Source organism: Mesorhizobium sp. M0408 (genome assembly GCF_040321495.1).
Taxonomy (GTDB): domain Bacteria; phylum Pseudomonadota; class Alphaproteobacteria; order Rhizobiales; family Rhizobiaceae; genus Mesorhizobium.
Genome location: NZ_JAMYRO010000006.1, coordinates 109,031 through 278,793, shown reverse-complemented (window position 1 = coordinate 278,793; position 169,763 = coordinate 109,031). Strand labels below are relative to the sequence as shown.

General features: G+C 62.0%; 148 protein-coding genes, 2 tRNA genes and 7 pseudogenes (1 of these 157 cut by a window edge). 85 read left to right on the top strand and 72 right to left on the bottom strand.

All coding sequences use genetic code 11. The annotated features are described in order from the left end of the window. Both NKI67_RS10030 and NKI67_RS10025 read right to left on the bottom strand, forming a co-directional pair. Positions 1-505 (bottom strand): peroxiredoxin-like family protein (locus NKI67_RS10030; protein ID WP_352645243.1); only part of this gene is annotated, 505 nt, incomplete at its 3' end. Between the two features lie 117 nt (positions 506-622). After that, positions 623-1,570, bottom strand: coding sequence for a LysR family transcriptional regulator (locus tag NKI67_RS10025; RefSeq protein WP_352645241.1), 948 nt, complete (start codon positions 1,568-1,570; stop codon positions 623-625). Positions 1,571-1,682: 112 nt separating this feature from the next. Between NKI67_RS10025 and NKI67_RS10020 the strand changes: the two genes are divergently transcribed. Beyond that, positions 1,683-2,228, top strand: coding sequence for a carboxymuconolactone decarboxylase family protein (locus NKI67_RS10020; RefSeq protein ID WP_352645239.1), 546 nt, complete (start codon positions 1,683-1,685; stop codon positions 2,226-2,228). Between the two features lie 95 nt (positions 2,229-2,323). Here NKI67_RS10020 and NKI67_RS10015 read toward each other — a convergent pair. From NKI67_RS10015 to NKI67_RS33860, 4 genes and pseudogenes are all read right to left on the bottom strand, one after another. Further along, a pseudogene (locus NKI67_RS10015) lies at positions 2,324-2,473 on the bottom strand (IS481 family transposase); the annotation flags it as partial. A gap of 220 nt (positions 2,474-2,693) precedes the next feature. Next, positions 2,694-3,104: a DUF1003 domain-containing protein gene (locus NKI67_RS10010; protein WP_352645237.1), complete on the bottom strand. Its 411-nt coding sequence runs from the start codon at positions 3,102-3,104 to the stop codon at positions 2,694-2,696. Between the two features lie 283 nt (positions 3,105-3,387). Further along, positions 3,388-4,272 carry a LysR family transcriptional regulator gene (locus tag NKI67_RS10005; RefSeq protein WP_352645235.1) on the bottom strand — a complete coding sequence of 295 codons (885 nt, stop codon included), beginning with the start codon at positions 4,270-4,272 and terminating at the stop codon, positions 3,388-3,390. Between the two features lie 514 nt (positions 4,273-4,786). Then, positions 4,787-4,977 (bottom strand): annotated as a pseudogene (locus NKI67_RS33860) (IS30 family transposase); the annotation flags it as partial. A 43-nt stretch (positions 4,978-5,020) separates the two neighbouring features. On the opposite strand from NKI67_RS33860, the pseudogene NKI67_RS10000 reads away from it, so the two are divergent. From NKI67_RS10000 to NKI67_RS09855, 30 genes and pseudogenes are all read left to right on the top strand, one after another. Further along, positions 5,021-5,299 (top strand): annotated as a pseudogene (locus NKI67_RS10000) (integrase core domain-containing protein); the annotation flags it as partial. Positions 5,300-5,526: 227 nt separating this feature from the next. Beyond that, positions 5,527-5,904, top strand: a complete 378-nt coding sequence (locus NKI67_RS09995) for a hypothetical protein (RefSeq protein WP_352645233.1) — start codon at positions 5,527-5,529, stop codon at positions 5,902-5,904. Positions 5,905-5,943: 39 nt separating this feature from the next. Then, positions 5,944-6,513, top strand: coding sequence for a MotA/TolQ/ExbB proton channel family protein (locus NKI67_RS09990; RefSeq protein WP_352645232.1), 570 nt, complete (start codon positions 5,944-5,946; stop codon positions 6,511-6,513). Beyond that, on the top strand, positions 6,506-7,096 hold the full coding sequence (locus tag NKI67_RS09985) for a DUF2135 domain-containing protein (RefSeq protein WP_352645230.1): 591 nt from the start codon (positions 6,506-6,508) through the stop codon (positions 7,094-7,096). Before NKI67_RS09990 ends, NKI67_RS09985 begins: the two co-directional genes overlap by 8 nt. Next, positions 7,093-7,590, top strand: a complete 498-nt coding sequence (locus tag NKI67_RS09980; RefSeq protein WP_352645228.1) for a hypothetical protein — start codon at positions 7,093-7,095, stop codon at positions 7,588-7,590. The genes NKI67_RS09985 and NKI67_RS09980 overlap by 4 nt, the downstream gene beginning before the upstream one ends. Positions 7,591-8,844: 1,254 nt before the next feature. Beyond that, positions 8,845-10,839 (top strand): annotated as a pseudogene (ligD, locus tag NKI67_RS09975) (DNA ligase D). Positions 10,840-11,038: 199 nt separating this feature from the next. After that, complete coding sequence (locus tag NKI67_RS09970) at positions 11,039-12,016, top strand: ArdC family protein (protein ID WP_352645226.1); 978 nt, start codon at positions 11,039-11,041, stop codon at positions 12,014-12,016. After that, positions 12,013-12,363: a DUF2958 domain-containing protein gene (locus NKI67_RS09965; RefSeq protein ID WP_352645224.1), complete on the top strand. Its 351-nt coding sequence runs from the start codon at positions 12,013-12,015 to the stop codon at positions 12,361-12,363. Before NKI67_RS09970 ends, NKI67_RS09965 begins: the two co-directional genes overlap by 4 nt. A gap of 195 nt (positions 12,364-12,558) precedes the next feature. Next, a complete protein-coding gene (locus tag NKI67_RS09960) occupies positions 12,559-14,682 on the top strand; it encodes a ParB/RepB/Spo0J family partition protein (RefSeq protein ID WP_352645222.1) in 2,124 nt (707 codons plus the stop codon). 92 nt (positions 14,683-14,774) lie between these two features. Next, a pseudogene (locus NKI67_RS09955) lies at positions 14,775-15,252 on the top strand (UCP036055 family protein). Positions 15,253-15,390: 138 nt separating this feature from the next. Further along, positions 15,391-15,519, top strand: a complete 129-nt coding sequence (locus NKI67_RS09950) for a hypothetical protein (protein WP_352645254.1) — start codon at positions 15,391-15,393, stop codon at positions 15,517-15,519. 113 nt (positions 15,520-15,632) lie between these two features. After that, complete coding sequence (locus tag NKI67_RS09945) at positions 15,633-19,964, top strand: strawberry notch-like NTP hydrolase domain-containing protein (RefSeq protein WP_352645220.1); 4,332 nt, start codon at positions 15,633-15,635, stop codon at positions 19,962-19,964. Beyond that, positions 19,961-20,998 (top strand): DUF7146 domain-containing protein, encoded by a 1,038-nt coding sequence (locus NKI67_RS09940; protein WP_352645218.1) that lies wholly within the window; start codon positions 19,961-19,963, stop codon positions 20,996-20,998. Before NKI67_RS09945 ends, NKI67_RS09940 begins: the two co-directional genes overlap by 4 nt. Positions 20,999-21,338: 340 nt before the next feature. Continuing rightward, positions 21,339-22,265 carry a DUF2493 domain-containing protein gene (locus tag NKI67_RS09935; protein ID WP_352645216.1) on the top strand — a complete coding sequence of 309 codons (927 nt, stop codon included), beginning with the start codon at positions 21,339-21,341 and terminating at the stop codon, positions 22,263-22,265. Positions 22,266-22,329: 64 nt separating this feature from the next. Beyond that, positions 22,330-22,725: a hypothetical protein gene (locus NKI67_RS09930; protein ID WP_352645214.1), complete on the top strand. Its 396-nt coding sequence runs from the start codon at positions 22,330-22,332 to the stop codon at positions 22,723-22,725. 204 nt (positions 22,726-22,929) lie between these two features. After that, positions 22,930-23,097, top strand: a complete 168-nt coding sequence (locus NKI67_RS09925; RefSeq protein WP_008877981.1) for a hypothetical protein — start codon at positions 22,930-22,932, stop codon at positions 23,095-23,097. Positions 23,098-23,232: 135 nt separating this feature from the next. Continuing rightward, a complete protein-coding gene (locus NKI67_RS09920) occupies positions 23,233-23,682 on the top strand; it encodes a hypothetical protein (protein ID WP_352645212.1) in 450 nt (149 codons plus the stop codon). A 606-nt stretch (positions 23,683-24,288) separates the two neighbouring features. Further along, complete coding sequence (locus NKI67_RS09915) at positions 24,289-24,615, top strand: DUF736 domain-containing protein (protein ID WP_352547069.1); 327 nt, start codon at positions 24,289-24,291, stop codon at positions 24,613-24,615. 175 nt (positions 24,616-24,790) lie between these two features. Continuing rightward, positions 24,791-25,051, top strand: a complete 261-nt coding sequence (locus tag NKI67_RS09910; RefSeq protein ID WP_502909334.1) for a DNA -binding domain-containing protein — start codon at positions 24,791-24,793, stop codon at positions 25,049-25,051. A 134-nt stretch (positions 25,052-25,185) separates the two neighbouring features. Beyond that, positions 25,186-25,389, top strand: coding sequence for a transcriptional regulator domain-containing protein (locus NKI67_RS09905; RefSeq protein ID WP_352645208.1), 204 nt, complete (start codon positions 25,186-25,188; stop codon positions 25,387-25,389). A gap of 16 nt (positions 25,390-25,405) precedes the next feature. Beyond that, entirely contained in the window at positions 25,406-25,951 is a 546-nt protein-coding gene (locus NKI67_RS09900) for a DUF2285 domain-containing protein (RefSeq protein ID WP_352645206.1), read from the top strand. A gap of 140 nt (positions 25,952-26,091) precedes the next feature. Then, the gene (locus tag NKI67_RS09895; RefSeq protein ID WP_109672573.1) at positions 26,092-26,373 is read left to right on the top strand and encodes a helix-turn-helix transcriptional regulator; all 282 of its coding nucleotides are present in this window, start codon (positions 26,092-26,094) and stop codon (positions 26,371-26,373) included. 18 nt (positions 26,374-26,391) lie between these two features. Then, positions 26,392-27,552, top strand: a complete 1,161-nt coding sequence (locus tag NKI67_RS09890; RefSeq protein WP_352645204.1) for a replication initiator protein A — start codon at positions 26,392-26,394, stop codon at positions 27,550-27,552. A 209-nt stretch (positions 27,553-27,761) separates the two neighbouring features. Continuing rightward, positions 27,762-28,283, top strand: a complete 522-nt coding sequence (locus tag NKI67_RS09885; protein WP_352645202.1) for a DUF2840 domain-containing protein — start codon at positions 27,762-27,764, stop codon at positions 28,281-28,283. Beyond that, entirely contained in the window at positions 28,280-28,825 is a 546-nt protein-coding gene (locus tag NKI67_RS09880) for a S26 family signal peptidase (protein ID WP_352645200.1), read from the top strand. Before NKI67_RS09885 ends, NKI67_RS09880 begins: the two co-directional genes overlap by 4 nt. Positions 28,826-28,895: 70 nt before the next feature. Then, entirely contained in the window at positions 28,896-29,231 is a 336-nt protein-coding gene (locus NKI67_RS09875) for a DUF736 domain-containing protein (protein ID WP_352645198.1), read from the top strand. 3 nt (positions 29,232-29,234) lie between these two features. Further along, positions 29,235-30,008, top strand: coding sequence for a lytic transglycosylase domain-containing protein (locus NKI67_RS09870; protein WP_352645196.1), 774 nt, complete (start codon positions 29,235-29,237; stop codon positions 30,006-30,008). A gap of 252 nt (positions 30,009-30,260) precedes the next feature. Continuing rightward, positions 30,261-32,000 carry a relaxase/mobilization nuclease domain-containing protein gene (locus tag NKI67_RS09865; RefSeq protein ID WP_352645194.1) on the top strand — a complete coding sequence of 580 codons (1,740 nt, stop codon included), beginning with the start codon at positions 30,261-30,263 and terminating at the stop codon, positions 31,998-32,000. 26 nt (positions 32,001-32,026) lie between these two features. Then, positions 32,027-34,012 carry a conjugal transfer protein TraG gene (locus NKI67_RS09860; RefSeq protein ID WP_352645192.1) on the top strand — a complete coding sequence of 662 codons (1,986 nt, stop codon included), beginning with the start codon at positions 32,027-32,029 and terminating at the stop codon, positions 34,010-34,012. 7 nt (positions 34,013-34,019) lie between these two features. Further along, the gene (locus tag NKI67_RS09855; RefSeq protein ID WP_352645190.1) at positions 34,020-34,475 is read left to right on the top strand and encodes a ribbon-helix-helix protein, CopG family; all 456 of its coding nucleotides are present in this window, start codon (positions 34,020-34,022) and stop codon (positions 34,473-34,475) included. A 51-nt stretch (positions 34,476-34,526) separates the two neighbouring features. Here the strand turns inward: NKI67_RS09855 and NKI67_RS09850 are convergent, their stop codons facing one another. Further along, on the bottom strand, positions 34,527-35,759 hold the full coding sequence (locus tag NKI67_RS09850; RefSeq protein ID WP_352645188.1) for a type II toxin-antitoxin system HipA family toxin: 1,233 nt from the start codon (positions 35,757-35,759) through the stop codon (positions 34,527-34,529). After that, complete coding sequence (locus NKI67_RS09845) at positions 35,752-36,336, bottom strand: helix-turn-helix domain-containing protein (RefSeq protein WP_352645187.1); 585 nt, start codon at positions 36,334-36,336, stop codon at positions 35,752-35,754. Before NKI67_RS09845 ends, NKI67_RS09850 begins: the two co-directional genes overlap by 8 nt. Positions 36,337-36,752: 416 nt before the next feature. Between NKI67_RS09845 and trbB the strand changes: the two genes are divergently transcribed. The 11 genes and pseudogenes from trbB to NKI67_RS09790 all read left to right on the top strand — a co-directional run bounded on the left by trbB (position 36,753) and on the right by NKI67_RS09790 (position 46,693). Further along, on the top strand, positions 36,753-37,769 hold the full coding sequence (gene trbB / locus NKI67_RS09840; RefSeq protein WP_352645185.1) for a P-type conjugative transfer ATPase TrbB: 1,017 nt from the start codon (positions 36,753-36,755) through the stop codon (positions 37,767-37,769). A gap of 35 nt (positions 37,770-37,804) precedes the next feature. Next, positions 37,805-38,098 carry a TrbC/VirB2 family type IV secretion system protein gene (locus NKI67_RS09835; RefSeq protein ID WP_352645252.1) on the top strand — a complete coding sequence of 98 codons (294 nt, stop codon included), beginning with the start codon at positions 37,805-37,807 and terminating at the stop codon, positions 38,096-38,098. Continuing rightward, a complete protein-coding gene (locus tag NKI67_RS09830; RefSeq protein WP_502909333.1) occupies positions 38,098-38,394 on the top strand; it encodes a VirB3 family type IV secretion system protein in 297 nt (98 codons plus the stop codon). Before NKI67_RS09835 ends, NKI67_RS09830 begins: the two co-directional genes overlap by 1 nt. 16 nt (positions 38,395-38,410) lie before the next feature. Continuing rightward, positions 38,411-40,864, top strand: a complete 2,454-nt coding sequence (trbE, locus tag NKI67_RS09825; RefSeq protein WP_352645181.1) for a conjugal transfer protein TrbE — start codon at positions 38,411-38,413, stop codon at positions 40,862-40,864. Further along, positions 40,861-41,619, top strand: coding sequence for a P-type conjugative transfer protein TrbJ (gene trbJ, locus NKI67_RS09820; protein ID WP_352645179.1), 759 nt, complete (start codon positions 40,861-40,863; stop codon positions 41,617-41,619). Before trbE ends, trbJ begins: the two co-directional genes overlap by 4 nt. A 10-nt stretch (positions 41,620-41,629) precedes the next feature. After that, positions 41,630-42,025, top strand: a complete 396-nt coding sequence (trbK-alt, locus tag NKI67_RS09815) for a putative entry exclusion protein TrbK-alt (RefSeq protein WP_352645177.1) — start codon at positions 41,630-41,632, stop codon at positions 42,023-42,025. A gap of 1 nt (position 42,026) precedes the next feature. Continuing rightward, entirely contained in the window at positions 42,027-43,388 is a 1,362-nt protein-coding gene (gene trbL / locus NKI67_RS09810; protein WP_352645175.1) for a P-type conjugative transfer protein TrbL, read from the top strand. A 2-nt stretch (positions 43,389-43,390) separates the two neighbouring features. After that, entirely contained in the window at positions 43,391-44,074 is a 684-nt protein-coding gene (trbF, locus tag NKI67_RS09805) for a conjugal transfer protein TrbF (RefSeq protein WP_352645173.1), read from the top strand. Next, a pseudogene (gene trbG / locus NKI67_RS09800) lies at positions 44,071-45,217 on the top strand (P-type conjugative transfer protein TrbG). The gene trbF and the pseudogene trbG overlap by 4 nt, the downstream one beginning before the upstream one ends. Beyond that, positions 45,214-46,467, top strand: a complete 1,254-nt coding sequence (locus NKI67_RS09795) for a TraB/TrbI/VirB10 family type IV secretion system protein (RefSeq protein WP_352645171.1) — start codon at positions 45,214-45,216, stop codon at positions 46,465-46,467. Before trbG ends, NKI67_RS09795 begins: the two are co-directional and overlap by 4 nt. A gap of 1 nt (position 46,468) precedes the next feature. Further along, positions 46,469-46,693: a DUF2274 domain-containing protein gene (locus NKI67_RS09790; protein WP_023832362.1), complete on the top strand. Its 225-nt coding sequence runs from the start codon at positions 46,469-46,471 to the stop codon at positions 46,691-46,693. Between the two features lie 44 nt (positions 46,694-46,737). On the opposite strand, the gene NKI67_RS09785 is transcribed toward NKI67_RS09790, so the two are convergent. Together NKI67_RS09785 and NKI67_RS09780 are read right to left on the bottom strand one after the other, a co-directional pair. Further along, positions 46,738-47,697: a LysR family transcriptional regulator gene (locus NKI67_RS09785; protein WP_352645169.1), complete on the bottom strand. Its 960-nt coding sequence runs from the start codon at positions 47,695-47,697 to the stop codon at positions 46,738-46,740. Positions 47,698-47,708: 11 nt separating this feature from the next. Beyond that, a complete protein-coding gene (locus NKI67_RS09780) occupies positions 47,709-48,704 on the bottom strand; it encodes a class I SAM-dependent methyltransferase (RefSeq protein ID WP_352645167.1) in 996 nt (331 codons plus the stop codon). Between the two features lie 278 nt (positions 48,705-48,982). On the opposite strand from NKI67_RS09780, the gene NKI67_RS09775 reads away from it, so the two are divergent. The 6 genes from NKI67_RS09775 (at position 48,983) to NKI67_RS09750 (ending at position 61,432) form a co-directional block, all read left to right on the top strand. Beyond that, positions 48,983-49,870, top strand: coding sequence for a helix-turn-helix transcriptional regulator (locus NKI67_RS09775; protein ID WP_352645165.1), 888 nt, complete (start codon positions 48,983-48,985; stop codon positions 49,868-49,870). Between the two features lie 106 nt (positions 49,871-49,976). Continuing rightward, positions 49,977-51,182, top strand: coding sequence for an MFS transporter (locus NKI67_RS09770; RefSeq protein WP_352645163.1), 1,206 nt, complete (start codon positions 49,977-49,979; stop codon positions 51,180-51,182). Positions 51,183-51,840: 658 nt separating this feature from the next. Then, positions 51,841-52,584, top strand: coding sequence for a hypothetical protein (locus NKI67_RS09765; protein ID WP_352645161.1), 744 nt, complete (start codon positions 51,841-51,843; stop codon positions 52,582-52,584). Between the two features lie 654 nt (positions 52,585-53,238). Beyond that, complete coding sequence (locus tag NKI67_RS09760) at positions 53,239-56,223, top strand: TrlF family AAA-like ATPase (RefSeq protein WP_352645159.1); 2,985 nt, start codon at positions 53,239-53,241, stop codon at positions 56,221-56,223. Between the two features lie 482 nt (positions 56,224-56,705). Further along, positions 56,706-57,962: a metallophosphoesterase family protein gene (locus tag NKI67_RS09755; RefSeq protein ID WP_352645157.1), complete on the top strand. Its 1,257-nt coding sequence runs from the start codon at positions 56,706-56,708 to the stop codon at positions 57,960-57,962. Beyond that, positions 57,962-61,432, top strand: coding sequence for an ATP-binding protein (locus NKI67_RS09750; RefSeq protein WP_352645156.1), 3,471 nt, complete (start codon positions 57,962-57,964; stop codon positions 61,430-61,432). Before NKI67_RS09755 ends, NKI67_RS09750 begins: the two co-directional genes overlap by 1 nt. A 470-nt stretch (positions 61,433-61,902) precedes the next feature. On the opposite strand, the gene NKI67_RS09745 is transcribed toward NKI67_RS09750, so the two are convergent. Next, the gene (locus NKI67_RS09745) at positions 61,903-62,610 is read right to left on the bottom strand and encodes a hypothetical protein (RefSeq protein WP_352645154.1); all 708 of its coding nucleotides are present in this window, start codon (positions 62,608-62,610) and stop codon (positions 61,903-61,905) included. A 621-nt stretch (positions 62,611-63,231) separates the two neighbouring features. On the opposite strand from NKI67_RS09745, the gene NKI67_RS09740 reads away from it, so the two are divergent. From NKI67_RS09740 to NKI67_RS09715, 6 genes are read left to right on the top strand one after another with little or no spacing between them, the layout of a single operon-like run. Then, positions 63,232-66,324 carry a BPTD_3080 family restriction endonuclease gene (locus NKI67_RS09740; protein ID WP_502909332.1) on the top strand — a complete coding sequence of 1,031 codons (3,093 nt, stop codon included), beginning with the start codon at positions 63,232-63,234 and terminating at the stop codon, positions 66,322-66,324. Continuing rightward, a complete protein-coding gene (locus NKI67_RS09735) occupies positions 66,324-68,231 on the top strand; it encodes a GmrSD restriction endonuclease domain-containing protein (protein WP_352645152.1) in 1,908 nt (635 codons plus the stop codon). The genes NKI67_RS09740 and NKI67_RS09735 overlap by 1 nt, the downstream gene beginning before the upstream one ends. A 20-nt stretch (positions 68,232-68,251) precedes the next feature. Beyond that, positions 68,252-69,223: a PGN_0703 family putative restriction endonuclease gene (locus NKI67_RS09730; RefSeq protein WP_352645150.1), complete on the top strand. Its 972-nt coding sequence runs from the start codon at positions 68,252-68,254 to the stop codon at positions 69,221-69,223. Continuing rightward, complete coding sequence (locus NKI67_RS09725; RefSeq protein ID WP_352645148.1) at positions 69,223-72,303, top strand: site-specific DNA-methyltransferase; 3,081 nt, start codon at positions 69,223-69,225, stop codon at positions 72,301-72,303. The genes NKI67_RS09730 and NKI67_RS09725 overlap by 1 nt, the downstream gene beginning before the upstream one ends. Position 72,304: 1 nt before the next feature. Beyond that, a complete protein-coding gene (locus tag NKI67_RS09720; protein ID WP_352645146.1) occupies positions 72,305-73,240 on the top strand; it encodes an HNH endonuclease in 936 nt (311 codons plus the stop codon). After that, positions 73,237-75,345 carry a 3'-5' exonuclease gene (locus tag NKI67_RS09715; protein WP_352645144.1) on the top strand — a complete coding sequence of 703 codons (2,109 nt, stop codon included), beginning with the start codon at positions 73,237-73,239 and terminating at the stop codon, positions 75,343-75,345. Before NKI67_RS09720 ends, NKI67_RS09715 begins: the two co-directional genes overlap by 4 nt. Here NKI67_RS09715 and NKI67_RS09710 read toward each other — a convergent pair. From NKI67_RS09710 to NKI67_RS09685, 6 genes are all read right to left on the bottom strand, one after another. Next, positions 75,342-78,287: a DEAD/DEAH box helicase gene (locus tag NKI67_RS09710; protein WP_352645142.1), complete on the bottom strand. Its 2,946-nt coding sequence runs from the start codon at positions 78,285-78,287 to the stop codon at positions 75,342-75,344. The two genes, NKI67_RS09715 and NKI67_RS09710, sit on opposite strands and share 4 nt — an antisense overlap. Before the next feature lie 2 nt (positions 78,288-78,289). Next, positions 78,290-79,705: an EH signature domain-containing protein gene (locus NKI67_RS09705; protein ID WP_352645140.1), complete on the bottom strand. Its 1,416-nt coding sequence runs from the start codon at positions 79,703-79,705 to the stop codon at positions 78,290-78,292. Beyond that, positions 79,686-80,549, bottom strand: a complete 864-nt coding sequence (locus NKI67_RS09700; protein WP_352645138.1) for an OmpA/MotB family protein — start codon at positions 80,547-80,549, stop codon at positions 79,686-79,688. The genes NKI67_RS09705 and NKI67_RS09700 overlap by 20 nt, the downstream gene beginning before the upstream one ends. 5 nt (positions 80,550-80,554) lie before the next feature. Further along, a complete protein-coding gene (gene zorA / locus NKI67_RS09695; RefSeq protein WP_352645136.1) occupies positions 80,555-82,696 on the bottom strand; it encodes an anti-phage ZorAB system protein ZorA in 2,142 nt (713 codons plus the stop codon). A gap of 649 nt (positions 82,697-83,345) precedes the next feature. Beyond that, the gene (locus tag NKI67_RS09690) at positions 83,346-83,543 is read right to left on the bottom strand and encodes a helix-turn-helix domain-containing protein (protein WP_031214794.1); all 198 of its coding nucleotides are present in this window, start codon (positions 83,541-83,543) and stop codon (positions 83,346-83,348) included. A 290-nt stretch (positions 83,544-83,833) separates the two neighbouring features. Next, the gene (locus NKI67_RS09685; protein ID WP_352645134.1) at positions 83,834-84,070 is read right to left on the bottom strand and encodes a helix-turn-helix domain-containing protein; all 237 of its coding nucleotides are present in this window, start codon (positions 84,068-84,070) and stop codon (positions 83,834-83,836) included. A 166-nt stretch (positions 84,071-84,236) separates the two neighbouring features. On the opposite strand from NKI67_RS09685, the gene NKI67_RS09680 reads away from it, so the two are divergent. After that, positions 84,237-84,749, top strand: a complete 513-nt coding sequence (locus tag NKI67_RS09680; protein ID WP_352645132.1) for a helix-turn-helix domain-containing protein — start codon at positions 84,237-84,239, stop codon at positions 84,747-84,749. A 14-nt stretch (positions 84,750-84,763) separates the two neighbouring features. Here the strand turns inward: NKI67_RS09680 and NKI67_RS09675 are convergent, their stop codons facing one another. The 4 genes from NKI67_RS09675 to NKI67_RS09660 all read right to left on the bottom strand — a co-directional run bounded on the left by NKI67_RS09675 (position 84,764) and on the right by NKI67_RS09660 (position 88,415). Then, positions 84,764-86,017, bottom strand: coding sequence for a CapA family protein (locus NKI67_RS09675; RefSeq protein ID WP_352645130.1), 1,254 nt, complete (start codon positions 86,015-86,017; stop codon positions 84,764-84,766). A gap of 73 nt (positions 86,018-86,090) precedes the next feature. Further along, a complete protein-coding gene (locus tag NKI67_RS09670; RefSeq protein WP_352645128.1) occupies positions 86,091-86,939 on the bottom strand; it encodes a transporter substrate-binding domain-containing protein in 849 nt (282 codons plus the stop codon). A 53-nt stretch (positions 86,940-86,992) separates the two neighbouring features. Next, positions 86,993-87,742: an ABC transporter permease gene (locus NKI67_RS09665; protein ID WP_352645127.1), complete on the bottom strand. Its 750-nt coding sequence runs from the start codon at positions 87,740-87,742 to the stop codon at positions 86,993-86,995. Positions 87,743-87,755: 13 nt separating this feature from the next. Then, complete coding sequence (locus NKI67_RS09660) at positions 87,756-88,415, bottom strand: ABC transporter permease (RefSeq protein ID WP_352645125.1); 660 nt, start codon at positions 88,413-88,415, stop codon at positions 87,756-87,758. A 271-nt stretch (positions 88,416-88,686) separates the two neighbouring features. Here NKI67_RS09660 and NKI67_RS09655 point away from each other — a divergent pair, with 271 nt between their 5' ends. After that, positions 88,687-89,604, top strand: a complete 918-nt coding sequence (locus NKI67_RS09655; protein WP_352645123.1) for a LysR family transcriptional regulator — start codon at positions 88,687-88,689, stop codon at positions 89,602-89,604. Positions 89,605-90,459: 855 nt separating this feature from the next. Beyond that, positions 90,460-92,088, top strand: coding sequence for a recombinase family protein (locus NKI67_RS09650; RefSeq protein ID WP_352645248.1), 1,629 nt, complete (start codon positions 90,460-90,462; stop codon positions 92,086-92,088). On the opposite strand, the gene NKI67_RS09645 is transcribed toward NKI67_RS09650, so the two are convergent. Beyond that, a tRNA-Met gene (locus tag NKI67_RS09645) sits at positions 92,045-92,121 on the bottom strand. The genes NKI67_RS09650 and NKI67_RS09645 overlap by 44 nt on opposite strands. Positions 92,122-92,357: 236 nt before the next feature. Here NKI67_RS09645 and NKI67_RS09640 point away from each other — a divergent pair. Then, positions 92,358-93,317, top strand: coding sequence for a Gfo/Idh/MocA family protein (locus NKI67_RS09640; protein WP_352466761.1), 960 nt, complete (start codon positions 92,358-92,360; stop codon positions 93,315-93,317). 35 nt (positions 93,318-93,352) lie between these two features. Here NKI67_RS09640 and NKI67_RS09635 read toward each other — a convergent pair whose 3' ends face one another. After that, positions 93,353-93,568, bottom strand: coding sequence for a hypothetical protein (locus NKI67_RS09635; RefSeq protein ID WP_352645121.1), 216 nt, complete (start codon positions 93,566-93,568; stop codon positions 93,353-93,355). A gap of 67 nt (positions 93,569-93,635) precedes the next feature. On the opposite strand from NKI67_RS09635, the gene NKI67_RS09630 reads away from it, so the two are divergent. Further along, positions 93,636-94,460 (top strand): IS5 family transposase, encoded by an 825-nt coding sequence (locus NKI67_RS09630; RefSeq protein ID WP_352645119.1) that lies wholly within the window; start codon positions 93,636-93,638, stop codon positions 94,458-94,460. Between the two features lie 34 nt (positions 94,461-94,494). Here NKI67_RS09630 and mnmA read toward each other — a convergent pair whose 3' ends face one another. Then, entirely contained in the window at positions 94,495-95,685 is a 1,191-nt protein-coding gene (gene mnmA / locus NKI67_RS09625; RefSeq protein ID WP_352645117.1) for a tRNA 2-thiouridine(34) synthase MnmA, read from the bottom strand. Positions 95,686-95,946: 261 nt separating this feature from the next. On the opposite strand from mnmA, the gene sciP reads away from it, so the two are divergent. Then, the gene (sciP, locus tag NKI67_RS09620) at positions 95,947-96,222 is read left to right on the top strand and encodes a CtrA inhibitor SciP (RefSeq protein ID WP_023679563.1); all 276 of its coding nucleotides are present in this window, start codon (positions 95,947-95,949) and stop codon (positions 96,220-96,222) included. A 57-nt stretch (positions 96,223-96,279) separates the two neighbouring features. On the opposite strand, the gene NKI67_RS09615 is transcribed toward sciP, so the two are convergent. After that, complete coding sequence (locus NKI67_RS09615) at positions 96,280-97,206, bottom strand: NADP-dependent oxidoreductase (protein WP_352645115.1); 927 nt, start codon at positions 97,204-97,206, stop codon at positions 96,280-96,282. 93 nt (positions 97,207-97,299) lie between these two features. Between NKI67_RS09615 and NKI67_RS09610 the strand changes: the two genes are divergently transcribed. Beyond that, on the top strand, positions 97,300-97,695 hold the full coding sequence (locus NKI67_RS09610) for a winged helix-turn-helix transcriptional regulator (protein ID WP_023679561.1): 396 nt from the start codon (positions 97,300-97,302) through the stop codon (positions 97,693-97,695). 61 nt (positions 97,696-97,756) lie between these two features. Here NKI67_RS09610 and NKI67_RS09605 read toward each other — a convergent pair whose 3' ends face one another. Then, a complete protein-coding gene (locus NKI67_RS09605; RefSeq protein WP_023679560.1) occupies positions 97,757-98,134 on the bottom strand; it encodes a flagellar export protein FliJ in 378 nt (125 codons plus the stop codon). A 452-nt stretch (positions 98,135-98,586) separates the two neighbouring features. Between NKI67_RS09605 and ctrA the strand changes: the two genes are divergently transcribed. Continuing rightward, positions 98,587-99,282 (top strand): response regulator transcription factor CtrA, encoded by a 696-nt coding sequence (gene ctrA, locus NKI67_RS09600; RefSeq protein WP_006203583.1) that lies wholly within the window; start codon positions 98,587-98,589, stop codon positions 99,280-99,282. 104 nt (positions 99,283-99,386) lie between these two features. Here ctrA and NKI67_RS09595 read toward each other — a convergent pair whose 3' ends face one another. Next, entirely contained in the window at positions 99,387-99,755 is a 369-nt protein-coding gene (locus NKI67_RS09595; protein ID WP_023679559.1) for a response regulator, read from the bottom strand. 240 nt (positions 99,756-99,995) lie between these two features. Further along, a complete protein-coding gene (gene chpT / locus NKI67_RS09590; protein ID WP_023679558.1) occupies positions 99,996-100,625 on the bottom strand; it encodes a histidine phosphotransferase ChpT in 630 nt (209 codons plus the stop codon). Positions 100,626-100,965: 340 nt separating this feature from the next. Between chpT and NKI67_RS09585 the strand changes: the two genes are divergently transcribed. Further along, positions 100,966-101,547: a DUF1134 domain-containing protein gene (locus tag NKI67_RS09585; RefSeq protein WP_023679557.1), complete on the top strand. Its 582-nt coding sequence runs from the start codon at positions 100,966-100,968 to the stop codon at positions 101,545-101,547. A 147-nt stretch (positions 101,548-101,694) separates the two neighbouring features. Beyond that, positions 101,695-102,858 carry a coiled-coil domain-containing protein gene (locus NKI67_RS09580; RefSeq protein ID WP_352645113.1) on the top strand — a complete coding sequence of 388 codons (1,164 nt, stop codon included), beginning with the start codon at positions 101,695-101,697 and terminating at the stop codon, positions 102,856-102,858. A gap of 33 nt (positions 102,859-102,891) precedes the next feature. On the opposite strand, the gene NKI67_RS09575 is transcribed toward NKI67_RS09580, so the two are convergent. Then, entirely contained in the window at positions 102,892-103,689 is a 798-nt protein-coding gene (locus NKI67_RS09575) for a TrmH family RNA methyltransferase (RefSeq protein WP_352568052.1), read from the bottom strand. A gap of 311 nt (positions 103,690-104,000) precedes the next feature. Here NKI67_RS09575 and NKI67_RS09570 point away from each other — a divergent pair, with 311 nt between their 5' ends. After that, positions 104,001-105,005, top strand: coding sequence for a L,D-transpeptidase (locus NKI67_RS09570; protein ID WP_352645111.1), 1,005 nt, complete (start codon positions 104,001-104,003; stop codon positions 105,003-105,005). 71 nt (positions 105,006-105,076) lie between these two features. Here the strand turns inward: NKI67_RS09570 and NKI67_RS09565 are convergent, their stop codons facing one another. The 4 genes from NKI67_RS09565 to NKI67_RS09550 all read right to left on the bottom strand — a co-directional run bounded on the left by NKI67_RS09565 (position 105,077) and on the right by NKI67_RS09550 (position 107,746). Further along, positions 105,077-105,415 carry an ArsR/SmtB family transcription factor gene (locus NKI67_RS09565; protein ID WP_023679553.1) on the bottom strand — a complete coding sequence of 113 codons (339 nt, stop codon included), beginning with the start codon at positions 105,413-105,415 and terminating at the stop codon, positions 105,077-105,079. Between the two features lie 173 nt (positions 105,416-105,588). Beyond that, positions 105,589-106,350 carry a HugZ family pyridoxamine 5'-phosphate oxidase gene (locus tag NKI67_RS09560; protein WP_352645109.1) on the bottom strand — a complete coding sequence of 254 codons (762 nt, stop codon included), beginning with the start codon at positions 106,348-106,350 and terminating at the stop codon, positions 105,589-105,591. A gap of 16 nt (positions 106,351-106,366) precedes the next feature. Continuing rightward, positions 106,367-107,128 carry an SDR family NAD(P)-dependent oxidoreductase gene (locus tag NKI67_RS09555; protein ID WP_352645107.1) on the bottom strand — a complete coding sequence of 254 codons (762 nt, stop codon included), beginning with the start codon at positions 107,126-107,128 and terminating at the stop codon, positions 106,367-106,369. Positions 107,129-107,191: 63 nt separating this feature from the next. Then, entirely contained in the window at positions 107,192-107,746 is a 555-nt protein-coding gene (locus NKI67_RS09550; protein ID WP_352575718.1) for a GNAT family N-acetyltransferase, read from the bottom strand. A 280-nt stretch (positions 107,747-108,026) separates the two neighbouring features. On the opposite strand from NKI67_RS09550, the gene NKI67_RS09545 reads away from it, so the two are divergent. Further along, positions 108,027-109,016 (top strand): glutathione S-transferase family protein, encoded by a 990-nt coding sequence (locus NKI67_RS09545; RefSeq protein ID WP_352645105.1) that lies wholly within the window; start codon positions 108,027-108,029, stop codon positions 109,014-109,016. Between the two features lie 10 nt (positions 109,017-109,026). On the opposite strand, the gene NKI67_RS09540 is transcribed toward NKI67_RS09545, so the two are convergent. Beyond that, positions 109,027-109,500 (bottom strand): hypothetical protein, encoded by a 474-nt coding sequence (locus tag NKI67_RS09540; protein WP_352645103.1) that lies wholly within the window; start codon positions 109,498-109,500, stop codon positions 109,027-109,029. Positions 109,501-109,591: 91 nt separating this feature from the next. Next, positions 109,592-110,092, bottom strand: a complete 501-nt coding sequence (locus NKI67_RS09535; protein WP_352568046.1) for an NUDIX domain-containing protein — start codon at positions 110,090-110,092, stop codon at positions 109,592-109,594. Positions 110,093-110,145: 53 nt separating this feature from the next. Here NKI67_RS09535 and NKI67_RS09530 point away from each other — a divergent pair, with 53 nt between their 5' ends. After that, positions 110,146-111,090, top strand: a complete 945-nt coding sequence (locus NKI67_RS09530) for a metallophosphoesterase family protein (RefSeq protein WP_352645246.1) — start codon at positions 110,146-110,148, stop codon at positions 111,088-111,090. A gap of 76 nt (positions 111,091-111,166) precedes the next feature. Here NKI67_RS09530 and NKI67_RS09525 read toward each other — a convergent pair whose 3' ends face one another. From NKI67_RS09525 to leuA, 4 genes are all read right to left on the bottom strand, one after another. Further along, on the bottom strand, positions 111,167-111,784 hold the full coding sequence (locus NKI67_RS09525) for a hypothetical protein (RefSeq protein WP_352620484.1): 618 nt from the start codon (positions 111,782-111,784) through the stop codon (positions 111,167-111,169). A 134-nt stretch (positions 111,785-111,918) separates the two neighbouring features. Beyond that, on the bottom strand, positions 111,919-112,722 hold the full coding sequence (locus NKI67_RS09520; protein ID WP_352620486.1) for an alpha/beta fold hydrolase: 804 nt from the start codon (positions 112,720-112,722) through the stop codon (positions 111,919-111,921). A 226-nt stretch (positions 112,723-112,948) separates the two neighbouring features. After that, on the bottom strand, positions 112,949-114,736 hold the full coding sequence (locus NKI67_RS09515; RefSeq protein WP_352645101.1) for a tetratricopeptide repeat protein: 1,788 nt from the start codon (positions 114,734-114,736) through the stop codon (positions 112,949-112,951). Positions 114,737-114,878: 142 nt separating this feature from the next. Next, complete coding sequence (gene leuA / locus NKI67_RS09510) at positions 114,879-116,615, bottom strand: 2-isopropylmalate synthase (protein ID WP_352620490.1); 1,737 nt, start codon at positions 116,613-116,615, stop codon at positions 114,879-114,881. Between the two features lie 807 nt (positions 116,616-117,422). Between leuA and NKI67_RS09505 the strand changes: the two genes are divergently transcribed. Together NKI67_RS09505 and NKI67_RS09500 are read left to right on the top strand one after the other, a co-directional pair. Then, a complete protein-coding gene (locus NKI67_RS09505) occupies positions 117,423-118,589 on the top strand; it encodes an ATP-grasp domain-containing protein (protein WP_352568041.1) in 1,167 nt (388 codons plus the stop codon). Between the two features lie 4 nt (positions 118,590-118,593). Beyond that, complete coding sequence (locus tag NKI67_RS09500) at positions 118,594-119,370, top strand: esterase family protein (protein ID WP_352568040.1); 777 nt, start codon at positions 118,594-118,596, stop codon at positions 119,368-119,370. A gap of 30 nt (positions 119,371-119,400) precedes the next feature. Here the strand turns inward: NKI67_RS09500 and NKI67_RS09495 are convergent. Beyond that, positions 119,401-119,520, bottom strand: a pseudogene (locus NKI67_RS09495) (IS5/IS1182 family transposase); the annotation flags it as partial. A 78-nt stretch (positions 119,521-119,598) separates the two neighbouring features. Between NKI67_RS09495 and NKI67_RS09490 the strand changes: the two are divergent. Further along, positions 119,599-119,684 (top strand) — tRNA-OTHER (locus tag NKI67_RS09490). Between the two features lie 204 nt (positions 119,685-119,888). Beyond that, the gene (locus tag NKI67_RS09485; RefSeq protein ID WP_352645099.1) at positions 119,889-120,965 is read left to right on the top strand and encodes a siderophore-interacting protein; all 1,077 of its coding nucleotides are present in this window, start codon (positions 119,889-119,891) and stop codon (positions 120,963-120,965) included. Between the two features lie 257 nt (positions 120,966-121,222). Here NKI67_RS09485 and NKI67_RS09480 read toward each other — a convergent pair whose 3' ends face one another. From NKI67_RS09480 to NKI67_RS09455, 6 genes are all read right to left on the bottom strand, one after another. Beyond that, a complete protein-coding gene (locus NKI67_RS09480; RefSeq protein WP_352645097.1) occupies positions 121,223-122,437 on the bottom strand; it encodes an MFS transporter in 1,215 nt (404 codons plus the stop codon). Further along, positions 122,437-124,524 (bottom strand): TonB-dependent siderophore receptor, encoded by a 2,088-nt coding sequence (locus NKI67_RS09475; protein WP_352568037.1) that lies wholly within the window; start codon positions 124,522-124,524, stop codon positions 122,437-122,439. Before NKI67_RS09475 ends, NKI67_RS09480 begins: the two co-directional genes overlap by 1 nt. Before the next feature lie 186 nt (positions 124,525-124,710). Then, positions 124,711-125,799, bottom strand: coding sequence for an AbrB family transcriptional regulator (locus tag NKI67_RS09470; protein ID WP_352568036.1), 1,089 nt, complete (start codon positions 125,797-125,799; stop codon positions 124,711-124,713). Positions 125,800-126,071: 272 nt separating this feature from the next. Next, positions 126,072-126,380, bottom strand: coding sequence for a putative quinol monooxygenase (locus NKI67_RS09465; protein ID WP_352450553.1), 309 nt, complete (start codon positions 126,378-126,380; stop codon positions 126,072-126,074). A 49-nt stretch (positions 126,381-126,429) separates the two neighbouring features. Beyond that, positions 126,430-127,227 carry an SDR family NAD(P)-dependent oxidoreductase gene (locus NKI67_RS09460; protein ID WP_352568035.1) on the bottom strand — a complete coding sequence of 266 codons (798 nt, stop codon included), beginning with the start codon at positions 127,225-127,227 and terminating at the stop codon, positions 126,430-126,432. Between the two features lie 171 nt (positions 127,228-127,398). Next, positions 127,399-127,857: a DsrE family protein gene (locus NKI67_RS09455; RefSeq protein WP_352456435.1), complete on the bottom strand. Its 459-nt coding sequence runs from the start codon at positions 127,855-127,857 to the stop codon at positions 127,399-127,401. A gap of 101 nt (positions 127,858-127,958) precedes the next feature. On the opposite strand from NKI67_RS09455, the gene NKI67_RS09450 reads away from it, so the two are divergent. Continuing rightward, positions 127,959-129,047 (top strand): hypothetical protein, encoded by a 1,089-nt coding sequence (locus NKI67_RS09450; RefSeq protein ID WP_352645095.1) that lies wholly within the window; start codon positions 127,959-127,961, stop codon positions 129,045-129,047. 222 nt (positions 129,048-129,269) lie between these two features. On the opposite strand, the gene NKI67_RS09445 is transcribed toward NKI67_RS09450, so the two are convergent. After that, positions 129,270-130,199 (bottom strand): cation diffusion facilitator family transporter, encoded by a 930-nt coding sequence (locus NKI67_RS09445; RefSeq protein ID WP_023679526.1) that lies wholly within the window; start codon positions 130,197-130,199, stop codon positions 129,270-129,272. Positions 130,200-130,231: 32 nt separating this feature from the next. Further along, complete coding sequence (locus NKI67_RS09440; RefSeq protein WP_352575745.1) at positions 130,232-132,421, bottom strand: anthranilate synthase; 2,190 nt, start codon at positions 132,419-132,421, stop codon at positions 130,232-130,234. A gap of 320 nt (positions 132,422-132,741) precedes the next feature. Between NKI67_RS09440 and NKI67_RS09435 the strand changes: the two genes are divergently transcribed. Beyond that, entirely contained in the window at positions 132,742-133,512 is a 771-nt protein-coding gene (locus tag NKI67_RS09435; protein WP_023679523.1) for an isocitrate lyase/PEP mutase family protein, read from the top strand. Positions 133,513-133,526: 14 nt separating this feature from the next. On the opposite strand, the gene NKI67_RS09430 is transcribed toward NKI67_RS09435, so the two are convergent. The 3 genes from NKI67_RS09430 to NKI67_RS09420 form a co-directional block, all read right to left on the bottom strand. After that, on the bottom strand, positions 133,527-134,576 hold the full coding sequence (locus NKI67_RS09430; protein WP_352586739.1) for a M14 family metallopeptidase: 1,050 nt from the start codon (positions 134,574-134,576) through the stop codon (positions 133,527-133,529). A 101-nt stretch (positions 134,577-134,677) separates the two neighbouring features. Then, positions 134,678-136,054 (bottom strand): FAD-containing oxidoreductase, encoded by a 1,377-nt coding sequence (locus NKI67_RS09425; protein ID WP_023679521.1) that lies wholly within the window; start codon positions 136,052-136,054, stop codon positions 134,678-134,680. Continuing rightward, on the bottom strand, positions 136,051-136,512 hold the full coding sequence (locus NKI67_RS09420) for a DUF4126 domain-containing protein (RefSeq protein ID WP_352586742.1): 462 nt from the start codon (positions 136,510-136,512) through the stop codon (positions 136,051-136,053). The genes NKI67_RS09425 and NKI67_RS09420 overlap by 4 nt, the downstream gene beginning before the upstream one ends. A 145-nt stretch (positions 136,513-136,657) precedes the next feature. Here NKI67_RS09420 and NKI67_RS09415 point away from each other — a divergent pair, with 145 nt between their 5' ends. Further along, positions 136,658-137,215, top strand: coding sequence for a sugar O-acetyltransferase (locus tag NKI67_RS09415; RefSeq protein ID WP_352586744.1), 558 nt, complete (start codon positions 136,658-136,660; stop codon positions 137,213-137,215). A 58-nt stretch (positions 137,216-137,273) separates the two neighbouring features. Here the strand turns inward: NKI67_RS09415 and NKI67_RS09410 are convergent, their stop codons facing one another. The 3 genes from NKI67_RS09410 to NKI67_RS09400 form a co-directional block, all read right to left on the bottom strand. After that, a complete protein-coding gene (locus NKI67_RS09410; RefSeq protein WP_352586746.1) occupies positions 137,274-137,783 on the bottom strand; it encodes an RES family NAD+ phosphorylase in 510 nt (169 codons plus the stop codon). Beyond that, the gene (parS, locus tag NKI67_RS09405; RefSeq protein ID WP_502898015.1) at positions 137,780-138,259 is read right to left on the bottom strand and encodes a type II RES/Xre toxin-antitoxin system antitoxin; all 480 of its coding nucleotides are present in this window, start codon (positions 138,257-138,259) and stop codon (positions 137,780-137,782) included. Before parS ends, NKI67_RS09410 begins: the two co-directional genes overlap by 4 nt. 187 nt (positions 138,260-138,446) lie before the next feature. Beyond that, the gene (locus NKI67_RS09400) at positions 138,447-139,436 is read right to left on the bottom strand and encodes a helix-turn-helix domain-containing protein (RefSeq protein WP_352568026.1); all 990 of its coding nucleotides are present in this window, start codon (positions 139,434-139,436) and stop codon (positions 138,447-138,449) included. A gap of 128 nt (positions 139,437-139,564) precedes the next feature. Here NKI67_RS09400 and NKI67_RS09395 point away from each other — a divergent pair, with 128 nt between their 5' ends. After that, positions 139,565-140,212, top strand: a complete 648-nt coding sequence (locus NKI67_RS09395) for a cysteine hydrolase family protein (RefSeq protein ID WP_352568024.1) — start codon at positions 139,565-139,567, stop codon at positions 140,210-140,212. 78 nt (positions 140,213-140,290) lie between these two features. Here the strand turns inward: NKI67_RS09395 and NKI67_RS09390 are convergent, their stop codons facing one another. The 8 genes from NKI67_RS09390 to NKI67_RS09355 all read right to left on the bottom strand — a co-directional run bounded on the left by NKI67_RS09390 (position 140,291) and on the right by NKI67_RS09355 (position 150,463). Then, the gene (locus tag NKI67_RS09390) at positions 140,291-141,970 is read right to left on the bottom strand and encodes a formate--tetrahydrofolate ligase (RefSeq protein ID WP_352645092.1); all 1,680 of its coding nucleotides are present in this window, start codon (positions 141,968-141,970) and stop codon (positions 140,291-140,293) included. A 307-nt stretch (positions 141,971-142,277) separates the two neighbouring features. After that, positions 142,278-143,402 (bottom strand): DUF2333 family protein, encoded by a 1,125-nt coding sequence (locus tag NKI67_RS09385; protein ID WP_023679513.1) that lies wholly within the window; start codon positions 143,400-143,402, stop codon positions 142,278-142,280. A 15-nt stretch (positions 143,403-143,417) separates the two neighbouring features. Next, positions 143,418-144,716: a DUF6638 family protein gene (locus tag NKI67_RS09380; RefSeq protein ID WP_031212593.1), complete on the bottom strand. Its 1,299-nt coding sequence runs from the start codon at positions 144,714-144,716 to the stop codon at positions 143,418-143,420. A 198-nt stretch (positions 144,717-144,914) separates the two neighbouring features. Beyond that, the gene (locus NKI67_RS09375) at positions 144,915-146,825 is read right to left on the bottom strand and encodes an AAA family ATPase (RefSeq protein ID WP_023679510.1); all 1,911 of its coding nucleotides are present in this window, start codon (positions 146,823-146,825) and stop codon (positions 144,915-144,917) included. 24 nt (positions 146,826-146,849) lie between these two features. Then, positions 146,850-147,995: a hypothetical protein gene (locus NKI67_RS09370; protein WP_023679509.1), complete on the bottom strand. Its 1,146-nt coding sequence runs from the start codon at positions 147,993-147,995 to the stop codon at positions 146,850-146,852. A 35-nt stretch (positions 147,996-148,030) separates the two neighbouring features. Then, positions 148,031-149,119, bottom strand: a complete 1,089-nt coding sequence (locus tag NKI67_RS09365) for a hypothetical protein (protein ID WP_023679508.1) — start codon at positions 149,117-149,119, stop codon at positions 148,031-148,033. 215 nt (positions 149,120-149,334) lie between these two features. After that, the gene (locus NKI67_RS09360) at positions 149,335-149,724 is read right to left on the bottom strand and encodes a c-type cytochrome (RefSeq protein WP_023679507.1); all 390 of its coding nucleotides are present in this window, start codon (positions 149,722-149,724) and stop codon (positions 149,335-149,337) included. Positions 149,725-149,851: 127 nt separating this feature from the next. Beyond that, on the bottom strand, positions 149,852-150,463 hold the full coding sequence (locus NKI67_RS09355) for a thymidine kinase (RefSeq protein ID WP_023679506.1): 612 nt from the start codon (positions 150,461-150,463) through the stop codon (positions 149,852-149,854). 237 nt (positions 150,464-150,700) lie between these two features. On the opposite strand from NKI67_RS09355, the gene NKI67_RS09350 reads away from it, so the two are divergent. The 3 genes from NKI67_RS09350 to choV all read left to right on the top strand — a co-directional run bounded on the left by NKI67_RS09350 (position 150,701) and on the right by choV (position 153,787). Then, complete coding sequence (locus NKI67_RS09350; RefSeq protein WP_023679505.1) at positions 150,701-151,636, top strand: choline ABC transporter substrate-binding protein; 936 nt, start codon at positions 150,701-150,703, stop codon at positions 151,634-151,636. A gap of 118 nt (positions 151,637-151,754) precedes the next feature. Further along, a complete protein-coding gene (gene choW / locus NKI67_RS09345; protein WP_254819158.1) occupies positions 151,755-152,609 on the top strand; it encodes a choline ABC transporter permease subunit in 855 nt (284 codons plus the stop codon). Further along, on the top strand, positions 152,606-153,787 hold the full coding sequence (choV, locus tag NKI67_RS09340; protein ID WP_023679503.1) for a choline ABC transporter ATP-binding protein: 1,182 nt from the start codon (positions 152,606-152,608) through the stop codon (positions 153,785-153,787). The genes choW and choV overlap by 4 nt, the downstream gene beginning before the upstream one ends. Positions 153,788-154,023: 236 nt before the next feature. Here the strand turns inward: choV and NKI67_RS09335 are convergent, their stop codons facing one another. Then, on the bottom strand, positions 154,024-155,433 hold the full coding sequence (locus NKI67_RS09335; protein WP_023679502.1) for an ATP-binding protein: 1,410 nt from the start codon (positions 155,431-155,433) through the stop codon (positions 154,024-154,026). Then, a complete protein-coding gene (locus NKI67_RS09330) occupies positions 155,430-156,146 on the bottom strand; it encodes a response regulator (RefSeq protein WP_352568020.1) in 717 nt (238 codons plus the stop codon). Before NKI67_RS09330 ends, NKI67_RS09335 begins: the two co-directional genes overlap by 4 nt. A 237-nt stretch (positions 156,147-156,383) precedes the next feature. On the opposite strand from NKI67_RS09330, the gene NKI67_RS09325 reads away from it, so the two are divergent. The 3 genes from NKI67_RS09325 (at position 156,384) to clpS (ending at position 157,541) form a co-directional block, all read left to right on the top strand. Continuing rightward, positions 156,384-156,728, top strand: a complete 345-nt coding sequence (locus NKI67_RS09325; RefSeq protein WP_023679500.1) for a hypothetical protein — start codon at positions 156,384-156,386, stop codon at positions 156,726-156,728. Between the two features lie 34 nt (positions 156,729-156,762). After that, on the top strand, positions 156,763-156,978 hold the full coding sequence (locus tag NKI67_RS09320) for a hypothetical protein (RefSeq protein WP_352456451.1): 216 nt from the start codon (positions 156,763-156,765) through the stop codon (positions 156,976-156,978). A 257-nt stretch (positions 156,979-157,235) separates the two neighbouring features. Further along, entirely contained in the window at positions 157,236-157,541 is a 306-nt protein-coding gene (gene clpS, locus NKI67_RS09315; protein ID WP_023679498.1) for an ATP-dependent Clp protease adapter ClpS, read from the top strand. 171 nt (positions 157,542-157,712) lie between these two features. Here clpS and NKI67_RS09310 read toward each other — a convergent pair whose 3' ends face one another. Genes NKI67_RS09310 through NKI67_RS09295 form a run of 4 tightly spaced genes read right to left on the bottom strand, consistent with a single transcriptional unit; the run spans position 157,713 to position 164,541 of the window. Beyond that, positions 157,713-159,800: a hypothetical protein gene (locus NKI67_RS09310; RefSeq protein ID WP_352645090.1), complete on the bottom strand. Its 2,088-nt coding sequence runs from the start codon at positions 159,798-159,800 to the stop codon at positions 157,713-157,715. A 3-nt stretch (positions 159,801-159,803) separates the two neighbouring features. Then, positions 159,804-162,626, bottom strand: a complete 2,823-nt coding sequence (locus tag NKI67_RS09305; RefSeq protein WP_352586751.1) for a DUF4159 domain-containing protein — start codon at positions 162,624-162,626, stop codon at positions 159,804-159,806. Then, complete coding sequence (locus NKI67_RS09300) at positions 162,623-163,537, bottom strand: DUF58 domain-containing protein (RefSeq protein WP_352456454.1); 915 nt, start codon at positions 163,535-163,537, stop codon at positions 162,623-162,625. The genes NKI67_RS09305 and NKI67_RS09300 overlap by 4 nt, the downstream gene beginning before the upstream one ends. Continuing rightward, positions 163,537-164,541: an AAA family ATPase gene (locus NKI67_RS09295; RefSeq protein WP_352645088.1), complete on the bottom strand. Its 1,005-nt coding sequence runs from the start codon at positions 164,539-164,541 to the stop codon at positions 163,537-163,539. The genes NKI67_RS09300 and NKI67_RS09295 overlap by 1 nt, the downstream gene beginning before the upstream one ends. Positions 164,542-164,683: 142 nt before the next feature. Between NKI67_RS09295 and NKI67_RS09290 the strand changes: the two genes are divergently transcribed. Genes NKI67_RS09290 through NKI67_RS09280 form a run of 3 tightly spaced genes read left to right on the top strand, consistent with a single transcriptional unit; the run spans position 164,684 to position 167,224 of the window. Next, positions 164,684-165,313 (top strand): DUF1285 domain-containing protein, encoded by a 630-nt coding sequence (locus NKI67_RS09290; protein ID WP_352586939.1) that lies wholly within the window; start codon positions 164,684-164,686, stop codon positions 165,311-165,313. Between the two features lie 13 nt (positions 165,314-165,326). Continuing rightward, positions 165,327-165,959, top strand: a complete 633-nt coding sequence (locus NKI67_RS09285) for a CoA pyrophosphatase (protein WP_352586754.1) — start codon at positions 165,327-165,329, stop codon at positions 165,957-165,959. After that, complete coding sequence (locus NKI67_RS09280; protein ID WP_352645086.1) at positions 165,956-167,224, top strand: CCA tRNA nucleotidyltransferase; 1,269 nt, start codon at positions 165,956-165,958, stop codon at positions 167,222-167,224. Before NKI67_RS09285 ends, NKI67_RS09280 begins: the two co-directional genes overlap by 4 nt. Positions 167,225-167,227: 3 nt before the next feature. Here NKI67_RS09280 and NKI67_RS09275 read toward each other — a convergent pair whose 3' ends face one another. From NKI67_RS09275 to hemF, 3 genes are all read right to left on the bottom strand, one after another. Continuing rightward, a complete protein-coding gene (locus tag NKI67_RS09275) occupies positions 167,228-167,413 on the bottom strand; it encodes a DUF1059 domain-containing protein (protein ID WP_023679490.1) in 186 nt (61 codons plus the stop codon). A 283-nt stretch (positions 167,414-167,696) separates the two neighbouring features. Beyond that, positions 167,697-167,957, bottom strand: coding sequence for a DUF1344 domain-containing protein (locus NKI67_RS09270; protein ID WP_023679489.1), 261 nt, complete (start codon positions 167,955-167,957; stop codon positions 167,697-167,699). A 257-nt stretch (positions 167,958-168,214) separates the two neighbouring features. Continuing rightward, complete coding sequence (hemF, locus tag NKI67_RS09265) at positions 168,215-169,129, bottom strand: oxygen-dependent coproporphyrinogen oxidase (RefSeq protein ID WP_023679488.1); 915 nt, start codon at positions 169,127-169,129, stop codon at positions 168,215-168,217. A 103-nt stretch (positions 169,130-169,232) separates the two neighbouring features. Between hemF and NKI67_RS09260 the strand changes: the two genes are divergently transcribed. Then, positions 169,233-169,490, top strand: a complete 258-nt coding sequence (locus NKI67_RS09260) for a hypothetical protein (protein ID WP_023679487.1) — start codon at positions 169,233-169,235, stop codon at positions 169,488-169,490. 36 nt (positions 169,491-169,526) lie between these two features. On the opposite strand, the gene NKI67_RS09255 is transcribed toward NKI67_RS09260, so the two are convergent. Further along, positions 169,527-169,763, bottom strand: partial view of a hypothetical protein gene (locus tag NKI67_RS09255; protein WP_156937440.1) — the 3' portion only. 114 nt of this gene lie beyond the right edge of the window; 237 of the gene's 351 nt are visible here — the last part of the coding sequence; the start codon falls outside the window, past its right edge; the stop codon is at positions 169,527-169,529.

Sequence of the window (169,763 nt, the reverse complement as noted above, 5' to 3'; positions counted from 1 at the left end):
CGCCGTTGAAGGCCGCGAGATCAACGCAGCCCTCCTCGACCGCACGCAGTTCGTCGGAGGCCTTCCAACGCAGGCCGAAAGCGTGTGCGACCTCGCCTCCAGCATCGACCAGGCTCGCGAACGAAAGCCCGTTGCGCCTCTGCGTCTCCAGGCTGTTGTCAGGCGTCTGCTGCGAGACGACGACCAGCGAAGCGCCGAGGCTGCGTATGTCGTGAGAGGCCGACTCGATCGCCCGGAGTTCGACGTTGCAGTAGGGGCACCATCTCCCCATGTAGAATACGAGGACGATAGGGCCACGACGCAGCGCCTCGCGCGACGAGAACGACCGGCCGTGGCCGTCACGCAGCTGGAAGGAGGGGGCTTGCTCCCCGGCGTGCGCGGCCCGCTCGGCCAATCCGGATGCGGCGAGCGCTTCCACCGCCCGTTGTCGAACCAGCGTCACTTTCGGCGGGGTCTTGGCGAGGCACTCAGTTTTCAGAGCATCCAGTCTGTCTTGGAGTAACATTTTTCGGCGCCCAATTTGCCGTGGGAAAATCGCTTGTCCAGTGCGGCTCCGGTAGTCTTTCCGCGCGAGTTTGAGTTATTTTTGTCATGCATGAATGATCGCCCGCGAGTGAGCTGGCTACTTCTTCTTTTCGACGCTGGTCTTTGGCGCAGAGAGCTTGGCCAGGTCGGCCGCCAGCGACTTGCGCAGCCGAGACGCGGCGAACTCCGTGAAGCGCCGCAGCTTGAGGGGCAGGATCGCCTGTCCCGCGTGCACCAGGTGCACCGGGATCGGGTCGGGCTCATAGTCCTGCAGGACGAGCCTGAGCTTCCCCGCGGCCACCGCCCGCGCGACCTGATAGGAGAGCACGTTCGTCACGCCGACGCCCGCGATCGCCGCGTCGATCGCGGACTCGGCCGTGTTGATCTTCAGCCGGCAGTAGGGGCGCACTCCCTTGGTCGCCTTGCCGCGCGGGTTGAAGATCCACGTCATCCCAGACGCCAGGGCCGTGAACGTCACGCACATGTGGTCGGCCAGGTCATCGGGCGTTTTCGGGACGCCGTGGGCGGCGAAGTAGCCGGGGCTGCCGCAGACCACGCGCCGGATCTCGCCCACCTTCGTCGCGACGAGCGTGCTGTCGGGCAGCGCGCCGACGCGGACGGCCAGGTCGATGTGCTCGTCGACAATGTTGATCGTGTGGTCGGAGAGCGTCAGCTGAACATTGATCTGAGCGAAGCGCGCCAGGAATTCGTTCACGACCGGTACGACGTGGAGGCGTCCGAAGACGATCGGCGCCGTCATCGCCAGCGTCCCCCGCGGGACGGTGTACTCCCCGGCGGCCTGCGACTCCGCCTCGTCGACCTGTTCCAGGATGCGCTTGCACGCGGCTACGTACGCGAGCCCCGCCTCGGTCAGCGACAGCTTCCGCGTCGAGCGGACCAGCAACTGGGTATTGAGGTGCGCCTCCAGGTCAGCGACCTTCCGACTGATGGTCGGTAAGGGGACTCCGAGCTGCCGGCCCGCCGCGGAGAAACTGCCAGCCTCGGCCGAGGCTACCAAAATCGACATTGCTTCAAGCCGGTCCATCTTCTCTCACATTCCGAGAGGCCATTTCTCACGACTACCGGATTATGCTGCCGAACGGTAGGGGCTATTTCAGAGGCTGAAAGGCCGAGTCGGCCAGAGTCAGGAGAAGAAAATGTCCCGTATCACCATTCCGGGGCGCGACGACGCGCCCGCCGAATCCCAGGCAATTCTCGACAACGTCAACAAGATGCTCGGCTTCGTGCCGAACCACTATCGCCTCATGTCCATCAGCCCGAACGCCCTCGGCGGTTGGGCTGGCCTGATGGGGCCGGTGTCGAAGACCCTCGACCTGAAGACTCGGGAGGGGATCGCGCTCGCAGTCTCGGAGGCTAACGGGTGCGACTACTGCCTTGCCGCGCACAGCTACGTCTCGACGAACTTGGCGAAGATACCCCCAGAGGAGATCTCGCTGAACCGGCAGGGCCGTTCAGGCGACCCGAAGCGGCAGGCTGCGGTGGCGTTCGCGAAGGCGCTCATCGAGACGCGCGGCAAAGTTTCCGACGCCCAGTTCGCAGCGGTCAAAGACGCCGGGTGGACCGACGCCAACATTGTCGAGATGATCGCGCTGACTGCCCAGTTCCTGTTGACCAACTTCATGAACAATGCGGTGCAGACCCCGATCGATTTTCCCGCGGTCAGTCCCGCCAAGGCAGCCTAACGGACGTGCCCTCCTTGGAGAGGGGAGGGCTGGAGAATCCAATGTCTCGATGGCCCCCGCGGCCCGGTGTCAAGCGCGTCTACGAGCAGCGCTAGCTAGATGTTTAGTCCCGGCATTTGCTGGAGCGGATCAAGCTTGAAGCGTTCGGGCTGAGTGGCCCAAGCCTTGCAGATGGCCTCATAGAGCGTGAGACCTTTGAGCTTGCGGCCGAAGTTGTAGGCCGAGATGAAGTCGACGAGGTGCTGTCCCGGGGGGATCCGTTTCGACAGTTCTGGTCCGGATTGATGGCCTGTGAAACCGCGAGTGACCATGGCGGATTTCCTCCGTCGGCGGGTGAAGAGTGTGTCGTCGCCGCACGAACAAACTAAGCTGTTGTGCGGTCGGATGAACACGGTACCGTCTCAGCATGGAATTCCGCGTGGCGAATGGGAAATGACGTCACGCCATGAAATCGATAGCCGCGCGTTATAAAGGCCGTCCGCCTTCCGCATCGGACCCGCATGTACCTGACGCCGATTGCTGCTGCAGCTCGGTCAGCATCCTGACGGCCTCGGTAAGCTTAAGGACTTCACGCTCGCGCAGTTGGTCGATCTTCTCGTGCAGCAACTCTATCTCGAGTTCCGCCTTTACGTTAATGCGGTAGTCGTTCTCCGCTGCCGTGCGATCGATGTCCTGCTGCCGGTTCTGGGCCATCATGATGACCGGCGCGGCGTAGGCCGCCTGGAACGAAAGCGCGAGATTGAGAAGAATGAACGGGCAGGGGTCCCAGCCCCGGTCCCAGCCCCTTATCGTGCCGACCAGATTGGCGGTTATCCATGCAAAAAGGATCCCGCTCTGGATGATGATGAAGGTCCACGAGCCCATTACGGTGGCCACAGCGTCTGCTATCCTTTGCCCCGGCGCGTCAGGCGCGCAACCGCCGGGGGCTCATCCATGCCCAGAAGTCGTAGCGAGCGGCGCGCTCGCCGTAGGTCGGCGAGCAGGTCGCGTTCGGCCTGTTCGATGCCGTCCTGGTCTTCCGCCCTCTCTTCCACGCTGCCAGTACCGTTCCGCTTGATTGCGCTAGCGTTAAGCTTCCACGCGGACGGGGTAAAAGTATTGTATCAATAACTCCCGGCAATGCCGCCGTTGTCACGGCGATGCCCTGGCCGCAGCCGTCCTAACCAGCACGGAGCTCCCTGAGAAGGAAGTCGGAAAATGCTCGGGCGGCAGGCTTGATCGTCTTTCCGCTGACGAAGAGCGCATTCACTTCCATCGAGCCGAAATCCCAGTCAGGCAGCACCCGCACGAGCTCCCCGGCCTCGAGCTCTGCCCGCGCGCTTGTTTCGCTTGACGCGGCGATCCCCAGCCCGGCGACGGCGCTTGCCGTGGCGCCTTCGTTGATGGTGATAGCGAGCTGGCTGTCAACGCGCACGGAGGTGACGCGGCCGTCCTTGCGGAAGGAGAAAGTCGGCGAGGGATGCGCTGGACTGATGATCACCGAGTGGTGCGCGAGGTCCGACGGCATCGTGGGCGTGCCGCGCTCCCGTAGGTAGTCGGGGGAGGCCGTGAGTATCCTCGGCTGGTGGATGAGTTTGCGCGCCGTCGCGCTCGAGTCGGGGAGGGCGCCGAACTGGAACGACACGTCGATGCCCTCAGTCACGAGGTCTGGGTAGCGGTCAGTCACCCGGAGCTCGATCTTCAGCGCCGGGTGCTGCTTCATAAACGCCGGAAGCCGCGGGATGATTTCCCTGAGCCCGAAACTTAACGGCGTGCCGACGCGCAGCGAGCCGCGCAACTCTCCCGTTCCACGCACCTCGTGGTCGGCCTCGTCGAGCGCCGCCAGGATCGCCTCAACGCGCGTCAGGTACGTCGCGCCGGCCTCCGTCAGCGTCACCGCTCGCGTGGTGCGGCTGAAGAGCGTCGCGCCGACCTCCTCCTCGAGCGCGGCAATCAGCCGGGATGCAGACGGCTGCGACAGGCCGAGTTCGCGCCCAGCACTGGAGAAGTTGCCGACGCGCGCGGCGCGGACAAACAGTCTGAGTGCTGACAGTCGATCGTTCATCGCTTACTGCGCTCGCGGTGAGCTACACGGAGGCCGGGGCCAGCGCGAAGGCTGTTCGAACCGAGCGCGGCGGCGATCGCCGAGACAGCGCAGACGGCGGCGATCCCAAGCCCCCGTGCTCGTCTGAACCGAAAAGGTCGACTGCGGTCTCAAGTGTGGTTTTCCAGGCATTCATCGGTCTCCTCGGCGGCTCCATGCTCTCCGCTGCCAGGCGAGGTAGTGCCTATCGACTTGCAATATAATTAGATGTTTGTGAGACATTGTCTCTCGAAAAATGAGAGACGATTAACTTTCGTGCTCCCGGCGCCGCTACCTGTGTCGGCGACGAGATGCCGCGAGCAGGACGTGAAGGCTGGCCGCTCGGCGCCAGGCACACTCCGCGCGTCTCGATCGCAGCGCGAGAGGGAATTTGCGAAGGAAGCCTGGAATGGCGCCGGGATCGCGACGCACCTAGATGCAATTTGGAGCGATTTGCCCGGCTTTACTCGCTACGGCGGCGCAACGCAACCGAATGGGCTTTCCGAGGAGGCTGCCAGATAACAGGCTGCGACAAACCAGCCGCCAGCGCAGCATCCTCGCTGGTCATCCCCTGCGCAATCCCCAACCAGAACGCTGGTGTTCAGAACGCCCCGCTACGGGTGGCCGTCCCGGTGACGGCAACGGCGCTCGTTCAGAACGGTGTGATCGTCGCTTTCGAATGCCCATCGCAACCTCCTTCGCTCTGGTGTTGCGACGGCCGTTTGACTGTGCCCAATACACAAGCGAGCAGTTCCAACGACTGATGGCTGACCACGGCATCTCCTGCTCGATGAGCCGGTCGGGAAACGTCTGGGACAATGCGGCGATGGAGAGCTTCTTCTCGTCGCTGAAAACCGAGCGGACGGCCGGCAAGGTGTACAGGACGAGGGATGACGCCAGGGCGGATGTGTTCGATCACATCGAGCGCTCCTACAACCCTCGGCGAAGGCACTCGACACTGGGCAGTCTGAGCCCCGTCGAGTTTGAGGAACGAGCTATGTTAGCTTAACCTCATGTCCGAAAAACCGGCAGCAGGCCATCTCGCTCATACCAAGGTTGAGCTTCCCCGACTAATCAGTTAGCCGAGTAAACCCTGGTAGAATGGAAGGCACCGTGACTCCTGCAGTACTCTGCAAGGCTAATAGCAGGTGCGAACAAGTACACCCTTGGCACGAAGGTTGAATCGACCGCAGGGCTGGCCGAGAGGCCTGCCTTCGCACAAACTCGGAGGTCCCGATGTCCAACCAAACTCTCAAACAGGTTAAGTCACGTTTTGAGTCGACGCGCATCAAAGCGATGGGCGCGGCAGTCTCGCTGGTCGCCATCTCCGCCATGCCGGTGGCGGCGGCATCGCCAGCAGCCACGGCGAGCGGGTTGCCCCCGTGCGGCTCGCGGCCGGAAATCCTGAAGCAACTTTCCAGCCGATTCAAGGAAACGCCGGTTGCCCTCGGCCTGGCCAAAAACGGCTCGGTCGTCGAAGTGCTGACCAGCGATGACGGCGAGACCTGGACGATCATGGTAAGCCAGCCGAACGGCCCAAGCTGCCTCGTCGCGGCCGGCGAAGGCTGGGAAGAATTGAAGCGGGTCGGCGCCAAGGGCGAGCGCGGCGCCTGATCGCATAGATAAATGGATCGCAAAAGAAGGAGCGGCAAGATGGTAGATATCTATTCCCGCGAAAACGCACCGCGGCAAAAGCCGTGGCCCAGTCCGGTCGCTCAGAAGCTCTGGCCAGAGCAGGCAGCCGACTTGGGATCGCACGCCGTTGACCGCGGGCTGTCGGACACGCATTCCGACCTCGGCGCTCCAAAGGCGTTTCTGTCGCGGTTCATCGTTCTTCAGGCGATCGGCACCGCCGGTATCGTCGGGCTGTGGGCCGTCGGCGTTGCCGGCAAACCGTTCGCCGGCAACAACGCGTTTCTGTGCTGGCTGATCGCAGCCATCGGTGCCCTCGGCATATTGTGCGTCTTTTTCCGGCGCTGGCGCGATGTCGATTGGCTGGCGACCCATGTGGTGCGGATCGGGCTGCTCGGAACCGTGGTTGGGCTCATCGTCGCCTTCTCAGCGGCGCGCGCCGGCGGCACGGCCGATCCCAATGCAATCCGTTCGATGATCGGGTCGGTCATCGACGGCATGTATGTCGCGCTCTATGCGACGCTGCTCGGCATAGCCACGAACCTGTGGCTCAAGATCAATCTTCGCCTGCTCGGTAACTTCGATGGATGAGGAAACCCTTACTGTCTGGCTCGACACCGCTCTCCTGATGCTCGGCGGCTTCGTCCTCATGACCACGCTCATGATGACGGTGATGAACCCGCCAGCCAAGGCGAGCGAGACCGATGGCGTCACGGCGCCCGGAAACGTGACAGTCGAGACGCAGTGGCCCGACAAGCTCGACGCCGATGTCGATCTGTGGGTCCAGGCGCCCGGCGATGTGCCGGTCGGCTACTCCAACAAGAGCGGCAAGGTGTTCGATCTGCTGCGCGACGACCTCGGCATGGCGCAGGACATGACCGACTCCAACCATGAGGTCGCCTATTCTCGGGGAGCTCCCGCAGGCGAATACGTCATCAATGTTCACATGTATCGCGGCGTGAACGTCACATATGCCGTCCCGGTGAAGATAACTGTCAATGTGAAGACCGATTCCACCAAGTCCTCAACGCCGCTGGCCACAACGACGGTCCAGCTGCGCAAGCCCAACCAGGAGCTTACCGCCTTGAGATTCCGGCTCGATCCGACCGGCCAACTGGTGCCGGGTAGCATCAACAGCATCTTCAAACCCCTACGCGTGGCGGCCTCCCAATGATGATCGCTCCCGTCATCTTCGCCCTGCTGCTCGGGGTGTTCATCTTCGTCATCCTGCCGCATGCAGGCATTGCCCGCCGCACCCTCTCGGTCGGCATCTTCCTGGCGCTGATCACCATCGTCTATGTCGGCGCCAGCGAGCTTCTTGGCCGTCCCAAGCCGCTCACGCTCGAGTGGCGTGACACGGCAAAAGCCCAGGTGGTGGGCGCCGTCCCGGTCGAGAACCAAGCCATCTACGTATGGCTCACCACGCCCGGCTCGACTGAGCCGCGCTTCTATGTGCTGCCATGGAGCCAACAAGCCGCGCAACAACTTCAAGATGCGATGGGCAAGGCGGAAGCCGACGGCACTGGGGTAGAGATGAAGATGCAGACCGCCGATGCTGGTCTCGATACCCGCGAGCCGATGTTCTACGCACGGCCGCAACCGGCCCTGCCGGTAAAGGACTACCAGAGCGGCGAGCGCCCGCTCGTGTATACGCAGCCGCGGTCGTGATCGAATTTCTCGCCGAGAGCGTATGCCCGTCGGCGGCATAGGCCACGACCATCTTGTTACGGTCGACGATGACGAAATCCCGGATCGAGGATGGTGAGTCGAGCGAGAGGTCAGTGGGACGGCGGAAGTCCGTGGCCAGTGCCCTAGACAGCGATTGCGTTTGCAAACATAAATGCGTGATATCATTATTGGTATACGAGTTTGGCTTTGGCGCATTAATTCCTACCGTTCTCCCCACACCTTCAGGTGAAGTCGGTCATCGTAGGGCCGCGAAGCGAGGTATCGCGCGAGGCGCTAGGAGGCATGGCTGGTTCGGTTGAAACGTTCCGAGCGCGGCCGACTTTGACAATCTCAGAGTCGTCAAGAAGTGCAGGAAAGCATGTGGAAATAGGTCAACCCTCCGCAAGCGCGGCAGGGATGCCGTCAGAAGCAAATCGACGCAACAATGCCCTCTGTTGGCTCTCCTTGCTCGTTCCGATGGGCGGGCCGAACCGGATCTTTTCACGCTTCTGCGAGATTCCGTCCGCGGCTGGCATTGCACTTTCTGAGCGCTACGCTTCGCTCGTGAATTCGCATAAAGACCCGCAATTCGCGGTTCATTACGGACTTCCGCGGCAGCCAGGCCGAGGGATCGGGGACCGTTGTCGCGAAAATATCGAAATAGTTTCGCCGTTTCGTGGGCGATGCTTGGCCCATCTTTTCGACTTTCTGAGAAACCGCCTCCTTGAGGCGTTCAGCGCTAGGTTTCAGGCTTTCTTCGGCAACCTTAATCCGCGCGTCGATAGCTGCTACGTCCGGTGTCGCCTCCGCTTTGTTTCCAGATCCGCCCACAGGGGCGGCCCTGTCAGGCTGGAAATTCACAAGCTGCCGCGCAATTGAGGGGAGTTGAAGGGATGCAAAACCTCATCGATTCTTGCAGATCAATTCGGCGCTGGTGCTGGCAAATCCAATAACTTTGCGACGATCAGCAGCCGGCCTGTCGGGAACCGGAAATGCGCGCAATCTCGCCCGGTCGGCTTCGACGCAAAACATGCGGACCACCGCGGACGGGGACAGTCGGTCCCGCGTCCCGTCCTGCGGCCGGCGCTATGCTGACGCTCCTACGGCTGTCCCGTTCACCGCCCCCGGCGGGGGCGAATTTCCTCCGTCCTACGCTCGACAATGATCCGCTGTTGCGGCCGCGCGCAGGACTGCGGCTTATACGCCGTTCTTCCTTTTTAGCGCCGACGGTCGCCGGCGCGGAGATGCTTGGGCATGGAACCGAATCCCAGACATGGTAATGAATCGGACTATGTATCCGAGTTCCGCATGTCGGCTGTAGACGGCATCCTCAGCATCAGCAAAAGGCGCACACGGCGCAGAGACTCAGAATCTATCCCTACATATCCGCTGCCGGGGTGTCGGTCCTTCCAGCTCTGCACATTGACAGACCACATACCGGTGGGCGGGGATTGGCTCTTCGAGATGAAGTTTGACGGCTATCGTGCCCAAGTCGCCATCTCCGGCTCGAACGTAGTCGTCTATACCCGAAATGGCCACGACTGGACCCGACAGTTCAAGGTGATCCTGCCGCCGCTTCAGAGACTGACCAAGGGCGCGGTGCTGATCGATGGTGAGATCGTCGCCATCGACAGCCACGGCAGCACGAACTTCTCCATGCTGAAAACCGGCATTGCCGGGGGTATGCCCCTCAAGTTCTACGCCTTCGATCTGCTTGAATTCGATGGCGAAGATCTGTCGAACTAGCCGCTCCTCGAGCGCAAGGCGCGACTTGAGTCCCTATTGGGCGCGCGCCGCCCTGACGACAGCGTGCAATTCTCCAGCCACATCGTCGACCAGGGCAAAAGAGTGTTCGACGCCATGTGCGAGGGCGGCCACGAAGGCGTCATTGCCAAGCGCGCCGACAGCTACTACGTCGGCGACCGCACCTGGAGTTGGCTCAAGATCAAGTGCACGAAGCGACAGGAATTCGTCGTCGGCGGCTACCGCCCAAGTGACACAGGACGTGGCATGGCATCGTTGATCCTCGGCACTTACGACAATGGCCAGCTCATTTATCGCGGCCGCGTCGGCACGGGGTTCACCGAGGCGATGCGCAAGGACATCCTCGCGAAGCTCGAGAAACGCCGTGTTGAGAAACCGGCTTTCGCCTCCGTTCCGAGAGACATTGCCCGACGTGCCAGGTGGGTGAAGCCCGAGCTTGTCGCCGAGGTTACCTATGCCGAAGTGACACCGGACGGCAGCTTGCATCCAAGCTTTAGGGGCATGCGCGAAGACAAGCGAGCCGACCAGGTGGTGATGGAAATGCCGAAGACGCCGGCAAATCTTGGCTCCGCCAATCTCGATCCGGGAATCGGCAAGGAGATCGCCGCTGCTGTCGGTGTCAAACTGACGCATCCGGACAACGTCATGTATCCCGGGACCAAGGTGACCAAGGCCACGCTCGCCGCCTACTACGCCGTGGTCGCCGAGAAGATGCTGCCCCACATCCAGGATCGGCCGCTTTCGCTGGTGCGCGATACCGACGGCGACCTCCAACAGACCTTTTTTCAGAAGCACAGAATGCCAGGCATGCCCAAGGCCATCCATGACGGCCAATTGGAGAAGATGTCCGGTAAAGAAAGCCGCATCTTGTGGGTCGATGACCTGGCTGGGCTGATCGCAGGCGCCCAGATGAACGTGCTCGAATTCCACATTTGGGGAAGCCGTCGCCAGCAGCCGGATCTGCCGCACCGCATGATCTTCGACATCGACCCCGGCGAGGGCTTGGGCTTCACTGCCGTCAAGCAGGCAGCCCTCGACATTCGGGGCATTCTGGAAGCGCTTGGACTGCAGTCGTGGCCGTTGCTGTCCGGCGGCAAGGGCGTTCATGTTGTCGTGCCGCTCGCCCCGGCGGCAGACTGGGACGAGGTCAAGAGCTTCTGCCAAGACTTAGCCGAACTACTGGCCCGTACAGATCCGTCGCGCTTCGTCGCCAACATGAGCAAGGCGAAGCGCAAGGCCCGAATGTTTCTCGATTACCTGCGCAACGGCCAGGGCTCCACTGCAATCTGTCCCTGGTCGACTCGGGCACGCGCGGGGGCGTCGTGCGCGGTGCCCGTCAGCTGGGAGGAGTTGCCTACCTGCGAAAGCGCCAACGGTTTCGATGTTTTCGCCGCCGCCGCGCGGGCTCAGCTGCCCGAAGCATGGGAGGGTTATTTCGACGTCGAACAAACGCTTACCGACCGCATCCGCCACGCAGTCCGGTAGCAATAACCATACTAAATGGTCAGCGACATTTGCCGATTTGGCGCGGACCGCCTTTGCCCCAAATTCGAAAGCGTCTCCTCTTCTGCGCCGCTTCCGTGGGAATCCCCCGCAACGCCGTAGAGTGAGAGTGCGGACCGGTTTGCCGTGACGGGTTGAGAGCTGGAGGAGAGGCCTCCGGCGCCCGTCGCGGAGAATTGCGATGTCCAGAAATCACCACAATGCTCGCGCCGGTGCCGACCGGACAGGCCTTTACGACGATATCACCAACAAGATCATCGCCGAACTGGAAGCGGGCCGCGTGCCCTGGGTCCAACCGTGGGGGACGGTGGGCGCGAAAGCTCCCCTCGCCATGCCGGTCAATGCCGCGAGCGGCCGCGCCTATTCGGGGATCAACGTGCTGATCCTGTGGGGTGCGGTCGTCGAGCATGGCTTTCCCGCCCAGGGCTGGCTGACTTTCCGCCAGGCGTTGTCGCTGGGCGGCCATGTCCGCAAGGGCGAACACGGGACCACCGTCGTCTATGCCGATTGCTTCATCCCTGACGACGAGAAGAATCGCGCGCGGGAAACCGGCGAGGCAGCCCAGGCGATACCGTTCCTGAAGCGCTTCACCGTGTTCAACGTGGCGCAATGCGAAAATCTGCCCGACGATCTGGCGGTGTTTCCGCCCGCACCAGAGCCCGGACTGATCGAACCGGCCGTCGACGCACTGATCAAGGCGACAGGGATCGATTTCCGCATCGGCGGCAATAGCGCCTACTATGTGCCGGCGCACGACTACGTGCGGGTGCCGCCTCCGCTTGCCTATTTCGAGACCATCGACTGGCACCGCACCGCCCTGCACGAGCTTGGCCATGCGACCGGCCATCCCTCCCGCGTCGGCCGGGACCTCCGCGGCGCCTTCGGCACCAAGAGATATGCTTTCGAGGAACTGATCGCCGAGATGAACGCAGCCTTCTGCTGCGCCTCGCTTGGCATCGTGCCAACCGTGCGCCACGCCGACTACTTGGCCTCCTGGCTCGATGTCCTGCGCGAAGACAACCGCGCCATCGTTCGTGCCGCCTCCCAGGCCAGCAAGGCGGCCGACTGGCTGCTCGCCTTCCTGCCGCAACCTGGCAGCGGAGCCAAGCCAGGCTCCGCTGAGGTCGATGAGACCGAGATCGACAGGAGGGCGGCATGATCCTCCTCACCGACGAACTGCGCGAGCGCCTGCTCGCCAATGGCTGCGAGCGCGACGCCGACCACGCACCAGTCGTGAAGCTCTTCAACCCGCTCGGCGAAGGAGTATGGCTCGCGACCGAGCTGGATGCCGATGGCGACGCCTTGTTCGGTCTCGCCGATCTCGGCTATCCCGAGCTGGGCAGTTTCTCGCTCCTTGAGATGACGTCGATCCGGCTTCCCTTCGGCATGCGCATCGAGCGCGACATCCTCTTTGCCACCGACCTGCCGATTTCGGTCTGGGTAGAGGCCGCCCGCCGGGCCGGAAGCCTTCGCGACGCGGAACGGATACTCTACCACGCCGCCTAGTCTGGCCGAGACGGCGAGTGAGATCTCAGCTTGAAATCCGTAGAGCCGCTGATGCGCAAAGTCGTGTCTGCGGCCCTGTGCCCCTTCGGATCTTCGGTGTGCGGCGCAGTCCTCAGAGTGAGAGTGCTGCGCCTTTCTTTGTGACGGGTTTGGAGGTCGAGAGAATCTCGGCCGCCCGTCGCGGAGATAGTCCACATGGCTACGCCCAAGCAGAAGATCACCCTCAACGCTTCACGTGACATCCCCTTCAACAAGCTGATGCTGAGCCAGTCCAATGTACGGCGTATCAAACGCGGGGAAACGATCGAGGACCTCGCCGCGTCGATCGCACGGCGCGGCCTGCTCCAGAGCCTCAACGTCCGGCCAGTGTTGGATGGCGAGGGTAACGAGACCGGCATGTTTGAGGTGCCGGCTGGCGGGCGCCGCTATCGCGCGCTGGAACTGCTGGTCAAGCAGAAGCGAATGGTCAAGACCGAGCCCGTTCCCTGTGTCGTCACCAACGCCAATAGTGAGGTCCCGATCGAGGAGGATTCGCTGGCCGAGAATTTTCAGCGCGAGGATTTACATCCGCTGGATATGTTTCGCGCCTTCCAGATCCTGCACGACCAAGGCGCCAGTCACGAGGAGATTGCGGCACGCTTCTTCGTGTCCGCAACGTTCGTGCAGCAGCGCCTGCGGCTGGCCAGGGTTTCGGCCAAGCTGCACGAGGTTTACGAGCAGGATGGCATGAAGCTCGAGCAACTCATGTCCTTTACCGTGACCGACGATCACGCCCGTCAGGAGCAGGTCTGGGAGGCGCTCGAAAACTCCTGGTCGAAAGAGCCGCATCTGATCCGGCGCATGCTGACCGAAACCACGGTTCGGGTCAGTGACCGCCGGGCTCTGTTCGTCGGTGTCGACCCCTATGTCGCCGCCGGCGGCGTGGTGCTGCGCGACCTGTTCGAGGCTGACAATGGTGGCTGGCTGCAGGATGCCGCGCTGCTCGACCGCCTGGTCGACGACAAGCTCAAGTCGGCCGCCGACGAGATCGCGGCCGAGGGCTGGAAGTGGATCGTCGTGGATCTCGATCTGCCCTTTGGCCACACTCACGGCCTGCGCACACTCGCCGGCACGCCTGCGGATCTGACCGACGAGGAGCGGGCACAGCGCGAAGCGTTGCGCGCGGAGTACGATCGGCTGGAAGCCGAGTATGCCGAAGCTGACGAACTCCCCGACGAGGTCGATCAGCGCCTCGGCGAGATCGAAACTGTGCTCGAGGCCTTCGAGGGCCGGCCGATGACCTTTGATCCCGCCGAGGTCGGCAGCGCCGGCGCCTTCCTCAGCATTGATCACGATGGTGACCTCGTCGTCGATCGGGGTTACGTCCGACCCGAGGATGAAGCTTCGGAGCCGGTCGACGGCGCCGAATCCGGTGCCGAGGCCGGCGCGAACCAGACTGGGGGCGAGCCCACGGTACATCGGGCTACCATCACCATTGGGCCCCAGTCGACCGACACCGAGGAGGATGAAGGCGACGGCAAACCGCTGCCGGAACGGCTGGTGATCGAACTCACGGCGCATCGCACGCTGGCGCTGCGCAATGCCGTAGCCGAGAACCCGCATGTGGCCATCACGGCGCTGCTGCACCGACTTGTCCTCGACACCTTCGGCCAGCGTTCCACGACCGGCTGCGTCGAGGCCTTTGTCCGCCATGTCCACCTGTCGGCACAGGAAGCTGACCTCAAGGACAGCCCATCCGCCAAGGCGGTCGCCCAACGCGAAGCGGCGTGGAAGGGTCATATTCCCTTCGGAGACGACGAGGCGCTTTGGATCTGGCTCGATGCTCTCGATGACGCGAGCCGGCACGCACTGCTGGCGCATTGCGTCAGCTATGGGATCAACGCGCTCTTCGAGCGGCCCAATCCCTCTAGCGGTAGTGGCATCTCCCAGCATGGGCTCGATCGGCGACTGCACGAGGCCGATCGGCTGTCCCGCGCCACCGGGCTCGACATGCTGGAAGCCGGCTGGCGCCCGACGGTCGAGAACTATCTCGGCCGCGTCACCAAGTCCCGCATCCTCGAAGCCGTTCGCGAGGGTGCCGGCGAGCAGGCGGCTCGGCTCATAAATCACCTCAAGAAGGGTGACATGGCCAAGGAGGCCGAACGCCTCCTTGGCCATAGTGACTGGCTGCCGGAACCACTGCGCCTGATCGCGGACGACCAACCCGTTGATCAGGCGGGTGAGGAGGACGTCGCGGCGTTGCCTGAATTCCTGGCCGGCGAAGACGACGACCAGGACGCAGCCGACGACGTCACCGCTCACGCGGTCGCCGCCGAATAGCACCCGCCAACGTGGCGGCTTGCGTTGCCCCGCTCCGCTTCACCTCAACGGCCCGGCCTCCTGCCGGGCCTTTTTCGTTTCAGGAGGCCATCATGTTCGCCCACATCATTTATGACATTGCCCCGCTCGGCGCGTTGATCCGCTATTCGGACGGCGCGCCGAAACCACCTGCGCGGTTCGCCAAGAAACTTGTAGCCTGGGAACGACGCAACGGCCTCGGCCGCCTCGTTCGCAAGGAGCCACCGCGCGAGCGGGCCGCCTATTGCGCGCCGGCGTCGATCGTCCTCAACGAGGGCAGGTTGGCCTCCAGCAGCGTGATCCTCGTCACGGTCATGCGCGAGCACAGCCTCGACAGCGATCTCCGCTACGAGATCGTCGAGCGGCCGGCCATCGGTATGGTCCGCGTGCTGCTGCCGGTCGGCGACAATCTCGAACTCCTCCAGTCTCGCCGACAGTCGGGAGGCGGCCGAACTGTGGCTCGCCAAAAACCACCACGCCAGGGCTCAGATCGAGGAGGTCACCGCCGACGAGGTCGGCGCCGATGTTGTCGAAGGACGGGCGGCGGCGTGAGCCGCGCGGCCGCACACCGACGCTCATAGACCGTCAATCCCCAACCCCAGGGCCCGGGCTGCGAAAGGAGCGCCGGGCCGTTTGCTTTTTTGAGGAGCAGCACTCGGCCGCGGCGGCAAGTGGGGCAATCCCTTCCGGATCGGCCCCGATGGCGACCGCGCCGCCGTCATCGCGAAACACGAACGCTGGCTCGCCGACCAGCACGATCTGTTGCTGGGTTCGCCAACGCGACGCGCGAGGCGGGCATCGCGTGGTGGCGCGCGGTGAAGGCCGCGGCGGTGACGAGAGGGAGAGGGTGGGCGGGACGGGTTTGAGCCTTCGCGGTCCAGAGAGAGCGCCGCGCGGTTCGATCCTGTCCCGCTCTCCCGAGGTTTCTCACAATGAACATGATCTCGCCCGCCGCGGCGGCTCCCGCCGTCGTATCGCTGCCGCTCGCCGAAACCGATGGCGCCGCCGCTGTCTTGGCTGCGGCCGGCCTCCTGCTTCCCCATATCGAGCGCGGCGAACGTATCGACGCGCCAAAGCTGCGCGCGGCGATGGAAGCCGCATTCGGCACCTCCGATACTACCGGTGCTTGGGACTGGAAGCAGGCTTACGATGTCTGCGAGGCCGCGACGGTCCTCTTCCTCCGCAAATACGGAAAGGCGCTGTTCCGCAAAGCCGCGTCTCCGGCTCTCCGGCTTTCCGCCTTGTCGAAGATCGCCGGGCTCATGCTGACGCATACGCACCGGTCCGAAGAGGCGCAGACCTTCCAGCAGTTCTCGACGCCGATCCCGCTCGCTCTTGTCGCGGCCACAGCCGCCGCCATCACGCCGGCCGACCGTGTGCTGGAGCCCTCGGCCGGCACCGGGCTGCTTGCCATCCTGGCCGAAATCGTCGGCGCATCGCTCATCCTCAACGAGCTTGCCGAGACACGCGCGGCGCTTCTCTCCTCCGTCTTTCCGGCCGTTCCTGTCACCCGCTTCGACGCCGCCCAGATCGACGACTATCTCGATGTCAGCGCCATGCCGAGCGTGGTGCTGATGAACCCGCCATTCTCCGTCATGGCCCATGTCGAAGGCCGCATGGCCGACGCGGCCAGGCGGCACATCGCCTCGGCGCTGGCACGCCTGGCGCCCGGCGGGCGGCTGGTAACGATCACCGGGGCGAGTTTTGCCCCCGAAAATCCGGCCTGGACCCCAGCCTTCACCCGCCTCCAGGAGCGTGGGCGCGTGGTCTTCTCCGCCGCCATCGATGGCTCGGTCTATGCCAAGCACGGCACGACCTTTCCGACGCGCCTCACCGTCATCGACAGGATGCCGGCGGACGATCCCTCCCTCTTCCCGGATGCTCCCGGCATCGCTCCGGATGCGGCAACGCTCCTCACGTGGATTGAGGAGCGCCTTCCAGCGCGACCGCCGGTCGTGATGGCCGCCGTTTCCAGCGCGGCATCGGCGGTCGCCGTGCCCCGCACCGTGCACGGCTATCTCACACGCCCGGCGAGAACCACGCCACGCATGTCGATCGCCGAACCGGAAGCCATCGACCTCGCATATGAGGCTGTCGACTGGCAAGCGGCCGAGGGGGGCCAGATCAGCGACGGCATCTATGAAGCCTACGGGCTGCAGGCGATCCGCATTCCCGGCTCTCGGGCTCACCCCACCCAGCTCGTTCAATCGGCGGCCATGGCCTCGGTGGCGCCACCCAAGCCGAGCTACCGGCCGCGCCTGCCGAAGAACGTCCTCGACCTGCTCTCTGACGCGCAGCTCGAGACCGTCATCTATGCCGGCGAGGCCCACACCGAGTATCTCGCCGGCGCCTGGACGCTCGACGATACCTTTGACGTGGTTAGCGCTGCGGCCGATGACACCGCGGGTGCCGTGCGCTTCCGGCAAGGGTTCATGATCGGCGACGGTACGGGTGTAGGCAAGGGCCGGGAATCCGCTGCCGTCATCCTTGACAATTGGATGCAGGGCCGACGCAAGGCGGTCTGGATCAGCAAGTCCGACAAGCTGATCGAAGATGCGCAGCGCGACTGGTCGGCGCTCGGCATGGAACGCCTGCTGATCACGCCGCTGTCCCGCTTCTCGCAGGGCCAGCCGGTGACGCTGCCGGAAGGCATCCTATTCACCACCTACGCCACGCTGCGCTTCGATGACCGAGGCGAAAAGGTTTCGCGGGTCAAGCAGATCGTCGAATGGTTGGGCTCGGATTTCGACGGAGCGATCATCTTCGACGAGGCCCATGCCATGCAGAACGCTGTGGGAGCCAAGGGCGAACGGGGCGATGTCGCCGCCTCTCAGCAGGGTCGGGCCGGCCTCAGGCTCCAGCACGCCCTCCCGCAGGCCCGTATCGTCTATGTCTCGGCCACCGGCGCCACTACTGTCCACAATCTCGCCTATGCCCAGCGTCTCGGTCTCTGGGGCGGCGAGCATTTTCCGTTCTCGACCAGGGCGGAATTCGTCGAGGCGATTGAGGCCGGCGGCGTTGCGGCGATGGAAGTGCTGGCGCGCGACCTCAGGGCGCTCGGCCTCTACACCGCCCGGTCACTCTCCTTCAATGGGGTCGAGTATGAACTGATCGAGCACGAACTGACGCCTGAGCAGATCCGCATCTACGATGCCTATGCCGGCGCTTTCGCCATCATCCACAACAATCTCGACGCGGCGATGCAGGCCACAAACATCACGACGGACAGCACCGGCACGCTGAACGCTCAGGCGAAGTCCGCCGCCCGTTCGGCCTTCGAAAGCGCCAAGCAGCGCTTCTTCGGCCATCTGCTCATCAGCATGAAGACACCAACACTGCTGCGGTCAATCATCCGCGATCTGGAAGAAGGCCATGCGGCGGTCATCCAGATCGTCTCGACCGGCGAGGCGCTTATGGAGCGGCGGTTGGCAGAGTTGCCGACCGAGGAATGGAACGATGTTCGCGTCGATATCACGCCGCGCGAATACGTCCTCGACTACCTCGCCCATTCCTTCCCGGTGCAGCTCTATGAGCCCTTCACGGATTCGGAGGGCAATCTGTTGTCGCGGCCGGTCTATCGCGACGGCCAGCCGGTCGAGAGCCGCGAGGCTGTCGCGCGGCGCGACGAGCTGATCGCCAAGCTCGCCAGTCTGCCGCCCGTGCCCGGCGCACTCGATCAGATCGTTCAGCATTTCGGGGTGGACATCGTGGCCGAAGTCACCGGCCGCGCGCGTCGCATCGTGCGTAAGGGCGAGCGTCTGGTGGTTGAAAACCGCGCCGGCTCGGCCAACCTCGCCGAGACGCATGCCTTCATGGATGACCAGAAGCGCGTTCTGGTGTTCTCGGACGCGGGCGGAACGGGGAGGAGTTACCACGCCGAACTCTCGGCCCGGAACACGCGGCTGCGCGTCCACTACCTGCTCGAGGCCGGCTGGAAGGCCGACACCGCCATCCAGGGCCTGGGCCGGACGCATCGCACCAATCAGGCGCAGCCGCCCCTCTTCAGGCCGATCTCGACCAATGTGAAGGCGGAAAAGCGCTTCCTCTCGACGATCGCCCGCCGGCTAGACACGCTGGGCGCAATCACGCGCGGTCAGCGCCAGACCGGCGGCCAAGGCCTTTTCCGGCCCGAGGACAATCTTGAAAGCCACTATGCTCGCGACGCCCTGCGGCAGCTCTACCTGCTGATCGTGCGCGGCAAGGTCGAGGGCTGCTCCCTCGAGCGCTTCGGGGCGGCAACGGGCCTCAAGCTTATGGATGCCAACGGCATCAAGGATGAGTTGCCGCCCATCACCACCTTCCTCAACCGCTTGCTGGCGCTCACCATTGAGCTTCAGGGCGTGCTGTTCGTCGCCTTCGAACAGTTGCTCGCGGCGCGGATAGAGGGCGCCATCGCCTCGGGCACCTATGATGCCGGGCTGGAGACCCTGCGGGCCGAGAGCTTCGTTGTCACCGATCGGCAGGTCATCTACACCCATCCGCGCACCGGGGCCGAAACCCGCCTGCTGACGATCACCGAACGGAAGCGCAATGGGCCAATCACGCTCGATGCGGCGCTCCATCATCTCGGCGATCCACGCGCCATGCTGCTCGTCAACGCGCAATCGGGCCGCGCGGCGGTGCAGATCCCGACCACCAGCGTCATGCTCGACGATGGCGAGGTCGAGCGGCGGGTGCGCCTGGTCCGGCCGATCGAAGGCCAGAACATGCCGCTCAAGGCTATGGGCGAAACCCGCTGGGTCGAGGCCCACCGTGAAGCTTTCGCCGCAGCATGGACTGCGGAGGTCGCCGAGGTTGCCGAGTTCACCGATGCCGTGCTGCACATGGTGACGGGCCTGTTGTTGCCGATCTGGAAGCGTCTGCCAACCGAGTCGACCCGCGTTTATCGACTTCAGACCGACGAGGGCGAGCGCATCATTGGGCGCCGTGTCTCGCCGGCCTGGGCCGCCAACGCCACGGCGACAGACGTCGCATCGCTATCGCCCGAGCAGGCGCTCGCGGCGCTGATCGACGGGCGGACGATCCTCGATCTCGCCGAGGGTCTCCAGCTTCGCCGCAGCCGCGTCATGGGCGCATGGCGCATCGAATTGTCGGGCTTCACCGACACGATGCGGGAGCGCCTCACCGCCTACGGTCTCTTCCACGAGATCATTTCGTGGAAGCTCAGGATGTTCGTGCCGATCGACGCCAACGGGGTCGCCGTGCTGGAGCGCGTGCTCGACCGCTTCCCAATCGAGCGGGTCAGTGAGCGGGAGGCTGCATGATTCCGCGTCACGCTGCACCCGACCTCGCACACCGCCTTGGCGAACATGCCGAGGCGGTGTGCCGCCACTACCTCTCCAATGGCCGCCGCCAGGGCAACTATTGGACCGTCGGCGACGTCCGCAATGCGCCGGGTCGCTCGATGTTCGTGCGTCTGCGGCCATCCCCGAAGGGACCGCCAGGCAAATGGACCGACGCCGCTACCGGCGAGCATGGCGACCTGCTCGATGTCATCCGCGAATCCCTCGGACTGGTCAACTTCCGGGACGTCGCCGACGAGGCGCGCGTGTTTCTCGCTATGCCAGATGCCATGCCACCCCGACCGGCCAAGCCGATCACGCAGGTCCCCATTGGATCTCCGGAAGCGGCTAGCCGACTGGTCGCCATGTCGAAGCCCATTATCGGCACCCTCGTGGAAACCTATTTGCGTGGACGTAGCATTACGACTTTGTACGACACCGGATCGCTGCGGTTCCATCCGCGCTGCTACTACCGGCCCGACGATCATGGACCGACCGAGACCTGGCCGGCGATGATTGCCGCCGTTACCAATCTGGATGGACATCTGACCGGCGCTCACCGCACCTGGCTCGCACCGGACGGCGCCGGCAAGGCACCCGTCGACACGCCGCGTAGGGCAATGGGTGACCTTCTCGGTAACGCCGTCCGCTTCGGCGTACCCGGCAGCGTCATGGCGGCAGGCGAAGGCATCGAGACGACGCTATCGCTCAGATGCGCCTTGCCCGATATGGCGATGGCTGCGGCACTCTCGGCAGCCCATCTTGCCGCCATCCTGTTCCCTCCGAACCTGCGGCGGCTGTATGTCATCCGCGACAACGATCCGGCCGGTGACGGTGCCCGAGACAGCCTGCTCGAGCGCGCGACGGACGCCGGAATCGAGGCAATCGTGCTGTCGCCGGAGACGGAGGACTTCAACGAAGACCTCCGCCATTTCGGACTGGCGGCCTTCCGCGCCTCGATTGCGTTCCAGCTCATGCGCAAGGACCGCCTCCGCTATCTGACACAGGCGGCATGAGCCGGGAGGGGAAGCGCGCGGCGCGCGGTGCCGGTGCGCCGCATGGATGAGTGACCCGCCGGCAGAGAGCCGCGACCCGGCCTTCGAGAGGGCGATCGGCCCACGAACTGGCCGGCCAGGCAATGGCGGCGGCCGACTATTTTCCGGCGGTGCGCGACTGCTCGCGAATGGCAGCGATTGGTCGCGACGCCTTTCCATCGCGAGGCAAAATAGCCGGCCGCCGCCATCCTCCGCTGCGCTCCGGCCCTCCGCTTCGCTGCGGGTGTCGGGCCAACCCGCCCGTGGGCTCTCGTCGCCATGAAGGCCGCGAGGGTCGCGGTCAAACCGACGGGAGCATCCCATGGCCGAGCACGACGACACCGAACCGCACCACGCCGCTTCTCCGACCGATCACATCCTCACCGAACTCCAGCTCTATGGCTGGCGCCCATTTGCGGACGAGCCCGATCCGCGACCGCTCCCCGGTGGCGACCACGTGGCCGGAGCCGTGGCCGACATCTTTGACGCCCTCATCGCCACCCTGGCCGACACGCGCCTCGAACCGGACCTCGATGACCTCCTCTGGTCCGTCACCAATGTCTTCCACCGCGCCGTGCTGCGGATCGAGCGGCAACTGGACGACAACGAGCAGGCCCAGCGCCGACTGCATCGCGAACAGGACGGCACCGAGATCAAGGCGGTCGAACTGGAGAACCTCACCGCCCAGGGCCAGACCATGATCGAACGGCGCGACGCCTTCGAGCTCATGCGTGACCAGGCCGCCGACCACTACGATCAGCAGACCGGCTCGGCCTGGCGACCGCGCGCGGGGTCAATGGTCAACCACCATCATCTCACCGCCGCAATGATCGACAGCCGCGACTTCCTCGCGGCCAAGCGGCGCGCGGAAACCGAGGTCATGTTGCCCGCCGGCCCCAAGATCGCCTTCTCGGGCGGCGATACCGCCGATCACGAACTGATCTGGGCAAAGCTCGACCAAATCCGCGCCAAGCACCCCGACATGGTGCTGATGCACGGCGGATCACCGAAAGGCGCCGAAAAGATCGCCGCCCGCTGGGCCGATCATCGCAAGGTGCCGCAGGTCGCCTTCAAGCCCGACTGGAGCAAACATGCCAAGGCCGCTCCCTTCAAGCGCAACGACCAGATGTTGGCGGTCATGCCGATCGGCGTCATCATCTTTCCGGGCACCGGCATTCAGGAGAACCTCGCAGACAAGGCCCGCAAGCTCGGCATCCCGGTCTATCGGCTCGGAAACGGCGGCGCGTAAGCGCCGTCGGAACCTACGCCCTCCTATAAAGCTTCACGCCGGACATCGCGCCGCCGACACCTTCTTGCGCAATGCCGCCGTGTGCCTCGATGGCGCTGACTGGGCGGCGGATCGAGGCAGGAACAATGCGGCCCTTCACGCCATCGCCATCGCCATTGAATTGCTCCTGAAGTCGCATCTTCTCAGAGTCGCGACCGATGATCGCTGGAACCGCCGCCATATCGGGCACGATCTCGACAAGGCGGCTCGTTACGCCGAGAGAGCTGGATTAGGCCTGCCACCGCGACTGCACAGCGTCATCGCCCAGCTTCATCCTCATTTTCAGCGTGGCGGCTTCCAACGGGATCCATCGCGATCATGGCCGTCCGGTTTCTCGCTCGACGCCCGCCACATCGCGCGGCAGCTCGCTCAGACGCTCCTGGAACAAGAGCGTCGCGTCAACAACGCCCGCTGCTCCTGACTTGAAGATGACCGCACCCCGCGATCCATTGCGCTGATCCTTGGTCCAGCCGATAGCCTAAAGCCATCAACCCGCAAGGGGTCGGACTACGCGAAGCGTGCCGCCGCTCCGGCTTCGCCTTCGCGGTGATCGCGGCCATCGGCCGAACACATCGGGCGCCTGTCAGCGGGGGAGGGTTCTCCGCTTCAAACAGGAGCCGGATCGATGTCCTTCGCCGACGCACATGCCTTCGCCTTCAGCCTCGCCGCCACCCTCATGGTCACCATCGTCATCTTTCGTGCTGGCGACGGCACTCTCTCGGTCGTGCCGGCGAACGAGTATGACGGCGACGACACCGCCATCATCGGCGAAATCGACCCGTTCGCCCCATGACGGGGCGAACATCGCGCCTGGCGATGCAAGAACACTGGCGGGTTTCGCCCGCGCTTTTCCTTTGCTATGCTGTGCACTGCGCCAGGTGGTGGTGGAAGGCGCAATCGCCAGAGCTATTCTCACTGAGACACCACCATGATCATCCTCGGCATTCTCCTTTGCATCGCGGCCATCGGCATCTTGTGCTGGTTGCTCTTCACGCTTGCTATCGTCGCCCTCCCGTTGTTCGTCGGCGTCAACGCAAGTACATGGGCATTCAACACCGGTGCCGGCTGGCTTGGCGCGATCCTTGTCGGCATCCTCGCAGCCGGGTTGACGGTCGGCGTCGCCCAAATCCTCCTCGGCGTCGTTCGCCCCATGTGGGCGAAGCTGGCGATCGCGATGGTCTTCGTCGCTCCCGCGATCGTTGCCGGCTACCATGCCAGCCATGGTATCGCGAAGCACATGATGCCTTCGGACATCTGGCAGATCGTCTTTTCCGTCATTGGCGCGACCGCCGTCGGCGTCACGGCATATCTGCGGGTCGCGGGCATGACGGCCGCCGACCAATCCGGCAGGGACGTGGTTCGAGCTAGACCCGCGTGAGCGAGGCGGGTGGACCAGACCGACGAAGGCCTAGCCTCCTCATTATCGGTGGTTGGAGCAATCGGGTTCCATGCCAATGATCGAGGATTGGGCAATCCCGGCGCGGCCTCGTCTGTGGCCTTGAACTCTGTTCGGTCGATGCTGCAAGGCAGGTCCGACCAGTCGGTGGCAGGACGGCAGCGCGACCGGTGACGGGGCGTTGGAGGTGCGCGAGATCTGGAGCCTGGAATGTGTCGGCGATGCCAGTGAAGCTCGTAGCGATCTGCTGGCGGCGCGTTGGACGCCAACGTCTCCGTTGCCAATCAGTCCCAAGAGCGCTCCAAACGGCCTCTTCAATGGGCTGATCTGCCCGAAGGACGGCTGAAGCCTCGACCGCCTGAGCCGCAACGACGCATCTCGACTTTCTTCCCCTGCCGGCTCCCACCCCATGCGGCAAGCGCATGGGGACCCCGAGCGCCGCCATTCCTCTCGAGACAAGAAAGTCGTTCTTGCGCCGTCCTCCGCGTTGCTCCGGTCGCAAGCGATGCGTCGTCGGTCGCCTCCGGCCAACCGATCGCCATCGAGGCCGCATGGTGCGGGCTCGGGAACAGAAAACGGAGACTTACAATGGCTACCATCGGCACCTTCAAGAAGACCACCGCGAACGAGTTCACCGGCGAAATCGTCACCCTCAGCGTCCAGGCCAAGAACGTGCGCATCGTCCCAGACACACGCGCCACTGGCGAGAACGCTCCCAGCCACCGGGTGCTGGTCGGCCGCGCCGAGATCGGCGCCGCATGGTCGAAGACCTCCAACGAGGGCCGCGACTACCTGGGTCTCAAGCTCGACGATCCGAGCTTCAACGCCCCGATCTACGCCAACCTCTTCGACGACGAGGAAGGTGAGGGTTTCTCGCTCATCTGGTCCCGCCCGAACGCGCGGCGGGGTGACTAAGGACCCGCGCAGGCCCCGGCCGGAAGGCCGGGGCCTTCTTCCGCGGACGTCCGGTTCGGTTCACTCAAGCCGAGAGCGATGCCGAAACCGCATCGCCTGATGCTGATCAACCATCCTCCGCTGGCAAGATTGTTTCTATAAAATGCAGGCTCACTCTGTGAAGACGAGGCAAGCAATGATCGAGCCATTTGACGAAACCGCGCCGACCAGTGACGAACTCACCGAATACGATCGGGAGCACATCAAGCTCTATGTGCGTCTGCTAGACGCCGCCGACGACGGCGCGGACTGGCGCGAGGTTGTTGAAATTCTCTTCGGGATCGACCTGACGAGTGAGCCCCAACGCGCCCGGCGCATCCACGACAGCCATCTGGCGCGAGCGCGCTGGATGGCGCGTGCAGGCTACCGTCATCTTTTGCGTCGACCAGGCAACTAGCACCACAGCGCCTGTGGTTCGCGGGTGATGCCGAAGTGGCATCACCCGATGCCCGGCAGGGGTCTTCCGCCAATCGCTACAACCCGGAATCGTTTGGAGGCGGGGTCTACGCGTTGTTTGCGAGGAGCTCTTGGATGAGGCCGGATACGTCGCATTGGCGAGACAATGACAGCTATGACTATTTCGATACTTTACCAATCGAAGGGCTCGCCTGGGAGTGTCTGCGACGTCACGAACCCTATCAACGGCACTACCGAGCGCTCGTGACCACAAGAGCCGAGAAAGCACCATTCCGGCCTGAGGCACAGCGGCTGTGGGGGTTGCGATTTCCCGGCTAGGCCGGACTTATCCGCCTTGGCGCAAGACGTTCTCTGGTCGCCTGATGTCGATCCAGCCGTGGTTCCCCTCATTGGTGCGCCGGATTTCCTGATATCCACGCCGGCCGCGCCGTTGACCGGCCTGGGCGTGGACCACGACAGTCCGGAAGGGTGCCACATTGTCCATAGTGCAGGTGTCGTCACTCAACTTCTCCTTCTGCCCGGTAGTGACCCGCACGGTCCTCTGGCGGCCTTGATTCCCCTGGACGCAGATACGTTGGGACGGATCGAAGCACTGACCCGTTTCTGGCGTAACTTGCAGGGACGCCCAGCACCCTCGGACACACGGATGACCCCGCAGCAACGCCGCCGCTTCCGTCTGATGATGCAGGCCGCTGACGGCCACTCGAATAGCGCGAGCTACCGCGACATTGCCATCGCGCTTTACGGGTTTAAGCGCGTCGCCGCTGATCCTTGGAAGACCTCCGCGCTGCGCGACGCGGTGATCGGCCTCGTCGAAGGTGCTACCGTCATGATTGCCGGCGGCTATTTGCAGATCCTGCGTCATCGCCGTCGATCATAGCGGTTCTGGCCCCGGACAAGGGGTGGGATTTTAGCCCCCCTCAACTTCCCCATCCCTTGCGAAGCCCATTCTCCGCCACCGTGGTCGCCGTCCACCGCTGAACGCCAGCGGCGGCCCAAAACCCCACGGAGGTCCGACCCATGCGACCCGATATCGCCGTCTTGCCGCCGCGCTTCCTGCGCACCAAGGAAGCCGCGGATTTCCTCAGCCTGTCCGCCCGCACGCTCGAAAAGCACCGGACCTATGGCACCGGTCCTGGCTACCGAAAGCTCGGCGGCCGTGTCGTCTATGCCGTCGACGATCTTCAGGCCTGGGCCGAACGCGGCGCCGTCACCTCTACATCCGATCCGCGTGGGTCGGTCCTGCCGGCCAAGCGTCATACACCGACGCCGCCGGCGCATGGCGGACGATACGCACGCTGATCGCGCGCGGATTTCCAGATGGTGGCGCGAAACCAAACCCTTTCGGAGCGCGGGCAACTCGACCTGTTCCGGGCGCTGCCTGGCGACTTCGCCCCACGAGACGCACAGGACATCATGGCCTACCCGTTCTTCTCCCTTTCCAAGACCCATCGCATCACCCCGATCGATTTTGCCACCGGCAACGTCACGATCCGGGTCGAGGCCGTACCCGATCACGGCATGGCGACCATCTGGGACGCCGACATCCTGATCTGGGCCGCCAGCCAGATCGTCGAGGCGCGTGACAGCGGGCTTCGCACCTCGCGGCTGATGGCCGCCACGCCCTATGAGATCCTCACCTTCGTGGGCCGAGGCAAGAGCCTGCGCGACTATCAGCGCCTGAAGGCGGCGCTTGATCGGCTGCAGTCGACGACCGTCTCGACGACCATTCGTCAGCCCGCCGAAGGCCGGCGTCACCGCTTCTCATGGATCAATGAGTGGCAGGAGCGCATCGACCGCCATGGCAAACCCGCGGGTATCGAGTTGATCGTCCCCGACTGGTTCTACCAGGCGGTCCTCGATGATGCGCTCGTGCTGACGATCGATCGCGGCTACTTCGACCTGACTGGCGGGCTGGATCGTTGGCTCTACCGGCTGGTGCGCAAGCATGGCGGACGCCAGCGCGCTGGCTGGCGCTTCGACTTCCGCCACCTGCACCAGAAATCCGGCAGCCTGTCACCCTACAAGCGCTTTGCCTTCGAGCTGCGCGACATCATCCGCCGACAGCCGCTGCCCGGCTACACGCTTGCGCTCGAAGTAGAGATTGGCGGCCGGGCGTTGCTCGCCTTCGAGCGGATTGGCTCCTGTGGAAGGCCTGTGGACGGCCTCGTGCTATCGGGAACCGGAACTATCGTGCCATCGCGAACCGTGGTCACGTGCTATCAGGAACCCAAACAGGCTCTAACCTCCAGAAAGCAAAGCCGAAATCGCGCCCTTAACTTAGACTCTAACCCCGATTCTAACTTTGAAGCGCGCGCGCGCGGTGTGCAGAGGCTTGTCCGGCGAACCAGCGACGCACTCAGCATAGACACCGACAAGACCTCGAATGCGTTATCGGTTTCTGGCGGTCGCACCACGGCAACCAACGCTTCAGAAGCCCCCAAGCCGCCTCTTGATCCGCGCTCGGGAGGACCGCGATGATCGTCGCACTCCTCCCGATACGCGGATTAAGGCCGCCGCCGGCGCGTTGGGGACCGTCGATCAGTCTCTCCCTTCGTCTCGCGCCCGACCACCGGCATGATGCGGCAGGTGTGCGACCGCATCACCGCTTTCCAGCGCGGCGGCATCGTCGCCGACATGCTGCTGCGCGAGATGCTCGCGCGAATTCCCGCAACATCAGGAGAACCCTCATGACTGGCATCGCGGCTCCTCGCGTGCGTGGCGCGTTCCCAGCCTCGGACCACGCTCCCGACACTCTCGTCCATGTCGAACTGACCTGGATCGAGAAGAGACAGGAGAACTGGATACGGTTCGGCACCCACGCCCACGAACAGATCGTTGATCGTCGCCGGCGCATCCTGTCCTATCGCCCCGGCGCGGTCTTCGCCTTCGTGCGCTGGGCGGCGAACGACTTCGGAACGATCATCTCACGCATCGACATCGTGCGTGCGGTCGCACGTGGCGAAGCCTATCAGACGCTCCCCTTCGTGCGTCCCGGCGGCGACATCCTGCTGAAGGTCGAGAGCTGGCCCAAGGTCGAACGCGTGCTGCAGGCGATCGACGCCATCCAGCGCCTCGGCATAGAACCTGAATCGGTGTCGCCCGATCATTGGCGGCACATCCACAACCGGATAACCGCCGGGCACGAGCCGCACGCCTACACGCTCGATCACCACCGCGCCGCCCTGCTGCGCAGGAGAACCGAGCCGTGACGCGCGCCGCGATCATCCTGGCCAGCGTTGTCGCAACCATCGGCGTCGGCTATCCCGCCCTCTCGCCGATGCCCACGAAGCTCATCTGGAATGCGTCAGCTAGCGCACCGATCGGCTTCTACACGATCGACTTCCACGGACCGTTCGACGTCACCGATCTTGTGGCCGTCGACGCCCCCGAGCCACTCGCGGCGTTCCTCGCCGATCGCGGCTATCTGCCGAGGGGCGTCCCACTCTTGAAGCGCATCCTTGGCGTTTGCGGGCAGCGTGTCTGTCGCTCGAACCTCACCATCACGGTCGATGGTATCGAGGTGGGTGTGGCGCTCGAGCGTGATCGGGCCGGCCGTGACCTGCCGGTCTGGCAGGGCTGCCGCCGCATCGCGACCGGCGAAGTCTTCCTGATGAACTGGCAGGTCCGCGACAGCCTCGACGGACGTTACTTCGGCCTCCTCTCCACCGTCCAGATCATCGGCCGCGCCGTCCCGCTGTGGACAGACGAGGACGGCAACGGACGCTTCGAATGGCGCGCGCCAACGCGGTGAGCGCGCGACCGGCGGCGCGCGTCGTGCCGCCAGCCTTCATCACCGCACCACTCCAAAACAGGAGCCTGACATGCAGCAGATCGGAGAATTCACGCGCCAGAAGACTGGCTATAACGGGCGCATCCACACGCTCAGCCTCAACCTGGATATCGCCATTGTGGCGGCAGAGGCGAGCGAAACGGAGAATGCGCCTGACTACCGCATTCACGCCGGAAACGAGGACGGCCCCGAGATTGGTGCCGGCTGGAAACGCTCCACCGAAAAGGCCGGCGACTATGTCTCGATCCAGCTCGACGACCCCACCTTCTCGCAGCCGATACGCGCGAACCTCTTTCGCAATGGCGACGACAAGACGTCCTGGTCGCTGCACTGGGCGCGCCCGCGTGACCGCAGCGAGAAGGATTGAACGATGCGCGCTCGCCGTCCGTCGACGAGCCATCGCAGTGCGTCCGGGCCGCTTCGCGCTGCCCGGCGCATGGCTCTGCTCCTCCTTTGCGGCCTGTCAGTCGCGACCGTCATGCCGGCGGCGACAGTGGCGCAGGACTTGGCCGCCGCGCGGTCATCCCAACGCGATCCGTTCGGCGCGCATATCGCAGAAGCCTCGCACCGCTTCGGCGTTCCGACAGCGTTGATACGCGCCATCATGCGCAGTGAGAGTGCGGGCGACGTGCGCGCCGTCTCCAGCGCCGGCGCCCGCGGCTTGATGCAGATCATGCCCGGTACATGGGATGATCTGCGCGCCCGCTGGTCGCTTGGTCGCGATCCGTTCGATCCCCGGGACAACATCCTGGCGGGAACGGCGTATCTGCGCGAACTGCACGATCGCTTCGGCTCGCCGGGATTTCTGGCCGCCTACAACGCGGGGCCTGGGCGCTACACAGCCTATCTTGCGGGGCGTCCACTACCGGCCGAGACCCGCGCCTATGTCGCGGCACTTGCCCCGTTTGTCGGAGGCCGCGCGACCATCCGCCCTTTCGCCGTCACGTCTGCCGAGGCCATTCCCTGGAAGCATGCATCGCTTTTTGTAGATCGGCCGGGTCGCGAACAGGCTGTCGCCCCCGTACCGGCCGTGCGACCGCCAAATGACGCTGGCTCTGCCGCTCCAGTGCGCGATGTCGTCGCCATCGCGCCGCTGTCCGCGAGTCTCTTCGTGGCGCGATCAGGCGAAGGAATCCAGCCATGAGCGCGTATCGGCGTTTTCGCGCAACCGCAAGCTCCAGCGCACCGTGGCGGGAATGGAGGCGGAAGGTGGGCAGAACAACCGAACAACCGGAAGATGGCGAGATAAAAGGCCGCGAGGTGCGGCCTCGGTCGGTCGGCGGATTTCAAGGGTTCTTGCAGCGATTTCGCGAGGTGCGGGTTTTCCTCGCACCTCGCGACAACGCCGATTTCCGCTGGATCTCAGCGTTTTGGAGCGATGTGCGGGGTCTCGGATATGAGCGGTGAGGACGAATTCCGTATCCGGCCCGGCCGCATCCGTTCGTCCGGCGCGCAGCGCGCCAGGCCCTTCATCGCGCAAGCGCTTGCCGCCGCCCAGAAGGCCGGCGCCCTTATCTCTCGCTCCGGCCGGATCAGCCTGGGCCATCGCTCGACGTTCGGGCGTGGCCGCTCGGCGAGCGTGCGCGCCAATCGTCTCCTCACCGGCCGCTCGCGAACCGTAATCATCAAGACACGGCTGGTGCGCCATCACGCGCGCGGCGCCCCGCTTGCCGCCCATCTCTCCTATCTGCGCCGCGAGGGCGTCACCCGTGACGGGGAAAAGGCAAGGCTGTTCGGGCCGGAGACCGGGGAGGTGGATGGCGGTGCTTTTGCCGAGCGGTGCGGCGATGATCGGCACCACTTCCGTTTTATCGTCTCTCCGGAGGATGCCGTCGACATGGCGGACCTCAAATCCTTCGCCCGCGATCTGATGGGCCAGATGGAAAAGGACCTCGGCACAAAACTTGATTGGGCCGGCGTCGATCACTGGAACACCGACAATCCTCATCTTCACATCATCCTGCGCGGCCACACTGATGACGGGCAGGATCTCGTGATCTCCCGCGATTACATCAAGGAGGGGATGCGCGCCCGCGCGGCCGATCTCGTTACCCAGGAACTCGGCCCGCGCACAGATCTCGACATCCGCCGCAATCTGCAGCGTCAGGTCGAGGCCGAACGCTGGACCCAGCTTGACCGCCAACTTGTTCGCGACGGCCGCGAGACAGGCGTGGTCGACCTTGCCTCCTCTGCGAACGCCCAGCCCGATGAGTATCACGTGCTGAAGGTCGGGCGGGTGCGCAAGCTCGAAACCCTTGGCCTTGCCGAACAGGTCGGCCCGGGCCAATGGATGATCGACGACAGGGCCGAGGCGACGCTGCGCGAACTTGGCGAGCGCGGCGACATCATTAAGCGGATGCACCGCGCCCTGACAGAACATGGCATCGAGCGCGGCGGGGCGAGTTATGTGCTGGCTGCGGAGCGCCTAGACACGCCGATCGTCGGTCGGCTGGTCGACCGCGGCCTCGATGACGAGCTGAAGGGTAGCGCCTACGCCGTGGTCGATGGCGCCGACGGCCGCACCCATCACATCAAGCTGTCCGATCTTGACGCCGCCGGCGACAGCGCTCCGGGTTCCATCGTTGAGCTGCGCAAGTTCCATGACGCGCAAGGACATGGGCGCGTGGCGCTCGCTGTCCGTTCCGATCTCGATATTGAGCGGCAGGTTACCGCCGCCGGCGCGACCTGGCTTGACCGTCAGAATATCGCCCGCGAACCGATTGCGCTGTCGGAATCCGGTTTCGGCGCCGAGGTACGGCAGGCAATGGAGCGCCGTGCCGACCACCTCGTCCAACAGAGTCTCGGCGAGCGGCATGGCCAACGCACAACCTTCACCCGCAACCTGATCGACACGCTGCGTCGCCGCGAGTTGGAGGCGTTCGGCGAAAAGCTCTCGGCCGAAACCGGCCAGTCCTTCAACCGCGCCCGCGGCGGCGAATATGTCACCGGTTCCTACCGGCAGCGCTTCACGCTCGCCTCCGGCCGCTTCGCCATGATCGATGACGGCCTCGGTTTCCAACTGGTGCCTTGGACGCCGTCTCTCGAAAAGCATCTTGGCCGCCACGTCTCTGGCGTCGCTCGCAATGACGACGGCATCGACTGGAGTTTCAGCCGCAAGCGGGGCCTCGGCCTCTAACCTCATGTTGAAGAAAGGACTGCGGCATGTCCGCCACCAAGATACTCTGGGCCCAGATCCTCGCGGTCGTCGCGATCGTGCTTTTCACGACCTGGGGCGCGACACAATGGGTGGCCTGGCGACTGGCTTTCCAGCCCGAGCTCGGCAGGCCATGGTTCCATGTCCTGGGCTTTCCATTTTATCTTCCGCCGTCCTTCTTCTGGTGGTGGTACGGCTTCGATGCTTACGCTCCGTCGATCTTCGTGGAGGGAGCCTTTATCGCGGCGTCCGGCGGTTTCGCCTGCGTCGCCGTCGCCATCGGCATGTCGGTCTGGCGGGCTCGCGAGGCCAAGAAGGTCGAGACCTACGGCTCCGCCCGCTGGGCCGACAAGCAGGAGATCAAGGCAACGGGCCTTCTCGGCTCCGATGGAGTGGTGCTTGGGCGATTTGACAGCGCCTATCTACGCCACGACGGACCGGAGCATGTCCTGTGCTTTGCGCCGACACGTTCGGGCAAGGGCGTCGGCCTTGTGGTCCCGTCGCTGCTGACCTGGCCGAGCTCCGCGGTCGTCCATGACATCAAGGGCGAGAACTGGCAGCTCACCGCGGGCTTCCGCGCCAGGCATGGCCGGGTCCTGCTGTTTGATCCAACCAATCCGAAATCCTCATCCTACAACCCGCTGCTCGAGGTGCGCCGCGGCGATTGGGAAGTCCGCGACGTTCAGAACATCGCTGACATCCTGGTCGATCCAGAAGGCTCGCTCGAGAGGCGAAACCATTGGGAGAAAACCAGCCATGCCCTGCTGGTGGGCGCGATCTTGCATGTCCTCTACGCCGAGCAGGACAAGACGCTTGCCGGCGTCGCCGGTTTCCTCTCCGATCCAAAGCGTCCGATCGAATCGACGCTGTCCGCGATGATGAAAACGGCGCATCTGGGTGACGCGGGTCCACACCCGGTCATCGCCAGCGCCGCGCGAGAGCTGTTGAACAAATCAGACAACGAGCGCTCCGGCGTACTCTCCACCGCCATGTCGTTCCTTGGCCTCTATCGCGATCCTGTCGTGGCCGAGGTCACGCGCCGCTGCGACTGGCGCATCACCGACCTCGTCGACGACAAGCATCCGACGACACTTTACCTCGTCGTGCCGCCCTCCGACATCAACCGGACCAAGCCGCTCATTCGCCTGATCCTCAATCAGATCGGTCGCCGTTTGACAGAAGATCTCCAGGTGAGGGCGAAAGGGCAACGGCTGCTCCTGATGCTCGACGAGTTCCCGGCGCTTGGCCGCCTCGACTTCTTTGAGTCGGCGCTCGCCTTCATGGCCGGCTACGGCCTGAAAAGCTTCCTGATCGCTCAATCCCTCAATCAGATCGAGAGGGCGTACGGCGCGAACAACTCGATCCTCGACAACTGCCACGTCCGGGTAAGCTTTGCCACCAATGATGAGCGCACCGCCAAGCGGGTATCCGACGCTCTGGGAACAGCGACCGAGATGAGGGCCATGAGGAACTATGCCGGCCACCGGCTGTCGCCGTGGCTCGGTCATCTCATGGTCTCCCGTTCGGAGACGGCTCGCCCGCTGCTCACGCCTGGTGAAGTGATGCAGCTGCCGTCCACTGATGAGATTGTCATGGTCTCGGGTGCACCGCCGATCCGCGCCAAAAAGGCGCGCTACCATGAGGATGCTCGCTTCCGGGAGCGTATCCTGCCGCCGCCGGTGCTGACGGCGGCGGCGGAGGGGAGACAGGACGACTGGACCAGACTGCCTCTGCCTTCCCGTCCCCGGATGGCTGAAGCGTCGTCGGTGCCCTCGGCCGCGGATGAGGATCCAACCGAATCCGAGCGTCGACGGCAACCCGAGCTCAGTCGCGTCGAGCAGGTCGTGAAGTCTTCGACCGAGAACGAGTTCGAGATCGATCACCTCGACGACGCCGACGAAGACAATGTTGCCCGCAATCGTCCATTGACGCGCCTCATGCAGGGCCTTGCGCGGCAGGCGTCGCTCGACCCCGGCGACGGTGTGGATATGTGAGGCTCCGATGGCAAAGGCACCCCGCAAACAACGCCTGTCCGTCTATCTCGATCCGAAGGTCATGAGCAGGCTGGCCGAACATGCGGCGCGCCGTGATCTTTCCCGGTCGCTTGTCGCGGAGGCGGCCATCGAGTCGTTCCTCTCACCCGATGCCGCCGAGCGACAGGAGGCGGCGATCACCAAGCGGCTTGACCAGCTCGATCGCCGTATGACACGCCAGGAGCGCGATGTCGCGATTGCCGTGGAGACGCTCGCTGTTTTCGTCCGCTTCTGGCTGGCGACGACACCAGCGCTGCCCGAGCCCGCGGCGCAGGCGGCCCACGCCAAGGCTGGCGAGCGCTATGATGCATTCGTCACCGCACTCGGCCGGCGCCTGGCAAAAGGTCCAAAGCTTCGGCAGGAGATCTCCGAGGACATCGATGGCGGTCTCGACGCAATGCAGCCCGGCGTGCCCGTGCGATAGAGGGACAGGCGGATCGCGGGCGGCGCAGATCAGCGTCTGCAAGCCTATTGTTCAGGTCTCGGCAATCAGCGCGAGGTTTTTCAGGTGCGCGTCAATCGCGTCGGCGACGGCGCGCGCGACTGGGAGCGTCTTCTTCGCCTCCGGCCATTCGTCGCGGAACCGGGTGACGGTTTCGCGTGCGGTATCGACGACCAGTCTCTCGGGCAGGTGCGCCTTTGCCGCGAGGTAGCGGAGTTCGTCGAGCGAGAGCTCGCGCATCCGCTTGGTTCGGGCATATTTGATCGCGGCGAACTCGTCTTGGATATAGGGGATTGTCGACACGAAATCATAGGCTGGAGCGAGCGCCGCCGTCCGCCGATCGGGATAGATCATCGACCAGTTCTTGAGGTGCATGTCGGCATTGCCGATCAGCGTGTTGAAGACGAGCCGTCGGATGAACTCGCAGGCGCTGTCGTCTCCGGCCTCAACGCCAAGCACGGTCGCAATGTTGCGTGCGCTTGCGCGCTTGTATTTGTCGTCCGGCCAGACGCCGAACACCTGGGCGAAATCCTCGATATGCACCGGACCGTTGTCGGTGCGGTCGAAGCGCCGGATGGCGAGCGCCTGGCCCTTCAGGTTCGAGATCCCCTCGGGCAGGCCGTCGATCGCATCGACGTCGAGGAGTTGGAGTTCCGGCACATCCATGCCGAGCCTGGCCGCGAGGCTCATCATCGAGAATTCATTCTCGGGCACACCGCCGTAGAGCTGCGAGGGAAGTTTGACGATCCACGAACCGCCAGTGCCGTCAGCTGGGATCGTAAGCCCGCCGCCCTTTCCAGCGTTTTTCACCGCCGAGAACTTCAACTGCACGCCCGCGAGCGAAAATCGCAGGGCATTGGTTCGACGCGTGCGGCGCGCTTGCTCGTCGCCCTCGTCCTTGAGGTCTGGCCAGGCTTCTGCGTCCACCGGCACGATGGTGAGCGCGCCGGGAAGGTCGCGGCCGAGAATCCAAAGCAGGAAGAATTCGCGCTTTTCGTTCACGCCCGCCCGTTCGGCAAGATAGGCCCGCATCGGCCCTTCGGGCAGGAGGTTCGCAAAGAAGGGGGGTACCCTCACCTGGACCGGTCGGAATTCGGTCAGGAGCTGGCCGAACTGGTCCTTGAACGAAAGGCTAAGCGTCGGCCGCTCTGGATTGTCGATATAGGCCTTGTCGAAGACGAACAGCGTGCGGTCGCCCGCAATGAGCGTGAGCGTTCCGATCTTCTCGCCGTAGAGGCGGGCATCGAGGACGGAGACGTCAGGCATCCTCGTCATCCTCGTCGAGATCGTAGGCCGGACGCGGCGCTTCCGGGAGCGCGTGGGCGATCCTGTTGCGCAGCCCTTTAAGGTGCTGCGAGGCGCGTTCGACGACGGGAAGCGCCGTAGGACCGGCCGGTAGTTTCATCAATCTGTCGGCGATGGCGCGAAGTGCCTCGAGGTCCGTTTTGCCGAGCTTAAAGTTCGCAAGCTCGCGCAGCGTCTGATCGAGACGCCGGATTTCGGGAGCGTCGGGGTCATCGCGGCTTAGTCTTGCGAGGGCTGCCTGGGCGCGATGAAAAACCTGGGAACGCTGGCGGGCTTCGCGGTCGAGTGTGGCGGAAGCGCTGCTGACGATGGCTTCGACCGCCGGCAGGGCCTTGCGCGGCACCAGGACCAGTTCGTAATCGAGCGCCCGTGCGAACTCAACCAGGCTTGAAAGCCTCAGGTCGGTGGCGCCGCTCTCGATCTTCGAAATATGGCTTTGCGGAACTCCGATCCGGGCGCTGAGGTCGCGCTGGCTCAGCCCACTAAGCTCGCGGGCGCCACGGAGTGTCTGGAGAATCTCGTCTGTCGCATAGGGCATTGATATGTCTTTGTATATAAGTCTTGGTTTGTGATACACTTTAATATATCACCTCGCGGGAGAATCGCAAGGGCCGATATACAAAAACGTATCAAGCATATTGGATGATATGTTTTAATAGATCATGCTTGGTCACCCAACGGCTTTGGTAGGGGCTTGAACAGCCGCAGTTGAGCGTTGATCCCGCGTGCGAACCGCATGGAAGAATCGTCGCCTTGCAGGGCGTGCGGCGACAACGGAACAGATTTGGCGCGAGATCGTCAATGCTGGTCGCCGGACGATCCCGCCGATCTCCTGTATTTGCACGCTACGCCACTACGCCTCGACATAGGTGTTGAAACCACTCGTGATGCGGCTCTCTTAATCATCCCCGTCCAGGGGCCGCCCATGTTCCCCCGGATCGAAACGGGGACAGGATGGCAGCTTCGCCTCACAATTCAGAAGGTCTGGCGCGCGGTGCACGCATGTTGCGCACAGCGCTCGGACCTGCGATCGCAAGCTATCTCGACGACGCGGGCATCGTCGAGGTGATGCTCAACCCCGATGGGCGCTTGTGGATCGACCGTCTGTCCGAGGGGTTGTCCGACACAGGAGAGCGCCTGTCGGCGGCGGACGGCGAGCGCATCGTTCGCCTCGTCGCTCATCATGTCGGTGCCGAAGTCCATGCCGGCGCCCCCCGCGTCTCGGCCGAGCTGCCCGAGACGGGCGAGCGGTTCGAGGGGCTTCTTCCTCCCGTCGTCGCAGCGCCCGCCTTCGCAATCCGCAAGCCTGCCGTCGCCATCTTCACCCTCGAGGATTATGTCGCGGCCGGGATCATGTCGGAGCGCCAGGCGGACGCGCTGCGCCAGGGCGTTGCCAACCGCGCGAACATCCTGGTCGCTGGCGGCACATCCACGGGCAAGACCACGCTGATCAACGCGCTGCTGGCCGAAGTGGCCAAAACCGTCGATCGCGTCGTCATCATCGAGGATACGCGCGAGCTGCAATGCGCAGCGCCAAATCTCGTGGCGATGCGCACGAAAGACGGCGTCGCGTCGCTCTCCGATCTCGTTCGTTCATCGCTGCGCCTGCGCCCCGACCGCATTCCGGTCGGCGAAGTGCGCGGAGCCGAGGCGCTCGAGCTGCTCAAGGCCTGGGGTACCGGCCACCCCGGCGGCCTCGGCACGATCCACGCCGGCAGCGCCATTGGCGCGCTGCGACGGATGGAACAGCTCATCCAGGAAGCCGTGGTCACGGTGCCGCGCGCGCTGATCGCCGAGACGATCGACCTGGTTGCCGTCCTTTCCGGCCGCGGCTCCGCGCGCCGATTGTCCGAACTCGCCCGTGTCGATGGCCTTCGCCCGGACGGCGATTACAGCGTCGCGCCTGCCGTCATCGAGGGCGACGACATCCCGACCTTGCTCATCCAAAGCCCCGAAGGAGAAAACCCGTGACCCAACGCCTGCGCCTCGCGCGCCATCGTCTCGCCATGACCGTTTCCGTTGCCATGCTCTTCCTGGTGATGGCCGCGCCCGCCCATGCCTCCGGCTCGTCGATGCCGTGGGAACAACCGCTGCAACAGATCCTCCAGTCGATCGAAGGCCCGGTGGCCAAGATCATGGCGGTGATCATTATCATCGTCACCGGCCTGACCCTCGCCTTCGGCGACACGTCGGGCGGCTTCCGCCGGCTCATCCAGATCGTGTTCGGCCTGTCCATCGCTTTCGCTGCGTCGAGCTTCTTCCTCTCGTTCTTCTCGTTCGGCGGCGGAGCGCTGGTCTGATGGCGGGGACTGTCGAACAGGACGGCCCAATGCCGGATTATGCAGTGCCGGGCTATGCGGTCCTCGTGCACCGGGCGTTGACCGAGCCGATCCTGCTCGGTGGCGCCCCGCGGGCCATTGCCATCATGAACGGGACCCTCGCGGGCGCCGTAGGGCTCGGACTGCGTCTGTGGCTCGTCGGCATCGCCATCTGGGCGCTCGGCCATGTTGCCGCCGTCTGGGCCGCCAAGCGCGATCCACTTTTCGCCGACGTCGTTCGCCGGCATCTGCGCATCCCGGCGCATTTCACTGTCTGAGCGAGGTCGCAAAACGATGATGAACCTTGCCGAATATCGCAATCGGAGCAGCCGGCTCGCCGACTTCCTGCCTTGGGCCGCATTGGTCGGCGCCGGCGTCGTCCTCAACAAGGATGGCAGCTTCCAGCGCACCGCGCGTTTTCGGGGTCCCGATCTCGACAGCGCCGTCCCGGCTGAACTGGTCGCTGTCGCCGGGCGGCTCAACAATGCCTTGCGCCGCCTCGGCTCCGGCTGGGCGATCTTCGTCGAGGCACAGCGCCATGCCTCGACCCGCTATCCCGACAGCAGCTTTCCGGATGCAGCCTCCACGCTGGTCGATGCGGAGCGCAAGGCGGGCTTCGAGGAGGCTGGCGCGCATTTCGAGTCCAGCTACTTCCTGACACTCACCTATCTTGCGCCCGCCGAAGACACTGCGCGCGCGGAAAGCTGGCTCTACGAAGGGCGCGAGAAGAAGGGCCTGGACCCCCATGAGGTACTGTCCGGGTTCGCCGACCGCAGCGACCGCGTCCTGCGCCTCGTCGAAGCCTTCATGCCGGAGTGCCGCTGGCTCGATGACGCCGAGACGCTGACCTATCTGCATGGCTGCGTCTCGACCAATCGCCACGGTGTCCGCGTTCCCGAAACGCCGATGTATCTCGATGCCATGCTGGCCGACCAGCCGCTGACCGGCGGGCTCGAGCCGCGGCTTGGCGCGTCGCATCTGCGCATTCTCACGGTCACGGGGTTCCCGACCGCGACCACGCCGGGTCTGCTCGACGAACTGAACCGGCTGGCCTTCCCGTATCGCTGGTCGACACGCGCGATCCTGCTCGACAAGAACGATGCGACCAGGCTGCTGACAAAGATCCGGCGTCAATGGTTCGCCAAGCGCAAATCGGTCGCGGCGATCCTCAAGGAGGTGTTGACCAACGAGGCGTCCGTCCTCGTGGACACCGACGCCGCAAACAAGGCCGCCGACGCCGACATGGCGCTGCAGGAACTCGGCGCCGACTATGCGGGCATGGCCTATGTCACCGCGACGGTGACGGTGTGGGATGATGATCCCGGCACCGCCGACGAAAAACTGCGCCTGGTGGAAAAGGTCATCCAGGGCCGCGATTTCACGGCGATTATCGAAACCATCAACTCAGTGGATGCATGGCTCGGCAGCATGCCGGGGCATGTCTACGCCAACGTCCGTCAACCTCCCATCTCCACCCTCAATCTCGCCCACATCATCCCGCTTTCCGCGGTGTGGGCGGGCGAGGTGCGGGACGAGCATCTTGCAGCGCCCCCTCTGCTCTTCGGCAAGACCGAAGGCTCGACCCCGTTCCGGCTTTCGCTTCACGTCGGCGACGTCGGCCATACGCTGATCGTCGGCCCGACCGGCGCCGGCAAGTCCGTGCTTTTGGCACTGATGGCGCTGCAGTTCCGCCGCTATGCGGGGTCACAGGTTTTCGCCTTCGATTTCGGCGGTTCGATCCGCGCCGCGGCACTTGCCATGGGCGGCGACTGGCATGATCTCGGCGGCGATCTCAGCGATGGGGCGATCGACAGCGTCAGCCTTCAGCCGTTCGCCGGCATACACGATGTCCCCGAGCGCGCCTGGGCCGCCGACTGGATGGTGGCAATCCTGACGCGCGAGAATGTGACGATCACCCCTGAGGTCAAGGAGCATCTCTGGACGGCGTTGAGTTCTCTGGCCTCCGCACCTGTCGAGGAGCGCACCATCACCGGTCTGGTCGTGCTGCTGCAATCAAACGATCTCAAGCAGGCATTGCGCCCCTATTGCGTCGGAGGTCCCTATGGCCGCCTGCTCGATGCCGAGCACGAGCATCTCGGATCGGCGTCGGTCCAGGCATTCGAAACCGAAGGGCTGATCGGAACGGGTGCTGCGCCCGCGGTCCTGTCCTATCTCTTCCATCGCATCGAGGACCGGCTCGATGGCTCGCCAACGCTCCTCATCATCGACGAAGGCTGGCTTGCGCTAGACGATGACGGTTTTGCCGGCCAGCTCCGCGAATGGCTGAAGACGCTGCGCAAGAAGAACGCCAGCGTCATCTTCGCCACGCAGTCGCTCAGCGACATTGACGGCTCGGCGATCGCGCCCGCGATCATCGAGAGTTGCCAGACCCGGCTTCTGCTGCCCAACGAGCGCGCCATCGAGCCACAGATCACGGCGATCTATCGTCGCTTCGGCCTCCACGACCGGCAGATCGAGATCATCGCGCGGGCGATGCCGAAGCGCGACTACTACTGCCAGTCCCGTAGGGGCAACCGGCTGTTCGAGCTGGGACTGTCGGATGTGGCGCTCGCGCTCTGCGCTGTATCCGCGAAGACTGACCAGGCCGCGATCGCCCGCATCGTCGCTGAGCACGGCCGCGACGGGTTCCTCGCAGCCTGGCTGACCCACCGCAACGTTGGCTGGGCCGCTGAACTCGTTCCCGCCCTAAGCAGCCCCGCCCTCATCAACAAGGAGAAGTCCCCATGAAACAGCGCCGTTCCCTTGCCATGCGGTTCGCCGCAGCACTGCTTGCCGCGCCCGCCGCGCTCTCGCCCATGCTGGCGACGCCCGCACAAGCCTTGATCGTTTTCGATCCCTCGAACTATTCGCAAAACGTCCTGACGGCAGCGCGCTCGCTCGAGCAGATCACCAACCAGATCACCTCGCTTCAGAACCAGGCGCAGATGCTCATCAACCAGGCCCGCAATCTCGCAAGCCTGCCGCTCTCCTCGCTGCAACAGCTCCAGCAGTCCGTGCAGCGTACGCAGCAATTGCTCGGCCAGGCGCAGAACGTCGCCTATGACGTGCAGCAGATCGATCAGGCCTTCCAGCAGAAATACGGCAACGTCTCGCTGTCGGCTTCGGATCAGCAACTCGTCGCCGACGCGCGCTCGCGCTGGGGCAACACGGTTGGCGGCCTTCAGGATGCCATGCGTGTGCAGGCGGGCGTCGTTGGCAACATCGACACCAATCGCACGCAGATGTCGGCGCTGGTCGGCCAGAGCCAGGGTGCGACCGGCGCGCTTCAGGCGGCACAGGCCGGCAACCAGCTCCTCGCGCTTCAGGCGCAGCAGCTTGCCGATCTCACCGCTGTCGTCGCCGCGAACGGTCGGGCGCAGGCGTTGCAATCGGCCGAACAGGCCACCGCGGCCGACCAGGGCCGCGAGCAGCGCCGCCGCTTCCTGACGCAGGGCTCGGGCTACCAGCCCGGCAATGCGCAGATGTTCTATGGCCAGAACTGAGGCCGGCGCGATGGATGGCAAGATCCTCGCTCGCATCGGCGCAGTCGTCTTCATCGCAGTCGCTTTGACAGTGACCGCAATCGAGATGAGCAGCAAGGACGATGAGGCTGACGCCCTTGCGACGCGGGACCGTTCCATCGCGTCACAAGACCCACTCGCGGCCGAATTACGCCGCTGTTCCGGGATCGGCGAGGCCGGTCCTCGCGATCCCGGTTGTCTGAAAGCGTGGGCAGACAGCCGGCGCCGGTTTCTCCGTCAACGTGACTCGGCAACCGCGCCTGCTCCGGTGGCGCCGAAAACGTTATTCCCTGATGTGCCGGCGTCAGCCGACCGGAAAGAAGGGGAGCGGATGGATGTGACCGCTCCCGCGATGCAGGTCGAGCCGCCCCGGCCGGAGGCTCGCTGATATGGGCGGCATGGGCGTCATCGACCATTTCCTCGAAGTCTTCACGCGCTACATCGACGGCGGCTTCGGCCTGCTCGGCGGCGAGGTCGGCTTCATCGCGACGACCCTGATCGTCATCGACGTGACGCTGGCGGCGCTCTTCTGGTCCTGGGGTGCCGACGACGACATCATGGCGCGTCTCGTCAAGAAGACGCTCTTCGTCGGCGTCTTCGCCTATCTCATTTCGAACTGGAACAATCTCGCCCGCATCGTCTTTGAAAGCTTCGCCGGGCTTGGCCTGAAGGCCTCGGGTACGGGGTTTACCGTCAACGATCTCATGCGCCCAGGCAAGGTGGCACAAACCGGGCTCGATGCCGGCCGACCGTTGCTGGACTCGATCTCGAACCTGATGGGCTATTGGTCCTTCTTCGAGAACTTCATCCAGATCGCCTGCATGTTCTTCGCCTGGGCGCTGGTGCTGCTCGCCTTCTTCATCCTGGCAATCCAGCTCTTCGTCACGCTGATCGAGTTCAAGCTGACGACGCTCGCCGGTTTCGTGCTGATACCCTTCGGTCTGTTCGGCAAATCCGCCTTCATGGCCGAGCGGGTGCTCGGCAACGTCATCTCGTCCGGCATCAAGGTGCTGGTGCTCGCCGTCATCATCGGCATTGGCTCGACCCTCTTTTCCGAGTTCACTTCGGGATTCGGCGGGACCACGCCGTCGATCGACGACGCCATGGCGATCGTGCTGGCGGCGCTGTCGCTGCTCGGCCTTGGTATATTTGGACCTGGCATTGCCAACGGTCTCGTCTCCGGCGGTCCGCAACTCGGCGCGGGCGCGGCGGTCGGCACCGGGCTTGCCGCCGGCGGCATGGTCGCAGCGGGCGCCGCGGCCGGCGGCGTCGTCGTGTCCGGGGGTGCGGCTGTTACCGGCGGTGCTGCAGCGGCGGCTCGTGGCGGTGCCGCAACGGCGGGCAGGGCATCCACAGCCTACGGCCTCGGCGCGGCCGGACAGTCTGGTTTTTTCGGGGTTGCATCCGGGCTCGGCGGTGTCGCCAATGCCGGCGCGCAGGCTGCCGTCTCGCCGCTGAAGCGCGCGGCCAATCATGCGGCAGGCAGCCTGAGGCAAAGCCACACGTCCGGCGCTCGCGCTGCCTTCGAGACGACGGGCGGATCGTCCACCGCCGGCACAATCGGCGCGAACGCCGGCGAAGCCGGCTCCGCTCCCGTCGCGTCCTCCGCCACCGAAAGTCAGCCCGCCTGGGCGAAGCGGATGAAGCGCTCGCAACGCATGACCCACGGCGTCCAGGCCGCCGCCCACGCCGTTCGCAGTGGTGACAGCCATGGCGGCGGCTCCTCGATCAACCTCTCTGAAAGCAACTGAGCATGTTCAAACGACCGTCCACGCACTACGGCAAATCCCCACAACCCGAGACACCCTACCAACGCGCTGCCCAGGTCTGGGACGAGCGCATCGGTTCCGCTCGCGTGCAGGCCCGCAACTGGCGTTACATGGCCTTCGGTTCCCTGGCGCTCGCTGCGGGGTTCTCCGCCGCGCTCATCTGGCAATCCGCCAATGGCTCGATCGTGCCCTGGGTGGTGCAGGTCGATCGTCTCGGCCAGCCACAGGCTGTGGGACCCGCGATCGCCGACTATCAGCCGGGCGATCCGCAGATCGCCTTCTACCTGGCGCACTTCATCGAACAGGTGAGGTCGATCCCCGCCGATCCGGTCATCGTGCGGCAGAACTGGCTGCGCGCCTATGACTTCGCGACGCAGGGCGGGGCGTTGGCTCTCAACGACTATGCGCGCGCCAATGACCCGTTCACCAAGGTCGGCAAGCAGCAGGTTGCCGTCGACGTCTCGTCGGTCATCCGCGCATCGCCGGCGAGCTTCCGCATCGCCTGGGTCGAACGTCGCTATCAGGATGGCTCACTCGCTTCCACGGAGCGCTGGTCCGCCATTCTCACCATCGTCGTCCAGCCCCCGCGCGACGCCGACACGCTGAGAAAGAATCCGCTCGGCATCTACATCAACGCAATCAACTGGTCGAAGGAGCTTGGACAATGACGCCCACAGCCTGCAAAGCCGCCCCCTGGAAAGCAGGGCGTCAGGCATTCCTCATCCGCGCGATGCCGGCGTTCCGTAAGACAGCCTTCCCGGCATTCCTGCTTTGCACTTCGATGTTTACTGGCTGTGCCACCAGGCAGAAGCCGCCGGAGATCTCCTATGACGATCCGATCGCCGCCGTGCAGACTGTCGATCCGCCCCGGCCTGTCAAGGTGGTCGAGCTGTCAAAGCCGCTGCCGCTTCCCGGCCAGTTGAAGCCGGTCGGCAAGGAGGCAAAGCTCGAGCCGGAACCGACCGATCCGGCCGCGCGCGTGAAGCTGGCAAATGCCGCCGCGCGCGTCCAGCCTGTGGCGCAACGGGTTCATCAACTCGATGCAGGTCTATCCTTTCGTCGATGGCGCGCTCTATCAGGTCTATGCCTCGCCAGGACAGATCACCGACATCGCGCTCCAGCCCGGCGAGCAACTCGTCGGCTCCGGCCCCGTCGCCGCGGGCGACACCGTGCGTTGGATCATCGGCGATACCGAGAGCGGTACGGGCGGGGCCAAGCAAGTCCACATCCTCGTCAAGCCGACGCGCGCCGACCTTCTCACCAATCTCGTCATCAATACCGATCGGCGCACCTATCACATGGAACTGCGCTCAACGCCGTCGACCTATATGGCATCGGTTTCCTGGCAATACCCGCAGGACCAACTCATCGCCTTGCGCAGGCAGAACCAGCTGGCTGAGGCTGCACAGCCGGTCTCGACGGGCATCGATCTCGCTCGTGTCAATTTCCGCTACCAGGTGACGGGCGATCGCGCACCATGGCAGCCGTTGCGCGCCTTCGACGATGGCAAGCAGGTGTTCATCGAGTTCCCGCGCGGCATCGGCCAGGGCGAGATGCCGCCACTCTTCGTGGTCGGGCCGGAAGGCGACACGTCCGAGCTGGTGAACTATCGCGTGCGCGGCAACTACATCATCGTCGACCGGCTGTTTGCCGCCGCCGAGTTGCGCTTCGGCGCCGGCAAGAACCAGAAGCGCGTCCGCGTCTCCCGCACCGATGGGGTGAAGAGTAGTCCATTGTCATGGATGCGAAGCCCTGGTGAGGCTTCGCAAGCGACCAACGTCCGAAGAGACAGCGGAGGGCCGGCATCGTGAGCAACAAATTCGATCCCGGGAAGGAAGAAGGCCGGAGGCCCGCGAGTGACGCCCGACCGGAGGCACCGGTCGAGGATGACGCCTGGCCGTTGACAGGCGAGCCGGCCGCGGGCATGCGGCTGCGCGCCGAGCCGCCGCGCGTGACACGTCTGTCCCGCAAGGCGCTGGCCGGCTTGGGGCTCGCCGCAAGCCTCGGTATCGGCGGGGCGCTGATTTATGCGCTGCAGAACCGTCAGCAAGGCCAGTGGCAGGAGCTGTATTCGACCGACAATCGCTCGACTCCGGATGGGCTCGCCGGCCTGCCAAAGGACTATGCCGGCGTTCCGAAGCTTGGCCCACCGCTTCCCGGCGATCTCGGCCGCCCGATCCTCAACGCGCAAAATGGCGGCCCCGCGCCATCGACAGGCCCCGTTGGACCGGACCCGCAGGAGCAGCGCCGGGAGCAGGAACTGGAGGCGGCGAGGACCGCGCGTCTGTTCGCGTCCACACAAACGCGGCCCGCAAGTGACGCGACCGCCGCTCAGCCTGGAACAGGCACGACAGGCATCCCGTCACAGACCGACCTCGCCAGCCTTGGCCTCGCGCCGCAGCCGGCGACGCCCTCGGCGCAGAACCGGCAGCTCGCGTTCCTCAATCAGCCGCCGGACAAGCGCACCGTCTCGTCGGATCGTCTCGCACCGCCGGCGTCGAAGAACGTCCTGCAGGCGGGCGCCGTCATCGCGGCCGCTCTCATCACGGGGATTCGCTCCGACCTGCCGGGTCAGATTACCGCGCAGGCAACGGAGAATGTCTATGACAGCCCCACCGGCCACATTCTTCTCATTCCGCAGGGGACGCGTCTCGTCGGCCAATATGACAATGGCGTCGGCTTCGGCCAGCGCCGCGTGTTGCTGGTATGGACCAGGCTGATTTTTCCAGACGGCCGCTCCATCGTTCTGGAACGTGAGCCTGGCGCGGACGCCGAGGGCTATGCTGGCCTCGAGGACGGCGTCGACTATCACTGGGGCGAGCTGTTCAAGGCTGCAGCACTTTCCACGGTTCTAAGCATCGGCGCGCAAGCAGGCTCGTCGGGCCAGGAGAGCGACATCGTGCGCGCTCTGCGCCAGGGTGCGTCCGACAGCATCAGCCAGACAGGCCAGCAGATCGTCCAGCGACAGCTCAACATAGCGCCGACACTCACCATCCGACCGGGATACCCGGTGCGCGTCATCGTCACGCGCGATCTCGTGCTCGAACCTTACGGAGGCTGAAATGGCGAAGCTGAAACTGGGGCCAATCGCTGACGACAAGCCGGTCAAGGTCATGGTGGAGCTTCCCGCGGCATTGCACCGTGACCTGACCGCTTATGCCGAGATACTCGGCCGCGAAGCGGGGCAACGGCCCGCCGATGCGCCGCGCCTCATCGTCGCGATGTTGGCGCGGTTTATTGCGACGGATCGGGGCTTTGCCAGGGCAAAGCGTTCGGAGGGTGGTTGAGGGCCGGACGACTGAAGTCGAACCGCGTTAGTCGCGCCTCCGAGTCATGGCGTGACTTCAGAAATCGCGCCGCGGCGTCCCGAACTTCCTGCATTGACAGGGGTAGGCCCGGGTCGCGTTGCTGCCACCATGTTTCTTGCGGTCCCAACCAGCCGCAAAAGCGCACGCTTTGGGTTCGATTCCAGCCACACTGCCTTGATCGAACTGATGCTGCTCTGGCCACTGATCGGTTTCCACACCGTGGCGTCGATGGCGACCGTCCTGGCAAAACCCTCGCCCGCCAGAGTCACGCCTTGACCGAGTTGCACCTTGAGGATGACCGTTGCTTCGCTGGCGCGACATATCTGGACAGTGGGACCACCATTCGCAGCGATATGCTCCAGCAAACGCAGATCCCGGGAGGATCCGCCTGAAACCAGCAGACACGTATCTGCAAGATCTGCCCATGTGACCGCAGGCCTTTCAGCAAGCGGATGGTAGCAGGGCAGGAGAACGAACAAGCGCTCGTGCGCAAATATCTCGCTACGGCATAGGGCGGCGTTCTCAAGCCCGTGCGTGAAGACGATGTCGAGGCGCCGGCGGCGTATAGCCGCCAGGCACTGTTCGAGTGGAACGTCTTCGATCGCGACGCACACGTCCGGATGCAAATGGCCAAAACGATCGATGAGACGTGCCACGAACGTGCGCCCCATCTGGGCGCATAACCCTATCCTGACCGTTTTGGAATCCTGGTGACCGCGACTACCTCCAGCAAGGGCATCGTGCAAGCCTTCATAATGGGCCCGGACAAGATCGACCCAGGCCCGGCCTGCCTCGGTCAGCCGAACGCCATGGACGTCGCGGTCAAATAATTGCATGTCCAGCAATTGCTCGAGAGCGACGATGTTGCGGCTGACACAGGATTCCCTCACTCTGAGAACTCTTGCGGCCTGCCTGAGGCTACCATGATCGACAGCTGCGAAGACATGGACCAAACGGCGCAACGTGTTGTTGACCTGTCTCAAGGCTCAGGAGCCTATTCCTGCGCGGCGGCGACGCTAACCGGCAGGGTCGGATACAAGCTCGTTTCGTAGACGTACTCGTGCGGAATGGCTGGAGTGGCCATCTGGGAGAGGTACCGGTTTAGGTTTTCCTCGCTATTGCTCGCCGCGAGGCTACAGAAATTTCCGCTGTTCCACGTCAGGGAGCAGTACCTGAAATGCGCGTGTATTGCGTCGGCCATCTGTGCCAAAGTCACCTCATTGCCGAACATCGTATCCAGAACGAGGGTTTGCTTTTTCTCGATTTCGTCTGCTGGAAAATAGCGCGCCTTGAAGCCGAAATCCTTCTGGTATTCGCGACGCCTGTAGTCCGGCTCCTCGGTTGCCCGGAACTTCTCGACGAAGATGAAGATTCCGTCCTGCTTGAGGTGCTGGGTCACGAACTCGATCTGGCTTGCTCTGTTGGGCGAGTACATCTGGAAGGTTGTATCCTCCAGAATAATGTCGAACCCGTGAGCGAAATTTGCCAGTCGCGGATCCGAGCTCAGAACGTCCTTGGTCAACTTATGGAAGGGGCCGATGAAGAAGTCGGCGTGCGGCGGTTGGCCATAGGCCATGAAGCATTCGTAATTCTCCGCGTTCGGGCTGCACGACAGTGAGCGTACCTTTCCATCGGACAGTTCCGACAGTGTTCTCGCCATCGTGCCTTCCGCTGTTCCAAGGCTGTATAGCGCAAGCGGAGCGCCACGGTGCCGTGCGTATTTCAGCACTGCGTAGGCCATCCGGCACTCTTCCTCCAATCTGTAGGGAATGCTGCCGTGATAGTGCTGGTCGAAAAACCCTTGTCGTGCCGCATGCAGGCTGACCAGGTCGCGGAGCAGTTCATCGCTCGGCAGAAGGCGGGCGTCGGCGACGGGCTTGCGGATTGGCATCCCGCTCTTGCCAGCGGCGGTCGCGGCGAAAAAGCCGGCTAGTCCGTTGATCCGTGGGCCATGGTCGCACTCAGTTAGAAAGTCGTCGAGTCCACGCATCGCAGTATGCCTCCAGCACCGTTCCATTGGTGAGATGCCGATACGTCGATGAGGGAAATTCCACTAAGATAAGTGTGGTCTAATATTTCGCCGGGCTCAAGTATTGGCTGAGCCAACTGGTAGGCCTGCCGGATACAGGCGGCTTTCACTCGTTTGCCATTTTTTCGCTAAAGTCACATCTTCTAGCAATCCAGAGTTATTCGCGTGTTGTTCAGCAACCCATGGTTCGCCACATCATGCAACGACTGGCCACTCGCCAGTAAGGAGGCTGTGGATACGTGAAGACTCTTGCCCTCGACCCGACCGAGAATCGCCGTTCACGGCACCAATCGCTTGCCCACAAGTATGAGAATTGGGGGAGCGTGCGGGCGGACGTAGTCAAAAGAACCGGGCTTGAGCGCCAGGAGACAAGAATCCTTCAGCCAAACCATGTGTTCTTGATGAACCTGAAGGGCACGGCGTGCCGCGGAGAAGACATTGTGGATGGGCGCCGGATTGCCTTTTTGCCGCGCCGGGCCGGTTCGATAATCTTCATGCCCGCCGGCAGTGATTGGAATGGGTGGGACGAGGGGGACGCGACCGCTTCCTACCTCCTGGTCTCGATTGAAAAGGGGTTCGCCGACGACGTTTTTGCGGGAATGGCTCGCCATCGCGCGGCAGTGCTGCCGCCTTCGATCGGATTTCGGGACGGCACTGTAGAGTTGGCGTTGCAGAGGATTGCCTTGGAGCTCAAGCAGCCTGACCCCATCAGCGCAACGATGGTGGAGTGCCAGGCCACGCAATTGCTCGGGCAAATGTTCAGGTTGAACGGCTTCCATCAGGAACCGGCAAAAGGCGGTTTGTCATCGTTCGATCTCAAGCGAGCGGTGGGAATGATTGAGGCGTTGTCGGACGGCAGACCTACGCTCGCCGATCTGGCAAAAGAGGTTGGAGTTAGCCGGTTCCATTTCTGGAGGGCCTTTAAGCAGTCGACAGGCATGACGCCGCACGCATTCATTGCGCAGCGACGGTTGGAGCAGTCCGCGGACATGCTGCGATCGACCAATCTGTCGGCGACGGAAATCGCGATGGAATGTGGTTTCGGCAGCTCGAGCCATTTCACGACCGCCTTTAAGCGGGCTTTCGGCGCGGGCCCGACGGAATTTCGTCGTAAGTGCAGAATCTAGGCCGCCGCTTGTCGGTTCTCAGCAAGTATCGGAAAACACCAACATCACAGTAAAGCAGGCTTGGCGGAAGAAGGTATCCATCGGGGGTCAGCCGGATACGCCGCTCATGTCAAACCTGGTTCGAATTCATCATGCCAAAGGACGGGCCGGCCGGTCCAATCCCTGCCTCGGATTCCTGGCCAGCACGCTATCGGCGGCTGTTGCCCGAAACGGCTACTACATCGCCTCCGCCTGGATTCTCGTCGAGCGAGGATACGGAACTGCCGGCGTGGCGACGTTCCTTGCGATCGTCAGCGTTGTCGAATTCATCGCGAGCCCTCTGGCCGGCGTAGCGGCGGATCGATTTGACAGGCGATGCTTGAACGTTGCGGCAGACCTCAGCCGCTTCGTCGTTATGCTGGTTACCGCTTGCGCGCTCCTCTACATGGACGTGTTTCTGATCATCTGCCTGTCAGCGGCCCTCTTTTCGTTTTGCGACCGTGTCGCGCTAACGAGCTCTCAATCAATGATCCCCGTGATAGCTGACGGCCGCGATCTTGTAGCCACGAATTCCGCCGTCTTCTTCGTCATGCAGGTCGGCAACCTCGGCGCAGCTCTGCTTGCAGGGCCTTTGCTGCATGAGCGCTCCCCAGCCCTGCCATTCACCGTTCTTGCCGCCTTCTTCCTGTTTTCAGCGGGCTGCCTGACCATGATGCGGCTGGAACCGGTTTCGCGTGATGTCCGCATCGCCAAAATCTCGGCAGCCCAAATCGATCTGAGCCTGCGTTGTCTCATTGTCGTCTACGCACTTCTCTATACAAGCGCGGTGCTTGTCAGCGTCATGGGATCGAGCTTCATCTTCCAGGAGCAGAAGGGTACCGCCGTGGATTTCGGCTACCTCGAGGCTGCATGGTCGGCGGGCTCACTGATCGGTGCGGTCTCTCTATTCCGGATTGAAAGAGCGATGAGTACCCACGCGCGGCATCTCATGCTTTTGGGCTTAACGGCGCTGGTCCTCATGGCGCTGACATCTCTGCGCACGCCCTGGACGGTGATCCTTTTTGCAGCTCTCGGATTTCTATACAATCTTGGACGCGTCAGCGTTGAAGTCACATTGCAGTCGCGTGTGTCGGTTTATCTGTTGGGCCGGGCAAAAGGCATTATGCACAGTGTGGCCGTGGCGCTCGGATTAATCGTCTTCGGCGTCGCCGCCGCTGTAGGAGATCGAGCATTTCCTTCGACGATTTTCTTCAGCTTCGGAGTGGTGCTCCTCATCAGTGTTTCGTATTTGAGCGTCGGTGTAATTCAGACACAAGAAAAAGGTGAATCGTGAGGTGGAAGAGCTAACAGCAGTCGTAGATGCGAAACAGGCAGTCCTGGGGTCGCTGACGGCACTCTACCCCTGGATGAGCCCATACCATTCCCGGCCGATCCGCGATTATGCGTTTCGCCTGTTTACGGCGCCGGCTTCGGTTCCCATGCCAGAAATCCGGCTGCGAGCGTTCACCAAACTACTCGACATCATCAGGAAGGCAGCGACACGAAACGGGTTGTCTGCCGATACCGCCTTGGAAATCTGCAGGGATTTCGAAAGGCGCCGCGTGTTGCAGACAGGCCCTCATTTGTTTCTCCTCATGGAGCCAGAAGCCTACTACACGCATATTTTCAGCCTCCTTGGTCTCTCGGCGCATGGCTGTTCGACCTATGTTTCCTACGCCGTTTCGACGGTGAACCTTGTTGAAAAGCCACGCAAGGGACCAGGCTGGCTCACCGTTGGCGGGAAGCCGGTCAACGTCTTTGGCCTGAGCCGAAGCCGGATGATCGGATACAGCCTGCTAGCCGGGCCGGGACCCTATAGGTTCGAGTTGTTGCCGACGGAGCCAAACACTGGGGGAGACGCGCTCACGCTGCTTCGTGCCCTTCTGCCGAAGACGCAATTCGAGCGGCCCGCGCACGCCATCAAGGCAGCCAATCTCATGCTTTGGCCAAAAATGTTCGGAGGCCGCTTTGCCTTCCTGCAGATTGACGACGAGGATATCGCTGACCTGGTGGCCGACCATCTGTCGGACGAAAATTCCTGGCTACGCATGAGACTGCTGGAAGATTCGAAGTTCGCCTCCAATATCCTTGCCGGCCTCGATGGGCTTGCGTCCGGCCCTTGGAGTGGCTGGCTCGCGCGCGGTACTGATTTCTTCTGGCTCTATGAAAATGGCAAACGCCTTCCGCTGCGTCTGGTCGCCGGAGAACTCATCGATCCTGCAACCGGTATGAAGGTGGCGTGCTTCACAGCCCCCGACATCCTCGAGCGGCTGGCAAACCGCAGCCTTGTCCCGAATCTCCTGCTGATGTTTCTGGTTTTGTCGATCCTGCCCGGCGTGCGTGCGCTTGGAGGCAGCTATCAGCCGATCTACTATCCCTTGATGCGTTATGTCGTCTGCCGGGCGCTTGAGGCCGCAGGCGTAGATGAAGATCTTCGGCAGGCTCTCGCAACGGACGACGTACCGGGTGCTTGGGGACATCGGGTAATCGAGTGTGATGATGATCCGCTCGAACTGTTCCTAAATGGCAGGAATGGCGGGGGGAGTGATCTTATCGACCGTTTGGGCGACATTTCCTTCGCCGAGGCATGTGGAAGCATGAAAGGCTTCGTGACAGACCCGTCGTGGCATGAACTTCACAGCCGGCTGCGGCACGGGCTGATTGCGCCGACCGACGAGGAATGGGCTTTTTCCTGAAATGTTCTACGCGCTTCCAGCTCTGGGATGTAGTCGGATGGCGAATGCCTGCTTTGCGCCTCAAGTCGGCCATTCGTCGGCATCGTCGCCAATCCTGTAAGCTGCCGTCCGCACGTGGCTGAATGCCGAAATCGCTCGGCAGACGCCGAGTTACAAGACACCGGTGAATATTCCCGAGTACGATTGCGGCAAGTACAATTCGGATTGACGTTCTCACTCCCGTGCCGATCCGATTCGAGTAAGAGTATTCACAAACGTGGAAATGTGCCTGTGATTGAGCCGACGATTTCCTACCCGCTTCGGCAGCGATAGCTGACTAGGTGGCGGCTCTCTTAGGAAAGGAACGCGCGGCGACAGGGCGCCAGATCGAGAGCCTGCAGGGATCTCAGGAGCTGCAGGGCGAAGCGATGGAGCCGAAAAACCTGCTCGCGGCGCGCTTTCAGATCGACCCTTTGAACCGGTACGGCTCTGGCCCAAGCGGGAAGCGTAAATACAGGGCGTTGTTTACTCTACGGTTGGCATGTAGAGGATTGCAAGAGAATCGCAGGTCGATCGATGTTGGAAATCCCTGCTTTAGAATTAGCGGATGCGAAAGGTGGGCGAGCTGAGGCCGAGAGCTCGCCGGACAATGGTAGCTGCTGAGACGGGGGTACAATGGGAGCAAAGCCTGGATCTCTCTGGAGGCGGTGGGACCTTCACATCCATACGCCAGGTACGAAGATGTCGAACGCATTCGGCGGAGCGACCGACGATGTCTGGGACCGCTACATCGACCTCTTAGAAGCCGCACCAACTGCAGCTTTTGGGATTACGGACTACTTCAGTTGCGACAGTTCATTTGAGCTTATCGCCCGGTACAAGAAGCGATACCCGGAGTCGTCGAAGGTTTTTTTCGTCAACGTCGAACTAAGGCTCTCCGAAGCCATCAGCGCTGAGGGGAAAAGCCCACATCTCCATGTCATTTTCGATAATGACGAGGAACACTGTACTGCAGACAAAGTCTCCAAATTCCTGTCGCAACTCGTCACCAGCCGTACCAACAGCGCCGGGGCACCGGTTACATGTGCCGACCTGGTAACACTGAGCGATTTCGAAGCCGCGTCAGTGGGCTTCCGCGCGGTTGTCGAAGCGCTCGAGACCGTCTTCGGAAAGCATAAGCCATATCTATTGGTCTTCCCCGCCAAGAACGACGGTGTCAAAAGTGCCGACCAGGGGTCTCCTCGGAAAATGGCGATCACTGAGGAGATCGACAAGGGATGTCACGCGTTCTTCGGGGATGCCAAGAGCGGCGAGTATTTCCTAAAAACGAACCGCTATGACGGGTCAATTCCTAAACCGGTCATGGCCGGCAGTGACGCCCATTCATTTGCAGACATCGAGCGTTTGGAAGGTAATGTTGCGAATTTTCCCGCGACATGGATCAAGGCGGATCTCACGTTTCGCGGTCTAAGCCAGATTTGCTACGAGCCGGAATCGAGAGTGTTCATCGGTGATGAACCTCCTGTCGAGCGCCGCAAGGCTGAACAGCCAACAAAGATTCTTTCGCGCCTCGGCATCCGGCAAAAACCTGGCTACAAAGGCGAAAAGGGCATTTGGTTCAAAAATGTCGACATCCCTCTCAATCCTGAGTTGACGGCAATCATCGGAAACAAGGGCAGCGGCAAAAGTGCGCTGGTCGACATTCTGGGCCTCCTCGGTGAAAGCAGGCTTGAATCGCACTTTGGGTTCCTAAGCGACTCCCCCCGTAACAAGAAATTCAAGCAAAAAGGGTATGCCGAGAATTTCGAGGCCGAGGCGACCTGGCACAGCAATACGTCATCGAAAAAGAACCTTGCCGAGAGCGTCGACACGACGAGGCCCGAAACGGTCCGGTATCTACCCCAGAACTACTTCGAGCAACTCACTAACGAGATCGAAATAGACAAATTCCGGAGAGAAATCGAGGATGTCGTCTTCTCGCATGTTGAGGAGACCGAGAAAATGGAGATGGCATCCTTCAAGGAACTACAGGACCTTAAGACCCTCCAAAGCAAGGATGAAACAAGTGCTTTGAAGGCTCGTGTCCGGCAGCTCAACAATGATATTGTTGAGCTTGAGGGCAAGTCCGCTCCACACTTTATGAAGGGCTTGCGGGCGCAGCTGGCTTCCAAGAAGGAGGAACTCCGGGCCTTAGAAGCTGCCGCTCCGGCGGAAGTGCCGAAGCCAGCCGCACAGACTCCCGAACACCAGCAACAGGCAAAAATAATCGAGGAAAGGACGGGCGCACTAGAGGCCTTGAAAGCGGCCGAAGGGAAGGTTGTTGAACAAATTTCTCAGAAGAAGAACCGACATCAACGGTTGATATCATTTAAGGACGGCCTGTCAAACCTCAGCACATCCATCGCGACTAGCACGCAGACGTTGAACGAGACTGCGAAAGGGTTGGGGCTGGACATCAATGCCATTATCTACACGCGGATTGACATAACAGCGGTTGACGCAGCGATTACTTCGGTAAGAGCCGATATCTCATTGCTCGAAAGCCGCACGACAACCGAGATCAACAAGCAAACAGACTTCACGACCCTTGCCAGTCTGCCGGACATTCGCGCCGCGATTGATTTGCATGCAGGTTGGATTGAGGAATTGCGTACCCTTCTAAGCGCGCCACAACGGCGATATCAGACATATCTGGACAAGCTCGCCGCTTGGAACGGACTCAAACTTGCGATCACCGGAGCTGATAGCGATCCCGCGCCAGACACCATTAACGCGCTTGATCAGCAAATCAGGTACATCGAAGAAGACGTGGGTGATAAGATTGACGAAGTGCGCAAGGCGCGAACCGAGCTTGCGGACCTGATATTTTCAAGCAAAAAGAAGATCTTGAAGTTCTATACTGACGTTAAGTCGAGTGTTGAAACGAAGCTAAGTGAGGTGCGCACTGAGGACTTTTCTGTCCAGATAGACGCGGCGTTCGTTCCCGATCGGGAATTTGCTGATGAGCTCCTCGGCAAAATAAACAAGTCAAGACGCGGTCCATTCCATGGCAGCAAGAACCCCGAGGGTGTCTTGCGCACCTTGCTGAACGACGTGAACTGGAATGAATTCTCGACAATTGATGCGTTCGCAGCCAAGATCGTAGAGATCATGAAGGGCAACGACGACAACGGCGCCTATTCCCTCGAAGAGCAAGTCGATCCCAAAGATTTCTACGACTTTTTATACTCGCTGGACTATTTCTCAGCGTCGTATGAACTAAGGTTGGGCAGCAAGAACCTCGACGAGCTGTCGCCAGGGGAGAAGGGCCTACTGCTTTTGGTGTTCTATCTCCAACTGGACACGGACAATACGCCCCTTATCATCGACCAGCCGGAAGACAACCTAGACAATGACAGCATTTTCTCGATACTGGCGAATTGCATTCGGCATGCTAAGAAGAGCCGGCAGGTCATATTGGTAACCCACAACCCAAACCTAGCCGTAGGTGCCGACGCTGAACAGATCGTCTACGTTAAGCTGGACAAAGCGAGGAATTACAAATTCTCATATGAAAGCGGATCAATCGAGGACCCCGCCATCAACAATCGAATCGTGATGGTCCTTGAAGGTTCGCAGCCTGCATTCGTGAAACGCCGCCTGAAGTATCAGATTGCGTGAGTCCGGCCATGAGCGTCGACATTCATACATGCCAACAGGGGTAAATGGCCTGAAACAGGCGTGCCGCACTGTGGGTGGAGCTGCATTGACATCGACGATATCGGGAGCCGTCGCACCTTTGCGGATGTGCAAGTCCGTAGATATCCGGCACGTCCATTACATGCAGCACGAAGACTATCCGCACCGGCTTGCACTCTGCCGCGATAGCGGGAAAAGCGGTCATCTACCTCGAGTGCAATTTCAGGACGTTTTCGCCGACCTGAGCGTCAGCTATCGGCTGCTCGGACGCTGAGAGCCGACAGTCCGCTTTACGGCCCCTTTTTGGTCGGTGTTGGGTTTCTCAACGCGATATTGAATGCCCCGACACATCGCACCCAGTTTGCTCAATTCCAACCATCTCGGGCGCCAGCATCGGCTATCATGATATTGTTCCTATCGAGCCGCAGTCAAACCCCGGTATGTTTGTAGCCGGAGACCGCTCAATGGCATTTCGATTCGTTCACACCGCTGACATCCACCTGGACTCGCCGCTGCGTTCGCTGGCGATGCGAAACCCCGACCTTGCCGAACTCGTCGGAGACGCTAACCGTCAAGCGTTTGTCTCGATCGTGGATCTCTGCCTTGCAGAACGTGTCGAAGCGCTGGTGATTGCCGGCGATCTCTACGATGGCGATCAGACATCGATGAAAACGGCCCGGTTCCTGGCGTTGCAGATGACGCGCCTGCACCAGGCCGGCATCAAAGTTTTCAAGATCCGTGGCAATCATGACGCAATGTCGCGAATATCGAAACAGCTGGTATTCCCGGACACGGTAACGATCTTCGGCGGCCGTCCCCAGTCAGTGCTGCAGACAGCGGGCGGGCTCGACGTCATATTTCATGGCTTGAGCTTTGCTGGCCCCAAGGCGCCGGAAAGTCTGCTGCCCAAATATTCAGCTCCGCGTGAAGGTGCGGTCAATGTCGGCATCATGCATACGAGCCTGGCCGGATCGCCCGGCCACGACGTCTATGCCCCCTGCAGCGTCGCTGACCTGCACAGCCATGGCTTCGACTACTGGGCGCTTGGGCACATCCATGTCCGCCAAGTCCACGCCGGGGCGAGCACCGTGGTGATGCCGGGCATTCCGCAGGGCAGGGACATCAATGAGGCCGGAGAGAAATCCGTCACCCTGGTGACGATACGAGACGACCGCACCGTCGAGATCGAGGAAAGGCTGACCAGTATCGCGCAATTCGAGCGGGTGAACGTTGACGTGGCCGAAACGGTGGAATGGTCCGAAGTCGTCGCAAGAGTCCGCTCCGCGCTGGAAGATGTGCGCGCCTCCGTCAGGTCCCGTCATGTTGTGGTCCGTCTCGGCCTGACCGGGGCGTCACCTTTATCCTGGGCGCTGATCCGTGACCGCGACCTGCTGCTAGCAGAAGCTGAGCAGGTCGCGGAACAGGTCGGCGAAACCTGGGTGGAGAAGCTCGAACTTGACGTCTCTCCATCCGCAGCCGAGGCATCCGGGGGCGTCGCTGATCCGATTTTCGAACTCGCTCAATCCATGCGCGCCGATGCCGGCTCAGAAGCGTTCCGTGCCGAGGCGAGGGCCTTGGTCCAGAAGATGATCGCGGATCTTCCGCCTGACGGGCGTGTTTTCGCCGGCAAAGACGAGGCTGAGCTGGAGTTGTTCCTCGACACGGTGCTTGCCAACGGTGCCGACCTGGTCACCGCTCGCCTCAAGGCCGGTGGACCATAATGAGGCTTCGGCGACTTGATCTTATTCGCTATGGCAAGTTTACCGACAGGACGATAGACTTCGGGCCAAAACCGGAATCCGGTCCCGACCTGCATATCGTTTTCGGCCTGAACGAAGCCGGCAAGTCGACCGCGCTTTCCGGCTATCTGGACCTGCTGTTCGGCATAGAGGAACGCAGCCGCTACAATTTCCTGCACGAATACAGCGCCATGCGTATCGGCGGCGTGCTCGAACTCGGCGGTGCGGAGCACATTTTCACACGCACGAAGCAGCGCACCAACTCATTGTTGAATGAGACTGGCCAACCGGTCAGCGAAATGGCGATATCAGCACATCTGGCCGGCCTGTCTCGCGACGCATATGAGACCATGTTCTCGTTGGACGACGAGACGCTGGAAGCAGGTGGAAAATCAATCCTGGAATCGCGCGGCGACCTGGGCAAGCTGCTGTTCACGGCCAGCGCCGGCCTCGGGCACGCAAGCGATACATTGAGCGTGCTCGAGGCTGAGGCGGACAGGCTCTATCGCAAGCAGGCACACGGAACCGAACTTGCGCTGCTCAAGAAACGGCTTGCGGAACTGAAGGCTGGTAAGGATGCGGTCGACACCTTGGCGTCGACTTATGAGAGCCTTGAAGCCGAGCGCCTGGAGGCGACCGAAAAATACGACCGCAGCATCGCCGAACGGTCGGTCCTGTCGACTCGGCTCGATACGATCGCGAAGTATCTTCGCGCGATCCCGATCCTTGCCGATATCCGACGTAAGGAAGCCCAAGTAGCCGAGTTGCCTGAGATCGCTTCACCGTCACGGACCTGGACCGGCAGCGTCGCCGACATGATCGAGGCCGACGCCAGTCTGAGAACGCGGCTTTCCGCGAGTGTGGACGAGCTCGAACGGGTGACGACAAAAATCGCCTCGTTCGACGTGGACGCGGTGATCCTTGCGATTTCCGAGCGGGTTCGCGGCTTGGCCGACCGCAAGGTGCGCCATGTCTCGGCCGACCTCGACCTGCCAAGCCGCAGGACGGAGTTGCAGATCCTCGACAATGCCGTGGCGACCTGTCTTGCGGCTCTTGGAAGGTCCTCCGAGCCACACCCTGCCAAACTGCTCTTGCCTGCTGCGACCATTGGCGCTGTGCGCACCATGGTCGAGCAGCGCTCCGGGATCGTTACCAGCGTCCGCGTTGCGCGCGAGGAGGCCGCGGCAGCTGCTGATGCGCTTCAGGCGGCACGCGAGCGGGTCGGCGAAGAACGGGCCGTCCCCGAGCCCGCCAGGGCGAGGCTGGTTTCGGCTTTGTCCACGGCAAAGGCCAGCGGGTACATGAGGGAGGCCAAGGCGGCACACGAGGCGGCGGATACAGGTGCAATTCGATGGGAGGCCGCGGTTGCGCGCTTGCATCCCTGGTCGGGAGATGGTCAGGCACTGGCCAGGGTCGCAATTCCGAATGCTGGACAGCTTGGCCTATGGAAGGCGCATGTAGCAGAGCTCGCGAAGAGCAGCAGCATCCTTTCCGAACGCCTTGCCGAGCACCAGGGCAATCACGACTTGCTTTCGGCGCGGCTGGAAGCCCTTCGTGCCTCGGTCGATGTCACCGACGATGATACAGCGGACGCCATTCGGCGCGCCCGGCACGAGGCCTGGGCAAGGCATCGCGATGCCCTGACAGGCGAAACCGCGGATGACTTCGCGGCAGCACTGGCTCGAGACGACAGAGCCGGAGCAGGCCGTCTGGCTAACGCCCGAGAGCTCGTCGAGATCCGCAGCACAAACCGCAACCTCGCAGAAACCGCAGCCACCGTCTCGCATACGCGCGACCAACTTGAACGCAACGGCTCAGATCGGAACGCGGTGCTCTTGGAAATACGCACAGCCGCAAGAGACCTGCTTGGAGTAATCCCGGAAACATCCCCCGAACGGCTGATCGAACTGATCGAGGATCGGATTGCTGCACGCATCGATGCGCTCGCGGCCTGGGAGGAGATCGAGCTTTCGCGCAAGAAGGCCGAGCGGGCGGTTGATGAGGAAGGGCGAATACGGCTGGAGTTGAGCGGTGCGCTGGCGAGCGTCGGCGTCGGTTCGAATCCTGGTGACAGCCTGGAGACAGTCATGGCTGTGGCGGAGCTGTTCCTCGAGAGACAATTCAAGGTGGACGCTGAACGCACCGAGGCGCTCAAGACAGTTAGCACAAGGCAAGAGGATCTTTCCGCCAGGCGCCGAGCTGTCGAAGTCGGGGAGCGGCGTGAGGACGAATGGCTAGTCGGCGTTGCCGAAGCGCTCAAGGGCACCTGGCTCGAGAGCGGCATCTTGGCGCCCAGCGTCGGCGGTGTCCTCGATCAATTGGCCGAACTGTCCAAATGTCTGCAAGACCGCGACGCCATGCAGCTCCGTATCGAGAAGATGGAGGCCGACAGGGACAATTTCCTGGTTGAGGTTTTCGCCGTTGCAGCCGAAGCGGGCGAGGGGATCGACGACGACGAACCGGAACAACTGGCGATCCGGCTTGCCGAGCGCCTCGAGCGAGCCGAGCGCACGCGCGAGACCAAGGCAAGCCTCGTCAATGACCTGCAGCGCTTGCAGGATGGGCGTGAGATCCTCGATGCTGAGATTTCGGCACATGAGCGCCGCAAGAACGAGGTACTGAGCGTCTTTGGCGTGGCCACGCTAGCGGACGTCGTGCAACGCGACGAACTGCTGCGCGACAGGGATCGCTTGCGCACAGCCGTGGCCGAACTCGAGGAGCAGGTGTCGTCCGAGCTTGCGGTGGAAGGGTTCGAGCAGGCGCGTTCGATAGTGGATGCTGTCGATATCGAGAGCCTCGCAGTCGAGAAGGCTGAAGCCGAGCAACGGCTTCGCGACCTCGACGAGGCGATACAGCACCAGCTCATCCGGCAGACGCGCGCGACCGACAAGCTTGACGCCATTGGCGGCGACAGCGCTGTTGCTCGCATAGATGCCGAACGGCGCACCGTCCTTTTGGAAATCGAGGAAAAGGCCGTCCGCTATATCGAGCTGAAACTGGGAATAATGGCGGCGGCGAATGCTCTGCGCGTCTACCGCGAGCGCCATCGATCCGGGATGATGGAGCGCGCATCAGACGCATTCGCCCTCATGACGCGCGGCCAGTACTCTGGTCTGACAACTCAACCGGTCAAGGGTGGGGAAGTGCTCATCGCGTTGCAGCGCGACGGGCAATCCAAGGTCGCCGACGCGCTGTCAAAGGGCGCGCGTTTTCAGCTCTACCTGGCGCTCAGGCTTGCTGGGTACTACGAGTTCGCACAGTTTCGACCCTCGGTGCCATTCATCGCCGACGACATCATGGAAACCTTCGACCATGTCCGGTCAGAGGAGGTTTTCCGATTGTTTGGCGAAATGGCAAGTGCCGGCCAGGTCATTTACCTTACGCATCACCAGCACCTATGCGAGATCGCCAAGACTGTTGTGCCGGGTGTAACGATCCACGAGCTCGGATGAGACTGGACTTTACTTGATGCGTTGCTGACATACCGTGCTGTAAGACCCTGCATGGTATCCGTGTCGAGATGAAATCATAAGCAGACGTGATCCTGGGCATCGGAACTCGCGCACGCTGAACGTCCGCTTTGACGATTCAGGCCTTAAAGCTGCCAGTCCGCTGCGGCCCCTTAGCTGCCAGGCAGCATTGCGCCTCAAATCAGTCGTTCCTCAGGCAACCACCGCATCTTGAAACAGACATCAGCTCTCGACCCTTAGTGGCTTCTTGCTTCAAGGTCGTGCAGCCCGGCTATGACGGCGGTGGCCGCCAATGTCCTACAAGAAATTGCCGTACGTGCCGACATTGCCGTGGATTAGTTAGCTTGTCTGTGCGCTGCGGTTTATCGAGTCCGCCGAGGTGATCTTGCTGCGCGATGTCACTGCGCAGCAAGATCTAACGTTCCAAAACTGGCCAGCCTCGTTGGGGTTGCCTAATTCGCTGCCGCGCCAAGCCACCAGCGCGACGCATGAATGTCAAGCGGTGAAGCCAGGCAGTGCGGGCAGTGAAAGAGGTTCGCTGCGATCTCAACTCCGGTAGACGGTCGGTCGCAATGCAAGCAAAACCAGATGTCGCTCACCCCATGCCCTAAGGGGTGCTCGGCTCGGCCCGCGCTGTCCGGCACGGTTGAGCGGCGAGGCCAATCGGAGGCGATCCGGGCGTGGACTAGTTTGCGCCAACCCGAGGCTATATTGAGCGCGACATTCCGGAAGTCCGTATCATCAATCGGGTTTGCTTTAAGTCGACGATCGGTGACGCGGAAGCGAGGGGGAGCCAAGGGGGCCTCAGGCAAGGTGAGTTCCCAACCTGGTCCCCACATCCGAATATCATCTGCCTGTGTGCTCACCCGATAGCTGTGCCCCTGCAGTTCGCCCTCGAACCTGTCAGCGCCAAGTACGCTCCAGGGATCAGTGCCGATGGAAATCAAAGGGTTTTCGGCAAGTACCAGCGCCTCGACGACAGCAATGTCCTCCGGAGACGGGCGCCATCCTTTCTTTTCCGCGTTGGCGAGGGCGTTCCAGTGTGGATAGCCCAAGGCCTGCGCAACGACTTCCAGTGCGCCGACGTGTTTGATCCGCTTAGCGTGCGCGATATTTCGTGCCGCGGTCTTCAGTTCTTTTAGTTGATCGCTATTGCTCATGATCCATTCCTATCAAGGTCACGGATCCGACATGTGCCCACTGCTAACGGACCCGTCCCAGAGGGAATGGTGGGTTAAGACTCAGCGAAAGCGCACTGCGAGGCTTTGCATGGTGGGCACACAGGCCTGTGCGGAGACCATCACCACGTTGCAGTCTGCGCTAAAAAACGTCAAGCCACTTTGCAGGATTGTACCAAGTTAGGGCCACACCTCTCGGTCCACTCTCGCCCCAAACCGGGCTGCTCTGCGCCACATGTCGGTCATTTTCGGACTGTTATGCAGGTTCCTAAAAGCAGACGCTGCAATTCCTTCGAATTGACCGAGAGTGTGAAATGGGACTTTTACACTGAGACCGTCTCCAGGCTCTAGTCGAAAAACAAATTCCTAATATTTGGGCTAGGAGAGTGCGGGCGGTTGCACGATTTGCCGGGTGCGGCCCTAACGACTTTTTCCTGGAAAATACTCTCGTATTAAGTTCTCGATTCGAGATGGAGAATGTCGACCGTCTTCCGCGACAGTGCGCGTGCCTTTGGAGCACGCTGTCGCCAACTAATGTCGGCGGTCGTCGGACTTTCGCCGTCGGGCTAGTTACACTAGTAGTACCAGCCATGCTTCAAGTCGGTGACAATCGAATCAAAATTTGAAGTGGTTGGGGGAAAATTGAAGCCATTTTACGAAAAACCAATCCTCAATTCGCCCTATCATTCTCCAACTCGGCACCATGCGTTGGGCGATAGCGGCCAACCTCTTGATCACGAACCGCTAAACGGTCGCCGACGCTCGCGCTACATGACTCCGGTGCCGCGCAGCAAGAAGCAAACAGCGAAGGCATCCCAAGGTGAGTTTGGCTTCGAAGATGAAGCGGCCGGGCCTCGCTACAGCGACAACCCGATCATCAATGAGATTCGCACGTACGTAGCGGCTTGGCGCACGCTACCTAACCCGACAGACTGGGGTGTAACGCCAACGACACAACGGCTTCTGCAGCACTGGCGCAATCACAATTTCGCCGACCAGCGCCCATTCTTCTGTCAGATCGAGGCGGTCGAGACAGCTATCTGGCTCGCCGAAGTAGCCCGCGGTCGCAGGCAATACGCGGGAATTTTCAATCATCTCGACAAGGCCAATGCCGAGGCTAATCCCGATCTGTTTCGTATCGCACTCAAATTGGCCACAGGCGCCGGCAAGACGACAGTAATGGCAATGCTGATCGCCTGGCAGGCGATCAACTATGCCCGCCAGCCAGGATCCTCCCTGTTTTCGAAGGGATTTCTGCTGGTCGCTCCGGGCATCACCATCAAGGATCGGCTGCGTGTTCTGCTGCCGTCCGACCCTGAAAACTATTACCGGACTCGCGAGCTTGTGCCGCCCGATATGATGAACGACCTCGGCAATGCCAAGATCGTCATCACCAACTATCATGCATTTCAGCAGCGCGAGACGCTCGACACCAACAAGGTCGGCCGTGCGGTCCTGTCGGGGTGGCGCAATGAGAAGCTTGTGACGCGTGAGTCCGAGGGCGAGATGCTCGAACGCGCCTGCAAGGAGCTGCTCAGCACCAGGAATGTCGTCGTCATCAATGACGAGGCGCACCATTGCTACAGAGAGAAATCCGCTCCGTTGGCTGAAGACCTCAAAGGGGACGACAAGGCCGAAGCTGCAGAGAATAACGCAGCCGCCCGCCTATGGATTTCAGGTCTCGAAGCACTCAAGCGAAAGGTCGGGCTTCGTGCGGTTTATGACCTTTCGGCGACACCATTCTTCCTGCGCGGTTCGGGATACGACGAAGGAACCTTATTTCCTTGGGTTGTCTCGGACTTCTCCCTCGTCGATGCCATCGAATGCGGTATCGTCAAGCTGCCACGCGTGCCGGTTTCGGACAACGCGGTCAATGCGGCGACACCAGTCTTCCGCAATCTTTGGGACCATATCGGCAAGAAGATGCCGAAGAAAGGTGCGGCCAAATCCGGCGAGCTTGATCCGCGCAGCCAATTCCCGGACACACTCGCGACGGCACTTCATGCACTCTACAGCCACTACGAGAAAGAATATGACGAATGGCAGCGCGCCGCCATCGGCGTGCCCCCCGTCTTCATCGTGGTTTGCAACAACACCGCCAGTTCGCGCTTGGTCTATGAGTGGATATCCGGCTTCCAACGGGATGCAGAGGGGGAGCGACAGACCATTCATTGGGGCAATTTGCGGCTGTTTTCGAACTTCGACGAACACACCGGCAATCCCCTCCCACGCATGAACACGATCCTGGTCGACAGCTACCAGATTGAATCGGGTACGCTCGACGACGCCTTCAAGCAGATCGCCGCGCCCGAGATTGAGCGGTTCCGCCAGGAAAAGGCGGAACGCGAAGGCGCCGCCTCGGCTGGCGCAGTCTCGGATAGCGAAATTCTTCGGGAAGTCATGAACACGGTTGGGCGCAAGGGTCGCGTCGGCGAACATGTGCGCTGTGTGGTCTCCGTTTCGATGCTGACCGAGGGATGGGACGCCAACACTGTGACGCACATCCTCGGAGTGCGCGCCTTCGGTACGCAGTTGCTTTGCGAGCAGGTGGTGGGCCGCGGCCTGCGCCGCCAGTCCTACGCGTTGGGCGACGAAACCGATTTGGACGGCAACCGACTGTTTGAGCCGGAATATGCCGACATCCTTGGCATTCCCTTCGACTTCGCCACAGAGCCAGTCGATGTCAAGAAGAAGCCACCCAAGCCTGTCACGCGAGTCTTCGCTGTAAAGGAGCGTTCTGCGCTGTCGATGCGGCTGCCGCGTGTTGCTGGCTATCGGACTGAATTGCCGGACGACCAGCTGACTGCGACTTTCACTGACGAACACCGCCTTGTGCTTGATCCCTCAATGGTTGGTCCCACGACAGCGCGCTTGGAAGGCCTTGTCGGCCTGGGACACGACATTGCTCCAGACATTCTCGACGAGATGCGGCCCGCCGCAATTGCCACACATCTCAGCAAACATTTGCTCGAACGCTATTTGCTCGGTGACAATGGCGAGCCACAATATCACCTCTACTACAAGCTTCAGCCACTTGTGCGCCGCTGGATCAAGGAGTGCTTCGTGCCTGTGGGCGGCACACGAGCCGGCATGCTCACTTATGCCAGCGTCGCCAACCGCGCAGCTTCGCTGATCCACGGTGCTATCCTGCAAGAAGCCGGAAATGTATCGTCTCAGATCGTCAAGGCACTGCTCGATCCTTACAACCCGGCGGTCGTCACCGACCACGTACAGTTCATCACGTCCAAAGCCAAACTGTACGAAACCAATCCGCAGAAATGCCAGATCAACTATGTCGTGGCCGATAGCGGCTGGGAAACAGAGTTCGCCCGGGTCGTCGAAGCACATCCTCAAACACTGGCCTATGTGAAGAACCAGGCACTTGGTTTCGAGGTGCCTTATCTTGCTGGCACGGAGTCACGTAAATACGTGCCGGACTTCATCGTCAGGCTCGATGATGGACATGGTGCCGACGACCCTCTGATGCTGGTGGTTGAGGTGAAGGGCGAGCGTCTGCTCGACGACCAGGTGAAGGCGGAAACAATGCGATCCCTGTTCGTGCCGGGGGTGAACAATCTCGGCACTTTCGGCCGTTGGGGCTTCGTCGAGTTGACTGATGAATTCAGAATGGAGGCGGACTACGCTGCAGCGGTGGAAACGCTGTCGGTTGTCCGGCATTTGGAGAGGGCAAACTGATGGCCGGATCGGCATTCGAAACCAACCCGCATTCGCTGCAGAAGCTGCTCGAACAGTGCAAGAGCGGAGAATTGCAGCTTCCTGACTTTCAGCGAAGCTGGGTGTGGGACGAAGACCGCATAAAAAGCCTGATAGCATCGCTGTCGCGTGCCTTCCCTGTCGGCGCCATCATGACGCTGAAGACAGGCGGAGACGTGAACTTCAAGCCCCGCACAGTTGAAGGGGCGCCGACCGGCGCGTCGACAACGCCTCAGGCTTTGCTTCTTGACGGACAGCAGCGTTTGACGTCGCTCTATCAGGTGACATTGCGTGGCCAAGTGGTCGAAACGGTCACACCAAAGAACAAGCGGGTGAAGCGGTGGTTCTACATCGATATTCTGAAGGCGCTCGACCCGGAATGCAGCCGCGAGGATGCCATCGTGGGCGTGCCCGAGGATCGAATCCTTCGGGAGAATTTCAACAAAGACGTAGTTCTCGACCTCTCTACTCGGGAGAATGAGTTCGACGCTCTGATGTATCCGTTGTCGATGGTGTTCGACTGGAACACTTGGCAGATGCAGTTCATCAGCCACACCCAGACGGACGGTACTTTTGCCGAGCACTGGCCGACCATTAGCCGCTTCCACGACGAGGTTATCCAGAATTTCGCCTCGTATCAGGTGCCGGTCATTGCCCTCGGCAAAGATACGTCGAAGGAGGCGGTGTGCCTGGTATTTGAAAAGGTCAATACCGGCGGCAAACCGCTTGATGCGTTCGAGCTTGTCACTGCCATGTACGCCGCCGAAGGCCACGAGCTGCGCAAGGATTGGTATGGGGACACGGCCACGAAAGGTAGGCATCGCCGCCTCGTCGAGGCGGTTCGCCCTCCGGGCCAGGATACGGGCATTCTGGCACAGGTCGGCAACACGGACTTCCTGCAGGCCCTGTCGTTGTTTCACACTCGTGACAGACGGCGGGAAGCCGCGGCCGCTGGTAAACAGGGCAAGGAACTCCCCGCCGTTACCGGCAACCGGCAGGCACTCCTGAACCTGCCCCTTGCCGCTTACAAAAAATACGAAACCCAAGTTGAGCACGGCTTTGTGCGGGCGGCAAAATTCCTCAATATGCTGCACATCTATCGCGTGTTCGATCTTCCCTACCAATCCCAGATCGTTCCACTGGCGGCGATCCTCGCCGACATCGGCGAGGCGTGGGAATTTGAAGCCAACCGCCAGAAGCTGGTGCAATGGTATTGGAACGGTGTATTCGGCGAACTCTACGGCTCTGCCGTGGATACAAGAATCGCCCGAGATTTCATGGAAGTGCCGAGTTGGCTGAAGGACGGACCTGTTCCTTCGACCGTCAGTGAAACGATCTTCAGGGCCGACCGTCTGAAGACCATGCGCATGCGTCTCTCCGCGGCCTATAAGGGCGTGAATTCTCTGCTGATGAAGGAAGGCGCGGAAGACTTCCGGTCCGGCCAGAAATTCGATCACTCGGTCTTCTTCGGTGAGGCGGTGGATATCCACCACATCTTCCCAAAGCAGTGGTGCATCAACAACGGTTACAAGCCGGACGTCTATGATGCGATTATCAACAAGACCCCGCTCTCCTACAGGACGAACCGCATCATCGGTGGCATCGCACCAACCAGCTATTTGAAGAAGTTAGAGACCGGCACGCCGGATACCCCAGCAATAGGGCCGACGCGGCTCGACGCGATTCTGTCCACGCACCTGATTGATCCTACGTTGTTGCGAGCCGACGCCTTCGAAATGTTCTTGGTCGATCGACAGAAGCGGCTACTTTTGCTGATTGAACAGGCCATGGGCAAGAAAGCCTATGCCGGCGATGTCGCCGAGGAGGGTGAAGACGACGAACAGGACGAAGACGGGGTTGAGGCCGAGAAAACGATGGCTGCAGCATAGAGGTTGACGGGGAGGGGATTATGGAAACGTTCGAGGCGGTGCAGAGGCGCCAGCAGTCGCAGTTCTTTGCAGAACTTGGCAGCGAAGCACTTATGCCAGGATGGCCTTACAGGCTGGTTGACGAGCGCCGTCCGTTCAATGTCGCGCCTACGGTGCGTGAGGAATCAAAAACCTACTTCGAGAAACACGGTATCCAGTGGCACAGGCACGCCAATCATGCACTCTCCTCGCAGGTCTGCTGCGTCAACTTCCTGATGCCGCTCGCTCGCCGCCCAGAATCTCTTGCCGCGTTGGTCCAGGCCGCGATAGGAGGCCAGCGTCCGACGATGCTCCCCGTTGAAGATGGCGTGGACGGCACCCCGCGTTATGTGGGGTTCGAGTGGATCGGCATCGCCGACCATCTGAGCGAGGGCAGCAGTTCAAGGGCCCGCACGCGCGGAGCCAACGCTACTGCTGCCGACGCCGCGGTCCGCTTCGAACGTGGCGGAATTATCGAAACATTGCTGATCGAATGGAAATATACCGAGCACTACGGAGCACCGATCTCCAAGAGTGGCAACGCCACCCGCACGAAGCGTTATTCCGACATCGCGTTTTGGCCCCACGGTCCAATCAGGAGCGATCTCGACCTCACACTTGACGATTTCTACTACGAGCCCTTTTACCAGTTGCTGCGTCAGCAGATGCTCGCTTTCCACATGCAAAAAATGAAGGAGCAGGGTGCTGACCGTGTCAGCGTTCTGCATATCTCGCCAGCGGGAAACAAGGCACTGCGCAAGGTCACCTCGCCGACGCTGCGCCGTTTTGGGGAAGATGTCTTCGCGGTCTGGAAGCGCTTGCTTGTCGACCCGACGTCGTTTGTCAGTTGTTCGACCGAGAGTTTGTTCGGTCCCTTGCTGGACAAGGCAGCGGACGACGACGCCGAATGGGCGCGCTACCTGAAGCGTCGCTACGCATTTCTCGAAATACCGGATACCGATCGGAAAAAATAATGGCCAAAGGCCCCAAGGACATCGATGCCCTGCGCCACAAGGACAGGCGCATCAACAACCCGACCGCCGAAATGGCGAGCCTCTACGAGCAGCAAGAAGAGATGCTGGGTGAGGCGCCGCACGCCATGATCCTGGCGCGCGCCCGGCCGCTGGCGGAGGGCGCGACGCGTTCACGTGATGTCGACGCCGACCCGCAGATCGTCTGGAACGGGATGAAGATCTCGCTGACCAGCGCCCAGGTCGAGAAGCTACGGGAAACCGGCAGCGTCGAGATCGGCGATGCGCAGCTGGTCTGGCGCGGCAAGGATACCCAGGATTGGTCAGACCTCGTGGTCAATGCGCCGCCGCTCTACATCCAGGAGAAAGTACACCCGAAAGCAATCATCGACGACCTCAAGCGCGGCTCGGATTCTTCCCGCCAGGCCGCCACCGATGCGCCAGATCTGTTCGCTGATTTCAACGGGCTGACAGACCCGGAGGCGCGAGCCGAATTCTACCAGCATTCGGTACACTGGCAGAACCGCTTTATACTCGGTGATAGCCTGCAAGTGATGGCGAGCCTGGCCACTCGCGAGGCAATGAAGGGTAAGGTGCAGGCGATCTATTTCGACCCGCCCTACGGGATTAAGTTCAATTCCAACTGGCAGGTCTCCACGCAGTCGCGCGATGTCAAGGATGGGAAGGCGCAGGACGTCACGCGCGAACCTGAACAGGTGAAAGCGTTCCGCGACACCTGGAAGGACGGTATCCACTCCTACCTCACTTATCTGCGCGACCGGCTCTCCGTCGCACGTGAACTTCTGACCGAAAGCGGCTCGATCTTCGTGCAGATCAGTGACGAGAACTGTCACAGAGTCAGAGCCCTCTTGGATGAAGTATTTGGCGAAGCCAGCTACGTGAACACAATTGCCTTCAAAAAGAAAAGCGCGACGATAGTAACTGAGACGGTTTTTGACGAAATTCTCTGGTATTGCAGGGCGCCTGGGCGACTTAAAGTGCGAGAACTCTACGAAATTCGCCGTGATCCTGAGGGCGAGACGAAATTCAATTCGATAGTTATGCCAGATTCAACTGTAGTGAATATTTCAAAGGCCGATATAATTGAAATTGAAAAATTATTGAGTGATGGCGGGAAATGGGCGCGGGTAAACTACCCTATCGTCAGCCAACATCCAAGTAAGACAAGAAGTGGGAACTATATTTACCGCGGGAAGCCGAAAACGTGCGGCATTAACAAACAGTGGCGGTTTGGACTGGAGGAAGGCATGCCCCGCTTGGAGAGGAGTGGTCGCTTATTTGATGGCGGTGGCGACTCTCTTGGCGGAGTGGCATTCTGGGAGGATTGGAACCAGGTCGCGCGGTCAAATATCTGGTCTGATGTCCACGGTGAGAAGTATCCATCGTACATCGTCCAGACATCCGTTACGCCGATTGAACGCTGTGTGTTGATGACTACAGATCCGGGCGACCTCGTGCTTGATCCCACCTGCGGATCGGGCACGACGGCGACCGTCGCAGAGCAGTGGGGTCGACGCTGGGTCACGATCGATACTAGCCGCGTGGCGCTGGCGCTCGCCCGAGCCCGACTAATGAGCGCACGCTATCCTTACTACCTGCTGGCTGACAGTCCCGATGGACAGGCGCAGGAGGGAAAGATTATGGGCCGTGTGCCTTCGCAGCAGTCGACTTCTGGCGACCTCCGACAGGGCTTCGTCTACGAACGCGCGCCGCGTATCAAGCTCAAATCTATCGCCAACAACGCGCGCATTGATGACATCTGGGAGCGTTGGCAGACGGTTCTGGAGCCGCTGAGAAAGAAGCTAAACGAGGCGGCGGGAATGGAATGGCAGGAGTGGGAAATCCCAAGGCTCCCGGAGGATGCCTGGGACGAGAAGTGGGCGAAACAGCACGCAATCGCCATAGATAAAAGCCAGCCGCTGAAGTCTCGCCAAGCGGCAGTTGATAAAATGAACGCGGAGTGGGGTTGGGATTATACCTTAACGTCGTTGCCAGAGCGGCCGGCCGACCCTTGGGGGCGGGAATGGTCGAAGGCGGAAGCGTTGTTGGAGAAATGGTGGGAAGGCCGCATCGCGCGCCAGAAGGAGATCGACGAAGCGATCGCGAAGGCTGCTGATGTCGAGATGCTCTACGACCGACCTTATGAAGACAAGTCGCGCGTGCGCGTTGCGGGCCCGTTCACAGTCGAAAGCCTGTCGCCGCATCGGGTGGCGACCAGCCGCGATGACAGCCTGGGAGAAGAGGTCATAGCGATCGATGGCGGACTACAGCGCGGGCCGGCGAACGCACCGGAAGTCGATTTCGGGGCCATGGTGCTGGAGCACCTGCGTTCCGCGGGCGTACACCAGCATGCCAAGGCAGACACGATCCGCTTCTCGTCGGTCGATCCATGGCCGGGAAATTTCCTCGCGGCCGAAGGCCGCTACACCGACGGGGACGGTAAGCAGAAGCGGGCTGGTATACTAATCGGCCCGGAGTTCGGCACGCTGACGCGCAGCCAGATTACCGCCGCTGCTCGTGAGGCATCCGACACACGCTTCGACGCCCTGATCGCCTGCGCCTTCAACTTCGAGGCTGGCGCGGCCGATCTCAACCGGCTAGGCCCGCTCGCCATCCTCAAGGCTCGGATGAACCCGGATTTGCATATGGCTGACGATCTCAAAAACACTGGCAAGGGCAATCTTTTCGTCGTTTTCGGAGAACCCGACATCGACATCAGCGAGACGCCAAAGGGCGAGATCGTCGTCAAGGTCAACGGCATCGATGTCTTTGATCCGTCGACCGGCGAAATTCGCTCCGACGATGCCGATGGCATCGCCTGCTGGTTCATCGATACCGACTACAACGAGGAGAGCTTTTTCGTCCGTCACGCCTATTTTCTCGGCGCCAATGATCCCTACAAATCGTTGAAAACAGCACTTCGGGCCGAGATCGATGAGGATGCCTGGGCAACACTCTATTCCGACACGTCAAGACCTTTCTTGCGTCCGAAGACCGGCCGGATCGCCGTCAAGGTGATCAATCATTTCGGAGATGAAGTGCTGAAAGTTTTTGGGGTCTGAGATGGCTGATGAATTTCCCAGACTCGATGTGACGATCCCAGAATGGCAGGAACCGAGCCACCCGTTTTCACGGGGACAAGATCCGGAATTCTATACACCAGAAACGCTTCGTGACACCGCGTTGGGCAGGACCGGCAGGACCAGTTTCTTTGAGCAAATATTCGCTGGTCTATATTGGAAATTGGAGGCGCCAGTCCCTTACGCTTTCATCACGTCGGACGGTGCCGTTCGGTCCATGGATGCGGGCTGCATCAAATTCCTCGCCAACAGAGGGAGCGGCGAGATCGAGTTTCAGCTGGGCCCTAACAGAGTGATTCTGGCCGCATCGCCTGGACCTGTGTTGCTCGAGCGCTATGCGCGCATTCGCGAAAAGCTGATCAGAGACGTCACCCCGTCGGGTTGGTCCCCAGATACCCAACGGGAACTCGTCAAACTGCCCTTTCAAGTGGCATCGACTAGCGCTGCCGTCGACAGCTCATTGAGCCATGATACAGAGTTTCTTCTGGATGAGTTAGTCGATGAAAGAAAGAGGCAAGACTCTCTTTTCGTTATACGCGAGGGCGCCAACGATTTTAGACGCGCTGTCCTTCGTGAATGGAAGCACTGCGCCGTTACAGGATCGACGACTAAGGAAGTCTTAGACGCGGCGCATATCTACCGGTACTTTGGACTGAAGACGAACGATATTCGCAATGGGATTATACTCCGGCGCGACATACACTCGCTTTTTGATAAACACCTGATGTCTTTCTCGGAATCTGGCGACACTCTTCGTATCGTTATGTCGCAGAAGCTGAAAGGTTCCGAATATGAAAAGTACGATGGCGTCCTGGTTGAATTGCCTCGGGATCAGAAAGCCCGACCGGACCTTCGAACTGTCAGACATCACCTGATGCAGTTTGAGTGCGCTGAGGCGAGACGGAAGGCCAGTCAATGACGACCATCCTTGCCGCCAGCTTTACGTCGGCTCTGGCCCGCCTTGCCAATGATGAGCAGAAGCAGGCGAAGTTGACGGCCTACGATCTGCAGACCAATCCGGATCAGCCCGGGCTGCAAATGCACCGCATCGATAAGTCGCGCGATCCGAATTTCTGGTCGGTGCGGGTCAGCCGAGACCTTCGGATCATAGTCCACAAGTCGGGCGGCAGCCTGATGCTCGTCTATGTCGACCATCACGACGAGGCCTACAAATGGGCTGAGCGGCGGGTTATCGATGCGCATCCGACCACCGGTGCGATTCAGATTCGTGAAGTACGCGAACTGGTGGACGAGGTCACCCCGCCGCATACCACCGGGCAGACGGAGCCGTTGCTAGAGGCGCAAGCGCGCGCTTCGGCTCCGGCAATCTCACCTCCGCTTTTCGACAGGCTGCGAGAAGCCGATCTGCTTTCAATTGGCGTGCCGCAAGATTGGGTCGCCGACGTCCTGGGCGCCAACGAGGAGCAGTTCTACGCTTTGGCCGCGCACCTTCCTCAAGAGGCTTCGGAAGGCCTGCTCGACTACGCTGTGAGTGGAATACTAATGCCGGCCGTCACTGTAACCGCCGACCCCTTGACTCATCCCGACACGCTGCGCCGTTTTCGAGTGTTGGACGGCATTGAGGAACTCAAGGCAGCGCTGGATGCACCATTCGAGCGCTGGGCCGTTTTCCTCCATCCGAGCCAGCGTGGTGTGGTGCAACGAAATTACTCCGGTCCCGCGCGTGTCGCGGGTTCGGCAGGGACCGGCAAGACGGTGGTAGCACTGCATCGGGTCGTTCGCATCCTGCGCGAGAATCCTGACGCAAGGGTGCTGCTGACCACCTTCTCCGATCCGCTGGCGCGCAATATTTCAACCAAGCTTCGGCTGCTCTGCGGTGATGGCTCGAAGCTGCCGGAGCGTGTGACGATCGGTTCGTTCGATGCCATTGCCAGGGAATTGCTGACTCTCGCTACTGGCAAAGAGCCGCGTCTGGCGAGCGAGGACATGATCCGATCAATGTTGGCCAAGGCAGCCGAAGAGGCCGGCGTGCACGAGGTCACTCCACAATTTCTGAACTCGGAATGGACGCACGTTATCGACGCCTGGCAAATCGAAAATGCCGACACATACGCCTCTGTGCCGCGGATGGGTCGTAAGAATCGGCTCGGGCCGAAACAGCGAGAACGTTTGTGGAGCGTCTTCGGGATGATGCGTCAGCGGCTTGCTACCAGCGGACTGATGACCAAGGCTGGAGTGTTCGCGGCCGCGACAGGACATTTCGCCGCCCGTCGGGAAAAGCCCTTCACCCATATCGTTGTAGACGAGGCACAAGACCTGGGCGTCGCGGAGCTTCGATTTCTCGCCGCCATAGCGCCGGAAGCGTCGGACGCACTGTTCTTCTCCGGCGATCTCGGTCAGCGTATTTTTCAGCAGCCTTTCTCCTGGAAAGTTCTCGGCGTGGACATTCGCGGACGTTCCACGACCCTCAAAGTAAACTATCGAACCTCGCACCAAATTCGCCGGGCAGCTGATCGCTTGCTGCCTGGCAAGGTTCGCGATGTTGACGGAAATGAAGACGTACGTCTTGGAACGATTTCGGTATTCGATGGGCCCGAACCGTTCGTTCTGATCGAAAAGGATGAGGATGCAGAGATCGCAGCTGTCGGCAACTATTTGAAAGAGGTCCTGGCGGAAGGGTTCAAGCCAGGCGAGATCGGCATGTTTGTCCGCTCCGAGATACAACTCGATCGAGCCCGATCTGCAGCCAGATTTGCCGGCCTGCCAATGCGAACCTTCGTCGATCGACGCGATCACGACGCCGAGAGCGCGCTGGTCGGCATAATGCATCTGGCCAAGGGCCTCGAATTTCGGCTCGTTGTTTTGATGGCCTGCGACGAGAACGTGCTTCCACTCGAAGAGCGCGTGGCCGATGTGGCGGACGATTTCGAGTTGGATGAGGTGATCGCCACGGAACGGCAACTGTTCTACGTTGCCTCTACACGAGCCCGAGATCGGCTAGTTATCTCGGCAGTTGCGCCGGGCTCGGAGTTTATCGAGGATTTCGTCGCATCTGGGAACTAGCCCACAGTGGCTGAGAACAGATCGTCAATGTCAGCATCCCAAATCGGCGGGACCAACATATCTCGCGACAGGGCCCGTTTGCGCTCAAGCAATGCGTTCAGTTTGACGTCGAAAGAGCTTTCGCCAAAGACCGGATGCCGTGCAATCGGCAGGTGGACCGTCACGGGCTTTTCCTGGCCGATCCGATAGGCTCGATCGTTGCATTGATCTTCCACTGCAGGATTCCACCATCTGCTGAGGTGAATGACGTGGTTGGCTGCAGTAATCGTCAACCCAATCCCGGCGGCCTTCGGAGACAAGACCATCAGACCGAAACCCGGCTTTGAGGCTTGGAACCTGTCCACGACCGCCTGACGCTTATCGCCATCAAGACTACCGTTGATGATCGCCGGGATCGAAGCCAGATTGAATTCCTCGGCCACAACGGCAGCAAAAGTCGCCTGCACGGCAAGGTCTTCGATAAACACCAGGGCTTTCTCGCCTTGCGCCTGGATCCGTCTCAGGATGTCCATGGTCTTGCTTACCCGAGCCGACGCTTCAATCCATTTGCGTCGGGCGTGCGGGTCAGTGACGTCGATACTACCGCCGCCATCAGGATGCAGCGATATGCCCCTCAGATCGTGGATGGTCTTGAGCATATCACTCTTGTTACCGCGATGCTGTTTCGCAGCACGAACCACAGCCTCATATGCTGCAGCCTGCGGGCCGGGCATGTCGGAAGGATGGTGGTCGAACTTCCTGTCGGGGAGGCCTGGCAGATGGTCAGCCTTCATTCGCCGAAGCATCACGGGAGGTCGCTTGCCAACCCATTGGTCGAGTTTTTGCTTCAGTTCCTTGAGAGCATCGGCACTCTCACCGCCATATGTCTTCGAGAACGCTTTCAGGCCGCCTAGGTGGCCTGGCGAAACGCGATCCATGATACACCACAGGTCTTCGATTCGGTTCTCTATCGGTGTTCCAGTGAGCCCTATGACGAAATTTGCATTCAAAGTTTTGGCTGAGTGAGTGTTGATCGTATCGGGCGCTTTGATTTTTTGCATCTCGTCGAAGATAGCGATCGAATAGGCAACGCGCGCGAAGGCCCGGTGATAGGTGGCGAGCGTTTCGTATGTCGTCAGTATCCAGTCAGCTAATCTTAGCGTGTGGACATCAAGCGCGTCCTCCGGGGTCCAATCTGGGTCCATTGGTTTCTTGAGGTATTTGAGGCGTGAGCCAAATGCCTCGAGGCATTCGCCAAGTGCATCGCCGACGAGATGGGTGTCTGCCTCTTTTCGCCAATTGCGCAGCAGAGCCGTTGGAGCGACGATCAGGACCGGCCCAGCTATCTCCCGGATCGCCCCAGTTATCGCTGCGCGGTTCACACGAAACCAGGCCAGGAAAGAAAGGGCCTGCATTGTCTTTCCCAGACCCATATCGTCGGCAAGCAGCACGCCGGGGTAGCCCTCCACCCATGCCCTGACGAGCCACTGGAAGCCTCGTTGTTGGTGTTCCTTTGGTATGGTAGACACAAGGTCAGATGGAAACACCAACGGCAGCTCCATCCTACGTTGTTGCGTTTGAGTGTGTTTCGCCTCTTCAATGTGATCGTCTATCAACAGTACCTGACGATCTTTTTCGGGTTCGTCTTCCGAATCAGGTGGTTCGGTTTCGTAAGAAGGCCCGTTCTCGTCGAATTGCTGGCGGACGCCCTCCAGCGCCTCCTCAACATCACGCTTCGGATACTCCACCCCCTGAAAAGAGACCATCGCAGCGTCCGCTTCCGCGGCACGTTCTGCCGCTTGGGCAAGATCGGCAATTCCCTGCTCGTCCACCTCTACGGAGGTCTCACCGATCCGGATCACAAAGCCTTCCGGGAGCCATCCGCTGCTTTTTCGCGCAAGCCAGGTCAGCTTGGGTTTCTCCCACAACCCCAGCCCTCGCACTCGCTCCGAATATTGTTGGGTCTCCACAAAAAGGGTGCCCGCCATTTCGCCAAGATGAGGAAAGGCGCTGGCGAGATAAGTCCGTGGATTCTTTAGGAACGCGCGCCGCTCCTCCCCACTCGCCCCTCGGATCTTCTTTACCAGATCCAGGCCTTCTCGAAGGTCGCTCTCCAGAACGAGATACGTATTGCGAGCAATCGGATAGGTCGGTCTGGTGGGCAAGTTATCCGCGTTAAATGCCTTGCTAAATGCGCCATGTTCTTGCGGGCCGAGCAGCGCATCCTTCTCGCCGTCGCGCAGGTCCAGGCCGTCATTATCAGCGTCATCTGGAGCCGACTCTGGTATGTCATCCAACAGGTTTAGACGCTTGCCGGGACCCATCAGAATGGGATCGAATTTCGGCCCGCCTGCAGCCGCGCGTACATCGAGCGCGAAGGCACCCGCTTGATAAATGCGCAAGCTTGTTAGGGTTCGATCGACTTTGACTTTGCTGTCTGCCAGAGTTTCGAGAAATTCTTGGACTGGTTGCCAATACGGAATGCGGTCACTCTGCCCAAAAGTGTCGTTGTATCCATCGACTGCGCGTAGCAGACCGTAGATCGATCCTGTGAGGCGGCCACGGCCATTGGCACTCTGTATGACGATGCCCTCGATCTTCGGATTGAGCTTCCTGGAAAGCGGATCTTCCCAAGAAACATTGATGCGTCCAGTCGGAGATTCCACTCTGCCGGACAATTCCAAACTTACGACCACACCAGCGACTTCGGGCACTCCAACCCTTGCCAGCAATACGCCTGGCAGTGCCAGCAAATCCTCATTGGGGATTATCAGCACGGTTCCGTCTGTTGTGGCCTTGGTGGCCTCGATCAGGGAGATAAGCTGGCGGACCGTCGATTGTAGCTGATTTGGCACCTCACTCCAGCGCTCGACAGGAATGGGCGACTGCCGGAATAATCTGCTTTCGGTGAGTGTAATCTGGCCTGCGGCGGCGGACGATTTGAACTGAAAACTGAACGACATGATCAGAGTTTATATGCGGAGCGTGGAACGCGGTGGCTTGTCACTTCGAAGAGACGTTGTGCCACCTGATCCTGCCAATTATAGGTTTCGGATGCCATATGCATGATCGAGAATAGCTCACGTGTCTTCATATTGCCGGCGGCGCCGGCTATCCGAACCTCATCAGAGCCGTATCTCATTTCGAACATCCTAGGTGCGCTCTTGGCATTGGCATCGGACCAGACGTTGCACTTCCCATTGTGACTCCAGTCAGCAATCAGACAACGTCCAATTCGGAATAGCAAAACTGCATGGCCGCTCTCAACCTGCTTGCCAGTAGAGTGAATTGCGGCGAATTTTGTATCCTTAAAGGTGTGACGCGCATGCTTCAACCCATCTGGGCCGAATGCTACCCAGGCTTCAATGGTTACACCGCTACGCCGAAAATATTCGTACGTTCCTTCCCAGAACGCTCGGCGATACTTCCACATAAGCTTGTCGTTTGTGGTCGCATCAACGACGTCCAGAAATTGTCGTAGCGACTGCCGGGTCAACCATCCGATGACAATGTCTTTATGTGGGAGCCCGACCCATTGACCCGGGCGAAGCCTAGGGTCACCAAAGGCTAATACAATCAAACGAAGAAACTCGTCCTGCGTCTCTTCACCAGGAGGGCGCAGCGCTATCGGCCGAAGCAGCGCCTCAAGAATCTGGTTTTTTTGACCACCGAAGATTGGGAGCCCATCGGCCCTGAGCGCGAACCGTCTGACTTTTTCAAGCCTGGCGAGATGGTCACGTTCAACTCCGTTTCCCAGTTCAGTGAGGAGCGCCAAGATCACAGCCTCCGTGAGTCCACTTTTCGCATTCATCGCGCCAAGACCGGCGTCGCTCAATATCTCAGCGGGAGAACGGCCGCTGGCATTTACCTCTAATGCCAGCCGCTTCGGGCCCGCTATGAGATCAAAAATCGAATATCTGTCTTGCAGGAATCCCCAAACGCCTTTCCATTTCGTTGCCAATAGCGAGAGCACCGCAGCAGCCGCAACGCGCCCAACCTGCTGTTCGCCATAGGCAGCCAAAAAGGCTGTAGCCAATGTTCGAAACGGGCGCGCGCTTGTGGCGCCAGATATCAGACGAAGGAGGCCTTCCAGAAGGCCCTGGTCTTCCGCGAGCGCTGGCTTTGTACTCCACAAACACCAAGGGGCTTCGCGCAGTTGTTTTCGTGTCAAGACTGTACCGGCAGCGAGTTGCTCAGCGATTTGCAGCGCGACTTGATTCAAGTCAACTGCGGCCGGCTCGCGCGCCGTAGTTGGCAGTGCCTGAAGTTTTAGCAAGGCTTTGGCTGTGGCAGAGACATCAGGCAGCCGGACTGGTGGCAGATTTCCGATCGCATGCGCTGCCTGGCACGCAAGCCTGAAGTTAGTGGACACTGACATCATCCAAGGACTTCTGCAGGAACTCGAGTTGGCTTTTCATAGTGTCCGTCAGTTCGAGTACACCGCGCAGCCGTTCCAAATTGTTGGTGTCCATGACAAAACGCAGGTCGATTCTTCTTTGCCGCCCATCGTCGTCGCTAAAGTCACGTATAGGGCGGGTTGAGGCATAGCCAGCGACCGAGAGCACTTCCGTATCAGCGCTGTTCAGCAGTGTTCTCAAACTTGGTTCGGCTTCCGAGAGACCACGGAATGTGTTCACGGCCCTCTCGGTAGACAAAGTCCAATTGTCGCGATCGACACCAGTGCTATCGGTATGACCCTCGATGAAAACGGTCTCCAAATGGGCGGGCAAATCGCCAGCGGTTCCCGTGTATTTTGGAAGTACATCAGCAAGCACTCTGGCGAGGATTGCCACTCGCTGCGAAGCTACGTCGTCCAGGGCCGCAACCCTTCGCGGAAAGTTGATGGCGTTGTCACCAAGCCTCACCACGCCGCTCACCGGGTCAATGGTGACGATCAGCCCCTGATCCTTCAACTTGGCCTGAATTTCCTCAAGCAGCTCTGTACGCACGCGGTCGGCAGCGCTGATCGAGTCGATCTCCGACCGGACATCTTTCTGTATCTCCCTGAGCTTTGCATTGACGGACTGAGCCGCTTCAGCGGCGGTCTCTAATTTCTTGATCTGATCTTCCGATTTTTCAGTCTGCTGTCTAAAATTGAGAGCAAAAACCATCAGAAGGATAATGAAGATGAACAGGATACCGACCATCATGTCGGTCATCGAGACGAAATAGTTCTCGTCCTCGTCCGCATGTGATTCTGATTGTTGAAAAGCAATGTCGCTCATGGTCATCACTCAGCGGCCATTGGACGAACCTTGGTTACGAGCTTTTCCACGCTATCGCTGAGATCAGTCGTGCTCTCGCTAATCTCAGACAAAAATGTCCCCAATCGCGAAACGGCTTCCCCTAGGTTCTTATCTGTCTCCCGAGTAAATCCTGCCAGCCGCTCGGCCTGAGCGCTTGTCGCGTCCGAAAGCGCACTGATGGCCTTAGCTAGATCCTGGTCTACCTTGTCGAACTGCGCGCGGTATCCCTGCCAGAGCTCAGTCAGCCGCTCGATATGCCCCGCAAGGGTTTCCGACAGGGTACCTGACGCGGCGTTCGCGGCTTCCATGCTCGAGACGGTCCGCGTGACCGCGGCGTTCATCTCGCTGGTCGCTTGCGCCATGCGATCCGCTGTCTGAATAAGTGGCGACGCTGCTATTCTTACTTGTTGCGCCGTTTCGGCAAAGGCATCAGCTACTGACCTAGTCTGACCGGTTGCGTCACCGATAGCACTCGCTTGTTTTGAAAGGGCAATCTCGCCACGGCCCATGGCTGCTTGGAAGCGATCGATTTCCGCAGCTATGCGACTTAGTGCGTCTGCCATCCCTGTCGTAAAGGCCTCCGCGGCTTCTGACGAGGCCGCTGTCATCGAAGCGACCAGTCCGTCTTGGCTCTCGCGCAATTTCGCTCTCGTCTGTTCGACGCTTTCGACGGTGCTGGCCTGGAAATCGCCCAGCCCTTTCATCAGTGATCCAACCTGGCCTTCCAAACGCTCCAGTACCCTCCCCATTGCGTCTTCGACTTTGCTTGAGGCACCGGCGGCGGCTTTGCCCAGTTCGGTTTCAACACGTGAGTTGGCAGCATCCATGGTCTGCTTGAATGCTGCGACAACATCAGCCAGTCCTGCCCGGCTCTGTTCCGCACTTCCTTCCAGCCGAGATCCAGCCTCGCCCACAAGCCGATTGAGATTCTCAGCCGCTTCCGACAGTCGGCGTGAGAAATCCTCGCCTCCACCCCTCAATCCCTTGTGCGTCTCGACGAGCGAGACTTGGATTTCGCGTAGCGCCTCTTGCAGTCCTTTCATCTCCGTGCCCGCATTGCCATGCAATGCAGCTGCAAAATCTTTGGTCATATCTGCGAGACCGGTCTGGCTCGTTGATTTCAGTTGCTCCAGTGCGGAGGCGATGTTGGCGGTCACGGGTTGCATCGCACGTGACATTGCTTCTTCCAACAGCGGACCGACTGCATCGGCGAGCTTGCTGAAGTACCGGTCGCTGCTGATCTCACGCAAATGATCCCGCTGTTCCTTTCCGACCTCGTTCATTTCGGCGGTGATCGACTGCGGTGCAGTATATTGTAATTGATGCTCGACAACCTCGCAGAATTTGGCCAGAGCCCCCTCAATTCCAATGATCAGAAATCTGGAAAAAAGAGCAAATACGATCGACGTAAAGAGGCCTGCTATCGACGTTGCGAATTTGAATGAAGCGACGCTCAGCAGATTAAACATAGCGTTCTTCATAACGTTTATATCGCTGCTACTGGCGCCCTTGGCAGCTTCATGGAGGGCCAATACGATGCCGATAAAAGTGAGCAGCAAACCGATCCCGACGAAATAGCCGGAGATGCTTCCGATAATTTTCAGGCCGGGCAGTTTCTCTCGAACCAACCCATAATTTATGAAACTCTGTGGCCGGATCGTATTCTGAATTGGGCCGCCGGTTTCGACCTTGCCCTTTAGAAGGGTCTCGTCAAATTCCTTCCATGCGACGCCCACTAAACGATGACGAAGCAGCCGCGGCAAGATTTCTATCTCATAGTCGCGAGCAAATTGAATAGCATTCTTGCGACTCGTTATCTGCCGTCGCAAAAAAAACAGGGAAGCCATTACAGTCAGCGTATGCATCACGAGGAATGCAACCAGCAGGCCTGCGCCGCTGAAGAAGATCAGCAAGGCGAGTGAATAGACAAAGTTCTGATTACGGGCAATCGCGATGGCCGCTTCACCATCGCCAGCGGCAATTGAGTTCCCAATGCCCTGAAATGCCTGAGATATCAGTGTCAGATCTAGCCAAGGTAAGCGCAGCGACGCGACATAAATCACGCCAACGACAATGCCCCAGAACGCAATGACGCGAACTAAGGAAGACCACAGAAACTTACTCATCGTTTGCAACTATTTGCCCCACCCATTGGCGATGTCTTACACCAAAAGTTACCGCCTTTGACTTTTATCGCTCCGAGCGGCAAAAAATGCGAGTCATAGGTATGGTCTTGAAGGATACGGTTGCCGCCCGCGGAACAGGCCTCTCTCGAGCCAGCGTTGGCCGGTCGCATGGTAAAATAGCCCACAACACCGCGTGACTGTATCGTGCTCTGTGGTGCAAAAGGGCTAGGGCGAGTGGGATTCATCAACGATCTCCAGCATGGCCCGCGTGTCACAACGCCAAGTACGCCTACTGTCGCAGGGGTCCTCTGGCCATTGCCCCGATTCTAACCGCTGCCTAGTCGGTTCTCTTAGTGTGAAATACGATTTTCACACTGTCGGACATGCCCGATGAGTTTTTGACGTCAGCTCATGGGCCAGCAGCGGAACGGCCGCATCTGAAATCATCATACTGTAAGCTGCCACTCCGCTCTCGACCCCAAAGCCCCTCCTTGGTGCGTGCGAACTCAAATGTCCGCGTTTTGGCGCGAAAGGGGTCGGAAGTTGGTGTCTGCAACGGGTCACCTAAACCGAGCTAGTTGTCTTCAATTCGCACACCAGGATGGCTTCAGATTTGGGCAAATCGCACGAGGCGGTGCGTTCGCCGCCGCTAACGCCGTTTGGCCAGGCGCACGCCAGCACCGCCGCCGTTCTCCGGAATAAATTCTATACCGGCAGCTTCGAGCGCTTCACGAATGGCACCGAGGTTGTTGCGATGTGGGACGCGCAATCCTCGTTCGAAATCCACAACCGTAGCGCGCGAAACACTTGCAGATTCTGCCAGTTCAGCTTGGCTCCAGCCTAACATCGCTCGGGCGCCTCTGCATTGCTCCACGGAAATTTGGCTCATCGGTTAAAATCAGACTTTTTGGTTGACTCTGGAGCGAATGTCAGCTTAAATGACGGACGTTAGACAATTTGCAATCAAGTTGACGGACGGATGGTGCAGCATCTGCCCAGCCTGACCACAACCAAGCTTCAGGAAACTCGGATCATGGCTGATTCCGACAATATCACGACTTTGCCTCTCGTCACCCGCCGGAGGGTAGTTGTGGCAATTGCAATTGCGAGAAACCTGTCTTGCCGCGAACGCGATATTCAAACCAGAGGATCTAAGAGCCGTACACCTTCACCCTTTTGACCAGCGGACAAGAATTCGACACCCGCTTTTGTCAGAGCCGCCTCAATGGCCTGCAAAGTGCTGATCCGGGAATCTACCGTGCCGTTTTCCAACCGGACCAGCGCATTCAAAGACACAATTGCCTTGTCGGCAAGCTCCTGCTGCGACCAACCAAGCAAAGCCCGTGCGGCTCGAATCTGTCGTGGACTGACCATAAGTCCACAATCGGCAGGCAGATTTTCTTTGCCACCTATAGGGTAATTTTGAACCCTATAAGGTATATTAAGTGGCGATTCGACCTGCAGAGAACATCGGTGCGAAGAGCCCGGATCGTAGGCAGCAGGCTCTCTATCCGACTGACTTGTGGAGGATCAAAAGGCCTTGTTGAAACCGCAACGCTCCGTCCTCCTTCGGACGGGGCCGAAGCCAAAGATCGACAGTGATCCTCATCCCGCCGATCAGCATGTCGGCAGGCAAATTGCGACGGTTCGCGTCCAATCGGACGTATCGCAAGCCCAGCTTGCCCGATCCATCGGCATCAGTTTCCAGCAGCTTCAGAAATACGAGAACGCGAGAAACCGCGTGAGCGCGTCGATGCTCTACGAGATCGCCAGCTCACTCGGCGTTCCGGTCAGTCGCTTCTTCGACGGCCTGCCGGGAAACGATGAGACCCGCGTCGAGACGCAGCCCCTGCCGGTCGATGAGCGCCTGGATTTCATTGCCAGCGCGGAGGGTCGGCGACTGATTGAAGGGCTAATGAAACTTCCGCCGCGTGTGCGCGGTCGCGTCTCGTCCCTGATCGCAGCTTTAGGAGAAGAACTGGCCCTCCTAGACACAAAGGCGGATAGCGAAACCGCCGGCGAATCGGCGCCGGCCGAATGCAGGACCGTCTAACGGCGTCGGGCGCGTCAGCCGAATTTTCGTGCGGCGGGCAGGGCGATGCGGCCGCAAGTCGAGGACACTTCGATTTCGACACCGAACTCCCCCGAGCGGGTCGCGAATCCCTCGAGGATGTCTCGCGCCACGCTTCCCGTGGCGGCGACGGGTACCAATCGGCCCGTTGCCGATCCGAGAGACTGAGCTTCCGCGCCGATCACGACGGGCAGGAGGTCTATTTCTGCGAGGTTTCCGCCCGCATCATAGCGGCACGCGGCGATAATGCTTTGCCAGACCTCCGGTGGATCCCATTCGGTTTCGTCGGGGTGGACGTGGAATAGGAAGTTTCCGAGGCCATAGAAGATCGGCGAGCCATTGTAGATTTCCACGGCCTGCAGCACCGGCGCGCCGTGGCTGACGAACAGGTTCGCGCCGGCGTCGATGCACATCCGCGCAAAGGTCTGCACCCAGCGCGGCACGTCCTGCCAACCAGGTTCCCAATGATGGTGGTGCAGATAGGCGATGACGAAATCGCCTTGTGCCGCCGCGTGCCCGATGGCGGACAAATGGACACTCGCACTCCGCTGATCGACTTCGATCAGACGGCCGAAATCGGCGGCTTGCGCGAATACGGTGCCGTAGAAATTGATCTCCTTGTCGGCCGACACCTCCATCGGGTCCTCCGGTTGCGCATAGTTGGCCAGTTCAAAGCGGGAGCTTTGCAAATGAGTGCCCAGCCTTGCCAATCTGCGGAAATGTCCGTCCGGCACCCCGATCTTTCGAACGGTTTTCAGGCGATTGACGCCGGGTCGAGCCGGTCGGAAGGCCGTGCGGTCTTCGGCATACATGTTGGTCGGGCCGGGGCCTGCATCCATCGCAAGAAGCGCGACCTCGCGGGCGCCCAGCCTGCTGCGGCCCGGTTTCCTCGCGTCCGTCTCGTCGGCCCCGATTCCGGCATGCAGGAAACCGCGCGCTTCCACCTCCTCCAGCGTCGAGAGGATGCCGCCAGCTCCGAGATCGAAGGCGTGGTTGTTCGCGAGCGCAAGCGCATTGAAACCGATGGCCTGCAATGCGTCGAGCACTTCAGCCCTGGAATATCCGAAGTATTTGCCCTTGGTCGGCCACCCGCCGTGCTTGCCGAGGATCGTCGACTCGAAGTTGGTGAAGACGACGTCGCCTTGGCGCAGGAAGTCCGTAACCGCGATGAAGCGTTCGTCTTTGACGTCACGGATGTCGTGCGTGATCAGGGATTGGCCGGTAACGACCGCGCAGAACTGGTCTTTCATGGAACTCGCCTTGAAGGAGGGGAGGGCGCCGGCGTTCCGGCTAGCGCCACGTCAATGTCGAAGTCGGTTGCCGCTATTGCGAGAGGGCCGGTGAGATATCGCTCTTGAACCATTTCAGGCTCAGCGCCTTGATCGTCCCATCCTTGGTGGCCGCGTCGATTGCCGCGTTGAACTTGGCGAGCAAGTCGGTATCGTCCTTGCGCATGCCGACGCCGACGCCCGGCCCCCAAAGCCCGCCCTTCAATTCTGGCCCGAAAAACACCGCATCCGAACCGGAAGGTGTCTCCAGAAAATCCCGCCAGGTGAAATAGTCGGCGAGGCCGCCGTCGATGCGACCCGCGGCAAGGTCGAGTTTCAAATTGTCGAGGCTGTCGTAACTGCGAATGGTCACGACATCGCCCAGGATTTCCTTCACGACTGCTTCCGAATTCGACGAGCGCAGGGCCCCGATCGCCTTGCCGGCGAGTGTCGATCTGAGGCGTTCGATGGTCGCCTTCTCCTTGTCCCCGATGGTCGAGAGGTTGACCTTTTCCTTGGTGTCGCCGGCGTCGAGACCCAGGTCTTTGCGCACCACGAACTGGTTGAAGCCGGCAGCGTAGGGGATCGAGAAGGCGATCGACTGCTTGCGTTTTTCCGTGATCGCCATGCCAGACATGATGACGTCGAACTTGCCGACAAGCAGTGCCGGGATGATCCCGTCCCAATCCTGCGGGACGAAGGTACATTTGATCTCGATGCGACGGCACAGCTCCTGTCCGACATCGATATCGTAACCGTAGAGCTGACCGTTCGCGTCGGTGCCGTCCCAGGGCGGCGAGGCGCCTTCAGTCGCAATCGATATGACGCGCTCGCTTTCGGCGTTGGCCGGAAATGCCGACATCAGGGATGCGATAGAAACAGCAATAGCCAGGGGTATGCGCATGATGCACCTCTTCGTTGGTTTGGATGGAAAGGGCTGCCGAAATAACCTGCGGGTCAGGGCAGGGGCGTCGTGGTCTCGGGGCCAGGCAATGGCGGGCGCAATCGCGCCTTTCGTCGACGCACCGGATGGCCGTCGGTCGAAAGCCATCGCTCCAGCAACTGGATCGCTTTCACCGCGATCGAGGTGAGCGATAGGTAGATCGCACCGGCGACGATGAAGATCTCGTACGGCGCGAACGTGGTCGACACCATCTGTCTCGCCATGCCGGTGATCTCGAGCAGCGTCACGGTGCTCGCGAGCGACGAGCCCTTGATCATCCCGACGATCTCGTTGCCGTACGCCGGGAGCGATATCCTGAAAGCGATCGGGAAGGTGACCAGGCGAGCGATCTGGAAGCGTTTCAAGCCGAGAGACGTGGCCGCCTCGGTGACACCCTTAGGCACGGACTGGAGACCACGGCACAGAATCTCGGTGGTGTGCGCCGCGCTGTTCAGCGAAAATGTAAGCAGGGCGCACCAGAAAGGGTCGCGCAGGATCACCCAGAAGATGCTGGTTCGCACCGCCTGGATCTGACCGAGGCCGTAGTAGAGCAGGAAGAGCTGAACAAGCATCGGCGTGCCGCGTACGACATAGGTGTATGCGAGCACCGCGAGCGAGAGGCCGGGACGTCCAAACGCGCGCATGAAGGCCAGCGGCACGGACAGAAGAAATCCGGCCGCCAGCGACAAGACCGTCAGAGTCAATGTGAGACCAACGCCCGAAGGCAGGACAACCATTGCGTCGAACATCAAGCTGAGGTTCATCGGTTGCACCCTCCTACCGGCCGAGTGCCGGATAGCGCCGCTCAGCCAGCCGGATCGAGAGCAGCGTGACGGTGGTCAGCGAGAGATAGAGAGCGGAGGCCGCAAGGTAGAAGGTCAACGGTGCGCGCAAGGATCCGGCCCCCACATACGCAACGCGCATGATGTCGCTCAGGCCGACGATCGAGACCAGCGCGGTATCCTTGAAGAGCGAAATCCAGAGGTTGCCATAGGCGGGCAGCGCCAATCGCAGCATCTGAGGTCCGATGACGAACACCCAGCGCTGCCAGGCATTCAGACCAAGCGACTTTGCCGCTTCGGTTTGACCCGCTGGCACTGCCGCAATCGCGCCGCGAAACACTTCGGTCGCATAACCGCTGAAGACGACCGAGAGCGCGATAACGCCTGCGGTGAACGCGTTCACCTCCACATAGCGGCCGGCGATCTTGCTGGCGAGCGTGGTTCCGCCGAAGTAGATGAGCAGGATAATGAGAAGTTCTGGTACACCACGGACAACCGTGGTGTAGGCCGTCACGATCGCGTTGAGGCGCGGTTGTGCCGTGCCCTTCGAAATAGCCAAAAACAACCCAAATGCCGTACCCAGGCAGCCGCTGACAAGGGCCAGGCTTATGGTCACGGTGAGCGCAACAACAAATTGAGTAGTAAAACCACCCATGGGGCGCTTTCCTCGACTCGCAATACCGCAAGATACGCCGGCCTTTGTCACTCAGACCAAGTCGTATAACTCAAGGTTGCGAATTGTTAAATTTGTAACTCGGAGTTAATTTGAGATATTGTCTAATTCTAGCGCTTGAAATTACACACTCAATCTATAATTTTTATTATTTCATCTATAACGCACCGTTATATACTGAGGCGGTTCGTTACTCCCCAGGTTGGCGTTATCTGCTTCCCGGGTGGCGTTATCAGGGAAAGGAGCGCAGGGAATGGAGTTGCTGCAGAGCGACCTGAAGCTCCGTCAACTGAAGGTCTTCCGAGAAGTGTTGCGGGCTGGTTCGACAAGGCGAGCGGCGGTAGCACTCGGGATAAGCCAGCCGGCCGTCAGTCAACATGTGAAGCAGCTCGAGACCACGCTCGGCATCACACTCTTCAAGAGATCAGCCAACCGCATCGTTCCCTTGCAGGAAGCCTGGGAACTCCTGCGAAACGTAGAACTTGCCCTGACGTCGCTGGATCGCCTGGAAGCGTCGATCTTCGCTATGAAGAACGAGGAGAAGCAGCGAATCGCGATTGCCGCGCCATCCGTTTTCGGTTTCGTGACCTTGCCCAAGGTTGTGGCGATTATCCACTCAAAGACCGCTTCGAATGTCCGGTCGATTTCGGGAAGCTATGAGCAGATCGGCGAGCACATCCTCGCTGGACGCGCAGATCTCGGGATCTCGAGATTGCCCCTGGATCCACGCCTGTTTGAATGGGCGCCGCTTGGATCGGCACGAAACGTATGCATTTTCCATCCCGACCACCGCTTCTCACAACAGACCTGTATCGAGGCTCACGACCTGGCAGGCGAAACGATCGTCGACATCGATCCGCAGTTCGCCGCCCACCAAATGAACTTCAATGCCTTGCGCTTCGCCGGCGTCGAGCCGGACATACTGGTGGAATTCGATTGCAACGGTCACGAAGCCGGATACGTTTCGGCTGGCCTGGGCATTTCGATAACCAATGAGATCATCGCGCGTGAATACGCGGCGTTTCACTTGGGAATAAAGCCGGTGGAACCATCCGCGCTTTATCACTACGTTGCGATTTGGCAGAAGGGCAGGACCTTTTCGAACGCACTGAATGTGTCGCTCGAGGCGATCATCGCCGCGTTTTCCATGGTGCCGCCTGCGAGAGGTTAATAGGTATTCCTCAGGCGGGGAGAACGACGCCAGGCGGGCAAGTGCGGCGTGCGGGCCGGATCGGTTGGCCATGGGGATGGCGCAGGAAAACCGGCGCGGGCGATGGCGGCGCGGCACAACCGGCAGTTAGCCCCAACCACCGAAAAGCCCGCGCCTCTGGCGGAGGACGCGGGCCGATCGGAGGCCCGATCTTCAGCAGGCGATGGAGGGCACCACCCGCCGCGCACAAACATTTAGATGTAGCTAACTTTCCGTCAAGTCGGATCTGGTCGCCGATGGAAACGTCGGCTTCCTGTCGCGACTGGTCTTCCTCTGGAAGCCTCACTAGTTGGAGGTGCAAGGACAATTGGGCTAAGACGGCGAACGCTACTGACTTAGAGTCGCAGTTCTTGCCGCTCGCAGCAGATCACAGCCTTCCATCCCAAGGGAGACACCTCCTAGATAGCGGCCTGGGCCGCCCATATTGGACGCTCTTTTCCTCTTCCTGACATGAACGAGAGCAACCGGTCAGGCAGGCAGATTTCCGAATAGCACGCCATACTATCCGTTTCTGCGATTGGCCGGTTTGCCTGCTTCTGTCAGCTCTCGAATGAATACATCTTACTAGGTATGGAGAAAAATCGCGATCTCGGTTGGCTTAAAGGAGGACGCGCATCCTGCGGAAAGCTGTCCGCGAATTTAGCAAGTCCATCGCCATTCTCGACCCACACCGAGCACTGCCAGCAATGGTGGTGAAATCCAACAAACGGGTCTTGCGCCGTGTGCCCGATAGAGCGATTCTGCGCCTTGCAAGCGCTCTCGCGCGGCAAGCCGCCCGCGAGGATCACGCGCGTGAACAGGCCGAGAAAACACATCATGAATCGAGCCGCGATCTACGCACGCTTCTCAACCGATCTTCAGAATGAGCGATCGATAGACGATCAACTCGCGTTATGCCGGGCGTATGCCGAGCGCGAGGATTTGGACGTTGTCGCAACGTTCGACGATCGAGCCCGCTCCGGCGGTTCAGTCTTGGGGCGTGATGGTTTGCTCCACCTTATGGACAAAGCTCGTGAGCACGAATTTGATGTGCTTGTCGTGGAGGCACTTGATCGGCTCTCTCGCGACATGGAAGACCTTGCAGGCATTCACAAGCGCCTTTCATTTCTTGGCATCGAAATCCGTGCCGTCCACGAGGGTGTGGTCAACACAGTCTTGGTTGGGCTTCGCGGCCTAGTTGGGCAACTCTATCGAGAGGACATTGCTCACAAAGTTCGGCGCGGCCAAGCCGGCCGGATCAACAGAGGACTCCACGCTGGTGGATTGACCTACGGCTACTCTTACGTTTTAGGAAACCCTGGGAAGCGCCTGATCGCAGATCATGAAGCTGCGATCGTGCGTCGTATCTTCAAGGAGTACGTCGACGGACAAACTCCACGCGATATCGCTCACAATCTCAATAAGGAAAGCATACCGGCACCACGTGGTCGAGCCTGGAATGCCTCTACCATCAATGGAAATGCGCAAAGAGGGACCGGCCTGCTCCAGAATGAGCTTTATGCCGGTCGCTTGATCTGGAACAGGGTCCGAATGGTCAAGGACCCTGATACTGGGAAGCGTGTCTCGCGTCCAAATCCTAAAGACGAATGGCAAACCGTCGACGTTCCCGATCTTGCCATTGTTTCGCCCGAGCTGTTCGATGCGGCACAGGAGAGGAAGAAGGCGCGCACAATCACTCATCCAAGCCATCAGCGCCGACCACGGCATATGTTGGCGGGGCTCCTCAGGTGCGGTGCCTGTGGAGCGGGAATGTCATCAAAAGGCATTGACAAGTCCAAGCGTACTCGCATCCGCTGTTCGGCCGCGACGGAAAGCGGAATATGCCCTGATGCTAAAACGTTCTACTTAGATACGGTGGAGACCGCCGTTCTGAACGGCCTTGCCGCCGAGTTGCGCCATCCTGACGTAATTGCCCAGTACGTCCAGACGTATCACGAAGAACGGAGGCGCCTGGCAGCCGATTCCGATGCGCGGCGCACTCGCTTGGAGCGACGGCTTGGAGAACTATCGCGGGAGATCGAGCGCCTGGTCAACGCCATCGCCAAGGGCCATGGCGACCCAGCTGTGTTGGGACCACAATCAACAACGCTCAATGAGGAGCGTAAGGGCATTGTGGCCGAGCTGGACCAAGTGCCTGCGGCGGCCACTGTGATCGCGCTACATCCTGCGGTGCTGGCACGCTACGAGGAACAACTCAATCAACTGCAAGCGGGGCTAGCAAAAGGAATTGTGGCAGGCGATTCCGAATCCGCAGAGGCGATGCGGGACTTGATCGAAACCGTCACCGTGTTTCGAGATCCATTGAAGATCGGCGGAATCGAAGTTGAAATCGCCGGGCGTCTAACCGCACTTCTGGGCGAGAAGGCCTTCCCCAACGGCGTCAAAGCGGTGGGGGGTAAGGTGGTAGCGGGAGAGGGACTTGAACCCCCGACCCCAGGATTATGATTCCCGTGCTCTAACCAACTGAGCTACCCCGCCAAGGCGGCGAAGGCCCGAAATCCAGCTTAAATCGGCAGGCATATCGGCGCGTTCGCCAAGGTCGCGCGGATATAAGGTTGCGAGGCCAAGCCTGTCAAGCATCGAAGTGGCTGCCGCGCCGGCATATTGCTGGCGCCTAAAGCTTTGCCGGGCAGACATTTGGGCGCACAGGCCGGGGTTGAGTTCAGCGAGGCACGTCGCTATGTCTCGGCCACGAAAGCCATGGTCATGAATTGATGAAACCGCGCATTGCAGTCCTCGGTTGCGGATACTGGGGCAGCAACCACATCCGCACCCTAAAGGCGCTCGGCGCGCTGCATGCGGTTTCGGACGTCAACCCCGCGCGTGCGGAGGGTTTTGCCAGCGAGCAGGATTGCCTGGCGATAGAGCCGGAGGCGCTGTTTGCCCGCGACGATGTCGACGCCATTGTCATGGCGCTGCCGCCGCAGTTCCATGCCGACATGGCGGTGCGCGCCGTGCTCGGCGGCAAGGACGTGCTGGTGGAGAAGCCGATCGCGCTGACGGTGGCCGATGCCGAACGCTCGGTGCAGGCGGCCGCCGATAATGGCCGTGTCTTCATGGTCGGCCACGTGCTGCGCTTTCATCCCGCCTTCGAGACGCTGAAGGCGCTGATCGACAATGGCGAACTCGGCGAAGTCCGCTACATCCATTCGCATCGGCTCGGCCTCGGCAAGTTCCACACCGAAAACGACGCGCTATGGGATCTGGCGCCGCACGATCTGTCGATGATCCTGGCCATCACCGGCACCGAACCGGTCGAAGTGCGCGGCGAAGGCGCTGCTCTTCTCGACAATCTCAGCGACTTTGCGCATTTGCACATGCGCTTTCCCAACGGCCTGCGCGGCCATCTGTTCGCCTCGCGGCTCAACCCTTACCGCGAACGGCGGCTGACCGTTGTCGGCACCAAGGCGATGGCGGTGTTCGACGATGTCGAGCCGTGGGAGCGCAAGCTTGCCGTCTATCGCCACGCGGTGTGGCAGGACAGCGGCCAATGGGCGTTCACCGCCAACGAGCCGTCCTATGTCGCGGTCGGTGAGGGCATGCCGCTGACGCGCGAGCTGGAGCATTTCATCCACTGCATCGAGACGCGGGCCGAACCGCGCACCAGCGGCGAGGAGGCCATCCGCGTGCTGCGCATCCTGACCGCCGGCACCGTCGCCCATACAAGGCCCTAAGAGTCCGTTTGAGAATGGAGCGTAAGGGTGCTCGGTTAAGCGGGGTGCACTGCGACCAGCCGTTCTTCGCCGTCGCTGAAGGTTCTCAGTTGCGCTGCAACGATGCTGCCGGGAGCGAAGGTCCATTCCTCACCATCCGGCATGGGTCCGAGTATCTGGTAAGTTCCGTCGTCGAGGGTTTTGACGGCAACCGGGCGCCACACGTCGGTGCCTTCGTTCAGCAGTGGCATGAGCAGAGCGGTCAATGTCATGGCGTTTTCCTGAGCTGCCGTCAGATCGGTACTTCTGGTCTGGCGTGATCCGTGATTCAAGCTCGGGATGTGGACCCGAGCAAGCCGTAGCCGGATGGCTGATCTTGAAAAGCGAGCGAAGCGCTACCCGACGGATCTCACGGACGAAGAATGGGCCATTGTCCGCTCGTTCCTGCCAGCGCCGCCTAAACGTGGCCGCAAGCCATCGACCCACCTGCGGGAGGTGCTGAACGCACTGCGCTATCTCGCGCGTTCGGGTGGTGGCTGGCGGATGCTGCCTAAGGATTTCCCGCCTTGGCAGACGGTCTACTGGTGGTTCCGGCGCTTTGTGCGACGGCTGCTGTTCCGCACGATCCATGACGTGGCGCTCATGCTCGACCGTGAACAGGAGGGTCGCGAGCAGAGCCCGAGCGCGGCCGTCATCGACAGCCAGTCGATCAAGGCACCCGTGGCAGAAGAGCGCGGCTTTGACGCCGCGAAGAAGGTTGTCGGTCGCAAGCGCCACATCGCCGTCGACACCGATGGCCGGCTGCTCATGGTCAATCTCACCACCGCCGACATCTCGGACAGCGCCGGCGCTCAGTCGATCGTCGGAAGCATCCAGAAGCGATGGCCGTGGCTCAAGCACCTGTTCGCCGATGGCGCCTATGACCGCACCAAGCTGATGGATGCCGTCGGCTACCGCGACTTCGTTCTCGAGATCGTCCGCAGGAGCGACGCCGAGCCTGGCTTCAAAGTGCTCCCGAGACGTTGGGTCGTGGAGCGCACCTTCGGCTGGATGACACGATGGCGCCGGCTCGTTCGCGACTATGAACAACGGCTCGACGTCTCCGAAGCCATGATCCACCTCGCCCTAGGCAGCTTGCTCCTGCGCCGCATCGCTCACCCCTGACCATTCTCAAACGGATTCTAAGAGAAAACGCCGTCTATTCGGCGGGAACCCGCGCCGGCTGGACGGCAAGCCGCGTCAGCATCGCCTCGGCCTCGGCGCCGCGCTCGGAGCGCTCGATGAAGCCGCCGCCGAACACGCGCGCCTCGTTGCCATCGTCGGAATAGAGCACGCAAGCCTGACCGGGCGCGATGCCGGATTCGCCGTCGACCAGTTCCACCGAAGTGACACCGGCGCGGTGATGCAGCACGGCCGGGCGCGGCGGCCGCGTCGAGCGCACCTTGGCGAAAAGCTCAAGCCCGGCTGCCGGGATAGCGGTCAGCGGGCCATCGCCCAGCCAGTTCATGTTGCGCAAGAAGATCTTGTGGGTCTCCAGCGCCTCGCGCGGGCCGACGACGACGCGGGCCCGGTCGGCGTCGAGATGAACGACGTAGAGCGGCTCGCCCGAGGCGATGCCGATGCCGCGGCGCTGACCGACGGTGTAGCGCAAAATGCCCTCGTGGCGGCCAAGCACGCGCCCGTCTATATGGACGATGTCGCCCGGATTGGCGGCAGCCGGCTTCAGCTTGGCGATGATGTCGGAATACTTGCCCTGCGGCACGAAGCAGATGTCCTGGCTGTCCTGCTTGGCCGCAACCGTCAGTCCCATCTCCTCGGCGATGGCGCGAACCTCAGGCTTCGACAGGCCGCCGAGCGGAAAACGCAGATAGTCGATCTGCGCCTGGGTGGTGGCGAACAGGAAGTAGCTCTGGTCGCGGTCGGCGTCGACCGGCCGGTAAAGAGCGCGGTGGGCGCCATTGGCGCCGGAACGGATGTAGTGGCCGGTCGCCAGCGCGTCGGCGCCGAGTTCCTTGGCGGTCGCAAGAAGGTCGGCGAATTTCACCGTCTGATTGCAGGAAACGCAAGGGATCGGAGTTTCGCCGGCGACATAGCTCTCGGCGAACGGGTCGATCACCGCCTTGCGGAAGCGCTCCTCGTAATCGAGGACGTAATGCGGGATGCCGAGCGTCTCGGAGACGCGGCGGGCATCGTCGATGTCCTGGCCGGCGCAGCATGAGCCGGCCCGGTGCGTTGCCGCGCCGTGGTCATAAAGCTGCAGTGTGACGCCGACGACGTCGTAGCCCTCGCGCTTCAGGAGGCCGGCAACGACCGACGAATCGACACCGCCCGACATGGCGACGACGACGCGGGTGGTTTCGGGGCGTCCGGGAAGATCGAGGCTGTTCATGGTTCTTTCGTTCTGCGCGGCGCTTCAATGCCAATGGCCGGAATATAGGTCAAGCGTCTCGGCTGCGCCAGCTTTGCCGGGCCGGCTCATTTTTCCTGCCGGGTTCAATGCGCTTGCCGGCAGATGTTTCAAATGCCGATGAAAAGGCTAACGCCGCGTTCATGATCCTTACCTAACCATTAGGGTCTGCTTAGGCAAATTTTAAAGCTGTGGCGGTAATGTGGTGGGGATTGGGTCTTTGAGTTTTTTGTAGAGAGTACGATGACCGATCTAATTAGACCGCGAGTCAAATATGTTATCGGGCCAGACGGCAGCCCACTTACCATCGCCGATCTGCCGCCGACAAACACACGTCGCTGGGTTATCCGGCGCAAGGCGGAAGTGGTGGCGGCGGTGCGTGGCGGGCTTTTGAGCCTCGAAGAGGCATGCCAGCGCTACAAGCTCACCACCGAGGAATTCCTGTCCTGGCAAGCGTCGATCGACGAATACGGCCTTGCCGGCCTGCGCACCACGCGCATCCAGCAATACCGGCATTAGGCCGATAAGGGCGCTGATCAGCGCCCTTACGTTTGCGAGGGGCGACGATCTGCAATTTCAGACCGTCAGCACCACCTTGCCGATCGGCCTGGTGGCGAGAAAGGCATGGGCGGCACCGGCCTGTTCGAGCGGAAACGCCTTTGCCACGTGGACGGCCAGCTTTTTCGCGTCGATCAATTTGCCGAGCCCCACCAGAGCGGCACGGTCGGGCACTACGGACATGCGCTCGACGCGGATGCCTTGCGTCCTGGCCTTTGCCTTGGTGGCATCGCTGACATCGAGCAGCGACACCAGAACGCCGCCGGCCGTGAGCACTTTCAGTGATTGCTCCGCATGCACGCCGCCGAACGGGTCCAGAACCAGATCGATGTCGCGGGCCTTCCCGGTGAAATCATCCCTTGTGTAGTCGATCACCTCGTCGGCGCCGAGCGAGCGGACGAAATCGAGCTTTTCCGGGCTGGCGGTCGCGACGACGTAAGCGTCGTGCGCCTTGGCGATCTGCACCGCCAGATGGCCGACGCCGCCGGCTCCGGCGTGGATCAGCACGCGCTTGCCAGAATCGAGCCGGCCATGGCGGACAAGGCCTTGCCAGGCCGTCAGGCCGGCCAGCGGCAGCGCGGCGGCTTGCGCGTGATCTATGCCTTCAGGTTTCGGCGCAAGCTCATCAGCCGGGACAGCGGCGAGTTCGGCGTAGGCTGCCGCCTGTTTGGGAAAGCGCGTCATGCCGAACACGGCATCGCCAACCTTGAGGCCGGAGACGCCGGAGCCCAGCGCCTCGACAACTCCCGAAACGTCCCAGCCAAGGACAAAAGGCGGCTCGCCGAGCAGCGGATAGTGGCCGCCGCGCACCGCACCATCGACCGGATTGATGCCGGCCGCCTCGATGCGGACGAGCACTTCGCCGGCCTCGGGTGATGGCGCGGGGCGATCGGCAATGACGAGGACGTCGGGTCCGCCGAAGGAATTCTGGATAATGGCACGCATGGAAGGCTCTCCTGCTGGTTTTGATGTACCACTATCATTTGGATAGTCACATTCTCTTGTCTAGTATGTACCTTTTTGATATATACGCACCTCATGGATAGTGAAGATGTTTCCCCTTTCGGCTATGACGCCTTTCGGCGGTCGTGCCCGTCACACGCCGTGCTCGAGACGCTCGCCAGCAAATGGGTCCACCTTGTGATCTGTGCGCTGCGCCGCGGCCGGCTTCGCAACGGCGAACTGGCGCGCAAGCTCGAAGGCGTCACGCCGAAAATGCTGACGCAGACCCTGCGCATCCTCGAACGCGACGGCCTTGTGCGGCGCGAAATCTTCCCGGTCATTCCACCGCGAGTCGAATACGAGCTGACCGAACTCGGCCAGAACCTGGCAGGACTGCTCGATCAGATCAGAGCCTGGTCGGAGCAGCATGTGCCCGACATCAAGGATGCCCGCGCGCGGGCGGCGGAACACCAAGAATATCTGGGTGCCTGAGGCCGGCACCGTTCGGTGCGCAGCAATGGCGCTCAAGCGCGGCGCGCGTTAAAGCCTTGTTTTAGCCGATCATGGCGCTGCGGCTGCCGGCTTCCGTGTCGCGCGTCTTGGTGTCGCGCGATTCCAGCATCTCGGCCTTGGAAAGCTCGGCTTCGGCCTCGCTCAGCAATGATTCGGCGACATTTCGCTGCTGGGCGAGGTCGCTTTGCGAATTCCTGAGGTTGTCGCGGCGCAGGCGTGCCGCCTTGGCGAAGGTCGGATAAGCAAAATGATTGATGTCGGTGATGCCGGCCTTCTTCTCTTCGGCGGCGATCTGAAGTTCCAGCTCGACGGCCATGCGCTCGAATTCGGCGATCATCATGTCGAGCTGCAGCAGCTGCCGCCGCTTCTCGCTCACCTGAAATTGCTTCAGCCGAACGAGGTTTTCACGTGACTTCATGATTCGGTACTCCCGGAAACGCACACCTGCACATATCGTCCAATTCACCCGGCAAGGCCCAGGCCTGACCCCGTTTCCACCGGCTTTCCCCGAACTATGGGAAACAAACTCCTAAAGTTTTTTGCCGGCGGTAACCATTCGTTTACGGGCATTGTTAATCATACGGCTCAGGACTTAAGGGCGGGTAAAAATTCTGCTTCTCGTCGCGAAACCTGGCCAACGAGTCCGAAGAGTCACTTAGTCTGGCTTATTAATGTGCCGCATTAACGGTTTGGGTCTGTGATTCGTTATTGGATTCAACAAGGTGTAGAAAGGGGTTAAAAAATCTGATACCGTCACGGACGGGGAATTAGGTTTTATTAACCATTCGATGGCAGCCTCTGCTCAGGGCAATCACTGCTCCGGTCCTGGACGGGTCGTGAAATGGTCCGGCAGCAGAAAAGGGGAATGAAATGCGCGTTCTGCTGATAGAAGACGACAGTGCAACCGCACAAAGCATCGAGCTGATGCTGAAATCAGAAAGTTTCAATGTCTATACGACCGACCTTGGCGAAGAGGGTGTCGATCTAGGCAAGCTTTATGATTACGACATCATTCTCCTCGACCTCAACCTCCCCGACATGTCGGGCTACGAAGTGTTGAGAACACTCCGCCTTTCCAAGGTGAAGACGCCGATCCTCATCCTCTCCGGCATGGCCGGCATCGAGGACAAGGTGCGCGGCCTCGGCTTCGGCGCCGACGATTACATGACCAAGCCCTTCCACAAGGACGAACTGGTCGCCCGCATCCATGCCATCGTGCGGCGTTCCAAGGGCCATGCCCAGTCGGTCATCACCACCGGCGACCTGGTGGTCAATCTCGATGCCAAGACCGTTGAAGTCGGTGGCCAGCGCGTCCATCTGACCGGCAAGGAATATCAGATGCTGGAACTGCTCTCGCTGCGCAAGGGCACCACGTTGACCAAGGAAATGTTCCTCAACCATCTCTATGGCGGCATGGATGAGCCGGAGCTGAAGATCATCGACGTCTTCATCTGCAAGCTGCGCAAGAAGCTCGACGCCGCGTCTGGCGGGCAGAATTACATCGAGACCGTCTGGGGCCGCGGCTATGTGCTGCGTGAGCCTGAAGATATCCGGGTCAGCGCCTGAAGCAAGGGCATGATCCCAAAATGGGCGCCGGCTTTCGGAAAAGAACCTGGTAAAACAACGAGATAGAGCTCATCCCGATTTCATCGAGATGGAACAGGCTCTGATCAGGCGGCAATCTTCAAGGCGCGGAAGCACTCGAGCAGTTGCGGCCGGTTGAACGGCTTCAGCAGGTAGCCCTGGGCGCCGGCGCGCTTTGCCCGCATGATCGCCCCGACGTCGACCTCGACCAGCGAAATCAAAACTTGCGGCACTACCGGGCTTTCCATGGCGCGCACGCGGCGGATGAGGTCCTGCGCCTGCATGTCCGGCAAGGCGCCGTCGACGACGATGATATCAGGCATGTCGACCGCGCACATCTCGATCGCCTCATGGCCGCTGGCGGCTTCGATCACCATCATGCCGGAACCGCCCAGGATACGCCTTGCAACCTTCCTGATGACGCTCGAATTGTCGACGAACATGCAGCGTTTCATTCCCGGACCCTCTTTGCCATGCGGCAAACCGACAGCGTCGTGGCATCTGCCGGGGAACATAGGCCGATCTGGTAAAGAAGCCGAAAAGCCGTTAGGTAAAATTTTCCTGAAGGTGTTTTTTAGTGAAATATTCTTTCGCAATGCTTCACGCAATCAATCTGCAAGCCGGTCTCACAGATGTTAAGACGACGCCGCAAATATGATTTGGAGAAAAATACTTTTCCGGCACTTAGCAGAACTTCAGACTGCAGAAAGGACGATCTCGTCGGCGGTCGCATGGATCGAAATCGTCATGTTGGCTTCGCGGGCCAGGAGCAGCGTGTAATAGGGCTGCACCGAATGCGCGTCGATCGGCTCTTCCGGCCTGTGGCCGGAATGCAATTCCAGGAATTTGGGCGGCACGCGCAGCATCGGGCCGCTCGCCGCGAGCGCAAAGCGCGGCTCGGTCTCCAGGTTCTCCAGCGTGACCACCAGCCTGCCGCCGCGCGGAATGGCGGCGTTGGCGACGAGGATGAGATTGAGCAGCAGCTTGACCTTGTTCTTGGGCAACAGTGCGCGGGTTCCGTTCCAGATCAGTTCCGGCTTCTCGTTCTTCAGGAAGGCGATGGCCACGGCCTCGGCGTCCCCGGTGTCGATCAGCATGCCGGCGGAACCGGCGGCGCCGAAGGCGATGCGGGCGAATTGCAGGCGGGCGGAGGCGTTTTTGGCGCTTTGGCGGATCAGCTTCATGGCGTCTTCGTCGGCGCCGCCCTCGTCGAGCAGCTCAAGCCCGTTGTTTATGGCGCCGACCGGCGAAATGATGTCGTGGCAGACCCGGCTGCACAGCAGCGCTGCCAGATCGGGTGCGGAAAGGGTGAAAAGCTCGGCCATCGGCAAAAATCCCTGCAAATTTCACAACACAATGACCGGGCGATCATGATCACGCCTGTCCACACGAATCACGCTCTCTCCCAAGCATTCTGAATACACAGCGCTTGTGCGTGCAGCAACAAATCCGAAATCATGATTGTCGAAAATGGCGTGTTCACGCAGCAGGGTGCTGCGTGGGCGATGTGAAAACAGCCTTCGAACCGCCATCTTCATGTGGGAGTTTAATGGTTGAAAAAGGATTACGGCATAGTTTGCCCCTAACAGTCATCCTTAACGGCCGCCAAAGAGCCGTACGGGTGCGAGGCGTCGGCGAAAGTGCTCCCTGACGGAGATTGGAAGCATGGTTTCCCGATTCTACGACCGGACTTTTTTCCGTGTCATCTCAATGACGATCGCGCTCATCGGCCTTGTCGCCTTTTCGGCATCGGCCGCGCGGGCGCAGGAATACACGGCGCAGGAGATCGTCGATTCCGGTCATAAATTCTTCGGCGCTACATCGGGCGGGCTCGCCACCGTCGTCGAGAAGATTTTCGCCACCTATGGCCTGCCGAACGGCTATCTGCTCGGCGAAGAGGGGTCCGGGGCGCTGATCGGTGGCCTGACCTATGGCGAAGGCACGCTCTACACCAAGAATGCCGGCGACCACAAAGTGTTCTGGCAAGGCCCGTCGCTCGGCTGGGATTTCGGCGGCGAGGGCTCGCGCGTCATGATGCTGGTCTACAATCTCGACGATGTGAGCAGCCTCTATAATCGTTTTGGCGGCGTCGCCGGCTCCGCCTATGTCGTCGCCGGCGTCGGCTTCAACGTGCTGAAGAACAACAATGTGCTGCTCGTGCCGATCCGTACCGGCGTCGGCGCCCGGCTCGGCGTCAATCTCGGCTACCTCAAGCTCACCCAGCGCGCGACCTGGAATCCATTCTGACCTGCATGATGGCGCCACTGCGATTGGACCTGTGATCCCACGGTCTGAGCTTTGCCGCGGCATACTCTTGCCGTGGCGCCGGATTTCCGTCATGCGAAGATGGCAAAGTCGACCTTTGGCGGTTGCCATGCACAACGGATAGTCATCTTGGTCCAGTCGATCCTGTTCTTTGTCCTCGGCTTTCTCTGCGCCGGCTTTCTGGCGCTGATGATTGCTCCGGCCGTGTGGCGGCGGGCGGTGGCGCTGACGCGCAAGCGCGTCGAGGGCTCGATGCCGTTGACGCTGGCCGAGATCCAGGCGGACAAGGATCGCATTCGCGCCGAGTTCGCCGTTTCGGTGCGCCGGCTTGAAATGACCGTCAAATCATTGCGCGAGAAAGCCGCCGAACAGCTGGTCGAGATCGGCCGCGACCGCGAAGCCCTGAAGGAATTGGCGGCCGAGCGACAGGACAAGAACCGGGTCGTCGCCGATCTTACAGCCAGGGGCGAGGAGCTTCGCAAGCGCGATGAGCAGCTGCAGCAGCTGTCGGAACGGCTTGCGGAGACCGAGCGCGCCCTCGAAAAGCGCGGGCTCGAACTGCGGAAACTGGAGCACATGTATGACGACGCCAGTTTTTCATCCAGCAGCCGGCAGATCGAACTGGTGGCGCGCGAGTCCGAGCTGCAGAAGCTGGCGAGCGACATTTCGCTGCTGCGTGGCCAGCGCAAGGAGGCGGACAGGCGCAGCCAGGAATTGGCAGCCGAAAGCAAGGTTTTGCGGGACGCGTTGAAGGCCGAGAAGAAAAGAACCGGCGACCTGGAAAAGAAGGTCGAACGCCTGCTCGCCTCGCTGGCCGATCGCGAGGACAGGCTGGAGCGCCGCGAGAAGGAACTGGTGCGCCTTCGCGAAAAGCCGAAAGGCGCTGAAAGGACGCCTGCGGTGGGTCTTGCCGGCGTGTCAGGCAGTCAGGTCAATGTGGCCGCCAACGGCGACATCGAACAGACAACCGCCAAGCTCGATGCCGACCGCGAGCGGCTGGAGGCCAGGCTGACGTCGCTGGCACGCGAGAACAGGCGGCTGAAGACAGATCTTGCTGCCGTCGAAACATCGAAATCGCGGACCGGAGACGATACCGGCAGCGCCAGCGCCGCATTGCGCGAAGAGATGAACGATCTGGCGGCGCAAGTCGTGGCCTTGACGGCAAAGCTCGACGGGCCGGATTCACCGATCGCCCGGGCGCTTGCAGCGCCTGAGGATCCGCGGCCGGGGAGCGGCGGACGCAGCCTTGCCGATCGGGTGCGGGCGCTGCAGAAGGCCGCTTCGACCGACTGAGATGCCGCCACTTGGCCGCAAAATGCCCGACTCTCAAATTCCGGAAAAATGATGAAGTGCGATGGCTGACGCGGCGGCGACGTTCAGGCTGTCGAAACCTTGCGCCATGCCGATCCGCAGCGTCTGCAGGCGGGCAAGCAGGCTTTCCGGCAGCCCTTCGCCCTCGGTGCCGAGATAGAGCGCCAGCCGGCCGTTTCTCTTGGCGTCGCGAATGTCGGTCTGCCCGCGCGGCGACAAGGCGAATTGGCTGAAGCCTTGCCGGTCGAGCATTGCGGTGCAGCCGGCGGCGTCGGCAAAGGAGGCGAAGGGAATTTTCAAGGCGGCGCCGACCGAGACGCGGATTGCCTTGCGGTACAGCGGATCGCAGCAGGTTGGATCGAGAAGCACGGCATCCGCGCCAAAGGCGGCGGCATTGCGGAAGATTGAGCCGATATTGTCATGATTGGCGATGCCGACCAGCACCACGATCAGCGCGCGGGCGGGCAGTGCGCCGAGCAAAGCTTCAGCGGAGACGGCCGCGCCCTTGCGGCCGATCGCCAATATGCCGCGATGCATGTGGAATCCGGCAATCCTGTCGATGACTTCGCCGGATGCGACATAGATCGGAAGCCCGGCAGGCGCCTTGCGCAGGACGTCATCGAGGCCGGCCAGCCGGTTCTCGAGCACCAGCACCGATTCTGCCTCGAAGCGACGGGCGGCAAGCAGCGTGTCGAGCACCACCTTGCCTTCGGCGACGAAACGGCCCTGCCGGCCGGCAAGATCGCGTTCCCGGATGTCGAGATAGGCGGCGACGCGAGGATCCTGCGGGTCGTCTATGCGGATCGGATTCATGGCTTCCTCGGCGGACCCTGGCGTCGGCCGCGAATCGGGATTCGGATTCGGAAGGCACGATGCCGGATCCGAAGCTCTGATATATCTCAGCGTCCAAATGGATGCACGCCGTTCTAACGGTCAAATCCAATCACTAGGCGCCGGGCGGAGACGCCCTGCCTGGCCTCCTGGCGGCACGGCGATATTTGATTTCCGCGGCACGGCTCTTTGGCCAAGCCGCTTCAATGCAGAATTTCGATGGGCGAAGGAACCACACAGCGCCATGCCGCGTCATAGAGGCGGGCTCCTGCTGCGGTCCTGGGAGGACATCGATGATCAGGCTCCTCCTCGTCTTTGCCGCCACGCTTGCCCTCGCATGCGGCGTGGCTCGCGCGGCCAAGCTTGATCCAGCCACCGTCAATCAGGCCCAATTCACTATCGGCGAACCGAAGGGTGTCGATCCGATGCTGCTGAAGGCGCAGATCCTTCTGGATCGCGCCCGCTTCTCGCCGGGCCTCATCGACGGTCGCCTTTCCCAGAACTTCGCCAAAGCCGTCGCCGCGTTTCAGGCGGCAAACGGACTTCCGCCCGATGGCAAGCTCAGTCCACAAACCTGGAGCAAACTCATCGCAACCTCCGCCAAGCCGGTGCTGGTGACCTATGAGGTGATGCGCAAGGATGTGCGCGGACCTTTCACCAGGCGTATTCCGGCTCGCTTGGAGAGGATGGCCCGCTTGCGGCGGCTCGGCTATCGCAATGCGGTGGAGAGGTTGGCTGAGCGCTTCCACGTCAGCGAACAATTGCTGCGAATGCTCAATCCGGGCACCAGCCTCAGGAAACCAGGCAGGACGTTGGTGGTGCCTGATGTCAGCAGGGGCGACCCTCCCGCCGGCGTTGCCGTCGTCGAGGTCGACAAGGGCGCCCGCCTGGTGCGTGTGCTCGACCGTGCCGGCAAATGGCTGGCGGTCTACCCCGCCTCGATTGGGAGCGAGGAGAAGCCGGCGCCAAGCGGCATGGCGGAGGTCAGGCGCGTGGTGCACAACCCTACCTATCACTACGATCCGGACTTCGCTTTCAAGGGGGTCAAGACCAAGCGGCCCTTCACCATCGCTGCCGGGCCGAACAATCCCGTGGGATCGGTCTGGATCGATCTCTCCATCGAAAGCTACGGCATCCACGGCACGCCCGAACCGGGCAAGATCGGCACGACCTTTTCGCATGGCTGCATCCGGTTGACCAATTGGGATGCCGAAGACCTTGCCTCCATGGTGCAACCGGGCACGAATGTCGAGTTCAAGGACGAGATTGCGCAGGCCGCCGACGAGCGCGTTCAATAGCAAGGCGGACTTGGCAGCAAAGCGGACTTGGCAGCAAAGCGGATTTGGCGGGGCGTTCTCCGCGCGGCTACTCAGGTCCCGGCGCGACGCAGCCGGTGAGCCATCTGCGAGAGTTCACCTTCGCCGAAAATGCCGTCCAGCATGTGCAGCAATTCGCGCACCGCCGCGGACTTGCAGGAATAATAGATCATTTGCCGGTCGCGGCGGGTCTCGACAAGGTCGGAAGCCCTGAGCTTGGCCAGATGCTGCGACAGGGCGGACTGGCTGAGCGACACCTTCTCGGCTATGGCGCCGACCGACATTTCGCCCTCGGCCAGATAGCTCATGATCAACAAACGTTTTTCGTTGCCCATCAGCGTCAGAAACGCAGCCGCGGTTCCGGCGTTGGCGACTAGCTTGTTCGAGACCATAGATCCCCCGTGCCTTCTTGCTCATCCGCCGCTATGGGGGCAATAGCGTCGGATTCCATAGACTTTCCCTATAGATGCACGCCAGCGATTCAGCGTCACTCGCAAAGGTAGAACATTTCGCTCAAATCTCAAGGCTTGCTTTCCATGCAAGCCGATTAACTGTGCGGCTGTGATTAATTTGCCGATCGGGCAGCCTTTGCCATGTCAATCAGGACAGGCCTGAGGTCGCGCGCCGCTCTCAGCGGCTCGGGGAAGAAAACCCGACAGACATTGTCGCCCGATACGAGATCCATCCCGTCGGCGTCGAACCCGGTGACGATCCAGCCGTCACTCTCGGCCCCGCCGAAATGACTTGCGTAGAGGGCAATCGCATCGAGATGGTCGGCGTTCATGTGGTCGAGCGCCGATTGCTCGCCGGCGGCAAGCTCTTCGACGATCGCTCCCGTCGCGACCAGATCGGTGCGGTCGAGCAGATAGGCCTTGCCGAAGCCGCCGTTCAGGCTGGCGCGCTCCGGTTCGAGCCGGAAGATCGAGAAGTCGCCGAGCCCGGCATAGAGTTTTGCCTTGGGATTGCGGTTGAGGTAGCGCCGCTCGGCGCGGGCGTGCTCGTTCGAGCCGCGTTCGAGCCGCAGGGCGCGGCAGACGAGCGTCAATCGCGGATGCGCCAGCGGATCGCCCTTGCCGGGTTCGCCGACGAGCAACGAGCAGCGCGGGTCGGCAAGGATGGCGCCGGTATGGGCGGACAGCATCGATACCAGGATCAACGGCGTGCCGTCGATGTCTGTGGCGACGCCGACCCGGCTGGCCAGCGGCGAACCGGTTCCCGGTTCGAGCACTGCCAACGCGCCGAAACGGGCGCTGCGGATCAGCGTCTTTGCCAGCCTGATCGCCTCGGTATCGGTCGCGCGGATCACGTCTTTCCTGGGTTCGTCCAAGGCATCACCGTCGCATTTATTTCGGCGCCATGCGAATGGCGCCGTCGAGGCGAATGGTCTCGCCGTTGAGCATCTGGTTCTCGATGATGTGCAAGGCAAGTGCCGCGTATTCCGAAGGCTCGCCCAAACGGGAAGGGAAGGGCACAGCGGCGCCGAGCGAATCCTGCACCTCCTGCGGCATGCCGGCCATCATCGGCGTCCTGAAGATGCCGGGCGCGATGGTGCAGACGCGAATGCCGGAGCGGGCGAGATCGCGCGCCACCGGCAGCGTCATGCCGACGACGCCGGCCTTGGAGGCGGAATAGGCGGCCTGGCCGATCTGGCCGTCATAGGCTGCGACCGACGCGGTGTTGACGATGACGCCGCGCTCGCCGCCCTGCAGCGGCTCGAGCCTGGCGATCCGGTCGGCAACCAGGCGAATCATGTTGAAGGTGCCGACCAGATTGACCTCGATCACCTTGCGGTATTGATCGAGCGGATGCGGTCCGTCCTTGCCGATCGTCTTCATGCCGATAACGATGCCGGCGCAATTGACCAGGATGCGCGGTGCGCCGAGCGTCTCTGCCGCTTCCGCGACTGCGGCGGCACCGCTCTCGGCGTCGCTCACATCGCATCGGACGGCGATGCCGCCGATGTCAGCCGCCACCTTGGCCGCACGCTCGATACCGAGATCGAGGACGGCAACCCTGGCGCCGCCGGCGGCAAGTGCGCGCGCCGTCGCCTCGCCAAGGCCGGAGCCGCCACCGGTGACGATCACAATCTGGCCGTTCGGGTTCATCTCGACGTCCTCCTCCGTGCCCAGACTATGCCGCCAAGCCACCGTGCGACAGCACCGGCATGGTCACGCCATCGCGGCGATGTGCGCGGCAATCCTTGCCTGGTCGGCGTGGCAAACCTCGCCCGCCAGCCTCGCCACCGCGCCCGGCACGATCTCGTGCGCCAAAAGCCGGTCGGGGTCGACCGGACGCGGCATCGAGATCTGCCCGCGCGGGAGCCTTTTGAAGCCGAGCGGGCCGTAATAGGGTTCGTCGCCGACCAGCGTCACGGCCGGCGCGCCGGCCTTGGCGGCGGCTTCCAGCGCGATTGCCACCAGCCGGCGGCCGATGCCGAGATTTTTGAAGGCCGGCCGCACAGCGAGCGGCCCGAGCATCAGCGCGCGGCCGGCACCGGCGGCGATGCGCGTCATCCGTACCGAGGCGACGACGATTGCGCCGTCGACAGCCACGAAGGACAAAGCCCGCTCATGCGGGCCACCTTGGCGGATCTTGTAGGCGGCAAGCACGAAACGGCCCGGCCCGAAGGCCTCGTCATTGATGGCTTCGATTTCAGGATCGTGCGCCGGAGTTTCCGGCAGGTATTTCACGTCGGCCAGGTATTTCAAGTCGGCAAGGCTCATGCTCTTTGCGTTCCGGTATGCGAGGAAAGGTTTGCTGCAAGCGGCAGCGTTCGCCAGTCAGCGCTTCATCAAGCGCGGGCGCTCTTTCGTCGTCGGTCGAACCGGATCATGGCAAAGTCGAACATGCGGATGTCCGCTAGCACCAATTTTCAGCCGCCGCAATCGGCCGGCGCAGCCGACCGCACTCGACGACGCAGCCGTTGACGATCTGTTCAGCGTCGGGGATTTCCGCGGCGCCGCTTGGTGCCCTACATCGGGTAGGAACTCGAAAGGATATTGCATGGGATTGCTAGTCGAAGGCCAATGGCAGGACCGCCGGTACGATAGCGGGGAGAGCGGCGGCAAGTTCGTGCGCGCGCAGTCGCAGTGGCGCGACTGGGTGACCCGCGACGGCGCGCCGGCCGAAGGGCGAAAACGCGGCTTCAAGGCCGAGTCCGGCCGCTATCACCTCTATGTCTCGCTCGCCTGCCCGTGGGCGCATCGGACGCTGATCTTTCGCGTGCTCAAAAAACTCGAGGACGTGATTTCCGTCTCGGTCGTCCATCATTTCATGGGCGCCGACGGCTGGACGTTCCTGGCCGAGGACGGCGCCACCGGCGACACGCTCTACGGCCTTGATTTCCTGCACCAGATCTACACCAGGGCCGATCCCGGCTATTCGGGCCGGGTCACCGTTCCCGTGCTGTGGGACAAACGCGAGCAGACCATCGTTTCCAACGAATCCGCCGAGATTATCCGGATGCTCAATTCGGCCTTCGACGAATGGGGCGATGCCAGGCTCGATTTCTATCCGCAACCGCTGCGCGGTGAGATCGATGCGGTCAACACGCTGGTCTATCCCGCGGTCAACAACGGAGTTTACCGTGCCGGCTTCGCCACCACGCAGGCAGCCTACGAGGAGGCGTTCGGCGAATTGTTCTCGGCGCTCGACATGCTGGAGGACCGTCTGTCAAAGCAGCGCTATCTCGTCGGCGGCCGCATCACCGAGGCGGACTGGCGGCTGTTTACGACACTGGCCCGCTTCGACCCGGTCTATGTCGGCCATTTCAAGTGCAATCTGCGCCGCATCGGCGACTATCCGAACCTTTCGAATTACCTGCGCGATCTCTACCAGGTGCCGGGCGTCGCCGGCACGGTGAATTTGCACCACATCAAGTCGCATTATTACGGCAGCCACGAGACGATCAACCCGACGCGCATCGTGCCGGTCGGGCCAGAGCTCGACTATTCCGCGCCGCACGACCGCGCGCGCTTCAGGAAGGCTGCGTGAGACCGGCGACCTAGCGGAAGGTTTCGGAGTCCATCTTTGCCCTTCTAACGAGTTCAGCTTTCAATATGGTATTTCCAAATCGATTGGAGTAGCCGAGCGACGTTGCAAGGAACGCAACGATGCCGCCGATCATGACGGCCAGGACCGACGTCTGGGGCGGGATTGCGCGTAACAATCCCGACGGCAGAAGCACAGCCATTCCCAAAATCATTTCTATCAGGGTTGAGAAGCCGACCATTTTCCAGAATTCAGTGCGAGTAAAAAGCTGAGCATGTCGCTTTATAAAAACCAAATATGTCACGAATGCCGCAACTAATTGTATTGAGAATTGGATAAATCTTCCAATTTTTGCTAACATATATGGATCTATCGCAAGAACTATTGTAGAAATTAAGGCTACCACAGAAAATGTTATCACATAAATTCCCGTGTACAGTGATACATAGAGCGCGATTCTAAATCTATCGTTTTGGCTGTGTGGCATTTTTTCTCCTCATCGCTCAGCATTTATCTCTCTGAGAACAATGGATGCTGCCGGTCTATACCGACGCAGCCAAAGCTGTTGAAGAGATGATCTACCAGTAAGGCGATGCCGAATTCCCCTCAAAAACTTCGGCAATCCGCCGCAGCGTCGCCGGTGTCGTGCCTTCCGGCAAGCGGTCGAGCGGGAAGAAGCCGGCTTCGGCGATCTCGCGGTCGGGCAGCTTGGGTGCTGGCTGGTCGAACTCCTCGACCAGATAGAGGCCGACATGGTCGCGCCGGCTGGCGCGGTGGTTGAAATGCAGGGATTTCAGCACCGGCGGTCCGGTCAGCGCGATGTTGCCTTCCTCGAACAGTTCGCGCGTCAGCGCTTCGATCATCGTCTCGCCCAACTCGACGCCACCGCCGGGCAGGTGCCAGCCCGGGACATAGGTGTGGCGGATGAGGAAGACGGAATTGGAGCGGCGGTCGTGGATCAAGCCGCGCACGCCGAGCGTCATCGGCCGGCGCAGTACGAAGTACAGGTGAAACAGCCTTGCCCTGAAGCCCGGCCAGCCGGTCTGGCGCAGGGCTTGCTCCGGATCCGGCGTCGTCATCGTCCGCGAAACCGTGAGTGGAAAGCCGCGCGCGCCTCGCCTATGAAGAAAAGATGTTCAGGCTCGCGCATATTTCCGATGTCCATCTGGGGCCGCTTCCCGATGTAACCTATCGCGATCTCGCCTCCAAGCGCGTGGTCGGTTACGTCAATTGGCAGCGCAACCGCCGCCGCTACATGCATGATGCAGTCATCGACACCATCGTCGCCGACATGAAGGCCAGCGGGCCGGACCATCTCGCCATCACCGGTGATCTTGTCAATCTGGCGCTCGATGGTGAGATCGAGATGACCAAGCACTGGCTGGAGACGCTGGGCTCGCCCAACGACGTGTCGGTCGTGCCGGGAAACCATGACGCCTATGTGCCGGGCGCCTTCGACAAGACCTGCCGGTCGTGGGCGGCGTGGATGACCGGCGACGGCGTCAATACGCCGGTCGACCGCAACACCTTTCCCTATTTGCGCGTACGCGGCAATGTTGCGCTGGTCGGCGTCACGACGGCGCGCGCCACGGCTCCATTCATGGCCAACGGCTTCTTTCTGGAGGGCCAGGCGGAACGGCTGCGCGACATGCTCGACGCCACAGGCAAGCGCGGCCTGTTCCGGGTGATCATGATCCACCACCCGCCGGTGCGCGGCGCCGTTTCGCAGAACAAGCGGCTGTTCGGCATCTCGCGCTTCCACAAGGTTCTTCACCGGCACGGCGCCGAGCTTGTGCTGCACGGCCATTCGCATGTGCCGTCGCTCTTCTTCATCGGCGCCCGCAAGGCCAAAATCCCGGTGGTCGGGGTCGCCGCCGCCGGGCAGGCGCCCGGCAGTTCGCATGCGCCGGCGCAATACAATCTGCTCGACATCGACGGTGATAAGGACAATTGGCGGATCAGGCTGACGCGCCGCGGCCTGACCGGGCCGGCATTGCCGCCCAGCGACCTGCAGACAATGGAGCTTGGCGTCGAGGCCGAGGCGTCGATGGCTAGAGCAATTCCAGGAAAAGTGTGAAACGGTTTTCCGTCCGGAATTGCGTCAAAACAAAGAGATAGTGCGGTTCAGCGTTTCCGTGAAACGCTGAACCGCACTAGAAGCTGATTTTCATTGCAACGATGCGGTCCCAGAACAACACGAGCGAAATCGCCAGGCCGACCAGGGCGCCGGCGGCGATCAGGCCGAGGCCCGAGAAGAACGCCGACCAGCCGTTGCTGCGCCCAGGGACATGCAGCGGCGGCTCAGCCTCCGCCACCAGGGCGCGTTTAAGGCCGGCGACGGCTTGCTCGATGCCGCCTTCCATCATCCTCTGGCGTTCGACGACGCGCTCGGCGACATAGCGCGTCACCTGGTCGGCAACGACCTTCATCTCTGTCGACTCGGCGAGCACGACGCGGCCGATGCGCGTGTCCTTGAGAAAGCGATAGGTGCGGCGGTCGCGTCCCATGGCGACATGGCTGATCGCGTCGATCCACAGCCGTGGCTGCAGGCCGGACGAGACGGCGAAGTCGAAACTGTCCATATCGGTGGGTACGTCGCCGAAGACCGGCGCGAGTTCGGCGGCAAGCAGATCGAGCCGCATGCGATGCGCTTCGCGCATCTCGACGACGACGTCGTCGCGGTCGGCGAAGGCGTTCTTGACGTCGCGAATGGCATCGGACAGTTTTCGCGACTGATCGATCTGGGTGATGTTCTCGCCTGCGTCCTTCATCGGCGTTGCCTCGCGGGGTTTGGTTAACACCGAATTAACACAGCGGCCGGCAAATTGCACTTGCGAGATCGATGAGCGGGCAAGGATTCGCTGGAGCAGCACCAGTGCCGCCGCCGTGCCTGCGCGAAGACCGATCAGCTCGCCGCAGCGGCGAATCCCGGACGAAGCCGCCTGCTGCGGCGTCGCATATTGCGACGGACGGCCTCGACGATCAGGCCGGGCGCTTCCTCGACCAGCATATGGCCGGCTTCCAGCACGTGGTGCAGATGAAAATGCTTCGGCACGCCGTCCGCCTGGCTGACGGGCAGCATCGCGTCGTCGGTTCCCCAAACCACCATGATTGGCATATTCAGCGTTTCCAGCCCCTCGTTCGGGATGACGCCTTGCCGATCATCCCTGGTCATGGCGGCTGCGAGCTCGACAAGTGTCCGCAACTGGCCGGGACGCTGGCGCATCTCGTTGACGAGTTCGACCCTATGCTGCGGCAGCCGGCTTTGCGGTCCCGACATGGCGGCAAGACAGGCGCGGATTTCATCCGTGCCGGCAGCGGCGGCGTAGCGACGCAGCAGCGGACCATTGATCTCAGGACCGAAACCGCCCGGCGCCAGCAGCGTCAGCGACGCCATTCTTTCGGGCTCGCTCAATGCCATCAAGGCGGCCACGGCGCCACCCATCGAATGACCGACGAGATGAGCCCGCTTTATCCCGCGAGCGGAAAGATCGGCAAGGACGGCACTGGCTGCAATCCTGGCCGGACCGCCGCCCGGAAAATCGAGCGACAGCCCATGTCCCGGCAGATCATAGGCCAGGGTCCGCGCGCCGGGCGCCAGAGACTCGGCCACATCGCGCCAGTCGTCGTGGCAGCCACCGAAACCATGCAGGAAGGCAATCGTTGTCGGGCCGGTGCCCCGTTCGGCAGCGTAAAGGGATGGGGTCATGCAAACTTTATGGCTTGGTGCCGGGATCAGTCAGGATGCCGGGGGCGGTCTTATGCGGATCAGTCTTGCGGGAGGTCAGACTTATGCGGAGATCAGTCTTATGCGGGATCAGACCTATGTGGGATCAGATTGGCCGGTTCAAATTGTGTCTGAATTGCGCTTTGGCCGTCCGGATGGCCAGTAAAATCTTCGCGATCACCTGACGTCGTGCACGCGCCGGGAGACGTCAGCTGGCGCCGCCAAGGCCGGCGGCGCGCAGGGCTTCCACCAGCCGGTTGGTCAGATCGGCGGGATATCTTCGTTCGACGAAAGTTGCGCGCGGATCGGCTGCGAATTTCGGGAATTTGGCGGTCAGTTCCTGCAGCAGCCTGCTCGCCAGCTTCTCGCGGCCGGCAGCCTTGGCGCCGATCAGCCGCGCCGCCAGATAATGCGATTTCATTTCCGTCGTTCGCAAGCCGTCGCTGGCGAGCGTGGCCTTGTTCATGTCGCCCATCATGAACTCTCCGGCGAACAGCCCGTAATCCCACCATGTCGGATGGGCGCTGGCGATGTCCACCGCGTGAGCGATGATCGGGGTGCCCTCGCTGTACCTGCCGGCGAAAACCAGCCCGTAGCCATAGGCGGCGGCCATTGCGAGATCGTAGGGATTGAGCTCATAGGCCTTGCGCATCCAGCGGATCGATTCCGCGGAATCGCCCATGCGCGAATTGAGATAACCAAGGGCGCGGTGCGCATAGGGGCTGGTCGGGCCCATCTGGATGGCGCGATGGGCAAACGTCATGGCTTTGTCGATCGTCGCGTCGGCGGGGTAGGGATAGTGGTCGGTGACCGCTTCGAGATGCAAGGAAGCGAGTTCCGAATAGACGAGCGACGACTTCGCCTCCCGGTTGGCAAGATCTTCGAGGCAGCGGTAAGCGGCTTCGTGCGTCTGGGCGTTCTGGTCGAGATAATATTTGCCGTTGAGCACCAGACACGCCGTCAGCCCGGTCTGGATGCCGCTCTGCTCGATGTAGTTGTAGATCGTGCCCGAGGCGGGAAGAGCCGAGCTCAAAATGCCGGAGATCTGGTCCTCGATGGCGGTGTTCGCGCTGTCGCCGGCGGTCAGGTTGCGTGAGAGCAGCACGCGGCCGGTCGCCACGCTTTGCAGCTCGAGCATGATATCACCGCTACGCGGCCCGGGCAGGACATCGAATACGAAGCTGGCGGCGTCGGTCACTGGATCGGGCGGGCTGTCGGCATCACGGCCGATGAAATTGATGGTATCGAAGCCGCTGAGGCCGGCGCGCAGCGATGCGGCGACACGGCGAGCCAGGTCGCTGTCGGCCTTGATGGCGATGTAGACCTGGGGGAGGTTTTCAACCGGAGGCGCTGCAATGCTGCCGGTAGCCACCGCGGTCTCGACCGCCGTGTCGCCGCCGGTCAGCAACACCACGCTACCCTGGCGAAGGATCAGCACACCCAGCATGAGAATGACCAGCGCGATCGCCAGCCAGAAGAACTGCAAATGCCGCTGCAGCGAAGGAGCAGCAGGGGCGACGGCTGGAACGCTCAGCAATGCAGCCGGATGTGCCCGGTTGCGGGCATCTTCCGGCGATCCGGGCGGGGCGGTCGCCGCCTCCTCTGTCGCCGGCTGCGGCTTGTTCTCTGCCTCAGCCTCTGCCGGCAAGCGAATGGCGTTGAGTTCGTAGGACGGAACATAGCCGCCGCGCGGAATGGCGATGCGGACCGGTTCGGCAACGCCCTCATTGGCGAAATACTGCTGCAGAAGCTCGCGCAGCCTGCCGGCCTGCACCCGCACCACCGCATCGGTCGACGGATCGAAATCGCCGTCCTTGCCGAAGACGTCCATCGCTATGGAGAAGCCCTTGAGCCTGTCGGCTTCGCCTGCCTGCTCGCGCTCGACCAGGTAGCGGAGCAGCTTGCGCGCGCGCTCGGATCGTCCGAACGTTTCGCTGGCAAGCAATCGCTCCAACGTTTCGCGCACTGCGGGGGCGGCAGGCGTGGTATGCTGCAAGTGTCGATCCCTTCGAATTCGGCACAGGTTGAGGTACAATCATATCGCGCTGGCGGCGCCTTACAAGCATGTGCTTATGGTGCGATAGCGTACCCACCGGATAAATTCCGGTGGGCCGATGGCGGGAGCCTGACCGTTTCGGCTAGCCGCGCTTTCGGCCGACGATGCGGTTGGCGGCAGAAACCACGGCTTCTAGCGAGGCGGCGACGATGTTGGTGTTGATGCCGGCGCCGAACAGCTTGCCGCCCGGATGTTCCATCTCGACATAGGAAATGGCCGAGGCATTCGAGCCGCGCTGCATGGAATGCTCGGAATAATCCAGCACCGACATCGGCACCCCGACATGGCGCGACAGCGCATCGACGAAGCCGTCGATCGGGCCGGTGCCGGTGCCTGATATGGTCACCTCCTTGCCTTTGTCGAGGATCACCGCTTCGACCACGCGCCGGCCCTTGACCTCGGTGTCGGGATAGGTGTGGTGGTCGAGGAACTTCAGCCGCGCGCCGGGCTGGTCGACATAGGTGTCGAGAAAGCGCTCGTAGATGCGCTTGACCGGCACCTCCTTGCCTTCGGCGTCGGTGATCGCCTGGATAGCCTGGCTGAACTCGATCTGCAGGTTGCGCGGCAGGTTGAGGCCGTAATCCGCATGCAGCACATAGGCGATGCCGCCCTTACCGGACTGCGAGTTGATGCGGATGATGGCTTCGTAGCTGCGGCCGACATCGGCCGGGTCGATCGGCAGATAGGGCACCTCCCAATGCGGCGTGTTGGCCTTGCGCAGCGCCTTCATGCCCTTGTTGATGGCATCCTGGTGCGAGCCGGAAAAGGCGGTGTAGACGAGCTCGCCGACATAAGGGTGGCGCTCCGGGATCTTCAGCTGGTTGGAGTATTCGTAGACGTCCTTCATGCGGTTGATGTCGGAGCAGTCGAGCCCGGGATCGACACCTTGCGTGTACATGTTGAGCGCCAGCGTGACGATGTCGACATTGCCGGTGCGCTCGCCATTGCCGAACAGCGTGCCTTCGACGCGGTCGGCGCCTGCCATCAGGCCGAGTTCGGTGGTGGCGATGCCGGTGCCGCGGTCATTGTGCGGATGCAGCGAGATCAACAGGTTCTCGCGATCGTCGAGGTTGCGGCACATCCATTCGATGCGGTCGGCATAGATGTTGGGCGTCGACATCTCGACCGTAGAGGGCAGGTTGATGATCAGCTTGTTTTCCGCCGTCGGCTTGACGATCTCGGTGACGGCGTTGCAGATCTCCAGCGCCACTTCGAGCTCGGTGCCGGTAAAGCTCTCCGGCGAATATTCGAAACGGTAGCCGCCGCCGGCTTTCGCCGCCATGTCGGTGATCATCTTGGCCGCATCTGTGGCGATGCGCTTGATCCCGGCGACGTCCTTCTCGAAGACGACGCGGCGCTGCAATTCGCTGGTCGAGTTGTAGAAATGGACGATCGGGTTGGTGGCGCCCTTCAGCGCCTCGAAGGTGCGGGTGATCAGTTCCGGCCGGCACTGCACCAGCACCTGCAGCGAGACGTCGGCGGGCACGTTGCCCTGTTCGATGCACCAGCGGGCGAAATCGAAGTCGGTCTGCGAGGCCGACGGGAAGCCGATCTCGATCTCCTTGAAGCCCATGTCGAGCAGCAGGGCGAACATGCGCGCCTTGCGTTCCTGGCCCATCGGATCGATCAGCGCCTGGTTGCCGTCGCGCAGGTCGACCGAGCACCAGATCGGCGCCTTGTCGATCACTTTCGAAGGCCAGGTGCGATCGGCAAGACCGACGGTCGGATAGGGCTGGTATTTGCGGGCAGCATCCGGCATGCCCCTCGCGGGCTTGGCGGTTTCCTCTACATTCAGACGGATATCTTCTCGTGCGTTCATCGTCTTTTCTCCCGGCGGCTCGCGGATCCAGCTTCAGGCGGATTGGTGGCGAGCGGCGCCTTTACCAGAATTTCGTTCGCTTGATGTGACGTGCCAATTTGTGAATGGCCAAGGAGCGTGCGCGTGAGCGGCAATTCGACCGCCGGGCGCTCCTTCAGCGAACCCGGCGATCGCCGATAAGGCCGAGAAGCAGCAGGGTGGAGGCAAGCGCGCGAACGGTCTGGCCGGCAATGCCGGTCGGACGGGACGCAAAAGAGGTGGCGCGCGGGCTCATGGCGGATTTCATACAGGAGCGGGCAAAGCGAGGCAAGTGGGAGCCTCGCTGTCGCAGAAGCTGCCGATCCAGCCTCAAGACCGGGGTTCCGCGCCGTCGCGAAACGGGAGAGAGGTGGTCGCCCACGGGTCTTGCCTTCGGCAAGCCCGAGGACAGGCTCCGCGGCCGGAGAGGGGGCCTTCGTAGGGCGCAGTCCCCTCTCCGTCTCGGCTTCGCCGAGCCACCTATGCCATTTTCGTGGGGCGAGGAACCCAAGCTGCAATGAAGGCGCGGCGCCGACATGAAGCGATTTTTCCTGATTATAGAAACTTTGTTCTTGCTTTGTGCCGGCAGCTATGCTACTAATTTGGGTATGGTGCTGATTGGCGCCGAGGACCCGCCGTCGAGGCGGGTTTTTTATTTCACGGTTTTGGCGTCACCTTTCGCGGACCCAGCCGCTCACCTGATCCAGTTGCTCTTCCCCGAGCCCGGCAAATGCGCCAGAGTCGATTGTCGGCGGGGGTGCAATGGCTCGCCGCCGGGAGGGATCGTCCATGAACTTCGTGTTCTTCTCGCCGCATTTTCCAGCCAATGGCGCCGATTTCTGCGACCGGCTGAAGAAGGCCGGCGCCACCGTGCTCGGCATTGGCGACGCGCCGTTCGATGCGCTGGACGGCAAATTGAAGGCAGCCCTTTCGGAATATTACCGCATCGACGACATGGAGGAGTACGAGCCGGTGTTCCGGGCGATCGGCCATTTCATCCACAAATGGGGCCGCGTCGACCGGTTCGAATCGCTCAACGAGCATTGGCTGGAGCTGGAAGCCAATATCCGCACCGACTTCAACATCTTCGGCACCAAGCTCGACTTCGTGAAGAATTTGAAACGCAAGAGCCGCATGCGGGCGTTCTTCCGCAAGAGCGGCGTCGAAACCATCCCGCAACGCAAGTGCTCCGACCGCGCCGGCGCCATGACCTTCATCCGCCGTGTCGGCTATCCCGTGGTGGTGAAGCCGGATTCCGGCTCCGGCGCCTCGAACACTTTCAAAATCTCCAACGCCGGCGAACTCGACAGCTTCTTCAGGGACAAGCCGGAAGGCGTCAGCTTCGTCATGGAGCAATTCATCGAAGGGCTGGTGGTGACCTATGACGGGCTGGTCAACCGCGACGGCGAGGTGGTGCTGGCCGCCAGCCACCGCTACGACCAGAGCGTCATGGAGGTGGTCAACCGCGACCGCCATATGAGCTATGTCTGTTTTCCCGAGATCAGCCGGGCGGTCGAGGAGGCCGGCAGGAAAATCCTCAAGGCGTTCGACGTGCGCGAGCGCTTCTTCCACATCGAGCTGTTCGAAACCAGGGACGACCGGGTCATCGCGCTGGAGGTCAACATGCGGCCGCCTGGCGCCTGGATGACCGATGCCATCAATTACACCTTCGATATCGATGTCTATGCCGCCTGGGCCGACATGGTGGTCAAGGACGCCGCCGGCGGCCCTTACAGGGGCAAGTATTTCACCGCCTATGCCAGCCGCAAGCGGCACCTCAACTATATGCACAGCCATGCCGACGTGCTGGCCGCCCATGGCGGCATGATCGTCCATCATCACGCCATTGAGGAGGTTTTCAGCCGCGCCATGGGAAACTACGCCTATCAGCTGCGCTCCACCGACCCGAAGGCGCTGCGCCGGGCGGTCGACTACATCCATGCGGAAAAGGCGTGAGGCGATGGACGTTTCCTACCACAAGGGTTTTGGCCGCAACCTCGGCCGCGACATGGAATACAAGCGCTACGGCCATGCCGGCCGACCCGTGGTTGTGTTCCCGACTTCGCAAGGGCGGTTCTACCAGTTCGAGGATTCCGGCGCGGTCTCGGCTCTCGCCGAGTTCGTCGACACCGGTCGCATCCAGTTGTTCACGCTGGACGGCATCGATGCGGAATCCTTCTTCGACCGCCATGCCGAGCCGGCCCATCGCATCGCCCGGCATGAAGCGTATTTCCGCTATGTGCGCGAAGAGGCGCTGCCGGAACTCCTGTCTGTCGCGGCCGAGGCCAATGGCGGGCGTACGCTGAAGCCGCTGTTTTGCGGCTGCTCGATGGGCGGATATCATTCGTCGAATTTCGTCTTCCGCTTTCCGGAGCTGGCCAGCGGCGTCATCGCGCTGTCGGGGGTTTACTCGACCCACGATTTCTTCGGCAGCGCGCTCGACGGACAGATTTTCTTCAACTCGCCGCTCGACTACCTGCCCGGTATCGTCGATCCGGGGCTGCTCGTCAGGCTGAAGGCGCTGCGGCTGATCTTCTGCTGCGGGCAGGGTGCCTGGGAGGAACGGATGCTGGCCGATACGCAGGCGCTGGAACAGATCCTGCGTGACAAGTCGATTCCGGCCTGGGTCGACTATTGGGGCGGCGATGTCGCCCATGAATGGCCGTGGTGGCACAAGCAACTGGTCTATTTCTTCGCCCGCTGGCTGGACGACGATCTGATGCACCGGCTGGATTAGGCCGTAGACTCATAAGCGCAGCCACAGTCGCCTTGAGAAGATGTCGTTCAGCACGCGGCGGTCATCCACACGCGGCACGCCTGGCGGCTTGTTGGGCAGGAGCGGCTCGATCACGCGCCACTCGAAGTCGGGCAGGTCGTATCGGCTCATGCCGACGCTGAATCGGCTCGGACGCCACAAGAGAAGCCTCGAATGGCGATCCGCGCAAATTTGCGCTACGAGGCAGGTGCCAGCGTGACGGAATTGGTAAACGTATCACCACAGTGATCCTGAGCCTCTTGGCTCAGGTGCGGGTTCGATCCCTGCCGCTGGCGACGCCCCGCTTTACGAGTTCACGACCTAGAGCATGTCGATATTTAGGTGATGCGGCCTGCAAATGGGCTTCCCTTCAGCCTGATTTCAAAACATGACTATACTTATCATCTTTTAGTGGAAACAGCGGGCCGGCTGTGGCATTCCGGCGTGGCGAGGACGCCGTATGGCGAGCTCGGGTTCAAATGGCACCGAAAGGCTGAGCGATGGAGCAATTGAGTGCGCAAACCCGGATCAGCGGTGCCGTCATCCGGTCGGTGATGGACAGGCTGCGCGCCGAGCACGGCGAATCCGAGATCGATACCGGCCTTGCCGATCATTGGGAATTTCGCACGCACTACGGCTCGTTGAAAGCGACGCTCGGTGACGACAACGTGCTGATCCGCGTCGCGGCCGAGGATGAAACCTGCCTGTCCTACATGAAGATGGCGGTCGCCGGCCATTTTTCGCAACATCTCGGCACGACCAAGGGCATCGCCTGGCAGGGCGACGGCAGTGATGCCGGCACGCCGGTGTTCTTCCGCGAGATCACGGTGCTGTCCTCGACGCGGATTTCTCCGCATATGCAGCGCGTCCGCTTCACCGGCAACGATCTCGGCCGCTTTGGCCGTGGCGGCCTGCATGTGCGGCTGCTGCTGCCGCCGCGCGGCAGGCTGCCGGTGTGGCCGTCGATGGGCGCCGACGGCCTGATGGTCTGGCCGTCGGGCGAGGACGCGCTTGTCGTTCGCGTCTACACGATCCGGGCGCTGGACGCCGCAAGTGGCTGGCTGGATGTCGATTTCGTCCTCCACCCCGGTATGGATACGCCGGCGGCCGCTTTCGCCGAAAAGGCGGTTGCCGGCGAGGTCATCGGCATGATCGGACCGGGTGGGGGCGGCGTGCCCGAGGCGCAAAACCTGCTGCTGCTCGGCGACGACACCGCGCTTCCGGCGATCGGCAGGATGCTGGAGCAGCTTTCGCCGTCAACCCGCGCCGAAGCGTTCATTGAGGTCGACGGCCCGGACGACCGGATCGCGCTGGCCGCGGGCGAGACCGTTGCCGTCACCTGGCTATATCGGCATGGGCGCGAGGCTGGCACAGCCAGCCTGTTGCCGGCGGTGCTGCGGCAGCGGAGCCGGACCTCGCTTGCCGACAATCTCTATGTCTGGGCCGGATGCGAGTTCGGCGATTTCCGCGAGATCCGCAGGATCGTCCGCAAGGAATGGTGTGTGCCGCGCGACCGGCATCTGGTCACCGCCTACTGGCGCCGCGGGACGCAAGCGGCGGACGGCGGCGAAGAATAGTGCACCGCCCCTCGGGGGCAGAGGATCGCATATGGATTCTTGCGAAGAAGACCCCCACCCCTAACCCCTCCCCACAAGGGGGAGGGGAACTTTTGCGGCAGCGCCACTCAGCGGCAAACTTCGACGATTCTAGCCGAAACAGCAGCGGCATCGTCCCCCACCCCCTTGTGGGGAGGGGTTAGGGGTGGGGGTACGCGGCCTGGCAAATGCCCCAAACTTCCATATGCGATTCCCCTGCTGCACAAGGGCGGGCGGGGTCACCGGCGGTCGGATACGAAGGCGATCGCCGGGGCGGCCAGAAGCGCGACGAGGCCGGCGCCTGCGAAGAACGCGCCATAGCCGAAATACTGCGCGGCGTAGCCGGCCGCGATCCCGCCGGCCATGCTCACCAGTGCGTCCATGCACTGGAACAGCGTGAAGTCGACGCCCGCCTGTCTTGGATCTGACCAGCGCATGAACTGCGCGTAAAGCGCGACGAAACCGAGAGCCATGAAGCCGGACGAACTGAGCACCGCGATGGCCATCAAAGCGGTGGTCGAGAAGCCACCAAGAAAATCGAAGACCGAAAAGAAGAACAGCGATCCGGCCTGCAGGAAAAGCGCCAGGACGAGCACGTTGCGCGGGCCGAACCATTTGACGAGAGCGCCGCCGGCGAGTGCGGCAGCCAGGCCGACGAACATGCTGCCGACGCCGTTGACAAGTCCGACCATCGAGAGGTCGAGCCCGGCGTCGATCAGGAATGGTCCGAGCATGGCGAGTGCCGCCTTCTGGGCCAGGACATAGATGGCCGACGCTGCCAGGCCGCGCCGAATTTCGTGACGCTTCAACGCGTCGAGGAGGCTGGGAACATGCTCGCGCGTCTCCTCGCGCGCGCGGTTGGCCACGCCAAGCAGGAAGGGCAGGCCGAGCGGCAGGAGCAGCAAAGCCATCGCCCAAACGGCGATGCGCCAGCCATAAGCGTCGACCAGAAACAGAAACAGGCCGGCGCCGATGGCCGAGCCGAGATAGGCGCCGCCGACCTGCGCGGCATTGCCCCAGCCGTGGTTTTCCTTAGCCAGGCTCTGCACGGCGAAACCATCGCAGGCAATGTCGACCGTCGAGGCGGCGAAGGCGATGATGGTCAGGCAGGCCAGAACCGCCCACCAGGCCTCCGGGCCGAGCGCGCCGACGGCCCACAGCCCGGCGATGGACACGAGCCCACCGGCGGCTACGATCGTGCCGGTGCGGTTCTTGCCGACCGGCGGCAGCCGATAGCGCTCGACGGCCGGCGCCCATAGAAACTTGAGCGCCCATGGCAGCGCGATCAGCGAGACCAGGCCGATCCGGTCGAGCGGCAGGCCCTGGTCGCGCATCACCGCCGGCAGGCCCGCCCAGGTGATGCCGCCGATCACGCTCTGCGCGACATAGAGCCCGCCGATCGCCAGGACGATCGCGACAGGCGTCGATGCCCGGCTGGAAACGGCGATCGACATCAGAAGCGGTAGCGCAGGCTAGCGAACAGCGAGCGGCCCTCGTCGCGGTAGCAATAGCCGGCCGAGCAGATGGATTTTTGAGTGTCGAACAGGTTCTTGGCGTTCACCTGCAGCTTCACGCCCTCGAGTTTGGGATTGCGGTAGCCGAAATCGTAGGAGAGCGAGGCGTCGACGAAGGCGCGCGCGTCGTTCTTGAAGGTGTTGGTGTCATCGCCATAGCTCGAGCCGGCGACGCGAACGCCGCTGCCCAGCCCGAGCCCCTGCAGCGTGCCGTCCTCGAACTGGTACTGCCCCCAGAGCGACAGGATGTGATTTGGCGTCGCCGACAGTTCCTTGCCTGCGGTTCCCGTGGCGCCGCGTTCGATTTTCACGCGCAGATAGGTGTAGGAGGCGAGTATGCTGAGACCGTTGTCGAGCGAAGCGCTGGCTTCCAGCTCGACGCCGCGCGAGTTCAGGTCGAGCTGGCGCTGCTTGTTAATACCGGTCGAGGCGTCGAAGACGACGCCATCCTTCTGGTCGATGTCGAACAGAGCGGCGCTGACGGCGGCGTTATAGTCGGCAAATTCGTATTTGACGCCGATTTCCTTCTGCGTCGCAATGGTCGGACGGGCGACGCGACCGACAGGGCTGCTGACATCGTCATAGACGAAGCCGATATTGGGCGAGAACGACGTCGAATAGTTGATATAGGGCGTGATGCCCCATTCGGTCTGGTAAGACAGGCCGAGCCGGCCGGACAAGGCACTGTCGTCCTGCTTGGACTTGGTGAAGTCGGCGGCGGTCGAGGTGGTGTCGGCCCAGTCGTAGCGACCGCTGGCGAACAGGGTGAAATCGTTCCACTCCATCTGGTCATGCAGGTAGGCGCCGAGCTGGTTCATCTCCTGCCCGCCATAGTAAGGAACCGGAGCAGCCTTGATGTCGTCGACGGAGACATAGGAGATACCGCTGCCGGCGTCATAATTGGACCAGGCGTAGTCGATGCCGGCTACCGCCGTGTGCCTGACTTGGCCGGTATCGAATTCGAACTGCGCCATGTTGTCGACGACGAAGTTCTTCATGGTCTCGGTGTAGTGGCCCCAGTAGCGTTTCAGATCCGGGCCGTCCGGGTAATGGCCGCTGTACTCGATGTCGCTGTCGACGGCGCTGTAGCGAAGGTTCTGCCGGACGGTCAGCACGTCGTTGAAACGGTGCTCGAACTCGTAACCGATACGGCCCTGGGTCTGGTCGAAGTCGTTCCAGGCGGGATCGCCCTCGTAGAGGTTCGTTAGAGCGCCACCTGAATTGTAGAAGGCAGCGGTGCCGCCGGTGACGGATTTCGAATATTCCCCGAGGATGGTCAGCTTGGTGTCCTCATCCGGCTTGAAGGTGACTGCCGGCGCCAGATAGATCTTGTCGTCGGGATAACCGGGCAGGTCGGTATCGCTGGTGCGGCCGAGGCTGGTGAAGCGATAGAGGATGCTGCCGTCTTCGTTCACCGGGCCGGAAGCGTCGAGTGCGGCCTGGAAGCGATTGTGTGCGCCGAGCAGCATTTCGACTTCGCGGAACTGTTCTTCCTTGGGGCGCTTGGTGACCAGATTGACGATGCCGCCCGGACCGCTGATGCCGTAAAGCGAGGAGGCCGGACCCTTCAGGATGGTGACGCCTTCGATGCCGTAGGGCTCGGTCTTGAACCAGGCCGAGGGGCCGTTGTACTGGCGCAGCCCGTCGCGGAACATACCGTTGTAAAAGGCCTGGAAGCCGCGCAGGAAGAAGGCATCATAGCGGGTGTCGAAGCCGAAGCTGTTCGGATTGGCGCTGGCGACATAGCCGAGCGATTCGTTCAGCGTGCGTGGCTTCTGGTCCTCGATCTGCTTTTGCGTCACAACCGAAACCGCTTGCGGAATCTTGACTATCGGCGTGTCGGTCTTGGTGCCGATGCGGTCCTTCTTGGCGACGTAGCCGTCTTGCACGAGGATCTCGTCGCTCTCGGCATCGACCTCGATCTTGTTGAGAACGGTGACGCCGCCCTGGTCCTGGGCGTGAGCCGGCGCGGACAGGCCGAGCAGGGTCATGCTGCCCGGCAATGATATCCCCAGGAGCCATGTCATCGTCCGTATCCGCATCAACTCGTCTCCACTCTTCCGTACAACATTGACGGAAGGGGGCTCTCAAATCTGAGTATTTGAGTCAAGTTATTTTTTGAGCTCGTGCGCGTGCTGGCCCGATACGGTCGGCGGCAGCAAAGTGCGACCGGTTTCAGGAAAACCGGCTGCGAATCAAGGAGAGGCAAGCTGCTATGGTTTGAGGCTTCTCGCCACCAGCCGCGCCACGCTTGGGCCGACCAGAAGCACGATCAGGAAGCGTGCCGATTGCAGCGCCATGACGAAGGAGATGTCGACATGCTGCGCGGCGGCGGCGATGATGGCGACGCTGTCCATGCCGCCGGGGCTGGTTGCCAGATAGGCGGTCAGCGGATCGATGCCGAGGAGGCGGCTGATCAGGAAGGCGAGGCCGCCGCAAAAGACGATCAGGGCAATGATCGAGCCGACGATCTGCGGCAGCGCGCGGGCCGCGTGGCGCAAAATGGCCCTGGTGAAATTCAGGCCGATGCTCCAGCCGATCATCGTATAGCTCAAGGCAAGCAGCCAGGGTGGCAACTGCATGGTCACGCCGAGCCCGAGATGGATCACGGTGCCGAAAATGAAGGTGCCGAGGAAAAACGGCGACGGCAGCCGGAAAAGCTTTCCGGCGAGGCCGCCGACCAGCGCCACGCCGAATGTTGCGGCCAAGCTCTGCGGATCGACCGGCGGGAACCAGACGATGGCCGGCACCTCGATGCCTGAGGTGTCGACCCAAAGCTTGGCCACCAGGGCTGCCGTCATCGAGACGCAGATGACGCGCAGATACAGCATGAAGGCGACGAGGCGCTGGTCGGCGCCGAAGGCACCGGCCATCAGCACCATGGCGGTGGCGGCGCCCGGCGACGAGCCCCAGACCGCGGTGGTGCCGGGCAGGATGCGCCAGCGGCTAATCAGCCAGCCGAGCAGGCTGGATGCCGCGACCGTCGCCATCACGACGCCAAGGAACAGCGGCCATTCCTTGTAGAAGACGGGAAAGATATCGGCCGAGATGGAACTGGCGACCAAGCAGCCGACGACCGCCTGGGCTGAGCCGAACAGAACCCGCGGCACGCGCACCGTGGCGCCGTTGGTGCCGGCAGCGATGGCCGCCAGCATCGGTCCGATCAAGAGCGCGGCGGGCAGGGCAGCGAGTTCCAGCGCGCCGGCAAACAGCACCGAGACCACCACCAGGACCGGCCACTGCCAGGCCCTGTGGATCCGCGCCAGGTGCTCGATGGCCGGCGGGTTCGGGGAAGAATCCATAGATGGGGCTCTTAGACCGGTGGCGAAAAAATGCGAACCCCTTTTTGCGCGGAAAAGGGCTTGGGTGGTAATGGCACCAACCATCCGTAGCGATCCTTCGCGCCCCCCTCTGTCCTGCCGGACATCTCCCCCTCGAGTGGGGAGATTGGCAGCTTCGTCGACAGCGCTCTTCTTTGAAGATTGGCGAAGGCCGAAGTGACATTCAATCTCCCCACTTGAGGGGGAGATGGCCGGCAGGCCAGAGGGGGGCGCTGTCCTGCCGGCCTCTCCCTCTATCCCGCCTTCACCGCCGGCAACCCGAACCCGCCAACAGGATGCGTCTCCACCTGGAACTCGAAGCCGGCGATGATCGGCCGTGCCTTGGCGATTGCCGCCTGGACTTCGGGCAGCTGCAGCGAAGCCTTGTGGCTTTCGGCGTCGGTCCACACTTCGGTCACCCAGATCGCGTCGGCATCGGCCGGGTCGGTGGCGATGATGTAGTTCAGGCAGCCGGGCATGGCGCCGGTGCTGGCGAGCAGGATATCCATCATTGCGTCACGCTGGCCGCGCATCGCCCGCATCTTGCCGATCAGTCCGTACATTCGCTTTGCTCCGTTGAGATGACGCAACCAGGAGTATGCAGTTCGTCGCCTACGGCATCAACTGGCCGCCATTGACCTCGATCACCTGGCCGATGATGTAGCCGCTCAACAGATCGGAGGAGAGGAACAGATAGGCGCCGACGCAGTCCTCGGCGGTGCCGGCGCGGCCCTGCGGGATGGTGGCGATCATGCCTTTCATCTGGTCGTCGGTCGAGTAGCGCTCGTGGAAAGGTGTCGCGATCGTGCCGGGCGCCACCGCGTTGACGCGGATGTTGAAACCGATCAGCTCCTTGGCCATGCCGCGCGTGACGTTGGAGACGAAGGCCTTGGCCGAGCCGTAAAGGCCGGCGCCGCCACCGGCGCCGTTGCGCGCGGCGATCGAGGAGGTGTTGACGATGAAGCCGCCCTGCCGCTTCAGCCATGGGATTGCTTTGCGCGAAGCTGTCAGCACGGAACGCGCGTTGAGGTCCATCACCGCGTCGTAATGCGCCTCGGTCTGCCCGGCATAGGGCACGCGGCCGAGCATGCCGCCGGCATTGTTGACGAGGCCGTCGAGCCGGCCGAAATGTTGCGCACTGTCCTCGACGACGCGCTCGACATCGGCGGGGATCGAGAAATCGCCCTGGGCGAGGAACACGTCGCCGCCGCCGTTGCGAATGGTCGCGGCCAGGTTTTCGGCAGCCGCGCGGCTCGAATTGTAATGCAGCGCGACGCGGCATTTCTGCGCGGCGTAGGCGAGTGCGAGCGCCGCGCCGATGCCCGTCGAGGCGCCGGTGACCAGGACCGCCTTTCCGGCAAGGTCGGGGATGACCAGAGAGGGGCTGACAAGGGTGGTGGTGGCTGGCACGTCTATTCCTCCGGGGACTCTGCCTGCTCTTCGTAGGCCCTCGCAGTCCTCGCGTTCAAGTCCGTAAAAGTTTAGAGCGGTTCACCGTTTCACGGAAACGGCGAACCGCTCCCTCTTTGTCTTGACGCAATTCCGGACGGAAAACCGTTTCACACTTTTCCTGGAATTGCCTTATGGCCTGAGATAGGCGTAGCCCTGGCGTTGCAATTCGGCGAGCTTGACGACGCCGCCCCTGTCGGCTGCATGGAAGCCGTCGAGCAGGTCGGCCAGGCCGATATCCATGCCGTGCATGGTGTTGGCGCAAGCGTGCGGGCTAAGCCCATCCTGGACAAGGCCGGCGAACCGCCCGGAAATGGCGGCCGATATGCCCTTCGACTTGAAGGCGGCAAGTGCTGGGCCGTGCACGACAAGCGCGATGTCGACCTTGCCGTCGGTGCCTTCGAAGTGGTTCTTGATGTTGCCGAGCACGAAATTGACCTTGTCGAGGTCGCTGAGATGATAGGCGACCTTTTGCCTTTCCTCTTCGGCAGCCGCCGGCTTGACTTCACTAGCTGCGGCCTTGATGGGGCGCAGCCCGAAAAGCCCGGCGGCCCCGGCAAGACCGACGCGGAAAATATCGCGGCGTCGCATGGCTTCATCTCCCATTTATCCGGCCGGCGCAAATTGCGTGGCCTCGGCCTCAATCCTAGCATAAATTGAAGCCACGTCTTGTCGGGGCAGGGGGAGCCAGCATGATATCAAGGACCGTGATGGGCGCCGGAGTTGGGGTTGCCTTGCTTGCCGCCGTCGCCGGTGCTGCTTTCGCCGACGACACGCTCAAACTCACCGAGCTCAGCCCCGACGGCAAGGACGCTTGCTTCGGCCGCGTCTATGACGCCGCGCATCTCAAGTCGCATCCGCAGCAGAAGGTGACGCGCATCTTCTTCTATTACGGCCGCGATCCGGTCAGCCGGCCAAACGAGGAGCCAAGCGCCGGCATCGATTCCTCCTACAATGGCTTCATGGCGACGACGGTGCGCGGCGCCGAGGCGCCTGAATGGCTCGGCGGCTGGTGCAGTCATGAGTCGGAGGACGGCAAGACCGGCCCGATCCGCTGCGGCATGGACTGCGATCGCACCATGGCTTCGCTGAAGGTCGACGACAAAGGCCGGCTGATCGTCTCGGACGTGCAGCCCGACCTCTATCTCGACGCCGGATCGGAAGACGAGCTCGGCAAGGCGGAGTACGAAAGGCAGGCGCTGGGCAAGGACGACAACGGCTTCAGGCTCGACCCGATGCCGGCCGCCACCTGCAAGGCGGAGTTCGCGCGCATCGACCCGATCGACCCGGCCCTTGGCCCGCCATTGCGCGAGCGGCTGAAGCCGGACCAGCCCTTCTGCTACGGACGCGACTACGACGCCGCGCATCTCGGCTCGCATCCAGACCAACTGACCCAGTCGATCAGGGTGTTCCGCGGACCGGTCGAGCTGGCGTCTTTCGCCAAGGAGGGCGATCCGGCCAATTGGCCAAGCGGCGCCGATATCGCCGTTTCGGTTACCATGCGGCAGAAATCGGCCAAGGTCACGCAGGTCTATAACTGCCAGGGCGAGGGCGACCAGTGGCGCTGCGCGGCGAGCGCCAAGACGGGTGCTGCCTCATGCGATATCGCACAACAGGAGGTCTTCCTTCGCCGCGGCGCCAACGGCACGATGATGCTGGCCAACCCGAACAGCGGCCTGCGGATCATCGATCTGTGCTCGAAAGCGGCGGAAGGCGACACCAGCTCCGACGACAAGGTCTACCGGCTGGAGCCGATGCCGCAGGCTGCCTGCGGGCTTTAGCAGTTCAGAGACGCGATGCCGGCGAGACAGCACCCCCCTCTGTCCTGCCGGACATCTCCCCCTCAAGGGGGGAGATCGGCAGCTTCACCGACAGCGTTCTTCTTTGAAGATTGGCGAAAGCCAAAGCGACATCCAATCTCCACCCTTGAGGGGGAGATGTCCGGCAGGACAGAGGGGGGTGCGAAGGATCACCACTGAGCGATTTTTCTCCGCGACGCCACCTCACGCGAACGGCACGGCCGTCGTGCCTTTGGGCAGTTTCGCCTCGTCGTCGGGCTCGACATGGATGATGACGCGGACGGAAGGGATCTCTGCCTGCAGCGCGTCCTCGATGCGGTCGCAGATGACGTGGCTGGCGCCGACCGACATGTCGGCGTCGACGACCAGGTGGAACTCGATGAAGGTGGCGCGGCCGGCGATGCGCGTCTTCAGGTCGTGGACCTCGAGCGCGCCCTTGCAATTGGCCGAGATGATGTCGCGTATGCGGATATGTTCCTGGGTGTCGACGGCGCGGTCCATCAGCCCGTTCATCGACGAGCCGATGACGTGCCAGCCCTGCCACAGAATGTTCAGCGCCACGATCACCGCAAGAGCCGGATCGAGAACCTGCCAGCCGGTCAGTACGGCGCCGACCAGGCCGATGAACACACCGACCGAGGTCGCCACGTCGGTCATGATGTGCCTGCCGTCGGCAACGAGAGCCGGCGATTTTTCGCGTCGGCCGGTGCGGATCAGCGTCAAGGCCCAGACGGCGTTGATGACCGTTGCGACGCCATTGACGGCAAGGCCGGTCCATGGCTGTTCCAGCAGTGCGGGATGCTGCCAGGACCACCAGACCTCATTGAGGATCAGCAAGGCGGCAAGCACGATCAGCACGCCTTCGAGGACGGCCGAGAAATACTCGGCCTTGTGGTGGCCGAACGGATGGTCCTGGTCGGCCGGCTTGTAGCTGACCTGGATCGCCCAATAGGCGGCGGCAGAGGCAATGACGTTGACGATCGATTCCAGCGCGTCCGAATAAAGCGCGACCGAACCGGTGACGTACCAGGCCACCAGCTTCAGGCCGAGCACGACGCAGGCGACGACGATCGACCAGAAGGCGAGGCTGGCGACCTTCTGCCTGGCGGCGGCTTTGATTTCCGCCGCGGTCACTGGGGAAAAGATCCCAACACTGAGCCCTCGAATTAAGCGGCCTTTTCCTTGGCCTTGCGCGGCAGGTGCGCGACAATGTTCTCGATGATGCGCATGCCGGCATTGTGGCCGAGCGTCATGATCGACTCCGGGTGGAACTGCACTGCGGCGATCGGCTCCTTGCGGTGCTCGAAGGCCATGATGATGCCGTCCTCGGTCTCGGCGGTGACGACAAAACCATCGGGCAGCCGCACCGGATCTGCAAAGATCGAATGATAGCGGCCGACCGTCACCTCCTTGGGCAGGCCGGAGAAGATGATGCCCGGCTTCGACACGCGGATGCGCGATGGCTTGCCATGCATCGGGATGTGTAGTTGGCGCAGCTCGCCGCCATAGGCCTCGGCCAGCGCCTGCAGCCCGAGGCAGACGCCGAAGATCGGCAGGTCGCGCGCACGGGCCCGCTTGATGGTGGCGGCGCAGTCGAAGTCCTTCGGCGTGCCGGGGCCGGGCGACAGCACGACCAGGTTTGGCTTCAGCCGGTCGAAGATCTCGTCCGGCACCGGCGTGCGCACCGTCGAGACATTGGCGCCGGTCTGGCGGAAATAGTTGGCGAGCGTATGGACGAAACTGTCCTCGTGGTCGACCAGCAGGATGTTGACGCCGTCGCCGACACGCGCGGTGCTGCGTTCGGTGCTGGCGGCATTGCCTGATTTGGCGTCGCGGATGGCGGAGAGCATGGCGGATGCCTTCAGTTCGGTTTCGGCTTCTTCTTCCTCGGGAATGCTGTCGAAGAGCAGCGTGGCGCCGGCGCGCACCTCGGCGATGCCGTCCTTGATGCGAATGGTGCGAAGCGTCAGGCCGGTGTTCATGTCACCGTTGAAATTGACCATGCCGATCGCCCCGCCATACCAGGCGCGCGGGCTCTTCTCGTTCTGCTCGATGAAGCGCATGGCCCATAATTTCGGCGCGCCGGTGACGGTGACCGCCCAGGCATGCGACAGAAAGGCGTCGAAGGCGTCCATGCCTTCGCGCAGCCGCCCCTCGATGTGGTCGACGGTGTGGATCAGGCGGGAGTACATTTCGATCTGGCGGCGGCCGATGACGCGCACCGAGCCCGGCTCGCAGACCCTCGACTTGTCGTTGCGGTCGACGTCCGAGCACATGGTGAGTTCGGATTCGTCCTTCTTCGAATTGAGCAGCTTCAGGATCTGCTCGCTGTCGGAGATGGCGTCGTCGCCGCGCTTGATGGTACCGGAGATCGGGCAGGTCTCGACGCGGCGGCCGTTGACGCGCACGAACATTTCCGGCGAGGCGCCGATCAGATATTCGCCCTCGCCGAGATTGATGAAGAAGGAATAGGGCGAAGGGTTGATGCTCTTCAGCTTGCGGGAAATCTCGGAGGGCTGGGTTTCGCAGCGTTCGTAGAACATCTGCCCCGGCACCACTTCGAACAGGTCGCCGCGCTCGAAGCTCTTCATCGCCTTGCGCACCAGCTTGGCATATTCGCCGGGCTCGTGGTCGCCGCGCGGCGGGATGCGGTCGGCGGTCCTGAACGGCTCGACGATTTCGTCGCGCGGCAGGCCTTCGGTCGAGAAGCCATCGCCGGAATAGTCGTAGCGGTCGGTCCAGGCCTTGGTCGAATAGTGGTCGACGACGAGGATCTCGTCGGGCAGGAACAGCACGAGATCGCGCTGGCTTGGCTTGCGCTCGAGCTTGTAGTCGACCGGATCGAACTGGAAGGCGAGATCGTAGCCGAAGGCGCCATAGAGGCCGAGATTGGCGTCTTCCTCGGTCTTGAACAAAGCGGTGATGGCGCGCAGCACGGTGAAGACGGAGGGAACGCGGCTGCGTTCCTCTTCAGTGAAGATACGATCGGGCTTGGCGACCTCGAGGCGGATGAGTTTGTTGGACGTCTCGGCGATCGTGACATCGTCAAGGCCGGCAAGCACCGTGCCGATCACCGGCAAAAGCACCTCGCCGCGGCGGTTCAGCGCCTCGATGCGCATGGCGCGGCCGCGTGCCGAGATCACCACCGGCGGATCGATGATGGCGGTGTCCCAGCGCGTATAGCGGCCGGGATATTCGTAATTCGAGGAAAACACGGCGCCGCGGCGCGAATTCAGGCCATCGACATAGCCGTCGATCGCCCCCTCGTAAGGCCGGTCATGGCGCTGGCGGGTAATCGCCACGCCACCCGCCGTGACGAAGCGCTCGGCGCCATTCTCCAGAATTTTCGTCGTCATTGCCGTCTCCATCAGCGTCTTTGGGGCAACGGACCCGGGAATGGCTTGAAAAAACAAATGGCCGCCCGGACATTCCGCTGCGGCCACCCTCTATTGTCACGCGAACGCGTTCGAACAGGCCGCTGTCAGCGAGCCCACCACCAAATGGTCTTGATCGAACGCATATTCATGGCGAAATCCATAGCCGCGAAAAGCGGTATGCGCAACAGGTTTGAAAGTCTGTGGGGTGGCTGCCGCTTTCGCAACCCATGGCACATGGCCAAGACCGGCAGTCCTGCCTAGACTCTGCATCAAACAGCAGGAAGACGGGAAAACATCAAATGACCCAGCAGTTCGACCGCGCACGGACGTTCCATTCCCTCCATGTCAAGGGAAACCCGATTGTCCTCTACAATGCCTGGGACCCAGGCTCCGCCAAGATCATCGAGAAAGCAGGGGCCAAGGCCATCGCCACCGGAAGCTGGCCGGTCGCGGCCGCTTTCGGATTCGCCGATGGCGAGAAAATCCCGTTTGAACTGGCGCTCGAAAACATCAAACGCATCGTTGCGGTGGTGGATGTGCCGGTAACCATGGACCTTGAGGGGGGTTACGGGGTCGCTCCGGAGGTTGTCGCCCGCAGCGTGACGCTCGCCGTGCAGGCTGGAGCCGTCGGCTTTAATTTCGAGGATCAGATCGTCGGCGGCAGTGGGCTGCACGACATCGCCATACAGGTGAGGCGGATCGAAGCGGCTGCAGCGGCGGTGAAGACGTCGGGTATTCCGGCCTTCATTAACACCCGAACCGACATTTTCCTGAAGACTAAACCGAATGCGCACGACAAGGCTCTTCTCGATCAGGCGATCGAGCGGGCGCACGCCTACGAAAGGGCCGGAGCGCATGGCTTCTTTGCGCCGGGGCTTGCCGATGAAGGCCTGATCGAGGCGCTCTGCGAGGCAACGGCATTGCCGGTCAACATCATTGCCCTGGCGCATGTGCCGCCGCGCCAGAGGCTTGCCGAACTCGGCGTCGCCCGCGTGAGCCATGGTCCGGTGCCGTACCGGCAGATGGCCGAATGGCTGGAGGCCAAGGCGCGACAGGCGATTTCGGGGTAGCTTGGCGGGGTGCGTCAGTCCTCCAGCGTTCCCGACCTTGCATCGACGCTCGTCCCGTCGCCGACCAGCTTCAAGAGGTCTTCGCCGGCGCGGATGATGCGGCGGGAACGCCGCGTCAGGATGAGGCCCGCCTGCGGCGCCAACACTTCCGTGCGGCCGTCGGGCTCGCCGGGCGCGTGGACGATGGTGGCAAGGCGCGCACCCTTGGTGACGCGGTCGCCCGGTTTCACGTCGTAAAGGATCGCGCCCGAGCGGGGCGCCGGCATCATCTCGATGTTTTCGAGCGGCGCGACGAGCCCAACGAAGCTGCCAGGCGCGGGCAGCGCCTGATCCTGGATTACGTCGCGCGCCACCAGCAGCCGGTAGAGCCCTTCGGCATCGGCGCCGGCGAGGGCGCCGTCGACATCGAGTATGCCGCGATATTCGACGGTGGTGGCGACGCGCCGGTCGAGGCACGCGACGTCGGCGGGAACGTTCTGATACGGCATGATCGAGGCGCCTTCGAAGGTGCCGTCGGGGTCTTCGTGCCACAGCATCACCGCATCGACGCCCATGGCCGCTGCACAATCCGCCATGGCCGGCCACAGGCTGGTGTGGACGTAAAGATAGGCGAGGCCCTCATCGTCGCAATGCAGGTCGAGCACGATGTCGTGGCCGATGGAGAGCTGCAGCAGCCGCGTTTTCAGCCGCTGGTCGACCGTGCCGTGCGCCGGCAGCAGCGTGAGGTCGGGCGCGGCGAGCCGCGGAAAGCCGCGATTGAAATTGGTGCGCGTGCCCAGATGAAAGCGGCCCTGATGGTCGCCGTAAAGATATTGCGCGCGGCCGATCGGATTAGCCCAGGGCACGATGGTCATATTGCCGGTGATGCGGCCTTCGGCTTCCGCCTTGCTGAGCATCGGCATCAGCGTGTCGATGGCGACGACGCCCGGCAATTCGCCGGCATGAAGTGCCGCCTGCAGATAGACGGAAGGCGCCGTCTTGTCCGTTCCGGCGAAGCGGAAGACGGGGAATTCGTAGGAAACGCCTTCGCTGTCGCCGGCGACGCGTTCGATGGACTTCTGCATGGGATGCCTCCGGGAGAAGAGGCGGAACACATGCCCTTTTGCCGCTGGGCTGTCGATTGGTCCAGCCGGCGCCGCCATGGGCGCACGATTCTACCCGGCCGTCACACCAGCGGCTTCAATTCCTGGGCGATGGTCGGCAGAAGCTCCGAGACGTTCGGGTGGATGTGCACGGCGCGCGCCAGCGTGCTGACCGGCGCTTTGGCATACATCAGGTCGAGCACGCAGTGCACCGCCTCGTCGCCGCCCGGGCCGAGCACCGAACAGCCGAGGATCTCCTTGGTGTCGGCATCGACCAGGATCTTCATGAAGCCTTGCGTCTCACCTTTTTCGACTGCACGGCTGACGCGGGTCATTGGCCGCTGGCCAACCAGGGCGCGGCGGCCGGATTTCCTTACCGCGGCTTCGGTCATGCCGCAGCGGCCGAGTGGTGGGTCGATATAGAGCGCATAGGCCTCGATGCGGTCGCTGACCTTGCGCGGATCGTTGTCGAGCAGGTTGGCGGCGACGATCTCGTAATCGTTGTACGAGGTGTGGGTGAAGGCGCCCTTGCCGTTGCAGTCGCCCATCGCCCAGATGCCGGGCACGCTGGTGCGCAACTGGTCGTCGACGACGATGAAGCCGCGTTTGTCGACCTCGACGCCGGCTTTGTCGAGGCCGAGATCGTCGGTGTTTGGCGTGCGGCCGAGCGCCAGCAGCACATGCGAGCCGACCGCAGCCGCCTTGCCTGGCGAGAAGGTCACGGCGATTTCGTTGCCTCGCCTGGCGAAGCGGATGTCGTCGGCGCCGAGATGGACGGCAATGGCTTCGTTTTCGAGGATCGACAAAATGGCGTCCGAGACATCCTCGTCCTCGCGACCGATCAGACGCGGGCTTTTTTCGATGACCGTGACTTCGGAACCGAAGCGGCGGAACATCTGCGCGAATTCGAGCGAGACATAGCTGCCGCCGACAACGATGAGATGGCGCGGCAGCACGTCGAGATCCATCATCGAGGAATTGGTCAGGTAAGAAATGCCGTCGATGCCGGGCAGGCCGGGCACCGAGGCGCGCCCGCCGGTGTTGAGGAATATCTTTTCGGCGCTCAGCAGATCGTCGCCGACGCGCACCGTGTTGGCGCTTACGAAGCGCGCATGGCCGCGATAGAGCGTGCATTTGTCCATGCCGGCAATCCAGTCTTCGAGATTGCCGCGGGCGTCGTTGGAGACCTTGTCCTTGCGCGCCTTGATCGCCTTGTAGTTTACGCCGACGGGACCGGATAGCGTCACCCCGTAATCCGCGGCGGAGCGGGCGAGATGCGCGGCATAGGCGCTTGCCACCATCGTTTTGGTCGGCGTGCAGCCGGTGTTGACGCAAGTGCCGCCGACCAGCTTTCGCTCGATCAGCGCCACGCTCATGCCGGCCGCATTCAGCCTGCCGGCGAGCGGTGGGCCGGCCTGCCCGGCACCGACGATAATGGCGTCGAATGTCTTTGCCGTCATGCCACCGCCGCCACGATCAGAAGCCCGCCGACGATCGCCACAGCGTCCTCGATGAAGGCGGCCGGCGGGTCCTTGCCGAAGGCGGCGGCCAGGCGTTTACGCGCCTCGGCGCCGCCCAGCGTGCCGATCACCGCGCCAACGGCGCCGGCGATCAGGCCGCTGATGGTGGCGCCGCCGGTCGCTCCGATCACCGCGCCGGTGAAAGCGCCCAAGACGATACGCGTGCCGAATTGCTGCGGCACCTTGCGGCTCGGCGCCGAGGGCAGCTGGTCGGTGACCAGTTCGGCGATGGCCAGGATGGTGAAGATGCCGACGGCGATCCAGTGGCCCATGAAGCTCGCCCAGGTGCCGGCGACCGGCAACCAGCCAAGCCAGGAGCCCCAGGCAACCGCGGCGGGCGCGGTCATGGCGCGAAGCCCGGCAACGATGCCAATCAGGAGTGCAAGAATGTACAGCATGATTGATCCCTCGATGGCGGCTTGGGACGTATCCGAGAGGGCAGGCTACCATAGGTCCGGTATTTGACCAGAGGTGGTGTCGCCGCCGGCGCTTCCGTATTTTCACCACTTGTGCTTTGGCAAAATTGAAACTGGAGTTGCAGCCATGGCCGGAAGCGAACGCATGAAAATGGCGGCGGGCGAGTGGTATTGCTGCCTCGATCCGGAACTGGAGGCGTTGCGCATCACGGCGCGAGACGCGGTGTTCGAGCACAACAGCCTGCCGCCCCGGCAGCGTCGCGACATCGGGCCTGGATTGCGGACGCTGCTCGGCGCTGCGGGCGAGGGCGCCCGGATCGAGGCGCAGTTCCACTGCGCTTATGGCTTCAACATCTTTCTCGGCGACCGCGTTTTTCTCAATGCCGGCTGCATCATTCTCGATACGGCGCCAGTGCGCATCGGCAAGGGAACGCTGCTCGGCCCGAATGTGCAGATCTATTGCGCCGAGCACCACAAGGAGGCTGCGGGGCGGCAGGCAGGGCTGGAGATCGCCAGGCCGGTCGAGATCGGCGACAATGCCTGGATCGGCGGCAGTGCCGTCATCCTCGGCGGAGTCAGGATCGGCGATGGCGCCATCGTCGGCGCCGGTGCTGTGGTGACGCGCGACGTGGCGGCGAACACCACGGTGGTCGGCAATCCGGCACGGGTAATCAGCAACAACTGAGCACCGTGCTTCTGTTGCCGGTCACGTCCTCGTTCTGATGGACATGGGGGCGGCTATGTCACTTGGCCGCAGGTGGATGCAACCGTGTGTCGAGCGCAAACGCCTCCTGGGTCTTCATGGCGTATGCCCCTCTGGCGAGGCTCGCGTCGAAGATCAGGTTCCAGCTATGCTGCGATACCGCGCTCGGAATTACCACGAACCGGTGCCGTTGCAGAAGATCGTCGCCAAACGCCTGTTGCCCGGAGCTCGGAATGCCCGGGCGCAACCAGTTGGGATTGGGCACGGCGGCGGGGTCGACGATATGCACATCCGCGACATCGCTGACGATTGCTGCCGTCATGACATGCGCAATCGTGTCGAGCGCCCTGAAGCCCTTATGGACCGCAACCTCGAGGATCGCAGTCGACGGATCGATCGAGCAGTAGACGGCGCGCACGCCCTTGCTGTTCCAGCGTCCGCCCACCCTGTATGCGCCCTCGCCACTATCCCATGTAGGCGCAAACGGGGCTTGATCGAGGCGCCATCCGATGAGGTCGGAGCCACCAAGCGCCGCCGGCAGCGGCGTCATGCATAAACGCCATATTCAAGCCGTTCCAGATAGTCTTCTACAAGCTCGATCCCCGCCGGCGTCGCCAGAAGGTCGATTGGACGACGCTGGTCGAGCCCAATCGCCGGGCGCTCCAGCCATTGCTCTGCCTCCGCCTGCGAACCGAACACGTCGGTAGCTTTCGACAGGATCTCCGCGAACTTCCAGGTGCGTCCGCTCTGGTCCTGACTGAGAGGCTTGGACGGAGCATCCTTGCGGCGCTGGTAGGTGCGCAGGCTCATGCCGACGGCCTTTCCCAGCGAATCGGTCTTCTGGATGAAGACGAGTTGCCCGATAAGATGGTCCAGCGCTGAAGCCGGCAGGCCGTGCAGAAGCAACTCGTGGGCATCCAATGCGCTGCTGAGGCGCCTTGCCAGAATGCGGCTGCCGCCTAGCAATTTCGCCACCTTCTGAAGTTCATTGTTTTTTGCTGCTGGCGCAGCCTTTTCCAATGCCATCGCCACGGCGAGCCCTCTTCGCGTCATCTGTCGCTTTAATATATGACAGATGACGCAGAGCCTTTCAAGCACGACAGGATCGAGAGCAGGGCAATCGCTTCGAGAGAAAAGATAGCCTACTCGGGCCAGATGGCAGTCCAACGTCGGCACTGAAGCGATTGCCCTGGAATCGAGCGCGAGCCGAATTTCACCTCGGCATGTGCGCCACGCGCTCCTCCTGAGCACTCTTCGAGAATTCGCGCCGGTACTGCGCCGGCGAGGTTCTGAGGCGCGCTGCGAAATGCTGGCGCAGCGAGGTAGCGCTGCCGAAGCCGGCCTCGAAGGCAACCGTGTCCATCGATTTTTCCGTTGCTTCCAGCAGCCGTTGCGCCAGCTGGACGCGCTGGTCGGTCAGCCAGTCGCCGAAACTGGTGCCGATCGTTTTCTGGAAACGGCGCGTGAACGTCCGGCGGGTGAGGCCGGCGTGACCGGCAACGCTGTCCAGACTGTGCGGCTCACCCAGGGTTTTGCGCACCGCTTCGAGAGCCTGGGTGAAGCGGTCCGCATTGCCGGTCCTGGCGATGGGACGTTCGATGAATTGCGCCTGCCCGCCCTGCCTGTGCGGAGAAAGCACGATCTGCCGGGCAAGGCGAAGTGCCGCCTCCGCGCCGTAACGAGCCCGTACGACGTGCAGGCAGCAGTCGAGCCCGGCGGCGACACCGGCGGATGTCACGACATCGCCATTGTCGATGTAGAGCACTTCCGGTTCGACGAGAATGTCGGGATAGAGTTCCTGCAGCTGATCCGCGTAGGCCCAGTGCGTCGCCGCTCGCCGCCCCGAAAGCAGTCCGGTCGCCGCAACAGCGAACGTTCCCAAGCACAGTCCGACGATCAGCGCGCCGCGCTCGTGCGCGCCAAGCAACGCGTCGATCAATGCGGCTGGAGGCGAGCTCCCGAGATCCTTCCAGCTTGGCACGATGACGATGTCGGCGTCATCGAGCGTGGAAAGCCCGTGCGGGACGCTGATGGTCAGCCCGGCATCGGTGCGGATCGGCCCGTCCTCAATCGCGCAGACCCGGAAGTCGAAGCGCGGCAGGCCGAGCTCCGTGCGATCCGCGCCGAACACGAGACACGGCACGGAGAGATGAAACGGGCTGATGCCATCGAAGGCGATGGCGGCAACGGCAGGATCGGTCATGGGAGCTCCAGCAACGGGTGAGGCCGATTGTCCCAATTCTTTCGAATAATGTCAATCGGGACACTTTTTGCAATCCGGTGCCGAGCTTATCGTCCACCCATCAATGTCCAACGGGAAAGGAAAACCCCATGTCGCAACCAGCCAAAGGCAAAGCTCCACGCCGCGCCCTCATCGTCATCGATGTTCAAAACGACTATGACGGCGGCAACCTCGCCATCCAGCATCCGCCCTTCCGCGACAGCGTCGTCAATGTGGCGCGAGCGATGGATGCGGCCACCGAGGCAGGCGTCAAGGTGGTGGTCATCAAACAGTTGGCGCCGGAAACCTCACCGGTCTTCGCCAAGGGCAGCCATGGAGCCGAGTTGCACCCGGAAATCGCCAGGCGAAACCGCGACCACTACATCGAAAAGAACTTGCCCAGCGCCTTCACCGGCACGGACCTCGAGGAGTGGCTGCGCGCCAACTCTATCGATACGATCACAGTCATCGGCTACATGACGCATAATTGCGACCTGTCGACGGTCATCCACGCCGTGCATATGGGTTTTGAGGTCGAGTTCCTGTCGGACGCAACGGGATCGTTGCCGTACGCCAACAGCGCCGGCTACGCTTCGGGGGAGGAAATCCATCGCGTCGTGACGGTCGTATTGCAGTCGCGCTTCGCGGCCGTTCTCAAAACCGCCGAGTGGATCGATTGCCTGAAGACCGGCGTGGTACCCCAGCACGACACACCCTATGCCTCCAACCAGCGCGCGCTGGCGCGAAGCGCGGCTTAGGGACGAGCTCGTCGCGAAGTCGCCAAAAAGGGCGCCGCAGCGTTGCGGCGCCCTTTGCCGTTCGAGCATTGATTATCCCTAAAACAGGCCTTCGATCTGGCCCATTTCATTCAGGAAAATCTTTTCCGAGGATGGCGCTTTGGGCAGGCCGGGCATGGTCATCACCTCGCCGCAGATGATGACGACGAAGCCGGCGCCGGCAGACAGCCTGACCTCGCGCACCGGCACGGTGTGGCCGGTCGGCGCGCCGCGCAGATTCGGATCGGTGGAGAAGGAATATTGCGTCTTGGCCATGCAGACCGGCAAATGACCGTAGCCGGCGTGCTCCCAGGCGTGGAGTTGGTCGCGCACCGATTTGTCGGCGATCGCTTCGGAACCGCGATAGATGCGCTGGACGATGGTGTTGATCTTCTCGAACAGCGGCATGGCGTCGGGATAGAGCGGGGCGAATTGCGACGCGCCGGATTCGGCCAACGCCACGACTCTTTTGGCCAGTTCCTCGATGCCGGCCGATCCCTGAGCCCAGTGCTTGCACAGGATCGCCTCTTCGCCCATCGAGGCGACGTAGTCCTTCATCGCCTGGACCTCGGCCTCGGTATCGGAGTAGAAATGGTTGATGGCGACCACTGCCGGCACACCGAACTGGCGGATGTTCTCGATGTGGCGGCCGAGATTGGCGCAGCCCTTCTTGACCGCCTCGACGTTCTCCTTGCCGAGGTCCTCCTTCTTGACGCCGCCATTCATCTTCATGGCGCGAACCGTGGCGACGATGACCGCCGCGGCGGGCCTCAGGCCGGCCTTGCGGCATTTGATGTCGAAGAACTTTTCGGCACCGAGATCGGCGCCGAAACCGGCTTCGGTGACGACGTAGTCGGCAAGCTTCAGCGCCGTCGTCGTGGCAACGACGGAGTTGCAGCCATGCGCGATGTTGGCGAAGGGGCCGCCATGGACGAAGGCCGGGTTGTTCTCCAGCGTCTGCACGAGATTGGGCTGCATGGCATCCTTCAAGAGTACGGCCATGGCGCCGTCGGCCTTGAGGTCGCGCGCATAGACGGCCGACTTGTCGCGACGATAGGCGACGATGATGTCGCCGAGGCGCTTTTCCAGGTCCTTCAGGTCGGTCGACAGGCACAGGATGGCCATGACTTCCGAGGCGACTGTGATGTCGAAACCGGCCTCGCGCGGGAAACCGTTGGCGACGCCGCCGAGCGAACAGATGATCTCGCGCAGCGACCGGTCGTTCATGTCCATGACGCGGCGCCAGACGACACGGCGGGTGTCGATGCCGAGCTCGTTGCCCCAATAGATGTGGTTGTCGATCAGCGCCGACAGCAAGTTATGGGCGGTGGTGATGGCATGGAAATCGCCGGTGAAGTGGAGGTTCATGTCCTCCATCGGCACGACCTGCGCGTAGCCGCCGCCGGCGGCACCGCCCTTGACGCCGAAATTCGGTCCGAGCGAAGCCTCGCGGATGCATACGATGGCCTTCTTGCCGATGCGGTTGAGGCCATCGCCCAAGCCCACCGTCGTCGTCGTCTTGCCTTCGCCGGCCGGTGTCGGGTTGATGGCGGTGACGAGGATCAGCTTGCCATCCTTGTTGCCCTTCACCGACTTGATGAACTCGGCCGAGATCTTCGCCTTGTCGTGGCCGTAGGGCAGAAGATGTTCGCTCGGAATGCCGATCTTCTGGCCGATCTCCTGGATCTGCTTCTTCCTGGCGCCGCGCGCGATCTCGATGTCGGACTTCACTTCGGCCATGGACGACTTCCCTCTGAATTGGACGGATTTGACTAGTGTGGTCGCAAGAATAGCCCGGCATTGCAGGCGCGGGCATGTTCTACCCCTGTCGCTGCCGCGGCGTCAACTTTCATGCAACTATGTTTCCTACGAAGAAAATGCCTCTGCGGCCGGCTGCCCTGCTACAGGTTCTTTTCGCGCCGGTTGCCGCGCCGTATAGAAGCCAGAGCAGGCGCGGTTCCGCCGTCTCAAAACAGCCGCGTAATACGCGAAAAGCGACAGAAGCAACGGCGCAAATTCACCAGCGCCGGCTGTGCGGGACGATCCGCTACTGCGTCAGCACGTTGCTGATCTCGACCATGTTCGAGCGCACCCTGAGTATGTAAAACCCCATCGTCGTCAGATGTGTCGGCAACAGCCAGCCGTCCTCGCGGCCATTGGCGATGATGAAGGGCTGGATGCGCAGCGCCGAGACGAATTGCGCGTCCATCGTATCCCACAGGTTCTGCAGGTGCTTTTCCTTGATGACGTCCTCGAAGTCGGCCTGTGCGCCCTTCATCAGCCCGTAATAGGCATAGAGCTGGCCATAGGCGAACCAGAAGCGGTCGTCGGCGCGTGTGTCGAACCAGCCATTATTGTGGTTTTCGGCACGCTCCTTGAGGATCGCCGAGGTGGAACCGATATCGGACGAAATGCGGTCGATATACTGCTTGAGATTGTCGGCGCGGGCATCGAATGTCGCCTGGCAGGCTGCGAGGCGGGCGTTGAAGGAACGCAGCTTGCGCACCGCGTCGCGATAGTAGCTCGGCGTCGGCGTCTTGGGCCCGAACGGGTTCAAGCCGAAATACCAGGTTTCCTCATCGAACTGCAGATTGCCGCGGGCGTCCTGCAGGTCGGCGTCGATCTGCGAGGTGGTGCGGACGCGGCCGAGATTGTCGGCAAGCTCGGTCGCCGTGCGCCGCACCGCCTGGTTGATGCCGCGCTGGAACGACGCCTTGTTGTCCATGAACGGCGTGTGGTCCCAGTCGATGCCGAACAGGCCGAGCTTGTAGAGGATCATCGACGACACCCAGGCATTCTGGTTGACGTTGAAGTCGGTCAGGTCGGCAGCGACCTGGGCAATGGCTGAATTTCCGCAGGTCTTGGCCGTGTCGGTGCCGGCGCCGGCGGAAACCTGTTCACCGGCGGAGCTGTTGCGTTTTTCGAACGTGTATTTGTCGACGTAATTCGGGTCGAAATTGTTCCACCACTGGGTGGCGTAGAAGAAGTTGACATAGAGACCGATCAGCACGAGCACAGCCAGGCCGAGCACCGCCTTCAGGATCCAGCCGCGTTGCGTGTACCAGCGCCCCGCCCACAGGAACGGCCACAGGATCGCGCCGATGAGCAGGCCGATGCCGCGGCCAATCCACTGGAAAATCCGGGTGAAGAAATTCACGATCGGATCAAGCATGGCGATGTCACCCCCTCAGTCAGTCAAGCCGTAGAGGCGTGTGCGAAACGCCACCTTGTCCTTCAGATATGTGGTTTTCAGAACGTCCACAACATGCGATCGCCAGGCGTCGCTGAAGCCTTCATAGTCCCTGTAGAAGCCCGGCTTGTTGAAGACGTAACGCGAAACGAAGTCCTGCGGCACGAAGTCCGAGATCAGCTGGTTGGTCAGCCAGGCGTCGGGATGGTCCGGCTTGGCGCGGATGACCAGGAAGCGCTGCTGCGGGAACACGTCCTCGATCTTGAGATGGCCGAGCTGGGCGATCTCGCGCTTGGCGGCGTTGAGGAAGGGAAAATTGCCGTCCCTGGTGATCAGATCGGTATGGCCGTGGATCCAGGTCTGCAGCCAGACCTTGTCGACGTCGGTCAGATTGCGGTCGGGATCGGCGTCGCGGATCAGCGCGCGCACCACCATTTCGGCGCGATGCTCGAGATAACCGGAGGTTTCGATCCATGAGGCGCGCGGCAACTCGAGGCGGCCGGTCGAGGCGAGGAACTTGAATACCTTGTCGGCGTCGTGGATCGAAAGGTAGCTCACCTGCCATGGCCGCGAGCGGCGGAAGCCCGGCGCTGCCGGGTCGCTGATCACCGTCGTCACGTCGGGATCGACGAACACATAAAGTCCGCCGAAATGGCTGGTCCAATAGGCATTGTGGCGGAAGATCACCTGGTCCGGCACCAGCGCATTCTCGCGGATGTCGCCGCAGATCTTCGCCAGCTCGACCATGTGGGCAAGCATGGCGTTGTCGCGCCAGGCATCCGGTTCCTGCTTCAGCCGGTCGACCAGCTTGCCGAGTTCAGCGGCCTTGCCGAGCACATCCTCGGCCGACAGCACCTTGAATTCGACCTGATTGATCGACAGCAGGTCCTCGATGTCGTCGACCTTGGGGACCGAATCCTCGATCTCGCCGTAGATGACGTCCTTGATCGTCAGCGCATCGATGGCGCGCTGGTTCTTGGACATGAACTCGTACATCAGCAGCGAAGTGTTGGAGAACGCCGTGTGCACCACCGGCAGGTCGATCTGCGACGGCGTCAGGATGATGAAGCGACGGTTGACCTCGTTCGGATCGAGGTAGCTGTAGTCGCCGCATTCCTCGGCGACCTGCGGCGAGAAGCCAGTGCGATCGATCTCGAAGCTTTTCAACTTGGTCGGCTTCAAGCCGAACGCGACCATCGCCTTGTTGTAGCGCTGGATCAGGTGCGGCTCGTCGATCGTCAGCAGCCGGCCGTAGATCAGCTCGTTGTCGCGCAACAGATCGGGTTTCTTAGCCATTATTCCTTCTCCCCGTTCACGGGGCGAAGGTGCCCGAAGGGCGGATGAGGGGCGCGAACGCTCCTTCTCCCCTTGTGGGAGAAGGTGGCCGAGCGAAGCTCGGTCGGATGAGGGGTGTTCCAGCTTGACGAATACCCCTCATCCGTCGCCTTCGGCGACCCCTTCTCCCACAAGGGGAGAAGGGGGCGTCGGCGCATCTCACGCATTCCACAGCCCCTTTTTCTTCATATCCTCGATCTCGCGGACGGCACGCTCCCGCAGACGGGTGTCGCGGATCATCTTGGTCACCGCCGCATCATCGGACTTGTCGGAATAGCGGAACTCGGAATCCGCGTAGCGGTTGATCTCCTGCATGACCATGTCCATCGAGAATGGCCCGCGCAGCTCCTCGATCATGGCTTTCTTGTCGTCGTAACCCTTGTGCATGAAGGCTTCCGGCTTTTCGAACCACTCGTCCGGCAATTCGATGTCCATGGCGCGCATCTTGATGGCATCGGTGACGTTCTTGATGGCGCGACCGGTAAAGCGCGGCTCGGCATCCTTGATCATATGCAGATAAGTGCCGATGTCGGCCATCGTCTTTGGCGCGCCATTCTCCTTCATGTAGCGCTCATAGACCTTCATCAACCCGTCTTCCTGTGGCTTCTCATGCTCCTCGTAAGCTTCCATCACCGCGCGCTGGATCTCTTGCGCCACATAGAGCTTGTGGTCGCCGAGCGGGATCTTGTGGTTCTTGCCGGCGAGCAGAACGAAGATGTCGATGTAGTCGTCGCGGCTCTGCGGGCCGTCGACCAGCCAGCGCGCGCCGGCGCGCTGGCGTAGCGCGTCGTCGACGTTTTCGGGATAGTTGGAGAACATGCCGAACGAGCAGTTGCCGCGCACCACGGTCGCCGCACCTCCAAAGGCGTCCATCAGGACGCCGGTGATTTCCTGCTGGCCGGCCGAGGCGCGGTCGTCGGACCGGCGTGCCGCCACCTGGTCGATATCGTCGATGGTGCCGAAGCCGATGACGCGCGGGTTCAGCACATTGTTGATGAACTGGCGGCAGTTCTGGCCGGACTTGCCCTGGTAGGAGGAGATCTGGTCGACGCCGAAATTCTCGTAGGCGAAGGGATAACCGGCGACCTGGCAATAACCATTGAGAAGACCGGCGATCATCTGGATCAAGGTTGTCTTGCCGGTGCCGGGCGCGCCATCGCCGATAAAAGTGAACAGGAAGCCGCCGAGCTCGACGAACGGGTTCAGCTCGCGCTCGAAGTCATAGGCCATCAGCATCTTGGCAAGCTTGACCGACTGGTATTTGGCGATGTGGTTGCCGACGACCTCTTCCGGTTTTTTGAAGGTCATCACCAGCGGCTTTGCCCGCTTACCCGGCGCGACGTCGAAGCCGTCAAGGGTAAAATCGTCGACGTCGATGCGGATATGCGCGTTCTCGAACGGACCGATGCCGTCGAAGCGGCCCTTTCGCGCCAACAGCCCGTCGATGGCGACGCGGGCAAAGGCGCGGGCGCGGGTCATCAGGTCGGCATCGTCCTTCGAACCCGCTATCGCCCTGTCGAGCCCGGCCACGATCGACTTCACCGCATCCTGTGGCGTGTCGAACAGAAAGTCCGGCTCGGGCGTGTCGTTCGGCGCCTCGCCGTCGCTGTCGATCAGCTGGAACAAATAGGAGGCAAGGCTGAAGGCGGAGATGTAGGCAGAGGCCGACAGCAGCTTCTTGAAGGTGGCAGCTTCATCGCCTTCGAGCGGCGCGCGGGCGTTTTTCGCCTGCAGACTTTCGAGGTCCGAGCCCTCGGCGAAGACATCCGATATGGCCAGCGCTATCGCTGTGCCGCGCCGGGCGCGAAACAACAGCGTGTGCTGCGGGATAGTCAGCAACTGGTCGTCGGAATGGACGGCGGCGACGGTTTTGGAGAGCTCGACCTCGCGCGTGCGGCGCACCGAGCCGACCGAGACGGTAGAGACGAAGCGGCGGTTGGTGCCGGCAAGCGCGGTGCCGGACTCGCGCGATGGGTCCTCCAGCACGACGATGCGAGTGATGAAACTTTGCGCAGTGGCACGGTGCTTTTCAATTGCCGCTTCCGGGATGGTGGTCAGGCCGGTGTCCATGGAGGATGCTCCGCGATTTGATGGTCAGACGTCGCTGATGACCTGCCCTTTGGACAGGATGTGGACCTTGTAGCCCGAAAAGATCTTCTGCGCCTCGCCGGCGGCATAGAGCGCCTGATAGGCCTCGTGCGGAATCAACGCATGGTTCTCATAGCTCGACACGCCTTGCCGCGCGGCCTCGAGATCGTCGGTATTGATGAAGAATTCCTGCGTCGTCTTTTCGCTCGAAAACAGCCCCTTGCGGCCTGGCTTTTCGGCCTTGGAAAAGACCTCCTGGATGGTCCAGGTCAGCAGCCAGGCGTTTTCCGGCTTGCGCACCTTGGCCAGCACTTCGCTCACCGTCGAATTGTTGTCGGTAATCCCTGCAGAATAGAACGGGCCGAGCACGACGCGACGCAGTTGCTTGGGATGCAGCGGCTCGAAATCCTTGTCGAGGTTGACCGCGATGGTCGCCGGCGACAGCGCGTAGGCGGAATTCTTCTCGGTGAAATCGTCGAAACGGTGGGCAAGCTCGGGATTGAGCAAGCCGTCGACCGGCAGCGGAATGTCGACCCTCTCATTAAGTTTGCCACTGGAGTCGACAAGCTGCCGGATCATGTCGTCCGAGGAATCCTCGACCGTCACCATATACACAAGCGGCAGGTTGGCGCTGCCGTCGAAGCAGGCCCAGTGGACCAGATAATAGGGGCGCAACGTCTTCGGATTGACCGACACCTTGACCGTCTGGGCCAGCGTGAACGGGCCGAAGGTGGTCTCGCTCTTGACGTCCTCGAGGTAAAGCCGCTCGGCCATCGACTTCTGCAGCGCTTCGGGAAATTCCTTGTGGCGCAGGATGAAGTCCGCCATTTCCTCGCGCAGCTCATCGGCCAGCGGAAGGTTGGCGAGGCGCGCATCGGCCTGGAGCCGGTCGTTCTCCAACTCGAGCAGGTTCTGGAAGACCGGAAAACCGCTTTCGGCGCGCGAGATGCGGAACGTCTCGGTGAAGCCCAGCCGGTTGCGCCAGCACGAGAACGACTTGTCGAGCCGCGCAATATATTCGGCGACGACCTTGGCGACGATGCCGTGCCGATAGAGCGGCGAGCGATCGTCGCGCATGAACACTTCGAGGCCGCCAAGTGCCGCCGTGATCGCCGAGAAATAGCGCGCCGCAGCTTCGTTTTCGGGGGTCATGCTGCCAGCCCTTGGGAGCAGTGCACGTGCAGCAATTACGATTGCACGTAATTTGCCGAATTGTGCTTCTTCATCACATCGTCGAAGCGGCGGGCGAAGGCATCGTCGGCGAGCTTCTTGCGGCGCTGGATGTCGGCGGTGGCGACCATGTTCTTCTCGTGCATTTCAAGCAGATCGCCGATGTGCTTTTGCGAGGCGGCACCAATGCCGGCCATGGTCTCTTCGGCGGTGTTGTCGACCTGGCTGCCCAGCGTGTTGATCTTGTGGGCGACATCCTGTTGGGCGGCGGTCTTCAGCGAATCTTCCAGCGCCTTGTACAGAACGATGCGCTGCTCGGTATCGATGGTCAGCTTGTTGATCAGCGTCGATTGCGCCGCGATCTGGTTGTTGAGCGAATCGACGAAGGTCTGGAACATCGAGGTGTAGCGCTCCAGCGTCTGGCTTTCGGCCAGCAATTCCTGCTCCTTGGCCTGCTTCTCGTTGTATTCCGTGGCCAGTTTCGAGCGTTCGCCTTCCAGCTGCGTGCGCACCTTCTGGCTGGTCGAGGCGGCGATCTTGTTCTCGATGTCGAGCAGCATCGGGTTGAGCTCCTCGATGCGCTTCTGCACGGTCTCGAGATTGGACATGGTGGTCTTGCGGCGCTCGATCACCTGCGACAGGCTGGCCTCGGAGGTCTTGTAGCGCGTGTCGAGAACCTGCTTCTGAGCCTTGAGGATGCCGACGATGGTGTCGGATTTCGCCAGCAGCTCCTGCAGATTGCCGGCCAGCGACATGTTGCGGACGCGGTCGGTGCGCAGGCGCTGCTTGCGCTGGCTGGAGAAGACACCGACGAAATTTTCCCAGCCGGTGTAGTTCTTCATGCTCTCGAATTCGGCGCCGAAGACGTTGGTGGCGTCCTCGAGGCCGATAATCAGGTCGGCGATATTGCCTTCCATCACCTTCTGCTGCTTCAGCACATCCTCAATGCGGGCATTCTCGATGTCGAAATTGGCGTCGCCGATCTTCTTGTCGGCGGTGGCGAGCGTGTCGAGCACAGTACCGGACTGCTCGATCTTGGTGCGCATGTCCTCTACGACCTGCTTGGTCTTGGCAATCTCGGCATCGAAATTCTGCAATGTCGCCATTGGGGCCTCCCGCTTCGGCATCGGTTTCGTTTCGCAAACCGCCGCGAATATATGTGCCGGGTTTGGCGAATGAAAGACGGAAGACATGGGATTACAGGAAAACAAAAGAATTTCAGGAGGCCGACCGCAGGATAGTCAGGCAATGATTACGGTGTAACTGCCGTCCGGTCAGACACCGCTTCAACCGCGGCTGGACTTTAGGTCGGGAGCGACGCTCAGGGCTTGGGATCGGCCTTGAGGTAGGCGATGACATTGGCGATGTCGTCGTCGCTGGTCAGGCCGGAGAAGGCCATTTTGTTGCCGGGGACCTTCTGCCGCGGCGCCCGCAGGTATTCGGCGAGGTTTGCTTCGTCCCAGACCAGGCCGGCGGCGCCGGCGTCCTTCATCCCCTGCGAGTAGCGGCTGAGATAACTGTCCGCGGTGCCGGCGGTGCGGCCGACGACACCCAGCAGATGCGGGCCGACCTTGTCGTGGTCGCTCGTGGCCTCATGACAGGCCATGCATCTGTTGAAGACTTTCTTGCCGAGAGCGGCATCGCCGTCGGCATGCGCGGCAAGAGCGCCGGCGATGAGGAAAGCAGCGGCAGACGAAATGGCTCGAAGCATGGGAACTCCCCGACGGCTCTGGCTGAGAGGTTCTGAAATAGCAAGCAGGCCTTAAACAAGCGCCGCACGATGGCGCGATTGGTGAACGAATGTCGGCCGGGAGGTCGGATGAAAGCAATAGCGCTGGTCAGGTTTTGGTGAAGCCGATGAAATCGTCGGGCACGGCGCGGCCCATTTCTTCTTCCCAATGGCGGCGGCAGAGCGAGACATAGACATCCTTGCCGATCGCCACCTGTTCGCCCTGTTTCGCCACCTTGCCGTCGGCGCCGAGGCGCACCACCATCGTCGCCTTGCGGCCGCAACGGCAGATGGTGCGCACCTCGCGCAGGTCGTCGGCGATTGCCAGCAGGGTGCGCGATCCGGAAAACAGCTTGCCTTGGAAATCGGTGCGCAGGCCGTAGCACATGACCGGGATGTTCAGCCGGTCGGCGATGCGGGCGAGTTGCCAGACCTGCTCCTCTTCGAGGAACTGCGCCTCATCGACGAAGACGCAATGGACCGTGGCGTGGTCGTGATGCTCGGCGACCCGGGCAAACAGATCGTCGCCGTCGCGGAACATCTCGGCTTCCGTCTCCAGGCCGATGCGCGACGAGATCAGCCCGGTATCGCCCTTGCGGTAGTGGCCGGCGATGAACAGCATCGTCGTCATGCCGCGCTCGCGGTAATTATACGAGGCCTGCAACAGCATCGTCGTCTTGCCGGCATTCATCGTCGCATAATGGAAGTACAGCTTGGCCATGCCGTCCTTTTAAGCCGAGTTGCAACAAAGCGGGGAGGGGGAGCGCCTACATTCCACCGGGAAAAGGCGACTTCCATCCGGAAAGCGGCGGGCGTGTCGCTGATCGGCCAGCCTGCGCCGTTGTTCGTGATTGCCTTAGTGCTTGAAACCGCAGCAGAATGATGTTTGGCTGACGGAACAAAGGCGGAGATAAAACCGTCGCTTCGCTTCACCGAGAACTGAAATGGGAGAATTTTCATGTCGCGTATGAGTTCATTCGTCGCCGGCCTCGGCCTGGCGGCTTTTCTATCCACGACTGGGGCCTTCGCCGGCGATCCGGAAAGCTGCAAGACGGTGCGTCTGTCCGATGTCGGCTGGACCGACATCCAGGCGACCACCGGCGTCGCCTCGGTGCTGCTCACGGCGCTCGGCTACGAGCCGCAGGTGATCCAGCTTTCGGTGCCGGTGACCTATGCGTCCCTGAAGAACAAAGATCTCGACGTGTTCCTCGGAAACTGGATGCCGTCGATGACCAACGACATCAAGGACTATGCCGCCGAAGGCTCGGTCGAGACCGTCAGTGAAAATCTCAGCGGTGCCGGCTACGGCATCGTCGTTCCGACCTATGTCGCCGATGCCGGTGTCAAGACGCTGACCGATCTCGGCAAATTCAAGGACAAGTTCGACGGCAAGATCTACGGCATCGAGGCCGGCAATGACGGCAACCGCATCATCCTCGACATGATCAAGGATCCGAAGACCAATCTCGAAGGCTTCGAACTGGTCGAATCTTCCGAGGCCGGCATGCTCACCCAGGCCGACCAGTCGATGAAGAACAATGAATGGATCGCCTTCCTCGGCTGGACGCCGCATCCGGTGATGGGCGCCATGAAGATCACCTATCTCGAGGGGATGGGAGATAGCGGCTTTGGTGCTGCCACCGTGCATACCAATGTACGCAAGGGCTACATGAGCGAATGTCCGAACGCCGGCAAGTTCATCGCCAATCTGAAGTTCAACCTGGACATGGAAGGCGAGATGATGGACGCGATCCTGAAGGGCGGCGACGCCAATACGGTCGCGACCGACTGGCTGAAGAAGCACCCGGACGCGGTCGCTCCCTGGATCGCCGGCGTCACCACCTTCGACGGCGGCGATGCGGCGGCTGCGGTGAAAACGGCGCTCGGAAGCTGACCCGACCATCTGGCATGACGAGACAAGGGGCAGCCACGGTAGAAATGGCTGCCCTTTTTCATATCCTGTGACAAGATGACCGTCCGGCGAAGGACGGCGCCGGTAGAAGAGGGGCTAGATGGATCCGATCTCCAAATTCCTGGTCAGTTACAAGATTCCCATCGGGGCATGGGGGAAGGCGTTTTTCGGCTTTCTCACCGACAATTTCGACACCATCTTCAGGGCTTTTTCCAACAGCCTCAACTTCCTGCTCGACGGCATCGTCGACGGGCTGCTGTTGCTGCCGCCGGTTCTGCTGATCGCGCTGATCGCTCTGCTCGCCTATTTCCTGCAGCGCTCGAAAGGCCTGGCTTTGGCGGTATTCATCGGATTGCTGTTCATCCTCAACCAGAACCTGTGGAAGCAGACGGTGGAGACGCTGGTGCTGGTGGTCGCCGCCGCCGCCGTGTCGATGGCCATCGGCGTGCCGCTCGGCATCTGGGCCGCGCACAAGCCGAAGGTGTATCGCGTCATGCTGCCGGTGCTCGACCTGATGCAGACATTGCCGACCTTCGTCTACCTGATCCCGGTGCTGACCCTGTTCGGCCTCGGCAACGCGCCCGGCCTGATCGTCACCATCATCTTCGTCATCCCGACCTCGGTTCGGCTCACCCATCTCGGCGTCACCTCGGTGCCGAAATCGATCGTCGAGGCGGGCGAGGCGTTCGGCGCCACCAAGCGCCAGCTGCTGTGGAAGGTCGAGCTGCCTTCGGCGCTGCCGACCATCATGGCTGGGCTGACCCAGTCGATCATGCTGTCGCTGTCGATGGTGGTGTTCGCCGCCCTGATCGGCGCCGGCGGCCTCGGTACGGAAATCAACCGGGCGCTCGGTTCGCGCAGGATCGACCTCGGGCTTGAGGCAGGGCTGGCGATCGTCGTGCTCGCCATCGTGCTCGACCGGATGACGCGCATCGGCGTGGGAGGCAAGAAATGACCGTCGCCGTCGATTTCAGGAATGTCGACATCGTCTTCGGCGCCGACCAGGCAGGCTCGCTGGCGCTGATCGACAGTGGTGCCACCCGAGCCGAGATCCTCGAACAGACCGGCAACGTACTGGGCTGCGCCGGCGCCAGCCTCACCGTGAACGAGGGCGAGATCTCGGTGCTGATGGGGCTTTCCGGCTCCGGCAAATCGACGCTGCTCAGAGCCGTCAACCGGCTGAACGTCGTCTCGCGCGGCCAGGTGCTGGTCAAGGACGGCGACGGTACGGTCGACGTCGTCACCTGCGACGAGGCGACGCTTCGGCGGCTGCGGCAGAAGCAGGTGGCGATGGTGTTCCAGCAGTTCGGGCTGCTGCCGTGGCGCACGGTGGAGGAGAATGTCGGCCTTGGCCTCGAGCTCGCCGGCGTACCCGAAGCCGAGCGCAAGGAGCGGGTGAACAGGCAACTGAAGCTGGTTCATCTCGACCAGTGGTCGAAGAAATATGCGCATGAGCTTTCCGGCGGCATGCAGCAGCGCGTCGGCCTGGCGCGCGCCTTTGCCACCGAGGCGCCGATCCTGCTCATGGACGAGCCGTTCTCGGCGCTCGATCCGCTGATCCGGACCAAGCTGCAGGACGAGTTGCTGCAGCTCCAGGCCGAGCTGAAGAAGACCATCATCTTCGTCAGCCACGACCTCGAGGAGGCGCTGAAGATCGGCACCCATATCACCATCATGGAAGGCGGGCGCATCGTGCAAACCGGCGCGCCGGAAGACATCGTGCTGCGGCCCGCCAACGACTATGTCCGCGACTTCATCGCCAATGTGAACCCGCTCTCGGTGCTGACCGCGTGGAACGTCATGCGCGACCGCCGCGACCTCGAACACGGCGAGAACGGCTGGGTGTGGCTCGACCGGCGCAGGACGACGCGTTTCAAGATCGACGAGCATGGGCTGGTGGCGGCGGCCGAGCGCGACGGCAAGCCCGCGGTATGGGTGTCCTGCGCCGATGTCGAAGCCCAGCCGGAGGAGACGGCGCAGGTGTTCTGGGCCAATCCCGGCACCTCGCTGAAGACCGTGATGCTGGCCATGCATCGCTCGCAGACGGCACCGGTGGCGCTGTTCGACGACCAGTCGCGCTTTGTCGGCGCCATCGGCGTCAGGGATGTGCTGAGCGCGGTGTTGAGAAGGTAGTTTTTCTCCTTGGGGAGAGAACCAAGACCAAACGCCGAGTTCTGTCGCGCCCCCCTCTGTTCTGTCGGACATCTCTCCTACTTGGGGGAGATCGGCGGTTTCGCGGACGGCTCTCACATTCCAACGTTTGTAATTGGCGAAATCGGCGACGACGGCCAATCTTCCCACCTGTGGAGGAGGTGTCCAGCAGAACAGAGGGGGCGCGAAGGAACGCCGGCTTAGCCCGATACCGCAAGCTAAACCGCAAGCGGCAGGCGCAGCTCCGTCATCAGGCCGCCATCGGGATGGTTGGACAGGCTGACTTCGCCGCCGGCGCTACGGGCGATGTTGCGGGCGATGGTCAAGCCGAGGCCGAGGCCGCCGGTCTGACGGTTGCGCGACTGTTCCAGGCGCACGAACGAGCCGAACACGGCGTCGAGCTCGGCTTGCGGTATGCCCGGACCCTCGTCATGGATCGCCAGCGTGATTGTCTTGCCTGATTGACGCAGGCTGAGATGCGCCCTCTTGCCATAGGTCACCGCGTTCTGGACGAGGTTGGTGACACAGCGCCGTAGCGCGACCGGCCGCGCGACGCAGATCAGGCCGCGCGAGCGCGCGTCCTCATTGTCGAAGGAGACCTCGTCGAAGCCGTCGGCGATCGATTCTACCAGCGACCAGAAATCGATCCTCTCGCTCTTCTCCTCGGTCACCTCGAAAGTGGCGAAGTCGATGACCGAGCTGGCAATGCCTTCGATGTCGGCGAGGTCGTGCGCCAGTGCGGCGCGCACGGACGAATTCCTCAGCAGTTCGAGGCGCAGCCGCATCCTGGTCAGCGGCGTGCGCAGGTCGTGCGCCAGTGCGGCCGCAAGATGCTCGCGGTCCTCGACGTAGGCGCGCAGCCTCGCCTGCATGGCATTGACCGCCTTTGCCGCGGTACGCACCTCGCGGCTGCCGCTCTCGGCGATCGGCGGGCTTTTCAGGTCCTCGCCGATCCGCTTCACCGCGGTCTCCATCATCCGGTAGGGCGCCGTCAGCCGGCGCAGCGACCAGATCGAGGAAGCCACCACCAGCCCGGCGATCAAGGCATAGAGCGGCAGGCTATCGAAGCTCAGTATCGGTCCGGCCGGTGTGTTCGGCTCGGTGAAGTTCAGCCATTGGCCGTCGGCAAAGCGAAGCGAAGCGGTCAGCTTGTCGCTCTGGGCGAAATCGGCCGCCAGCACCAGCAGGTCGCGCTCGACCTGGCCGATATCGGGACCGGCGACCGTCCCACCGGGAGCGTCGGCTTCGTGCGTTGCCGGGTCGCGGCGGACCCGCGCGTCGGTGATGCCGAACTTCGATAGCCGACCGACCAATATGTCTTCCAATTCGGCCAGTTCGTCGTCGCCGGCTATCGACGAAGTAACGGCGGGCGTGTCGGAGACGGTGAGCGCATAAGTGGCGTTGAACAGGCCGGAGGCCGTCGCCTTGCGCTGTTCCGGCGTAGCATCATGCATCAGCTGCACCAGCGAGAAGGCGCGGTCGTTCAGCCGGTAGAGATCGACGACGTCATTGGCGGCGGCACGGTCGCGCGAAACGATGTAAAGGGTCGCGATCTGGCTGATCAGCAGGCCGGCGATGACGATGAGCAGCACCCAGACCGGCAGCGTTTGCGGCAGGATGCGTCTCATTCGGAGGTCGTCTCAGGCAGGAACTGGTAGCCGCCGCTGCGCACGGTCAGGATCAGCTTCGGCGTTTTCGGGTCGTCCTCCATCTTGCGCCGCAGCCGGCTGACCAGAATGTCGACGCTGCGGTCGAAGCTGTAGCCGCTGTCGCCGCCGGACAGCTCGATCAGCTGCTCGCGGCTCAGTACGCGCTGCGCGCTCTTGACGAAGGTCTGCAGGAGATTGAATTCGGCCATCGTCAGCTCGATCCTGACGTCGCCGGGCGCCATCAGCCGGCGGCGCGAACAGTCCATCGTCCAGCCGGCGAAATGGTAGATCTGCCGCGAGGCGGCGCGTCGCGGTTCGGCGGCGCCATTGCGTCTCAAGACGGCACGAATGCGTGCGAGCAGCTCGCGCGGATCGAAGGGTTTCGGCACGTAGTCGTCGGCGCCCATCTCCAGCCCAACCACGCGGTCGGTAGTTTCGGTAACCGCGGTCAGCATGATGATCGGCGTCGAATAATTGGCGCGCAACTCGCGGCAGAGCTCCAGCCCGCTCTTGCCGGGCAGCATGACGTCCAGGACGATCAGGTCGACCTGGGCGCGGCGCAGGATGGTCTCCATCTCGGTGCCGTCGGCGGCGATCGATGTATGCAGCCCTCGCTTCTGGAAAAATTCCTGAAGCAGGTCGCGAATGCCCTTGTCGTCGTCGACGATCAGTATGTGGGGGTCGGATTTCACCGGGAACCTGTCATTTGTGGATCGCCCAAGCGCTGCTTCGGCCGTCAGCCAGACGATAGAATTCAGGCCATAAGTTGGCCAGTGAAGATCGGCGGCTCGATCCGGGCTGCCCAGAAACAATCCAGAAACAAAATTCTACAATCCGGAAAAACTGCCGAAAAAAATCAAAGGCATAAGTGGTGCCGTGGCGGTCAGGTCATCGGCTGCGACACGCGTTACGGGATTACGGACAGACCAATGCAAAGGTTCTCGATCAGTCTGATGGGTGCGTTGCTTTCCATTTCGCTCGTCACGGCCGCGGTCGAACATGCCGATGCAAAACTGGCCGATGCGAAGGTGGCCAATGCAAAGGCGGCCGATGCAAAGGTGGCGACCACCCGCAGCGAGCGTTGCATCGATCTGAACCGCCAGTTTGACGAAGCCCTCGAAACCCATGCCGCGGCAACGCAGGTCACCGCTGCGAAAGCACTTCAAAGAAAGGGAAACCGGTTCTGCGCCAACAAGAAACAGGCACAGGGAATCCGGATGCTCGCGAATGCTTTGAAGCTGCTTGGAGTGACACCGATCGATCCCGTTCAGTGACACAATCCGATCTGCACAAAAAGGAAGTGAAGCCATGAAAAAGTCCCTCCTCTCCGCCCTCGGTCTCGCCATCGCGCTGGCCGTCTCGATGCCGGTTCTCGGCGCCAGCAGCGCCAATGCCGCGACCACCACCCCGGCTGCGACGACAACGACGACCGCTGCGCCGGCCAAGGCCGTGAAGAAGGTCGCTGCCAAGAAGACCGTCAAGAAGCACAAGAAGCACGCGGTCAAGGCAACTCCGAAGGCCTGATCAAGCGACATCTTTCTACCCTATGAGAAGACCGCTCCAGTTGCGATTTGCCTGGAGCGGTCGTCTTTTTTGTTGCGTGCAGACAGTAGGGCCAGTCCCGGCCCACACCCCCCGTTGAACGCCAGACGGCAGTTCCCACATAGGCACGGACTTTTGAACTGCGCCTGCCGGGAAGCCGATCGCGCGCGGTTGAATGGACGACCGCTTTTGCCCATGTCAAAATGACCGCAAAGCTGTCGTACGCAATTGCCGGTCCAATGCCTGAAATCACGACAAAACCCCGTACCAGCACGAAGCCGAAGGTCGAACGGCCGAAGCTCTACAAGGTCATCCTGGTCAATGACGATTTCACTCCGCGCGAGTTTGTCGTGACGGTGCTGAAGGCCGAGTTCAAGCTCAGCGAAGACCAGGCGCATAGGATAATGATCACCGCGCACCGGCGCGGCGTCTGCGTTGTCGCCGTCTTCACCAGGGATGTCGCCGAGACTAAGGCGGCGCGGGCAACCGATGCCGGCAAGGCCAAGGGCTACCCGCTGATGTTCACGACGGAGCCGGAGGAGTAGGGCGGTTCGCTTTCTTCCTTCTCCCCTTGTGGGAGAAGGTGGCCGAGCGAAGCTCGGTCGGATGAGGGGTGTTCCAGCTTGGCAAGGACGGCACTCCGTCCAGCACCCCTCAACCGTCTTGGCGCTGCGCGCCAATCCACCTTCTCCCACAAGGGAGAAGGATAAACCGCGTTACCGCCCTTCGCGGTACCACATCGAGCCCATCGCCAGAAGCAGCAGGCCGAGGCCGAGGAAGCCGCCGAACAGCGGCACGCGCGAGACGGCCTTGAGCACGCTGTCGTCGGTGGTGCGCAGGCCGATCCAGTCATTGCCGGAAGCCGCGCCCGAGGAACGGACCGGGACTACGGATGGCAGCGTGACGGTGCTGGTCAGGTTGCCAATGGCCGATGCCGGCGCCAGCCGGCGAACGCTGCCGCCGGTTGCCTCAGCCGGTGGTTTCAGCCGGTTCTCGGTGGAGACGACGTCGGTGAATTCCGGGGCGTTGACCGGCCCGACATGGGCCAATGCCGTCAGGTCGCCATTGCCGACCTGATAGAGACCGATTTCGCTGGTCTCGACGCTGCCGAGGAAGACGCCTGGCTCGGATTTCTCGAGCCTGACGATCAGTGCCTTGCCGGACGGCGTGATGACTTGCGCCGGGCCGGGATCGTCGCTCATCGTCTGGCGGCGGATTTCCAGCACCATGCCGCGGCCGTCGGCGGTCAGCCGCTCTTCCTCGAGTTCGGGCTCCTTCATCAGCCAGTGGGCGATGCGCCGGTAGAGCTGGACGTGCGGGCCGCCGCCCTCGAATCCGCGCGCCCACAGCCAGCCCTGATCGGACAAAAGCATGCCGACGCGGCCTTCGCCCTTGCGATCGAGCAGTAGCAGCGGCCGGTTGTCGGCACCCTTCATCACCACCTCGCCCTCGGGGTTCTCGACGCCGATGGTGCGGAACCAGCGGCTCCAGTGCGGCGGCTCGGTCGCGGAGCCGTCGAGCCCACGCGTTACCGGATGACGCTGGCCGGTATCGGTGAGACGTGGGTAGAAGGCCTTGTCGATGACCTCGCCGGTCGGCATTGCCGGCAGTGCCGACATCAGCGGCGTGCGGGCGATCGAGCTTTCGCCGGCATATTCGGGGCCTGCCGCGATCAGTAGCGCGCCGCCCTTTTCGACATACTCGGAGATGTAGTCGTAATAGAGGATCGGCAGCACGTCGCGGTGCTGATAGCGGTCGAAGATGATCAGGTCGAAATCCTTGATCTTCTCGACGAACAGCTCGCGCGTCGGGAAGGCGATCAGCGACAATTCGTTGATCGGCGTGCCATCCTGCTTTTCCGGCGGGCGCAGGATGGTGAAGTGCACGAGGTCGACCGAAGCGTCGGATTTCAGCAAATTGCGCCAGGTGCGCTCGCCGGCATGCGGTTCGCCGGAAACAAGCAGCACGCGCAGATTTTCGCGGATGCCGTCGATCAGCGCGATGGCGCGGTTGTTGGTGTCGGTGAGTTCGCCCGGCTCGTGGTTGATGGCGAGTTCGACGATGTTGCGCCCGGCGCTGGGAATGGTCACCTGCAGCGGCATCGCCTGGCCGATGTTGGCGTGCTCGACCGATACCTGCTCGCCGTTGACCGATACGCGGACATCGACCGGGCCGGTCTCGTTGTTGGTGGCGATGACACGATACGTCATGTCGAGCGGCTTGCCAACGAGGCCGAAGCGCGGCGCATTCTCGAAGCGGATGCGGCGGTCCTTCTCATGCTCGTTGCCGGTAATCAGCGCGTGCAGCGGGGCATTGAAGTCGGGTGCGCCGGGCGGCGCGTCATGCACCTCGCCATCGGTGATCATGATGGCGCCGCCGATGCGCGACGGCGGCACGTCGCGGAAAGCATTTTCGAGTGAGGAAAACAACCGCGTCTCGGTGCGCTCGTCGGCGGCTTCGGACTTGCCGGCCTCGACGACACGGACGTCGAACTGCTTGAAGCGGCCGAGACGCTGCTGAAGCCCGGCCAACGCCTCATCGGTCTGTTTGGTGCGGTCGCCGATATCCTGGCTCTGGCTGCGATCGACGACGACCACGACGATGCTTTTCAGCGGCTCGCGCTCTTCGTTGAGAAACACCGGATTGAGCAACGCCGCAGCCAGCGCAATCAGGGCTGTCAGGCGGAAGACCGCGCCGCGCTGGCGAAACCAAAGGCCGGCCAGCGCCAGCAGCAGCAGCGGCACCAGAACCACGGCGAGCAGCGGCCAGGTGATGAGCGGTTCGAAGGCGAGCGACCAGTTCATGGTCTATTGCCCCAGCCGTTCGAGCAGCACCGGGACGTGCACCTGGTCGGATTTGTAGTTGCCGGTCAGCATATACATCATGATGTTGACGCCGGCGCGCAGCGCATAGATGCGCTGCATCGGATCCGACGGCACCGTCGGCAATAGCGGGTCGCCATTCTCGTCGACCGCCCAGGCGCCGGCGAAATCATTGGCGGTGATCATGATCGGCGAAACGCCGTCGCCGGTGCGCACCGGGCGGTTCTCGGTGTTGCTGGCTTCGAGCGATGCCTCGACCCAAAGCGGGCTGCCGGCAAAACGGCCAGGAAACTCCGGAAGGATGTAGAAGGATTTGGTCAGCACGTGGTCCGACGGCACCGGCTCCAGCGGTGGCACGTTGAGGTTGCCGAGGATGTCGCGCAGCCGCTCCGTCGCCGGGCTGGTCGAATCCGCACCAATGCCATTGGCGAACTGGTCGCGGGTGTCGAACAAGACCGTTCCGCCCTGCTGCATGTAGGCGTCGATGCGGGCGATGGCGGCCTCGCTGGGCATCGGGGCCGAGGGATCGATCGGCCAGTAGATCAGCGGATAGAAGGAAAGTTCGTCCTTCGAGATGTCGACGCCGGCCGGTGCTCCGGGTTCGAGCGCGGTTTTTTCGATAAGAAAGCGGGTCAGGCCTTCGAGCCCGGCGCGGCTGATCGAATCGACACCCGGCTCGCCGGTCAGCACGTAGGCGATCCGGGTCTTTGAAATGTCCCCGATCGCCTCCGTATCTCCCGGTTTGGCGTCGTCGGCACGCGCGACGTCCGCGTGGCCAATCAAGGCGCCGAGCGCAATCAGCAGGACGGCTGCCGTCGCCGCAGCGCCGGCACGGCGCGGCCGGCGCGACAACAGGCCGCCCATCCAGAATACGGCAAGCGTGTCGAGCACCATCAGCACCAGGGCGGCCGTGACAAGCGGACCTTTGAGGTTGTGCTGCTCGTCGAAGGCATACTGGATGGTGGTGACCGGCACCGTGATTTCAGGCCGGGCCAGCGGCCTGAATGCGCTGTCGCCGCCGAGCAGATTGTGAGCGAACACTCCAGTCTCGGAGCCGTAGAGGCCGGGCGGGTTTTCCAGCGTCACCGGCAGCGGGCCGGCGCCGGGCACCAGCGGCCTGGCATCCGGCGTCGGCGGCACCAGCGTGCCGTCGGCGGCGATCATACGATAGGGTGCCAGCGACGTGGCGGCGGCCTCGGCATTGGCGACAGCCGCGCCCTGGTTGCGCGACAATTGCACGATGCGCCGCAGCATCTCGACGAAGCTGCCGGAGATCGGCAGGTTGGACCACGTCGCCTCGGGGGTGACGTGGAACAGTACGAGGGTGCCCTTGTCCTTCTTCATCCCGGTCACCAGCGGCGTACCGTCGGCAAGCGTGGCCCAGGTGCGCTCGACGATGTCGGGCGTCGGTTCGGCCAGCACCTGCCTGGTGACGGTGACCTCGGTGGGCGGCGCGAGGTCGGCGAAGGGACCGGTTTTCGGGAATTCGGTGACCGGCTGCGGCGCCGTCCATGACAGCGCGCCGCCAAGCGATCGTTCGCCCGTGCGCAGCCGAACTGGCAGCAGGTCGTCGTCATTGCCGGCAGCGGCCAGCCGCGAACCGGCAAAACGCACCAGCGTGCCGCCCTTGTCGACCCAGTCAACCAGCCTTTGCCGCGCTTGTTCCGGAATGGTGCCGACATCGGCCATGAGGATCATCGCCGGCTTCTGGTCGAGCAGTTGCGGGATGGCGTCGGCGAGATCGACGCTCGACGGCTCGACCAGATCGGCGAACGGCTGCAGGGCGCGGCGGATGTAGTAGAGCGGCGACAGCAGCGGTTGCGCCTGGTCGGCCTCGGCCTGCGACAACAGCCCGACGCGGCGGCGTTTTGAGCTCTCATCGAGCACGCGGACGGCACCGGCCTGGCGCTCGCCATCGAGCGCGATGTAGGCGAAGTCGTTACGCAGTTCGAACGGCACCGCCACCGTGCCGGTGGCGGTGGTTCCGCCCGGGGCAAAGGTCAGCGTCGCGTCGGCAATGCGGCGCCCCTTGTCGTCGAAGGCGCCGGCCGTCACCTGTGCAGGTGCCGGATCGCCCGGTGCGCGGATGGCGGTCAGGGCGAAGCCGTCGACCTGGTTGTCGGCGCCGGTCAGGCCGGTCAGCGACAGCCGGTCGGAGACGGCCCAGACAACACGTGCCGCGTTCTTCGACAACAACGTGTTGAAGGCGGCTTCGTCGCCTTGCGCCGCCAAGCCATCGGCGAGCACCGCGACGCTGGCGCCAGGCAGCGACTCCAAGGCTGAAGCGACGCGGGCATAGACGGCGGGGCGGTCGGTCGGGATCGGCCGCGGCTTTGCCGCGCGCAGCCGGTCGAGCGCGGCAGCGGCATCGAAGGGACCGATCTCGGCATTCGGCTTCTCGGCTGTGAAAGCGATGAGCACCGGCACGCCGTTCGAATTGGCATCGGCGATCAGCCGCTCGGCGGTGGCGACCCGCTTGCCCCAGTCGGCGGCACTTGCCCAGTCATTGTCGATCACCAGCGCCAGGGCAGCGCCCTCGGCCGGCAGCTTTTCGCGCGGATTGAAGACCGGTTCGGCAAGTGCTGCCACGACAAGCGCGGCCATCAGCAGCCTGAGCAGCGTCAGCCACCAAGGGCTCTGCTGCGGCGTTTCTTCGCGCCTCAGCACGCGGGCGAGAATCCTGAGCGGCGGAAACACCTCGGTTTGCGGCCTGGGCGGGGTCAGCCGCAGAAGCCACCAGATCACCGGCAGCGCCAGCAGGCCCCACAGCACGATCGGCGCCCCGAAGGAGAGCGGCAGCCAACTCATGCGCGGGCCCTCCCGGCAAAGGCGCCTTCGCCGGTCATCGCCATGTGGATGCGCACCAGCGCCTCGGAGGCAAGGCGATCGGTATGATTGACGGTAAAGCTCCAGCCAAGCCGTTTGCACCAGGCGGCCAGTTCCTGGCGGCGGGCGGCATAAAGCAGGCGATATTCCTCGCCCAGCATTTCGGCGCGGCCGGCGGTCAGCTTGTCGCCGGTCTCAGGATCGGTGAATTCGGTGCGCCCGGCATAGGGGAAGCTTTCCTCGGCCGGATCGGCGACCTCGACCAGATGGGCGCGCACGCCGTGGCGGGCGAGCACGTCCAGCCACGCCATGGTGTCCTCGACCGGGTCGAGGAAATCGCTGACGAGGACGATGTCGCAGAACCGGCGAATGCCGGATAGGTCGGGCTTTGCCGGCAGGTCGGCGGCGTGCATCAGTTGCGCCGCGATGCGCTCGGCGCCATTGCGGGCGGTGAACGGGTCGGTCAGGCCCGGCCAGGCAATGCGCTCGCCGCTGCGCGACAAAAGCTCGGCCATGGCCAGCGCCAGCACCAGGGCGCGCGATTCCTTGGGAACGCTGGCTCCGGTCGATTTGTAGAGCATGGAAGGCGAGGGATCGGCCCACAGCCACACCGTGTGGGCGGCCTCCCATTCACGGTCGCGGACATAGGTGTGATCGTCGCGGGCGGAACGGCGCCAGTCAATGCGCGAGGAATCGCCTTCGACATAGGGCCGGAACTGCCAGAAATTCTCGCCGATACCGCGCTTGCGGCGGCCATGCCAGCCGGCAATTACCGTGTTGACGATGCGGCGCGCCTCGACCAGCAGGTCCGGCACCAACGAAGCCCGCAACCGGCCTCTGGCGAGCGCATCGCGCGTCGCTGCCGGTGCCTGCGCTTCACCGATGCGCGCCATCAAATCCCTTTCGCGAGCTTCGCCACAACATCGCGAACCGTGGTGCCCTCGGCGCGGGCGGCGAAGGTCAGCGCCATGCGGTGCTGCAGCACCGGCTCGGCGAGCGCGCGGACGTCGTCGACCGACGGCGCCAGCCGGCCGTCATAGAGGGCGCGGGCGCGGGTGCACAGCGTCAGCGCCTGGCTGGCGCGCGGGCCTGGGCCCCAGGCGACGTGCTTGTCGGTATCGGCGTTGCCCTGGCCGGGGCGCGCTGAGCGCACCAGCTTGAGGATCGCCTCGACGACGCTTTCCGGCACCGGCATACGGCGGATGAGCGTCTGGATGTCCTTCAGCCGCGCCGGCTGCAGCACGTTTTCAGCCTTGGCATCCTCGATACCGGTGGTTTCCAGCAGGATGCGGCGCTCCGCCTCGATCTCGGGGTAGAGGATATCGACCTGCATCAGGAAGCGGTCGAGCTGCGCTTCCGGCAGCTGATAGGTGCCTTCCTGCTCCAGCGGGTTCTGCGTCGCCAGGACGTGGAACGGTGACGGCAGATCATGGCGCACGCCGGCAATGGTGACGTGGTATTCCTGCATCGACTGCAGCAGCGCCGACTGGGTGCGTGGCGAGGCGCGGTTGATCTCGTCGGCCATCAGCAGTTGCGCAAAGATCGGCCCGGAAATGAAGCGGAACGAACGCTTGCCGAATTCATCCTGCTCCATCACCTCTGAGCCGAGAATGTCCGATGGCATCAGGTCGGGCGTGAACTGGATGCGGCGCGAATCGAGGCCGAGCACGATGCCCAGCGTTTCGACCAGCTTGGTCTTGGCGAGGCCGGGCACGCCGACCAGCAGTGCATGGCCGCCGGCCAGCAATGCGACGAGCGTGCGCTCGACGACGCTTTCCTGGCCGAAAATGACCCGGCCGACGCCGTCACGGACCCTCGAAATGTCGGCCAGCGCTTTCTCGGCCTGCGCCACCATGTCCTTTTCGCTGATTGGGCTTTCCTTGATCATAACGCTCATGCAGCATCGATCCTTCTGTTGGACACCGCTTGGCACCTTGGTGCCGCAGAGAATGCCGCGATTCGGCCTCGCATGCGCCTGCAATGAACTTAAATCACAGACTTAGGCTGACAAGCGGAACAACAGTGACTATTTCGTGACCATGACGGAAGCCGCCGACCATCGTGAAGAGAGCCTGACGGCCGCGACCGAGGCGCGCGGACTGGAGGCGCTGGTCTCGCGCGCGACGCGCGCTGGCAAGGGGCCGGCGCCGGTGGAACGCTGGAATCCGGCATTTTGCGGCGATCTCGACATGGAAATCAAGCAGGACGGCACCTGGTTCTATCTGGGAACGCCGATCGGCCGGATGCCGCTGGTGCAGCTTTTTTCCTCAGTGCTGCGCAAGGACGCGGACGGTAGAACCTACCTGGTGACGCCGGTGGAAAAGGTCGGCATCCGCGTCGCCGACGCGCCCTTCATTGCCGTCGAGATGGACGTGTCGGGCGCCGGCGACGGACAAATCGTCACCTTTCGCACCAATGTCGGCGACGTGGTAGAGGCTGGGGCGGGACACCCGCTGCGCTTCGTCGATGAGGACGAGACAGGTGGCCTGAAGCCTTATGTGCTGGTGCGCGGGCGGCTGGAGGCGCTGGTGGCACGGCCGGTGATGTACGAATTGGTCGAGCACGGCGAAGAGATCGACATCGGTGGCAAGACGATGTTTGCCGTCCGTTCCAAAGGCGAGGTCTATCCAATCATGCCGGCTGAGAAACTGAAACGGCTGAGCGCATGACGGATCGCCTATGATGGATCAGGTGATGCCATTGCCGTTTTCCGCTGCCGGGTTTCGCCAGCGCGTCGCGGCGCAGCCGCTGGCGCATGCCGGCGATGATTTTGGCGACCACCGCTTCAATCCGGGCCATCCCAGGCTGAAGCTGGCCAAGGCGCTGCGCGATGCCGCCGTGCTGATCCCGGTGGTCGATCATGGCCATGAAGCCACGGTCCTTTTGACAAGGCGGGCGGAAAAGCTGCGCAACCATTCGGGGCAGGTGGCTTTCCCCGGTGGTACCATCGATCCAACCGATGCGAGCCCGGAAGCGGCGGCGTTGCGCGAGACATCCGAGGAGATCGGTCTCGATAGTGATTACGTCGAGATCATCGGCCGTCTGCCGGACTACGTTTCCGGCAGCGGCTATCGCATCGCCCCGGTGCTCGGGATTGTGCGGCCCGGTTTCAGCCTGACGCTGAATTCCGACGAAGTCGATGCCGTCTTCGAGGTGCCGCTGGGCTTTCTGATGGACCCCGCCAACCACACCAGAGACAGTCGCATGTGGAACGACCTCGAATGGTTCTATTACGAGATGCCCTATAGCGGCCAGCGCATCTGGGGCGTCACCGCGGGCATCATCCGTACGCTTTATGAAAGGCTCTATTCGTGAGCGATCCAGTGTCGATCGCGGGCAAGGCCGGGTGGCTCGGCGAACGCCACCTGCAGCGCCTGCTCGCCGCGCTGACTGATGGCGGCGAGGAGGCGCGTGTCGCCGGCGGTGCGGTGCGCAACGCGCTCATGGGCCAGCCGGTCGCCGACATCGACATCGCCACCACCACGGTGCCCGAGGAAACCATCCGGCGCGCCGAGGCGGCAGGCTTCAAGACGGTACCGACCGGCATCGAGCATGGCACAGTCACCGCGGTCGGCCACGGCAAGGCCTATGAGGTCACCACGCTCCGTGCCGATATCGAAACCGACGGCCGGCGCGCCAAAGTGTCGTTCGGCCGCGACTGGAAAGCCGACGCTGAGCGGCGTGATTTCACTATCAATGCACTCTATGCCGAGGCCGATGGAACGGTCGTCGATCTGGTCGGCGGTATCGCCGATATCGAAGCGCGGAGGCTGCGATTCATCGGCGATCCGGAAGCGCGTATCCGCGAGGATTATCTGCGCATCCTGCGTTTCTTCCGTTTCTTCGCATGGTATGGCGACGGCAGGCCGGATGCCGAAGGGTTGAAGGCTTGTGCCCGGCTGAAGCAGGGGCTCGACCAGCTTTCGGTCGAGCGCGTCTGGTGGGAATTGAAGAAATTGCTGTCGGCGCCGGATCCGTCGCGGGCGCTGCTGTGGATGCGCCAGGCCGGCGTTCTGACCGCCGTTTTGCCGGAAAGCGAGAAATGGGGCATCGATGCCATCCACGGGCTGACCAAGACCGAGAAGGATCTGGCCTGGGCGCCGGACCCGCTGCTCAGGCTGGAAGCCATCGTGCCGCCGGATGCCGCGCGCATGAAAACGCTTGCCGAGAGATTGAGGCTTTCCGTGAGCGAAGCAAGCCGGCTGCGGAATTGGGCGATCACGGCTGCCGTCGATCCGAAAACGACCGAAGGAGAGTTGGCGAAAAGGCTCTATTTTGGCGACCGCCAAGGCTTTGTCGATCGGTTGCGGCTGTTGCTCGCTTCCGCTCGAGCCCGCGCGGTCGAGGACAATGACGCACTGCTCGAAGCCGGCGGCTTCTCGCGCCTGCTTGCCTTCGCTGCAAAATGGCAAAACCCTGATTTTCCGGTCAAGGGCGCCGATCTGACGACGCTTGGCGCATCACCGGGGCCGAAGCTTGGTGCAACGTTGAAGAATCTCGAAAAGGAATGGGTCGAGTCCGGTTTTGCGCTTGATCGCGGCGCGCTGCTCAAGCGCGCCGCGGAGGCACTCGAATCCTGACTGTCACGCTGCGTCGCGGACCTTTTCGATGCGCGAGCGGATCGCTTCGATCATCGTCTCGCGGATCACCGTCTCGCCGTGCGTCTCGCGCAGATGCTCGACGGCACGGCGCATGACCTCAGCCTCCTCCTCGGCGCGTGTGTGCCACTCGCAGCCGGGTACGAGCGACCCGCAATGGAATTCCTTCATCGGCTTCTCCTCATCTCCTCCTTGGAGCGCCGCACAGCGCACTGACACGGAAGCTCCAGACCTTTGATTGCGCGATCCGGAAACCGCGTACGGTATCCGGGCTACACGCTGGCCAGCTAAGCATAACACGATCGAACGGTTTTGGTTGCCTTAGAGTGCCGTGCGTCCAAGCCGACACGCGGCCCTCTAGTGATCGGGTTGTTGCGAAAAGGCGGAGCATCGCTGCTCCGCCCTCTTACGCTACCCAGGAGTAAGACCTCGTCTTGCTCCAGCGGGCAGGACATCACTTCACGATCTTGACTGCCTCGGCAATTTTATCCTTGCCGCTCATATCCCACGTGACGCGGACCTTTTCGCCGACCTTCAGGCCAGGATCCTTGAAGGTCTGGGGCAACGTAAAGGTGGCTCCGTTATCCAGAACTAGGCTCATCGCCGTTCCATCAAAGCTTTTGATCGTGCCGGTGGTGTGCTTGACCGCAGCGAATGCGGCAGTACCAGAGGCGAGAACGGCAGCGGCGGCTGCGGTCATAATAAGCTTGCGCATGGCATGCTCTCCTGGAAAATGCGGGCACCGCTTGGGAAAGGTGCCCCATTCAATCATGGGCCGTCCGGTCACGTCGGGTCGCGGCTCTCGGGAGTAAAGAACCGCCGGCGTTTCCCGGCCCGACGCGACAAATAGCCCAATCTTTACAATGGTATATTAGACGAAAAAGATATTTTCTGGCGCGCCTTGCGCCACATTCGCCGTCAAATTCTGGGGATTTGGACCCGATTGCGGCTCACGTCGTGCTCACCGAGATTTTACGGCCATTTCGCTTCTGGCGGCAGGCTGGACAGGATCGAGGCGACATTGCCGCCGGTCTTCAGCCCGAAGATGGTGCCGCGATCGTGAAGCAAGTTGAATTCGACATAACGGCCGCGGCGGATGAGCTGCTCGTCACGGTCGCCATCGGTCCAGTTGTCATTGAAGTTGGCGCGCACCAGATGTCCGTAGACGACGAGAAAAGATCGCCCGACGTCCTGGACGAAGTTGAAATCGGCGTCCCAGCCGCCTTTGTCCTCATCCGAATGCAGCCAGTCGAAGAAGATACCGCCGGTACCGCGTGGCTCGTCGCGGTGCGGCAGGTAGAAGTACTCGTCGCACCAGGCTTTGAATTTCACGTAGTCGGCGATCGCCGCGTTCTTCTCGCAGGCAAATTGCATCGCTCTGTGGAAGGCGATCGTGTCGGGGTCGTCCTGGCTGCGGCGGCGGTCGAGCACCGGTGTCAGGTCGGCGCCGCCGCCGAACCACTGGCGCGAGGTGACGACCATGCGCGTGTTCATATGCACGGCCGGCACGTTGGGGTTCCACGGATGGGCGATCAGCGAAATGCCGCTTGCCCAGAAGGAGGGGTCCTCTTCGGCGCCCGGCATCTGCTTCCTGAATTCGGGCGAGAACTCGCCGTGGACGGTCGAGGTGTGGACGCCGACCTTCTCGAAGACGCGGCCGTGCATCATCGACATGATTCCGCCGCCGCCCTTGCCGGCATCGCGTTGCCACGGCGTCTTTTCGAAGCGGCCGGGCGACCAGCTGGCCTGCGGCCCCTGCAGGTCCTGCTCGATCTGCTCGAAGCTGGCACAGATGCGCTCGCGCAACGTCTCGAACCACAGCCGTGCCTTCGTCTTCTTCTGTTCGATGTCGGCTGGCAGCCCCGCCGGTATCTCGGGTCGTTGCAAATCCTGTCTCCGGTTGCGGGCGCGCCCGACAAATGACTCGTCTTTTCCGGCCGCGATCCCTAATCTCTTGGGTGCAAGGGTCAAGTGTGAATGGAGTTCTTTCGTGCGCACCCCGGCAAGACCGCCGCTGGATGGCCTGAAGAAGAGGCTCGACCGTTCGCGCGCCGAGAACGCGCGCATGCCGCGCGACGGCTTCCTGCGCGAGACCTTCGTGCTGCCGCGCTCCGACGCTCGTCTCAAGGCGAAGGAATGGTTCGAGCGCTTTCCTAAGCAGGCCTATTGGACCGAGATCGAAAGCTGGTTCGAGCGGCCGGGCGACGTCATCGAATTCACCATCAGGCGGCTGCCGGCGGCGGATTAACGCTCCGGTCTCGAGGCTGAACGTATCAGGGCTAGTTCATCTGCCCTGAACGATCTTGATAAACACGCTTCTGTCGCCCGTTCCAAGATGCGCTCTTTTCATCTCGGCATACGTCAGGCGCCCATTCGCGAAGGCCCGCACGGTTCTTCCGCACCAGACACGTGGCGCCGCGGCTGCGCTGACATTCATGATCTTGCCAGCTTCCTGCTTCGAACTGAGAGGCGATTGCTCCGAATGCCTGATGCATTCCGTAAGCACTTTCTTATACATGGC

What these genes read in the sequence shown, in the direction of transcription:
- NKI67_RS10025 (WP_352645241.1), bottom strand. Translation starts at nt 1,570, where the DNA reads ATGGACCGGCTTGAAGCAATGTCGATTTTGGTAGCCTCGGCCGAGGCT.
- NKI67_RS10020 (WP_352645239.1), top strand. Translation starts at nt 1,683, where the DNA reads ATGTCCCGTATCACCATTCCGGGGCGCGACGACGCGCCCGCCGAATCC.
- NKI67_RS10005 (WP_352645235.1), bottom strand. Translation starts at nt 4,272, where the DNA reads ATGAACGATCGACTGTCAGCACTCAGACTGTTTGTCCGCGCCGCGCGC.
- NKI67_RS09995 (WP_352645233.1), top strand. Translation starts at nt 5,527, where the DNA reads ATGTCCAACCAAACTCTCAAACAGGTTAAGTCACGTTTTGAGTCGACG.
- NKI67_RS09990 (WP_352645232.1), top strand. Translation starts at nt 5,944, where the DNA reads ATGGTAGATATCTATTCCCGCGAAAACGCACCGCGGCAAAAGCCGTGG.
- NKI67_RS09985 (WP_352645230.1), top strand. Translation starts at nt 6,506, where the DNA reads ATGGATGAGGAAACCCTTACTGTCTGGCTCGACACCGCTCTCCTGATG.
- NKI67_RS09980 (WP_352645228.1), top strand. Translation starts at nt 7,093, where the DNA reads ATGATGATCGCTCCCGTCATCTTCGCCCTGCTGCTCGGGGTGTTCATC.
- NKI67_RS09970 (WP_352645226.1), top strand. Translation starts at nt 11,039, where the DNA reads ATGTCCAGAAATCACCACAATGCTCGCGCCGGTGCCGACCGGACAGGC.
- NKI67_RS09965 (WP_352645224.1), top strand. Translation starts at nt 12,013, where the DNA reads ATGATCCTCCTCACCGACGAACTGCGCGAGCGCCTGCTCGCCAATGGC.
- NKI67_RS09960 (WP_352645222.1), top strand. Translation starts at nt 12,559, where the DNA reads ATGGCTACGCCCAAGCAGAAGATCACCCTCAACGCTTCACGTGACATC.
- NKI67_RS09945 (WP_352645220.1), top strand. Translation starts at nt 15,633, where the DNA reads ATGAACATGATCTCGCCCGCCGCGGCGGCTCCCGCCGTCGTATCGCTG.
- NKI67_RS09940 (WP_352645218.1), top strand. Translation starts at nt 19,961, where the DNA reads ATGATTCCGCGTCACGCTGCACCCGACCTCGCACACCGCCTTGGCGAA.
- NKI67_RS09935 (WP_352645216.1), top strand. Translation starts at nt 21,339, where the DNA reads ATGGCCGAGCACGACGACACCGAACCGCACCACGCCGCTTCTCCGACC.
- NKI67_RS09925 (WP_008877981.1), top strand. Translation starts at nt 22,930, where the DNA reads ATGTCCTTCGCCGACGCACATGCCTTCGCCTTCAGCCTCGCCGCCACC.
- NKI67_RS09920 (WP_352645212.1), top strand. Translation starts at nt 23,233, where the DNA reads ATGATCATCCTCGGCATTCTCCTTTGCATCGCGGCCATCGGCATCTTG.
- NKI67_RS09915 (WP_352547069.1), top strand. Translation starts at nt 24,289, where the DNA reads ATGGCTACCATCGGCACCTTCAAGAAGACCACCGCGAACGAGTTCACC.
- NKI67_RS09910 (WP_502909334.1), top strand. Translation starts at nt 24,791, where the DNA reads ATGATCGAGCCATTTGACGAAACCGCGCCGACCAGTGACGAACTCACC.
- NKI67_RS09905 (WP_352645208.1), top strand. Translation starts at nt 25,186, where the DNA reads ATGAGGCCGGATACGTCGCATTGGCGAGACAATGACAGCTATGACTAT.
- NKI67_RS09895 (WP_109672573.1), top strand. Translation starts at nt 26,092, where the DNA reads ATGCGACCCGATATCGCCGTCTTGCCGCCGCGCTTCCTGCGCACCAAG.
- NKI67_RS09890 (WP_352645204.1), top strand. Translation starts at nt 26,392, where the DNA reads ATGGTGGCGCGAAACCAAACCCTTTCGGAGCGCGGGCAACTCGACCTG.
- NKI67_RS09885 (WP_352645202.1), top strand. Translation starts at nt 27,762, where the DNA reads ATGACTGGCATCGCGGCTCCTCGCGTGCGTGGCGCGTTCCCAGCCTCG.
- NKI67_RS09875 (WP_352645198.1), top strand. Translation starts at nt 28,896, where the DNA reads ATGCAGCAGATCGGAGAATTCACGCGCCAGAAGACTGGCTATAACGGG.
- NKI67_RS09870 (WP_352645196.1), top strand. Translation starts at nt 29,235, where the DNA reads ATGCGCGCTCGCCGTCCGTCGACGAGCCATCGCAGTGCGTCCGGGCCG.
- NKI67_RS09865 (WP_352645194.1), top strand. Translation starts at nt 30,261, where the DNA reads ATGAGCGGTGAGGACGAATTCCGTATCCGGCCCGGCCGCATCCGTTCG.
- NKI67_RS09860 (WP_352645192.1), top strand. Translation starts at nt 32,027, where the DNA reads ATGTCCGCCACCAAGATACTCTGGGCCCAGATCCTCGCGGTCGTCGCG.
- NKI67_RS09855 (WP_352645190.1), top strand. Translation starts at nt 34,020, where the DNA reads ATGGCAAAGGCACCCCGCAAACAACGCCTGTCCGTCTATCTCGATCCG.
- NKI67_RS09850 (WP_352645188.1), bottom strand. Translation starts at nt 35,759, where the DNA reads ATGCCTGACGTCTCCGTCCTCGATGCCCGCCTCTACGGCGAGAAGATC.
- NKI67_RS09845 (WP_352645187.1), bottom strand. Translation starts at nt 36,336, where the DNA reads ATGCCCTATGCGACAGACGAGATTCTCCAGACACTCCGTGGCGCCCGC.
- trbB (WP_352645185.1), top strand. Translation starts at nt 36,753, where the DNA reads ATGGCAGCTTCGCCTCACAATTCAGAAGGTCTGGCGCGCGGTGCACGC.
- NKI67_RS09835 (WP_352645252.1), top strand. Translation starts at nt 37,805, where the DNA reads ATGACCGTTTCCGTTGCCATGCTCTTCCTGGTGATGGCCGCGCCCGCC.
- NKI67_RS09830 (WP_502909333.1), top strand. Translation starts at nt 38,098, where the DNA reads ATGGCGGGGACTGTCGAACAGGACGGCCCAATGCCGGATTATGCAGTG.
- trbE (WP_352645181.1), top strand. Translation starts at nt 38,411, where the DNA reads ATGATGAACCTTGCCGAATATCGCAATCGGAGCAGCCGGCTCGCCGAC.
- trbJ (WP_352645179.1), top strand. Translation starts at nt 40,861, where the DNA reads ATGAAACAGCGCCGTTCCCTTGCCATGCGGTTCGCCGCAGCACTGCTT.
- trbK-alt (WP_352645177.1), top strand. Translation starts at nt 41,630, where the DNA reads ATGGATGGCAAGATCCTCGCTCGCATCGGCGCAGTCGTCTTCATCGCA.
- trbL (WP_352645175.1), top strand. Translation starts at nt 42,027, where the DNA reads ATGGGCGGCATGGGCGTCATCGACCATTTCCTCGAAGTCTTCACGCGC.
- trbF (WP_352645173.1), top strand. Translation starts at nt 43,391, where the DNA reads ATGTTCAAACGACCGTCCACGCACTACGGCAAATCCCCACAACCCGAG.
- NKI67_RS09790 (WP_023832362.1), top strand. Translation starts at nt 46,469, where the DNA reads ATGGCGAAGCTGAAACTGGGGCCAATCGCTGACGACAAGCCGGTCAAG.
- NKI67_RS09780 (WP_352645167.1), bottom strand. Translation starts at nt 48,704, where the DNA reads ATGCGTGGACTCGACGACTTTCTAACTGAGTGCGACCATGGCCCACGG.
- NKI67_RS09770 (WP_352645163.1), top strand. Translation starts at nt 49,977, where the DNA reads ATGTCAAACCTGGTTCGAATTCATCATGCCAAAGGACGGGCCGGCCGG.
- NKI67_RS09765 (WP_352645161.1), top strand. Translation starts at nt 51,841, where the DNA reads ATGTTCGGAGGCCGCTTTGCCTTCCTGCAGATTGACGACGAGGATATC.
- NKI67_RS09760 (WP_352645159.1), top strand. Translation starts at nt 53,239, where the DNA reads ATGGGAGCAAAGCCTGGATCTCTCTGGAGGCGGTGGGACCTTCACATC.
- NKI67_RS09755 (WP_352645157.1), top strand. Translation starts at nt 56,706, where the DNA reads ATGGCATTTCGATTCGTTCACACCGCTGACATCCACCTGGACTCGCCG.
- NKI67_RS09750 (WP_352645156.1), top strand. Translation starts at nt 57,962, where the DNA reads ATGAGGCTTCGGCGACTTGATCTTATTCGCTATGGCAAGTTTACCGAC.
- NKI67_RS09745 (WP_352645154.1), bottom strand. Translation starts at nt 62,610, where the DNA reads ATGAGCAATAGCGATCAACTAAAAGAACTGAAGACCGCGGCACGAAAT.
- NKI67_RS09735 (WP_352645152.1), top strand. Translation starts at nt 66,324, where the DNA reads ATGGCCGGATCGGCATTCGAAACCAACCCGCATTCGCTGCAGAAGCTG.
- NKI67_RS09730 (WP_352645150.1), top strand. Translation starts at nt 68,252, where the DNA reads ATGGAAACGTTCGAGGCGGTGCAGAGGCGCCAGCAGTCGCAGTTCTTT.
- NKI67_RS09725 (WP_352645148.1), top strand. Translation starts at nt 69,223, where the DNA reads ATGGCCAAAGGCCCCAAGGACATCGATGCCCTGCGCCACAAGGACAGG.
- NKI67_RS09720 (WP_352645146.1), top strand. Translation starts at nt 72,305, where the DNA reads ATGGCTGATGAATTTCCCAGACTCGATGTGACGATCCCAGAATGGCAG.
- NKI67_RS09715 (WP_352645144.1), top strand. Translation starts at nt 73,237, where the DNA reads ATGACGACCATCCTTGCCGCCAGCTTTACGTCGGCTCTGGCCCGCCTT.
- NKI67_RS09710 (WP_352645142.1), bottom strand. Translation starts at nt 78,287, where the DNA reads ATGTCGTTCAGTTTTCAGTTCAAATCGTCCGCCGCCGCAGGCCAGATT.
- NKI67_RS09705 (WP_352645140.1), bottom strand. Translation starts at nt 79,705, where the DNA reads ATGATGTCAGTGTCCACTAACTTCAGGCTTGCGTGCCAGGCAGCGCAT.
- NKI67_RS09700 (WP_352645138.1), bottom strand. Translation starts at nt 80,549, where the DNA reads ATGAGCGACATTGCTTTTCAACAATCAGAATCACATGCGGACGAGGAC.
- zorA (WP_352645136.1), bottom strand. Translation starts at nt 82,696, where the DNA reads ATGAGTAAGTTTCTGTGGTCTTCCTTAGTTCGCGTCATTGCGTTCTGG.
- NKI67_RS09690 (WP_031214794.1), bottom strand. Translation starts at nt 83,543, where the DNA reads ATGTTAGGCTGGAGCCAAGCTGAACTGGCAGAATCTGCAAGTGTTTCG.
- NKI67_RS09685 (WP_352645134.1), bottom strand. Translation starts at nt 84,070, where the DNA reads ATGGTCAGTCCACGACAGATTCGAGCCGCACGGGCTTTGCTTGGTTGG.
- NKI67_RS09675 (WP_352645130.1), bottom strand. Translation starts at nt 86,017, where the DNA reads ATGAAAGACCAGTTCTGCGCGGTCGTTACCGGCCAATCCCTGATCACG.
- NKI67_RS09670 (WP_352645128.1), bottom strand. Translation starts at nt 86,939, where the DNA reads ATGCGCATACCCCTGGCTATTGCTGTTTCTATCGCATCCCTGATGTCG.
- NKI67_RS09665 (WP_352645127.1), bottom strand. Translation starts at nt 87,742, where the DNA reads ATGAACCTCAGCTTGATGTTCGACGCAATGGTTGTCCTGCCTTCGGGC.
- NKI67_RS09660 (WP_352645125.1), bottom strand. Translation starts at nt 88,415, where the DNA reads ATGGGTGGTTTTACTACTCAATTTGTTGTTGCGCTCACCGTGACCATA.
- NKI67_RS09655 (WP_352645123.1), top strand. Translation starts at nt 88,687, where the DNA reads ATGGAGTTGCTGCAGAGCGACCTGAAGCTCCGTCAACTGAAGGTCTTC.
- NKI67_RS09650 (WP_352645248.1), top strand. Translation starts at nt 90,460, where the DNA reads ATGAATCGAGCCGCGATCTACGCACGCTTCTCAACCGATCTTCAGAAT.
- NKI67_RS09640 (WP_352466761.1), top strand. Translation starts at nt 92,358, where the DNA reads ATGAAACCGCGCATTGCAGTCCTCGGTTGCGGATACTGGGGCAGCAAC.
- NKI67_RS09635 (WP_352645121.1), bottom strand. Translation starts at nt 93,568, where the DNA reads ATGACATTGACCGCTCTGCTCATGCCACTGCTGAACGAAGGCACCGAC.
- NKI67_RS09630 (WP_352645119.1), top strand. Translation starts at nt 93,636, where the DNA reads ATGTGGACCCGAGCAAGCCGTAGCCGGATGGCTGATCTTGAAAAGCGA.
- mnmA (WP_352645117.1), bottom strand. Translation starts at nt 95,685, where the DNA reads ATGAACAGCCTCGATCTTCCCGGACGCCCCGAAACCACCCGCGTCGTC.
- sciP (WP_023679563.1), top strand. Translation starts at nt 95,947, where the DNA reads ATGACCGATCTAATTAGACCGCGAGTCAAATATGTTATCGGGCCAGAC.
- NKI67_RS09615 (WP_352645115.1), bottom strand. Translation starts at nt 97,206, where the DNA reads ATGCGTGCCATTATCCAGAATTCCTTCGGCGGACCCGACGTCCTCGTC.
- NKI67_RS09610 (WP_023679561.1), top strand. Translation starts at nt 97,300, where the DNA reads ATGGATAGTGAAGATGTTTCCCCTTTCGGCTATGACGCCTTTCGGCGG.
- NKI67_RS09605 (WP_023679560.1), bottom strand. Translation starts at nt 98,134, where the DNA reads ATGAAGTCACGTGAAAACCTCGTTCGGCTGAAGCAATTTCAGGTGAGC.
- ctrA (WP_006203583.1), top strand. Translation starts at nt 98,587, where the DNA reads ATGCGCGTTCTGCTGATAGAAGACGACAGTGCAACCGCACAAAGCATC.
- NKI67_RS09595 (WP_023679559.1), bottom strand. Translation starts at nt 99,755, where the DNA reads ATGAAACGCTGCATGTTCGTCGACAATTCGAGCGTCATCAGGAAGGTT.
- chpT (WP_023679558.1), bottom strand. Translation starts at nt 100,625, where the DNA reads ATGGCCGAGCTTTTCACCCTTTCCGCACCCGATCTGGCAGCGCTGCTG.
- NKI67_RS09585 (WP_023679557.1), top strand. Translation starts at nt 100,966, where the DNA reads ATGGTTTCCCGATTCTACGACCGGACTTTTTTCCGTGTCATCTCAATG.
- NKI67_RS09575 (WP_352568052.1), bottom strand. Translation starts at nt 103,689, where the DNA reads ATGAATCCGATCCGCATAGACGACCCGCAGGATCCTCGCGTCGCCGCC.
- NKI67_RS09570 (WP_352645111.1), top strand. Translation starts at nt 104,001, where the DNA reads ATGATCAGGCTCCTCCTCGTCTTTGCCGCCACGCTTGCCCTCGCATGC.
- NKI67_RS09565 (WP_023679553.1), bottom strand. Translation starts at nt 105,415, where the DNA reads ATGGTCTCGAACAAGCTAGTCGCCAACGCCGGAACCGCGGCTGCGTTT.
- NKI67_RS09555 (WP_352645107.1), bottom strand. Translation starts at nt 107,128, where the DNA reads ATGAACCCGAACGGCCAGATTGTGATCGTCACCGGTGGCGGCTCCGGC.
- NKI67_RS09550 (WP_352575718.1), bottom strand. Translation starts at nt 107,746, where the DNA reads ATGAGCCTTGCCGACTTGAAATACCTGGCCGACGTGAAATACCTGCCG.
- NKI67_RS09545 (WP_352645105.1), top strand. Translation starts at nt 108,027, where the DNA reads ATGGGATTGCTAGTCGAAGGCCAATGGCAGGACCGCCGGTACGATAGC.
- NKI67_RS09540 (WP_352645103.1), bottom strand. Translation starts at nt 109,500, where the DNA reads ATGCCACACAGCCAAAACGATAGATTTAGAATCGCGCTCTATGTATCA.
- NKI67_RS09535 (WP_352568046.1), bottom strand. Translation starts at nt 110,092, where the DNA reads ATGACGACGCCGGATCCGGAGCAAGCCCTGCGCCAGACCGGCTGGCCG.
- NKI67_RS09530 (WP_352645246.1), top strand. Translation starts at nt 110,146, where the DNA reads ATGTTCAGGCTCGCGCATATTTCCGATGTCCATCTGGGGCCGCTTCCC.
- NKI67_RS09525 (WP_352620484.1), bottom strand. Translation starts at nt 111,784, where the DNA reads ATGAAGGACGCAGGCGAGAACATCACCCAGATCGATCAGTCGCGAAAA.
- NKI67_RS09520 (WP_352620486.1), bottom strand. Translation starts at nt 112,722, where the DNA reads ATGACCCCATCCCTTTACGCTGCCGAACGGGGCACCGGCCCGACAACG.
- leuA (WP_352620490.1), bottom strand. Translation starts at nt 116,615, where the DNA reads ATGAACGCACGAGAAGATATCCGTCTGAATGTAGAGGAAACCGCCAAG.
- NKI67_RS09505 (WP_352568041.1), top strand. Translation starts at nt 117,423, where the DNA reads ATGAACTTCGTGTTCTTCTCGCCGCATTTTCCAGCCAATGGCGCCGAT.
- NKI67_RS09500 (WP_352568040.1), top strand. Translation starts at nt 118,594, where the DNA reads ATGGACGTTTCCTACCACAAGGGTTTTGGCCGCAACCTCGGCCGCGAC.
- NKI67_RS09485 (WP_352645099.1), top strand. Translation starts at nt 119,889, where the DNA reads ATGGAGCAATTGAGTGCGCAAACCCGGATCAGCGGTGCCGTCATCCGG.
- NKI67_RS09480 (WP_352645097.1), bottom strand. Translation starts at nt 122,437, where the DNA reads ATGTCGATCGCCGTTTCCAGCCGGGCATCGACGCCTGTCGCGATCGTC.
- NKI67_RS09475 (WP_352568037.1), bottom strand. Translation starts at nt 124,524, where the DNA reads ATGACATGGCTCCTGGGGATATCATTGCCGGGCAGCATGACCCTGCTC.
- NKI67_RS09470 (WP_352568036.1), bottom strand. Translation starts at nt 125,799, where the DNA reads ATGGATTCTTCCCCGAACCCGCCGGCCATCGAGCACCTGGCGCGGATC.
- NKI67_RS09465 (WP_352450553.1), bottom strand. Translation starts at nt 126,380, where the DNA reads ATGTACGGACTGATCGGCAAGATGCGGGCGATGCGCGGCCAGCGTGAC.
- NKI67_RS09455 (WP_352456435.1), bottom strand. Translation starts at nt 127,857, where the DNA reads ATGCGACGCCGCGATATTTTCCGCGTCGGTCTTGCCGGGGCCGCCGGG.
- NKI67_RS09450 (WP_352645095.1), top strand. Translation starts at nt 127,959, where the DNA reads ATGATATCAAGGACCGTGATGGGCGCCGGAGTTGGGGTTGCCTTGCTT.
- NKI67_RS09440 (WP_352575745.1), bottom strand. Translation starts at nt 132,421, where the DNA reads ATGACGACGAAAATTCTGGAGAATGGCGCCGAGCGCTTCGTCACGGCG.
- NKI67_RS09435 (WP_023679523.1), top strand. Translation starts at nt 132,742, where the DNA reads ATGACCCAGCAGTTCGACCGCGCACGGACGTTCCATTCCCTCCATGTC.
- NKI67_RS09430 (WP_352586739.1), bottom strand. Translation starts at nt 134,576, where the DNA reads ATGCAGAAGTCCATCGAACGCGTCGCCGGCGACAGCGAAGGCGTTTCC.
- NKI67_RS09425 (WP_023679521.1), bottom strand. Translation starts at nt 136,054, where the DNA reads ATGACGGCAAAGACATTCGACGCCATTATCGTCGGTGCCGGGCAGGCC.
- NKI67_RS09420 (WP_352586742.1), bottom strand. Translation starts at nt 136,512, where the DNA reads ATGCTGTACATTCTTGCACTCCTGATTGGCATCGTTGCCGGGCTTCGC.
- NKI67_RS09415 (WP_352586744.1), top strand. Translation starts at nt 136,658, where the DNA reads ATGGCCGGAAGCGAACGCATGAAAATGGCGGCGGGCGAGTGGTATTGC.
- NKI67_RS09410 (WP_352586746.1), bottom strand. Translation starts at nt 137,783, where the DNA reads ATGACGCCGCTGCCGGCGGCGCTTGGTGGCTCCGACCTCATCGGATGG.
- parS (WP_502898015.1), bottom strand. Translation starts at nt 138,259, where the DNA reads ATGGCATTGGAAAAGGCTGCGCCAGCAGCAAAAAACAATGAACTTCAG.
- NKI67_RS09400 (WP_352568026.1), bottom strand. Translation starts at nt 139,436, where the DNA reads ATGACCGATCCTGCCGTTGCCGCCATCGCCTTCGATGGCATCAGCCCG.
- NKI67_RS09395 (WP_352568024.1), top strand. Translation starts at nt 139,565, where the DNA reads ATGTCGCAACCAGCCAAAGGCAAAGCTCCACGCCGCGCCCTCATCGTC.
- NKI67_RS09390 (WP_352645092.1), bottom strand. Translation starts at nt 141,970, where the DNA reads ATGGCCGAAGTGAAGTCCGACATCGAGATCGCGCGCGGCGCCAGGAAG.
- NKI67_RS09385 (WP_023679513.1), bottom strand. Translation starts at nt 143,402, where the DNA reads ATGCTTGATCCGATCGTGAATTTCTTCACCCGGATTTTCCAGTGGATT.
- NKI67_RS09380 (WP_031212593.1), bottom strand. Translation starts at nt 144,716, where the DNA reads ATGGCTAAGAAACCCGATCTGTTGCGCGACAACGAGCTGATCTACGGC.
- NKI67_RS09375 (WP_023679510.1), bottom strand. Translation starts at nt 146,825, where the DNA reads ATGGACACCGGCCTGACCACCATCCCGGAAGCGGCAATTGAAAAGCAC.
- NKI67_RS09370 (WP_023679509.1), bottom strand. Translation starts at nt 147,995, where the DNA reads ATGACCCCCGAAAACGAAGCTGCGGCGCGCTATTTCTCGGCGATCACG.
- NKI67_RS09365 (WP_023679508.1), bottom strand. Translation starts at nt 149,119, where the DNA reads ATGGCGACATTGCAGAATTTCGATGCCGAGATTGCCAAGACCAAGCAG.
- NKI67_RS09360 (WP_023679507.1), bottom strand. Translation starts at nt 149,724, where the DNA reads ATGCTTCGAGCCATTTCGTCTGCCGCTGCTTTCCTCATCGCCGGCGCT.
- NKI67_RS09355 (WP_023679506.1), bottom strand. Translation starts at nt 150,463, where the DNA reads ATGGCCAAGCTGTACTTCCATTATGCGACGATGAATGCCGGCAAGACG.
- NKI67_RS09350 (WP_023679505.1), top strand. Translation starts at nt 150,701, where the DNA reads ATGTCGCGTATGAGTTCATTCGTCGCCGGCCTCGGCCTGGCGGCTTTT.
- choW (WP_254819158.1), top strand. Translation starts at nt 151,755, where the DNA reads ATGGATCCGATCTCCAAATTCCTGGTCAGTTACAAGATTCCCATCGGG.
- choV (WP_023679503.1), top strand. Translation starts at nt 152,606, where the DNA reads ATGACCGTCGCCGTCGATTTCAGGAATGTCGACATCGTCTTCGGCGCC.
- NKI67_RS09335 (WP_023679502.1), bottom strand. Translation starts at nt 155,433, where the DNA reads ATGAGACGCATCCTGCCGCAAACGCTGCCGGTCTGGGTGCTGCTCATC.
- NKI67_RS09325 (WP_023679500.1), top strand. Translation starts at nt 156,384, where the DNA reads ATGCAAAGGTTCTCGATCAGTCTGATGGGTGCGTTGCTTTCCATTTCG.
- NKI67_RS09320 (WP_352456451.1), top strand. Translation starts at nt 156,763, where the DNA reads ATGAAAAAGTCCCTCCTCTCCGCCCTCGGTCTCGCCATCGCGCTGGCC.
- clpS (WP_023679498.1), top strand. Translation starts at nt 157,236, where the DNA reads ATGCCTGAAATCACGACAAAACCCCGTACCAGCACGAAGCCGAAGGTC.
- NKI67_RS09310 (WP_352645090.1), bottom strand. Translation starts at nt 159,800, where the DNA reads ATGAACTGGTCGCTCGCCTTCGAACCGCTCATCACCTGGCCGCTGCTC.
- NKI67_RS09305 (WP_352586751.1), bottom strand. Translation starts at nt 162,626, where the DNA reads ATGAGTTGGCTGCCGCTCTCCTTCGGGGCGCCGATCGTGCTGTGGGGC.
- NKI67_RS09300 (WP_352456454.1), bottom strand. Translation starts at nt 163,537, where the DNA reads ATGGCGCGCATCGGTGAAGCGCAGGCACCGGCAGCGACGCGCGATGCG.
- NKI67_RS09295 (WP_352645088.1), bottom strand. Translation starts at nt 164,541, where the DNA reads ATGAGCGTTATGATCAAGGAAAGCCCAATCAGCGAAAAGGACATGGTG.
- NKI67_RS09290 (WP_352586939.1), top strand. Translation starts at nt 164,684, where the DNA reads ATGACGGAAGCCGCCGACCATCGTGAAGAGAGCCTGACGGCCGCGACC.
- NKI67_RS09285 (WP_352586754.1), top strand. Translation starts at nt 165,327, where the DNA reads ATGGATCAGGTGATGCCATTGCCGTTTTCCGCTGCCGGGTTTCGCCAG.
- NKI67_RS09275 (WP_023679490.1), bottom strand. Translation starts at nt 167,413, where the DNA reads ATGAAGGAATTCCATTGCGGGTCGCTCGTACCCGGCTGCGAGTGGCAC.
- NKI67_RS09270 (WP_023679489.1), bottom strand. Translation starts at nt 167,957, where the DNA reads ATGCGCAAGCTTATTATGACCGCAGCCGCCGCTGCCGTTCTCGCCTCT.